This is a genomic window from Neobacillus sp. SRL179 (assembly GCF_984799095.1).
This window is the reverse complement of the sequence record NZ_OZ481792.1, coordinates 696029-926714: the sequence shown is the minus strand read 5'-3', so window position 1 is coordinate 926714 and position 230686 is coordinate 696029. Positions and strand designations below refer to the sequence as shown.

Genomic DNA, 230686 nt, shown 5'->3' with positions numbered 1-230686 from the left:
CATCCTGTTAGATCGCTTAGGCAATGTTGAATTCTCCCGCAGAGTAATGAGTGCCGCTCAGCAAGGAAACAATGCTGAAGTAGATCGTTTAATTAAATCGATAGGTTTGAAAGTCCCTGTCATGACGAGGTTTACCCCCACCGGCGTCAATTTCGTACTTACGACACAACTAACCCAGCATCAGCCGACGAACTGCTGCACTTTAACAGTGGCGATGAAGTGGGGTCAATAGAACAAAAAAACATTTACCCTTATTTTTTAAACCCTGCAGATCTTTGATTAATCTGCAGGGTTTTTTTGATGATTTCCTACTATGTTTATAGGGAGGTAAGGTGTACAATGGAAATTATATTTTAATAAGTTCAGAGGACAAAAGGGGTAAAGCAACTTTGGGGGAAACTGCAAATAACTATAACGAACAATCATTATATAGTATTACTTGGCCGCTTTTTATTGAGCTGGCTCTTCATATGGGAATAGGTATTATAGCTACATTTATGCTAGGCCACTATTCGGATTCAGCAGCAGCTGGAGTGGGTGTGGCTAATCAATTATTAAATATCTTTATTTTAGTATTTACCGTAACTTCCATCGGAGCGACTGTTTTAATTAGTCAGAACCTCGGAGCAGGACGCATGAAAAAGACGAGACAGCTGTCACAGTCAGTATTCGGGTTAAACTTTTGGTTTGGTATCGTAGTGGCAGTTGTTATTTTTCTTTTTGGACAGCAGCTATTAAGCTTATTTGACGTGAGTGGAAAAGTATATGATTATGCTCTGACATTTGTTCGCATTTGTGGCTTATCCCTCTTTTTCGAATCCATTTCGCTAGCGCTAAGTGCCGTCCTGCGGAGTCATGGGTATACAAAAGAATCCATGGTGATAACAGTGGTCATGGACCTTATCAGTATTGGCGGAAATATCATGGCGATTTCTGGAATTTTCGGCTTACCGATTACAGGCGTCACTGGGGTGTCCTGGGCAATCGTAATTGCACGTGCCTATGCCGTCTGTGCGTTAATGTATCTTGTCTATAATCGGCTGTCTTTAAAGCTGACCATTAGCGATATTTTCCATTCAAAAAAAGAAGATATCAAAGGCTTGCTTGCCATTGGAATTCCTTCAGCTGGTGAAAATCTATCCTATCAATTATCCCAATTGATTATTACTAGCTTTGTCGTTTCTATGGGGACTGCCTCTCTTGCTGCCCGGGTATATATTTTAAACATTAATATGATTTGTTTCTTATTTACCCTGGCAATCGCTCAAGGAACGCAGCTATTAGTGGCTCGTTATATTGGCGGAAGACAGTTTGATCGGGCACTTAAACGCGGCATTCAAACCTTAAAAATTGCCATGATTGCTTCTACACTAACATCATTAATTATTGCACTAATTGGGTCGCCTATTTTAGAGACGTTTACAAATGACCCAAGTATCATTGCGATTGGTCTTCCCGTATTATGGGCGATTGTCTTTGTTGAACCAGGCCGAGCGATGAATATTGTTCTAATGGGATCGCTTAAATCCGCAGGCGATGTTCGTTTCCCTGTCATTATTGGCATGTTATCGATGTGGGGCATTGCCGTCTCTCTCAGCTATTTGCTTGGTGTTCACTACGGGTTTGGACTTCTAGGAGTTTGGCTCGCCCAAGGGGCTGATGAGTGGCTGCGAGGCTGCTTTGCATTAAGGCGCTGGCTCATGAAGCCTTGGGAACGGTTAAGAATAAGTAAAGCAGATGTCTCGTTATAAGAGGTATTCAAACTATATTAAAAAAGGTGGGATCCAAGACAACAACTTGGATCCCACCTTTTTCATGTCGTTTTTGAAAGATATTTTTCCATTTCACTAGCAGGAATGGGTTTGCTAAAGAGGTAACCTTGACCAATTTTACACTTATTTCTTTTTAAAAAGAAAAGCTGTTCATCTGTCTCAATTCCCTCGGCAATGACGGTAAAGTTCATGTTCAACCCCATATCAATAATGGTTTTTACCATAAGCCCATGATTGGAATGGTAAAGAATATCATCTACGAAGGATTTATCAATTTTTATCTTATCGATTGGTAAATGTTTTAAATAACTTAATGAAGAATAACCTGTGCCAAAATCATCAATTGAAAGCAGGACACCGCGCTCCTTCAATTGATTTAAGATAATCGTTGAATTCTCTAAGTTCTGCATAATACTTTCTGTAATTTCTAACTCTAACTGGTTGGCACACAGTCCAACTTCCTCTAGTATAGTTGAAATATATTCAATTAAGTGGTCATCCTCAAATTGACGGACAGAAATATTAACAGCAATTGACACATCTTTAGAAAGTCCGGCTGCCTGCCATTCTTTTCTTTGCTTACATGCCTCCCATAACACCCATTTTCCAATCGGGACAATTAATCCGGTTTCCTCTGCAAGTGGAATGAATTCCGCAGGAGAAATAATGCCATGGACCGGATGCTCCCATCGAAGTAATGCCTCTATTCCAACTAATTCACCGGTTGCAAGGGAAACTTGTGGTTGATAATAAAGCATTAATTGATTTTGCTCCAATGCTCTTCTTAGTCCATTTTCAAGTTCCATTTTTCTAACTGAAATTCCATTTAGATTGGAAGAATAGAATCGAAAGTTATTTTTTCCCCGATCCTTCGCTTGATACATAGCATTGTCTGCATTTTTTATTAAGGTTTCCTCATCCAACCCATCAGTTGGATATAAACTAATTCCAATACTCGGAGTAACATAAAATTCCTGGTCATTCACCTCTAAAGGCTTGGAGAATTCATATAAAAGACGTTGAGCAATCAATGTGACACGTTCTTTATCAATGTCCTCTAATAAAATAATAAACTCGTCCCCACCCTGCCGGGAAACAAACCCTTCATTTTCAACCGTTTTTGCTAAGCGTTGTGCAACTTTTTGAAGAATAAGATCCCCAACTGTATGACCCTTCGTATCATTAATAATTTTAAACCTGTCTAAATCTAAAAATAAAACGGCAAGCATTTGATGCCCATGAAGTCGATTTAAGACTTTGTTGAGATGATTCCTAAACTGATTACGGTTAGGCAGGCTTGTCAATGTATCGTGATATGCCATATGCTGGATAGTTTTTTCTGCCATTTTTCTCTCGGTAATATCCCGGCCAGCCACTTGAACCGCATTTCTTCCTTCATAATAAATAGAGGCAGAAGCCATTTCTACATCGATTGACTCCCCATTAAGTTGTTTTACCTTAAATTCAAGTCTAATGATTTCATCACGATTGTGTCCGCCCGTCTTTCTAAACACTTCAATAATTTCTTTTGGGACAAACTTTAATGGCGATTGTCCAATCAATTCCCCCGGATGATTGGCCCCAACCAATTTACTGCCCGCTTCATTGATATATTCAATTTTATCTTGGCTGACAACAGCGATAATATCAGGAGACATTTCTACCAAAGTACGGTAGCGGTCTTCACTTTCTTTACGGTCCGTAATATCAAACAAGACACTATTAAAATCAACAAAGTTTCCCTTGCTATCAAGGGTTGGAAAACCCCTATCCTGAATCCACCTGACTTCGCCATCGGGACGAATAATACGATACTCACTTGTAACCGTTTCTCCTCGTTCCAATCTCCTTGCTCTATCAGATAAAATAGGTTGATCCTCTGGATAAATCACCTTTTTCCAAAGGTCCAAATCCTTGTAAAAATCAATAGAGGAATAGCCATATAACTTTTCAATTCCTGGCGTAATTAATAACTTATCGGATTTTAAGTCATGAGACCAGATAGCAACATCAAGCGTATCAAAGATATTCTTTAATTTCAGTTTGTTTTGACTGAATTCTTCATCCGTTTTTCTCATTTCTTTAATCGTTATGTATAAGAGTGGAAATATTCCAATCAGAATCACAATAGAGGCATACTTCACGAACATGGTGACAGGAAAAAGTTTAGAAACCACCGTATCAATAAACACAATAAAGACGAGTAGACTAAAAATTAGTTTCAATTGTAGTTCCTTGTTTAATTTTTTTGGTCTCATCGATTAGTCACCTTTTTCCATCATTAGTTCAAGCTATTATCCTATAAAATTTAAAGGTATATTAAAAATAACAAAAATCGACAAAATTAACAATCGTATGTTTTGTTCGATTGTAAACGGTTACTTTTTTTAAGCAAAAAGAACGAACAAATGCCGTTCAATAGTTTGCCATAACATTTCTAACAAAATGTGAACTTATCACTATGTCTATGTTATTAAAGGTAGAAATGAAATATAGTATAACCATAAAGAACAAAACAAAAAACGAAGGGCGGAATCATTTATGTTTAATAAATTTTTAAGAGAAAATAAAATTGCTTCTTATATTCTAACAGTCTTACGGGTATACCTTGGCTACTCTTGGTTTACAGCAGGTTTAGGAAAATTAACAAGCGGCGGCTTTGACGCTTCTGGATTTTTAAAAGGAGCGATCGCTAACCCAGTAAAAGGTCCAGATGGCGCGATTGTGTTTGGATGGTATGTTGATTTCTTAAAACACTTTGCATTACCAAACGTTGATATCTTTAACGTAGTCGTCCCTGTCGGTGAAACATTAATCGGTTTAGGCTTACTCTTAGGCTGCTTAACTACAACTGCCATGTTCTTTGGCCTAGTGATGAACTTCAGCTTCTTCTTAGCAGGAACGGTATCTCATAACCCTAGAGACATTTTCTTAGGCTTCATCATCTTAACTGCAGGTTACAACGCAGGTAAAATCGGATTAGACCGCTGGGTTATTCCTTTCATTAGCAAGGTTAGCAAAAAAGAAACAGATTCTAACAAACATAAAGTTAATGCTTAATTGTACCTCCAGTATAAAAGACGATTCGGAAAAACCGAATCGTCTTTTTCATTACTTGTTTTTAACAATTATTTCAATAAATACACTCGTGTTTCATACGGTTTTAAGGTAATATCTCGCAGTAATTTTTGATTAGATTCAGGATAGTTCGTTAGGACTAACTCTGAAAAAGAATACTTCAAACTTCCTGGAATGTGCATCCTAGTAGGCTTGTTACTAAAGTTATTAATCACTAACGCGGTTTGCCGGCCCATCTTACGTGTATAAACAAAAAGCTTAGGATGATTGGCTAATAATAATTCATACGTACCATAAACAAAGACAGGATTTTCTTTTCGTAAACGAATCAATTTTTTATAAAAAGATAATATCGAGTCGGGATCCCGGATTTGCTTCTCAACATTTACTTCACTTACATTGGGGTTTACACCAATCCATGAGCGCTCAGCTGCTGTAAACCCACCCATTCTTGAGCCATCCCATTGCATGGGTGTCCGCGCATTATCCCTTCCTTTTTTCCAAATTACATTCATAATTTCGTCATGTGAACTGCCTTTAGCCGTTTCAATCCAGTAGTAATTAATCATTCCAACATCGTTATACTCATCTATCGTTTTAAATTGGACGTTGGTCATCCCAATTTCCTGACCTTGGTAAATAAAAGGAGTTCCCTTCATTAAGAAGTATAGGGCAGCAAGCATTTTGGCACTTTCTTTCCAATACCGTTTGTCATCTCCCCAGGTAGAAACCCGGCGTGGCTGGTCATGGTTTTCAATAAATAGCGCATTCCAGCCTCGACCTTCCAACCCTGTCTGCCACCTAGTTAACACCTTTTTTAATTGACGGACATCAATAACTCCTTCTGCATCCTTATCCCATAAATCTAAAAACTCAAATTGGAAAATCATATTGAAATAACCATTCTCTTCGCCGACCCACTTATCGGCATCCTTGATCCCTACTCCATTGGCCTCGCCAACAGTCATGATGTCATACTTTTTAAATGTCTGTTGAGCCAGCTCCTGCAGCCACTCGTCAATTCCTTCCACATTCATCATATAGGGAAAACAAGGGACATGTGGTAAGTTTATCGGATTAGGCATATCCGGGAGTCCTGGTTTCTTTTTGATATGTGAAATCGCGTCGACCCGAAAACCATCAATTCCTTTATCCAGCCACCAATTAACCATCTCATACAAGGCTTCTCGTACGTTTGGATTTTCCCAATTCAAATCTGGCTGACGGGCTGAGAAGATATGCATAAAATATTGTTCTGTTTTTTCATCGTATTTCCAAGCAGGACCGCTAAAAATAGATTCCCAGTTATTTGGTTCTTTTCCTTCTTTTCCGTCTCTCCAAATGTACCAATCACGCTTGGGATTATCATTGGAGGAACGAGATTCAAGAAACCACGGATGTTCGTCACTTGTATGGTTAATGACTAAATCCAAGATGATTTTCATATCGCGTTGATGAACTTCTCTAAGCAGTTCATCAAAATCTGCCATTGTACCAAATTCATCCATAATGTCCTGATAATCAGAAATATCATAGCCATTATCATCGTTAGGTGATTTATACATAGGCGACAGCCAAATGACATCTATTCCTAACTCTTTTAAGTAATCTAATTTAGATGTTACTCCTTTTAAGTCACCTATTCCGTCCCCATTACTGTCCATAAAGCTGCGGGGATAAACCTGATAGGCAACGGCCTCTTTCCACCATAATTTCTTCATAGTTCAATCCTCACTGACTCAATTTGATGTTGATGTTCCACAGTTTATCTAATGCTGTTTTTTCTACATGATTTCCGTTCGATCAGCTTTGTAGGGATAGTGATCCGTTTCGGCAAAGTTTCAGGATTTTCAATTTTTTCAATTAAACATTGGGTAGCCACATGACCTAATTGAAAAGTGCCAATATCCACTGAAGTGATTGGAGGGTTTGAGTGCTCCGATAACGAGAGGTTATTGAAGCTGATTATTGAAATATCTTTTGGTACTTTTATATTTAGTTTTTGAAGATGACTGATCATTTCATAGGCTAGTAAATCATCCTGGGTAACAATTGCAGTCGGCGGGACATCCATTGACATGAGAGAAAGGATTGACCGAACTCCTTTTTCATTGACCACCTTTTCTTCGACAAGATATTCCTCTTTAATGGGTAAGCCAGCTTCCATTAATGCGGTTTTGTAACCATTCATCCGATCAATCGTCACCACAAAATCTGTATTGATTCCAATATATGCTATATGTTTATGCCCTAGCTCAATCAAATAATTCGTAACTTGTTTCGTAATAAAAATATTATCATTGTCTACATACGTAATTCTTTCCTCATTCACACTAGGTCTCCCCACAACGGTGAAGGGAAACTCTGATTCATCCAAATACTTCATGGTTCTGTCATTTACACGAGAGTATAGGAGAACGATTCCATCAACGCGACGTCCATTTACCATGGACAGCACTTCTTCGTAAATTTCCTCTTCAGTAGAACCAGTAGAAAGATAAATACCGTACTTACTTTCGTGGGCTTTCATGCTGATCCCTCTTAAGACTTCAGGGAAAAATGGATTTCTAAAGGCTTGGTAGGCAGAATTAGGCATGATTACGCCAATGGTTTGCGTGCTTTTTACTACTAAGCTTCGGGCTTGTAAATTAGGATAGTAACCTAATTTCTCCATAACTTCTTTCACACGTTTCTTTGTTTTTTCACTTATTCGAGGGTTATCAGCAATCACTCTTGACACCGTTGAAGGTGCTACATTCGCTTCCCTGGCCACATCCTTAATTGTTACCACCATTTTTTCCCCCTAATACCAAACTTGCTTATATCTTGAATCCTATTTATATAAATATAAGTATAGCTTTTTTATTTAACAGCACCCTCGGAAATTCCTTTAATAATTTCTCTTTGTGCAAAAAAGTACGCAATGATTACAGGAATAATCGCAATCGTTAAACCTGCCAGTGCCAAATGCCATTGCTTTGTGTATTCTCCAAAGAAGAAAAACATCTTTAATGGAATGGTTTCCATCCCCTCTTGGTTGATTACTAATGATGGCAGTAAATAGTCATTCCAGATCCAAATTGTATTTAAAATAGCCACTGTGACTGTAATCGGCTTTAACATTGGAAAGATGATATGCCAAAATATTTGAAAACGATTCGCCCCATCAATGGTTGCTGCTTCATCAAGTGTTTTCGGAATCCCGCTTAATGTACCGTGATACAAGAAGATCGATAAACTTGTTCCAAAGCCAAGATACATAAAAATAATACCGAAGCGATTTAATAATTCCATTTTTCCAAAGATTGTTACAAGTGGAATCATAACTGATTGAAATGGAATCAGCATGGCAGCCACAAACAGAAAGAAAATGATGGTACTCACCTTGCCCTTATTTCTTGAAAGGGCATAGGCTGCCATGGACGAAAATATTACAATGACAACTACACTGACAACCGTAATAAGGAGGGAGTTCAAAAATGTTTGAACAAATTCCAGCTGTGTAAATGCTTCAATATAGTTATCAAAATTCAATGCCGCCGGCAGTTTTAATGTATCTGTAAACATTTCTCTTTTCGTCTTAAGGGAGTTTACGATCATTAAATAGAAAGGCGAAAGCCACAAGAGACCTAATACTATACCGAGAATTTCAACAGACCATTTATTTCTTTGCCTCATTACATTTCAACCTCCCTTTTCTTATTGATGTAAACTTGTGTTAACGAAATGACGGCCACAATGATAAAGAAAATAACAGCTTTTGCTTGAGCATAGGCCATTTCACTTTCTCCAAAGGCTGTTTTAAATATTTCCATTGCCACCATTTGGGTTGAATTGTATGGACCACCCGCTGTCAGCGATAAATTTTGGTCGTAGAGCTTAAACGTATTGGATAAAGTTAAAAACAGACTAACGGTAAATGCAGGTGCGACTAGCGGAAAGATAATAAACCTAAGGCGTTGGAACGAACTTGCTCCATCAATTTCTGCTGCCTCAACAAGTTCAGTAGGCACCCCTTCTAAATAGGAGATATAAATAATCATGATATAACCAGCCATCTGCCAGCTCATTAAAATGACTAATCCCCAGAAACCTGTCTCTGTTGTAGACAGCCATCCTTCTAAACTCTCTATTCCAAATACATTTCCAATCCCAGCGAATACTTTTGTAAAAATGAACTGCCAAATAAATCCAAGGATAAGCCCGCCAATAAGGTTTGGCATGAAAAAGATGGTTCTTAAAAACTTACTGCTTTTAATTTTTGACGTAACAATTAGTGCTAATGCCAGTCCAAAGAAATTGATAAGGATAATAGATACGACTGAAAATTTAACGGTAAACCACAAAGAATCTAGAAATTCCTTATCTTTAAACACATTAATATAGTTTTCAAAGCCGATAAAGCTGCCCACTTCAATACCGTTCCAGTCCGTAAAGGAATAGTAAACTCCATAAACTAAAGGAATGATCACTACCATTGACAAAGCTAAAAGAACGGGAGCAAGAAACAGCCAGTATGATAGATTCTTTGTACGCAACATGTTTGAACCTCCAATGTAATAATCTTGTGTTTTAATGAGAGAAAATGGGCTGGCCAATAAAGACATACCTAGCCCCTGGTTTTAGTCCGACAAGTACGTGATTATAGAAGTTTAAAGATTACTCTTGTTTTTCCTTCACGTAAATGGCTGCTCTTGGTGTTTTACAATGATGTTCGACCACAGTGTGCTGTTTTATGAACCAGCCCCTTGTCTCTCAGTTAATTTAGAAATGGGTCCTCACTTTTACAAGCTGGACCCATTCTGAGTTCATAAAATTTATTTATTTCTTGCCTTTTCCCATTCGTCTTGTGCAGTTTTCACTACTTCATCCCATTTTGCTTCTTTACTCAAATATTTTTGAATTTGAACGCCCAGTTGATTTTCTCCCCAGCCAGTTGGGTAGCCCATGAAGGTCCATCCAATCGTCTTTCCAGCTTGTGAATATTGATAGATTTCTTTTGATAGTGGATCACTTATCTTGGAAGCATCAAAACCATCGTAAGCAGGAATAAACTTAAAGTCGTTAATTACGATTTCTTTACCGGCATCAGAAGTGTATAACCAATCTAAGAATTTCTTTGATTCAGCAATTGTATTTTTGTCTTTATTGCTATTTACGCCCCAATACATTGGAATACCTACAGGAACGGCATCTTCTTTGTAACCTTCAACAGGGATTGGTAATAAACCAATACCATTTGCAGCAAACTCCTCATCTATGCCTGCAATGGAACCGTAAGCCCAGTTACCTTGTTGAATCATCGCTACTTTTTGAAGTGAGAAGAGTTCTTCTACTTGTTTAGCATAGTCAAGACTAACAGTTGGTTGGACAGAATAGTTGTTTTGTAAATCAAGAACCTTTTTAAAGGCATCACCATATTTGAAGTCAACTTTTTTTGCATTATAGGAATTCAATACATTGTTATCAAATTCAGGTGCAAGGAAAGTATTGGATAAGTGTAAGCCTGTTACCCATTTTTCTTTACCAGGTAATGCGAACACTGCCTCAAGACCAAGGTCTTTCTTCTTAGAGTCAAGAGTTTTTACAGCATTTTCAAGATCTGCATAGGTTTTGATTGTTGTTGGGTCAATTCCCGCTTTTTTGAAAACATTTTTATTATAGATAAAGCCATAGCCTTCTTGGTTGTATGGCAATCCAAGTACTTTTCCGTCTTTTGTTACACCATCAAGTGTACCTTTTAGTGCTGCTTTAGACGCTTCTGTATCTGAAAGATCCGCTAATTTCTTTTGCCAATCTTCCACGTCTTGCGGTCCGCCAATGTTGTAAATTGCAGGTTCTTTACCAGATGCAAACTTAGATTTTAAAGCAGCGCCATAATCTTCTCCGCCGCCCACTGTCGTGATATTGATATTTACACCTTTATGGTCAGACTCATATTTCTTCGCAGCTTCTTCAAATTGCTTTTTGAATTCAACTTTGAATTGAAAAACATCAATTGTTACATTGCCTTTTGCATCTTCCTTAGAATTGCCTTTTTCAGCGTTCCCACAACCCGTTAAAAGAAGGCTTAAGGAAAGAACCCCTGCACCAATTCCGGAAAATAACTTTTTCTTATTCATGATTAACCCCCAAATTTTAGATATTTTTTAAATCTAAAAGCTTGTGCAATATGGTCTTTACTCCTTGATTCAACAATGGCTGTTCTTTTTGGTTCGCTTGCGCAATCGTTTGCGCAAAGGAATAAAAAAACATTTTGCTGATCATCACTTACTCTAGGAATATCTCAATCTGCGCTAGACACGGAGAAAACGTTTGCACAAAATAGCAGAAAAACTGTAAAAAATGATTACTTTCATTACATTATCTTTTATACTTTACAGTTAAAATCTACTAAAACCTCCTATTCTGGTTATGTATCGTTAGTGAAACCGTTTGCACTAATCGATAGAGTTATCGTATCACTTTTAAAATGAATGCGCAAACATTTTTTATATTTTTTTAAATAGCTGTGTTGAACTAGAAAAAAGCATTAGGATGCTCCTAATGCTTAACAGTTTTATTTTGTCAGTACGACAACTTCATAGGGGCGCAATATCTTTGAATTTCCTGGTTCATAGTTTGATAGAAGCAGCTTATAAGAAGCTATTTTATTTGCCAGCGTCTCATCATCAACCCTTAGCTCTTCCCCACTAAAATTACACAGAACCAGCAGCCGTTCATTTTCCCATTTTCTCTCATAGGCAAATAAGGCAGGATGTTCTTTGGCTAATAATTCGAAGTCACCCTCCACAATAATATCCATCTCTTTGCGCAGAGCAATTAATTTCTGGTAAAAATAGAAGATGGAGTGTGGATCCTCTAAAGCATTTTTCACATTAATCTCTCTATAGTTGGGGTTCTCCTTGATCCATGGTGTCCCTCTAGTAAAGCCGCCATGTTCACTATCATCCCATTGAACGGGCGTTCTGGCGTTATCTCTTCCCTTTGCATAAATAGAGGCCATGATATCTTCTTCAGAATATCCCATTGATTTGCGTTCGTGGTACATATTGATCGTTTCAATATCACGATAATCCTCCAGCGATTCAAATTTCACATTGGTCATACCAATTTCTTCGCCTTGATATACATACGGCGTCCCTTGCATGAAATGAAGACAGGCAGCTAACATTTTTGCAGATTCAACGCGATATTGCTCATCATTACCGAAACGAGAAACAATCCGAGGCTGGTCATGGTTATTCCAGTACAAACTGTTCCACCCTTTGTTATGTAAGGCAACTTGCCATTTTGTAAGATTCTCTTTTAAATCCACCAAGTTAAGCGGTTTCAAATTCCACTTTCCACCCGGAGCACTATCTAAATCCATGTGTTCAAAGGTAAAAATCATATTCACTTCATTTCGGTCCGCGTTCGTATAAAGAATGGCATCTCCTGGTGCCGTCCCAGGCATTTCTCCGACCGTCATAACAGGATAATGGGACAAAACTTCCTTGTTCATTTCTTGAAGAAATTCATGTATTTTGGGTCCATTCATATAAAACGGACTGCCGTCACCATACATTTGACCTTCTTCTTGTTGACCATCCGGTAATCCTGGTTGTTTGGAAATCATATTGATTACATCCATTCGAAAACCGTCAATTCCTTTATCCAGCCAGAATGTCATCATTTTATATATTTCTGCTCGAAGCTTGGGATTTTCCCAATTAAGGTCAGGCTGTTTTTTCGAAAACAGGTGTAAATAATATACATTGGTCGTTTCATCAAACTCCCACGCAGGGCCGCTGAAAAAAGATCCCCAATTATTAGGTTCCTTACCGTCTTTACCCTCACTCCAGATATAGTAATCACGATATGGGTTAGCTTTTGATTTTTTAGATTCGACAAACCATTTATGTTCATCTGAAGTGTGATTAACGACAAGATCCATGACTAGTTTCATGTCCCGTTTATGGACTTCCGCAAGCATTTGGTCAAAATCAGACATTTCACCGAATTCTTCCATAATCTTTTGATAATCACGAATATCGTAGCCATTATCGTCGTTTGGTGAATCATAAATTGGACTCAGCCAAAGCACATCAACTCCAAGCAATTTCAAATAGTCCAGTTTTTCAATAATCCCCTGGATATCGCCAATTCCATCGCCATCTGAATCCATGAAACTACGCGGATAAATTTGATAGACAACACTTTTTTTCCACCATTGGTCATTATTTTGCACGACACTAACCTCCCAACTATTAAACAAAAACACTATAGCACAAAATGGACCCTTCATCCTAAAAAAAAGAAGTCCCTTATAAAGACAGTCCCTCACCTTAACATTCTATAGCTAACAACCATTCTTGCTCAGCTAATGTATCTGTTATGCAGGGCTTGTCCTTTGGGACATCCTCTTATTTTAATTGTATAATCAATCAGGGCTATTCACCATAATTCCAGCAACTTGTGTAAGTCTCTCATAAAAAGCATGCCCTGCAGGATTTTCATCCAAACCTATTTCATGAAATGCCTCTTTCATACAAAGAAGCCAAGCTTGTGCTCTTTTAGGTGTTACTTCAAACGGAAGATGACGCGCTCTCATTGCCGGAGGTCCGAACTCTTGACTATAAAGGGCTGGTCCTCCCAAAAACTGTGGTAAAAACATCCGCTGTTTGCGTTTAATTTCCTCCATATCCCCTTGAAACAATGGCGCTAATTCAGGATCGTCATAAACGCGCGGGTAAAATGCCTCAACCAATTTATCAATCGTTTCCTGTCCGCCGATTTCACTATAAAGCGATTTAAAATCGTACCCCATTTTCTTCACCATCCACTTTTAATTTTCCCCTAATTTATGTAATTATAATGAATATCGATTGGGAGCAACGTGATTTATATCACACTTTTTCGTCTTAACAACAGTTTCCATCGTTCAAAGAATTACTTTGTTACTTATTGTGGTACTCTAATATCATAGTACTTTTTTTAAGTTGGTACGATTAAGAGGTGTAAAAAAATGAATAAAGCTTGGATCTACGTCGGTTTAACTTGTTTATTTGAATGGATTTGGGTATACGGCTTTTATACGGCTGATAGATGGTGGGAGTGGGCAATTGTTATTGGCGTAATCCTGTATGACTATCATATTCTCCCTAAAGCTTGTCAGACCCTTCCAACCGGAACGGTTTATGCTGTTTTTGCTGGGGTAGGTACGATTGGAACGGTATTAATGGATGTTTACCTGTTTGGCGGAAATTTGAGTCTTGGTAAGGTTCTTTTTATTGTATTGATCATGATTGGTGTTATTGGCTTAAACCTTGCTGACAATCATGAGGATAAAGAAGCTTTGAAAGGAGCTGCATAATATGGGGTGGTTGTTGGTCTTGTTAGCAGCTGCCAGTGAGGTCACCGGTGCTGTCGGTCTTAAATTATATAGCCAACAAAAAAATCTCCGAAACGGCATCCTTTATATTGGTGGGTTCGGTGCATCACTTGCATTTTTATATGGCTCTTTTCAATTCCTTCAGTTAAGTATTGCCTATGCCGTGTGGGTGGGAATTGGTACGGCAGGGGCAATCTTTATTAATATGTTTTTCTTGGGAGAGTCTAAAAATGTCTGGAGGATTATTAGTGTGATCCTGATTATTATTGGGGTAGTGGGGTTGAAGTCGTTATCTTAAGTTAGAATTAGAAGCAGGGAGGTTTACGGTTGCCCCGTGTTCTACGTTTGGTGTCTCATGAATTTTTACTCTGAAAATCTAGATAGTAGACTTCCACATTGGGGTTTGCCTGGATTTTTATCTTGAATCCCGATGTAGAACCCCTCTACGTTGGCGATTCCTCCGATTTTTATTCTACATCCCGATGTAGGACCGCTCTACATCGGCGATTGCTTCGATTTTTGTTCTAAATCCCGATGTAGAACCCCTCTACATCCGCTATTGCTTCGATTTTTATTCTATATCCCGATATAGAACCCCTCTACGTTGGCTATTGCTTCGATTTTTATTCTAAATCCCGATGTAGAACCGCTCTACGTTGGCTATTGCTTCCGTTTTGTTCTAAATCCCGATGTAGAACCCCTCTACATCCGCTATTGCTTCGATTTTTGTTCTAAAACCCGACGTAGAACCGCTCTACGTTGGCTATTGCTTCCGTTTTGTTCTAAATCCCGATGTAGAACCGCTCTACGTAAGGGTGAGCTTCGTTTTTATACTGAATCCCTTCGTAGAACTCCTATACATCGGTCTTTATCTGTGCATTTCCTCTCTCGGTGCCACTAGCTCAACCTTAATCCGATCTGGATCTTCAAAATAAACCGCATAGTGGGAATCTCCTCCTGCAAATGGATGTTTATCTTGATAAAGTACATTTATCCCTTTTTCATTCAACTTAGCAGTTATTTCATCAACCTGATTCTTGGATTTGGCTCGAAAAGCAAGATGATTCAGTCCCACCCTTGAACGATGATAAGGCACATCAAGAAAACGTTTGCTTGCTTGAACAAAAACGATATAAGTTTCTTCATATATCCAACTAATACCCGAGTTCCATTTTTGATACTCTTTGTATCCTAATTCTGATAGTAACCACTCCCAGAATTCGGTTGTCTTTTTTAAGTTAGATACGTAGATTTCAACATGGTGCAGCAATATTATCCACCCCTTTCATAAGAGGGATTGTTCATCTTATTTTCCTAACTCATCCAAAAAAAGCTGGTCTTCGATTATTTTTTTCTCTTGCTCTGTTATGAGCTTGTGTGATTGATAGGTCATTTACCTCTTCTAAATAGCCATTTAAATAAATTATCTACTATTTTATCACGTCTGGGTTATTTCATTTATGTTTTTGTCGCTAGAGAAATAATAAAACGCTGATAACGAAAAGTCACCAGCGTTTACTAGACAGCTTCGCTCCAACAAGATAACTTCTAAAAAATAGAGGTGCGTTGATATTATTTGAAAAATTTTTGAATTATGGTTTTGGGCCTTTTTCGTGTTTTTTCAACTATACTTTGTACCCCATACATGAGAACTGATTTAGCCATAAATAAAATCACCATTTGGTAATGCTTTAATCGAACAAGGGACGCTATCCCCCTCTTTTGTAACAAGAAAACACCAGGATAAGAGAACAAAATGTCTAAGATTAAATTCAATAGCAGATAACGAGAAATCTTTCCAAATGTAAATTTTAATATCCACAATGAGCCAATAAAGAAGGGCCCAATAAGAAAAGGAAGCTCGCCCATTGGGGTTAGTTTCTCATAAAACTTCCACCAAACTCGTTTCCTAGCAACAATACTTTCAATTAAGACCCAAACACAGATAATCAATGCACCAGGGTAAAAACGTCGAATTGCCTTTTTCCCTAACATAGGCAGCGATAACCATGGTAGTAACATCATGGCAAGTAATAACAATTTATTTCTACTCATCACATGCAGTCCTTTTTTGTTTTAGAATGTGCAATATCGAAAAATTTATTTACAAGTTTGGAAAAATATCCTATGTACAGATGAGTACTTATGATTTAATAGAATTGATATGAAAAGGGTAGGTGTTGACCATTATGATACAAAACGTTGGACAAATTGGGGTTCCTGTTAAGGATATTCAACGAGCAATTACATTCTATAAAGATTTACTAGAACTGCCACTGCTGTTTAGTACTGACTCAATGGCTTTCTTTGAGTGCAATGACATCCGCCTTCTGCTCAGCCTGCCAGAGCGAGAACAGTTTGAACATCCTAGTTCGGTAATCTATTTTCAAGTTGGAGATATAAAGGAGACATACCACGTACTACGTGAAAAGGGCGTTGTTTTTGTCGATGAACCTCACATCGTTGCTAAAATGGGGAATACTGAAACATGGATGACGTTCTTTAATGATACAGAAAACAATACCCATGCTTTAATGAGTGAAGTACTTATATAGTTGGTAAAGGATGCTGCTACACTAGGCATCCTTTATTATTTCAAAAAAGTGTCATTGACTGGTGCCTGCTTTTATATTAATATATTAGTTTGCAAGTGTTTTAAATCAACGTGGTTCGAGAACCTCCCACGTAAAAAAACTAAGGAGAAATGAATATGGGAAAAATAAATAATACATTCGCACAACCATTAAGTGCTAATGAAACACCTGCGGTTAATCCCCATAATAAAGTAGCGGGGATTGTCGTCAACGGAATTATTGCAGCATTATACATTGCTGTCTCGGCCTTAATTCAGCCATTTGGATTTACTCAAGTCCAATTCCGCGTATCCGAAATGTTTAATCATTTGATCGTATTTAACAAAAAGTACATTTATGGAATCATATTAGGTGTATTTTTAACAAATTTATTCTTTTCACCCATGAAGGCATATGATCTCATTTTCGGTGTCGGCCAATCAGTTATTGCCTTGCTTATTACTATAGCTTGCGCACGTTTTATCAAAGGCATTTGGACTAGAATGATCGTGAATACCCTCGTTTTCACCTTTACGATGTTCTTAATTGCCCTTGAACTGCATTTAGCATTTGACCTTCCGTTCATGTTTACATGGCTAACAACAGCTGTTGGTGAGTTCGTTGTCATGGCTGTCGGCATGCCGATTATGTACGTGATTAATAAACGTGTTCATTTTGAAAAAAGGGTGTAAAAATAAGAAGAGTTGCTGCCTGATGTGCAGCAACTCTTTATTTTTAATTAAATCCTCACTGCATGCGGTTGTCATCTAATCGGTAAAAAAGGACCTTTTTTTGGTCATGCCAAAATTCAAGGGATTGATGATTTTTTTTATCTACATAGCCTACGATCTCCAGTCCCTGCTCCGTTCGTGTATAATACTTTTCTCCATAAACCTTTTTAACCTTAGAGATTGCATCCCCTACTTTTATTCCCTTCGTGGTCGGTATAGTCCGTGTTTCTACAATAAATCGTAAAATGCCGCCATTGGACTTAGTGGCGATTTCCAGTCCCTCTTGCAGGTTGTAATAGGTATATTGTTTATGATCTCTGCTTTTATAGGTTGGTTTACCATAGATACTTTCAAATTTATCCATCTTGATAGAGTCAAACAAGCTGAGGCCATTAATGTTTTCCGAATGGAGATCTGTATTCTTTGTGTACATGTGATGAAAGGAACGCGGGAAACTGGGCTTTAATAATAAAAATACCGTTAACGCAACTATGGTTAAAAAAACAGCACTAAAAAGTATCTTTTTTGACACGTAACTCTCCCCTTCACTTTACCTAGATAATCTATGTATAAATACATCATAGTATATAGATTATCTAGGTACAATATTTTTTTGTTAAAATAATCCTTTTTTAACAGATTTTCACGTTACGTAATGTTTTTTATATCGAGGCTGGGATGTAACGCTGGTGGCATTTACCGTCTTTGTTCCTTTTTCTTCTCCTCGGGCAATGGAACCCGATTTCATTTCCCCTCTTCCCTCTTTTTCCTTCTCTTCGGGCAATGTAACTCGGTTTCGTTTGAAGACAAACTAGTCACATAAAAAGACCTTAATTTATTCGATTAGTGTGAATATTGTGGTAGTATTGTCTATGGATGGTTATATTTGTCGGGAAGTTCTTTATCTAGAATATAATCTTCTTGTATGTATTTTCTTGAAGAAAAGAATAAAGTGGCAGTTTCTATTAATAGTTTTAATGTGAAGGATAAATAATGCACATTATTGAAGGGAGTAAATGAGAATGATTGAACGTCCTATAGCTAGCGAGTATCCGGAGTATTATCAGCCCTATGTAAATTTGGTTCCTGATGGTGACCTGTTATCCATTCTGAAGGGCCATCTTGCCCAAACAGTGGCAGCTTTAGAAGGAATTTCAGAGGAGGATGGACGTTTTCGATATGCCTCTGGAAAGTGGAGTATCAAAGAGGTATTGGGGCACATGACGGATACAGAAAGAATTATGAGTTACCGCCTGCTCCGCATCGGTCGTGGTGACCAGACTCCATTGGCAGGATTTGAAGAGAACGAGTATATTGAAGGGTCCGAGTTTGATCAACTACCGATTAAAACCATTCTTGAGGATTTTACTGCTACACGTAATGCGACCATAAGTCTCATTAAGAATATGCCATTTTCGGCCTGGGAAAGAAAAGGCTATGCCAATAATCAAGAACAAACCACCCGCGCCATCGCCTGGATTATCACTGGGCATGCAATGCATCATCTAAAAATTATAAACGAAAGATATCTCCCATCAATAAAGTAAACAATGTCTCGGTCGTGTTAATGGTGTCAGGCACTAATAAGTACTCTGCTTTAGTGTAAAGGGTGTCAGGCACCAATTTTTGTGTTGCGAACATTTGTTCTTTGTTTTATAATTTGAATAAGCGGTAATAATGAGAGGTGGATTGTTTAATCCGACTATTGTCTATGAACTGTCTTTCTGTCTAATACTATCGTGATCTTTAGAAAGTAACTGAAACTACTACAGATTAAAGGAGCTGTTTTTTTATGACATTACGATTGATTCCCTATTTGGTGATGAATGGCAATGCGAAAGAAGCTATTGCGTTTTATCAAAGGGCATTGGATGCCCAAGTACTTTTTAGCCAGTCTTTCGGAGAAATGCCGGAGAACCCAGAATTCCCCCTACCCGCGGAAGCAAAGGACCGCATCAGTCACGCAACGATAAAAGTTGGCGAAACAGACCTAATGTTTTCTGATACATTCCCTGGGCAGCCCCATCAAAGCGGAAATCAAGTAACCATCTGTATTACGACTGATGATGCGGAGCAAGCTCGTGCATTTTTTGAAGCCCTATCAGATGGCGGTCAAGTTGGAATGCCGCTCCAAGAAACCTTTTTTAGCCCAGCCTACGGGAGCGTGACAGATAAGTTCGGTGTTAACTTTCAAATTTTCACTGAAGGCAGACAATGATCATTCATTAACTCAGACTCCGTGGAATTTTACATATGTGAAGACGCAAAAGAACGGCCCTGTTGCACCAGTGTGTGCTACAGGACCGTTTTTTTTTTATCATTTAGCTTTTTCCACTATAAATCAAGCTCTTCTTCTACCCCACAATGATTTGATATGCTGCGGTGAGAGATGCTAGGTGGTTATTAGCCCAGTCTTGTTCGTGCGGCAGCGGCTGGCTGATATTTTCTCATTGGTCCCTTTTCGAGTACTTCTTGAAGATATAGATTCCCTTTGGGACTAGTTTTCTTCAGTAACTCCATTAGATATGTAATATCGTCAAGTGCCCTGTGTGTTTGGTAATTTGTGATATCATGTGCTTGCAGGAGCGTCAGAAGTTTTCCATTTGGAAAACCATAGTTCTTCCATGGGATGTTTCTCATTGTACAGTACCACTTTAAATCATTGACTTCCGGATACATATGGTAAAGAAAGCTCCGATCAAAGGAGGCATTATGCGCAAAGACAGAATCAGCGCGATGAAAATAGGTTTTTATCTTACTATCATTAAAGCTTTTCCCTCTTACTAGCTCATATGGGATGCCATGAACCCTATAGGCAGTATCATAATTATTTCGCGCAGTGTTCGACATGGGCTCACGTAATACCGAATCTTCCTCTAGTATCTCAATAATTTCCCCTGAATCCGTACGATAGGAAAATAGCTTTAACGCTAGCTCAATGACTTCATCCTTAGTTGGGCCTAAACCAGTTGTTTCAACATCCAATATCAAACCATATTGTTCAGATCTTTGCAAAATGATCATTCCTTAATTGTAAAGTTAATCCTATTATATCAAAGCTTACATGACTATCCTATCGCCAAAATGTCCCTCTTCTAAGAGAATCTCAAACTATTTACACAATGTCAGAATTTTATTGTAAAAGGGGCGCTCCAATGCCCCTCCTATCTTTAGCCACTGATCCCAGCAAGGAAGGCCATAATAATAATGGTCAGGCTCTCATCCAAATCAAGTGCTATCTTAAAGCCGCCTCTTTGTTCCAAGGAAGAAAAGCCATGTAGGATACTGCGCAAGCCCCTGACCGCGTGCAACGCCCGATTCCCCTCTAACTGGTAAACATTTAATACCCGAACAGAAAGTTCAACAATTTTTGCCCCTGCTCGCTGAACCTCCTCATCTTCCGGGTCTGGTGCGAGCAATGTTGCCTCATATATCCCTGGATGATTCCGAGCAAATTCAACATATGCCCGACTTATCACCAGGATTGCTTCGGTGCCTGACACCCCAATCGCTGCATTGGTCATAACCTCATACAATCGATCAATTCCGTAGATGGCCAATTTCTTTCTTAATCCTGGCAGCCCGTCAAAATGGTTATATAATGAGGGGGGCCGAATTCCTAATTTTTTTGCTAGATTGGTAAGTGTAACTTCCTGCATTCCTTGCTGATCTGCAATATCCCCTGCTGCTTCCAATATCGTTGTTATATCTAGGGCAAACTTTGGTCTTGGTGACATTATTATATCTCCTCTATCCTATTTTCCGTTCGAAACTTTTAATAGCCCGTTCCATTTTCCCTAAAGGGTTCTCGATCATTTCTCCGTGGCCAACTGCCAAAAGTTTTAGCTCATAATTCATTAATTTTTTAGCACTAGCCAGTGCCGTTTTTTTACTCCACGTTCCAAAGGCAGGAAAGGGAAACCATGGTTTCATATCACCTGCAACAGCCATCCCGCCTCTTGTCTGAAAAGCATCTCCAGCAATCAACGCCTTTGTTCGCAAATCCAAAAAAGACATCGATCCAGGTGTGTGCCCCGGTGTTTCAATAGCCGTTAACGACCCAACCAGATCGCCTTCCTTCAATAAAATAGTAGCACGGGTTTTTAATTTTTTCGGAACGCCGCCTTTAATGGGGGTTTGTTCCTCATGGGAATCGAGTGAACGGTCATCCATCATTAATCGATGATCTCGATTCGAAATATAAACCGGTACCTCTCGCAGCGCATCTTTTAACGAATCAAGTGCACCCACATGATCCTCATGTGCATGCGTTAACACAATCTTTGTAATCGGTTTTCCAATGGACTCCGCCGCCTTTAAAATTCCGTTTGCACAAAAGCCTAGAGCAGCATCAACTAATGTTAGCCCATCGTCCTCCTCCACCAAATAACAATTAACCGGAAATACATTAGCCATAAATGTTACCTGGTGAATATAACCATTTTTTATGATCCTCATTTTTCTATCTCCCTTTAACTAATCTTATTAGTTTTATTTTAACTAATGTCATTAGTTTAATCAACAATATTTTATAAATTTTTCCAATTTTTTATAATAAGCGTCCCACCCTAATGGATGGATTCGATCATCATTCAAAAATCCATGTCTCGTCAGATCTTCTTGAATAGGAGACGGTTTTAACAAAGCCTTCAAAATAATTTTTTTATGATACACTTAGAGAGTAATGGAATTTTCAGGCTCTTCCTGTATAATGTTTCCGCATGGGACATTATGGTTTTAACGCACTTAAGGAGGTACAAATGGAGAACAATGCTATTATTCAATTTATTAATGTAACGAAACAATATGATAACGATCCGCCCATTCTCAAAGATGTAAGTTTTGAGATTGAAAAGGGCAAATTTTATACACTGCTTGGCCCCTCAGGGTGTGGGAAGACTACGATTTTACGTTTAATTGCTGGTTTTACTGAAGCCTCTGAAGGCAGCATTATTTTTAATGGAAAGAAGATTAATCAGGTTCCTGCGAATAAACGCCAAGTCAACACGGTATTTCAGGATTATGCCCTGTTTCCTCATTTAAACGTATTTGAGAATGTGGCTTTCGGGTTACGCATTAAAAAAATGAAAAACGGTGAGATTGAGCGGAAGGTGAAGGAAGCTCTCAGCTTTGTTAATTTAACAGGCTATGAAACCCGTGAAATCCGGGAAATGTCTGGCGGACAGCGTCAACGTGTGGCCATTGCCCGTGCCATTGTCAATGAACCCGAAGTGATCTTGCTTGATGAACCCTTATCAGCACTGGATTTAAAACTTCGAACCGAGATGCAATATGAATTGCGTGAGCTCCAGCGGCGTTTAGGAATCACTTTTATTTTTGTCACCCACGACCAAGAAGAGGCGCTGGCTATGTCAGATGAAATCTTCGTCATCAATAAAGGAAAAATCCAACAAAGCGGCACACCCATTGATATTTATGATGAACCAATCAATCGCTTTGTAGCTGACTTTATTGGTGAATCTAATATTGTAAACGGCAGAATGATTGAGGATTATCTTGTCGAGTTTGTCGGAAAAAGATTTGAATGTGTGGACCAAGGATTGAACTCAAATGAGGCAGTTGAAATTGTCATTCGGCCCGAGGATTTGGAAATTACAGGTTTGGACCGTGGGAAACTGCAAGTTCGTGTTGATTCTCAGTTATTCCGTGGTGTCCATTACGAGATTTCCGGTTATGATCAAGACGGCAACGAATGGCTCGTCCATTCCACCAAAAAGGCAACCGTAGGCGAGAAAATTGGACTTTACTTTGACCCAGAAGCGATTCATGTCATGCGGCATGGGGAAACGGAAGAAGAATTTGACCGCCGCTTAGAAGCTTATACGGATGTGGAATCAGATGGAAAATAAACTCAGTCGAAATCTTTATAAGCTTCCATACTACCTTTGGATTGCGCTATTCGTTATTGCACCAATTGTTCTTGTACTCTATTATTCTTTTTTTGATATTGAAGGAAATGTCTCACTTGTTAATTACCAAAAGTTTTTTACCCCTGTTTACCTGAAGATGACCTTCAGTTCCTTTTGGTATGCATTTTTAATTACAGCGATCTCTTTGTTGATCGCCTATCCTACAGCCTATTTATTAACAAAAACAAAGCATAAGCAATTATGGCTGTTATTAATCATTGTTCCATCCTGGATCAATTTATTGTTAAAGGCCTATGCTTTTCTTGGCATTTTCGGAACATATGGGCTGGCAAATGGCTTTTTAAAAATGATTGGGATTGGCCAGCAGCAAATCTTATTTACGGATTTTAGTTTTATTTTTGTATCGGTTTATATCTTTATACCATTTATGATATTACCCATTTTCAATTCCTTAAATGAGTTAAACCCTACGCTATTAGATGCCGCCAATGACCTTGGGGCTTCTAAGTGGACGACGTTTCGGCGGGTTATTTTCCCCTTAACAATCGATGGGGTAAAATCTGGCTGCCAAGTGGTGTTTATTCCCGCGTTATCCTTGTTCATGCTGACCCGTTTGATTGCCGGCAACCGGGTTATTACACTGGGAACCTCAATTGAGCAGCATTTCCTAGTGACACAGGACTGGGGCATGGGTTCAACAATTGCGGTCTTTTTAATTATCATCATGATTTTCATTATGGTAGTCACAAATACTCGAAAGCGAGGTGCGTAATATGGATACAAAAATCACGCCCTTATCCAAGCTATTTTTAATAGTTATCTTTTTTATCCTGTATGCACCTATTTTCTTTCTTGTCTTCTTCTCATTTAATAGCGGCGATACGATGTATAACTTTGAAGGGTTTTCATTCGATTGGTACCGGGAACTTTTTCAGGATACAAGGCTATTGATTATTGTCTTAAATACAGTAGTAGTTGCTTTATTATCGGCCCTTGTCTCTACCATCATTGGTGTTCTTGGTGCATTAGCAATTCATCAGGCAAAAAAAGCACGAACAAAGAATTCCTTATTGTCATTAAACAATGTGCTCATTGTCAGTCCAGATGTCATTATCGGGGCTTCCTTTTTGATTTTGTTTACGATGGCCGGGATCAAGCTTGGATTCTATTCAGTATTGTTATCACATATTGCTTTTAGCATTCCAATTGTTGTTCTAATGGTTTTGCCGAAATTGATGGAAATGAGTCCCACCTTAATTGACGCGGCACACGATCTCGGAGCAAGTCGGTGGAACGTATTGACAAAGGTGATTATTCCCTTTATCACCCCGGGGATTATGGCAGGCTTTTTCATGGCATTAACCTACTCATTTGATGATTTTGCTGTTACCTTTTTTGTAACCGGTAATGGGTTCTCTACCCTTTCCGTTGAAATCTACTCATTAGCCCGCCGAGGCATTTCCTTGAATATTAATGCCTTGTCTGCCTTGCTGTTTCTCTTTACCCTGCTGCTCGTCGTGATTTATTACTTTATTACCCAAAGAAATAAGGTTAGTGGAATGGGGGTTCAAAAACGATGAATAAGCTTGTTCGTTTTTTCCTCATGATTGCCATCGCCTCTGCTATCCTTTTATTTACTCTTAACAGACTAAATATGTCACAAGGCTATTCTGATGGTAAGACACTAACGATTTATAACTGGGGCGATTATATTGATGAAGACCTCATAAAACAGTTTGAAAAAAAGACGGGGATTAAGGTTATTTATGAAACCTTCGATTCCAATGAGGCCATGTTGACCAAGATTGAACAAGGCGGCACAACCTATGATATTGCTGTCCCGTCTGAATATATGATTGACAAAATGCGCCACGAGGATTTATTGATTCCCTTAGATCATTCGAAACTGCCGAACTTAAAGTATATTGATAAGCGTTTTATGAACCTCCCCTTTGATCCTAATAACAAGTACTCCGTGCCGTATTTTTGGGGAACTGTCGGCATTGTCTATAACCCCAAAATGCTGAATGGAAAAAAAATCACAAGCTGGAACGATCTATGGGATTCTGATTTACAAAATGAAATTTTATTAATCGATGGGGCCAGAGAAGTCATGGGGATGGGGCTGAATAGCCTAGGCTACTCGCTTAACGATACAAACAAAGACCATTTACTTGCTGCCAAGAAAAAACTCGATACCCTTACACCGAATGTGAAAGCAATTGTCGGTGATGAAATCAAGATGCTTCTTGCCAATGAAGAGGCCTCCGTTGGATTGGTATGGTCTGGAGACGCATCAGAAATAATGGCGGAAAATGAAAACTTAGATTATGTAGTACCTAAGGAAGGATCTAATCTTTGGTTTGATAACATGGTCATTCCTAAAACCGCCAAACACATCGACGCGGCCCATCAATTTATTAATTTTATGCTCGATCCGAAAGTGGCTGCACAAAATACTGAGTATGTTGGTTATTCTACACCTAATAAGCAGGCCCTTACACATATGCCGAAAGAAATCGTTCAGGATGAAAGGTTTTATCCATCACCTGAGTTAACAGAAAAACTCGAAGTATATGAAAACCTTGGTAAGAAGAACCTTTCCTATTACAATGAATTATTTTTGCAATTTAAGATGCATAGAAAATAAACTGCATGTAAAAAAACGAGGATATCCATTACCAATGGGTTTAATACATTGGTATGGAATATCCTCGTTTCTTCTTTTATCGATTATTAAAAGCTTTTATCTTCTCGTAATTCGGCTTTATTGACAATCCAATTTGTAACTTGCGTAAGAATAGCAAATACAAAGAAGAAATTCATGGCCCAAACATTAATGAAAGGAGCTATTCCGCCAAATTCAATTGTTTCATATCCTTTTAACTTCATCACGATCATTGATTCTATAAAAATTAGAATAAAACCAACTACTCCTGCCACTCCTGCCTTAATCATGACCTTTCCCCTCCTAATAATTTGCAGCTAATATGTTTATAGATCACCTTACAACACTTTCAAGTGTAATTATGACAATTATGTGAACTTTATAATTCTATTATATGTCATATTCCAATAAACACAACTGATTAATGCTAAAAAAGGTGTCAGGCACCATGTGAACTCCTCACATGGTGCCTGACACCCACTCTTACTTCATTTTCTTTATAAATACGACTTTTAGGTAGTTGCCTTCTGGGAATTCTTTGATGGTTTTGAAATCGGAGGGAAGGGAAAATTCCTCCAATAATTTGTACCGTCTCCCTGTTTCCTTAAAGGCAGTATCAATAAAGCTCTTGAATTTCTCCATTCCAAAAGCACTGCTGTTTGTTGAAGCAACGATGATTCCGTTGTCCTCTGTAATGGCAATCGCTTCAGCGAGAAGATTTTTATAATCCTTTTCAGCACTAAAGACAAATTTCTTTGACCGTGCAAAGCTTGGCGGATCGAGAATAACCATATCAAACTTTAGCTGCTTTCTGACCGCATATTTAAAATAGTTAAAAACGTCCTCAACAATAATGCTTTGTGATTCAGAGTCAATATCATTTACAGCAAACTGCTCCATCGTCTTACTTCGACTTCGATTCGCGAGATCTACACTTGTCGTTTTCTTTGCACCCCCTAAGGCTGCAAATACAGAAAAAGCTCCCGTATAAGAGAAGGTATTTAATACGGTCTTGCCACTCGCATACACATCTCGAATCCGGCTTCTTACATTACGCTGGTCCAAAAACACCCCAACCATGGCACTTTCATTCAAATAGATGGCAAAGTTAACGTTATTTTCTTTAACGACCAGCGGGAATTGCCCTCTTTCACCTGCGACGAAGTCATCTTCCTCGATATACTGACCTTTTTCATCAAAACGCTTTTTCTGATAGATTCCTTTAAAGTCAACCAATTCCTTTAAAGCCTGAATGATATTTTCCCGAAAATGATAAATTCCCCTGCTATACCAGGTTAGCAAATAGAATCCATCAAAGTAATCTATCGTCAATCCCCCAATTCCATCGCCTTCACCATTAAAGACCCGGAAGGCATTTGTTTCTGTACTATTAAAAAATGACGCTCGAGCGTTAATCGCTTCCTTCAGCTTATTTTCAAAAAAGCCTTGATCAATAGAGGCATGCTCTTGTCTACTCAGAACCCAGCCGAGCCCCTTATTTTGCTTTCCATAATAACCTTTGGCAATAAATCTATTTTTATCGTCGATTAACTTCACAATGGAACCCTCTTCTACGAGGAGATCCCCATTAACCATTTCATCCTTAGTAATGAGTGGGTAACCGCTTTTTATCTTATTTACATACTTTGCTTTCACCTTTAAACTGACTTCTTTATTCATCTTTTCATCCCATCATTTTTTATAATCCTACTCGTATTGTAGACAATTTCTTGTCTTGCAAATCAACTTAGATAGCAATAATGTTATCATACCACTGATCACAACGGTCCTAAAGCAAAACCCGCTGCTAAAGAAGCAGCGGGCTAATGCTTTATTTCATTTTAATAAACTCCTCTACCGTTAACACGGTGTCCTTAAACCTTAGACTTTCCGCCAATTGTGTAATGCCTGGCGGTTCCACATGGGCTTTTCTCAGCAGTTCTTTTTGAGAAAAAACGAATCTTGTCTCGCCGTCTAATAGGACTTGACCCTCATTGAACACAATCGTTCGTTCAAAGTTTTCAGCGACAAAGTCCATATCATGAATAATCGTCATGACGAGCTTCCCTTTTTCCTTTAATGCGCTAATGATGTCACGGATTTTTTTCTTTCCGGCTTGATCTTGTGCAATCGTCGGCTCATCCAAAATGATAATTTCCGGATCCATTGCCACAACCGCTGCAATGCATAGGAGCTTCTTTTCCGATAAACTCAAATCATGTGGATTGACATCCAATTTGTCATTTAAGTCGATCATCGCTAAAGCTTGAACAGCATGGTCCTTTGACTGATGCTTATCCATTCCTATATTAAGCGGGCCAAACATGACTTCTTCTAACACGGTCCGTTTGAAAATCTGATCATTTGGATTTTGGAAAACAAGGCCAATGGTTTTAGCTAGTTCTGCAGCGGTAGCATTTTTCACATTGATATTCTGAATAATAATTTCGCCCTCATCAGCTTTTAATAAACCCTTCAACAACTTAACAAAGGTTGTCTTTCCTGCACCGTTTTGCCCGATAATCGCAGTTGAACGGTGGTCCAACTCCAAGTTGACCTTAGAAAGAACGGGAACTCCTTTCTTATAGGAAAAAGATAGATTGGATACGTTCATCATCATCCGATCCGCCCCCTTAAAGCTTGCTCTGCATCTGCTAATGTAACTGGATACTCATCAGTCCCCGTCCTTTTCACTCCTAGGGCTTTACATACCAGCGTGTACACAGGTGCAGCCACTCCATATTCCTCAAGGTCTTCTCTGGAAAAAACTTTCCCAGGTGTATTAAAATCCACCATTTTCCCCTCGTTCAGCAGGATGACTCGATCACAATACTGAGCGATTTTTTCCATCTTGTGTTCCGCAAGAATAATCGTTGTTCCCTGTTTACTCAAGTTTTGGATGGCCTGAAACACTTCTTCTGAGCCAGCCGGATCCAGCTGAGAGGTAGGCTCATCTAACACAAGAATGTCAGGTTTCATGGCAATGATACTCGCTATAGCCATCCGCTGCATTTGCCCGCCGGATAAGGCAAATGGGTTATGGTCCTTAACCTCCTCAATGTTTAACAAATCGAGCACATAATCAATCCGTTCAACTATTTCAGTACGCGGAATTCCGATGTTCTCCAGACCAAAGGCAATCTCCTCATACACGGTCAGTTTAGAGCCCGTCACCTGTGTAAAAGGATTTTGAAAGACCATTCCCACCTTTAGAGACATGTCTGCAATCGTTTGATTTTTGACTTCCAATCCATCAATGATTACTTTCCCGCCATAGGCCCCTTTATAAAAATGCGGAACAAGTCCGACGAGTGCCTGGCACAAGGTTGATTTCCCTGCTGAATTTTGACCAATAATCCCAACAAACTCGCCTTCCTTCACCTGAAATGAAAGATTATCAAGAGCAAGTGTATCAGATAATGGGTATTTGTACTTAAGGCCATCCACCATAATTTTACTCATCCGAATATCCTCCAAGCTAAGGCAGCCACTAGCAGCAAGAAGAGTACGGATTGCACCAGCCTGCTGTGGGTGTAGGTTTTTTCTTCATATAAATAGGTTTTCGGGACACGAGAGTTAAATCCCCTCACTTCTAATGCCATTGCCCGTTCCTTCGTGTTAATCAGCGAACCAAGTACAACAGGTCCTAACAAGGGTAAGAAAGCCTTTATCCGGATGAGTAAATTCCCTTCCGTCTCCATCCCTCTGGCCCGCTGCGCATCCATGATAGTCCCCATGCTTGCCATCATTTCAGGGATAATTTGAAAAACAGAGACAATAACATAGCCGATTCTTGGTGACATTCCTTTTCGAACCAGAGCCTCAACAAGCTCTGATGGTTTCGTGGTCAGAATCAAAATCATAAAAGAACTAACAATATTGATGACTCTAAGGGTAATTCTCAATGCAAATAATAGTCCTTCTTGATACATGGCAATGGGACCTATTCGAAAAAGCATCGTCTCATTATCTGGTCTAAACAAACCTTGGATAATGACTACCGTGATTAACACAAGGAACACAAAAGTAAACACAGGAATGGTTTTTCGAATAACCTTTGCTGCGATTAGCAAAACAATACTAATTCCCACACATATAAAAGAGAATGTAAATGATGGCAGAATAATCGGAATCAATAAGGCAAACAGAATGTATAGAAGTTTGGTGATCGGATCAATCTCATGAATAATTGAATCCCTGTCCACAAACAAGCTAATCGATTTCAAAAAGCTTCACCAGCTCTCTTTTTTTAACAAATTTAAGTTTCACTAGCATTAGTGAAAAGGCGAAGCCTAACCACTCATGGATGGAAGCCCCTAGATCACAATAAAAGGCTCATCTCATGTTGGCATAACTCCGCCCAACTTCCCTAAAAAGGGTTAATCCAACGTCTCGATCTTTTCATTGTTATTATATAATTGCACAACATTTCGCGGTAATCCTTTAAAAATACCAAAACTGATTAACACTACTAATAATTTATCTGGTACATCAACGACTAGTTCATCTAGAAGCGAGGCGAGCCAGGTAGAGTCAGTGTTTGCTAGAACAAAAGCAAATAATGCATCTCCCCAAACATTTCCGGTTTGACCTCCCCAGAAACCAATATTGAGCGGTGTCGAAACAATCGTAGCCACCAAACCAATGATTAATCCGGCAGCCACTGCTTTTCCCCAGCTAGAAATATAGCCTTTGAAAAATAAAATTCCGACTGCTAGGCCAATGGCTACACTTGTAATCGCATATACGAATGAAATAGGATCAGTAAAACCATAAATAATATTATTGATTGCTCCAGCTAACGCACCGACAATTGGGCCGCCCAACATGGCAGCTAATACAGTTCCGATTGAATCTAACCATAGCGGAAGCTTTAATAAGGCTGCGATGGTTTTACCGATATAGTTGACACCTACAGCCACCGGAATAAGAACTAGTGAGGCAGTTGTTAATCGTAACGACCACATGCTTTGCTTTTTCAATGAAAAGACCCCCTCTTACTTTTTTATAATAGAATCATAGGAAATAATGGCTTCAAGTGCCGTAAGAATTTCTAGCTCTTCTCCCTGTTTGCTCCTGTTTTTCTCATCAATATAATCATTGATTCCCCCTTCGAGATCTCCCTCTTTTTCTACTACCACATTGAGAATGGACGCGGTCTTAATCCCACGTAATCCACCAATTACAAATAGGGCTGCCGTTTCCATATCAGAAGCAAGAATCCCCTTATCTGACCAGTATTGGTCAATTGTTTGTTCTTTATCAGTATAAAAGCTGTCATGACATCTGACAATACCTGTGTAATATCTTGCTTGATTCTTTTTGGCTGCCTCGATAACTTGAAATAACAATTCTGTATCAGGTATTGCCGGATAGGCCTTATTTATATAAGCATAAGAAGCTCCATCATTTCTCACAGCGCCCGCTGCAATAACCAGGTCACCCAGACGTAACTGCGGCTGCAATGCCCCGCTGCTTCCTATTCGAATCATCACATTAACGCCAATATTTTTTAGCTCCTCAATGGCGATTCCAGCTGACACTCCGCCAATCCCGGTTGAGGTAACTAAAATAGGAACTCCTTTATATACACCACTGATTGTTCTGTATTCACGATTATAGGCAAGTTCCTCAGGTTGCTCTAAATATTGGGCCACCACTCCGACACGGGCTGGGTCTCCAGGCAATAATGCATAGTGCACGTTATGTTCGTTTCCTATTCTAATATGTGGTTGTAATGTATGATGTTCCATTTTTGCACTCCTCCCTATTTCCCATATATTACAATTTTAGCAAACTATTTGAATATGTTCACTATTTTGACTAAAGTATCACTAACAATATTTATAAATATCTGATAGTTTAATAGTAAAAATAAACAAGGAGAATTTTTAATGGTATCCAATTTTGATGATTACAATCATAATTTTTTTATGAAAGAGGCATTAAAGGAAGCAGAAGAAGCAGGGAAACGGGGAGACCGTCCAATTGGAGCGGTTATTGTTCACAACGGGACCATAATAGCTCGTGGATCAAATCGGATCAATTCCATGGACAGCGAGCTTGCCCATGCAGAAATTAACGCAATGAATCAATGTGCATCCTATTTACGAAAACATTCCCGTGAATGTATTCTTTATACGACCGTTGAACCATGCATGATGTGTTTAACAACGATTGTGTTGGCAAATATACGCAATGTCGTTTTTTCAGTAGAGGATAAGTATATGGAAATGGCACGTTTTATTGATCATAACCACTATATTAAGAAACGATTACATCATTACCTAGGCGGAGTGTTAGCTGAAGAATCTACACAACTATTGAAGACCTACTCACCCTTTATGGCAGAAGTTGTTTTAAATGGCCGCCGGCCCTCATAAATGAGTAAAATCTTCATAACTTCCACATAACTCCCCCTTAAGTTCTACACAAGTTTTCTTTATGATAAAGGTATCTTAATTAGGAAATGGTTCGAAGAGCTCATTTCTTAAAACTTCCCATAATTTGATTGGTGATCTCACCAGTCTTTTTTTTGTTTTCAAACAACCATCTTCACAACATCCACATAACTCCCCCTTAAGTTCTACATAAGTTTTCTTTATGATAAAGGTAACTTAATTAAGAAATGGTTCGAAGAGCTCATTTCTTAAAACTTCCCATTTTGGATTGGTGCTGACACCAATCTATTTTTTTGTCCAGACAATAAAAAAGAAGGGGCTTGCCCTTCTACAACTTACTCCACATTTCTAATATTGGTGAATGGAAAGATAACAAATTCACTTTTGCCCACAAGGTCTGATTGCTTGATAAAGCCTAAACCATTACGGCTATCCATACTTTTTAGGCGATTATCCCCCATCACAAAATAATGTTTAGCCGGAACCATAATGGGACCGAAATCACCCGTTAACTTACTTCCCATTAATTGGGCTTCCTTTCGATTGTTCGATAAATAAACTTCTTTATAGGGTTTTCCATTTATTAATAATTGATCATCCTTCATTTCAATCTTATCTCCTGGAGTCCCAATAATTCTTTTCACATATTTCTCTGTTTTCCCATTGATGATCACAATATCTCCTCTGGTAAAACTGGTAGAATAATTGATTTTTTTGACAAAAATTTTCTCTTGATTATGTAAGGTGGGTTCCATTGATGCACCTTCCACTAAATAGGGAGCAAATAAAAATGTATGCACGATGACGGCAATTCCCGCTGCGATTAAAATTGTCTTCGCCCAGCTAAGAACCTCCCCTTTCGCATTTGAACGTCCCATTTGTTTCATCTCCTTTCATTCTATTAATATTCTATAAAAAAGCCATAAGACCTTTAATGAATATCCTGATAAAGGAACTAAGGTAAAAAAAAGTAAGCCTTCACAATGTGATGGCTTACTTTCTTAATTAGTTAACTCCGACTTGTGTCCAGGCAGATGCCACTGCATTGTATTGTGTACTGCCTGTGCCGTATAGGTCTGCCGCTGCTGCTAACAGGGAAGCGCGGGCATCGCTGAAGTTACTATATGGAGAAAGGTAAACGGTTAATGCTCGGTAGTAGATTTTCTCTGCTACAGCTGTACCCAGCTTTGAAATCGTTAAGTAAGCAGCCTTATTCGGAATACCACTATTAGTATGGACACCGCCATTATCAGAAGTAGTATTAACATAGTTACTCATATGTTCTGGCTGTCCATAAAGAGTTGGGTTAGATAAACTGCGGAGAGCATCGCCTGCTTTATTCGGGGTATATACATCCTCACCGATTAAGTAATCAGCCTTATCAAGGAATACACCAAATGTATCTGAAATGGACTCATTGAGTGCACCAGATTGATTTTGATATGCTAACCCAGCTGTTCTCTCCGTCACTGCATGCGTTAATTCATGGGCGATAACATCAAGCCCTCCCGATAATGATCTAAATGTTGTCCCATCCCCGTCACCATAGACCATCTGTGAACCATTCCAGAAAGCATTATTATAATTTCTTCCATAATGTACGGTTGAACGCAAGGTGGCCCCATTACCATCAAAGCTGTTCCTATTAAACGTATTTTTATAATAATCGTAAACCACACCCGCATAGTAGTGAGCATCTACATCCGCACGCTGAGAGGTTGCGTTAAAATTATTATCTGGATCAACCGAATAGCTGCCAGGCAAACGTGATAAGTTTTTCGCTGTTAATGTTTCAATTACCCCATTCATTGGCTTAGTGGTATCATACAAATAATATGTACCGCTTGAATAATAGGTGTTCAACGTTTTCGTATCTCCTAGAACGCCAACCCCAGTTCCTGCATCATTGACAGCATTATAGGAATCTATGATATTACCATTAACTGCATCTACATAGACGACCCAGTTTGCTGGATATGGCTGAATAAATTGCAGGTTTGTCTTATAAGCAAGGTAAAAATCATTCGCCTTCTTATAAACAACTAGTTCAGCCTTTTCAACTGTATCTTCCACCTTCTTACCATCAGGCCCCGCTTCAGCATTGGTTTCCGTTTCTGCTTTTGTTAGTTTGATAGACTGCCATGCATTTTCAAGTGCAGCATCTTTAGCCAGCTCAGCTTTTAACTTTCCTTTGAAATAAGAAGATGCCTCTGGGAACACATCACCATTAATGGCGGTAACGATTCCATTTTTATCAGTATGGACTTTAAATCTAGCTCCATCCAAAGGTACTCCCTGTATGGATTGGACAAAGTTATAGTGCGTGTTGCCCAGCTCGTCCTTCTCTACTGAGATCAAGGTTAAATCTTTATCTGTATCTAGTTGATAGAGGTCTTTATTTTCTTTTAAAAATTGCTTAATAGCCGCTTTGTCTTTAAGTGCCTTTGTTGATAATGTTCCGTGAACAAATGATGGAACTTCTTGTCCCTTTTTCCAATTTACTTTTGCATTCTTTCCAAACTGCTTCGCATCCTTTGTGACCGTCACGTTATACGGAATTGTTTGTGCCGCTGCCGAAATAGGTAACACAGATCCCACTGTTAATCCCAAAGCCAACAAGAATGACGTTCTCTTCTTCATTTAACCGCCTCCTAAAGATATGTTTTTATTGCAATTTTCAAAATTATCATATCATAGCAGTTTCATCTACATAATTGGGAAAAAAGTGATGGATTGAGTGACATCATCCATGGCTATAAAACCCTTCTATTAAAAATTCCAATGCTAGATTCAACCAAGGCATTGGGAAAAATAAAAAAATTATATTTTTAGGTTTAAAGTTCAAATCGTATAAATTATTTTAAATATAGCCTTTTTCATGAATAGTGTGGGCTCAATTCTGCACTCTATTCAGTTATTACGGGGGGAGTAAGTAGGTATATTAATTTGCAACAAATTCTGAATTAAACCCATTCAAATGGATGTCCATTTACTTTAGCTGTGTGAAAGGTTTTATTTATCCAAAAAAAATACCACATCAACGATAAATGTGGTAGGAAAAATACTATATTTGCTATGATCATAGGTTGAAACTAAGGGCCGTGCTGTTTTATCTTCCAAAAAGTTTACCCAGTAATCCTTGCTTCTTAGGTTCTGGCTTAGGATTGGGTTGTTTTTCAATTTCTCTTGATTTAACAATCCCTTTTTGCCGTGCATCCTTTAACCAACTTGGAAATTCGTTTAACAGTGAATCATAAAGCTGGTCATCAGAAATTTTGTCAATCTCTTCAATATGTAGGAAGTTTGCATTATCTACAACTCTTCCTTCTAATGTGTCTAATTTCTTCAGAAACTCAAAGTTTGCATTGCCAATTCCTACGAACTGCCAAAATACTGGGTATTTTGAGGAGCTTTCAATAATTGGCTTAATTGTTTTCTTACAGCCTCCATCATTGATAAAAACAATATAAGCGGGATCATCACTTATGTCCTCTTCAAGATACTTTTTTAATACATCCTTCATCACAGGCGGTTCATCATTTCTGCCAAATTTATGTACCAACTCGTCATCTAGAATAATCCGATTTACATAGCCCTCAAAATCCCTCTCGCTAACAGGCTTTAACCTTGAAAATTCATTGTCATAGACCCATACATCCAAAACACCGTCATCATCAAACTGAGACGCAATCGCCAAAATACGTTCAACTACCTTTTGGACTGTTCCATTGTTGTATAAAGTTCTCATTGACCCAGTAATATCTAGAACAAGTCCTACTCTAGCCTTTACTGTTTCAATATTCTTTTTCTCTAATACAATTTTTACGCTCTTTTTTTGTAAATCGATTGTCGCCATTTAAACTCCTCCTACAAGTTAAAAAAACATATTCATAATGATCATAAAAATAATAGAACTAGCTGCAAATCCAATAATGAAATAACCAATATACCGAATTCCCTTTGGCAAGGTTTTTAATTTCAAGCTATTTCTTTTATAAACTCCGCCGCCTTCAATTCTTTGCAGATTTTCAATTGGCGTATATAGTTGATCACTTTCAGGATTATGAATCGTCTCAGTTGGTTGTGTTTCATGGATTTTTTCCATCTTAAAACACCTGCTTTATTAGTTTATACTACAGGGTATTCTAGAAAAGTAAGGAACTACCCCCTTCTACCCCATTACTTTTGAATTTTTATAGATGCAAATTCTTAGAGTCTTAAACGCCTTGAATCTCTTTAATGCCTTTTCCATTTAAATAAGCATGACCTGTTATAAATTTACCAGCTGTATCAAACCCATATTTTGCATAAACCTTTTCGATTTTCTCATTGATAGGAAAAACCCACAGATTTTCCTTTCCTCTATTTTTTACCTCTGCCTGCAGAAAATAAATTAGTTCACCAATCAGCCCTTTTCCACGGTACTCCTCTTTTGTTGCAACACTTTCCATTCGTACTTGGTCATTCTGCTCGAACAAACAGGCAGTCGCGCAGGCGATTCCATCATACCTTAAGAGATAAAAAGTGAAAGCAGGTTGGTTAAATTCAACAGGGAAAGCCTTTTCCCGCACCTCTTTACCGCCAAACTCCTTAATGCTGCATTCGATTTCCAATGCTTCATTAAAATTTTCCTCTGTCACCTTTTCAATTGTTACCCGATCATTTTTTAGATGGTCCTTGATTTCTTGATTCCAGCGTTGAATAGGACTGACTAATTCCTCAAAATGAAACGGATAAGAAGTTAGCTCCTTAATGAAGGCTGACTGTTTTTCAAGATTGTAAATATAAAAACGTGGCGTAAGGTTCTTTTCTTTATAAAATTCAACCACCTCATCAATTACTGCCCTAGGGTTTAGGGGTACATCCACGATATGGGCATGATTGGCATCGTAATAGGTTGGTTGAAGCACATTGTAAAAAAGATATCCCCAAGATTTATCTAGCCGGTTTGTAAAGGTGTCAAGGTATGCAAGATCCAGCTCCAAGACCTTTTGTAGTAGATTCACTCTTTTTTCCCCCTTAAAAGTAAACGAAATCTGTATCTCATTATATGTCTAAAATTGTACCATAATATTCCATAATACCTGTACAAAAAAACACCGCATCTCACGCGGTGTTACCTTCTAATTAATATAACGTTCCATACTTTTATTAATTAACGTGTTCCCCAATAAAAATAAGACAATTCCTATAACCACAGACCACATACCAAGACCGCTCAAGTATACATTTCCAATGAATAGAATGAGCAAAAGCCAGACAAATTTAAGCACCCAATAAATGAATTTCATGATATTCTCCCCTTTGAAAAATGACTATAGCTCTATATTCACCGTTAGTAACTCATTTTTCAAAGCAATTGCCTTGTTCTTATAAATAAATTTCTTAGCATTAAATTAACTGACTGCGGTCATCTGCTAACGGGGGTTCTTCTAACCAACCGTGCTTAATCATTATTTTTGCACCGGCTTCCGCATACAAAGAAATTTCCGGAATTAATGAAGCATATTTCATTCCAATATCCCTTCTAGGACTCGCTGCCATTGCCATCCCGTAATTACCGACTCCAGCTGCAATCATCGCTGAAATATTAAACATGATAAGCTTATCGGAAAAGATCTTGGTCATAGAGCCAGAAACAGCAGAATCCCAACTCATCGGAGCAGACAGGTCGTTTTTTTTAAGAATTCCACTAAAAATGTCCATATGATCTTGAGAAATTCTCATTCCCCTTAACAAGTATTCCTTCACTTCTTCATCTTTAGTAGTTTGGGCGTAGCCTGTTAATAATGCCTTCCCAATTGCATTTGTTTGGATATTTAAAAATAAATGCGTGATTTCCACAGAACTAAGCATACGCTGTTTTCCGAAAAAACCAGCTAAAAAATGTTGCGTCTCTACAAATTCTACTTTGTCAGGAATAGAGATATATGGGGGTTTAACGTAGGTACCTTGCTTTAGCATTAACTCTCTTGTCAAATCCTGAAGCTTAACTGATGCAGTTAATACCCGTTTATAAAAATCAACAACGTCTGGACGTGTGGCCAACCCTAAAGCAGCACTACTTGCTGCCATCGCCATGATTGACATATGCCTTAAGAACATCAAGATAAAGGTATCCGAAAAGAGTTTTGGTGCGTTAGGATCTACATCTTCATCGGTGAATCCAACAGGAATGGGGAAATCTTGTTTTATAAACATATCTTCCATTATTGAAACATTCCCTTTTGCCGTTTCCAAAGTAAATTCAATAATAGGACGCACCTCTTCATCTTCAACCTTTTTTAAAAAATACGAATTTACACACACGGCAAATGTATCATTCAAATATTGAGCCCATAAGCAAGACATTTCTGCAGATGTTAATTGAATTTTAATTTTATCCTCCATATAAAACAATTCCCCCTTAATTCTTCCATCCTACTTTGGAATAGTATTTACGTTAAGGGAAAAAGTATAATAACCTGGAAAAATTTTAACAAATAATAAAAAACGGCGGTCTTACTGACAGCCGCTTAATGAATCGTTTCGCACTATACTATTTAAAGGAATCTCTTCCTCCCGCCACAAGTAAAAGCTGTCTTAACCTTCATAAAATCATGCATCAATGCAGCTTTTCTTCCTTTGTCCGAATTCCGATGCCTTTTTGTATGGAGGCAATTCATAAATTCTTCATCACACTGGCAAGGTGATCCTCCCCGGCTAAGACAGCGGTCATGCTTCATGCAGCAGGCATCTACATCATTAATGGGTGCCCCAGGTCCACTGCAGCCTGGTCCACACCATCTGTATCCTGGAAAAATACAAAAACCTCTTCTCCGTCTTCTTTCCAAACCAAAACCTCCTAAATAGATATATTAGCTAAAGCTTGTCTACTACTAAAATATGCTTATGATCATAATTTGAAATAGCAATACCCCCAACTTAGAAAGGTATTCTATAATAAAATGGGCCCTATTCTATTGAATAGGACCTGTTTATTTAATAAACACAACTAACCTTATTTCTTCCGTAATTTTTTGATTGATATAGTCCTTCATCCACCCTATTCAAGATGGAATCAATATCATCTTCCGGCTTTGAATCCGCTACTCCAAAACTTGCGGTTAATCTGCCCACATTTCCAAATTCATGTTCTTCCACTACTTTTCTTAACTCTTCTGCAAGTCTAATAGCACCTTCACCAGCAGCTTTCGGGATGATAATAAATTCTTCTCCTCCCCATCGCCCGAAAAGGTCCCCTATAGCCAGGTTTTTTTGAATTAATTCAGCTAACTCTATTAACACAGAGTCGCCAGTTTTATGTCCGAATAAATCATTAATCTTTTTAAAATGGTCTATGTCGAAAAAAATAATCGAAAAACCTGCCTTTATTTTTTGGGAATCCCTCAACTTTTTATCCAGCCATTCATCAATTTTATGACGGTTAGGAATTCCCGTTAGTGCATCTAAATACGCATGTTTTTTAAACAATTCTGCTCTGGCATATGCTTTAAACATATGCTGTGCATAATACAGGACAATAATATAGATAAGATTAGCAAAATAGTACTGGAATAATGAATCCATTGATTCCGTAGAAAGCCCTTTCATGTTCATAACTCCATCGATGACCGTAATGACAAAGATCCCAATGGAGAACATGAGACCTGTCCTAATACCAAGTGTTAAGAAAATAAACACGATATAAATTGGCATCCAGACAATAAAATCACCTAAGGAACCGCCAATAGGCACCAAATAATGGTGAACCACATCAAAAAAGGTAGTGAGATGGTAAATGCTGATGACTACTAAATTAGCATACTCAATAAAACGAACAAACCGTTTTTTATATAAAGAAATCCAACTTATTCCTAACAAGACTGTCATTGTGTTATTTATAATAAAAGTAAGTTTATTTTCGGCCTCAATATTTTGCATGAGTGTATTTAAGATTAATGCGATAAATATAAATGGAATAATCCAAAGATAGACGCTTCTCTTTAGATCAGCAAGTGATTCGAATTGTTTACGCATTTTGGATAATCATCTCCCCGACTAATCAACTGTGATTAGTTCCGCTTGAATCCTTAAAAAACCAATACATACTAGAAAAGCCCACATCGATGTGGACTTATTCACCCCTCAGATATGGAGCGTCAATTTAAAAATTAGTATTCTTCCATCATTATTTTAAATGATAAAGTAAGTTTTTTATATAGCTTTTCGGCTTTAAAAATATAGTATTTTTGTCCAATTTTTGTTATATGCCTGCAGGTGTAATGGTATGATAGAAAAATAATTAATTAAATGTAAATTATGGTAAATTAGTAAACCAGATCATTTGAAATGAGGGTGAACAATCATGTTAGAACAATTCCCTGTTTATATGTCTTCCTTTGAGCAAGAAAGAACCATTCGCGTCTATCTGCCAGAAACTTACCATCAAACTAATAAACACTATCCTGTCTTATATATGCATGATGGCCAAAATGTATTTGAAGATGAAGGAGCTATTAATGGGGTTTCTTTAGGTATGAAAGATTACTTAAGCAAAAGTGGTTTAGACATCATAGTCGTTGGGATTGACCAAAACCCAGAAGAACGCATCAACGAATACTGTCCGTGGGTACAAGGAACAATAGGCAATCAAATATCAGGCAAGGTTATTCTTATTGGTGGAAGAGGTGAGGAATATCTAAACTTTATCGTCAATGAACTTAAACCTCTAGTTGACAATCAATATCGTACAATTAAAAACCATACGTCGATGGCAGGGATTTCACTAGGCGGTCTAATTTCCACTTATGCTGCCTGCCAGTATCCAAACCTATTTAAACGAATTGCGGTTCTTTCACCGGGATTTTATCGTAATCAAGAGGAAATCGAGGATTTATTAAGAACTTCAGACTTGTCCACAATTGAGAAATTTTATATGGATTTGGGTACGAAAGAAGTCGGCTCGGATGAGGAAATGAATCAGGTTTTTCTTAACTTGACTGATCGAGTGGTAGAAATATTGAATAGCAAAACGGCAAACCTGCACTTTCAGCTCATTGAAAATGCTGAACATGCCTATACTTACTTCAGAAAAAGAATTCCAGAAATGTTGAACTATCTTTTTTCAGATATAAAGTAGGTGCATAACAGAAAAAAGGTGTCAGGCACCAATATGGTGCCTGACATCTTTTTTCATTTGCATCTCAACCTGTTTCTTGATTTGTGTTTAAATGTGTAAGTATTTTTTGATAGGCCGCTGCTTCCTTAGTCAATCCTTTAGATTGATACATTTTACTAATTTTCCTCACAGGAGACGGATTTTGTGGTTGAAGTTCCATTTCCCAAGAAAAACAATCAATAGCTTTATCATATTGTTTAAATTCAGCGTATAAATCCCCCAGTTCCATCATTCGATCAGGGTCCTCTACTAGTGCAGTCATGTTCTTTATTTTATGGATGACTTCAGATTGTGGAAAGAGGTCTTGAATGGGCAACAGCTTTTCTTCCACATATGGAAGTTCATGCTCCTCAAGCAGCTTCACGGCCAGCTGAGTAATTTTCTCATCTAATGGCTTCGTCCTGTCAGTGTACGTCGAATGTTGTAGAAATGGAACAAATTCATCCAAATGTGCCAGGACAAAATTAGCATCCGAATTTTCCCAGATTGTTTCGAGGATAGAATCAAAGGACGACGGCAAATCCTTAGCAAAACGGAACAAACAGGTGGCAGCTTTCTCATGATTTCCTTTTTGCAGCATTTTTTCCAAAGTAGATTTGGCATCAGGCAACACCCGAAATGGATTAATATCGACTTGACCTAAGATTAGAATCCATTCTTCCATCGTAACAAAACCCAAGGCAATCTCTGTAAACCTTTGAATGGCTCTAGCATCTTGCTGGCGGTTCGAATTTTCCAGCCAGAGCAATAAAGTACCTAAGCGATCTTGTTCAGTTAAGATTTTATCTAAGAACTCCCCTTCTTCGGGACATGATCGATTTTTAAAACAGTGTATTTCGACAAAAAGTGGATCCTTTTTTAAAATGGATGGTAAATCAGCAGAATGGTAAAAATCGTGGTAAGTAGTGAATTCGTGTGAATCCAAACGTTCTTTTGCAGATTTTAAGGAAGGTGAAAATTCGTGTAATAGTTGAATGATTTGAAAGGACTTCATAAATTTACCGCTTCTTCTAAAGTGGTAAAAGACCTTGTCGATAATCTTGATAAGCTGTTCTTTCTCAAAAAACGAGTCTAAGGTTGTAGCAATGTAGGCCACTTCTTGTAACGTAAAATGGAGTTGTAGCTGCGAGAAAAGTTTATTCTTAATTGGAATCGTAATCGATTTATGGGGGATTAAAGCCGGTACGAGCGGATGTGGAGATGGGATAACAATACCTTCATGGAATGCCTTATGAATAAAGGTACCTTCTTCTACCTGATTAAGTTTTGCACCATAAATAAGGGAATTTTTATAATAAATCAGATAGTATCTCTCGTTATTTGCAGTGGACACCTCGAGTACCTTGCTTCTTGCATAGACTGCTGCACGAGTGATGGTCCCCTTTTCGTTCTGCTTCTTATCTTTAATGGAAATTTCAGTAGGCATGCTCATTTGTTTATCCATCAATTTTGCCCCCTATCATCATACTTTGATATGACTATTCTTCCTTTATTATACCATAAAACAAAAAAAGGAGTGCAGGACCTATGCTGGCCCTAGACTCCCATGGAACATATTTTACTTAAATGTCTTATATACCGGTCATAATGACAATTTGCCGAAGACCTTGAAGAGCAAATCCACTTATAAATCGATAAACAAATAGACCTATGATTGGAGAAAAGTCAATCATCCCCAGAGGCGGTATAAATTTTCTAAAGATCGCTAAATATGGGTCTACTAGCTTCCCAATCCACATGCCAATTTTCGTTGAATTGAATTGGGGAAACCAAGAACCGAAAATGGATATTAATATTAACCAATAATAAATATCAAAAATATATTGTCCAATTTGTAAAATATTTGCACCCAATGTTTATATCATCCTCTATTAAGATTTTTGCACAAGAGTTTGTCACTTATATACATATACGTGACGATCTTAATAAAGTTTCAAAATTTAATACTTTTTTATAAAAAAACCTTACTTCAATTGAAGTAAGGATCTAAAAAATATCTATTGTTTTAGATTGAATAATCCTCTGGAATAAACACTTTTAATTGCTTCGGTTTAACAAACACTTCCTCTCCTGTTTGTAAATTCAGGCTGCGAAAGTGTTCTTTCGTTACTTCGGCTTCTAGAAAGTCTCCCGTATCTGTTCGAATAAGTTCCAATTGGACAACTGCCCCAACTAGATGAATATGGTTAATCTTTGCCAAAACTGAATCTGGGCTCGTTTCTCGTTCAATACTTATATCATGGGGCCTCACATAACCTACTGCTTCACTATTGACGGTTTCTTCGTATTCAGGTGCATCGATTTCAAAATTTCCATGGTTCAGTTTCCCATGATGCAGGCGGCCCTTAAATAAATTCACATCTCCTAGAAAGTGATAAACAAAAGGGCTATTAGGATGTTCATAGACTTCTTCAGGCGTCCCAATCTGTTCAATCCTACCTTCGTTCATCACGACAATCCGATCAGCAACATCAAGTGCCTCCTCCTGGTCATGGGTCACAAAAATACTTGTAATCTGGTAATCATGATGCAGCCTTCTAAGCCATCTGCGCAGATCTTTTCGCACCTTCGCATCTAATGCACCAAACGGTTCATCTAACAAAAGGACTTTAGGCTCAACGGCTAATGCTCTTGCCAGGGCTACCCGCTGGCGTTGTCCTCCTGATAAATGTGATGGATAGCGATTGGCGAATGCCTCTAATTTAACTAATTTTAATAACTCAAGGACCTTATCTGAAATTTCCTTTTTGGACGGTCTGCTTTTTCGCGGACGAACCTTTAACCCATAGGCAATGTTATCAAACACAGTCATATGCCGAAATAAAGCATAATGCTGAAATACGAATCCTACTTTCCGTTCCTTTGTACTGATATAGGTCATATCTTCTTCACCAAAAAGAATAACACCCTCATTTGCACTTTCTAGTCCTGCGATAATCCTTAAGAGTGAGGTTTTCCCCGATCCCGAAGGGCCAAGAAGGGCGACCAATTCACCCGTTTGAATATCGATATTAATTTGATCAAGGGCTTTAAAAGTCCCAAACGATTTTGAGATGTCTCTTATTTGAATACTCATCTTAGGAAGCTCCTTCTTCTGGTAACATGGATTTTTTTGCTTTCCATTCAATTACGTTTTTCACAATTAAGGTGATGATGGCGAACATCGACATTAAGGATGCAACAGCGAAGGCCGCTGAAAATTGATATTCGTTGTATAAAATTTCAATATGAAGTGGCATCGTATTTGTTAAGCCGCGGATATGGCCAGAGACAACAGATACAGCCCCAAATTCTCCGATGGTTCGCGCCGTACACAAAATGACGCCATAGAGTAAGCCCCATTTAATATTTGGCAACGTCACCAATAAAAATGTCTTCCACCCGCTCGCCCCCAGCGTCATGGAAGCTTCTTCATCGGTTGTCCCCTGTGTCTGCATTAAAGGTATTAATTCCCGCGCTACAAAGGGCAGCGTGATTAATAAGGTGGCCAAAACAATGCCCGGGACCGCAAAGATAATTTTTATATCATGGGCTTGTAACCAAGGACCAAATAAGCCGTGCGAGCTAAATAATAAAACAAACACAAGCCCGGCGATGACAGGAGAAATGGCAAATGGTAAATCAATAATCGTAATCAGCAGGCTTTTTCCTTTAAAATTGAATTTGGTCACTGCCCATGCCGCGGCAACACCAAAAATAGCATTAAGCGGAACGGTTATGAGGGCAACGATCACCGTAAGCTTTATGGCCGATACAGCATCAGGACTGCTGATGGCCGCTAAGAAAACACTGCTTCCTTTTTCAAATGCTTTTATAAATATAGCTGCTAGTGGTAGAACCAAAAACAAACATAAAAATAGTAGTGCAACAGTAATCAGCGTGTAGCGAATCCACCGTGGTTCAGCATCTTGGGTGGAATCCTGTACTGGTGTACTTGAATATTGCAGTGAAACTTGTCCTGCCATAATGAACCCCCTAAAAGATTTTAATACTTACTTGGAAAACATGCTTTAACGCTGTTTTATATAGGAATTTTGCTAGTTTATTTGCGAACTTGGAAGGTTTATTTGCGAATAGACCCGTTTTATTTGTGAATTCGAGAGGTTTATTTGCGAATAGACCCAGTTTATTTGCGGATCTAAAAATCCGATATATTTATATGAATTTCCGGTTCGTCCACCATTGCAATAGATTAATAACTAATAGCAAAATAAAGGAAAAAATGAGCATAACAGCTGCAATTGCGGTTGCGCCCGCATAATCATATTGTTCCAGTTTTGTCATGATTAACAATGGGGTAATTTCCGTCTTCATCGGCATATTTCCAGCAATGAACACTACCGACCCATACTCTCCTAAGGCTCGTGCAAATGCCAGTGCAAAGCCCGTCAGCGCTGCAGGCAGCAGCTCTGGAAAGATGACTTTTACAAACGTCTGAAGGCGGTTGGCCCCTAAACTTGCGGATGCTTCCTCGATTTCTTTATCTACATTTTGCAAAACAGGCTGGACCGTTCTAACCACAAATGGCAGCCCGATAAAGGTTAAGGCCATTGTTATTCCCAGTGGGGTAAATGCTACTTTAAAGCTCAAAAACTGGCCAATCCAGCCATTCTCTGTATAAAGAGTCGTTAGGGCAATCCCGGCGATTGCCGTTGGCAAGGCGAATGGTAAATCGACGAGACCATCAATGATTCGTTTACCTGGAAAGCGGTACCGAACCAAAACCCAGGCAAGTAACACCCCAAAAATAACATTAATCAAAGCCGCAAAAAATGATGCACCAATACTCAGGTTGTAGGAGGCAACCACTCGCGCTTCAGAAATCGTGGCCCAAATTTTTGACCATTCTACCGTAACGGAATTGATAAAGATCATTGATAAAGGCAAAATGACGAGAAAACTAATATAAAACATCGTAAATCCTAGCGAAAGCCCAAAGCCTGGCAGTACTCCTATTTTCTTCATTTTCATGCTTTGCACACGAGCCATGAGGTTGACCCCTTCCGTCGAAAATACATGGGCCTCCAATATTATTTTTAGAAGGCCCAAGTGAATAGTTTACTAAACTTATTTTGGCTGGTAGATTTGATCGAATGTACCGCCGTCGTTAAAGTGTGTTTCCTGAGCTTTTTTCCAGCCGCCAAAATCCTTATCAATCGTTACTAAATTTATTTTTGGAAAGACATCTGCATATTTATCTAGAATGGCTTGATTGCGCGGTCGATAATAGTTTTTCGCCACAATTTCCTGCCCTTTATCCGTATATAAATAGTTTAAATAGGCCTCGGCAACCTTTTTCGTTCCCTTTTTCTCAACCACTTTATCCACTACGGCAACCGGTGGTTCCGCAAGAATACTGATCGAAGGAACAACAATTTCAAATTTGTCTTTGCCCAATTCATTCAGTGTCAAGAAAGCCTCATTTTCCCAAGCAATCAAGACATCGCCAATTCCACGTTCAACAAAAGTAGTAGTTGCACCGCGGGCTCCGGAATCTAATACTTCCACATTTCCATATAATTCACCCATGAATTTTTTAATTTTAGCTTCATCACCATTAAATTTTTCCTTTGCATATGCCCATGCTGCTAGATAATTCCATCTGGCACCGCCTGACGTCTTCGGGTTTGGGGTAATAACGGAAACGCCTTTTTTCGTTAAATCATCCCAATCCTTGATCCCCTTTGGATTTCCTTTTTTGACTAGAAATACAATGGTAGATGTATAAGGTGTGGAATTGTCTTTCAATCTGGTTTGCCAATCCTTTGAAAGTAAGCCGCCGAGGTTGGCAATTTCATCAATGTCGTAGGCCAATGCCAACGTCACCACATCCGCTTCAAGTCCATCAATAACGGCACGCCCTTGTTTCCCAGAACCGCCGTGTGATTGCTGGATGGTCACCTTCTGCCCCTCTTCCTCTTCCCAATATTTAGCAAACTCTTGATTAAACTCCTCATAGAGCTCACGGGTTGGATCGTACGACACATTTAATAATTCAACTGGTTCTTTCTTCTTTGCAGTTTCTTGATTCGTCTGTTTATCATTCTTGTTAGACTTTTGTCCACTTGTCTTATCCGAGCTGCATCCTGCTAAAATAACCATCATAAGTGTAAGTATAAGTGTAAATTTGTATAAATGTTTCATTTGAAATCCCCCTTTTTTTAAGAAAAGCGCAAGCGCCCTGGTCAGCGGCGTATGGCCTGGAGCGCTCCAACTGAGATAAGGTGAAACTTCAATCAGCGAACGTTTTTCTCGCTGATTGTTAGTTGAGCCGATCGGGTTCTTACGGGCAGTTGAGAATCTACTGCCCGTTAAACGCGATAAAGGAAACACGAAGAGCCGGAGGCGCATTCGTGCTTGACTTATCGTAGGGCGGAGAGCGAAGGACACTAGCCGTTAGGGCGCTGGAGCTAGACAATTCTCCAAGTCAAAACTTAAGCTAGGCGTTTAGTGAAAACTTTAAAAAAAAGGCTGCTAATTTTTAGATGCATGCCGAAGGATAGAAAGCCATATCAAGGCAGTCTTTTCCTTTTGCACGTCTAAAAATAAGCAGCCTTCAGTGGACTGATCGGCTTTTTAATCGGAATAGGTATAATGATCATTTTTGATTCTTTGATGATATTCGCTTTGATTCAAAGCGAGTTTTTTCGGTCTTATCAATTTGTGTAATGTTTCCATCATGAACGGTAATGGTGACAGAACCGTACTCGATGTTTTTAATAGTGGATAAAATTAAATTCGCTTTCGCCTGATCAACTACTGCCATATGATATTATCCCCCTTAATCTCCTATAACTTATAAGAATACTTGGTTTTACACTAAAAAAACCAACTAACGACAATGCGGACTGCCCTTACTTATTGGATATAACATCTGGTTCCCCTCTCCCTTTTACATCAAAAAAAGGCTTATACTCATGATGCGGAGTATAAGCCTTTGGTTGACCAATCAGCTCATTATTCTTTTAGTAAATCTAGGCTTTAAATTATTTCTATTTTATTCTGACTTTTCCTACCTGTCAAGTATGTTTTTTGATTATTTTAAAAAATGAGATAAAAATACTTTTTCCATTAATATACATTTTTTAATTAATGGAAAGTATAAATGCTTTGACAATAATCCCATCATTTGCAGGTTCAAAGTCGTATTGTGGCAACCGTATAAAACCAAGGTGTCTGTACAAACTCAACGCACTTTCCATAAACTCTCCAGTATGCAGTCCAATAGAGTGATAGCCTTTTGCTTGGGCACGACGAATACATTCCTTTACAAGTGCCGTTGCAACACCTTTCCCCTGCGCCTGTGGAGTCACAGCAAGCATCCGAATTTCAGGATAATCGAGTTTATCAACCTGCCCTTTGTAAGCATCGGTTTTAGCGGGATATAAAACGACACTTCCAACGATTGTACCATCTATTTCTACTATAATAGTTTCAAGCTCCTCATTCGTATCCGCATCTGAAGAGATTCCCTTTTTCAACGCCTTCCAATGATCTTCCGGTAAAGCGGCAGCATGTATTTCGTAGGCTTTGATCCTCTGTTCTCGGATAAGTGGCAGTTCCTCAATTAAAGCATCACGTATCATCATTTTTTCTAGTGCCCCTAGTCTGTTTTCTGTCATTGTATTAAAAACTTTTCTTCTTTATTACTTAATATTTCTCGATTATGTTTCGAATATAGTCCCGACAAATCTGGTCCCTTTGGCAGTATGTTAAAACTCTTTTGATCATCACTGGCAATATGGTTTGATAAGTGATAATGCCTTTTGATTGCCTCAAAATCCGTGGTATCCCCAAATCCAGGTGTTTGATATAGGTCGCGCAAATAGCCCCAAAGATTAGGAAAATCCACAATTCGATTACGATTTGCTTTGAAGGCTGAGTAATAAGCTGCATCGAAGCGGACTAAGGTAGCATAAAGTCTAATATCTGTATCGGTAATATAATCTCCTATTAAAAATCGTTGTGTCGAAAGCCGTTCTTCTAATTCATCCAATCTTGCAAATAAGGTATCATACGCCAGTTCATATGCTTCTTGCGACTGGGCAAAACCACATTTATACACCCCATTATTCACATCGTTAAAAATAATATCGTTTAACTGATCAATCTCGCCTCGTAGGTCTTCCGGATACAGATTGGGGGCATTTTCTTTATGATATGGTGCCCATACGGTTTCAAGATAGTTTGTTAGTTTAAAATAATCATTATTTACTACCCTTCGCTCCTTCAGATCAACGATAACGGGAACGGTCGGCCTACCTGAGTAATTAGGGTCAGTATTTAAGTAGATTTCACTTATATATTGGATTCCTAAAACAGGGTCCTTTCCATCTTTATCGAGAGAAAACTCCCAGTCTACATGTGGCAGTTTGGGTCTCATTGGGCTAGCTGTACCTAGACTAATAACTTCCTCTAATCCAAGGATTCTCCGCGCAATCACAGAGCGGTGTGCCCATGGGCAAACCGCCGACCATAGAAGACGATATCGTCCTGCTTCAATCGGTAACTCTCCATCACCGTGTCCGAAAGGCGTCGTGAATCTATTTTTCTGGCGATTAAAAGAGCCATCCGCTTTAATTTCTTTCACCACTCCTGCACCCTCATGGACATTCTCAGGCATTTTATTCATCCTCTCATTATAAAAAAATGGAATAGTAATCAATTACAAGTAATTCAATTGGTTTAATTAATTTTAATATTTTCAGCTTTTATGAGTCAATCAAAATTATCAATATTCTGATATTTTTCACTAGGTATATGAAAGCGAGGTATGATCACCATACCTCGCTTAAAATGGTTTTAAAATCATCAGTGCAATGATGATTAAAAATATACCGTTTTCCAAGTGTTCATAACGGAATAATCCTTTTGACAACCGCCAGTACTCCTCTGGTATCTGCTCCCCTTGATGTGACGCTAATAATTCTTTAACAGGTTTTGACCTAGGGGATAAGACGAGCGGTCCCATTGCAAGTGCGGCCAAAAATAGAACGAGACTTGTCAAATACCAGCCCATTTGGAACAGGTTTGGATTTAAAAAGCCCATCACCAATCCTGTCAACAGCAGCATCGTGCCGCCAACCATCACAAAAATATGTAACTTATGTCTGATTTTATAGGAATGGCGTAATTCGGTCATCGTATTCCCCGATTTAACAACCGTTGTTAATATAAAACCTGGTCCCATGCCTAAAATGGCAGAAAAAATATGTATAAAGACAACTATTTTATAAACTGTCATCACGTTTTTGTGACCTCCATTAGCAGCGCAACATGTACTTTTTCATCCAAATAAACGCTTAACCTCTGTTTCTAATTCATCTGCTAAAGGAAAAGAATTAGTATATTTTAGACTCGCAACGATCGTGGAGTAATACCATTTCTGTTTCTCTTTACCTGCATTAAATCTAGTCCAAATTTCTTCACCATATTGGTTGTAATCATTAATAATTGACCGGATATTATGGAGTTTGTCCGCACAGGCCACTGCTCGAATATCACTTGAAGCACTTTTTAAAAAGTCAATGGTGTGTTCTTTTCGCTGCTGCCATGAAAGCGACTTATCAGGTTCTGAACATCCGTCTACTATCCCCGCAATGGCCGTGCCAAATTCACGTTCAATATCCATTAATGTAACCTCAGTATCTTCTACCGTATCATGAAGGATCCCAGCAGCAACTAATGAATCGTTATAGCCAGCCTTTAACAAGATCATCCCTACTGCAACCGGATGAGTGATATACGGGATTTTCGTTCCTTTCCGAAATTGCTTGTCATGCGCTCGCGCAGCAGTTTGCAATGCTTTTTCAATAAGATCCATTCACTACCCCTCCACTATTAAATATCCTTATCCTTAATTATAACAGGTTTTTCAATTTGAGATAATGTATGGGGCAATCGGCGGATAACATGTCCTAATCGGCGGATACTGCACTTCTATCGGCGGATAACAGGCCTCAATCAGCGGATACTGCACTTCTATCAGCGTGCCCCAAACAGCCGATAGCACTTGCCAATCAGCACACAAAAGGAGCTTGACTCTTCAAGCTCCTTTCTCTTTCCTATTTACGCCTCTTCACTCTTTTTCAAAACAGTCGTAGCCTTAAATAGCGGCACAAGAATCAGTACCCCTACCACAAATAGCAAGGCAGTTGTTTCGTACATCACGACAAGAGAAAACATCTTTTTCAACCAGCCGCTCGCCGTCATCGTGATGACCATTGTTCCCATGAAAATAGGGTTTAATATTCCATTAACCCGGCCAATAAAAGCAGAATCCGTATTTTTCAGAATCATTGTATTGATACCAATATGAATGCAGGGCATAAACAGACCACTAATAAATTCTGCGGTTAACGTCAACCAAAACATGTCAGATAACCCCATAACTAAAAACCCAAGGGCACTGATACTCATACCAATCGCAAGTAGAATCTGAGGTGGAGTTTTCTTTGCCAGCCCCACTGTTAGTCCGCCGCCTAAAATCATCCCGACCCCGAATGCAGCCATTAACCACTGCAACTGTTCCTTCGGTAATCCGAGCTGTTCGGTAACAAGAAAAACCCCTAACGGCTGAGTAAGTCCAAGTGCTAATCCTGCCGCTGCAAAACTGCCGCCCAGTAAGGACAGGGCTCGGCTGTTCCAAACATATTTGAACCCAGCCTTCATTTCTTGCATAACAGTCGTATCCACAGACTTTTCCTCAAGCTCGTAATCCTGTGGAAGTAAGAATAAAATTCCGGCAGAAAGTAAAAAGGCAATTCCCATAATCCCTATCGCGGCGTATATGCCGAATTGCTGGTACACAAATGTACCAAGGACTGGACCTAGAATCATAAACAATGCAAAGATGGTTTGATAAATCGACATCCCCATTTGAATGAGTTCTTCCTTCACATGGAGCTTAAATAGCTTCATACCAGAGGGCTGTGAAAACTGAGACAAAATTGACGATACTAATGTCGCAAAGAAAATGACCTTCCAGCCCCCAAATACAAGTGCAAACAAGACCACAAAAATTGAAACGGCACTCAAAAAGTCACACCAAATCATTGTACGTTTCGGCTTCCAACGGTCGGCAAAGGTTCCCCCAATAAAAGAAAACAGAAAGATTGGCACAAACTCAGCAACCGAGATTAGAGATACCGCTACGGGATCTTCATTTGTTTTTTCAACCACAAATAGCAAAATGGAGTAATTCCGAACCCAAATACCAATCTGAAGAAAAAATGTCGACAGCAATAATGTTCGAATTACCTTGTTCCGGAATAATGATCCGACTGTCACTTCTGAATGTGTTTGTTCCATAAAAAAGCCTCCTTATCCATCAATCCGGATAGGAGGCACCCAAAAGTGCAATGTTCAAGAAACTGTGAACATTGCTCTTTTATCTAAAAAAGCCCGCACTAACCCTATCCAGAAATATATTCGTTTAAACCGAATGACGTTCAACATAGGATTAGTAGATCATTGGCCTTAAAGTCACCCTTTCGTTATAACGTATATTTATCTTACTCGAATTGTTTTTGATATACAAGGAAATTCTGTTACTTTATGGATATAAAAGAAACAATAAAAGGATGTCCCACCGTTCGGACATCCTATGATGCAATATATAGTAGATTATTTTGGTGCCTCTTTACCAATTTCTATGATCGTTGGGAATCTGTCTTAGTCTGAGGTTAGGACTGGCTTGTTTGGTAAAATTGGGATTGTTTTTTAAAAGTTGATAGGCATCCAGATGAGACATTAACGGCTGAATTTGGTTTTCTGGTACAACAATCCCTCTTTTTCTCAACAGTTCAAAAACACTATTGGCCATGTTTTCTACCCCTTTCATCACTTCATGAGGATCTCCCTAATGAAAAAATCATGGGGTCCTTTGATTCATCATACCATGTAATTCACTAAATGTAAACGCTTTCATTGCAATAAAAAACTTATAGACAGTACAAATGCTGGAAAAGGTGCCTGACACCTTTTCCAGCATTAAGATAGGTAGAACTTAAAATTCATTTCAAGTGCAAGACCATAAACTCCTCATCATAATACACACCATTTACTTTAAGAGCCTTTTCTTCCAATCCAAATGTTTTAAAGCCTAACTTATGATAAAGCCTTTTTGCCTTTTCATTACTAGCGGTGACGGTTAAATTGATTTTTTCTACATCGCCATTTTTACGAGCTTGATTAATGGCTTCCTTCATCAATGCTTCTCCTACACCTAGCTTCCGTTTGTGCGAGCTTACATACATCGCAAAAATGTTTGCTTTATGACGTATTTTGAGTCGTTCCTCCTGAAATAAGGTGACCATGCCGATGAGCTTTTCTTGATCAAAAGCTCCAAAGGTATAATTTTCATTTGCTGCAAAATTTCGTGCGACCTCTTCAACGGGATTTTTCCTTTTTACTGATTCTTCATAACTTGTTAAAAAGGCTTCTGGATGATTCTTCACTGCCTCTAATCTTAATGACCAGTATTGTTCTGCATCAGCTGGATTTAGCAGCCTAATTTCCATATTATCTGCCTCCTCACTACTGCCCAGAGTCTTTACGATCCTGCAAAGCTTTTATTAAGGATGCTAACTTGTCATTTCTTTCTTGATCCAATTTAGTTTTTTCATTCATGAACCTGATCGTTCGGACGATAAAGTAAATCCCAAAGCCTAAAATGACTAAGTAAATTAAAATAGGAATAACAGCAAACAGTCCAAATAAATTACCTGCTCTTTCCATCGACATTTCCCCCTTTTTTATAAAAACTTTGCCATATAATATTCGTCTACAAATTCCCCTTCAATAAAAAGAGAATTCCTTTTGGTACCTTCAATTTCAAAGCCTATTTTCTTATACAATCCAACTGCTGCTTCGTTGCGGATGACGGTTGTTAACTCTAGGCGGTGGATATTTCGATCCTTTGCCCACTCTTCAAATTTTTCAAAAAGCACTGTTCCAATCCCCCGACTTCTAAACTCCTTTAGAATTCCAATAACAATATAAACAGAGTGCTTATTTCTTCTCGCTGTGCCGCCAATCGCAAACAAATATCCAGCCAATTTATTATCTATTTCAGCAACAAAGATAGTCGTGTTCTCATTATTTTTCATACTCTCAATTCTTTTTCTTTGTTGCTCAGGTGAAATTTGTCTTTCTCCTGCTTCCATCAGCATAAATTCCGACTCCATCTCAACCTGTTGAATCAGCTGAACTAAATTATCCGCATCAGAGGTTCTAACTTCTCTAATAATCAATTGCGTTTCCTCCATTAAGAAATCTTGTGTTTACTAATAAATTCCTGCAAATGGACTATTACTATTTTTAAAGCATCCAATGTTCCTTGCAGGTCTCCATCGATCTCTAAACCATGATTAGCATTTGGAATGACAAGCGTGTCGACATGTTGATTATTTTTCAAAGAAAAGACTCGTTCTTCAATATAGTGATGATCATGATCACCGATAACACAAAGGGACGGCTGGTCGGTAGTTACTAGTGCCTGGTATACCATGTCTTCTTTCAGAATGGGTGTTAACCATATACCAACAGCCTTATGAATGTAATTTTGCTGTGTCCATTCCATTGCCATTGGGATGGTGCCAATCGATTTACTTAGAAAGAAACATTGCTCATAATGGGCACCTTTTAGGACTTCTTCAACAACAGCCTTTACATCCTCATACATCCAATGGATTTGCTCTGCCTCATTCAGTTTTCTAAATTGCTCATTCTTCGCAAAGGTGTAATTAACATGGATTACATCAACATTCTGGTCCAAACATAATCCCGTCGCGTAATGAAACAATGGCCGCTGTGTGGTATAACCAAGTCCGGGCAGCATAATACAGATGGCCTTGTTATGTTCTTTATGTATCCATGTATAAGGAATCGTTGAATATTGATTTCTTTCTATCTGCCCTTCAGTAATTTGATACATCCTAGAATCACCTCAATTATGGTGTTCGAGCAAGATCTGCTGGAACGTTGTTTTTTATCGATTTCCACATAAGTTACTGTTTGGTTAGCCATGCTATTTGAAAAGAGGGTGATGACTTGAAAAAACTGTTGATCTGTATCATAGTCCTAACTGGTTTTATCTCTGCCGGCGGCTACCCATTTAAATTTGTTGATAAAGCAAGCGCCCAACAAAAGCCCATTCCACCCTATGCAAAATGGGGAACCTTGGCCATGGAAAAAACCAAAGAAAGATATCCAAATGCGAATATCCTTGACTACCTCCACATGGGACGGGTACCTGGAATTCCTAACACCACAGAAAAGTTTAAACTATGGTTAAAAGAGAACAACAAGGAATTTGGTGTTTTCGTAGAAATTCAATTTGATACTAGAACCGAAAAGGTCATAAAGATTACCTTCAAAGAGACAGCGAGGTAGTTTCGATAAGAGGGAGCATTTTTTTAGACGTTCCCTCATTGTCCTTTCCATTTATTCGAGTACAAGCCCGGCCCGGTCTTGCGGCTTATGCTCATTCATATACATTTCCTCAGCAACCATCCAGTTATTTTCCCAAGTCTGACGAGCTCCCTCTCCGTCGCGGACAATGCCTCTTTTCAGTCGTATTTCTCTTGGACAATCGACCCAAATGGTCAAATCGTAATAGGTTTGCAATTCGTTGCGTGTGGAATATACCCCTTCAATAATGACAATCCCACCTGTGGGTACGGTATGCCACTCTGCCAATTGATCCAAATCCCAATCATAGCGCTGGTAATATCCGCTTTGCTCTTTAGTGAGTGGCTCAATGACTTGTGCGAATACTCGTTGCCAATCTAAATCTGCTCCAATTGGCTTTTGGGTTGGGTGACTTTGAATGATTTGATCTTTTGGAAAATAAAAATCATCTATATGAACGATGGTTACATTGGAATACGCCTCTTTTACTAATTGCGCTAATGTGCTTTTTCCTGCTCCGCCACAGCCATCTATTCCAATTAACAGCGTTGAAAGTTTTCTAGGAAGATGGCCAAGTGCTTTAACCATTTCTTCTAACGTGCGAAACTCTCCTTTTTTCACCTTATAATTCATTTAAATCACGCCCAACATAATATTTTTCTTAATGAATTCTACATTGGTTTGGACCTGTTTGTTGGAGGAGAAGAGCAAGCGTTTAATGGAAGGTTCATTCTCTTCCCTTGCTCGTTTGCTAGATGTTAAGTGCTTCCGATAGCTGCTTACTCGCGTCGATTACTTCTTTAACATTCTCCTCATCATTCATGTTGTTCCTAGCATGGAGCAATACGGGTCGGACGGACTCTACAGAACGTCCAAATTCCTCCATCCACTCATAGCGCGGGACCATCCAGGTGTGAAAATGATGGGTTGTATCTTCGTTGTAAAAATAATAAACAGATTCAATACCTAAAACTTCACGCTGTGCTTTTCTAATTTTGGTCAAGATGTTAAGGTAATCGATTTTCTCTTCTTCTGTTAATTCATCAAAACATTTGAAGTGGCGTTTGGATGCTAGGATGATTAATCCTTTGATAGGATAGGCAACATCCTGATGGGCATGGAAATACTCTGTCTCGATGACAACGCCTCCATCAGGCTCCACTAGTCCGCTCGTTATAGCACAGCTTAAACATTCTACCTCTACTGTATTTCCATTTGATAAGGTTATCTTTCTCATGAACGGTCTCCCTGTGGAATATCCTTAATGACATATTTTTTAAAAATTTCAGTTTAATAATATATTTTAAGTATAAAAGTATTTGGAGAAAAAAGGAATAAATAAGTTGAGGTAACTCTAGAGGGTAGGATTAGAGGTAAAAGGCTTGAGGAATAATCCCCCAAGCCTTAGTATGTTTATTTGCCGATAAATTCTTGTGTCCAATAATTTCCTTGTTCGACAAAGCCTACACCAATGTAATTATAGTTCGGGCTAAGAATATTCTTACGATGCCCCTCACTGTTCATCCAGGCCTTAACGACTTCTTCGGGAGTTCTTTGTCCCATCGCAATGTTTTCACCCGCTGATTGATAAGTGATTCCGTACTTTTTCATCATATCAAATGGAGACCCGTATGTTGGACTGGTATGGCTGAAATAGCCATTTGCAGACATATCGCGGGATTTTTCACGGGCCATTTTACTAAGCGGTTCATCTACCTTAAGGGCAGGTAAACCATTTTTGGTACGCTCTTGATTCGTTAAATCGACAACTTGTTGTTCAAAAGCGTTTAAGGCACTAGTCGATTGTGTTGTGCTGGGTTTTGTGGTTGTCGGCTGTTGCTCAGCTGGTTTTGTTTCGGCCGTCTGAGAAGGCTGCTGACCTGTCGTTGGTTGAGTTGTTTGAGTTTGTGCGGGTGGATTCGCTGTATTTTTTGAAAGTTTAAATCCAAAACTTGCAAGATATTTTTCTATTATAGTATTAATTTCATTCATAGTAGAACCTTGATAAACATAGACCTTTTCCTGACCAGATGGGCTAGTAGTGGCTGCACTTGCTTGATTTACAATTGGATTAGCCATTACTAATGCAACTGCAGTGGCTAAAGATAAAATTACCTTTTTCTTTTTCATAAGAAATTCCTCCTGTTTTGACGATTTACCGTTCATATGCACAATCATCGTAACATATGATTTTTGTCATATTTGAGGAAGAATTTAACAGGAAAAAATTTTCTTGTGCTTTCAACTCTATCTATATTCCTATCATATTAAGCCTTTGGTTGAAAAAAGTAATAATCATTCTTACTCTATTTGGCTACTAATTCTACACATAATTTCCAGTAATTATAGAAAAAAAGGGGTTGACAGTTCTTTCGAAAAAGGTCCTATTTAACAAATATTTCAGCGAAGTATCGGTTTTTACATTCTTTTAATAAAGTTTACTTTTGTTGTTTGTTCAACCAGTGGGCGGGACGGGTAAGCAATGGAGGTAATTTTGTACGTTCATCACCTATGGCTGCATTAATCTGATCTTGTGTAAGAAAAATACTTCCCGTTAGATCTGCCCCTCTAAGATCTGTATCTCGAAAATCCGCACCAATCAGGTCAGCACCCCGTAAATCTGCTTCTCTGAGGTCCGCAGCAATAAGATATGCTCCTCTCAAGTTTACTCCTCTAAGATCAGCTTTTCGTAGTTTTGCACCAATCAGGTCAGCCCCGTGGGCATATATTTTCGCAGGTTTTTTCAGTGAATCAGCCCGTGCGAGTTCACTTGTACGTAATAGTAAATTATTTATGTTCGCCCTATGTGCTGGAATGTCTAGTTCTAACAGTTCACTAGGACCAAGCAGAGTCAATCTTTCCGTTTCATCAATGGCTAAACGAAGATCCTTGTGAAGGGTAGTGGCAGCTTTTAAGGTTAGGGCTTCCGTCAAATACCAAAGCATCTCATGAAGTTGATGCATAATGGGGAACACCGCAAACATTTGCTTTGCCCTTTCTGGTTCTTTACGCCAGTCATTTCCACCGAATGTGACTTGAGATACTTTTTGTCCCGCTCCAAAACATTCATAAACGGTACATCCCTTAAAGCCTTTCTGCCGAAGGTCTTGATGAATCCCACAACGAAAATCCGACTGTAAATTAGGGCATGGTTCCCCCCCATCCTTGTTCATTGCAAAGTCGGCTGAAATGGCAAATGGCAGGGCCACACAGCACAAGCCAAAACAGTTTTCACAATCAGCATGAAGGTGTTCACGACTAATGTCATCACTTTTTAACACGTTTGAACGATTAGGCAAATTCTTCACTTCCTTTCCTTCCTAATTTAATTTAATAGTTGTCTATTTTTTATGTAGCTCTCAACCTTTTAATATAGCATCGACAATTAGGCCGGTCAATTATGCTTAGGATTGGGGATAAATTTTTGAGGACTTGGTTGTTGGTTTGTACTTTAAAGTTGTATTAAAGACATTTTGAGAGGTTTGCCTGTTAGTTTTGTCCTTTAGAAGCCTTATTAAAGACATTTTGAGGGGTTCGCCTGTTAGTTTTGTCCTTTAGAAGCCTTATTAAAGACATTTTGAGGGGCTCGCCTGTTAGTTTTGTCCTTTAGAAGCCTTATTAAAGACATTTTAAGGGGCTCGCCTGTTAGTTTTGTCCTTTAGAAGCCTTATTAAAGACATTTTAAGGGGTTCGCCTGTTAGTTTTGTCCTTTAGAAGCCTTATTAAAGACATTTTGAGGGGCTCGCCTGTTAGTTTTGGCCTTTAGAAGCCTTATTAAAGACATTTTGAGGGGCTCGCCTATTAGTTTTGTCCTTTAGAAGCCTTATTAAAGACATTTTGACGGGCTCGCCTGTTAGTTTTGTCTTTTAGAAGCCTTATTAAAGACATTTTAAGGGGCTCGCCTGTTAGTTTTGTCCTTTAGAAGCCTTATTAAAGACATTTTGACGGGCTCGCCTGTTAGTTTTGTCCTTTAGAAGCCTTTTTAAAGACATTTTGACGGGCTCGCCTGTTAGTTTTGTCCTTAATTACAACTTAATCCAAAAATTATAAAAAAGCTGACCAGTAATCCGATACTGGTCAGCCCAATGACTTATTCTCGTTTTTTCGCTATAACCTCTGTTACATAGGCCGTAACATCCTTTACCTGTTGCTCTGTCAAGACCGTACCAAAGGGTGGCATAACCTTCCCGCCGTTTTTCACCTGTTCCATCACTTTGTTTGGGTCTTTAGCTACTTGACTCAGCTGCAGATCTGGTCCATTGTGTCCACCTGTCCCTTCTCTTCCATGACAGGCTAGACAGTTCCCTTCATAAACCTTCTGACCATCATCCACACTAGCAGTAGCCCCCCCATTTCCACTATCTGAGTTTCCATTTGTATTTTCGGCTACTGGGGTTGTGCCAGAGTCAATCGTACCATCCAGAGCGAAAGTCCATAGTGAGTCACCATGTTTTGACCCAGCTAGGGAGTTTCCAGCAACAAGGACAGAGATATACTGTTTACCATCGACTTCATAGGCTACCGGTGCAGAATTGACTCCGGCATCTGTCATGAATTCCCATACCTGATCACCTGTTTTGGCATCATAAGCTATTAACCTTCCATCATTATGACCAACGAAAACAAGGCCTCCTTTTGTTGTTAAAACTCCACTATAGGCACTATCATCCCATTTCTGCTGCCAAGCAATTTTATTTGTTTTTACATCAATGGCAGTCACGGTACCTCTTCTTGGTGCATTATCGACAGGTGCGATGATACTGCCTAAATAAACGCTGCCTTCCTTAAATTCCTCTTCACTTCTGGCAAAGGCCATATACTGGTCTGTTGCTACTACATAAAAATACCCTGTGTCTGGATTGTATGCAGATGGCGGCCAATTCGCCCCGCCAGCAGCAGAAGGTTTTAAAGTAAGTGGTTCCTCCCAGAACGGATCAAATATTTTACCAAATTTACCTTTGAAATCTGGAGCATCTTTGAGAATTTCCTCTTGGGTAAATGACTGAGGCACAAAGGCATCCCCTTTAGGTATCGGTTGGGTTGGCGCTGTCGCTTGACGTTCATCCTGTGGTACAGGTACCTCGTCTATTCCGACTAGCGGCTTTCCATTGGTCCGATCTAAAATGTACACCCAACCCGTTTTTCCTGCTTGGGCAAGTCCCTTAACCGCTTTCCCATCCATCTCGGTATCAAATAACACCACTGGATTTGGTGCATCTAAATCCCAAATATCGTGGTGTACCTCTTGAAAATGCCACTTATATTTTCCAGTTTCTGCGTCAATGGCCACAATAGAAGCAGCAAATAAATTATCTCCTTTTCTTCCACTTCCATCGACATCCGGTCCGGCATTACCTGTCGAGAAGTACAGCATCCCTGTTTCTGGATCAACCGCTGGCGTTTGCCATACAGGTGCTCCCCCGCGTTTCCAAGCATCATTGTCACTAGGCCATGTTTCATGGCCAGACTCCCCAGGTCCTGGAATCGTATAGAAGCGCCACATTTCTTTCCCCGTCTTTGCATCAAAAGCGGTTACCCGGCCCCTTGTTCCATATTCCCCGCCTGATATTCCCGAATAAATTTTACCATTGTAGTAAAGCGGCGCGCTCGTAATGGTATAACCTTTTTTCCAATCATCAACCACAGTGGACCAAACTTCCTTACCTGTTTTTTGATCCAATGCTACAAGCCGGGCATCTAAAAGGCCTACGTAAACTAACCCATCACCAATCGCTACACCCCTGCTGGTCCAGCCGCAGCAAACGGTGGTTAGTTCGGGAAGCTCTGGTTTGTATAACCATAAGTTTTTACCCGTCTTCACATCTATTGCAGATACCTCATCCGCACCTGTAATAATATACATCACTCCGTTATAAACGACAGGTGATGCCTCACCCGAATACTTAAACTCCTGTCCAGAACCGAGATGTGTGACCCATTTCCCTTTGAGATTTTTAACATTTGAAGTGTTAATCTCGTCCAAAGTTGAATAGCGCTGATTATAGGTACTTCCCCCATTTGTAATCCAATTATCCTTTGGAAGCGTTGTCAATTGTTGGCTTGTAAAGGCTGGTGTCATGGGATCCTTTACTACTGGTTGAGTGACGGGCGGTTTTTCATTTCCCTTAGGCTTCCCATCCGTCTTTTCTTTTTCATCAACAGATGATAGATAAATAGTAAAAAGTACGACAAGAACAAGTAAACCCACAAGCCCCCCAATAAAAAGCCCTGCATTATTCCTAGTTTTCAATCCTGCACCTACTTTCCTATTTATTAATACCTATATATACAGTATATTTAGACTATTCTGTAAAATAACTATTTTTATTTAGATTTGCAAAATATAATTACTAGGTTTATATATAAACTTTCACAAGTGAATAGAGAATTGACTCTATTGCTTCCTTATTTACTCCCCCAAATAAAAAAACCTTGCCAACTTATAATGGCAAGGTCTTCTGATTACTTACGCTTTATTTTTAATCTTTGAATCTGTCCCTACATAGTCCCTAACAGCCTTCCTCCATATCAAAAAGCCATATTCCATTGTTGATAATGCCAGCCCCATCCAAGCAAATAAGCATGAACCAGGATAAACTTCCAATGGAGATGCAGGCTGAATTTCATTTTTCGGTTTCTCTTCTTTTAATTGGATCTGTTCTTTACTGGCAGTATCATGTTGATCGGTCACTTCATTTTCGGGAACAGCTGTTGTAAGAGAGTCCTGTTTTTCAATAATCCCCTCTGCCTCGTCTTCTTGGAGGCACATCGATTTCATTGCCTCTGTAATTACCTTTGCAATTTCATCCTTTGAAAAAACTTTTATAGAAATCCAACCGCGCGGGTCCACTTCATAACCATGCTTTTTAATGGTTTCTTCCGACATATACTTCCCTACTACATAACCATTTCCACTTGGATGTAATTGTGTCGCCAATACTTGACCTTTTTGATTACTTTCAGGGTAGACATAGCTTACTCTACCATTACTAATTTTCTTTTCCTTCAATTTAAATGATTGAAAAATAGCCTTTTTCTCCTCGAAAGATAACACACGCATGACTCCCTTCAAAAGTTAATCCATACAAATATATCTAAATGTGAAAAACAGCAGATAATACAAAACAGATGCATATAAATTTTCCAATCTTAACATTATTATACCAGATTAACCTATAACTGGATGAATCCAGAGAATATTGTTCCTTCAACTTTCATTAAATTACCTTCTACGGAGAACGCTATCATTATTACTACTTATAATTATATTTGACTGTTTACTATTGTTTTTGAAAGTTTTTGATTGATTTTTTTATAATAATGGAATAAAATGAAAGCAGTAAAATTAATGAAAGCGTTTTAGAGGTGAGATCAATGTTAGAGCCAGAACGCCATCAAATGATTATAGATGCATTAAAGACAAAGAACACCGTTAAGCTGCAAGAGCTTGTGGAATTAACTAATTCATCAGAATCAACGATACGCCGCGACTTAACATTTTTAGAACAAATGAAGTTTCTTAAGAGAGTTCATGGGGGTGCTGCGAGGCTTCAAGGTAAACTTCAAGAACCAAGTATGACGGAGAAATCATCCAAAAACCTTCAATCTAAACGTCAAATTGCCGAATATGCGGCAAGTTTAGTGGAAGAAGATGAATGTATCTATTTAGATGCAGGATCGACTGTTTTTGAAATGATTCCCTATCTTCCACCAAATATAGTGGTGGTCACCAACGGACTTACCCATGCAAGTGAGCTGCTTGAGAAAAATATTAAAACCTTTTTAATCGGCGGATATGCCAAACCAACTACCAAAGCCCTTATCGGCCGAGGAGCTTTAGAAAGTCTGGAACACTATCGTTTTGATAAATGCTTTATGGGCGTAAATGGAATTCATCCCCAATTTGGCTACACAACACCTGATCAAGAAGAAGCGATGATTAAACAGCTAGCCATCTCATTAGCTCGCGAAGCATTCGTTGTCGCAGATGATTCCAAGTTCTCAGAGATTGCTTTCGCTAAAATTGCTGACCTTCACAAGGCAGTCATCATAACAAATGAAATTGACCTAGATACAAAGGAACAATTTTTCAGTAAGACAAAAGTAAAGGTGGTCACATCATGATTTATACATTAACGCTCAATCCATCACTCGATTACATTGTCGAATTAGAGCAAGTCACGGTTGGTGCTTTAAACCGTACAAAAAACGAGACGAAATTGCCAGGCGGTAAAGGGATTAACGTCTCTCAAGTACTAAAGAGACTAGACGTTGACAGCAACGCCCTTGGTTTTATCGGTGGTTTTACCGGTCATTATATTGAGCAGTATTTACATGCTCTAGAAATAAAAACGGACTTCGTCAAAGTTAAAGACGATTCAAGAATAAACGTAAAGCTTAAAGCGAATACAGAAACAGAGGTAAATGCAAAAGGCCCAACGATTACAAGGGAAGACTTTGACGCCTTGAAACAAAAGATTCAGGAGCTGACAAACGAAGATACCCTTATCCTGGCAGGAAGTATTCCTTCATCCATGCCGGCAAGTACGTATGAAGAATTAGTAAACATATGCAATGAAAATGGAACAAACTTTGTTGTAGATGCGGAGGGCGATTTATTAAAGAAAGTCCTTCCTTTAAAGCCTTTTCTGATTAAGCCTAATCATCATGAGCTTGGCGATTTATTCAATACAGAAATTACTACCTGTGAACAAGTCATCCCATTTGGAAAAAAACTTGTGGAGGACGGCGTTCAAAATGTCATTGTCTCCCTGGCCGACAAAGGAGCAGTTTTCATTAATAAGGACATCGCCCTGATTGCCTCAGTCCCAAAAGGCGAAGTAAAAAGCTCTGTTGGTGCAGGAGATTCCATGGTAGCAGCGTTTATGGCAACCTATCAAAAAACGAACTCGTTCGAAGAAGCTTTTCATTTTAGTGTGGCAGCTGGTAGTGCTACTGCCTTTTCAATCGGTTTATGTACACGAGAAAATATAAAAGGTTTACTGCCTCAAGTGAAAATAGAAAAGAGACATTTAAGAGGAGAATCCCTATGAGAATAACTGAACTATTAACCAAAGAGACTATTAATCTTTCATTAAAAAGTAATCAAAAGTTAGATGTGGTTGAAGAATTAGTAACCGTACTAGATGCTGCAGGCAAGTTAGCTAACCGATCTGATTATAAAGAGGCCATTCTAAAAAGAGAAGAGCAAAGTACGACTGGTATTGGGGAAGGTATTGCGATCCCTCATGCCAAAACAAATGCGGTCAAACAAGCAGCGATTGCCTTTGGAAGATCAATTGACGGCGTAAACTATGAATCACTCGATGGTCAGCCTGCCCACCTGTTCTTTATGATTGCTGCCACCGAGGGAGCTAATAATACACACTTAGAAGCACTTGCACGGCTTTCAACTATTTTAATGAAGGACGAGGCACGTAAGCAGCTCCTTGAAGCGAAATCTGCAATAGAGGTATTAAACATCATAAATAGCTATGATCATGAAGAAGAAGAAGAAACCCAGTCGATGGCTGGCAAAAAGCAATTTATTGTTGCCGTAACGGCTTGTCCTACCGGTATCGCCCATACGTATATGTCTGCAGATGCACTGCGTGCAAAAGCAGCTGAAATGGGTGTTGATATTAAGGTGGAAACGAACGGGTCTGGCGGTGCTAAAAACGTTTTAACAACCGATGAAATTGCTAACGCTGTTGCTGTCATCGTTGCAGCCGATACAAAGGTTGAAATGGATCGTTTCAACGGTAAACATGTCATTGAAACTCCGGTAGCTGACGGAATTCGCAAACCCCAGCAATTAATTGAGCGGGCGTTAAAGCAGGATGCTCCTATCTATCATGGAAACAGTTCAGCAGGGAAGAATGAAAAAGAACCATCAGGCCGCGGAATTGGTTCAACGATTTATAAGCATTTAATGAACGGTGTATCGAATATGCTTCCATTCGTTGTCGGCGGCGGTATTTTAATCGCCATTAGCTTTATGTTTGGTTTTAATTCAGCTAATCCAGATGATCCAAGCTACAATGCTTTTGCTGCCGTATTAAAAGCGATTGGCGGAGATAATGCCTTTGCCTTAATGGTGCCGGTTTTAGCAGGATTTATTGCGATGAGCATTGCCGACCGTCCAGGTTTTGCTGCAGGTATGGTCGGTGGTATGTTAGCCAATAGCGGCGGGGCAGGATTCCTTGGTGGACTTGTTGCAGGTTTCTTAGCAGGTTATCTCGTTGTTGGTTTGAAAAAAGTATTAGCAGGTATGCCTTCTTCCTTAGAAGGAATTAAAACGATTCTTTTATATCCTCTTTTAGGCATTGCCTTAACTGGATTTATCATGGTCTATGTCGTTAACAAACCAGTTGGTGCGTTAAATTCAGCGATATCAGATTGGTTATCCGGTCTCGGAACAGGAAATGCGGTTTTACTTGGAATCATTTTAGGATTAATGATGTCGTTTGACATGGGGGGCCCTATTAACAAAGCAGCCTATGTGTTCGGTACAGGATTATTAGCAAATGGGGTCTATGGACCAATGGCCGCGATTATGGCTGCCGGTATGGTTCCACCATTAGCGATTGCCATTGCAACGACCTTATTTAAAAATAAGTTTTCTCAACAAGATCGTGAGGCAGGAAAAGTTAACTATATAATGGGCTTATCCTTTATTACAGAAGGTGCCATCCCATTTGCAGCAGCTGATCCGCTTCGCGTCATCCCTTCGGTTATGGCAGGGTCTGCAATTACCGGTGCGCTGACTATGCTATTTGGTATTGGACTTCGTGCCCCACACGGTGGAGTATTCGTCTTTCCACTTGTTGATGGTAACTGGTTACTTTACTTGTTAGCTGTTATTATCGGAGCATTCGTTTCAGCATTATTACTTGGATTCTTGAAAAAGCCAGTAACAGAATAGCTTATTAAAACCTCACTTCCACTAAGGAAGCGAGGTTTTTTTTGCATATAATCTTCCTTTTTCTCCTTTATTTCCCGCTCAAATACTTAATACTTTCGTCAATATACGGTTCTTTTGTTCCTTCTAACAAAATATTTATCAATGGTTTTCTCTGCCTTAGGAAACTACATAACTTACCGTAGTTTAGCAAACCATGCCCAACCGGCACTTGTCTTATAGAATTGTCCTCAATGATAAAATCTTTGGCATGGAAGATAACCATTCTGTCTCCCAACAATTCAAATGCCTCTTCAAAGATTTCTTCCTGATTCTGATAGTTATCAATCGTCAACAGATTAAACGGATCAAAAATAACTTGGAGATTAGGTGAATCAATCCGATCTAAAAGGCGTTTCATGGTTTTGACAGAGTAGATTGGATGGTTTACTCCTGCTTCTATTCCTACAATAACACCAAACTTTTCTGCCTCTTTCACAAGTTCCGAGACACTTTCAACTACTTCCATAAAAGGCTGTTCTTTAAAGTTATCTTTTGTGTAGACAATTTCAGCATTGACGTTTCCAGTTTCTGTCCCAACAATACTGCAGCCAAAATCTCTTGCGAATCGTAAATGCTCCTTAAAACGGTCGATCCCTTTTCTTCTCTCGATTGGGTCAGGATGGATCATATTAAAATAACAGCCCAACACAGCAATTTGAATTCCTTTAGCAGAAAAGGCATTTCCAATATGGCGAGCAAGACCAGGAGATAGACTCCCTAAACCTGGATAAAGTTCCGGCAAAGACTTGCTTAAAGCAAGCTGAACACTAGTTAATCCTTTTTCGGCAACATCATTTACCAGTTCTTCTAACGAATTTGTTTCAATATCGTGGGCTCGAATTCCTAAATTCATATACATACACCTCTTTCACTCTAAAAAGAAGCCGCACCAAAAAAATCTGGTACGGCTTTTTATTTTTCAACCTGAAAGATTACCTGGCAAGCCAGCCGCCATCTACAGCTAATACATGTCCGTTCATATAGTTAGAGGCCTCACTTGCTAAGAATACGACCACTCCCATCAAGTCTGCAGGACTAGCCCAGCGTCCGGCCGGTATCCGGGATAGAATTTCTGCATTCCTTTTTTCGTCAGCACGAATCGGTGCCGTATTATCGGTCGCAATATATCCAGGTGCGATCGCATTGATTTGAACATTATACTCAGCCAATTCATTGGCAAACGCCTTGGTAAGACCAGCTACCGCATGTTTGCTCGCCGTATAAGGGGGAACAAATTTACCCCCTTGGAAGGAAAGCATGGAAGCAATATTGATGATCTTTCCTGACTTTTGCTCGACCATTACCTTGGCTGCCTCCTGGCTGAGGAGGTACAAAGAATTTAGATTGATTTCCATGACATCGTCCCAATCCTCCTCTTTGTATTCCAACAGCGGTGCCCTGCGAATCGTTCCCGCATTATTGACTAGAATATCAATTCTCCCAAATTCCTTAAGACATTCCGATACCACTTGTTTTACTTTTGTCCTGTCACTTAAATCTGCTTGAAAAAATACTGCTCGTTGACCGGTTTCTTCAATCAGTTCCTTTGTTTCCTGACAGTCCCCGCTCCGTGCAACAATAAAAAGATCTGCCCCTGCCTTGGCCAGTGCGGCAGCGTACGCTTGCCCAAGACCTTTGTTACCTCCAGTCACGATTGCAACTTTTCCTTTAAGGCTGAAAAAATCTAGTGAAAAGCCTTTAAGCTCATTAGACATTCTAATAACCTCCAATTTTTGATTTCTCTTAAAAGCTAAGGGTTATTTCAAATCTTCCATTTTTACAAAATCCATGTCCGTATAAGTGATGTTCTCTCCGCACATTCCCCAAATGAACGTATAGTTGCTTGTCGCTGTTCCTGTATGTATAGACCAGCTTGGAGAAATGACCGCCTGCTCGTTTTTTAGGATTAAATGCCTTGTTTCCTCTGGTTTACCCATAAAGTGAAAGACACGTGTTTCCGGTTCCATGTCAAAGTATAGGTATACTTCCATACGGCGTTCATGTGTATGACACGGCATCGTATTCCAAACACTGCCTGGGGATAGCATAGTCAACCCCATTTGAAGCTGGCAGCTTTCACATACATTTGGATGCACATATTGATAAATTTTGCGCTCGTTTAAAGTTCCAGGCTCACCAGTTTCAAGGGGCACGATTTCGTTAATATCTATTTTAACGGTAGGATACGTATGATGTGCCGGGGTCGAGTTAATATAGAATTTAGCAGGCTGGCTTGCATCTTTCGAACGGAATAGGACTTCTCTTGTTCCTTTCCCTACATATAGTCCGTCCCGAGCCTTCATATCATATTCTTCTCCATCAAGGATGACAGAACCATCCCCGCCAATGTTAATAATTCCAAGCTCACGGCGTTCAAGGAAATACTCGACACCCAATTCTTTATCTAGTTTAATCGTTAATTCATTTTCAGCTGGTGTTACCCCTCCGAAAATCATGCGGTCGTTGTGGGTATAAGTTAAGTGGACCTGTCCTGATTCAAAAAGGGTTTCTACTAAAAATTCTCTTCTTAACTCGTCAGTTGTATATTTTTTCATATCTTCCGGATGAATCGCGTAACGTGTTTCCATTTTTCACTTCTCCTTTTTTTTCAATTATTATCGAACTATTTTTCCAGGAACACTCTCGGTAAATTGAAATACCTCTTCTTTAGTAAAGGCATTACAATCACCGTGAATCGTATGTTTCAGTGCCGATGCAGCTGTAGCAAATGAAACGGTCTGCTGCGGATGAAATTCTTCAAGAATACCTGTTAAGATACCTGCTGCAAAAGCATCTCCGCCGCCCACCCGGTCGATAATTGGGGCAATAGTATGGACTTTAGATTGATAGAGTTGGCCTTGTGCGAACAGATTTCCTTGCAGCATGTTGTTGGATGCAGAAATGACTGTTCGAAATGTAGAACTGATATACTGGATATTCGGATACATTTCAGTCATCTGAGAATAATATTGTAATAACCTTTCAGTCTCTGAAAGGGAAGGGTCCGCTTTAGCGAATCCTAATAAATAAATGGCATCGAGTTCCCCAAAAGAACAAATATCAATATAAGGAAGCAATGGAGAAATGGCTCTCCCAGCTTCTTCCTGGCTCCAAAGCTTAGACCGGTAATTAAAATCAAAACTCGTTTTGACACCAAATTCCTTAGCCTTTTTTACAGCTAGCGTAACGGTATCCTGAAGTTGGGGAGACAGCGCCAAGGTAATCCCCGAAACATGGAATAAGGAAGCATTCTGAAAAACTTCTTCCCAATTTACTTCATTTGCTTCCAGCATCGAGAAACTGGAATATTTTCGATCATACGTAACTTGTGCGCTTCTCTCCCCCACTCCGGCCTCGAGATAATAGGTGCCTAGTCGATCTCCGCCCTTTAGCAGGTAGTCTGTTCGAACACCATGGGTTCTTAAATGCCCGTTAACAGCCTGGCCTAAAGCGTTATCCGGAACTTTGCTGACAAAGAAGGCATCAAATCCAAATTGAGACAAGGAAACGGCCACATTGGCTTCCGCTCCTCCATAATTCACAGTCAACTGACCGGCTTGGGACAGCCGTTCTCCTTCGACAGTTGAAAACCTGAGGATAATCTCTCCAAGCGTAACAACCTTTTTCATCATAAACCCTCTCTTGCTTCCTGTACTTTTTTAACATATTGACTTGCATATTCGGTGATTTTTTCATATTCTCCGGTTTTTGCCGGGGCAACGAGGTTTCCTCCTACTCCTATTGCCACACAGCCATTTTGAATCCACTGGTCAGCATTCTCCAGACTCACACCGCCCGTTGGCATAATATTGACTTGCGGAAGCGGCGCCTTAACCGCTTTGATAAAATCCGGTCCGAATGCGTTACCCGGGAATAATTTAACAATATCTGCCCCATATTCCAGCGCCGTTTTCATCTCCGTAATCGTCATGCAGCCGGGCATGTATGGGATCTGATATAAATTGCAGAGCTTGGCTGTCTCTTTATCAAAGCTAGGACTTACAATAAACCGGGCTCCGGCTAAAATGGCAATTCTTGCTGTAGCAGCATCAAGTACCGTGCCTGCACCGATTACGACTTCATCATTGAAATGGGAGACCAGTTCTTTGATAACCGTTTCTACCTCACTAATCGTAAAAGTCACTTCAATCCCAATAATCCCGCCCTTTACACAAGCCTCAGATATTTGAATCGCTTCTTCTTTCGAATCTGCTCTGACAACCGCTACTACACCGCAATTGGTAAGCTTGGTGATAATTCCAAGTTTTTTCATGATTGCCCCCTTAAAAGGTCTTTATTTTTTACAAGAATGCAAGTTTCATAGAGGAGAATTATAATGTCACGCCGCTCTTAAAAATGGAGATTTCACGAAAGTCATTCTTTTCGTTGTTTACCATTTCACCGCTCGCTACCTTGATGACATACTCAATAAAATCCTTTAGAACTTCGTCAGACGAGATATGATCTTCTAATAAAGTCCCGGCATTAAAATCGATCCAGTGAGGTTTTGTTTCATAAATTGGTGTATTGGTCGAAACCTTTACTGTCGGTACAAAGGTTCCAAATGGTGTTCCCCTTCCTGTTGTAAACAAAACGATATGGCAGCCTGCAGCAGCAAGTGCTGTGGAAGCAATCAAGTCATTTCCAGGAGCGCTCAGTAGGTTGAGTCCCTTCATTTTCAAGACCTCCCCATACTTAAGGACATCCACAACTGTTGAGGTGCCCGCTTTCTGCGTACAGCCAAGGGATTTATCTTCTAGTGTTGTGATTCCGCCTGCCTTATTTCCGGGCGATGGGTTTTCATAAACCGGCTGATTATGCTGCAGAAAATAGGCTTTAAAGTCATTGATTAAATCAACCACTTTATGGAACACCTCTTCGTTGGCCGATCGTTCCATTAAAATCTTTTCTGCACCAAACATTTCTGGTACTTCAGTCAGAACTGTTGTCCCGCCTTGGGCAATGAGGTAGTCAGAAAATCTGCCAAGAAGCGGATTTGCCGTGATCCCTGAGAACCCATCCGAACCCCCGCATTTCAATCCTACTTTTAACTCTGACAGCGGAATATCCTCCCGTTTATCCTGTTTTGCCTCTTCATAGAGCTCCATGACTAACTTAAAGCCCTCTTCAATTTCATCGGATACCGCTTGTGAAATCAGGAATTTCACTCTATTTTCATTGATAGTACCAAGTGCCTTTTTAAATTCAGGCAGTTCATTGTTTTCACAGCCAAGGCCTAGAACAAGAACCCCGCCTGCATTCGGATGATTGACTGCATTTACTAAAATCTGTTTCGTATTCTCATGGTCGTCGCCTAGTTGTGAACATCCGTAACTATGCTTTAAGACAAGAACATTATCAAACGGGCTATGATCGCCCACATATTTTTCAAAACGTTTAATGATTTTTTCAGCAATTCCATTCACACATCCAACCGTCGGGACAATCCAAAGTTCATTTCGAATCCCAACAGACCCATTTTCACGTCGATAGCCTTTAAAGATCCGTGGTTCTGCTTGATAAGGATTAGTGGTTAGAACTGGCTGGTACTGGTATTCTTCTGTACCAGACAAGTTTGTTTTCGCATTATGGGTATGGACCAGTTCGCCAGGGGCAATCTTTGTTAAGGCATGACCTATTGGGTACCCATATTTAATGATATCTTCATTCTCCTGAATCTCTTTAATGGCGACCTTATGTCCCCGGTAGATTACTTCTTTTAATTGAACGGTTCCACCGTCAATATCCAGTAATACGTCCTTGTTTAAATCCTTTAACGCCAGAATGACATTATCGTTTTCATGAATTTTAAGGTAATCCCTCATCTTCCCTTCCCTCCTTATGGCTGAATTGAAGTTTTCATTATTTCTTTTAGCGCATCCCTTACTCCCAGCTGTTCAATATTACTGAGGTGTTTCGTTACCGTACCGGTCAAACCGGTAATTGTATGAAGGTCCAGTCCCCAAAGCTCTTTTTCACTTAATACTCTTTCAACTAGCTCATTTAACTTTATTTTCTCGTTTTCATACATCTCCCAACTAGATTGAAAGAATTGCAGTGTTTCAGGGCGTTCCTGCAAACTGATTTTCTCTTCTCCCAATTTTCCTCTGTAAAGGAAAATCAAACAGCTCAATGCAAAAACCATTTTGATTGGAAGAGAGTTCCTCTTTTTCACGTAGTCAAAAAGCGAAGGCAAATTCCTTGTGACAAACTTAGAAATAGAATTTAAGGCCATACTCGTTAAATAATGCTTAATATATGGATTCGCAAACCGGGCTAGGACTTCCTCTGCGTACAACCCGAGTTCCACAGCATCCCCTTCCAGGGCAGGAATAATTTCTTCGGTTATCAGATCTCTAATAAATAAGCCGATTTCTTTGTCACATACGGCTTCTTCCACCATTTCTAAGCCGGATAAAAGAGCAACCGGCGTCATCGCTGTGTGGGCGCCGTTTAGAATCCTGACTTTACGCGTGCGGAATGGCGTTAAATCGTTGACCACCATCGTATTGAGACCCGTACCTTCTATTGGAAGCTCCTGCTTGATAAATTCTGGTCCTTCAATTACCCATAGATGATACTGCTCTCCCACTACCATTAATTCATCAAGATAGCCAAGTTCCGTTGTTTTTTGATGAAAGGTGTCGGAAGGAAATCCTGGGACAATTCGGTCCACCAGACTCGAACAAAACGTGTTGGCCTGCTCGAGCCAATCAATAAATTCACTGCCAAGGCTCCAGTTTTGGGCATATGTTAGGACCATCTTCTTTAGGACCGGCCCGTTATTTTCGATTAGTTCACAGGGAATAATAATACAGCCACGCTGCATGTCTCCGGAAAAAGCCTGGAATCTATGATATAAGAAGGCTGTTAATTTTCCTGGAAAACTCCGCTGCGGCCGGTCCTCCCATTTATCTTCAGGGTCATAAGCAATCCCAGCCTCTGTTGTATTGCTGATAATAAAACGGAGCTCCTCCTTTGCCGCCAGCTCTATATAGTCCTGATAATCGGTATAAAGGTTAATCCCACGGCTGATTGAATCAATCACAATATGTTCGTTAACAGGACGATTATCTTTCATCCCCTGTAAATAAAGGGTAAATAATCCGTCCTGACCGTTAAGTCTCTCGATTTTCTCAGATCCTCTGGGCTGAACAACAACGACACTGCCATTGAAGCCAGCTTTTTGATTCAGGACTTGAATCTGCCAGTCAACAAAGCCTCTTAAAAAATTCCCTTCTCCAAACTGAAGAATCTTCTCAGGGTAGGAACGGCATTCCTGATAATTTTTTCGATTTAACTTCTGCATCGTCCACTCTCCTCATTTTATGCACACGTGAACATTTATAGTGATCCCCCTCTTGAAAGGGATTCTATCTTACCTTTTTGACTGAATCTCTGATAATCAGTTCGGTTTTTAAGAGAATTTTTTCAGGGTTCTGCTCACCGTCCATAATCAGCGAGAGCATTTTCTCGGCACCTAGAATGCTAATTTGCTCTAAAGGACGTTTTACGGTTGTGAGTCTTGGCGTGATGTATTGTGAGAAACCGATATCATCAAAACCGAATACGGAGATATCTTCAGGTACTTTTAGTCCTTTTGCAAAGATAGCATTCATGGCCCCTATCGCCATATCATCATTTGAACAAAATACCGCACTTGGCGGATTTTCCAACGACAATAATCTGTCCATCGCCTGATAACCGCTTTCCATGTCATAATTTCCCTGAACCGCATATTCACTTTTGATGGGAATGCCATGTTCAATTAACGCTTGAAGGTAACCATCTTTTCGCTTTTGAGCTGATTTAAAGCTTGGAGTACCCTCGATGATCGCGATCTCGCGATGACCGTTTTCAATCAGGTATTCGACAGCGTTGTGTACCCCCTCCGTATCATTGCTTAAAATATTGATAAGATGATCTTCTTCAATCTCTCGATTCAGGACAACTAGAGGGATGCCTTTTTGCAATACATGATAGATAAAAGAGTTATCACGAACACTTTGGCTCATCAGGATAATCCCATCAAACCGTTGGGGGTTAATGCTTGAAAAGTCTTGATAGTCATCAATTCCGCGAATGAAAAGATTATAATCCTGGGTAATGATGCTATTCACACCCTTAATGCTATCAGCAAGGAAACTCGCTGAGGTACCATGATTGATGCTGGTTAAAAACAATCCAATCGTATAGGATTTCTGCATGACTAGACTTTTGGCATTAAAATTTGGTGTATAGTTCAGCTGAGAGGCAAGCTCAAGGATTTTCCTTTTAGTTGGCTCCTTAATTAACGGGCTGTTGTTCAGTGCCCTTGATACCGTTGTATGTGATACATTGGCTAATTTAGCAATATCCTTTATCGTAACCATCTCTGAATCCATCCTTTTTCAACATCCAACCATTTCCTTTACTGCTGCCTTTTTAGCTTAACCATCTTTAGATTAGGCTTTCGGCTGGTTCTGTAATTTTAAAATTAAAGTATTCTTTAGCATTACCATAACAGATGCCTTGGACAATTTTGGATAGAAGGTCAATATCATATGGGAATTCACCATTCTCGACCCATTCTCCAATCAGGTTGCATACCAGTCTGCGGAAATATTCGTGTCTTGTGTAAGATAAAAAGCTTCTCGAGTCTGTAAGCATACCAATGAACCTGCTGAAGAGGCCTACGCTCGATAATGCCTTCATCTGCTCAAGCATGCCTTCTTTCGTATCATTAAACCACCACGCTGTGCCAAACTGGATTTTCCCAGGGGTATTTCCGTCTTGAAAACTATTGATAATGCTGCCAATCACAATGTTATCAGTTGGATTTAATGAATAAAGAATGGTTTTTGGAAGCTTACCCTCTTGTTCTAAGGAATCAAGAATCCTTACCAATGGTTTGGCAATTTGATCATCATTAATGGAATCATATCCAGTGTCAGGACCAAACTGCTGAAACATTCTCGAATTGTTATTGCGATGGGCATTCATATGGAATTGCATCGCCCAGCCCAAATCAGCATACAGCTTGCCAAGGAAGATTAGAGTATAAGTCTTAAATTTCTTTTCCTCTTCCAATGAAACGGCGCTGCCCGATAACCTATGGGCAAAAATTTGAGTTACTTCTTCAAAGGATGCCTCCTCATAGACCATGGAATCTAATGCATGATCAGAAACAGTGCCTCCTGCATCATGAAAGAACTGCACCCGAGCTTCCAATGCTGCAAGATAATCTTCAAACGTGTTAATTTCTACGCTAGAAGCCGCCGCCAGTTTTTTCACCCATTCAAGGAAACCTTCACGATTGATTTCTAGTCCTTTATCAGGTCTGAATCCTGGTACCACACTAACAGGGAAATCCTTCTCTTCTTTTAACAACGCATGGTACTCCAAACTGTCAACCGGATCATCTGTTGTACAGATGACACGCACATTCGATTTCATGATTAGCTCTCGGACAGAAAAGCTCTCGCTATTTAGTAAGGTGTTCACCTTATCCCAAATTTCCGGTGCACTCTTTTCGTTCAATACATCATAGATGCCAAAAAACCGCTGCAGCTCTAAATGTGTCCAGTTATACAACGGGTTGCCAATGGTCATGGGAACCGTTTTGGCCCAGGCTAGAAACTTCTCATAGTCACTGGCGCTGCCAGTTATATATTCCTCGGGTATGCCATTCGCTCTCATCGCCCGCCATTTATAATGATCACCATAAAGCCAGGCTTCTGTTATATTTTTAAATCTCTTATTTTCATAGATTTCTTGAGGGCTTAAGTGGCAATGATAATCAATAATTGGCATTTCCTTTGCAACATTATGATATAATGTGACGGCGGTTTCATTTTTAAGCAAAAAATTAGGACCCATAAACTTCTCCACTTCCGTACACCTTCCTGTCTATAGTTTTGTTAACGTTAACATTTTTCTGTAAATTCAGTCTAACAAATAAATACATATATGTAAACTGTAAATGTTAACGTTAACATTTTTATTAAAAAATTTAGATCGGTTTTTGTTCCGCCGGTTGTAAGACTTTTTGTTTGCGTGATACCACATGGTACACAGCGATAAGGCCGACCAATTCACCTGCTGAGGCGGCAATTGCCCCTGCCCTCCCGTTTAAATAAGGACTCCAATACACTAATGGAATAATGACAAGTACTACAGCTATCATATTCATAATCTGCGGTTTTAATAGTGATTTTGTACTTTTTTGCAGCATTAAAAGACCGCCGAAGTAATCCACCCACGGGAAAACCAAGGTTTTAATAATAAAAAACTTTAATACCTTTAGACTTTCTGCCGCTAATCCCATGTCCGCCCCTAACACGGTTCTCATAAACCACGGGCCGGCAGCTGTAAAGCTGAGAATCGCCAGAAAAACAGAGGGAACAATACTGAAAACCATTACGCATTTCAAAACAGTTTTTTTGTTATTTTCATAAAATTGAAGAACGATTTGATGAGTGTACATAAAAAAACTTAGGATTAGATTGGTAATGCTAAATGCCAATGCGAAAGAAGCAATCCCTAAATGAACATTATGAATTTTGCCTAGAAACGCGTAAATAATCGGGATTAAAATGGTCTGAAATGACAAATAAAATACTAAAGGAAAATAAAAAGCAGAAATGTCTTTTTGTTTCAAAGTGGTTTCCGCTTCCTTTTTGTTTTCTTTCACAATCGAATGCCCGCGCCAGACACTAACCAAGCATTCGATTCCCATTCCAGTTAAAAAGATAATCGCACCTGCTGTACTCGTATTTGCATGATGGAATATGATTAAATAAGCGGCGACAGCAAACATGCCTGCTAACCGAATCACAACCCCGATGGTTAACCATTTTGTTTCCAGCTTATTAATAATCATTCCCTGATATAGGCAGCGAAGACCGGAAAAAAGAATGACTCCTGACAGAACAAGAAAGGTTAACTTCAAGGAAAACATCGAATCAGCGTCTGCATTAAAACCATACTGAAACACGAAATCCCCAAGCCGAGTAAGACCTATTAATGCACAAAGAACGGTAATAATAAGGGAAACCTTGATAAAGAAGGCCGCTATTTTGTTGAAGGAGGCTTTCCCTTTTGCTAAGGCAGAGCTCGTTTGTCGAAAAACTAAGACCGGACGCTCAAGGATTCCAAACAATGAGAAGGCAACCGCGTAATTGGCGATAATGACTTCAGCATGGTTCGCTCGGCTCAATGTTCCATTAATGATGATATGGGAAATCGATGTTAGACTCGCAGAGACAGCCAATGGAATAAAAAAGAGTAGGATTTTGATAAAACTGGAATCCTTAACCGGCTTTGGCAATTATGATTCCCCCTATCCATTCATCTCCGTTTTTTTACATGGTCATTAATCATTATTTCGTAAAACGAAATATTAGACCTTATTTTAGCTTTTTAAATTTGGCAGGAGAATAACCTGTGTATTTTTTAAAACTGCTGCTGAAATATTGAGGATTAGAATAGCCAATCCTTTCAGCGACCTCATAGGTCTTCAAATCGGTTTGCTGAAAAAGCTCCATCGCCTTTTTCATTCTTGTTTCAAGGAGAAAATCTCCAAAGTTAAAACCCTTCTCTACTTTAAAGAGATTGCTAAGATAAGCGGAGCTGACATGAACTTCCTCTGCCACGGTTTGGAGGCTTAGATTGGCCACATGGTAATTGTCACGAATAAAGTCAATCGCCTTATCGACAAGGGTGTGCTTTTGATTCCCATTTAGTCGTTTGACAAACTCAGCTAAATCAACAGCAATGATTTTGATTTCAAAAAAAATTTCATCGATGGTCTGCAATTTTACGATTCTGCTTTCGACATGATCAAACCTTGTTTCATCCCAGTTTTTCGCTATTTTAGATGATTCATAAAATAGTAAACTAATGACTCTAACCGCAAATAAGACAATTTCCTGCAAGGATATGCTTTTATTTGTGAGCAGATCATGTTTTATTTTTTCTAACAGCTCCGTCACTTGTTCCGGAAGCCCGAGGGTAATATATCGGAATAAATCTTCTTCCACCTTTAGCTGTTCAGCAACTTCTTCACGGTTTGAGGATTCAATTTCTTCAATAGTAAAAGCTTGATTAATCCCCACTAAATGACGGAAACCCATAGCTTTTACTGCCTCCCGATAGGAGCGGCAAACATCTGCCCGTTCATGATAGATTCTCCCGCTAGTAATCGTAATCGTTGTTTGAAACTCTTTTTCCACAGTTGAAAGTAATTTTCGTTTTAACTTAGAAATGGCACACGGAAGAATTTCTGAACCAAATAGCAAGACAGCAAAATGATCAGCTTCAGCATTTAGGACGCAGCCTTCCAGATTAAACTGATTTAAGAGGTCTGTGCAATGCTTTATCATATTTATCTTTATAGTATCCTCGGTTGTCTCGGGGTAAACATCGGTCTGATCCATTTTAATGTATAGGGCATTTATCACTGTCCCTTTAGGATCCACCCCTAACTTCTTCAACTCTTTAGCTATTTCTTCATTCGTCCAGTCATTAAGGCTTAGCCTTTTAAGAAACTGCTGCTGGAGAAAATATTGACTCTCGTGAATATGATGTTCATTCTGCAGCTCAAGCTCTAATTCTAACGATGCTTGTTTCAGTTTTTCAATTAATTCACTGGTCTCGACTGGTTTAAGCAAATAATCATAGGCTTTTAATTTAATAGCCTCATGGGCATATTTAAAATCCTCATAACCCGTTAACAAGATGACTTTGGTCTTAGGGTTATGTTCTTTGATCGCCTTCGTCATTTCCAGTCCATCCATAAAGGGCATTTGAATATCTGAAATAACGATATGAGGATCATTTTCTTTAATAATTTCCAATCCTTGTTCACCATCGGCACCTACACCAACCAATTCAAATCCATGTTCCTCCCAAGGGATCACGCTTGATAATCCTTTGCGGATAATTCGATCGTCATCCACGATTGCTACCTTATACATTCGTTACTTCCCCCCGTGTTTTTGGGATTTTTACCAAGGTCTTGGTTCCGTCTCCTGCTTCACTTTCAATCGATAATCCATAAGCTTCCCCATAATGAAGTTTGATTCTTTCATTTACACTTCTAAGACCAATGCCAATCGTTGGGGAACTGCTCCTTTTGCTTTGCAGCTCTTCTTTAATGGTTATTAATTTTTCACGATCAATACCGGAGCCATTGTCAATGACTTCGAGGTATACTGTATTGTTTACTTCATAGCCCTTAATTATAATTTTCCCCTTGCCCCTCTTTTGCTTTACCCCGTGATAGATGGCATTTTCAATTAGTGGCTGTAAGGTGAGTTTAACAATTTTGCAGGTTAATAAATGTTCATCTACATCAATTTCATAGGAAAAATCATCTCCATATCTCATTTCTTGAATAATTAGATAATTTTGGATATGGGCGATTTCTTCTTCTATACTGATTATTTCTTTTCCCCTGCTGATGCTGATCCGGAAAAAATTCGACAGGGCTGTAATCATGCTGCTAGCTTCTTTATTCATTCCCATATCGGATAAGCCCTTTATCGAATAAAGAGTATTATAGAGAAAATGAGGATTGATTTGCGCATGCATGATCGAAAATTCAAGCTGCCTTTTTTCATCTTGTTCCATCCTTATTTGCTCCAAAAGTGTGTGAATCCTAACAAGCAGATCATCCAACGCTGTTTTCAGAATGCCAATTTCTCTGGGACCATTGTGAGAGAAGGTAAGATTTAAATTATTCTCATTAAGCTGCTTCGTTTGAGAGACCAGCGCAGAAACCGGGTTGGTAATGTATTTAGCCAAAAAGTTAGCAATGAGAATAGCAATCCCTGTTAAGATAAGACTCACAAGAGCGGTGACAATTTTGATATAATTAGCCTTCTTTAAAATTTCATCCGTTGGAAAAACAGCCGCTACCTTCCACTTATTCACACCTATGGTATCGTAGATAATTGTCATGTTCTTTCCAACTGTGTTTTGAAACTCATATCTCCCGCTTTCATCCTCTAATGACTGCAAATAACTTAATTCCTTGGTATTTAAACGGTATTTCTCGTCCACTGGTTTTGAGTTAAACGCGCCATCTTTACTGACAAGGGTAAGATAGCCATGTTCCCCAATCAATGATTTATTTAAAACGTTTTCAAAAAAACTTTTCCGTAAATTAAACAGCAATATCCCATTTGCCTTGGATTTGTCGGTGCCGACCAACTTAAAGACACTGACCACTTCTGATTGGCTGGCAAAAATATCATCCACATGTTCATTATGCCAATAGAATCCTTGTTTGCTGCCGCGAAACTGTGATGCATATTCCTGATAAGGGAATTGATTGAAATTCTTTCGGAAATCACTGCGATACAAAGAGAATTTCCCATTATGCATATCAACCAAAATAGATTCGATAATGGTGTTGTAATTTAAATGGATTACTTTCAATGAATTGCTGATTTCAATATAATCATCAGGAGCCACTTCAGAAGACCCTGATGAAATCAGTTCCAATGTCTTGGGGTCATTCGAGAAGGTAACCAGCTGTTCAAATACATCGTAAAGCCTGTTTTCTAAATAGGACCTTGTCTGAAATACCGTATCATCAACATTCTTATAGGCATTTTCCTCCAGCTGGGTCACTGCCAGCTGATAGGATATCCAGCCCGTAAATGCGATAAAGAAAATCATAACCGGTAGAAATAACGAAATAATCGTCGATCGTAAAGAAAATAGAAAATATCTTTTAATAAAGAAAACTAGTTTTTTTCTCATGAGCACATTAGGAAGCGTTTACAAATCTAGAACTTCCTCTCCATTCCTTCTCTACTATCATCTTTATATTAAAAATACAATATTTTAATAGGCAGGTAAATGGGTATTCCCACGTATCTTCCAAAACAGCTAGAACCCATAATCATTTATGGGTTCATTAACGCTTTTTTTTTATTGATCTGAGACTATTAAACTCATAGTAATTGTTGTAAGGATCATTAAATAATATTAACTAGTGCCATACTCGCTAAAATAAAAGCCCCAACCCCATGAAGGTCATTTTCCGACACTGGACGAGAAACATAGTAATCATAAACACCAGCAGAAGTTCCGATACAAATACCTTTCATCGTTAATGAATCTCCATCCACTTCAATCATCTCATTTAATAATCCTTGGTATCCTTTTATGGCGGCCTCAAGGTATTCTTTCCCCACATATCCCTGTTCAACCGCCTTGGCAATGGTATAGACGAAAAGACTCGAGCATGATGATTCTAACCAGTTATCGGCTAAGTTTCCTTTGTCCACAATTTGATACCATAAACCAGTTTGTTCATCTTGAAAGCTGACAAGACTTTTGATCAGACTTTGTAAAGAAGAAATTAGCTCTCCTCTACCGCTATGATCCTTAGAAAGATGATCGAGGATATCAATCAGTGCTGTTCCATACCAGCCTACAGAACGTCCCCAGAATTCTGGCGAACAGCCTGTTTCAGGATTTGCCCACGGCATCTTTTTGCTTTCATCATAAGCGTGATAAAAAAGCCCTGTTTGGTCATCTTTCATATTTTTCCGCATTAGCTTTTCTTGGTTTATTACCATGTCATCTAACCCTTGTTCGTTAAAGGCATTCTGGTACATTAAGGCAAAAGGTCCTGCCATGAACAAGCCATCGAGCCACATTTGATAGGGATATTTGTCTTTATGCCAGAAACCGCCTTCTTTTGTTTTGTTCAAGGTATGGTATAAATTTCTTAGTTTATCAGTTGCTTTCTTGTAACGTTGATCATTCGTCACATTAAGCAATGGATATAACAAAATCCCTACTTGAATCGAGTCGAGCTGGTCCCGCTCGAACAGAAAGTTTCCTTCTTCATCTAAAAGATTATCAATATAACGTTTAAGGTAATCAAAATACGCTTGATTTTGCGTTTTCTCCCAAACACGCTGCATACCGTAAAGGTAAACCCCCTGATGATAGTGCCATACATTGGCTGGCGGCAGTTCTTCTGGTGTAAAAGTTTTCATCAAAGTTTTAGATGCTTTCTCAGCCATCGCTAATGCTATTTCTGCTGTTACAGTGGTCGTTTCCGTTTGTGAATGATTCATGATTCTACCTCCTGGTTTTCCAGTTATTTAAGAAAATCGTCCCGCTGGGGTGTAAAGATATCCAAAATAATAGATTCGTCATCTAGTGCCTTCACACCGTGTAAGGTATTAGAAGGAATATAGATGCTATCCCCTTTGTCCACTTGTTGGACTTTTCCATCCAAGGTAAATTCAAAACAGCCTTGAACAATATAACTAATTTGTTCATGAACATGGGAGTGAATCTCACCAATAGCGTTTTTCTGAAACGTGACTTCCGTCATCATCATGCTTCCGCCTCGAGCCAACAGCTTGCGCCTAGCACCTTCTCCGGCAAAATCTGCCTGAAGCAAATGACCTTTTACAAACATTTACGCTCCCCCTTTACGCTTATGTAGATCAATTAAATAGAGGTTAGTTGGACCATCACGGTCGGAAGTGAAGAGGATTTTTTGATTATTCCAGCTGAAGGTTGGATGGCAATGGGTTTGCTGTGTCTGCCAGCTTGTCATATGGGTGCAGAGCGTCTCAATGGAAGCCATTTCTCCTTCTAAGTTGATTAACACAAGGTCCTCTACCTCATCTCCAACTAAAAGAGTATTATCTTTGTTACTGTGATAATGGTTGCAGTAATAAGGCAAATCGACGGTACGCAGGATGGTCCCATCTTTGTCGGCTAGTCCAATAAAGGGAACTTGATCGGTTTCCACTTTTTCAATCGTTGCCTGGGTCTTGTTAACCGTAATCGTCCCATCATGACCTTTTCGGCGATTATCAAAAAAGATTTTTCCATCTGTTGTCCAAAATTCATGACCGATACAATCATCTTCCCCCTGGCGGTATACAGGCGTTACACCTCTGCTTCTCATATCAATCAGCCACATCCGTTGGTGTACTAAATTCCACGGACCTTCGTGACAAAACATGCCAAGACTGCTATCGGTCGGACAAAACTGAAAATGCCCGAGCCAATGGGTATCTTCAAAAACATCGATAACCTTTGAACCATCGAGGCTAATAAGGGTTATCCACCCCTTTTTGGTTGCATACATTGTTTCTTTAAACCCTTTGTAGTTCGCCCCCCTAGTGATTTCAACTCGCTCATTCCTTGCCAGTCCGATATACTTTTTATCTGGAGAGATATGCGGGTGTCCGAGATGAACATTGTTTTTCTCTTTATAAACCACCGAAATTTCCGATGTTCTGGTGTTCAATTTTTTAATTACATTTCCGGTTACATACACGACTATTTCGCTATCTGGCGTTTTGGTATGGGTGCCAGGGGAAATCCCCTCTGTCTCATCCGTTAATTGAATAATTGTTCCAGTATTCAAATCCATCTTAAATAGATTATAAATGCGCGGAGACTTGGAAGAGCGGTCAGAGAGGAAATAAATCTCCTTGTCTCCTTGGGTAAAGGCATTGTCTGTAAAATATAAATGATAGTTGTTTGAGCCATCAGAGGTTAACTGTATAATGGTATTCTTGGTCTTTTTATCAACATATTCCTTTATCTCAGAGGGAAACTCTTTGCCTATCAACCTATTCGCCTCCTATTTAGATGAGATAAAGCCGTCTCGAAAGTAGTTTCTAGACGGCCTTATTTTTAATGTTTATTTTTTGAAATGCTCATCGTATTTCTTTTGTGCGTCTTCAATCGCTTTTGCCCACTGATCAAGGAACTCTTCTACCGTCATTTTTCCGCTCATTACAGCCTGTGTTCCTGGATCCACTACAGTATCAAGAATGGAGCGGTATTCAGGAAGATAGAATGGCGGCTTGTAAAGAATGGTATTTGGATCGTCGTACACTTTGAATGCTGTTTGAATATGCGGCGAATCCTGTATCCATTTCTCGCTTAATACATCAGAGTTTGTAGGAATCTGCCCAACCTGCTGGTTCCAGTAGGATTGGCTGTCCTTGGAATTTAGGAATGCTGCTAACTTCCATGCTGCTTCCGGGTGTTCCGTTGTTTTGAATACACTGATTCCAATTGTGTTTCCACCTTCAGCTACATATTTGCCATCAGCTGTTTTTGGAAGGGGAATCGCTTGGTATTGGTCTGGCTGTAACGCCTCTTTATGTTCGCCAAAAGAACCAATGTTATGCTGAACCATTGCCACGGCACCTGTATCGAATCCTGCAATCATTTCCTTGTATCCGTTTGTGATATCACTTTGTGGAGTGTATTTTTTATACAGCGCAAAATACTTCTTTAGAAACTCAGCATTCTCTTTGCTGTTGATGGTACTTTTGCCATCTTTAATGTAGTTCTCTTCACCTGAGTAGGCATACATTAACCGCTGTAATTGGAAGGAACCGCCCGCTCCTCCGCGGATTGTATAACCATAGCGGTTGTTAGCTTTGTCAGTTTGTTGTTCAACAGCAGTGAAGAACTCATCCCATGTCTCAGGCACTTTTGTCCCTTTTTCCTTGAACCAGTCTGGACGAACCCAAAGAATATCAAGGTTTTGAGTATATGGAATTCCATATAATTTGTGGTCAGCAACGACTTCCTTGTTGAATTCAATCGCGCCTTTATTAATTTTGTCTTTGTCTTCCCATTTTTTGAAATAGGAATCTAATGGAAGCAATGCTTCTCTTAGTGCAAACTCTGGAAGCCAGCTTGTCTGCACACTGCCCACATCAGGAGTATCTTCCGCAGCAATGGATGCATCGTACTTCGCTTTTGCCGAGTCTTTTGGCAGCCCGACATATTCAACATCGATGTTAGGGTTTTTCTCTTCAAATCGCTTGATTAATTCTTCCCAAATTGGTGTCCGCTGTGGACCAGCATTTTCATCCCAAAATGTTATAGTAACTTTTTCATTTGGATCGGCCTTCTTTTCCTTTGTGCCAGCCTTTTCGCTGTTACCAGAACCCGAACTGCATCCTGCCAGCAGTAGTGTGGCAGCCATTGAAGTAGCAGCAACTGTTTTCCAAAACTTTTTGTACACAAAAATCCCCCTCAATCATTTGTTATATATGATTTTTACTAAAACCCACTATTATAGGATTTTGCCTTATCCTTTTACAGCTCCACCCATACCATTAACCAAATGCTTTTGTGCATAGGCAAACATTAGGACTGCAGGAATTAAAGCGATTACACTGCCGGCCGCCAATGCGCCGTAATTGATATTAAATTCACCCATCATATAGCTCAGACCGACTGGAAGTGTAAACCTGCCCTGCTGGTTTGTCAGCATCAAGGCAATCAGGAATTCATTCCAAGTATAGATGAAGGTAAAAACACTGGTCGCTACGATCCCCGGGATGAGGAGTGGAAAAATGACATAGCGAATGGCCTGGAGCTTGTTGCAGCCATCAACCATTGCTGCTTCTTCAAGTTCTCGAGGAACATTTGAGATAAATCCATTCATTAATACGGTCGTAAACGGAATCTCAACCGCTGCATAAGTAATAATTAATGATAACGGGTTACTGATTAATCCCAAATGCTTAAAGATAATAAACAATGGAATAATCAACATAGACCTCGGTATAAACTGGGTGCACAGGAGCATGAGCAGGAACGATCGCTTGCCTTTAAATTTATAACGGCTTAGCGCATAGCCAGATAAAGTTGATAGAATTAATACTATAAATACGGTGCATACACCAACTATTAAACTATTTTTAAAATAGGTTGAAAATCCTACATTAGTCCATGCTGTCACAAAGTTATCAATTGTTGGCGACGCCGGTATGTATCCAAGCGGCCGCTTGACAATATCTCCTTCGTGTTTAAACGCAGTATTAATTGTCCAATATAATGGAAAGAGAGTAAAAGCGAGCATCACCAAAAGCGGCAAATTAAATGTCAGTAAACGGTCAACTCTTTTTTGTTTGCTCATGTTAATTCCCCTCCCTTTCATATCTTGTAATTCGCAGATAAATAATAGCAAAGATTAGTAAAATACCAAAGGCTACCACTGTCAAAGCAGAACCATATCCAAAGTTGGAACCGTGTACGGCCTGTTCAGCAATATACATTGTCAAGGTTGTGGTACTATGTGCCGGCCCACCGCCAGTAAGGTTGAAAAGAAGGTCGACGTTATTAAACTCCCAAATGACACGAAGTAAAGTTGTCAGGACAATGGTATTTTTTAATGACGGCAATGTCACATATAAGAACGATTTAACTCTGCTTGCACCATCCACCTTTGCAGCTTCATAAAGTTCTTCTGGAATACTTTGAAGTGAAGCGAGTAGGGTAATGGCAAAGAAAGGAATACCTCTCCATAACTCAGCGATTACGACTGAGATAAAAGCAGTCGTGCTATCAGCCAGCCAAGCCTTGCTTTCGCTGATAATCCCTATTCTCATGAAAAGATCATTGATTACACCCATATGTTCATTGAACATTAATGACCACATTACAGAAGCTAACACACCCGAAATTGCCCAAGGAATAAAAGCAGCCGCTCTGATCATCCCTCTAAACTTAAATTTCTGATTGAGAAGAAGAGCTGCAATCAAGCCAAAGATTAGCTGCAGGCCTACCTGTGAAACCACCCATTTAAATGAGGTCAGCAAACTTGGAAGAAATAATTTATCCCCCGTGAAAATCTTCTTAAAATTGTCTATTCCGGCGAAACTGTTATAAAAGGGAGCGGAAATATCATAATTTTGAAGACTGTAGTAGAACACCGTTCCAATCGGATAGAACAAAAAGATAACAATCATTAGTGTTGATGGCAAAATAAACAAATAAGGTATCCATTTTTCTAATTTATTTTTTTTCATTGGTTTCTTTTTTGAAGTAGAAACGACCGGTGCTTCAAGCTCTTGTCTTAGATTCATTCAATGGATCCTCCTTTCTTGTTATTTATTGTAATCGAAAACGCTTTCATGGAGAATTCAATATCTTTAGCCGTTTGTTTGATTTTTTTAGATGTTCATAATTTTTTAAATTTTTTTATTAACATAACAAAGAAGGCAGCCTGTTGCAGCTGCCTTCTTTCCAAGAGCCAGTTTTCCATCCCTGCTCTCTTAATTTGAAAGTTTAATGGGATTATTTTTTGAAATATTGCCCGACTAGATTTCATTTACATTTTGGTAAGTAAAAAGTGGGTCTGTTGGTTGAGTACCTTTCGATTTACACCTATCAATTTCAATATCATTACCGTTTTCCACATAAAAGGCAGGCCCTTGATGATTGTTAACTGTCACTCGATGGAAGCGAAAATCCGAAACATTACAGCAATAAAAACCTCTTTGCTTCATGGGTTCAAGCTCCGCCATCATTGCAGGGAGCCCAGGATCGGCATCTTTCGCCATGGCTACCGAAACATTTTCAAAGGTGATATCCTCTATGTACATTTCAGCAAGACCATAGAAGAAACCAGCAGCGGCACTGACGTCACGAGCAGTTATATTGGCAAAGTGAATCCTTCTAAACACAGGTGTTTCCTTGGTAATCGAATAGGGGTTTTTATCCCACACATATTTCTCCTCACCACGTGGGCCCCAGTGGTAATATAAATTGGCGATAAACGGACAGATGACACCCTTCATGATAATGTTATTGATACGCACATCCTCAACCACACCACCCCGGCCTCGTCTTGATTTCAGGCGGATGCCCCGGTCTGTTCCTTCAAAAACACAATTGCTTATGGTAACATTTCGTATATCTCCGCTCATCTCACTTCCAAATACAATCCCGCCATGGCCATGAATCATCGTACAATTGATGATGGTGATATTTTCACAAGGGATTCGTTCCTTTGTTTCCTCTGTTCCTGCCTTAATCGCAATACAATCATCACCGACGTCAATGTGACAATCCGATATCCGAACGTTTCGGCATGACTCGGGATTAATCCCATCCGTATTCGGGGAATCGCTCGGGTTTTCAATCCGGATATTGGAAATCGTGACGTCTTCACAGCAGAGTGGATGAACGGTCCAGCTTGGGGAGTTCATTAGTTTCACTCCTGAAATCAAAACCCGTTTACAATGGTCGAAGCTGATCAGCTTTGGTCTTGGATATTGATTTTCTCTTTTTCGAAAAAGTTTCCACCAATAATTCCCGCTGCCATCCAATGTACCAAAGCCGGTGACTGAGATATTTTCAGCATTTTCGGCGTATATACAAGAGGCGTAGACTTCCCTTGGTACCCCTTCCCAGCGGGATTGGACGATTGGATAATCTTTCTCATCGGTGCTGAAGACTAATAAGGAGCCAGCCTCTAAATATAAATGGACATTGCTTCTTAAAATGATGGCACCAGTGAGGAAACAGCCAGCGGGCACATAAACAGTCCCGCCGCCTGCTTCCGCACAGGCTTCAATCGCCTTTGAAATGGCTTTCGAATTATTGGTTTCTCCATCGCTGATGGCTCCAAATTGTTTGATATCATATATACTTGATATTGTTGAACTGAACATGGTTTACCTTCCTCTTTCTCAGCTGCCATTATTTCAAAATGTGATTACGTAATGGCACTAGATGAGATTCTTTGATTCCTTCGAGAACCAGACGGGCGATTGCCTCGGCACCGGCTTCTTGAAAATGTGTGTTATCCTGTACACCACTCGGATAGTTTACATTCTCTCCAGCATCTAGAAAAAGGAATAGATCCTTTGTACCTTCAGGCCCGAGCTCTTGAAACAGTGCCTTACTTTTAGCAGTAAGGTCAATTACTGGTACATTTTTTTCGAGTCCCAACTGCTTCATGGCGGCAGGGTATTCACCGTGGGAATCACGAGCCAGCCCCTCTGCAGTAAAATGCCGGCGTTCAACAGGAGTGACGAGGACAGGAGTTGCCCCCTTGGCCCTTGCACCGTCAATATATTGCTTTAAATAACTTTTATAAGTGGAATATGGTTCCGTATAGCGAGTTGGATCCTCAGACTTTTCGTCATTATGACCAAATTGAATAAATAAGTAATCTCCCTTCTCGATCTGATTTAAGATGGAAGTGAGTCTCCCTTCATCAATAAAGCTTTTGGAGCTTCTTCCTGAGGAGGCTTCATTTTTGACAACGATTTTATCATCGAAAAATCGATCAAATACCTGCCCCCAGCCAGCTCTTGGTGCTAACGAGTCTTCATAATTCGAGGCCGTGGAATCTCCTGCCAGATAAACGGTTATTCGGTTTTTATGGATGTTCTCCTCGTTCGCAGCTTTTGATGGAAGATTGCCAAAAAACGTACCAATGACTAATAAAAGCAAGGCTGCCAATAGAATTTTTTCTTTTAGCTTTTTTCTCATCATTCTCCTCCTCCATATTTGGCTTAAGCTACACCCTGTTTCTACTATTATATTAATTCTTTGATTTAGCCTGTTCACTAACCGCCTTGCCTGGAATTAAATGAACGGCTTCACTTGGTCCAAATCCGCTCCAGCGATATCCTGAAACCTTTACAAGACCGTTTGGAATGACATCAGATAACCTTTCTCTTTTCGAATATTTGATTCCCATTCCTACTGCTTCCACTTTAAAGGTATACTTTTTCCCTTGTTTAAGACCTGATACCGTATAGTGAGTTTCGGCCGTAGTCATTTCCGCATTAATTGGGGTAAACTCAACATCCTCAGGCTTAATTGGTTGTCCGTTTACATATACACGGTAGCCAATTACGTCTTGATTTGTTGCGGCGGCTTTGTTCCAAGACAGGGACACGCTAGTACCATCCATTCCAATCTGAGCCTTTAATCCTCCCGTAAAAGATGGAGCTCCAATCGAATACGGAACTGCTGTTTCGACCTCCAAAGAAGTGCCATATTTTTTTTTGTTCCCTGCCAGGTCGACAGCTTCCACTTCCACCCTATATTTGGTGCCCGGCTTCAGATTGCTTAATGTATAGTTGCTTGTTTCAGCAAAACCATGTAATTCTCCGTTCGCATATACATTATAGCCGGCAATACCCGTATCATCACTTGCTGATTCCCAGTCAAGCGATGCCCAAGTGAATCCTGGATAAACCACTTCTACTTCTTTGCCGCTGAACGTTTCCTCGGCAGGAATTGAATTCGTAGGTTCTTTAATTTTTGTATCCGTTGGAAGCACTGGTACTGTTTCATCTACTGTTCCTTTTGTGGTAACTTTTATTTCTGGACCATCAGAGGTACGATTACCGGTTGCGTCGGCAGCTTCCACTTTGAAAGTGTAATCCTTCGCAGGTGTTAAACCGGTAACATTAAAGCTAGTGGTTTTCGTTGTGGTATAGCCTGTGCCAATTTTCTTTCCATCTTTATAAATGGTATAACCTGCTACTCCAGTATTGTCAGAAGCTCCATTCCACGTTAAGTTAACGCTCTTTCCATCCTCTGACGAAGCAGCCTGTATCGCAGTAGTTTTTGTCCATTCGGGTTTTTGTAATGCATTAACAGGAGCTCCGGTTGTATTTTCAAAGACTAGTCCGGTAGAATTAGTAATTCTCCAAGGGCTGCCGTCATTATCTTTGACGTTTGTAAAGGAAACATTTTTAAATTTAAAATCCTTTGCGTAATCCATACTAACGGAAAAAACATTGTCAAACTTTACATTTTCAAAGCTGATATTTTCGTGATAGACTTCTCCGACATCGTTGTTTCCTTTTACGAGGATGGCCTGTTTCTTGCTGCCCCCTTGATTACGGACAGTTACATTCTTGACTTTTATATCCTTAAACTGAGAGATTTGCTGTGCCGGCTCATAAAGAATCGCAGCATTCGCATCTTCATAAGAAGAGGTGAAAACAAATGGTCCATCTCCATCAATGCCTTCTAAAGCATTGTCCCTGAACAATATCTCTCTTGCTCCTCCGCCCATTGGTGTGTTGGTCTTGGCGCGCAGCCCCACGTCCGTTTTATACATTATATTGTCTTCGACTAAAAAGTTCTCAAACCAGCTCCCTGTATGGCTACCAGTCACAACCCCGCCGTGGCCTTCGCGGACATAGTTATTGAAGATCCAAGCCTCGCCGGTCGGTTCCTCATCCGCTGCCGCCTGTCCCATGCCTGCAGCAAAGTTAATGGCGTCGTCTCCGGTATCGACAAAGTTATTAAACACCATAATGTTTTGTGAATCACCAAACTCAAATCCGTCAGCATTGTTGGCATCATAGGTTTTAGCTGTGGTTCCATTTACCACAATGTTTTTACTGTGAAGATTCACAATTCCGTGAAAAGAAGGATTGAGCTGCGTAATTCCTTCATAATACATACCGTCTACTCCACGTACAGTAATGAGATTAGAACGTGTAGAGTAGGCAGATTTTGGGTTCATTCCATCTACCTGCGCCGCATAGGATTGGGCTGCTGCCAATATTCCATATGTAGAATCTGAAGCTGGATGTAATGGGCTCATATGTCCATTTTGAACGGTGACATTGCCTGTCACTTTTGCATTGCTGCCTGATAATAGTCGAGGCAGCTCTTTTCCTGCTTCATCAATGGTTGGAGAATTAGAATCTTGCTTCCATCCATTTCCATCAATGATTCCTTTTCCTACGATACGAATATTCTTGAGGCTGCCGTAATCATAGGTATGAGCATTGATGAGGGAATACGACCTTTCATCTGTTGAGTAGTCATACACCCAGAAATTCCTACTGTAATCCTCTGCATCAGAGGAACCAAGTAAATAGCCATCAATCTGAAGCGTCATATCGGATTTAAGCCATAACTCTCCCGAAATGAATTTGCCTTCGGGAATTAACACTTTTGCTCCAGGGGCGGCCGCATCAATGGCTGCTTGGATTGCTTTCGTATCCTTTGTGTCATCATTCGGAGTAGCGCCAAAATCAGCAATATTGAAAACCTCAGGCACTGTTGTCGTTTTGCCGACAATTTTATTGGAAGGAGCGGATTCAACACCCTCTGCATTGACGGATGTTACATAAAATTCATACGACTTGTTTGGCTTAAGGTTTTCAACGATGAAATTATGAATAAGAATATCTACATGGAAATCATCTTTATCGATGTTTTTATAAAAATTATCGATATAAGCTTTTGCAGGTCCGTTGTTATCCTTTAAAGCGCTGCCTATTTTCTTCCCATTTTCATAAACATAAAAGTCAACGATATCACTGTAGTCCTCAGGTTTTTCCCAAACAAGGGTAATACTGTCCTCGTCATAAGCTAAATTCGGAATCTGTAAGTTTACTGGTGATGCGGGTGCGTTTGGAGAGGATTGTTTGTTAGCAAGAGCTGGTGCACCAAGTTGGCTGAATACTAGTAATGTAACCAAAATGATAGAGATGCTAAATTTGAGTTTTTCCAATTACGTTTCCACCTTTCATATGTTTTTTTAAGACGTCCTCCTTTCTTGATACTCCATTATAGATGAAAACGCTTTCTGAAATAATCAAATATTTTTAGATTTTTGCAAAAAATCTTTATGGATTTGCTTATAATAGGGTGTGGTAGATGGTTGGGGATTTTCCGCAGCGAGTTCAAACACTCCATGAGGACTGGGTTACCTCTTTTCCCTTGTTTCATGTCCTCATGAATTCCCCATGAGGACTGAGTCGACTCTTTTGGCTCGGTTCTTGTCCTCATAAACGATCGTTGAGGACTGAGTTACCTCTTATCCCACAGTTCCGTCCTCATGAACCTCTCTCCATTTACCTCTAACCCTTCTTCCCCAAAAATCCATTAGGCCATTTCATTATTTTAAAAACAATCATTGACCAAATATATACAATTGTTATAATAAAAGTGAGTAATCACTCACAATTATTCCCGAAGGGGGTTTATCGATGTCAGCATCGATCATAATTAAAGACGTTAGTAAAAGTTTTGGGAAGAAGCTAGTCTTAAACAAATTTAATCTTTCTATAGAACCCGGTCAAATATACGGTCTGATTGGGCCATCTGGTTCAGGCAAAACAACCTTAGTCAAAATCATTGTAGGAATGGACCGTCCATCCAACGGGGACGTCCATGTATTAGATACTGCGGTCCCTAACTTGAACCTCTTGCAAAGAATTGGCTACATGGCGCAAGCCGATGCCTTATACACGGATTTAACCGGTGAAGAAAATCTAGCCTTCTTTGCTTCCCTTTTTAAGTTAAAAAAAGAGGTACAAAAGGAAAGGATTGCGTATGCAGCAGGTTTAGTCAATCTCACCGCCGATTTAAAGAAAAAAGTTCAAGACTATTCGGGCGGGATGAAACGCAGATTATCGCTCGCCGTTGCGTTGATACAAGATCCCGAAGTCCTCGTATTAGATGAACCAACAGTGGGTATTGACCCTGAATTACGGCAATCAATATGGGCGGAAATTCACCGTTTAAAAGAATCAGGCAAAACTATCTTAGTCACCACACATGTTATGGACGAAGCGGAAAAATGTGATCGCCTCGCCATGGTTAGGGATGGCGAAATTATCACCAGCGGATCGCCTCAAGAATTGAAGACTAATTATGGAATCACCACATTAGAAGAGGTATTTTTAAAAGCTGGGGGTGAAAGGAAATGAGAATTTTAGCATTAGTCAAGCGAATCTTCCATCAAATGCTGCGGGATAAACGAGCCCTTGCCCTGATGATGGTTGCCCCATTATTAATTCTTACCTTACTCCATTACTTACTTGGCGGTAATACGGTCGACCCACGGCTGGGGGTATCAGGCGCAGATGCTTCGACAGTGGAACAATTAAAAAGTAAAGACATCATCGTGGAACAATATGATCAGCCTGTCAATCCGATCAAACTAATTAACCGCGATAACCTAGATGGACTGCTGCAAATAAAGGATGATGGCAGTAGGCTAACCCTCAAAAATGAGCAGCCTTCCACAACTAAAGCTTTACAAATAAAGGTTCAGCAAGCACTTGCAGCGGAAAATGCCAAGAAGCAATCCGAAAATCTGTCTACATTCATGCAAAATATTCAAGGTAAGCTGCAAGGTCCTCCCATAAAAATGGAGCCGAGAAAGGCGCCAAAAATAGATACAGCTTATATTTACGGCAATGAGGATACGACTTTTTTTGATCAGTTAAGTCCCATTTTAGTTGGTTTCTTTGTTTTCTTCTTTGTTTTTCTCATTTCTGGAATTGCCCTATTGCGTGAGCGGACAACGGGGACATTGGACCGTTTATTGGCAACACCGATCCAAAGAAGAGATATTGTGTTTGGTTACCTGCTGGGATACGGTTTATTCGCAGTCATTCAAACCGTCATAGTCGTTTTTTATGCGGTCAAAGTTTTAGACATAATGCTAGTAGGTTCACTGTGGAATGTCATTATCATTAATCTATGTTTAGCACTTGTGGCATTATCACTTGGTATTCTTTTATCGGCCTTTGCCAATTCCGAATTCCAAATGATGCAGTTTATTCCCATTGCCATCATTCCTCAAGTCTTTTTCGCAGGAATCTTTCCGTTTGAGAGTATGCCAGACTGGATGCAGGTGATTGCGAAGTGTATGCCAATGTATTATGGGGGCGATGCCTTGGTGGATGTCATGTATAAGGGGTTAGCCTTTAACGATATTGTCAATGACCTCCTCGTGTTGTTAGGGTTCGCACTTGTTTTTATTGTCCTAAACATAGTCGTTTTGAAAAAATACCGCAAAATCTAACTTTTAAAGGAGCAGCCGATGATTGAAGAAGAAATGATGATTCAACAGCTTTTTGATGAGGAAAAGTTGACCGACAAACAAAAGAAAATACTGTTAGCTGCAATTGAATCCTTTTCAGAAAAAGGGTACGCCTCGACCTCAACCAGTGAAATTGCCAAAAAGGCTGGTGTTGCTGAGGGAACCATTTTTCGCCATTACAAAACAAAGAAGGATTTGTTAATGTCGATTGTCGGACCGATGATGACAAAGTTTATCGGTCCCTTTATTGTGAAGGATTTTGATAAAGTACTGAACCATCAGTACGATCAAGTTGAAGACTTTCTGCGCGCGACCATTGAAAATCGAAGAGAAGTTTTAAGGAAACTGCTCCCTGTGGTTAAAATTATGCTGCAAGAAATCCCTTTTCAACCAGAACTAAGAGAACAATTCATTGAGCTTATTGCAAAAAATATATTCGACCGGGTTTCAACTGTTATTAAAGGCTATCAAGAAAAAGGGCAAATCATTGAAATGCCGGTCGAAAGTGTTGCCAGACTCGCTATAACCAGCATCCTTGGCTACTTGGTGACCCGCTATGTCTTGTTTCCTGATAACGAATGGGATGATGACCTAGAAACAGAACGTACCATCAAATTCATCATGCATGGGGTAGGAAAAAAGTGAGGATACTTGACCCTGACCAAACGAAGGAAGCACTGCTTTTCTATTAGAAAAGCAGTGCTTCCTTTTTTAATGGAACGGGGTTATAAGAGACCGACCATTTTAAGCCCATGAATAATTCCGTCTTCTTCTACCGATTTCGTTACATATTTCGCAACTGCCTTAACCTTTTCTACCCCGTTACCCATGGCAACACTATTTTTTACCGTAGACAGCATTTCTAAATCATTCAGTCCATCGCCAAAGGCAAACTGTTGATCCTCTGAAAAGCCTAGTCTTTCTACCATCCTTTCAATCCCTTTTGCTTTAGAACCTCCCCTTGGAAGAACATCGACAGAGACAGGATGCCATCTGACTAAATCAAAGTCTTGAAATGCCTGTTCGTATTGCTTTTCTTGCCCTTCTGGACAAAAAAGGAGCGTTTGATATAACTCACGTCCTTTATAGTAATTCGGATCATGTGTTGGGAAACGTCCGATTTTTAAAGTATCAATGCTTTCATTAATATAGGGATGCTCAGGAACATTGGCTTTCATGTCTTCATGATCCATAAAGACAACAGGATGATTGTTTAGAAGAGCTGCTGCAGTTAACTTTTCAAGTGATGAAATGTTTAATGGGTTTGTGTAGATAACATCATCATTCAACACGACAAATTGGCCGTTATAACTCACATAAGAATGGATATCTAATTCTTTTCGCAAGTCTTCAAACATAAAAGGTGCACGTCCTGTTGCAATGGCTACTTCATGTCCCTGTTCTTTTAATGCAAAAATCGCTTCTTTGGTTGAGCGTGGCAATTCCTTATCATGCGTAAGCAATGTCCCATCTATATCAAAGAAAATAACACTTCGGTTTGTCATTCTAGCTCCCACTTTCGGTGTAGTTGTTTTAGTGTTTGGATTTACCTATATTACCATTCACCTTGAACACTTACTATTATTTTTAACTATTGATCCGACTAGCCTTCTTTATATTCTTTTCAAGTGTAAAATATGAAACCAGTTTCATGTCAAGTCCTAGGTTTAAGAAAGATAAAATCCATAACAATAGGGAGCTTGCTGCTGCAAGCCCCCTACTTTTTTACCTTTAATAATCTTAAACTGTTTAAGGTTACAATTAACGTGGCTCCCATATCCGCAAATATCGCAATCCAAAGGGTCAGCCATCCCGGAAGAACCAAGAATAAGGCTGCTGCTTTAATCGCTAAAGAGAATGTGATATTTTGCTTAATGATGTTCAAGGCTTTCCGACTCAATTGAATGGTAAATGGTAATTGATTTAGATCATCTGACATTAAGGCAATATCAGCCGTTTCAAGCGCTGTGTCGGTTCCAGCACCGCCCATCGCCACGCCAACCGTGGCAGCAGCTAAAGCGGGAGCGTCATTTACACCGTCGCCCACCATTGCCACACGATGATGCTTTGCTCGAAGCTCCTTCATCAAGTTTAGCTTATCCTCTGGCAGCAGGTCCGCTTTAATATCAGTAACCCCGGCCTGCTTTCCAATTGCTGCTGCGGTTTTGTGATTATCACCCGTCAGCATCACCGTTTCAATTCCCATTCGATTTAATTGACCGATTACATCTTTAGAGGATTCTCTTAATTCATCAGCTACAGCGATTAACAACAGGATGGTTTTTTCGGTTCCTAACATCATGACCGTTTTCCCATCTGTTTGCAACACAGCGATTTTTTCTTTAATTGCCTCTTCAATCGATGGATGCAGTTCTTCAAACAAGTTCGGACTTCCTACATAGTATAGTTCATGATTAACTCTTGCTTTTACACCTTTACCCATTATCGCTTGGAAATCGTCAACAGTTAAATCATGAATGGTTAATCCCTTTTGCTCTGCCGTTCGAATAATTGCTGAAGCCAGTGGATGCTGTGACCCCTTTTCTATAGCTGCTGTGATGGTTAACCAGTCATCCTCGTTGCCGATTAATGGGAGGATATCAGTAATCGCGGGAACCCCTTTTGTTAAGGTTCCTGTTTTATCAAAAGCGATTGCCTTAAGTGCTCCTGCTTCTTCAAGGTACATACCGCCTTTTATTAAAACTCCATTTCTTGCAGCATTCCCGATTGCCGTAACCACGGCAACAGGGGTGGAAACCACTAATGCGCAAGGACAGCCCACTACCAATACGGATAGTCCTTGGTAAATCCACTTGGTCCAATCTCCTCCCAATATAGGGGGAATGATGGCTATTAAACTGGCTAAGAGAACAATTACCGGGGTATAGTATTTTGCAAATTTATCTACAAATGCTTGAGATGGTGCCCGTTCTGCTTGCGCTTCTTCAACTAAGTGAATGATTTTAGATAGAGTTGTATCTTCCACTCGTTTTGTTACTATTACTTCAAGCAGTCCTTCCTCATTCAGTGTTCCTGCATAGACTTCATCATCTATTGTTTTCATTACAGGAACACTTTCACCCGTAATGGCAGCTTGATTAAGTGTAGAGGTACCCTTCACCACTAAACCATCCATTGCTAATTTTTGGCCGGGTTTGATGATCATCAAATCGCCGACTTTTATCTCTTCAACCGGGACCAGCATTTCTTTATTTCCCCGGCGAATAAGCGCTTCTTTTGGAGCAATATCCATTAACGACTCAATCGATTGACGAGCTTTATCCATTGAATAACGCTCTAGTACTTCACTGATGGCAAAAAGGATCACAACTGTGGCTCCTTCCCCCCATTCACCAATAACAGCGGCTCCAATAATAGCAATGGTCATTAATGTTCGCATATCAAAATTTAACACGGCTAAGTTTTTTAATCCTCTAAGGAATAACGAATACCCTCCGGTTAGGATCACTGCTGCATAACCAATGGTCGTAAATATATGCCCTTCTCCGAATTGTTGCCCGAGAATCCAGCTAATCACGAGCAATAAAGCTGAAATGTAAACCTTTATGTTTTCTTTTTGTTTCCAAAATGGTTCACGTGCTGCTTTCTTTATATGTTCATCTCGTAATTTTAAATTCTCAAAAGCTCCAGCCTTTTCCAATGCTTCAATTGTTGTGTTACCCATCACTGTTATTTTGGAAGCACCGAAGTTAACATTTGCATCTAACACACCATCCAGGTGTTTCACGTTCGTTTCGAACGTTTTCGCACAACTAGCTCAAGATAATCCTTGAACTCGGTAGGTTTTAGTTTCTTGGTCCTTTATTCTGGCTTGTAGTTCTGCCATGCATTTTCACTTCCTTCTTAGGCACTAACAATTTCATTCAAGTGTTTGTTTGAATATTATACGCATGTAAACAGCATTATTCTAGTCAATATTTGAATAAAAATTAAAAAAATAATGGACCGATTTTCTAATTTTTGTGACAACACGTTAAATAAATCACAACTTTTTAAAATAGTCGGATGTACAATCGTATTGGATACACGTTTGGAATGGAACCCGAGGCCATTATTGTTGTTCCAGTTTTATATGAAGTAATCAAAAGAGGAGGTCAGTTTGTTGTTTAAAATTGTTGTTTTTGTATTAATTGCTGTTACATTAATTTTATTAAGTGTATTTATTGATGGGTTGATGGAGTTATATCGGTTAGAAAAGGACGCGGAAAAAAATATTGTCAGAGAAGGCATGGATGGCTACTTGGATCAAACATTTGGTTTTGGAAAGGTAAAATTATTTAAAACCATCCTTGATGCGGAGGGCAATCTAACCTATCTGGTTTATTTGCCAAAGTACGAGTGGTTCAAGGCTCCAGAATACCAATGGTATGAAGTGTATGCCACCAAAAGCGGCTTTCATCATACTGAAGTCGAAGGCTGATTTAAATCCAATAACATTTTAGATTCTTAGTAAACGTATGTCTATTCTGCACATAAATAAAGGGCCATTCTGTAACAGGTTCTGTTCCTATCACAAAATTTGAATTTACAGCTAAAAATATAAAGTAAAATGCAAATCAATTCGCACCGTTTTTTGCGGTGCTTTTGTTTAATAACATAGCCTAGTTCTGTATGGACTAAGCTACACCTTGTATTTGTTAAGAAGCCTATTAAAATTAGCCTGCCCTTTCCTCTTCACTAATGCATTCCGCTGATAATGACACTAAAATAACTTTAGAGTAAAATATTTTTAAAGGAGGCTCATTCTTATGAATATTTTAATTTTAGGTGCCACTGGTCGAGTTGGCGGTCAAATAGTTAATTATGCTCTTGATGACAGACATAATGTTACAGTATTAGTTCGAACTCCAGAGAAGATTCAAATAAATAATGAAAATTTAACTATTCTTCAAGGTAATGTTTTAAATAAGGATGATATTGTATGTGCAATGCGTGGGATTGATGTGGTTATTAGTGCGCTCAATACTGATGGGGCAACAACTTTGTCAGAAAGTATTCCACACATTATCGAAGCAATGGAAAACGAAGGTATACAACGAATTATTACTATAGGAACTGCAGGTATCCTGCAAAGTAGAACTGCCCCAAATTTACTGCGTTATCAATCAAGCGAATCAAAGCGTAAATCAACCCGTGCAGCAGAAGAGCATCATAAAGTTTTCGATATGCTTAAACAATCAACACTTGAATGGACTATTGTATGTCCTACATATCTACCAGATGGAGAAAGTTTAGGTGAATATCGTGTGGAACGTCATTTTTTGCCGGTGGGTGGAGTTAAGATACATGTATCGGATACAGCAGAATTTACATATATGCAGATTAAAAGCAACCATTATATAAAATCACGTGTTGGGATCGCCTACTAATAAAATACATATTGGATTCCACTGAAGTAATAGGGTTTAGAGAACACCACGGATTATCTTTGCGTGATTGAATAATTTAAACAAAAGAACTCTGAATAATTGTCAGAGTTCTTTTACCTTCGTGGCCATTTAAACTTTAAAAGAAGGCTGTATTATGCCTGTTCGTTCCTCTCTAATCTCCGTTGCTGTTCAGCAATTATTTCATCATCCTCAGTGTTGTCCCGAATCACTTTTTGAGTAAGAATGGATCCGACAATAATTAAAAGCATCACGGCAATATAATAACCTTTTTCATTCAACTGAAGATCCGCATTATAAATGCCGATTGCGAATAAAAGAACTCCGGCAAAAAGCGTAAAGTAAGATAAAAACGTAAATGCCATCGTATTTCTTCTTTTGTGTTTTTGTGGAAACAAGCTGTACTCCCCCTGTTTTTCTTATTTTTAGAAAATTCCATCTCTATTATATGAAGAAACAGGATAATAAGTAAACCATTTCCATCCAATAATTAACAGAGTTCAAGTAATCCTTTCTAAATGCCTAAGACGAACAGCCACTGCCACAGCTCGAGCAACTGGAGCAATTTGAGCAACCATGGCCTCCATGATGACCATGATCACCGCTGCCATCTGAAGAAGCAGACCCGCAAAAAATGGCGGAGGCGCAGCCACTTGTGTATTTTCCTGGATTGGCAAAGGCATATACTTTTGCGTGATTCCAATACTCATCAAAATAATAATACGAGAAGAAGACCATCACCAGTGACAGGCTGGACATTTCTCCATACGTTCGCTGTCTCGTGAATGCCCCTTTTTGATCCACTTGATGAATCTCTTCCGCTTCACTCAATTGTTTTTTCATTCGCTTCACTAGATATTCAATCAATTCTTGATTATCTTCGTTGATATGAAAATATTTTTCTATTAAAAATTCTTTGCTCGCTTCTTTAAACTCTTTTAATAGTTGAACATCAAGCGGATATTTGAAAAAACTCCCCCACGAATTCCAGCTAAATTGAGTAACATCGAACAACTGCGAGAAGACCCAATCAAAAAATGCACGCTCTTGGGGGGCTGGGGCGGATTTTACGTTCGGCGTATGGTGCAGCATGGTCCCGAGGAAGTGTTCAGAAAAACTTTTATACTTTTGTGTAAACAGTAGCATATTATGCCAGACTTCATCAACTTCCTCACTAAACATAGGCGCATTCTTTAAGATATTGGCCATCAGGAAATAGCGTTTTAACTCAAACAAGCGCCATTCAAATTCATCTTCGGTTCGTTTGGGGTTCTCCTGAAGAAAACGATATTTCACTTGTTGGACATAGTCTTCATCTAAGGCAGTTGTGAGTTTATCAAGCACAGGCTGAATAGGGACATCTTCAAGGATTCCCAGCCTCGCCGGAATATTTTCCTTTGCTAATTTTGGTCTATTTTTTATTACAAGTGCCGTCACCCCTGCAGATAAACCAGTTAACATCAGACCGGCAATAATAATTCCTGCTATCATCCATGTACTCCCCCTTATTTTGGATTTTAGTATTTAAAGCCTTAGCTTGGGCAAGAGATATTCTCTAAATGTGCCATCTACCCAACTATAATCTCATCCCCAATTTGATTTGTTTAATAATCCAATTTTACCATGTATTCTGTCAATTCTGCTCCAGAATATCAGAGCTTTTTATTGATTTAAAAAACATTTAATGCAAGGAAAGATGAGAATGTTCATTGCTCTCTAATAAATCATAACTCTCCTATTTTTCTGTATTATTTTGCTATTCCGTACATTTTGCAATCGCTTTCAAACTAATAGATTCAGAGTATAATGAAAGCATAAGGTATTCAAATAACCCAGGTTGGGGAGGAAATCATGATGCTTACTGATTTTTGGTTTGAACTTAAAAACTGGTTGTTTGGCGAGACAACTGATGAGCTTCAAGAATTTGAACGGCTAGAATCTCAACACACTAGAATTCATCATGACCAATATATGAACGAGGTCATCCGTATCCATTAGATTGCTTAAATAGCAGTTTCATAAATAATAAGAAATGACTCTGTTCTATTTAAACAGAGTCATTTTTTCCTTTAGAATCTATAATTACGTCAGATAGTTTGCTTATGATATTTAATAGGAAAATTATTCCTTTTGTTACCGTTAACGGCTTTTTCCCGGCATCACGGGCACAATTATTCATTTTTGTGACCGCCAACGGCTTTTTCCTAACTCCATGGGCACAATTATTCGTTTTTGTGACCACCAACGGCTTTTTCCTAGCTTCAAGGGCACAATTATTCCTTTTTGTGACCGATCCCCCTGTCTATGTAGTCCCACTGGCAGCAATTACACCCTTTAAAATCTATTATCTTTCACACTCACCACTCTATGTATTACCGGGTACAAAAGATAACCAATCCCTACTCCAACTAGATTTAAAATAACATCATCAATGTCCATACTGCCACGCTTGGTAAGATGCTGCGCAATTTCAATCAGCAGGATGATACAAGCCGGTACAAAGATTAATCTTCGCCTTGAAACATGCTTGTACAACAGCAGCGTGACCACACCATATGGGACAAATAGCAAAATATTGGCAGTTAAATTATAAAAAGCGATAAGAAAGTTTCCCTCACCAGCTAAGAAGCCAATAATGGTTTTAAAGGGAATATAGTTAATTTGACTATACTCCTGGTTTCCAGGGCGAAAGAATAATAAAATGAATAATCCTAAACTATAAAGACTAATAAACATTTTCGTGGTAAATGTAGATATTAGTATGGTTCCTTTACCGGCATAGTACACCACGAACACGACAAAGACGGTCACACATAACCAGATCACCACTAAAACAACGGGATGAAGATAAGCTAAAAGCCTAAACCATACTGGCATTAAAACGACAAAAAGCAGTTGGGATACCGCCAGCGAAATCCATAACAAGTGATTTTTCCTATTTATTTTCATAGTAACCTTACATCCTGCCTTTTTTAATTAATAAAAGGAGTTGATGATCCTCGCCATTCAATTATAATACTAAACCATTTTCATTTTTATGATAACAAAAAATTGAACCCAGCCAAAGTAGCTAGGTTCCATATCTATAACCCTAGGGGGGGCAATAAGTTAGTCGTGATTTCTATTAAAAAAGTTTCATAAAACACCAAAAGGATTGATCTTTAAATTAATAAAAAAACAGATTATCAAAAAATCGAAAAGTATGGAAGAACAATAATCGAAAGAGATAGCATAAAAACCACAATGGCGCCTATCTTTTGCTTTTCCTTCCATAAGGTAACACCGAAACCGATGGTATAAATCGTAATCAAAAACAAACATACATAAGTAAATATAGTCACTTATTCCCCCACCTTCCTTGGTTTTCTAGTTTGTTTCCCATAATCAATAATTTCAATTTCCGGATTGACAATAATATCTGCTTTCTGATAAGATTTCGCCCAATTAAATCTCTTAAATTCCTGGATGGTCCCAAAGTATTTCCGTGCATTAGTGGCTAACGGATATGGTACACCTTTAAATTCTGTTTGTGTTTTCTTAAACAAGTCTTCATTTACTTTTTTTATATGAGTAGTTATTTGTCTTTTTACGATATGTCGGTTCTTAGCAACCGTATAGCTGACCATTGACGGGTTTGTCATAATTTCAATCTTTAAAGGAATTGAAATCATGACTTTAGGTCTAGGACCCTTTAGGTCCATTTTCACTTTATTGTTTTCTTGTTTCATGATTCTGACTGCAAACTGCGTCTTTTTTTCCACAAAAGGATTGGGTATATCCATTAAAATATCATTGATGTTGGTGGTATCATCAAGAATATTAACCGTCCTAGTGTCTTGACCACTTAACTTATTAATCATTACACCATTTCTGAAGACCGCCGAACCAATAAATTGTGTATCATCCAGCTCTCCTGTTGCATCAACTTGTCCAGCTGTGTATTCATCTTCGCGTTTAATCTTTGTATTCTTATTCTTCACAGCTGTTGTATACATCGCCAAGTAGAGATCCGTGCCTCTCTCGAGTGTCTTAAAATAGCGAAAAAGGCTGGAGTCCGGTATGAGGCCATTTTCAATGCCATGATCAATCATGTACTGAAAGTATTTATGCGGCCTTGTTTCCATTTTTGGCTTGTTTGCCATAAAGTATTTACTTGCATGTTCTTTTGATACTGCTAAATAAGTATTCATACGGATTTCTTTATCCATTTGCACATCTGAAATGACGGAAGGAAATGATTTATCGCTTGCAAATTTTTCAGAAACAACAATAATCCTCAAAAGTTCATAACTAATATTTCGAGAGATAATGGAGTTGGCTGTCCCCTTTGCCGCTATGAAATCATTGGCATCAAACGTAATAATTTCTCGAGGTTTTTCCGTTGAACCTCCACCACCTTGCAAACTTCCTACCTCTGGGTTGGCCAGCAGCATGGTGACTTTAATTTTTCCCTTTTGTTTGGAATGGTCCAATCCAAGACCAATCACATAAGACCTATCTTCCAGTTCTTCTCGGTCCCAACAACCGGTTAATAAACAAATCATGACAGACAACAATAAACATTTACATACTGTTCCTGTTTTTTTCATGTTTAAATTCTCCTTTTAACAGTGCGGCTAACCACAATATGAGCATGATTGCGACTGATATAGCGCCAGATACATCTTGGATGAGAGCCTTATAATCCACACTGACATTAATTGCTGACTCCGCCAGGCTTCCAATCAATAAATAAATGGTGGCCAGCGATGGAATTAAATACTCAAAATCTTTAATTTTGAATAAATGACCGAACATGATAGCATTTATATACAAAAATGCCGTGAAGCGAATAAAGGACGATAATAACCAGGTAACAAAAAAGGTAATTTCAACATTTGGCAGGAAACTTCCAAGCGAAATATATCGAATGGCCGTGTGAAACGGATAACCGGAAGCACCCAAGGATGTATCAAACATACAAATATAAACAAAAAAAGCAACACTTAGCTGGATGCTGACGAATACATAGGCAATCCATGTACCTTTTTTAAAAGTATTGAATGATTTAAAATAGGGTATCAGCATGGCAAACAGGAAAAAGTCAGCAAATAGGTTTAGTCTTTTGGTTCCCTGCTTCAGAATCTCCCACTTACCTGGACCCCATATTGGAAATATAGATTGAAGTGTACTTTCTTTCGAACTTAAGTAAAGAGCAAGATTTACGAAAACAACGACATAGAAAACGACTAAATAAGACACCGAGCCGACATGCTGAAGTCCTTTTTTAGCCCCATATGCACAAACAGCCATTAATATGGCATAAATTATTAGATTAGGGGTTGTTGGAAAATAAAAGGCCCTAATGATATCCGTATACGTTCTTGAGTCAAACGAAATAGTATATGAACTTATTAAAAAGATAATAAGACAAACAACAAATCCAATGTATCGCCCAAGTAATGTTTGAATAACAGCAAATAAATGTTTGTCCTTGAATAATGTCAGCGTCTTAATTAATAAAAACAGCGGAATAAAAAAGAGAGCTGCGGAGAGTAGGGGAACCATCCATCCTGCATTTTTCACCTGATGAAATATATAGGCTGGTGTGTCCTCCGTTGCTTTGGTACCAATCATTAAAATAGCAATCGACACATATTCACGAATACCGAGTTTTCCATGAGACTGCTTCATAATATGTTTATTCCTTTCTTTGTTTAACCATATCCTTTGGTTTTAGATACCCTGGGCGGAACCTTTCTTTCATCGGAACATGGCGAATCAATAAGTCCTTTGACGAGAAGAAATGGGGCGTCATGGGTGCAAAGTAAGGAGTACCAAATGATTTAAGTGAAGCCAAATAAAAGAGACCAACAATAAAGAGGGCTGTAGCACCGTAAACCCCCATAAACCCTGAAACAAAGATAAACAAGAAACGAGTCATCCGAATGGCAAAATTCATGCTCAAATCACTGATAATAAAAGAACTTAAGCCACTTAAGGCGATTACGATAATGACGATTGGACTAATTATATTGGCTTGAACAGCCGCTTGGCCTAATATCAAGGCACCGACAATCCCAATCGTAGGGCCGATCGGTGATGGTACCCGTAATCCCGCTTCCCGAATCAGTTCAAAAGCAATCTCCATCATTAAAATCTCAATGATAGAAGGAAAAGGTACCCTTTCCCTCGTCCCTGCAATCGCCATTAATAAATCAGGCGGGATCATGCCAACATGATAGTTCGTAATGGCAATATAAAAAGAAGAGGCGAATAGAGCAACAAACATAGCAACTAATCGCAAAAAGCGTATGAAATTCCCATACGGCGTTCGCAGGTAATGATCTTCCGGCGAATGCATTAATGACCAAAAGGTAGCAGGCAGAACAAGACAGCTAGGTGAATTAGACATTAATAAAATAATGTGACCTTCTTCAATAAATGATGCTGCCCTGTCAGGCCGCTCCGTATAAAGAATAGTTGGAAACAAGGACCTTGGCCGTTCCTCCAGATATTGTTCAACTACACTTAAATCGACAATCTTATCGACTTCAAAAGAATCTAGCCGATCCTTTATCTCTTTAAGCATGTCATCATTTACTAAGTCTTTTTCATAAACAAGAAATACATCATTCCTCGAACGTTTGGAAACAACCTGTGTCTCCACGATTAAGTTTTCATTTTTTATTTTTTTACGCAATAAAGCAATATTATCAATGACCTTCTCATTAAATGATTCCTTTGCTCCTTTTACAATGACCTCATTATCTGACTTTTCAATGCTGCGCCCGCGTGTTTTGGTGGTTTCAAATAAATAGCAATCTTGGTCGCCTTCTACAAAAAGGGCAGTAACCCCACCAGTGATGAACTCGGTAATTTCCCCCACAAGGGTCGTTGTCTTTTGGACAGGATACGACACAATATCCTTGACCTGTCCTGTCGGCTGGTCGATTTTAATTAACTTTTCCACTATGCCATCTTGAATTAATTGGATATCAACCATTGTACTTATATAGATAATAAAGGCGCGGCGATTACCTGAGCGAATGATAAACTCACGTAATTTCACATCCATATTTTTGGGAACACTAAAAATCTCTTTGAATGTTGCTAAATTTTTCTCATAAATTCGGCTTATCTCTTGGTTTTTAATATCAATGTCCTGTTTATTAGACATCTCATTAAATTGAGGTTCAGTATTCAGTTTATCAAGAAGCGACTTGATCATCTTTTTCTTCATCACGAACCACCCCCAACTTTTATATAGTTTTCCAACTTTAGGTGGCTTTATGTAAAAAGACAGGAACTAGGAATTCATTTTTTATATGCCTTATTAATGGTAAGATAATGTTTTAAGGAAAAAGTAACGCCAATCGGCGGATGGAGAGCGCCAATCGGTGCATAGTGTGCCACATCCGGCGGATAACGCAACTCAATTGGCGAATAACGATGCAATCGGCGGATACCGCGTGCCAATCGGCGCATGCCGTACTCCATTCGGCGGATAACGCAACTCAATCAGCGAATGACTATGCAATCGGCGGATACCGCGTGCCAATCGGTGCATAGTGTGCCGCATCCGGCGGATAACGCAACTCAATTGGCGAATAACGTGCACCAAATTATGTTAAATAGAGGGGATTTTAATGAATATATTGTGGGATTTTGATGGAACACTTTTTGATACCTATCCAGCACTAGTTGAAGGATTCCTCGCTTTAAGCGGGCAAGACTTGGATCGGAGTGAAGTATTAAAGTGGCTAAAAATGGATTCAAAAACTGCTTTTAAACATTATGGAATCGATGAAAGCAAGCGGGCTGAATACACTCGACTTCATAATCATTTTTCAATAAAAAACAGCCAACCCTTTGAATACTTAAAGGATGTGTTGGCTGTGGCCGATAATAATATTATTGTGACTCATCGAGATAAAGAGTCCACCATTTATCTCCTTGAAAAATTTAATTTATCTAAATACTTCCGAGAAATCGTTTCTGTAGAAGAACAAGGGTTTACCAGAAAACCTCACATTTCTTCATATGAACACGTCTTAAAAACATACCCCATTGATTTAGTAGTTGGCGACCGGGATTTAGACTTAATTCCCGCAAGAAATTTGCATATTAAAACAGTGGCTTTCCAAAATAAAAATATTGAAGCAGACTATCACATTGACAACTATGCTGACTTTATTCCAGTGGTACTTCATCAGATTTAAAAAGACTAAGGTATTTTGATAAAAAAGTGGAACAGGATTAATCCCTGTTCCTTGTTGCTGTTTCTTTTTGTAAATAGTTATCATTCATTGTTATAATCTATATGGAGCAATTAATTTTTAAGGTTTTTTTAATAATGTTAATTTAAAATATATTATAATAGAAAACTATTACTCTCTATTTCAATAGGTGAAAAATTTAAACTGAAAGGAATGTGAAGATTTGAAGTTAACAAAGCTGGGAAAGTTATTTTTTACATTCCTTTTTTTATTAATATTAATACTAGTATTTATTTTCCTTCCCAAGGAATCTAATTCTCCATTGAAGTCAAAAACAAATCATTCGGCTTCTTTACCCACACAACTCAATCCGCTTGTGAAAGAACGCAGCAATCAACTAATTCAACAAGCAGCGGATAAAGGAATTGTGGTTGTGATTACAGATGGATTCCGAAGTTCAGAAGATCAGGATAAGCTGTATGAAATAGGTCGTACAACAGAGGGAAATATCGTGACCCATGCAAAAGGTGGAGAGTCCTACCACAATTATGGGCTTGCCATTGATTTTGCCTTACAAACTCCATCAGGGGAAGTGGTGTGGGATATGCAATATGATCGTAATCAGAATGGAAAAGCAGATTGGAACGAAGTGGTGAAAATGGCTAAAGCTTTAGGTTTTCAATGGGGCGGTGATTGGAAACAATTTAAAGATTATCCACATTTAGAAATGGATTTTGGGTTAACCATTGCTGATTTACAGTCAGGTGAGAGACCAGCCGAATCATCCTTGACTGCAGATATTGAGACCACAGAAAGCGAACAGTAAAAAATACTGTTCGCTTTCATTTTTAATCATTAGATTGTTATGGTATGTCTAGATTAATTTTGGTAAAATCGTTTAAAAGATTGGAGGGAATTCCAATGATTACTTACCCACATTTAAAAAATAACGCGACAATCGGAGTAACCGCCCCTTCATCAGGGGTACCTGATCATTTACATGAAATTGTTAAACTAGCATGCGCTAAGTTGGAGAAGGCAGGCTTCCAAATTACCTGTGGAGAGACCGTATGGATCCAGGATAAAGCAAAATCAGCACCTGCTTTACAACGTGCTGAGGAGTTTAATGCCATGATGCACGACGATCAGTGCATCGACCTCATCCTCCCCCCATGGGGCGGGGAATTACTAATAGAGATTCTTGATCATCTTGACTTTGAAAATATGAAAAACAAGTGGGTTTTAGGTTACTCAGATATTAGCGGTTTGCTGCTAGCTATTACATTAAAGACTGGAATAGCAACAGCTCACGGAACAAATCTAGTGGATTTAAGAGGAGAATTTTCAGATGTAACAACAGCCATGTGGAAGGCTGTATTATCCACAAATACGGGGGAATCCGTTCTACAACATTCCTCTGAATTCTATCAAAAGGAATGGCAGCACAATAATCCGTCTCCCTCTATATTTCACCTAACCGAAAAAACGGTTTGGAAAACTGCCTCAAAAGGCAAAGTAAACATAAACGGCCGGTTACTGGGGGGTTGTATAGACATTATCCGACATCTAATCGGTACACCGTTCGGCGATGTGAAGACCTTTAGAAAGCAGCATATTAATGGATATCCAGTTATTTGGTATTTAGAGAACTGTGAATTGAATACCACCGATTTACGAAGATCCTTAGTGCAAATGAAATTAGCTGGCTGGTTCGACCATTGCTCTGGTCTGATGTTTGGCCGCAGTGCAGCCAATCAAGCTGTAGAAAATTATCTAGTTGAGGATGTCTACCAAGCTCTATACGAAGAGCTCGGAATACCGATTATTTACGATATCGATTGTGGTCATGTTCCACCCCAAATGACTTTCATAAATGGGGCCTATGCAGAGGTTGAAATCGAAAATGGAAAAGGAACTGTTATGCAAACTTTTCGTTCATAACTTTTTTATTAGAACAACCATTTGTTAGTACACACCAAAAAAGCTTGAGAAAAATTCCACCTCAAGCTTTTTAACTTTAATGTGGTAAGATTTTAATTTAAGCACCCCGCTACACAGTTATTACCACTTTACCTTGCGCGTGACCTTCTTGAAAATATTTGAAAGCTTCAGTTACTTCACTCAATTTATACCGTTTATCAATGATCGGTCTTACTTTGCCAGTCTCAAGTAATTCTTTTAAATAATTTAAGTCTTTTTGGTTTGCTCTCTGTAACAGATTACTTATTTTCTTGCTTCCGGTCATCGAAATCAAACGTCCAAGGAATATTGTTTGAAAAAATTGGGATTCGGACCCTCCTACGTGAACGAATATTCCATTTTGATTAAGGACTCGTTTATAAGCTGAAATGGAATTAGAACCATTTACACCAAGAATCAAATCGTAACACTCCTCACCTTGGGTGAAATTCTCTTTTGAATAATCAATGATATGGTCTGCTCCTAATGAACGCAATATCTCTAAATTTCTTGTACTACATACACCCGTTACTTCAGCTCCAAATGATTTGGCAATTTGTACCGCGAATGTACCTACGCCACCAGATGCCCCATAAATTAATACTTTGTGTCCCGATTTAATTTTACCTTTATCACGCAGCCCCTGTAAGGCAGTCACACCTGCCATAGGAGTCGCAGCAGCTTCCTCAAAGGAGATATTGTTTGGCTTTAAGGCTAAAGCATATTCGGGGACCGCTACATATTCAGCAAAACCACCCCAGCCACTACCGGAAAGGTCGCCAAATACTTCATCACCTATTTGAAATTGTAAAACATTCTTACCAACAGCTTCCACTGTACCAGCTATGTCACCTCCCGGAACAGGGTACTTTGGCCCCGTTAGTCCGAAGGCAAAACGGGCTAAGAAGGGTTTACCTTTCAAAAGAACCAAGTTACCAAAATTTAAGGATGCCGAATGAACCTTTACCAATACTTGATTATCAGCAGGTACAGGTTTTTTTAATTCTTTTAATTCAAGTACATCGGGTGAACCATATTTATCACAAACTATTGCTTTCATAAAAACCCCTCCTCTTTCCTTTAGAACGGAGAGATTTGCTTGTTTATTCTCGAGTTTATCCATATGCAAATCCCCTCGATTCACTTTTTTTAATAATAACAAGGGGGTTAAAACCTTTCATTGACTTAAGTTAATTTCTAGAGATTTTAGTATTTTTTATGGTGGATTTTACAAAGAGTAAGAGTGGTATTAAGCTCAATGATACCTGGAGAGTTAAGCTTCGGTATTTTTGCTGCAAAATGGCTGGGAAGAAGCGCGAAATGTGGATGAAATCTATTTTAATATTTATTTTCTTTAATTCGCTTTTTTATTCTACTTAAAGACTCAGGTGTAATTCCAAGATAACTAGCCAATTGATGCTGTGGTACACGGTCAACTAACCTTGGCCGTTTCCTTAAAATAGATTCATAGCGTTCTTCTGGGGAAGAGTTGATAAATTCTCCGAATTGTTCTTGCATGTCACCTAGGTTGATCTCCATCATTTTGCGTATCATTGTTTCTAGTTGTGGATATTTGTTAAACATCTTTTTTTCAGAATCAAAGTCGCCAACAACTATTATACAATCTTCCACACACACTAATGAATACTTTGACAAATCACCTTGAGTCTGTTCGTTGATAATTGGAATAGCTTGTTCTTCAGTGAAAAAATTTGATGTCACCTCTCTACCTAATTCATCTATAAAAAACTGTCTAACACACCCCTGTAATACAAAATAACATTTAATGGTGGATGGATCTCCTTGTCTAAGAAGGATTTTTCCTTTTTTATATTCATCAATTCGTAAACTTTCAGTGATTGCCCGCTGTTCATCTTCACTGAGTGAAGTAAAATCAGACATATATTTCAAGAGAGTTTTCTTCATATTACCTTCCTTTCTAATTTACATATTCCTAATCATTTTAACATTTTTATCCATATACTTTTTCCTTTTTAGATAAAATTATAATTAAAGCACCCAAAATCGCACCATGACAATAACTATTGTCAAAAATGTAATTTGAGGTGCTATTTTAATTGTTTTTTTCTTTGACTTATTGGAAATCCCCGCTAATCCTACTTCTATATTTCATTTAATAAATAATCATAGATATGCTTTCCAATTCTGCTAATTAACTGCTTTCCCGCCCATGTATCCTCCAGACGATCAAGGAAGATCGCCGCATACGCAGTTTTCCCATTGTACTTAATTACAGCACCATCATGTTCAACATGGGGAAGACTGCCTGTTTTATTGGCGACAAATACTTTATCAAGGTCCATCATGGCCGGTAGTCGATCCTGAAATTGTTGAGCCTTCATGATGGCTAAAGCAGCATTCCGGCTTTCGCTTGATAAAGTTGGACCTTCATTGATAGCTTTAAGACACGTAAGGATATCAATCGGATTCGAATAGTTATCAAGCCCCTGTTCAATAGCCTTAAAATCCATCATTTTCCGATTAAGGACCGTATGCTGAAGTCCCAGTTTAACAAAGGAATTATTAATAACCCCTATTCCCAATAGATCGATAACCATATTGGTGGCTGTATTATCGGAGACAATTATCATTAAGGTCAGCAGATCCTTAATCGTCAATTTAACATCATGAGATAGGGCTTGTAATACTCCTGATCCGCCTACTTTATTACTGATGTTAACCAGTTGATTTAAATCTAGTTTACCTACGTCACTCTGTCGAAATCCTTCTATTAAAATTGGAATCTTAATCATACTGGCCGATGGAAATACCTCTTCACTATTCAAATAATAATGTTCACCGTCTATTTCAATCGCCACACCCACTCGACCACTTACTCTGCGGATTTCTTCCTTAATTATTGTCGTTAATTGATTCATTCTTTACCTCGTGACAGCCACTTGAGTATAGTCATGATCTCCGGTTTTATCTTTATCATATAAATGACAGGCTACATAGTGACTTCCCTCTACTTCCTGCCATACCGGTTTTTCCAAGGCGCAAATTTCCATTGCCATCGGGCACCGAGTCCGAAATACACAGCCGCTCGGCGGGTTAATCGGACTTGGAAGTTCCCCTTTTAATATAATCCGCTCTCGTTTGTCCTCAATATCTGGGTCAGGAATCGGGATGGCCGATAGCAATGCTTGTGTATAGGGATGCATAGGATTTTTATAGAGATCATTACTTGAACTCAATTCAACCAATTGCCCTAAATACATCACTCCGATTCGGTCGCTTATTTGCTTAACCATTGAAAGGTCGTGAGCAATAAATAAGTAGGTTAATCCTTTTTCCTTCTGCAATTTAGTCAGTAAATTAACGACCTGTGCCTGAACCGAAACATCCAAGGCTGAGATTGGCTCATCCGCAATAATAAAATCTGGATCGAGAGAAAGTGCACGAGCAATCCCAATTCGCTGGCGCTGCCCGCCGCTGAATTCATGTGGATAGCGATTGGCATGTTCTCGATTTAAACCGACATCTTCTAATAATTCATACACCCGATTTAAACGTTCCTGATTATCAGGGTACAAGCCATGGACCTCCATTGGCTCAGATATAATTTCTCTCACTGTTGACCTTGGATTTAGCGAAGCATAGGGATCTTGAAAGATCATTTGCATATCCCGATGGAAGGAAAATCGTTCCTTGGCGTTTAAATTGTGGATATTTTTCCCTTTAAAAATAACCTCTCCCTCAGTTACATCGTAAAGTCCAATGATGGTCCTGCCTGCCGTGGACTTCCCGCAACCAGACTCTCCAACAATTCCAAATGTTTCTCCCTTATGAATATCAAAGGATACTCCATCAACGGCTTTTAAAATTTGATCTTTACCAAGGTTAAAGTGCTTTTTAAGATTGTTTACCTGTAGTAACTTTTCCATGGTTATACCTCCGTAACAGTCCAGTAGCGCCTTGCTGCACATAGTTCACGCTCGTATATGGTTCCCTCTAAAGGAATAATTTCGATTGTCTTTCCAGTCTTAGGGGAATGAAGTAATTTTCCATCCCCGTAATAAATACCCACGTGATGGATTTTTCCCTTGCCTTCTTCATAAGCAAAAAACAACAAATCACCTGGTTCCATTTCAGTTATTTCAACTTTTTTCCCTGCGGCGGCTTGGTCATGAGCATCACGAGGAATGATATACCCATTTGCCTTACACATTGAGTAGCTAAACCCTGAACAGTCGTAGCCAAAGCTACTCATTCCGCCCCACAAATAAGGTAAATTTAGAAACTGGACACCAGTGGATACGATGTCTAAGCCATTCCCCTTAGCAGGAGACTCAGCAACCACAACATCTTTGGAATGAAGGAAACCCGTACCATCAGGTGTTTGAACAAAAACCTTTCCTTCTTGCTCATTTATAAAAGGCAGGGCAGTTAAATAGGAAAGTACTATCGTCGTACCATGATTCTCTTTATATAAATCTGCCTTTTTGCTCTTCACAACCACTACAGGAACTTCCGCACTAGTCCGCTCTTCCTTTGCCTCCACTAACTGAGCTTTAGGAACCCAGCCAGGGTAGCCCTGAGCATCTTTTGACGTTGGCTGACTAGAAATGGCAACCTTTGCCCAATCGCCCTTTTCCTCCACAACGATAACCTCTTCACCATATAATAGCTGCGTTTGCACAAGGTTGTTATTACATAGTGCCAAACTTGTTTCATATTTTAATCCTTCTAACCATGAATCAATCGAGTCAGAACTGGTTATGGCCTTGTTGTCGATTTCTCGCGGTGAATCAAATGACGTCCAAACCGTTGCTACTGGAACATTGACAATCCATTTAGCCAACTAAAACTCCTCCTTCAACATCCACTGATTTAATACCAAGGCCTGGAGCTTCTGGCATGGTGATAAATCTACTATTATAATTTACACCGCCATCCACGATTTCCTTCGCTAACATCAGCGGTGCGTCAAAGTCAAACCGATTAATATTTTGCTTACTTGCCGCAAAGTGTGCAGCGGCTGTAATACCAAGATGGGTTTCAATCATACTGCCAACCATGCATTTAACACCGCAGGTTTCAGCAAGCTGATTGATGATCTGAGCTTGATAGATTCCGCCCGCCTTCATCAATTTAATATTAATTAAATCAGCACTTCTGGTTTTTAGTACTTGAAAGGCTTGCTTCGGTGTAAACACACTTTCGTCTGCCATAATGAGTGTATCGACGGCATCTGTCACCTGTTTAAGTCCTTCAATATCGTCCGCTTTAACAGGCTGCTCGACAAGTTCAATCCGTAAATCATCATCTTCCATTTTGCGGATGGCACGGATGGCATCCTTCGTTGTCCAGCCTTGATTCGCATCAAGGCGGATGATAATGTCGTTTCCTACTCGTCTTCTAATCTCGTGAATACGTTTGATATCCGTCGCAATTTCATCCTTGCCTACCTTTACCTTAAGCACATTAAATCCTCTTTTGATATAAGAAACTGCATCCTCGCCCATCTCTTCCGGTCCATTAACGCTGACGGTAAAATCCGTTTCCAGCTGCTTTTTGTGACCTCCAAGAAATTGATAAAGGGGCAGCCCGCAAAATTGGGATAAGCAATCATAAATAGCCATATCGACAGCTGCCTTTGGACTTGAGTTTCCTACCAAAGTGTTTTTTAGCCCTTGAAAAATCACTTCATAATTTAAAAGATTCTTCTTTTCTAGAAATGGTTTAATCACATGATGGATGGCCGATTCAATACCTGCCAGACTATCGCCTGTAATCACAACGGTCGGGGGTGCTTCTCCCCAGCCGACGATTCCATTATCGCAGGTTATTTTTACAAAAATAGATTCAGCAGTCGTTACGGTTCGTAAGGCTGTTTTAAATGGCTTAATAAGTGGAACTGCTACTCGGAATGTTTCAATTTGCTCAATGATCATCAGTTATCATCCTTTACGAAATGCCGGTTTCGACAAGTAATCTTTTTTCAAATGTATTTAAGGTAGCCTTTACACCAAATGGAACGGAAATATGAGGGTTACAATGGCCAAATTGGAATCCCTTTAATGAAGGTTTATTAGCAAGCTTAATATAATGATTGATGACTTCGTCGAGCGTTAAGGAAAGATTCCTTGCTGGCGTGCAATCGCAAAAGTCACCCACCACAATACCACTGACTTCCTCAAGTTTACCTGCCATGTATAGCTGATTCAGCATGCGGTCAACCGAACGTGGTTCTTCGTTCACATCCTCAATGAGCAAAAGCTTACCCTTTGTATCAATTTCGTACGCTGTTCCAAGTGTACTAACCAATAGGGACAAGTTTCCTCCTACAAGTTCACCGTCTGCCACTCCCTCAACCAAGACTTCCAATGGTGATAGTTGTTCGGTGTACTCGAGGTCAGCAGGTTCAAACAATTCCTTAAAGCCTTCCTTAGATAATGGATGTGTATCCTCTTTCCCGATATCGGACCCCAGCATCGGCCCGTGAAAGGTGACAATTCCAGCTTGCTGGCGTATAGCCGTATGTAAAAAAGTAATGTCACTATATCCCCAAAAGATTTTCGGATTATTTTTTATCAATTCATAATCAATCTGGGCGGCTATTCTTCCCGTGCCATAACCACCACAGGCACAAATCACTGCCTTTATAGTCGGGTCTGTAAACATTTCGTGCAAATCTTCTAGTCTTTCCTGATCAAAGCCTGCTAAATACCCATTTATTTGGGAAACATGTCTACCAACCTTCACCTTTAGTCCTAAACTCTCCAAAAAGGCAATTCCACGTTCAAGATTTTCTAGATTTGGCGGACTGGCAGGAGCAATGACACCAACGGTATCTCCCCGATAAAGCCTGCTAGGTTTTACTTGGGACATCTTAGAAACCCCCATTTCTCTAATTTACGAGTCTATCTTTCTAGGTAAAAAAGGGATGTTCAAACGAACACCCCTTCATTTAAACTCATGTTATTTCTTATCTGCCCATTTTAATTCCAGATAGCCTACAGGATGGCGAACGATCCCTGTTACATCTTTATTTTGCAAATATACTTGGTTATAGAAATGGATTGGAATAATAGGGGCTGCATCCATTAAAATCTTTTCAGCCTTATACATCATGTCAAAGCGTTTCTTTTCTTCTTTTTCATTCTTTGCATCTTTAATTAATTGATCAAATTCAGGATTGCTCCAGCCTGTACGGTTCATGGAAGACCCGGTAATAAAGTTTTCCAAGAAGTTGATTGGGTCCGCATAGTCAGCAAGGAAAGAGCTGCGTGATAACTGGAACTTTAATGCTTTTTGTTCCGTTGCAAAAACACTGCTTTCCATATTGGCAAGCTTAACATCAACACCTAAATTCTCTTTAAACATTTGCTGCAGAGCTTCTGCGATTTTCTTGTGTGCATCGCTTGTGCTATAAGTAAGGGTCACTTCTGGAAGGGTTGTGTACTTCTCCTCTTCCATTCCCTTTTTCAATAGTTCTTTTGCTTTCTCTACATCTGTTTTAATGAGGTCGCCATTTGTTTTACGGAAGTCTTTACCGTCTGCATCCTTAAATCCGTAAGAGACAAAACCGTAAGCCGGCTTTTCTTGGTTCTTTGTAACAAGCTCCACCATTTGCTTTTGGTTTACAGCAAGTGCGAACGCTTTACGAATATTTTCATTCTGGAATGGTTCTTTATTGACATTAAAACGATAGAAGTACTCACCTGCTTGGTCTTCTACCTTTACGTCACCTTCTTTAAACAATTGGTCAGCAAGTTCTGCAGGAACGTCAGACGTATCTAACTCACCTGTTTTGTACATTTGATATTCAGTATTTGGATCATCTACCATTGCCCAATGAACTTTATCTAATTTTACATTTTTTGCATCCCAATAGTTTTCATCTTTCGTAAACGTAAAATCACTGTCATGGTTCCATTCAGTCAATTTGAAAGGACCATTTCCTACGAATGTGCTTGCTTCAGCAAACCATTTCGGGTTAGCAGTTGCCACCTTTTCATTAATAGGGAAAAAAGCTGGGTTAGCAATAACGCTTAAGAAATAAGCCTGTGGGCTAGTCAATGTTACTTCAAATGTTTTATCATCGACAGCTTTTATTTTTACATCTTCCGCTTTACCTGTTCCTGTGTTATAAGCTTCTCCGCCTTCAATAAAGTAGCCTAAAAACGCTGCAGAAGAACCTGTATTTGGATCTAATAGACGTTTCCATGCAAAGACGAAGTCTCCTGCTGTTACATCGTCACCATTCGACCATTTGGCATTATCACGGATATGGAAGGTATAGGTTTTACCATCTGCTGATACGTCCCACTTTTCAGCTGTTGCTGCCTTCGGTTCATGTTTTTGATCCAAGCGAGTAAGACCTTCCATAATATTGTTCAATGAATTCCAAGAAACCGCATCAAAGCCGATGGCCGGATCAAAGGATGTTGGTTCTTGACTATTGTTTAGGTTAAGGACTTTTTCTACTTTTTCTTTCGATTTTCCATTACCGTCGTCCTTTTTCGGTTCACTTCCAGCATCTTTATTGGCCGTACATGCAGCTAAAGCTAAAACCAACATACACGCTGCCAACATGGTCACAAACTTCTTCATGGTTTTCCCCCTCATAATCTCATGTATTTTAAACAAATGTTGAAACCAATTTTTGAGCCCGTTCATCCTGCAGCCAGCAATCTACTTGATGATCACTGCTAAGATGGGTTTTAAACGGGTACGCTTTATCACAAACTTCCATTGCATATGGACAACGTGCTGCAAAGGCACATCCGATTGGAGGTGAAAATAAATCTGGCGGCGTCCCAGGTATGGGAACCAGGTTCCCCCTCTCTCTGTCCAAGCGCGGCACAGACTGCAGTAATCCTTTTGTATAAGGATGCTGTGGCTGATAAAAGATTTCTCTCCTTGTCCCTATTTCAACAATTTTTCCAGCGTACATGACAGCAACCCGGTCAGCAACCTGAGCCACTACCCCTAAATCATGGGTAATGAGGATAATGGATACGCCCGTTTTCTTTTGGATTTCTCTAAATAATTCCAATATCTGTGCTTGAATGGTCACATCAAGAGCAGTTGTCGGTTCATCTGCAATTAACACATCCGGCCGGCATACGAGCGCCATCGCGATGACAATCCGCTGCCGCATCCCCCCGCTGAATTGATGGGGATATTGCTTTAATCGTTGCTCTGGACTTGGTATACCTACTAGTGTAAGCATTTCAACAGCCACTCTTTTGGCCTGCTCTCTTGATAGCTTTTCGTGTTCGATGATTCCTTCCATGATTTGCTCACCAATCGTAAGAGTCGGGTTTAATGCAGTCATTGGATCTTGGAAAATCATCGAAATATGCGTACCACGGATTTTTCGCATTTCTGATTCTTTTAATGTAATGAGATTCTTGTCTTTAAATAGGACTTCTCCTCCAGTAATCTTTCCTGGAGGGCTAGGAATAAGTCTCATAATACTTTGAGAAGTTACACTTTTCCCACATCCCGATTCACCGACAATGGCTAGGGTTTCACCTTGATGTAAGTCAAAGCTTACACCACGAACAGCATTTACTTCCCCGCCATAAGTTGAAAAGGATACTTGTAAATCCTTTACCTGAAGAACTTTCTCCATGATGTTACCTCCTCAGTTTTGGATCAAGGGCATCTTGTAATCCATCACCTAATACATTAAACGCAAACATGGTCAATGAAATGAACAAGGTTGGGAAAAACAATCGCCACCAGTATCCTGAGAGAATCGTAGATAAACCATCATTCGCCATTACTCCCCAACTTGCATGCGGTGCTTGAATACCAAGACCAATGAAGCTTAGGAAAGCCTCTGCAAAAATGGCAGATGGAATGGTCAGTGTCATTTGCACAATGATAGGACCCATTGTATTAGGAAGCAGATTCTTACGAATGATTCGAGCCGTTGATGTCCCAAATGTTTTAGAAGCTAGTACAAATTCATAGTTTTTAATTTGCAAAACTTGACCTCTGACAATTCTAGCCATCCCTACCCATCCAGTTATGGAAAGAGCTAAAATTATCGTAGTTAACCCTGGACCGATTACGACCATCACTAAAATAACCACAAGTAAATATGGGAGACCATATAAAATTTCAACAAACCGCATCATGACGTTATCGACTTTTCCGCCTTTGTAACCAGAAATCCCACCATATACAACACCAATAAGGAAATCGATAAGAGCCGCAACCAAACCGACAAATAAAGAGATTCTGGCACCATAGCAAGTTCGGGTAAATACATCTCGTCCTAAATCGTCCGTTCCAAACCAATAGGTACTAGATGGAGGCAGATTCTGCATAGTTAATTTTTGCGACTCCACAGAGTGTGGGGAAATAATTGGACCAAAAATTGCTAAGAACGTGATAAAAATTAAAAATATCAGCCCGGTCATCGCTAATTTATTTTTTAACAATCTTAGCCAGGAATCCTTCCAGTATGACAAGCTGGGTCTAAGGACTGCTTCTGCATCAGATTGATTTCGGACCTTAGGGACAAACCATTCATCTGGAACATCAGGCGAAATATGTCGTTCTTCTTGTTTACGCAGTTCCATTATTTCGCCTCCTTCTTATGGAGCTTTATTCTAGGGTCCAATGCCCCGTATGCTAAATCAACTAAGAACAGCATGAGAATTAAAATAGCACCGTAAAAAACAGTGGTTCCCATGATAACGGGATAATCACGGTTATTTATACTATCAACAAAGTATTTTCCCATCCCTGGGATCGCAAATATTTTTTCAATAACAAACGTTCCTGTTAAGATACTGGCTGCTAACGATCCTAATACCGTCACAACTGGCAAGAGCGCATTTCGTAAGGCATGCTTGAACACAATCTTAACGGGTGATAATCCCTTTGCTTTTGCCGTTCTTATGTAATCCTGTGTTAATACCTCGAGCATACTGGTTCGGGTGAGACGGGCAATAATCGCCATGGGACCTGATGCCAGCGCCAAAATTGGCAAGACCATATGTTTCGGACTAGACCAAGTAGCGACAGGAAACAAAGGAAAATTCACGGCTAGTTGTTCAATCAAAAATGTAGCCATGACAAAGTTTGGTATAGAGATTCCTAAGACAGCGATACTCATTGCAATATAGTCGATGATTCCGTTATGACGAAGGGCCGCAAGTACGCCGAGTAAAATTCCGGAAAAAATAGCTAACAGAAGTGTATAAAACCCTAGTTCAAATGATACGGGAAATCCCCTTCCAAGCATGTCATTAACGGTCTGGGAAGATTTTTTGATTGATGGACCCAAATCAAATTTCACAAGAGCAGATAAGTAATTTCCGTATTGAACAATAAGCGGCTCATCTAAATGATAATAGGATTCGAGATTCTTTTGGACAGCCTCATTCGTTGTTCTTTCTTCGTTAAATGGTGACCCTGGTACCGAATGCATTAAGAAAAATGTTCCGGTAATGATAAGCCACAACGTGATAATCATGGATGCAAATCGTTTAATAAAATAGGTATTCATGCTTGTCCACTTCCTAACAGAATGTTGTTCTCATCGCCAACTCCGTCATTACTAGCATGGCTTGGTATGCTTCCAAAATGTCTTTTGCTTGAAAACGAACAATGGTGGTTCCTGGGACTATTTCTGTACCTGGCATTAAATTGGCCCATTCCGCTTCCCCATAGTTAGTGAATTCAATCCCTAAAAGCGGTCTGTCTGGCGGTGTCAGCGGTTTCACATTATGTCTATTACTTAGTGCTACAGCTGTCTTTTCCCGAAGAAGCTGGCCCGCTTTTGCAGGTGTTAAAGATTTGACTGCAGATCTGGATATCGATTCTTTTACAATAGCGGTTGTCACATTCGGGATTAATTGTTCCGCCTCATATGCTGCTCGGTCATCACCGGCAACCATTAGTAATGGAACATCGTAATACCCTGCAACATAGGCGTTAAATCCTAATTCGCCCACCGCTACATCATTTATGTACATATTTCGAACACCAAAAATCATCGAATGGGACATGACTCCTTTTAATGCGGCACGAGCATGATAGCCGACAAATGCTGCACCAGTAAAGGTTTCATCTAAGCCTTGAACCATAGAAAATGGTTTGACATCCCCCGTAATCAGCTGTGTCTCAGGATGAAGCCTCTCTATTAATAAATTATTCATTTTTGAATGGCTGTCATTTACTACTACTTCCTTGCACCCTTCTTCAAACGCGGCGTGGATCACATGATTGGCTTCATCTGTCATAATAATTCGGCTGCGTTCATAATTATGCTTGTCAGAGTCGACTTGAGTATAGTCGACCATACCTGTAATTCCTTCCATGTCGACGGAAATATATAATTTCATTCCAAAACTCCTTTCTATTAAAATACAATTTTCTTATTATTATAAATTATTTTATTTAGTATGACAAATTATTCTGAAATCTCAATTCCATCCCAGAAAGGTCTTTAAAAATGGTAGACATAAGAATTATGGGTCTTGTAAAAAGCAGTTGAAGAAACCGTTATTTTATGATTGGATTAAGAACTAGGAGGGGGTCAACATGAAAGGTAAAATGAGACTCATTATAACGATGCTCATCTTTGGCAGCATCGGAGTATTTGTAAAAAAAATCGAGTTGTCTTCGAGTGAAATTGCGTTTTTAAGAGGGGTAATCGGGAGTCTATTTCTACTCGCAGCTTGTTTACTTGTTAAACATAAACCATCATTAAACGCGTTAAAACAAAATGCCCTCCTGCTCCTATTATCAGGAGGAGCGATTGGTCTTAATTGGATCTTTTTATTTGAATCCTATCGGTATACAACCATTTCTAACGCCACTATCAGTTATTACTTTGCTCCCATATTTGTGATGATTTTAGCACCCTGGGTTTTAAAGGAAAAACTAACTAGTGTAAAAATCGGCTGTATAATTACGGCAATGATTGGTCTCTTTTTAATCGTTAATCCTGGGGCTGGTGATGCAGGGGGTTCTCAGAATCATGCAATAGGAATTGTTTATGGTCTGCTAGCAGCGGCTTTATATGCCAGTGTGATTTTAATGAATAAATTCATCAAAAACTTATCTGGCTTTGAAACCACATTAGTTCAATTAATGGCGGCATCTATCGTCCTCCTTCCATATATACTATGGCAAGGTGACCTTCATTTTGCTGGCTTAAACACTACTTCTATTATTTTCATCCTTATACTAGGTATTGTGCATACAGGCTTGGCTTATTTTCTCTATTTTACTTCTATTCAAAATTTAAAAGGGCAAACGATAGCTGTGCTTAGCTATATTGATCCTATTTCTGCCGTCATCATCGCGGCCATTTTCTTAAGGGAAAGTATGACCTTCATTCAAATCATCGGTGGTGTACTTATCCTTGGTTCCACTTTTTTAAGTGAAAAACTAGAAATAAGGGCAGCTAAAAACAGACAAAATCCCACTACTTCTCCGTAAGTAAGAAAGCTGGTTTTTTCCTTTGTTAGGGGAAAACCAGCTTTTTTATGTGGAAAGGATATACAATATTTATAGATTTTTAACTCTTGATTAACATCAAAGACATACTTTATTAATAATTGGGGTATATAGTTTATATCAGCGGGGATAGCATGCGTGGCTATCATGGTATATGGCGAAGGTGGAGCCAATACACAGAATATAGATATCATGATATCAATATTAATATACATAAACTTGTTTAAACAGTTAATTCAGCTTTATATTTCTCCATTTTCTGTATAGTTCTACTTCATATTGAAACTATATGGAATGGAGGTGTAAATATTATGGGAAATGAGAACAAAGATTCATCAACAATCAAATACAGCATTTGGAATACCCGAACAAAGGAAAACCTTGATATTACCAAGGAGAAAATTACTGAGGCATTGGAAAACACTACTCCAGAAGCCGACAGAGGGCTTAAGCCACAATAATTTCCGAGCAAATGGGTATTTACAATCCAAACAAAACCCACCAACCATTTTGGCGGGTTTTGTTTGGATTGTAGATGTATATGTAAATAAGTTTAAAAAAATGGATGGCTTTCACCATCCTGATTATTGTTCCGATTCAACAGGGAGCCAAGTTTGCGACCATTTTTCAATTTCTTTTATAATTGGCTCTAAGGCTTGACCCTTTTCAGTTAAGGAATATTCAATTCGTACGGGCGTTTCCGGAAATACCTCACGTTTAACAATTTCCTGATTTTCTAACTCTTTTAATCGCTCGGAAAGAACCCTTCCACTTATACCCATTGAAGATTCTAATGAGCAGAATCGTTTTGGCCCTGTTAACAGTTGATAAATGACAAGACCTGTCCAGCGTTGGCTCATCATCCCCATCGCTTTTTCGAATCGAGGACAAATAAAAGACTGATTCATTATTCTTCACCCCCTCTTAGTATATTACAGTTAATAATATAATTACCATAGATAATAAACTTATTTGACACAATTTAGTTTTAAAAATATAATAACTTACATAAAGTAACTAAGCAAATAAAAATTTTACTCTATTCAGGGGGAGTTTTTCAATATTCGATTTTCGAGACCAATAAAGGTGGTAATAAAACATGAATCTAGAAGCAGATGTTTGTATTGTTGGCGCAGGTCCTGGCGGCGCCCTATTAGGATATTTGCTGGCAAAAAAGGGGATTTCAACGATTGTTCTCGAACGTCATGTCAGAATCGACAAAGAATTCCGTGGTGAACATCTCAATCAGGACGGAGAACGTGTCCTAAAAAAATATAATCTTTTCGATAAAGTGGAACAGGCTGGTCTTCTTTTAATGAAACGAGTAGAATATTACCAACATGGCAAAGTAATTAAAACAATCACACCAGCTGCTGGAGAACATCATGTTGGAATCCATGTGCCGCAAAAGAATTTGTTAAGCGTGCTGCTTTCCGAAGCTGAACCATATGAGAATTTTAAGCTAATGATGGGAACTAGAGTCACTGAGTTACTCTTTGATCAAGATGGAGTCGTTACGGGGCTTAAAGCCAAAAACGCAAATCACGATGTGTCCATTAAAAGTACAATTGTCGTTGGGGCGGATGGCCGCTTTTCATCAGTAAGAAAGTTAGCTGCATTTCCCTATTCTACCATTAAACATGGATATGATCTGCTTTGGGCAAAAATACCAAGTCCTGCAGACTGGGAGCCGACGATTAAAAATGCCTTGGTCGACGGTCAGCAGTTAGCTTTGTTTACACAAGCAGGCGGATTTATTCAAATCGGCTGGAATATTGAAAAAGGGTCGTATCCAACATTGAAACAGCAATCATTTGCACCATTTATTGAGAAAGCAATCGCAGCCTTTCCTGAGTTATCCGAACTGATACGCACACATATTCAATCTTGGGACGATTTCATTTTATTAAACGTCCAAAGCAGTCATTGTACAACCTGGGAAAAGGACGGTGTGGTGATTATGGGTGACGCTGCCCATACGATGAGTCCAACTGGTGCGTTTGGCATTAATTGCGCATTAATGGATGCAGATGTTTTGGCAGATGTTATTAGTGACGCACTTGACGCTCACGATGTGAGTGAAGTCCGATTGAAGAAATTCGAACTAGATCGCCGCGATGACATAGAAAGCTTGCAGAAGCAGCAATTGCAGAAGGAAAAAAACTATCAAAATAATTTCGTTGTATCAGTCTTGTCTTAAGATTGCAGGGGACAACAAAATTTATAAATATAGAATTGGGGGAAATCATGGTGGAACAAGCAAAATTACAATCTAATGTTCTCTCCGTGTTAGAGAATAAAATACAAGTTATTAAAAAAGGTGAAGAAGCCATTTATCTGGTAGGCCCAATCAAGCTGCCAGTCAACTTATATGGAGAAACCGTCGAATTTAAATGGTATTGCTGGCTGAAGAGTGATCGTGTAACAGACGATTATCAGCAAGTGGTTGCACAGTTATCATCGTCAAATCTGGCTGATTTTCAACAATCTAGTGTACTGGTTTACGGTGATTTTGAATACGGCGATGATGCCTTAATCAGAATGCATTCAATCTGCCATACAGGTGACATCTTTGGCAGCAAACGTTGTGATTGCGGCTTTCAACTTAAACAATCAATGAAAATGATTGTCGAGCATGGTACCGGAGCCTTATTCTATTTAGCCAACCATGAAGGCAGAGGGATTGGTTTATTTAGCAAGGCTATGGCCTATATTCTTCAAGAAAATGGCTACGATACGGTTGAGGCCAATGAAGGATTGGGATTTGCTGATGATACCAGAAATTACGATGACGCCATTGAGGTTCTTAAAGCGTTACGTTCTAAACCTGTTACACTCATTACAAACAATCCGAAAAAACTTAGAGCCTTAAAGGCAGCTGGAGCCCCAGTTTCGGGCAGGACGCCTTTATGGGGCGATGTCTCAGAGTACAATGAAAAATATCTGCAGACCAAAGTAAAAAAATCAGGGCATATGGCGCCAACGGAAGAGTAGGATACTAGTAAACATGGTGTCAGGCACCAATATGATTTAAAGCTGGAGGGTTGTCAGGATGATGAATGATGAATTTTATATGCGATTGGCCTTGCAGAATGCACAAGCGATGAAAGGTCAAACGGACCCGAATCCACTTGTCGGTGCTGTGATTGTCAATGACAATCGAATCGTCGGAGTCGGTGCCCATATGAAAGCAGGTGAACCGCATGCGGAAATCCATGCGCTCCGCATGGCTGGCGACCACGCTAAGGGCGGAACCATTTATGTAACGCTTGAGCCCTGCTCCCACCATGGCAGAACGGGCCCTTGCGCAGTCGCTCTTGTTGAGGCTGGTATTAAAAAAGTAATCATAGCGGCACTGGATCCGAATCCGATTGTGGCAGGAAACGGTGTGAAAATTCTTGAAGATGCTGGCATTGAGGTCATCACAGGGGTTTGTGAACAAGAATCCCGCCAGATGAATGAGGTATTTAATAAATTCATCATCGAGAAAAAACCGTTTGTTTCCTTAAAAGCAGCTACAACTCTAGATGGAAAAACGGCTACACATACCCTTAGCAGCAAATGGATTACCTCTGCTGAAGCAAGACAGGATGTCCATCAGCTTCGCAGTGAAAATATGGCGATCCTTGTTGGGGTCAATACGGTAATCGAAGACAATCCTGAGTTGACAGCGAGGATTCCAAATGGACGGAACCCTATTCGAGTGATTTTGGACTCCTCGCTTAGAATTCCGCTGGATGCTAAGGTAGTTACGGATCAGCAGGCGGAAACCTGGGTGTTTACCAGTGAACATTACGACAAAGCTAAACGGCAAATGTTAGAGGAATCCGGGATATCAGTTTTTGTAACAAGTGGCTCCACTCAGGTCGACCCAGCTGATGTGATGAAGACGTTAGGCGAAAAGCTTGTTTCCTCCGTATTAATTGAAGCTGGCGGGACCTTGAATGCTTCGCTTTTTGAAAAACAACTAATTGATAAAGTTATCCTATATATGGCTCCCAAGCTAGTGGGCGGACAGTCCGCCCCTACCTTCTTAGAGGGTACTGGAATTGCCGAGATGGGCAATGCGGTTGAGTTAGCAAATCTACGTGTTGAGCCGATTGGAAAAGACTTTAAGTTTACAGGATATCCAATTTACTAAATGGAGGGCACTAAGGTGCTTTCCATTTTTTACAGTAGAGGTGTTTAATATGAGATTTGGTTTTGATATTGATGATACACTGATTAATTTAAGAGAACACGCCTTCCATCTTTACAATAAAAAGTTGGGAAAGCAAATAGGACTTGATGTTTATAACACTTTAAAAAGGGTTGAGATTCACGAGCCGTTTGGAATGTCAGCTGAAGAAGGCAAGCAAATGTGGAAAAATAGCCTAGAGGAAATTTATTACACCAATTGTCCTGCCTTTCCTGGCGCTGTCGAACTGCTGCAGGAGCTTGAAAAACAGGGACATGAAATCTTTTATATAACGGCACGCTATCAGGAGCATGGCGAGCGCACGAAGCAGTGGCTTTTGGAGCATGGCTTTCCCGTTCATGATGACCGTTTCTTCTACGGGATGAAGGATCATGAAAAAGTGAACATTATTAAGAATTTACATCTGGATTATTATTTTGATGATAAGCCAGAGATTTTGGATACATTATCTGAACAAGGCATTAAACTATTTTTGAGGGATCAATCCTACAACCGCGATGCCAGCCACCCACGGATTAAGGAATGGTCTGAATTGAAGGATTTGTTAAGGGATTTTGTAGATTAGTGGATTTAACAATTAAGGAATGCTATTTATGACAGTATGTTTTTTAAATGTAAATAAGCTGAAAGGTTGCACGTATTGAATAATACTTGCAAACTTTCAGCTTTTTAGTAATTTAGGATCTTGGACAAAAGTCCCCGATAGTCTCAAGAAACATTTATTGAAATCCACCAGTATCTTTATTATCATTCATCGTAAAGTTTGAACTATCTCCTGGCTTAGCGTTCGGGTGTGTGGGAATATGAGGATTATTATTGTTTTTCTTACGTCTCAAGTCGATTATTAAGGCAAATCCCAAAATGCCGAGAATAAAAATAATAAAAAACCAGATTGCAGTCAAATTAACCCTCCTCTCCCTTAGGTTATCTTTTGATGATAGACATCGAATTCAGAGCTTGGCGCAGAGTAGAATATGTGGAAATATCATTAAAATCGAGTCCTAGCTGTACCGCCGTTTGTGCTATCTCAGGTCTAACACCTGAAATGCTAGTGGTCACCCCCATTAATTTCAATCCTTTTATCAGTTGGAAAATTTGATGTGCTACCATTGTATCAATCATTGGAACGCCTGATAAATCAATAACAAGATAATTCACTCCTAGATTGGTACACTGATTCAATGTATTTTCAAACATGAACTTTGCTCGTCTTGTATCTATATCGCCCACAAGAGGAAGTAACGCTACCTCGTTGTTAAGAGTAATAACCGGAGAACTTAACTCCTGTATAAGTTCCTGTTGAGCAGTTAGTTTTTGTTGCAAATAGTATTGATGCTCTTCAACAAAACCTAACGTCACTTTATCAAATGCTTTTAAAATCACTCGATTCCAGCTATCTATCACCTCATTAGGGAACTCATCCATATGTAGAGCAACAAAATCTTTAACATAATCAAGATACTGATCCCGCACCCTATAAAATTCTCTTAACATACGATGGATTGGTGTTTTTAAATGCTGTGGATCTTGAGCAATCGAAAGGATCCATTTTTGAAATTCTTCCAGGAATGCTGTTTCCTCTTTAATAAAAACCTCACAAAGATGTGAATGGAATTCAAAGTTTTGTTTTTTTAACGTATTGATTACATAAGGGTCATTCGACGCATATACTCCTGAAGTGTCACTTTTATCTAGAGAATTATACCATTCCTCTGTAAGAATTCTTGCCTTAGACAATAGAAACGAGTGTAATTCATTATTTCTATGCACCTTAAATCCCCCTCCATGAATCCAATACAATATTCATAATTAAGTGAATTTTAACCTATTTTATCATTTAAGTCTTGCTATAACACCTCGTTATTAAAATAAATTGCCCTTTTAGCATAATAGCTTCAACAAAAAAAGGCGGTTAATCCTTTTTGGATTAGCACACCTGTAGTTGGATAAAGAAATTCAAGGTCACTTCTGGAAGCACTCCGAAGAATTCAAATCATTCCATAATCAGAATGTAAATAATTACACCTTACCCAAATAGCTTCTTGTTATATTTGGAATAATGATCGTACCATTGTTGCTATATTTTTCAAATAGTTCCCTTAATGCAGTGAGGAAGGGATTATACTCCCTGTCTGTCTTCTTTGGGGAATAGGAAGCAGATAAGTACCTCCCCAAGAATTCAACTAAATTAAATCGTAAGTCATTGCGAAAGTAATTAACATCATACTTTCCATCTTTAAAAAATTGATGAAAAGGAATCGGAGTTTCCCCCATACCCCCGCTAAAACCTTTGAAATTTGGACAATGCCTTTGGCAAACATCAGCACTTTCCTTATTTATATCGCTTGACCCATCCCGGCTATTCCAAACAAGGGCCACTTTTGCATCCTGTTTCAAAATCCGTTGACATTCCAATCTGAACTGCTCCATGTCGAACCAGTGAAATGCCTGTGCTACCGTTACTAAATCAACACTGTTATCAATTAAAGTTGTGTTTTCAGCAGTGGCTTTAACCGAAATAAAACGGGAATCGGACTTTAAAGTTTGTTCCGCCACTGTTCTCATATCATCATTTGGCTCCACTCCGAATACAGTATATCCCCTTCCAAGAAGCTGCTTGCTTAAAATTCCAGTTCCCGATCCAATATCCGCAATAATACCATTCTTATTTAAGGAAGCTTCAGCAATTAAATATTCAATATAATCTAGAGGGTAACTGGGACGATATTTTGCATATATCTCCGCTTTGTCTGTGAATTTATCTATTGATTCCATCAAACCACCTACTCCATTTGTAACTCATTTTTACTTGAATATTAACATTTATTTTGAAATGCTTCTTAATAAATAAATAATATTAGCAGAGGCCATAGTTTATTAATTAATTAAATTCTTTAGACTGAGAACCTCTCTAGCTACTTCTGAAAAAGAGCGGGAATGTTTAAGTTAGGAACCTTTGTGGAATATTCTTCTAAACATTAAAATGGTAAATAGTATATAGTTAGAATAGTAATTACATATGTTCCGAAAACAAACATTAATTAGGAGGACCACATGTTTTTATCCTTTCCCATTTTGGCAGCTCTTTTAGGAATGTTAATCGCCCAGTTCGTTAAAATCCCAATCCACCTGCTAGCGACCGGTGAGTTAAGATGGAATCTGATGTTTAGTACCGGCGGAATGCCCAGCTCCCATACAGCTACGATTATTTCTTTGACGACTGCCATTGGCCTCACCTCTGGACTTCAGTCAAATGATTTCGCCATTTCTGTGATTGTCTCCCTCATTGTCATGCATGATGCCATGGGGGTTCGAAGACATGCCGGCTACCATGCCGAAGTGCTAAATAAACTTTTAGTCGACTTCAATGTACTCATTGAAACATTAAAAAACCCTAATCTAAAGAAAACAGAGTCTAGAGAGAAGCTAAAAGAGTTATTAGGACATCAACCAGCAGAGGTATTTTTTGGAGCGATTACAGGAATCTTTGTTGGCGTCCTCACCTTTCAGTTTTATCCGTTTTAAAATACACAAATATGTTTCCCAATTTAAATAAACTTTGATTAGTTTTTTCAGTGTGCTCCCTTACCCATCTAGGATGAGGTTTCATTCTTGGGCAATGAATGGGCATTTCATTTACCAGTTATCGGAAATATCCCCTCCATGGGGCAATGGAGGGGCTGTTCATTTACCGTCACACGTTAAAATGACATTCTTTGGGCAAAGCAAGGCTGCTACCATGACCAGCAAGGCCCCTCCAATTAACTCTCCGACAAAGAACGAATCCGTCTTAACGAAGGAAACAAATACATCCAGATTCCCGCTACGATGATCGTTCCTACTCCACCAATAAATGCTGCGGGAACGGGCCCAATAAAGCCCGCCAGTGTTCCTGACTCAAACTCACCTAGTTGATTAGATGTCCCGATGAATAAGGAGTTGACAGCGTTCACGCGACCGCGCATCTCATCTGGTGTTTGCAGCTGTACAAGTGAGGAGCGAATGACCACACTGATGACATCCGAACCGCCAATAAGAAATAAAGCAAACAAGGAAAGAATCAAATTAGCCGATACAGCAAAGAGCATCGTCGCCAATCCAAAAACAGCGAGTGCGGCAAATAATTTCATGCCTATCGCATTCTTAAGTGGATAATAAGCCAAGACTAACGATACCACTAACGCTCCAACTGCTGGCGCAGTCCTCATTAATCCTAAGGCCCAAGGACCAATATGGAGTATATCTTGGGCGAATATCGGCAAAAGTGCCGTTGCACCGCCAAGTAACACGGCGAATAGATCCAGCGAGATCGTTCCAAGGATAATAGGATGACGACGGATAAATTCCAGCCCAAGGAAAATGGACCGCAACGAAACAGGCTCGGATTTCCGAACAATTACTTGTTCTGGACGAGTCATATATGTAAGGAAAGAAGCGATTAGTAATGCAACCGTGGCAGTACTATAAACATATGAAGCCCCTATAGAAAAAAGCAAGCCCCCAACTGTCGGCCCTAAAATCTGGGCTGTTTGACCGGCAGTGGTACTCAAAGATATGGCTTGCTGCAAAATCCTTTTTGACACCAACTGGGGTAACAAGGCAGCTGATGTAGGTCCTTCAAAGGCACGGCAAGCACCTATAATGGCTGCCGCAAGTAAAATTTGAATCCTTCCTAGCGAGCCGTCAAAGTTACCATATAAAAGAAGACCGGCAATGGCAGCTTCAATAAGCAGACAGATATAAACAATTCTCCGACGGTCAAAACTGTCTGCAAAATGACCGACTACAAACGTTAGCAACACCATTGGAATAAATTGGGCCAGGCCCACTAACCCCAAACTAAAAGCGTCATGTGTTAGGTCATACATCTGCCATCCAATTGCAACCGAGAGCATCTGGAAGGAAGTTGATGACAATATTCGTGCTCCCCAGAACTTCGCGAAAGAGGGCTGCCTAAGAATGGATTCACCAGATTGAAACAAAATGTAACTCACGTCCTTTTTCAAAGTTAAAATAACCATTTTTTATAATAACACTTTTATTCTTTTATCAGGTAGGCACACGTTCTCCGTTGATTGCTTCCCCTTTCGCCGATTGGAGTGCATTATCCGCCGATTGGCGCACGCTATCCCCCGATTGACGCTCGCCATCCACCGGTTGCTTCCCCTTTCGCCGATTGGCACACGTCATCCGCCGATTGGCACACGCTATCCGCCGGCTGCTTCTCCCTTCGCCGATTGGAGTGCATTATCCGCCGATTGGCACACGCTATCCGCCGATTGACGCTCGCTATCCGCCGGTTGCTTCTTCCTTCGCCGATTGGAGTGCGTTATCCGCCGATTGGCACACGTCATCCGCTGATTGCCACCCGCCATCCGCCGGTTGCTTCCCCTTTCGCCGATTGGATTGCGTTATCTGCCGATTGCCGCTCGCCATCCGCCGGTTGCTTCTTCCTTCGCCGATTGGCGCACGCTATCCGCCGATTGGCACACGCTATCCGCTGATTGCCACCCGCCATCCGCCGGTTGCTTCCCCTTTCGCCGATTGGATTGCGCTATCCGCCGATTGGCGCACGCTATCCGCCGATTGCCGCTCGCCATCCGCCGGTTGGCACCCGCCGATTGCCGCACTAAGCTAAAAATACCCTTGCTAAGCGATTTAGCAAGGGTATTTTTCCATATTAATCAACTTGGGAATAAGTCAGAAGATAGATAACGCTCGCCGGTATCTGGAGCTAAGCAAAGAACCCTGGCTGTCGTTGGAAGCTTCTTTGCAATTTCGGCGGCAAAGTGGGCAGTGGCTGAGCTCGAGGCTCCGACAAAGATCCCTTCTTCGGCTGCAAGACGGCGCGCCATCACTTCAGCATCTTCATCTTTAATCAATAAAACTTCATCATAAATTTCGCGATTTAATAATTTTGGTATAAATCCTGGTCCTGTACCTGGGATTTTATGGGGTCCAGGTTGACCTCCAGAAATGACTGGTGACCCAAATGGCTCTACTACATAAATTTTTAGATCAGGAATTGATTTCTTTAATTCCTCGCCAACTCCTGTGACCGTACCGCCAGTGCCTGCTGTTACTACTAAAGCATCTAGCTTTCCTTCAAAGGCTGTCATAATCTCAATAGCAGTGGTTCCGCGGTGAGCGTCAGCATTTGCAGGGTTCTCAAACTGCATCGGAATAAAACTGTCTGGAAGCTCACTGGCCAAACGATTGGCTTCATCAATGGCTCCTTGCATCCGTAATCTTCCTGGAGTAGAGTGGACTTCCGCCCCGTACGCCTTTAAGATTTTGACACGTTCTTCTGTCGCGTTGTCAGGCATTGTAATAATACAACGATAGCCTTTGACAGCAGCGACCATCGCAATCCCAATTCCTGTATTCCCGGAAGTTGGTTCAATAATGACACTTTTCCCTGGAATCAGCTTCCCTTCCTCTTCCGCTCGTTCAATCATCTTCAATGCGGCGCGGTCCTTTACACTGCCGCCAGGGTTAAAGGATTCTAGCTTTATGTATACTTCAGCACCGGATGGATCCGGTATTTTATTTAGTTTAACAGTCGGAGTATTCCCGATTAAATCAAGAATGGAACTATAGAGTTTCATATGTATTCACCTTTCAATCGATAATGTAATGTCACTTCTTTTATTATCCTATATTTTATAAAAAAAATCCTGCCTGCGCTCTGAAAATAAAAAAGGGATACCAAGTTCAATTAAACTTAGGCATCCCTTCTCCTATAATTAGTTAATAAATTGATTATCGATTAAGGCATTAAAATCTGGCTTGTCTTTTAAAAATTTGAGTTCAACAGATGAGTCTGCGAATTGTTGAATTACTTCTTTATTCACATCTTCTGTAAAACGAATGTGTGTCCAAGCCGTATCCATTACATCTTGATCAATACCTTGCTTTGTAATATCTTTGATACTTTTTAACGTAATGTCTTTTGCTTCTTCAGGGTTTTTATTGATAAAATCGATTGCTTCTTCTTGTGCTTTGACTATTCTAGCAATCACGTCTTTATCTGCTTTAATTTTCTTGCCGCTCGAAACTAGAATCGTATTCGGTAATGTTTTACCGTAAGAGATTTTACTACTATCGACAATGATCTTCGCACCCGCATCTTTGACTAATTGTGTAGCCCATGGCTCTGGTACAGCGGCTAAATCTACTTTACCTGATTCAAACATACTTGCGTATTGAGCTGGGTTACCAGTAACATGCTTCAAGGTTCCGCCGATTCGAGCAGAAGAAATCCCGTAGTCTTGTAAGAATGTTTCCATTTGGACATCATGTGTGCAGCCTACACCAGGAGTGATAAACGTTTTTCCTTTGAAATCTTCAACTGAATTGACGCCGCTTTTTTCGCTGGCCACAATTGCAGTACCGCCTGATGATGCACCGGCAATAATTTTAACATCTGCCCCGTTAGTAAAGTTATTCATAACAGGTCCTGGTCCGACTAACCCAGCATCAATATCTCCAGTTTTTAATGCTGTCATAAAAGCCCCGCCGTCAGGGAAGGTTTTGTATTCCACTGTAACGTCTTTGCCTAATTCCTTTTCATAGTAGCCTTTGTCTCTTGCAATCATCGCAGGAGCATGATCGATATTAGGAAAATAACCAATCACTACTTTTTGATCTGCTTTTTTATCAGAACCAGCATCGCTGCTTGAGTTGCTTGTCCCGCAGCCCGCTAATATTCCCATACTAAGTAAAACTGATGCACCGATGATTTTTGCCTTTTTATTCATCACTATTTCTCCTCCTATTTACTTGTTTCTAAGCCCCAACGGCGAATGACATTTTGTTCAATTCGTTGGAAGAAAACAATATCTACAATGGTGCCAATGACACCAATAATAATCATAATTCCGATGACCATACTCATATTTCCAAAATCAGATGCATATTTAAGGGTATACCCCAAACCAGGACCGGTACTCAAGATTTCCCCCGCCATCAGGCCTCTCCAAGCAAATGCCCAGCCAAGTCTGATTCCCGTAACAGCATACGGAACCGAAGCAGGAAGAATCACCTTTACAAACAAATCAATACCACTTGAGCCCATTGTTTGAGCAGCCCTTATGTAAAGGGGCGGTACATTCTTGATTCCCATCCTCATATTGATGGTGACCACGAGTGTGGCTCCAAGAATGACAATAAAAATAACAGAACTTTCATTAAGGCCAAACCACATAATGGCGATTGGCAGCCAGACGATACTTGGTACACTTTGGAGTGCCAAAATTAATGTTCCTAAGGTTTCATCCGCTGTTTTATTTTTGGCTAATAAAATTCCAAGGGCGACTCCAAGAACGATCGCAATCCCTAGCCCAATTGCTAATCTCCGAAAACTTGCCGCAATATCATAGAGTAAGGTATGATCCGAAAAACCTTGGCCGAGTGCTTTCACCACATCTGTAGGTGCAGGCATCAAGGACGGTGAAACATCGAAAACCTTTACAGCAGCCTGCCAAATGACGATAAGGAGCACATAAAAAATAATTCGTTTAATTGTTCGCTGCATAAGCCAATTCCTCTTTTACCACTTTGTCGATCTCTGTTTTTAATAATGCATTGATTCTTTCTTCTAATTTCACCACTTCGTCTGGGTGTTCCCCACGCGGCCTTGGAATAGTAACGTGAATATCCTCAAGGACGACACCTGGCCTTGTCCCCATGACAATGATTCTGTCTGATAGTTTAATAGATTCACTAATACTATGGGTAACAAATAAAATCGTCTTCTTGGTTTCAATCCAGATCTTCTCTAATTCATGATGAAGTCTTGAACGGGTTTGTTCATCCAGTGCACCAAAAGGTTCATCCATAAGTAATACTTTCGGATTCATCGACAGTGCTCGAGCAATGGATACCCGCTGCTGCATACCACCTGACAGTTCATGTGGAGAATGTTTCGTATAGTTGCTAAGCTGCACCATTTTTAAAAATTGATGAGCAACTTCTTTTGCTTCAGTTTTTTTCATTTCCTTGCGTAGTGGAAACATGACATTCTCTTCTACCGTCATCCAAGGAAATAGGGCCGCCTCTTGGAAAACCATTCCCCGGTCTTTTCCAGGTTTTTTAATAGGGATTCCATTGAGTAAAATCTCCCCGCTTGTTGGCTTCGTTAAACCCGCAACAATGGATAACAAGGTAGATTTACCGCAGCCGGAAGGTCCAAGTATGGAAACAAACTCGCCTTCTTTAATATCAAGATTTATATTTGAAAGAACATCACTAGTTACATTTTGGTTGTTAAATTGTTTATTAATGTTATTTATTTGTAGAAACATAGCTTTCACCTACTTTACCTATAATTCACATTAATCTAATCGGATTTAATGTATTTATTATATAATTATCTCACCTAAAGTCAATAAATATTCTGAAATTATCTCCATATTTTTACTTGCTATTTGATGGTAGCACCCTCCTCTAAACAAGGCATATGATAACTTTGAATTACTGTGAAGGGAGTGAAAAGAATGAATCATGTTCCAAATATGTACCCAAACCCCAATTACATTAACAATCCGTCCTATAACTCAAACTTATTGCTGCGAAATCAACAAGGAAATCCTCAAGAGGTACTCGAAGGAATCCTCCTTACTGGAATAATAGGGAAAGCTACAGCAATTGATTTTTATAACCGTTTAATTAACGAAGCACCCGATCAACAACATCAAAATACCATTCTACAAGTTCTAGAAGATGAAAAAGGCCATTTACAACAATTTTCGCATCTTTATTTACAGTTTTCGGGAAAACATCCTCAATACCAAGCAATCAATCTCCCTTTTCATACTTATGGAGAAGGATTAGAAATGGCTTATGCAGCGGAATTAGCAGATTATAAGGAGTACCAAAATCGTTACTTGCTTGCACCAAATGAACCTGTTCGTGATGCTTTCTTGCGGGCATTCACAGACGAAATGGAGCATGCAAAACGATTAGAATTCTTACAAGCCGATGTAGACAACCGTAAAATTCAATTAAAAGATTATGGACCTGAGCCGCATGTGGTGAATATTGAAAAAGCTTCGAAGCAAAATAATAACTATCGGACTGCTTTATGGACGGGACAACATTTACAGGTTACCTTAATGAGTATCAAGGTGGGAGAAGATATCGGGTTAGAAATCCATCCAACCATTGATCAATTCTTACGGATCGAACAAGGTCAAGGAATCGTTCAAATGGGGAAAAGTAAGGATCATTTAACTTTTTTTAAAAAGGTTCAAGATAATGATGCCATCATGGTACCCGCTAACACATGGCACAATGTGACCAATACGGGGAAAACCCCGCTCAAACTCTACTCCATCTATGCGCCGCCACAGCATCCGCGCGGTACTGTCCATGTAACGAAAGCTGATGCCATGGCTTCGGAATAAACATTATTTAAATAAAACTTTCACTTTGAGGTACGCACGGTGTGTTTCTTTAGAATCACACTTTTTTTGTTTGATTTATCCTCCCTTTTCGTAAGGAATAATATCCCTTACATAATTTAATACTATCTAGAAGGAGGAGTCATTATGAAAAAGGGCCAATTAGAATTTCTCGAAAAGATTAGAAAAACAGAAGTAGAACTGAGTGATATGTGGATTCATTATTGGCAGGAATATTCTAATCTTAGCAATTGGCAATATTGGGTTGGTGTAGCCATCCTTGTGATTCCGCTTGTATTATTAATACTTTTTATAGACCGAAAAAAAATACTCCAATTGTGTTTTTATGGATATAGTGTACATATATTTTTCGCTATGGTCGATGCATTTGGAGTACTAAAGGGATTATGGATCTATCCATATAAACTACTTCCCGCACTTCCTGCTAGTATTTGTCTTGATTCGTCATTTGTACCTGTGTCTTTTATTCTTCTCTACCAATACATCCTTAACAAGGGGAAGAATTATTATATTTGGATGCTGTTTCTTTGCCTTGCTTTTGCATTTTTTATAAAACCGGTAATGGTCGGTCTTGGCCTCTTTCGTTTCGGTGGAAGAGAGAACTTTCTCCAACTATTTTTCGGGTATGCGGCAGTTGCCCTTATCGCAAAATGGATAACCGACTTTATTATATTTTTGGGTAAAACGGGGAAATGGAGTTTATACCGTAGGTAATACTCTTTCATAACCGTGAGGGCTCTCTTTTTTCCACTTGGAGAAACGGAACCCTCTTTCATTGACCTTGACCGCTCTTTTTTTCTCCCCAAGGGCAATGAAACACTTACCTTTCCAAATAAGGTGAATCTCTTTAACTACCTTTCCTACCATTATGATATACTTTATAAAGTTTATTAAATGCAGAAAGGAGTTCTATGAATGGAGTTACACGAATCAAGGGCTCAAACGAAATCAACATATATATTTTTATTAGTTACCGGAATTATCCTAGTTGCATTTAATTTGCGTCCGGCCATTACTTCCTTAGGGCCGCTAGTGGGAATGATACAGGAAGATGTTGGACTTGCACATTGGAGTGCAGGTTTATTAATGAGTTTTCCTTTAATTATTTTTTCGATTATGTCACCACTTGTTCCAAAAATAGCAAATCGGATTACCAATGAGGGGTCCTTACTTCTTGGGTTAGTGGCCTTGCTTATTGGGATTGTCATTCGGTCTATACCGATGACGTTTTTTCTTTATACTGGGACTCTTTTTGTTGGGGTTGGGATTGCCATCGCAAACGTCTTATTGCCAGCAGTTGTAAAGGATAAATTCCCGCAGAAGTTTGGTCTCATGACAAGTGTATATTCAACTTCAATGGGATTGATTGCATCCTTAGCCTCCGGATTAAGCGTTCCCTTAGCAAGAGACTTAAACCTTGGATGGCAGGGTGCCCTTATTGTTTGGGGATTACCAGTCATATTAGCCATTTTGTTGTGGAGCTATCTTCTCAAAACTACTCGAGGCAATCATATAGCAATAAAAAAAGTTGAATCTAGCTCTAAAGGAATGTGGCATTCACCTCTTGCCTGGCAAGTCGCCATATTTATGGGATTTCAGTCCTTTTTATTTTATGTAACCATTTCATGGTTACCGGAAATCTTACATAGCCATGGATTAAGTATGGGAACGGCTGGCTGGCTGCTTTCATTCATGCAGTTAGTTGGCCTCCCTGCCAGCTTCCTTATTCCTGTCATCGCAGGACGCTTTCGCTCCCAAGTCTGGATTGCCTTCCTACTAGGGGTGTTCTCCGTTGTGGGCTATGGAGGATTACTGTTTAGTTCTTCCTTTCCTCTTTTAATCGTCAGCATTATATTAATCGGGATAGCATTGGGAGGAAACTTTCCATTGGCGCTTAGTTATATTGGACTACGCTCCCGAAATGCCAATCAAGCTGCGGAGTTATCCGGCATGGCGCAATCAACTGGCTATATCCTAGCCGCTGTAGGACCATTTTTTATTGGATTTTTATTTGATAAGACCCATTTATGGACGATTCCACTAATCGTTCTTACCATGATCTCTTTTGTCTTGATGGTATTTAGCATGTTGTCCGGGCGGGATCGGTTTGTATAAATTTTTGTTTAACAAAGCTTTTCAACATTCTTAAGCAGATAGAAATTTTAGAATTGTAAAAGAGGATCGCTGCGGCGGTCTTTTTTTCTATCAACAAAGCGGTGGGCAATAATAATTAATGTATAATTTTTCAATAGTATCTAAACCTAAGATAATGCTCTTGGATTGAAGCGGGTGATCATTTTGGCAAGTAAAGACAGCATAATCTCGATGCAGGATAAAAATTTTTTTAATACAGAAGAATTAATTGACCAAAAGATAGAAATTTGGCAGGAACATGTTCTTTTTTCTGGTTTATGGTGGTTTGGAGTTGCCCTTTCAATTATTCCATGGATAATCTGGTTTCTTATTAGAAAAAAACAAAGTTCAGATCGAATAATGTATGTGGGCTTTTATATTATGGCAATTTCTACCCTGTTTGACATTTTAGGAGACCAAATAGGCATTTGGCATTATCGGTTTCATGTCATCCCAACACTTCCTACTTATTTTCCATGGGATGTTACACTCATGCCTGTATCGGTAATGATTCTGCTGCAATTCTTACCAAAAATAAATCCATGGTTAAAAGGAATATTTTTTGCACTTTTAGCGTCCTATATTGCAGAACCATTTTTTGACTGGCTGGGCATTTATGAGCCAAATGCCTGGCGTTATAGTTATTCCATCCCGATTCAGACTCTTCTTTTTATGAGTGCATATTGGCTTAGCCAACGGACAAAGTTTTCTCCATTGTACGAAGACACTTGAATAATTTTTGTATTAAAAACAACTCCGCTCTTTGCTATAAGAGGGGAGTCTTATTATGTTTATTTCACAGAAAAGTTTAGTTCCGTTTTTAGTAATTCGCCTGGTTTGACATAGACCAGTTCCTTTTTCTCGTTTAACTCCTTCGTCAAAGCCATCCACGGTTCCACACAGACAAACTCTTGACCTTTTTCAGTCCATAACACCACATATTTGAATTCTTCACCGTACGTTAGATGTACTTTCTTATTCAATTCTGGTAAAGCAAAGGAGATTTCCTTTTTGTTTGCATCTAAAAGAGCCAGGGATTCCTTCTTATCGGTTAGATCTAAACCAACGCTTATGTCTTTAATTTTCATATCATTATAGTCCAAGAATGTCCTTGCATCCGTTTCATAAGCGAGGTTTTTTTGAGCCGTACGGAAGTAGGGGTGAAAGCCGGGATAAATAGGCATTTTCGTATCCGACAGATTTTTATACTCTTGAAAAATGGTCAAGCTATTTTTTCGTAATACGTATGTAAATACCACTTCAAAATCAAAAGGATACGATTGTTTTATTTCCGGATTACTTTTCAAGCGAATGGTGATAGATGCCTCTTCTTGATCCTTTGAATCGATTACTTCCCAAGGATAATTTCGTGCCACGCCATGATTTTTCATCTTATAGACGTGTCCCTCCCACTCATACTCTCCATTTTCCAATTGGCCAGATATAGGGAAAAGAATGGGGATGCCGCCTCTAATATTGGCTTCAGGGTCGTAAAAGGTCTCCTTATTTAAAAACAATAATTCCTCACCTTGAACGCCAAATCCAATAATAATGCCGCCTCTTTCAGGGGCAACTCTAACCCATGAATTCGACTCTGTATCTTTAAGCTCATATAGATTGTATTGGTTATCTTTATACTGATTTATTTGGTACATGCAGCACATCCTTTCTACTAAGTATCTTACCCTTAAATTAGCTTAAAACCCACCTCTATAAATTAGGTATTTGCCAATCAATTTCTTGCATTCCCAATTCTCGCAGAATGGTATTTGTATGCGAAAATGGCTTGCTGCCAAAAAAGCCACGATTAGCTGAAAATGGACTAGGGTGTGGAGATTTGATGATGAAATGCTGGGGTGAAGTAATCAGCTCCCGTTTTTGTTGGGCAAATTTCCCCCAAAGGATAAACACCACGGGCGTCTCCCTTTGATTTAATGTTTTAATCACTTTGTCCGTAAATATCTCCCACCCAAGCCCTTTATGTGAGTTTGGGGTTCCCGCCCGAACAGTTAATACCGTGTTTAACAGCAAGATGCCTTGTTTTGCCCATTCTACTAGATACCCATTATTGGGAATAGAGCATCCTACATCCTCCTGAAGTTCTTTATAAATATTTTTCAACGATGGTGGAGCTGCTACGCCAGGTTTAACAGAAAAGCTTAATCCATGGGCTTGGCCTGGACCATGATAAGGATCTTGTCCAAGCATCACTACTTTCGTATCATTATACGAAGTGAGATGGAGTGCATTAAAAATATCTTTTTGATCTGGATAAATGACCCTCTTTTGATATTCATCTAGTAAAATTCCTCTCAAATGTTGATAGTACGGTTTCTGGAATTCACCTTCAAGAAAAGGTGCCCAGTCATTTTTTAAAATAGCCATTTCCGTTACACACTCGTTTCTAAAGTTATTATTATATTAAAGACATTTTTGGAGGTTTCCTTACTAGTTTTGTCCTTAAGAAGCTTTATTAAAGACATTTTTGGAGGTTCACTTGTCAGTTTTGTCCTTTAGAAGCCCTATTAAAGACATTTTTGGGGGGTCATCTGTCAATTTTGTCCTTTAGAAGCTCTATTAAAGACATTTCTGGAGATCCCCTCGCTAGTTTTATCCTTTGTATCAATGAAAAAGATTGCCGGAAACCCCTGTCTATTAAAATTAACTACCCCAATAGTGCACCTTCCAAAATACTATTTTTATACCTTAACAACAATAGTCATAAGGATGGAGCGGAGGATTGGCTGGAAATAACCAGCTTGGCATTAACCCACTATCTTTCCAATGCCAAGCTCCTAAAGCAGCAGCACAGGCATCAATCCAATGACTTGGTTCTTCACATAAAACAGGAAGGTCTAGTAAATTTTGCTGGCCAAGCCAGCTCCACATAAACATTCGCGCTAACAAATCCTGTTTGTAGTATAATACTTTATTAAAATCAGCCTTTGATAACCTAGACCCCATAACAGCTCCGGGGTGAACTTCTACGATAGAAACAGGATTAGGCGTATGAAGATTCTCAATTTCTCTACTAAGCTTAATTCCTCTTAGGGTTAAATACACCATTCGATTTAGAGTAGGGGGCATAATCGAGCCTGGTTTCATCCCTAAAGCCACAATAAACTTACGAAGCTCTCGGTCACTTTGCCTGTCCCCTCCTCCATCTTGGTAAGAGAGTGGGGCATCAATGCCTACTACAACTTCATCTAACAGACTTTGTGAGAAAATCTCTTCTAATATCTCCCGATCACTTATATCATTGTTCCATTTAACATATTTCAATTGGTGATTTTGTTTTTCAAAAACGGCGAGGACGGTATCCTTATGGTTACTTGGTCCTGATAAATCAATTCCTATTATTCTCATCAACTACCATCACTTTCTCTAGTTTGTGCGATTCCCTTTATATTAGAGTGCTTCCCTTCGAGGATTTATCGTATATTCCCCTATTTTTCTTCGTCTCAAAGCCATCACTTCTAACTGGCAAAATTTTTTCAAAAACAAAACTTCACCGTTGATAATCGTGATGTTCTTTTGGCCCCTGCAGCATACCGCTCTTCCTGTTAAACCAGCCCTTTTATAGTAGTCCGAAAAAACAAAGTTGAAGTTTTAAGCTTGTTCTTTTTATAGAGGTTGGTCCATATATTTATTGAGTGAATTTAAGAAAGTATGGTGAAAAAAATGAAGCCAACCTTTATGCTGATGGTAGATTTTCTACTGTTTTTTATCTTCCCTTTAGTATTTTGGGAATTAGGTCGGGAGGTTGCAGGTGATTATCTCGCTATGGTTCTCTCCACCTTGCCAGGGATTCTTTATAGCTTGTATCGATTTAAAGAAAGTACGGGGCTTAATTTTACAGGCATTTTTGTCCTGCTGAATCTAACTGCAGGTCTTTTGGTGGATCTTTTATCCGGGTCTGCCACTCAGCTATTATGGAATAATGTCTTTTACTCAGCCGCCTTATTCGTTATATATTCTGTCAGCCTTGCTGTCAGGAGGCCGCTTTATTTATACTTTACATTGGATTTGGTGGCAATGAGGGGATATGACAGAAAGATAACACAGGAGTTATTTTTTGAACAAAAGACATATAGGCTCTTTCAATTGGTTACGCTCATATACTGTGCAAATGAATTAATATATATGGTTTGTTTATCAAGATGGATCCTAAAATACGGTGTTGAGGCATACCGCCTTGATTTAATACTCGATAAGTCCCTTGATATTATGTTGTCGGGTGCCTCTTTAGCTGCCTTCTTCTTTATTTACCAGACTCTGAATGAATTAACTCCAGTCAAAAAAGTTACTATAGCAAAGCACCGTAGGAAATCTCCTGCTCTTTCATCTTATTGGACTTTCTTTCATATTGAACGGGCTTATTTATATTTTACTATTCATAAACTATAGAGCGAGTCTTGTTATTGCTGTTTTTGGCGTTGAGCCTTTATTATTTCAAGATACTGCGTATCTCCTAACCCATATTCTTTAAACCTTTTGAGTAGTGCTAACATAAGTTCGTTCTCTGGAACTTCCGGGTGCATTTGAATATACTGCATCAGTTCGCTGTCATTTTTGAGATAATTTAAATAGAGCTCAATCCCCTTCTTCAAGGGATCCGGATAAATAAATTCGGGCATTATTTTCTCAATCATTACTTGTTGGTAAAGAGTATAATATCCATGTGCTTTTAGAGTAAAATGACTCACAGGTTCGAACTCATCACCGACAATAGTAAGATTGACCTCTTCTTGATAATTCGCACGGTCTAACCAGGCCAAAATAGTAAGGATATTGATTTGACAAAACATATCAGCATCAAACCATAAGGCTATCTGAGTAAAGTCTCCACTAAGAAGTGGCTGCAGGGGTTTTAGTGTGTGTTCCGTATATTGTAAAGGCGTTACGTGGTGGACCTTCGCCCGTATTACAGTGAATTCATTTGAAAATAAATCATCACAAGTGTTTCCATAACACATCGCCTCATTAAAAGGGACCATTAACTCCTGATTAAGAAAATGAGTTTTTTTAAAATAATCATACATCGTTTGTCCATTTAGAATATGTAATGTCCTTTTTCGAATCATCGTTACTCACTCCTGCCTCGTTTACAACTACCTTTTTTAATCCAATTGATTAATTAATTTATACAAAACGGTTGGCCACCAGTCCATAATGCCCCATTTTTTCCCTAAGCGAATCGCAATTGCGTTTTTTTGAGGGCTAATATACAAAACTTGCCCCAATGAACCTAAAGCAAAAAAATCATTATTCTGTTCATGACTTTTGTGTCCCCACCAAAGATATTTATAATAGGCCCTATTTTGTCTAAACCACATCTTTCCCCATGGATGATCATTATAATACCGAAAATGTTCTATTGTAGAAGGAACATTGCCTTGATTTACCGATTCTTCTACCCATTCTCTAGGAATAATCTGCTTCCCTTCCCATTCACCATTTTGTAAGTAAAGACGTCCAAACTTGGCTAAATCTAATCCGGTCATAACAAGTCCGCTTTCTACCTTTTCGAAGGCACTCTTTTGGCTATCCAAAATGATGGAACTCGGAAACTGCATTCCTAACTTACTTAAAATATTATTATATAAAAAATTTGAAATGGTTGTACCTGTAGCCCTTTCTAGGATGAGACCTAATAATAACAAATGGTAATCATTATAATGAAAAAATCCTTCGTTCGGATCTTCAACAACAGAAAGTGCTAGTTTCCTTGCATCGGGATTTAAATATACCCTTGCCTCGTCTTTCCAAGGTAAATGGCCTTCCTTATATTTTATTCCTGCATCCATTTGGAGTAGATTCTTAATCGTCACACTATTTAAGTTGATTTCTGGAAGATAGGTTTTTACTAAATCATTTACACTGTTTATTGCCCCATGACTAATCGCAATTCCAATAAGAGCCGACATAAAGGACTTTGTAACCGAAAACAACTTATGTGGAGTTTCTCTTTTATGACCATTAAAATACCCTTCATACACAATTAAGTCATCTTTAATAATAATCAACGCATTAGTTCCTGAGTTTTCCATAACTCTACTAAAAGAATCTTTTCTCTTATCGCCTTTATGTAAATATTCTATCGTGATAAATTCCCTTTTATTTGCAGATTCATGAAAGGAAAACGGATGGTGATCGGCCGGGAAAATATTTTTTGAAAAAAAATCATAGTCATTGTACGCAACTGAGAGTTTATTCTTTCTAAGGTATGAAAAATACGTTTGGATATAATTCTTTTGCTTATTGAGGGTCATCACAAATTCTCCTCCACATAATTTCTTGTTTTTACCTTTATTTTCTCTAACATCCACCGAATCTCCTTCTTCAAAAAGCTTTCCAACCATTTACCATCAAGTTAAGTCAATTTTAAATATCCCTCATTTAATGTGTTATATTATGATATATTAGGATATGTAAACCAAATCATTTGCTTAGTTAACATTTGAATCTATCAAACTGTCGATTGGGAGGGCTGCATTATGTATAAGTTACGAGGACATCATCTTTTTTGCCTTTTAGGCTATCGGGGAATGGGCTATTCCCCAGAATACGTGGAAAATATGACCCGTTTGCATCAAACCCTGCGAGACAATCCAAAGACGTTGATACAGCTTGTAAAAGGGCCTGATCAGTTGTGTGAAAAGTACCCGAACTCAGGAGAATACCACTGCCAAGACGACAATATTTATGATAGAGATGCCGTTATTTTAGAAAAAATGAAGCTCCAAATCGGACAGATTCTGACTTGGGAAGATATTGAACTCCATATCCGAGAGCATGTGGTTCCTTCCGATATCCAGGTTGTCTGTAAAACTTGTTCCTGGCGCTCTTATGGGGTTTGTGAAGAAGGGATTCAAGAAATTCATGAAGGGAAGGGCTTAAGGGAAGTGAAATAGCCCTTCCTTATTTCAGTCCAATTGTTATTGTTTCCAAACAAACATTAAAAGGCGATTAACGACCACACAAACCCCGTAAATCCAAGCTAACTGGGGTTTACCAGCTGCGTAAAGAGCTATGACAGGTATTCCAAATACAACTAATTCAAGACATAGATGCAACGGCATAGATAGTTTGACATTCGCTTTAGGTGAGCCGAAAATCCCCCATAACAACGCAGTTAAAAAAGGCGCCCCCACCCCTAGCAGTACCTTCATTACCCGTCCAATTCCACTATGAAATCCCCAATATCCCAATGCGATTAAAGCACAAATCTCTAATAAAAATCTTACCCCTAGATTGATATACTGTAGAATCACCATAACAAATCCTCCCTCAAACAGTTTAAAAGTCTAATGACTGCTCCTAGTTTGGCTGGCTGCTTCTATGAATCTCCATCACTAGGCTTGTGAGGTCAAAGGATGCTTGAAGTATTTTGGCAGTACCAGTTCATCGGTCGCTTTAACATAGAGAACTTCGGACCCATGGTACTTTTCTTTTATAAGTGGCAGCTTCTTTTCATCCGGAGTAAAGTGAAAAACAATTTTGTTTGTACCCTCCCCGGCCACTTTATTCAATATTCCCTCGAAATCGATGTCTCCCTTACTAATGACGTCAAAAAGATGAAGTTGGTCCTCTTCTTGTTCGCACAATACAATGACATCTTCTTTTTCAAGGTAATAAATGTCCTCACTAAAAGCAAACACACAGTAAAACATGACAAGTTCCGCCGCATTACTAGTACCAAATATATGGGAGACCGGCACCCTTTCTGATACAAAATTATAAATAAATTGGAGATCGTTTTTATTGGAGCCAGATAACTGTCGTCCCTCTTCACCACTGCTTTTACTTCCAGTGAAGTCCATCGTAAATTGGTGCTCGTCCACCGCTTTAAAACCGAATTTCGGATAAAAGTCTAACACGGAATGATTCGCAAATAGGTAGATTATATCGTATTTACCTTCATATTTTTCTAATACCTTGTTCATCAAGTTTGCGGAAAGTCCTCGGTTTCGATAATCAGGATGTGTCATCACCGTGCCAATTTGCAGTGCTCTCTTTTCTTCTCCATTAATAACAAGATCCAATATATTTACAGAGACATTAGCGATGACCTTTCCGTCATCTAAATAAGAGAACGGTTGATACCTCTCCGTCCAATAACCATCCTGATACCACTGTTCAAAATTTATGCCAAAAATTTGTTGTGCGAGTTCATTAAAACTATTCCTATAGTTCTCATCATCTTTATATCCTTTGATAAAATGGTAATTTTCCATCCTTTAGCCCCCCTTTATCTAAAAGTTTGTTGCTTTTTTAAATTCGCTGATAAAATTGAAAATCCGCTGATATAATTTTACATTCGCCGATAAACTACCAAAAGGCGCTGATAAATCAAATAAACTGAAAATATGGTGTAATTTTACATCTATTTTATGGTTTGAACGTAGGTATTACAATCTTTTTTTCGGAAATCGCCTATACTTATGAGCTACATTCCAAAAAAATGCGTTAATCCTATAAGATTAACGCACCAAAGATTCACAGGTTCTACCAAACAAATGGAATAAGTCTTGATGTCTTTTGAATATATCGTGGATATTCATTAGGAAAACTTTCCTTCAAGGCTTTTTCCTCTATGCGTATACGATAACTGAAAACCAGGATGAAAAAGACAAGCATGACTAAGGATCCCACCCATGTATTAAAAGCAAGCCCGATACTAATAAAAGATACTAATAAACCAGTGTAGGAAGGATGCCGGATGAATCGATAAGGGCCGCTCTGAATGATTTTTTGCTGGGAGTCAACAGAGACGACCAACGAGAAGTGTCTGCCTAATACGGCTACTGCCCAAAGTCGAATGCTAACACCGATTATAAGGAGGATCGAACCCAAATTGGAAATCGTTGAATTTACATAGCCGATTTTCAGCGCATTACATAGCTGATTCACGAGAATACAGGAAATTATGCCAAGAACAATCACCCAAAAGGAACCTTTATCTTTATTTTCAGATACCACATTTTTACGTTGACGCTTAGTTTTTATTAAAATAGCAACCTCAGACAATAACCACAAATAAAATGCCGTTTCTGCGAATGTACTAATAACCATTTAATCCTACCCCCTGCTTAAAATTTATGATAACTTCTTTGCCTTTATATGCTTTTGTCAGCTGATTCATTCTACCCGATGAATTCGCCTTACTGTTTCTTATTTTAAACAGGAAAATTTTCTTTTTTATTAATCAAATCTTACATAATTCTTAAGAAAAAAAGGATGCCATAACAGCATCCCTAAAGTAACAAATTATAAATAACACAAAATAGACTTTTCTATCCAATAAGAACATACAGTATTTAAATCCACTTAGCGAACCAAGCTACATAGTATGCAGCCGGTATAAACAGCAGTTGAGCCACAATGGTACCTAAAAATTTTGAGCCAATCATCGTCAACGAGTAACTCTTTAGGTAAATATAATCGCTTTGTTTTTTCATAACTCGATCCGCTAATACAGAAGCTTTAGGGTCAATAAACAATGTTAATAATATGGTTGCAATACCATTAATAATCCCAGATGACATTAATGCGGCTTGAGCATAATCTTTAGGAACCAACATCGATGCATATATAGAAGATAGCACCCCAATGGTAAACACAGCAGAAATGAGAACGTTGATCACAAAAAGACGTTTGGGAATTGTTTTTAATGTTATTCCCTTTAGGTATGTTAATCTAGGAACTCTAAAACATTTCATCATTTTTCTTATCCCTTTAAGATTAAAATACTGAATAAAAAGTCCAATAATAGAACCACGTTGATTGGAAAGTTGAACAATCGCTCGTGAGAAGATATTGATGAACGTTGGAAAGAGAAGTATACCAAACAAAACTCCAATCGACGTAATCCCAATTAGAATTCTATATTGTTCCTCTATGTAGTGTAACTTGTTTAACTTAGGAGCTTCTGCAATAAGTTTTGCGGTTAGGGGTTGTTGAAACATGGTTGAAAATCTAGAAACAATCACCAGTGTGCTAAACAATGATAACGCCGTAGCAATTAATTTTACCCTTGCTCCTGAAATTCTGGTTGAATATGCTAATGTCTCAATCATTGTAATAATAAATAATAATAGCGATATAATTATAACTTTACCTGAAATGAGTTCCATAATAAGCCCCTTAAATTATTTATTCTAGGAGTATTATAGCCTAATTTCATTAGAAAGGAAGGCTACTTTTATAACTAATCCACGGTATAATTATTTTGTAACAAAAAAATAGCAGCCAAGTATTTCACTTGGCTGTTCATTTATCGGTCAAGTCCCTTTTTATTCTTACCGACATTATCATTTGGTGAGTCACCGGTGCCATTTTTGCTCTTGCTATTAGGCGTCCCATAGATTTGATTATCCTTTGTTACTTTAGCACCCGTTAAAAAATCATCCTTTGTTTCCATCCTTATCGTCTCCTTTCGTTAATCTCTCATATTATCTTTGGAGAGGATAAGAATTATTCATAAATGTGTTTGAAATAAAAGCATTACCTTATTCTTCCTTATAAAACCGCTCACCTGTATCCTCATTAAAGTAAACCACTAATTTTTTCTTTGTAGTCGGATCAATCGAGACCTCATTGGTACGAACAAAGCCTTCGGGTACCTGCTGGCCATGTTTTGTTTTAAACCGGCGGTCCCAGATAAACCACGAGCCGATAACTAAAATAAGAAGGATGACAATTTGTAAACCGAAATAGCCAAAAATCCACTTCATATTATACCTTTTCTACAACAACGGCCGTACCATACGCAACAATTTCACTCATATTTTGGCCGATCTCACCAGAGTCATAGCGCATCATAATAATGGCGTTGGCTTCCATTGCTTGAGCGTTTTGCACCATCCGATCCATGGCTTGTTTCCGGGCATCTTCCAGCATTTCTGTATATTGACTGATTTCTCCGCCCACAAGCCCCTTCAGAGATGCTACGATATCCTTTCCAATTCCACGTGCTCTAACTGTTAACCCGAAAACGGGCCCCTTTACTTCGGTAATTTTGTAATTTGCGATATTTTCCGTTGTGACTACGATCATTTTCATTCCCTCTCCTTCAATAAATGGATTGCCTATATTTATTGTACTTTGTGGTGGAAGGATATACCAATGTTTTTGTGTGAAACTTGCACCTGACAAGTGACAAAAATAGATTTTTTATGATTAGTCGTTCAGGTTTGTGGAGTAAATTTTTAAACTTTTATGAGCATACTGTTAGAAAAATTTTTCCACAATAATATACTGAGAGATGGAAGGAGTGGTTGAGTTGACACAATCATTAAAAGGAAAAACAGCGTTTGTAACGGGTGCTGGTAGAGGGATTGGCAAGGCAGTTGCAATTGCTTTAGCAAATGAAGGTGTAAACATTGGATTGTTGGCAAGAACGGAAGCTGACCTAAAGGAAGTTGTAAGCGAGGTAAAAGGTTTAGGAGTACAAGCATCGTATGCGGCGGTTGATATTTCAAACCAGGAGGAAGTAGAAAACGCGATTAAAAATATTACTGATGAGTTGGGTACAGCTGATATTCTAATCAATAATGCAGGAATTGGGAAGTTTGAGACGCTTTTAGAGATGGATCCGCAGGAATGGAAGAGAATCATTGATGTTAACTTAATGGGTCCCTATTATGTAACACATGCGGTTCTTCCCCAGCTAATTGAAAAGAATAGCGGTGATATCATCAACATTTCGTCTACAAATGGGTTAAGCGGTGCCGCTACCTCCAGTGCCTACAGTGCGTCTAAATTTGGGCTAATTGGCTTAACGGAATCATTGGCACAAGAAGTGCGAAGAAATAATATTCGTGTTGCAGCCTTAACGCCAAGTACAGTTGCCACTGAACTTGCGATTAAAACGAATTTAATAGCTGAAAATAATGATAATAAATACATGCAGCCAGAAGACATTGCTGAATTTATCGTTTCGCAGTTAAAATTGCATCCACGCATATATGTAAAAACAGCCAGTATGCTGGCAACTAACCCATTTTAAAAAAGGTATGTTTGGGAAGAATGTTTATAAATATTTTAAAGACATCTCAATTAAAACTTTATGAAGAAACAAAACATTCTTCCGTGTTAGCTTTGTTCGGTTGAAAAACGTATTTAATCCTATCAAAAGGAGGGCAATACCCCTGTGGGTGCTGCCCTTTTCTTCTTCTTGTTTCAATGGATTGTACTTATCTGTTGGCGAAGTTTCCGTGTGGCTGCCACCATGTTTTTTAGGGATGCAATAGTTTCATCTTCATGACGTGTTTTTAAACCACAGTCTGGATTCACCCAGAATTGTTCTTTTGGGATGATTTCTAAGCAGTCCTTTACTATTTTTACTATCTCTTCCACACTTGGTACACGCGGGCTATGAATATCATACACACCCAAACCAATCCCTAATTCATATGGATGATGTAACAATGAGTGAATCAATTCCCCATGACTTCTCGACGTTTCAATCGAAATAACATCTGCATCAAGAGCACGGATTGCTTCAATAAAGTCATTAAACTCGCAATAACACATATGTGTATGAATTTGTGTTTCATTCTTTACATTGGAAGTGGCTAGTTTGAAGGCATTGACTGCCCATGCTAAATATTCATTCCAGTTTTCTTTCCGCAGTGGCAACCCTTCCCGTAATGCTGGTTCATCCACTTGAATAATCGCAATCCCTGCATCTTCTAGTGCCTGGATCTCCTCCCTAAGTGCTAAAGCAATTTGGTTGGCTACTTGTTCACAAGAAAGATCATCACGAACAAAAGACCAATTTAAGATAGTGACAGGACCTGTCAACATCCCTTTAACATATTTTGACGTTAATTGCTGTGCCTCTTCAACTTCCTTCACTGTCATTGGAGATGTCCACTCGACGTCACCATAGATAATTGGTGGTTTGACACAGCGTGAACCGTATGAAACGACCCAAGCCTTTTCCGTGAAGGCAAAACCCTTCAGTTTTTCGCCAAAGTACTCGACCATATCTGTTCGCTCAAATTCACCATGGACGAAGACATCAAGGCCAATCTCTTCTTGAATTTGAATCCAGCGAGCTGTTTCACTTTTTACAAATTCAGCATAAACAGTGTCCGTAATTTCTTTTTTGCGCCATGCTGACCGTGTTCGTTTCACTTGTGCCGATTGAGGGAAACTGCCAATTGTGGTTGTTGGATAATCCGGTAATTGCAATGCCTCTTGCTGCAGGGATTGACGTTCCTTATAAGCCATTTTACGTTTGAAATCCACTGATTTCACTAGCGATACAAGCTCCTTCACACGTGGATTATTCCTCGCCGGATGTTCTGCTAGTACTTGCTTCGCCAGCGCACTTTCTGACACACCTTTATTTCCTGACCATGTTTGGTTGGAAACATAAGATGCAATATGTGTTAACTCCACGATCTTCTCATCTGCAAATGACAAAGCATTTAACAATGAGTCCTCTAGCTTTGTTTCAGAGTTTGTCGTCACAGGTACGTGTTGTAAACTACAGGAAGACTGAATCCAAACTTCCTTTGCACTGCTTAAGGATAATATCGTTTTGGTATCCATTGCTTTTTCAGCCAAATTTGCCCGCCAAATATCACGTCCATTCACAATACCAATCCCTAATACCTTATCTTTAGGGAAACCGTATTGACGGAGGGAGGACATATTCTGTTCTCTTCCATGGATAAAGTCAAGGCCTATCCCTGCAACGGGTAATTGTGATAACTCCTCATACGCTGACAATCCTTCAAAATAGGTTTGTAACATAATTTGAGCGGCAGGGACTTCTTCCGCAATTTGTTGGTAGATTTGTTGGACAAGTTGTATATCCTCTTTAGCAAGTGACAGGACTAATGCTGGTTCTTCCACTTGAATCCACTCTGCCCCTGCATCGACTAGCTGCTGGAATACTTGTGTATAAAGCGGTAGGAGCTTGAAAATAAACGATGCTTTGGTTCTAGCGTCATATCCTTTAGATAATTGGACAAACGTAAACGGACCAATCATGGTAGGCTTAGTCATAATACCTAATTCTTCTTTCGCTTCTGTATAATAATCTAAGAGGTAGTTTTGAGTTAATTGGAGTGTTTGGCCTTCGTACTCCGGAACGATATAGTGATAGTTGGTGTTAAACCATTTTGTCATCTCGCAGGCCACTACATCATTTGCCCCTCGTGCCATTGCGTAATACGTATTTAAGTCTACCTTTTCCCCTGCCCATTGATAACGAGCTGGAATGAGACCAAACATGGCGGAAAGGTCTAGCATCCGGTCATAAAATGTAAAATCACCTACCGTTAGTAAGTTTAAGCCTAATGACTGCTGACGCTTTAGTTGATTCAAGCGATTTGTACTCATCTCTAACATAAATTTATTCTCTGATTTTTCCCCCTCCCAAAAAGCTTCTACACAACGTTTCCATTCCCGATGATCACCAATGTATGGATAACCGATTACTGTACTAACTAAATTCATTTATAACTCCTCCTAATACATTTACATATTTTCCAAATACAAAAAGCCACTTCCACATAAGGGAAATGGCTTTACAATCAAGTTATAGAATAATAGCGAATTCAAACTGCATTCCTATTTCATAACTCGTCTGTCGTACAAATGATTGGTCACCACCTATTTCCACGTAGGTATTTGGTGTGTACTAGAGATTGGCAGGTCTCCTGGCTTATCATCCATGCTCCTCACACCTTCCCATCAATGACAGTGGTATCTTGTGATTTGCTCCGATTTACAGTTGCGGGACAGCGACGGAATTGCACCGTTCTTCCCTTTTAAGCCAAGCCGCAGCTTGGCACCAACTCTTACACGATATGTAATTTTCAACAACTATAACATATTAATCTTCTAGAGTACATAATTTTCTGAAAAGAGTTGGAACTTCATAGAAGGGGGTTGTCAAATTGAGATTTGTATATTATATTTTGTGGTATACAATATTTAGTGTTCGAATTTTACCAAAAACACTAAATATAGATATTAACCAATAATAATGGTGTCTTAATAGACTTAATAGGGAATCTGGTGAAAATCCAGAACTGTACCCGCAACTGTATGTGCTGACGAAATAAAAGAGATCCACTGTCTTTAGGACGGGAAGGGATTAGAGTAGGGAGAAGCACAAGTCAGGAGACCTGCCATTGTTATATAGTATGTTCTTCTTCGGGAGTTGGGAAGATATAACGAGGGTATCCTACTATGACAGTATCAATCTACTGTTTAATAGATTATTCTGCGTTATCAACCCATCTGCGATGATGGGTTTTTTGTTTATAAAAAAATAATTCCAATCCCGAAGCGTTGTAAGCTAATTTACTACATATAGAGGAGAAGAAATGATGGATATGAAACAACACACAGAAATGAATTCTGTTTTAGCAGCAATTAAAGCCGCTTCGGAAAAATATAACTTGGATACAAAAGATTTATTCGAAAAGGCAGCTAACCTAGAAGAGTCATCAGCGTATGAACAATCCCTTTTTTATGCATTAAATCAAATTTCAATGGCGGACCCTGACTGGACTTTTCTAGCGGCAAATCTATATTTACTTAACCTTTATCAGAATACTTCATATAACAGAGGGTATAAGCCGGAAAAAAAATATGGTGATTTTTATGCGCTAATTACGGAATTGACTAGTATGGGCATCTATTCTGAGGATTTGTTACAAAGTTACACAAAGGAAGAGATTGATATAGTAGGAGCAGAAATTGATCCAGAACGAGACCATTTGTTTAATTATATCGGGTTATTTTTATTAGCAGATAGGTATTTGGCAAAAGATTATGAAGGAAATCTTTACGAGCTGCCTCAAGAACGGTTTATGATCATTGCAATGACTTTAATGAAAAATGAACCAAAGGCTAGCAGATTGTGCTTGGTAAAAGAAGCCTACTGGGCACTAAGCAATTTGTATATGACGGTTGCAACGCCGACTTTGTCTAATGCTGGCAAAAGCTTCGGGCAGCTTTCTTCCTGTTTTATTGATACCATTGAAGACTCATTGGATGGGATCTATTTGAATAATTGGGATATTGCCAGACTGAGTAAAGACGGCGGCGGGATTGGGATTTATCTAGGAAAAGTACGTGCCTTAGGTTCAGATATTAAGAAATTTAAAGGCAATTCATCTGGTGTTGTTCCTTGGATTCGTCTTATTAATGATACGGCGGTGAGTGTAGATCAATTAGGCCAAAGACAAGGGGCTGTAGCAGTATATTTGGATGTATTTCATAAGGATATGATGAATGGCTTTTTAGATTTAAAAACCAATAATGGAGACGAAAGACGGAAGGCTCATGATATTTTTACGGGAGTTTCAATACCTGATTTGTTTATGAAAAAGTTACAAGAGGTGGATAAAAACGGCAGAAGTGTTGGAGAGTGGCATACCTTTTGTCCTCATCAAGTAAAACAAATCATGGGCTGGAAGGATAAACATGGATTACCGCTCGGTCTAGAAGATTTTTATGATGACGAGGATGAAAAGGCTTTTTCCGTAAAGTACGAAGAAGCGGTCAACCATCCTCTTCTCCCTCGTAAAACCTACCGGGCAATGGATATTATGGCAAGGATGATGATTTCTCAATTGGAAACAGGGACACCCTACATGTTTTATCGGGATGAGGTAAATCGTCAAAATCCAAACAAGCACACCAAAGTAAAAGGACGTACGTCCATTTATGGCAGTAATTTGTGTACAGAGATTACGCAAAATATGTCAGCGACAACGATTGTGAAAGAATATCAGGATGAAGATGGGAACATTGTTATTGTGCGTAAACCAGGTGAATTTGTTGTCTGTAATTTATCCTCCATTAATCTGCCAAAAGCAGTAAGAGGAAATGTACTGGAACGATTGATCCCGATTCAATTGAGAATGCTAGACAATGTAATTGATTTGAATACTATTTCCGTTGGACAAGCAGAGGTAACAAATAAGAACTACCGGCCTGTGGGATTAGGTACTTTCGGCTGGCACCACCTTCTTGCTTTAGAGGGCATCTTCTGGGAATCGGACCAAGCTGTTTCATTTGCAGATAGGCTATATGAGGATATCGCTTATCTTACGATTAAATCGTCGATGGAATTAGCTAAGGAAAAAGGACCCTATAGGAAGATTGAAGGATCAGAATGGCAAACCGGCAGGTATTTTGAGCGCAAGGGATATAAAACAAACCGATGGAACCAATTAAAAGAGGATGTGGCGAAGGTTGGGGTCCGAAATGGCTGGATGATGGCAATTGCTCCGAACTCATCTACTGCAAAGATTGGCGGTTCGACAGATGGGATTGATCCTTTGTATGCCGTCGAATACGCAGAGGAGAAGAAAAACTTTAAATTCAAAGTAACGGCACCTGATTTAAATCATGTGACGTACAACTATTATCGACGAGCTAGACATGAGCTGGATCAAGTATGGAGTATTAAACAGAATGCTGCAAGACAACGGCATATCGATCAGGCGATTAGTTTTAATCTTTATGTCAGACACGACATTAAAGCGAAAGACCTGCTTCAGCTGCATCTGGAATCATGGAAAAGTGGTTTGAAAACAACCTACTATGTTCGCAGTACTTCTCAAGCCGAAATGTCAGAATGTGCAGCGTGTCATAGCTAACGGCAGAAGATAGTAATAATTTTAAGGAGAGTTTTATCATGGGACAAATATTAAAAAGACCAAAACTACTTGATCCTGAGCATCCTAATAAATCAACTAGAATCATTAACGGGCAGTTTTCAGGAATCTTAAATTGGAACGATATTGCCTATCCGCAAATGTACGATTTGTATCAAATGCTTCTATCAAACTTTTGGAAAGCACAAGAAATCAATATGCAGGATGATATTAAACAATGGGATTCATTAAATTCTAGAGAAAAGGATATCTTTCTTCGCATTAATACGCAACTGGCGTCACTCGATAGCCTGCAGACACCCACAATGAGTCAAGTCATGGATTATGTTACTGATTCAAGCTTTAAAGCAATTTTTGCGGTGATCTCACAGCAGGAAGCGGTTCACAATGAATCCTATTCCTATATTTTGAGTTCACTTGTTCCTTTAAGTGAACAAAATATGCGCTTTGATCAAGCAAAGAATGATCCGATTGTTCGAAAAAGGAATCAGCTAATTTTAGATGCTTATGAGAAGTTTCGACATGACCCTACGCCTCAGCATTTATTTGAGCTTGGAGTGAATTCAATTAATCTTGAAGGAATCTATTTTTATGCTGGTTTCGCCTTTTTCTATAATTTAGCCCGTCAGCAAAAAATGCTCAAAACAAGTACGATGATTAGCTATATCCAACGGGATGAAATGCAGCATGCTTATTTTATTGCCCAATTTATTCGTATTTTGTTAACGGAGAATCCAGAACTTCATACAGATGATAATATTAACTATGTTTATCAAACCATTCACACGGCTGTTACACTGGAAAAGGAATGGGCCCATTATATTTTGACAGATATTAAAGGAATTGACTTAGATGAATTTGGCGGGTATGTCGAATATTTAGCAAACAAGCGATTAAGACAGCTTGGTTTGAAGAATCTTTATGAGGAAAGAACCAATCCAATGCCTTGGATTCAGGTATTCGGTGATGAAATGATGAATGAGACAAAGTCAGATTTCTTTGAGCAAAAATCTAGAACCTATTCGAAAGTCTCAAGTTCAAATGGATTTGATGAATTATAAAATGAAAGTCGCCATTATTTACAGTTCCGTAACGGGAAACACGAAGGAATTAGCCAAGCAGCTTTATCGAATCTTGCTTGAGAAATCAGCCGACGTATCCATTTTTAGAATAGATAGGTTTCACTTATCTCATTTAAGCAAGTATGATGCCGTTGTGATTGGAACATACACTTGGGGAAATGGCGAAATTCCAAAGGAAATGTGGGACCTTTATCAAGCAATTGAATTACTAAATATAAAAGACATTACTACAGCAGTTTTTGGAACGGGTGATAGCTTTTACCCAAAGTTTTGTGGAGCAGTTGATCAATTCCGCGATATGCTTTACCTTCACACGAGCTTAGCTGCAACCTTAAAGGTTGAACTTCTTCCACAAAAACAGGATATACAGCGTTGCCACAAACTTGTTGAATCTCTATTAAGGCGTGCATTTAAAAGAAATAACTACATAAAAGTGCCTGGCACCACCCAAAGGGAGTGACAGGCATCTGTTTACTATTTATTCAATTATTAGGAAAGGTTTTTCCCCATTTCGATTTATCCAGTAACCAGTAAACGAATTCATTGTTATACTTAAAAACGATGATATGTGTGCCGTCTGGAAGTTGGCTTCCCATTATCGGCTCTATAGGTTTATACAAGACAGATGGCCCATACCAAGGGTGACTAGGTGACTTGTTATCTCTCAGCCAAAATCCAATTCCGCCTTTTTCTAATTTACAAACTACTCCAAATTGACCTGAATGGCTTTCAAAAAATATCGGATTGCCTGTAACACCTTTTGCAAACTTCTCACTTTTCTTCCATTTTCCATTTGATTTTTGCCAATAGTGGGCCAAAGAAGAACCAGAGCGAACAATAAGCTCCACTGTCCCAAATTTACTTTTGATCGGCAGAGAAATGGAATAATTATCTGGATTGTCTTCATACCATGGATATTCTTTACTTTTATATGGTTTTGTATGATGGTCACTTTCAATATTTAGGAGCAATTTCCTTACGGGGTCCTCTTTGTCCAAAATCACGGGGTGACAGAGGCCGCAGCATTCACTGTTATTAATGGAGGAAATCATTTCTTCCGCCGTGAAGTAAGGACGATATCGAATCATCTTTGAATCTATGGCATTGGGATATGGTTTTGTTCTGAACCCAAGTTCCTTGGCCATGTTTACATAAAGTACCTCATCCGTCCCGAAGGTAATGGTTTCTAATAATGCTTTTTTTAACTTTTGTAATCTTGATGGTTCGAGCAAGGCGCTAACGATTGGTTTCGAAATTACCTGTCCCACATTGAAAACTCCGTAAAAGGGCTTTACATTAAATAGTTTTTTCCATCTATCAATATCTTTCTTAAGTTCATTTCCAATATACCAATTTTTACTTGGAATCCTTAGCTTTACCGCCATATAATCGGTGTCTTTCATTTCAGCTTGAATGAACTCTTCATATCCTTTTTTGATAAACAAGGCGTCCGAGTCAAGATTAATAAAATAATCATATTCAAGCCCTAATTCTTCTAACCATTCCATTGTTTCTAGAAAATAAATAGTTGTCCATCCCCGCTTTAATTTATGGCTAGAGGGACAGACAGGAATACCAAGACCATCACAAAGTGTTGGATCGTCTCCCCCATTGTATAAGACAATGGCACTGTTTGGGCAATAATATTGAACATTTTCAATGAGCTGCTTGACTAACTCTCTGTCTTTATGAACCAGGATGGCAAAACAAATTTTGCTTTTGGGTGATAGGCTGTATTTATTTTCAGTACTATTTAAAATATCCAGTTTATTAGGCTGGGTCTTTCCTTGTTCATTTTTCCGTTCTTGGATAAGATTGCTCATTTCCTTTTTGTTTCCACTTGCCCGTTCATAACGCTGAAGAAGTTTACCATTTGCTGCCCCATGTGGGTTTGTTTCATAGCTTAAACTTGGGTGCCATAAGTGATATATCTTTCCTTCGATGTTTGCGATTTTACCACAAATAGTTCGAACTGCATGTGAAAAGGCATCATCTTCGCCCCCCCATCCAATAAACCGTTCATCAAAGCCGCCCACTTTATCGAAATTCTCTCTTGTAATGACAAAGAGTTTTCCTGCAAACCCGTCATACACCCAATCGGATTTTGTACATTCTTCCGTTTTTACATCCATCGGCCACTTTGGTTCTGTTTTAAGCAAACTCTTAGTACCTTGTTTTTCAACATTATGGACATCTGTAAAAGGAACAACCCATGCTTCTTTTTTTAGTAATTTTATAGCTTCTACAATCAGGTTAGGGTCATAAACGACATCTGCATCCGCTATGACAAAAATATCCCTCGTTGCCTTTTTAGCTGCCATGTTTACAGCCTTAGATTTATTAATTTCTTCTCCATTTATGATCCCCAAACATATTTCAGCTTCGGGCATAACTCGATCATAATATTCTTTAATCCATTCAAATGCCTGCTCTCGTGGACCATGGTCCGTTTGGAAGGGAATAATGATTGAAATTTTTTCCCACACACCAATTCTCTCCTTATTTAATAGAATTAACGTATTTACTAGTGTTTTTCACTCAATATTTTCATTAGTTCTATATATTCTTCTAAATTCCCAATATCGTACCGATCACCAGATATCATTTTCCCATAGATTGGTTGTAGATCCAGCAAAGTCTTTATGGCATCGGTCAATTGGATTTCTCCGTCAAGCCCTACTTTTGCGGCCTCTAAACATGGAAAAATGTCAGGGGTAAATACATATCTCCCAATTACTGCCAGATTCGAAGGAGGGTCTGTTTTTGGTTTTTCAACGATATTCTCTATTTCTATGAGATTCGTTTTACTAGACCCTTGAATCACCCCATAATTTTTTAAGTGTTCTTGTTTTACTTGTTTTAATCCAATCACACTGGATTGTGTTTCCTTATATACATGAATTAACTGACTTAGTGCAGGGGTTTGACAGGAAATGACAAAATCATCTGGTAATAGTACGCCAAACGGTTCGTTTCCTACAAATTCTTTTCCAAGTCTTATTGCGTCCCCAAGCCCCTTTCCATCGGGTTGTTTAATATAGGAGATTTTTATGTCAGGCAGCTCTAATTGTTTAAGCATATATTCTTTATTTTTACTTTTTAAAAAAGCCTCTAACTCCATTGAAGGACTGAAGTATTTTAAAATTGAGTCTTTTGAATGTGAAATTACGATTAGAAGTTGTTCAATACCTGACTGAACTGCCTCTTCCACTATATAATGAATGGCTGGTTTAAGACCTAAAGGAAACATTTCTTTGGGTATTGCTTTGGTAATAGGAAGACTTCGAGTACCATACCCTGCAGCAGGGATAATTGCTTTCCTCACCATAACAGTTATCCTCCTTCCTTGGTTTTTGATAAATTTATTTTTCATTAGCGGGTTTTCTTTATTATGTGAATCGATTTGATGTTTTGAAACGGCTTGTATCATGATTTTGTTAAATGATTGGTCATTTATGGAAGGTTATTCAATTTAGGCAGATTCAAAAAATTTTCGCCCTGAAATTGTTGGCAATAGCCTTAAAGGTAAATCGATAAATATTTTGAAACATCACATAGTAAATTTGTCCATTTCAAATCGACACTCATTCGCATTTCATAAAGTAAACGCACTTTATGCTTATTTCCGCTGTTTGTTGGTAACAAATTGGATGTCAGGTGCAAATCTGGGAGAGATGGAACATGAAACTAGGTATTATGTGTGGGATGCCCCTTAGTGGAAAATCAACTTACGCTAAACTTCTTCAGAGTCAAGGGTGGGTTCGTGTATCGCTTGATGATATCAGGCTGGCTTTACATGGTGAAGTGTATAAACCAGATGCTGAACCGCTCGTGTGGGAAAGTGCTGAACTCATGGTCCGGGCATTGTTAAAAAGTGGCCATAACGTAATTGTTGATACCACAAACAGGACCCGAGATCGTCGTAAAAGATGGAGACGTGTTGCTAAGGAATTCGGACTAACTTTGGAAGTTTTCCATGTGGATACCGATTACGAAACATGTAAAGAACGTAACAAAAAGCTAAACCGACTATCTCAACATTATTTAAAACAAATTTATAAAGAATTCGAGAAGCCAGCTTCAGAAGAAGGAAACATTATTAAGGTAAAATACTAAAAATTTTCATATGATTTTAAATTCTATTAAAAGGGAGGGGGAAGTCAAATGAAAAAGTATATTTCCTTTGATATTGGAGGAACAAAAGTAAAGCACGGGTTATTATTAGAGAATGGAACGATCCTTTCAAAGGGCAGCTACGATACCCAAAGCACCAATCTAGAAATCTTTTTAAAAGATATGATAGATATAATCAGAATGTATACCAAAAATCATACTGTCAGTGGTGTTGCGATTAGTTTGCCAGGCTTTATTAATCCTAACTCGGGTTATTCAGAGCGAGCGGGTGCAATAAAAGTACTAGATAATCAGAATCTTAAAAAGTTATTAGAGAGAAGAGTTCCTCTACAGATTGAAATTGAAAATGATGGAAATTGTGTTGCATTAGCAGAAAAAATTAGTGGTAATGCTAAAAATTGCAGTGATTTTATTTGTGTGACACTTGGGACAGGCATTGGCGGAGGAATTTTTATCAACGGGAAACTTTTGCATGGTCACACTTATAGAAGCAGCGAAATTGGTTTTATCATGACCAAAGCTGGAAGCCATGACGGAGATATTTTGCACTCCAATGCTTCTACTACTGCCTTAATTCATTCCTATAAAAAACTCAAGGGTATTGGTGAACATGAAAAAGTTGATGGGGAGAAAATTTTTTTAGAATCTATTAAAAGTAATTCGGTAAGAATACTTATTGATAACTGGGTTAGAAACATTAGTTATGGAATTTTTAACCTAGCAGCTGTTCTCAACCCGCAAAAAATTTTAATAGGTGGCGGCGTAACCGCCCAACCTGGTTTGTTAAAACAAATCAATTACCATCTTGATCAAATTTATTGGTGGAAGGATATTAAGATTCCAGTTGAACAATGTAAGCATAAAAATGACGCAGGAATGATTGGAGCACTGTACCATTTTATTCAGAAAAAGAGAAGATAAATCAACTATCGGCAGGTTGTCAAGGTGAACTAGTAAATGAAAAGTTTGCTGTATATATTGAAGATACTGAGGGGAATGTGATCGTAGACAAAACGGTTACATCACAATCAAATGGATTTATTGATTTGTGGCTCCCACGAGACAAAAACTACCAGATTAAGATTACACATAAGGGAAAAAAAGTAGAATCAAAGATTTCTACTTTTGAAAATGACGCTACCTGTATTACAACCATGCAGCTGTTGTAGGAACACAAGGAACTCCCCGTGTTTGATCGATGATTGAACATGGGGGAGAATTATAGGCGGAGAATTTCCGGCTAATGTATAATGATGAACCTTAACAAGCAGATATAAACGGAGATATTCCGATTAACTACTCTAAATAAGACAAAATCCAAAGATTTGGATCATATAAACGGACAAACTTCCCTTATTTTTTAGGAAATATGGGTATTTCCCAATTTAGTCGGAATTTTTCCGTTTATTTTTCAAACACAGTGAAATTAACATTCAGTTATAACAGAGCGAGCCATTATTAAAAATAAACCTCTGCTAATGGATTAGTTGGCGAACAACAAATAACACTTTCATCCCAAAAATACCAACTTATGTTAAAATCAAAATATACAGATAACAATTGAGGGGAGAAAACGCCATATGAAGGTACTAATAAACATTGTTATTACTTTAATCATTTTATTGGGCTTGAGTTTCGGCTTAACTTATTTTACTAATGCAAAATTCATTGATTACTCATTTCTTGTTGGAATGATCGGATCGATTATTATTTGGTTTTCAACCTCTAAAGGTGGTTTTACCTCACGCCAAACGGATATGATCGTACAAGGAACGACTGGAATAAAAATGGAAGAACAAAAATTTGAATTTAAACCAAATATTGCTTTTGTTACATCCCTTTCTTACACTATCATCACCTTTGTTGCCATGTTATTTCATTATAGAAGTTATCTTTAATTCAAATTCCGTAGCTTTCCATCTGCACTTCTACGCTTCTCCCTAATCATCATCACACCAGCCAAGCCAAGCATGGAGAAGAAAACAGGTGTAATGAAACCATAGAAATATCCATCCCCTATATTGCCTGCAGCTTGAAAATAATCTAATATATTGCCGAAAATACTTGGCAGCAACACCGCACTTAAAAATCCACCCGTATTGGCAAAGCCGGAAACAATACCAGCTTCTTTTATAGGAAAGGATTGCCGGCCGACCGCAAACGTTAACGCACTTGCTCCATATCCAAAGCCGATAAGAAAGAAAAGGATAATAAGCACGGAAAATGGCGGAGCCCCATGAAAGAGAAGAAAGGAAAACCAACATAATAGAATTGTAAGATGAACAACAACGTAAGGTCGTTTAATGGTTTCTAACCGGCTTGAAATCCAGCTGGTTAAGGGAGCACCAATCAGGGCACCAATTAGACCAATCATAATGAGCTGGCTCGCAGCCGAACGGGTCATGCCATACATATTCATCCCATAGGGCACTGCCCACGAACCGATAAATCCTACATAGGCCCCAACTACCCCAAAATGACAAAAGAATAAAGCCCATGCCTGCCGGCTCGAAAAGATTCTTCGTAGTAAAACCATTGTTTTTTCGTGTTCCTGCTCATTTTTTTCTGAAACCGATTGATTAAGGGAAAGTTGCTTGGGTTTTCTTATGAGTACAAAATAAAGAAGGACCCCACATAGACATAACAGTAATCCCGCTGAAAAAAAAGCCGCTCGCCAACCAAGCAGGTCAATCCAAGTAGAGAATGGGACTGTCGCCAAAAGAAACCCTAGGCTTCCCGTCATTCCCGCCAGACCAATTAAACGAACAAATTCTTTTACCTTAAACCATTGGCTTAAAATGAGCACCATATTAACCCAGATGGTTGCATCCCCCGTACCCGTCAGAATCCTAGCAAAAAACAGCACAAATTCCTGCGTGCCTAGACTATAGATAATTGTACCTATACCCGTGAGGATCGCCCCGATAATGAGAAAAAAATTAGGACCATAACGATCAGCCAAAAAGCCCATCGGAATTTGCAAACCCGTGTATACAAAAAATTGTATACTTGTCAGTAGCCCAATCGTGGAAGCTGTGACATGAAAATCCCGCATCACTTGGTCCGTAATCAGGCCCGGAGCCGTTCGCTGACTCGACATTAATAAATAAGTAAACAGCACAGAAGCAAACACAACCCACCGAAAACCATTATTTTGTTTGTCCAATCACTTCTACCCCTGTTAGCTTTTTTATCTTATTTATATGGGATACCTACATAAAAGTGCCTGACACCACCCGAGGGAAGTGACAGGCACTATAAATTTTATCTTTGAATCAGTTCCAAAAAAGAACAAATCGTTAAGATACCTTTATCAAAGTTTTCTAAGTTAAAATGCTCGTTTGGCGCATGCAGATTTTCATCTGGCAAACCGAATCCCATTAAAACAACAGGAGTATTTAAGGCTTGGTTGAAATCCGAAACGATTGGAATGGATCCGCCTTCTCGTTTGTAAACAGGTGCCTGACCATACACGTTTTGATAAGCTTCAGCCGCTTTTTGCATCATCGGACTGTCGATTGGCGTTAAGAATGGATTACCCTTATCTTGTAGAGTCACTGTTACCGTGCATCCTTTTGGTGCATGTTCTTCTATGTGCTTTTGAAGCAATCCCTGGATTTTTTCAGGGTTTTGATTGTGGACGAGACGGCAAGTTATTTTGGCATGTGCCTCGTTCGGAATAACCGTTTTGGTTCCTTCTCCCTGAAATCCGCCCCATAGGCCGTTTACTTCTAAAGTTGGACGGGAACTAATTCTCTCTGGATAAGGATAATTATTTTCTCCTCCGGTAAAATCTGTTAACCCTAATGATTTTTTTAACTTTTCCTCATCGAAGCCCAAAGATTTAATTTGTTCCTTTTCAAATTCAGTCAGTTCCTCGACATCATCATAAAAATGCTCTACATTTACTTTTCCATTTGCATCATGAAGGGTTGAAAGTAACTGCACTAATAAATGGTTTGCGTTTTGAACTCCACCGCCGAACATGCCCGAGTGCAAATCAGAATTGGCCGTTTTAAGGGTGAATTCGAGTGCACACAGACCTCTTAAAGAATAAGTGATGGCAGGGACTCCTCGATCCCACATATCAGAATCCGAAATAATCACGACATCACAAGCTAATTTTTCTTTATTCTCGGATAAAAATTGCGGAAGATGCGGACTGCCGATTTCTTCTTCACCCTCAATGCAAAACTTTACGTTTACCGGTAGTTTCCCCTCTGCTTTCATTAACGTTTCCATTGCTTTGATATGTAAAAACATCTGTCCTTTGTCGTCAGTTGCCCCTCTGGCATAAATCTTTTCATCCCGAATGTCCGGCTCAAATGGAGGGGTTTCCCATAAATGAAGAGGGTCAACAGGCTGGACGTCATAGTGCCCGTATACTAAAACTGTGGGTGCGTTTTCCTGATGAATCCAATCGGCATATACAATCGGATGACCTTTTGTCTGGACTATTTCAACATGTTCCATTCCAATCTCTTCTAGTTTATGGGCAATCCAGGAAGCAGCTTTTTGAATGTCTTCTTTATTCTCAGATAACGAACTAATGCTGGGAATCCGGAGCAATTCTTTTAATTCCTCGACATTTTGCTCATGATGAGTGGATAAAAACTCAGATAATTGACTCATATAATCACCTTTTCTAATTTATTTGCCATTCTTATTTTATACAAAAAAGGAGGAAACCTACAACTAGCTGCAAAAGCCGTCTAGACGGGCAGGCGAATTTCCAAAGAGAAAATTAACTCCAAACCTCTTTTAGCGTATCTCTAAATAATTGATCCAGCACCGGTGTAGAATCTGGCAGGGTAATATGTAAGGTCTTGATGAATTCACGAAGACGAGTGATTTCCTCACTTAAAAACCTGTTGATAACCTCAATTTGCGGCTCCAGATCCAGTTCTTCCCCATCCATTTTTCTTTTTAAAAGGGTGTGAATCTCTTGCTTTAATTCTCCCTCTGGTACTAACTTCTCCAACAGAGTGGAAAATTCTAATGGAGGAAATTCATTGAATTGTTCAATCCACTTGGCAGCCAATACCGGCCGCAGGACATAAAAATATTTTTTACTCTTTACTTCATCACCTTGTAAAAATTCTCGGAAGTTATTACTAGCCATATTCAGATAGTGATGGAGACAGGAGTGTGGGGCAAAAATAGTTTTACTAAGCTCCTTCATTTGATCAATTGTGGAATAGGCATGATAATAAACAATCCCTGAATGAAGCCATTCCATTAGCGGCGGATTAGATTTCCGAAATAGCTTTAAGGCTTTCGTCAATTCCCACCCGGTCACGTCCAATACATCATTAATAGGAAGTTCAATGACGTCCCGTTTTTTCCCTACCCCCATTTGGTCAATCGTTAGGTAATCCTCTTGGCGATGGACATAAATAAACCGGACATCATAATCACTATCTTTTGATGGAAACTCCCAAGCTCTGCTGCCAGATTCACAGGCATAAAGGATTTTAACGTTATAATCTATTTCGATTTTCCTCAACGTTTGAATAATGGTTTCTCGCAATTATATCCCCCCTTGTTTCTAATCATGATAATAATCCTTTCCTAAAAACTTATAAATGATAACTCATAATGATTAGTTCCCCTTTTTTCCCCATCCTCCGTTCACCTTCATCAATAAAACCACATTTTTTATAAAGTCCTTGTGCCGCTTTATTTTGCAGATTAACAGCAAGTACGATTTCATTCTTATCACTAAAGTGTTCCTTTACAAAAGAAGGTAATAGTCCTAGTGCTTGTTTCGCATACCCCATCCCTTGATGACGAAAATCCGTCGAAAAGCCCCTGACTAATATGGAACGATCATTGTCTGAATAAGGTCTTACTCCTTCATTTTTATGGAGATCGAAAAAGGTAACCAATTGATCTTGATCCATGGCCAGAATGGAATACCGATCAGGATCTTCATTTGAAAGTTTGATACAGTCTTTCGGCGAGCCTGTAAACCGAAGTTGTTCCTCTGTTATTTGATACTGTTCGATATCACTTTTATACTTTTCATCGTAAAAGAATAGTTTCATGTTCCTTCACCGCCTATTAAAATTTATTTATAGTAACCTCTCAATAACTAGAAACTTGAAATAGTATCTTTTAAAAATTTAGTAAAAAGCAGTACTTCATCACTTTCTACTTTTGTTAACAGATAAGTAGAGGATGCAGGCAGAGCGATTTTGTCTGGTTTTATTTCGATCAGCTTATTTCTGCGAATTTCTTCTTTAACAACCGTAAGAGGTAAATAAGATACACCAAGTCCTTCCTCGATGAAACGCTTTGTTACCTCTACTAGATTAACTTTCATTGTTTGCAATGTGGGATAATGTCTCTTAATATCGTTTAGTAGATCATCCCAATAATCGGGATGATTATGGGTGATCAGCCTATATTTCTGAAGTGCCATCCGTTCATCTAAAGAAGGTACATTAGGACTAACTAGGATGACAGATTCTTTATGTACCGTCACGGTTTTTATATTTGTTTGCACAGGCAAAATTCTGGTTAAGCCTACGTCGGCCTTTCCTACACTGATTTCATTACCAATCTCATAAGAGTTTAGAACATTGATGATCACTTCTATATTCGGATTTTCATCCATGAATTTCCGCAGTAAAGCAGGCAGAAAGGATGAGGCAATTTGGGGTGCAGCAGCAATGATTAACTTTCGTTTATATCCTTGTTTCCACGATTCAAAATCAATCATCCCTTGTTCATAATTGGTGATGAACTCCCTCGCATAGGATAAAAATCTATGACCTGCCGGTGTAAGGACTACTTTATTTCCCATTCGCTCAAATAATAAAATGTTTAGGCTCTCCTCCAGCCGTTTAATATGTTTTGTAACAGCAGGTTGAGTCAGAAAAAGTTCCTCTGATGCCTCCCTGAAATTTTCATATTTTGCTGAGATAATAAATGTTCTTAACCACTTAATATCCATAAGGATCCCCTCTATTCAATAACAGTTTGTTATTAAATTCCTCACTTTTTGTTAATATCCATAATTAATATCCTCTATTATAATCTAAATATTATCAAATTTCTTACAAAAAAAAAGGAGCGAGTTGCAATTGGAGAAGACAAGGGACACTTGGAATGCTAATCTATATGATTCTAACCATTCATTTGTATCCATGTACGGGGAGAGTCTAGTTGAATTATTAGCTCCCAAAAAAGGAGAAAAAATTCTTGACCTTGGCTGCGGAACTGGGGATTTAGCAGAGCAACTGGCTGATTATGGAGCAGAGGTTACAGGGGTCGATCAATCTGAAAAAATGATTGAACAGGCTAGAAGTAAATACCCCGCTATTAGGTTCATCATTCAAGATGCCACAAAATTAGATTTTCATCATGAATTTGATGCGGTGTTTTCAAATGCTGCACTCCATTGGATCAAACAACCACTACAAGCATTAAATGGTATGTATAACAGCTTAAAACATGGTGGAAGAATGGTTGCTGAATTTGGGGGAAGGGGAAATGTGGAAGCATTATACAAAGAAATCATGAAGCAAATTGAGGCAGAAGGTTTCCCTTTTAAAGCCGAACATTTCCCGTGGTTTTTTCCCAGTATTGCTGAATATTCATCTTTAATGGAACAAGCAGGATTTAGAGTGACCTTTGCTCACCACTTTGATCGGCCAACCCCATTAGACGGTGAGAGTGGAATTAAAAACTGGATTGATATGTTTGGCAGCAGTATGCTGCAGGGTATTCCTGATGACGCAAAAGAACGTATCATATCAAGAGTAGAGAACCATTTAAAAGACAGTCTATTTAGGGGTGGATGCTGGATTCTTGATTATAAACGGATTCGGGTAATTGGTTTGAAGGAATGAGTAATGAAATAACCTTACCAGAAATAGGGGCCAAAAGCTTACATTCTTACTGTAACAGTTTTCCGTCAGGTAAATGCGGTTTTACGTTAAGGTAATTCCAATATAAAGAAGGGCCAATTTTTCAGTATTAAGATTGAAAAATTGGCCCTTTTCATCAAATACTTAACCCAAGTCGATCAAATCTAGGTGTTTTACCTTCTAATGCTTGTACACATGGTCGAAAGCAGTCGCCCCGCCTTTCAAAGAAAGGCTGTAAACACGTTCATATCATTAACAAGATGTAAAATTACAACCGATTAGCAAGTTAATCTGATTTTATCAGCGGTTCTTTGAGATTTATCAGCGAATCTACCATTTTATCAGCGAATTTAATTATTATATCGGCGAATTTTCAATTTTATCAGCGAATCTAAAAAAGCAACAAACTTTTAGAAATGAGCCTAAAAAAAAGAACTTCGGATAGTTGTCGCAACAATTCATATCACTGTTTCTGCAATTCCTTCTTCTCTTGATAGCTATGAAACTTTTTACTTAAAGCAATAGGGGAATGGGCATTTTCATCATATGGCAGAATCGAAAATGCAAGATCAAAATTTTCATTCTCCAAGCGATACTTTTCCTGGACTTCCTGACCACAGCTTGCCGAGCCCAGCCCATATTGCTGTTTATCAACATGCAATGTGATATACGGCTGTTTAATTAGGTCACATGTATGTTTGGCTGCCTCCAATTGTTCAACCGTATAATAGCTTGCAGTGAAATCAAACGAGGAACCATTGATGAACAGCCCTTTTCCATTCTCTTGTGTAAAACTCGCCCATTTTGTTTGATGGCGGTTACCGTTTTCTTGCGGGAACACATATGGCGTATATAAGCCATCAACGGTTGATGTCCAAACACTCATCCTTGCCGCCTGCCTGCTATCAACATAAGCTTCATTTGGTCCCAAACCATACCACTGCACGTTATCGCAGGAACCTTCTACCACCATCTCAACACCAATCCGCGGCAGATACTGAGGTCCCTCACCCGATTTCACACCCTTGATCTCTACTGCAATTTTTCCATTCGCATAGATGGTGTAGAGATAGGTTACATGGAATCCCCATGCAAGAACAGGTGGTGCCAGTTTGGCTTCACACTCAATGACAACGGACTGGCGGTCTTCACTAATAGTTACATCCGAGCAGATTATTCGATGTTGAATGGCATGGACACCAAATTCCTTCCAACGTTTTGTAACAGAGCTTGCGTTAAACTCCTCTGACCCCAATAAATCATTATCGATTGGTGCTCTCCAGAAATGCAATCTTGGTCCTTTTGGCATCATGAGCTGACCATCATAATTAAAATCTTCCATTCGTCCATTTTGTTTATTAAAGGTCAATTCAAAATTAGGTCCAGTTATTTTTGTCTTTGAAGTTAGATCTAAAATCGATAATTGACCAGAATTTTGCTGTTCAATCTGAACAAAACGGGAGATGGGGAGCTCATGCTGTGACCACGCAACCGTATGACCTGAATCAGCCCATAATGTCTTTTCTTTCGTCTTCCAGACGAGATTTAACCAATAATCTGTATTTTCCTGCACCACATTTGGCAGATGAATCGGTAAGTCAACCACTTTGGCCGTGTTTGCAGGAATGTCTGGAACATCGACTATTCCACCTTCAAGGATTTGCCCGTCAGCTTCAATAAACCACTCACATTGCAACCGTGATAAATTAGAAAAATCATATTTATTTTGTATCTGGATTGTTTTATCTTTCATATTAAACTGGGATGTGATTACAGGTTCTATCACTTTTTTTAATTCAGCTAGTGCTGGGGACGGCTCACGATTTGGCCGAACCAATCCATCGATAACAAAGTTTCCATCATGAGGTGTCTCGCCAAAATCACCGCCGTATGCAAAGTATTCCTTACCTTCTTCAGTATATTGGCGTAACCCGTGATCAGCCCATTCCCAGACAAAACCACCCTGTAATCGATCATAGGCATAAAAGGTCTCCCAATATTCTTTGAAACCTCCTGGACCGTTACCCATTGCGTGTCCATACTCACATAAAATATGAGGTTTCCCCAAGTACGTTAAACCGCCAATTACTTTCATTCTTTCAATGGAAGTGTACATTGAGGTATGTACATCTGATGCGATTGGATCCTTCGTTGGGACAAAGTTATCCTCCAAAAGAATTTCCCTTGTCTCCCCTTCATAGTGAACCAGTCTGGAAGAATCCCTTCTTTTAGTCCACTCATACATGGCAATATGATTTTGTCCAAATCCTGACTCATTCCCCAATGACCACATAATAATAGAAGGGTGGTTCTTATCTCGTTCTACCATTCTTTCCATTCTATCTAAATAGGCATTTTTCCACGCTGAATCATTACTTAATAAATGAGGCTGCCCAATTTTGGTCATTCCATGACACTCAAGATCTGCTTCATCGATTACGTAAAAACCAAATTGATCACAAAGATTATAAAACCTCGGGTCATTTGGATAATGTGCTGTTCGGACGGCATTAATGTTATGCTGTTTCATTAAAACTAGATCCTCAATCATGGAACGTAAAGGGACAGCCCTTCCATAATCAGGATGGGCATCATGTCGATTAACACCCTTAAACATAACTGGGACACCATTCACTAGTAACTGGCCGCCTTTATTCTCAACCGTTCTAAATCCGCACTTTTGTGGAATGACTTCAACTACTTCCCCAGATGGATTTACTAAAGTAACCAGCACATCATATAAGTTAGGTATTTCAGCATTCCACGGCTGCACATGGTCCAAGTGGATATATCCTGTCACCATTTCGCTCTCTATATTTTGTTCGTGCAAAGCAATAACAGTGCCCTTCTCTTCTATTTCCACTTTCACCTTATGATCTTTATACTCCCCTGCTAAGGCAATCTCAAAATCTAGCCGTCCATCTTGATAGTCATTTTCTAAAGTGCCAGTCAAAAACAGATCTCGGATATGAATAGTTGGCTTTGAAATGATATAGACATCCCGAAATATTCCGCTTAGCCACCACATATCCTGATCTTCAATATAAGAAGATTCGGTCCATTGGTATACGCGTACAGAAATTTTATTTTCCCCTTCTTTTGCCACATTTGTGATGTCAAACTCTGAAGGGAGACGGCTGCCCTGACTATACCCAACGAAATATCCATTAACCCAGACATGGAAGGAGCTATCGACACCCTCAAACATTAAATGTAACTCATCTTTTAATGCTTCCTTTGTTAAATAAAATGTTCTGCTGTATGCACCCGTTGGATTCTCCGATGGAATATAAGGGGGATCTACTGGAAAAGGATACTGGACATTTGTATAATGCGGATTCCCGTATCCTTTTAATTGCCAATGAGATGGAACACTGATATTTGCCCAATTATCAGTGGAGTAATCCTCCTTGTAAAAATCACTCGGTGATTCCATTGGTGAGTTCGCGTAATCAAATTTCCACTTTCCATTAAGCAATAAGAAGCCCCGTGAATCTCCCCGTTCATACGTAATGGCTGTTTTTTTGCTTTTATAGCTAAAAAAGTAGGACCTAGGTTTAAGTCGATTCTTATGTAAGACTTCTAGGTTTTCCCAATCATTTTGTAATTCCATTTTCATTCTCCCCTCGTTACTAACCTTTAACAGAACCGCCATATATTCCTGCGATAAAGTACTTTTGCAAAAATAGGAATAAGATTAATACTGGAATTATACTGACAACTGTTCCCGCTAAGACTTGGCCATAGTACACGACCTGGCCAGGCGCCACTAATTGGGATAATAGAACTGGTAGTGTTGTACTTTCTCGATTCTGTAAAATGATAAGCGGCCACAAATAATTGCCCCATTGCTGGATAAAACTCAATATTCCTAATGCTGCTAATGGCGGTAATGATGTTGGCAAAATAATTCTGTGGAAAATAGAAATTTCACTTGAACCGTCAATTCTAGCTGCTTCAATCATTTCAGTCGGAATACTCATCATATTTTGCCTCATAAAAAAGACTCCGAATGCATTGGCCAGCGCTGGAAAAATAACAGCCTGAGGCTGATCTTGCCAGCCTAACCCGATAATCATTTTGAATAAAGGAATTAATGTAACCTGATGTGGCAGCATCATTGTTACTAGTACGATAAGGAACATAATCTTTTTCCCTTTAAACTCATATTTAGCGAACGCATATCCGGCAATAGCGCACAAATATAATGTTGCAATTGTAAAAATGATCGATATTAGCAAACTATTTCCCAGCGCCTTCCAAATAGGGGCTGATGCTGCTAGTCCAGTTAAATTAGTAAGGAACTCCCCGCTTGGTAATAACTTCGGAGGACTTTGAAAAATATCGCCATCTGACAGGGTAGAACCTACAAACATCCAATAAAACGGATACACAGATGCGATACTGACCATAATTAAAAATAGATATCCTGCTGTTTTTGATAAGAAGGATGATCGTTTCATTAAATCTCTCCTCCTTTTGAAACTTTAATTTGAAAGAAGCTTATAATAGCAACGATAATGGTGATGACATAGGCTGCTGCTGATGCATAACCAAATTGAAAGCTTTGAAATCCAAACTGATAAAGGTACATTACAGGAGTATTGGTTGCATTGTTTGGTCCTCCTGCCGTTAATAAAGAAGGCTCAGTAAATAATTGAATCGTACCAATCGTTGAAAGAATGGCACAAAACAGAAGGATGGGTTTTAACATTGGAACAGTAATCTTAAAGAATTGGGTAAATTTGCTGGCTCCATCCACTTCAGCTGATTCATACAACGAATCATCAATAGAAGTGATGCCTGCAAGCAAAATGATTGTATTATAACCGGTCCATCTCCATGTCACAGCAATAATGATTAACACTTTTGACCAGAACGGGTCACTAAACCAATGAATCGGCTCAATATGAATGAGTCCTAAGAGGTAATTCATCATTCCATATTGCTCATTAAAAATAAGGGTAAATACAATTGAATAAGTAACTAAATCAATTAAAACTGGCAAAAAGATAAATAAGCGAAAGATTGCCTTTCCCTTAATAAATTTCGAGTTTAATAGGACCGCTAACAATGTCCCTATCATGAGCATGATCGGCACTTGAACAATTAAAATAATAAAAACATTATAGAGCGATTTCCAAAAGAGCCCGTCCGTTAGGATATTTTTAAAGTTTTCAAAACCAACCCATTCTGCATGGTTTCCTTGTGCAGAGGTAAAGGATAAATACAATGACTCGAAAATGGGATAGACCATGAAAATAGCAAACACGATGAAAAAGGGAGATAAAAATAGGTAGGGAGTCATTTTTTTACGATTCCATCGCTTCTTTCTTGCAGCAGAAGGTTCTGTCATTTTTCCAATAGCTGTTTCTCTCATTTTGGCACCTCCTATAAAATGAAACTTCAATCAGTGGGGGTTTTCATCCCCCACTGACCATTTTTTCTAATGATTTACTTTAAGCTTGGTTGATTTTGAAATAGATTCTGCAGCTGTTTTCATCATTTTATCTGCATCATTTCCTGCTAACACACCATCAATCATATCTTTAAGCGGTTTCGTTGCGTCTAACATAATGGGACCATATTCCATATCTTTTATAGTTGTGGTTTGTTTCGCAAAGAATGGGTATAATTCCATACCAAAATACTCATCTTTTGTATTAAATGCTTCATTTTTATAGAAAGGTGTATAAGAAGGGAAAAGTCCGTATTTTAACATAATCTTTTGGCCTTCATCTGTAGTTAAAACATATTCAATAAATTTGAATGCGGCATCCGCATTTTTGGACTGCTTTGACACAGCCAATATGGAGCCGCCTAAATTGGCTTGTGTATTCCCACCCTCTTCAAAAGCTGGGATCGGAACGATTCCCCATTTGCCTGCTTGTTTTTCGACAGAATGGCTTAACGTACCCGCATACCATACTGGTAAAATAACACTGGCAGCTTTATCGTTCGTTAACGCTGGAATCCGTCCATTGCCATCGTGAACATTAATGGCAATTCCCTCATCCTTCATTTTCCTTTGAAGTAAAAGTGCTTTTTCTGATTCCGGTGAAATGACATTAATTTTTCCGTCTTTCACATAAGAACCACCCAATTGATTTAAAAAGATTTCATATAGATTAAAATCATCGGTATATAGGGTCATCGCTGTGCCAGGGATCGCTTCTTTTAATTTCTTACCAGCTTCAATATAATCATCCCAAGTTTTAATCGATTCAACATCAATGCCCGCTTTTTCAAATAAATCTTTTCTATAATATAAAGCAGTTGGACCTATATCCCATGGCATGGCATATACTTTATTGTCTTTTGTGACGCTTTTCCATGAGGACGCAAGAAAATCATCTTTATATTTTTCTGTTTTGGCTGTAATATCAACAAACTGGTCAGGAAACTTTTTCAGGAATGCTGGGAAGTCCCTTCCTTGAGTTTGAATAACATCTGGAGCTCCTGTTCCTGCTGCCAATGCTGGGGTAATTTTTGAATATCCGGTATCCGTACGCAGGATTTCAACTTTTATATCCGGGTACTTTTTATTAAATCCCTCGATTTGTTCAGTTAAAGCATCTGCAGCAGCATTCCAAGATGCAACCGTAATCGTAGTCTTTCCATCCGTAGTACTAGCCTTTTCTTCTTTCCCGCTTCCACATGCTGCCAAGAAAACAGATGTGATGAGCAGCAAAGATAATAGCAATGACAACTTTTTCATTTTTTCCCACTCCCCTTTTTGTGGTCACGTGACCACTAATTTGAAAAAATAATGTGGTTACGTGACCACATTGCAGAAAAAATAATATGGTCACGAAACCACATTATTTAGTAAAATATCCTTTAAACAAATCTCTTATCAATTTATTCAACTAGATATCTCTTCCTGCTATGCTTTTACGATAAATTATTTTGTAACCGTTGTCAATTGCTATTTTTAAAGTTTTATATTTCGTACAGATTCTCTTTCCTTCAACATAACTTCTGCTTCAATACTTTTCTCAATACTATTTTCATTGTGAATTTGATCCAGTAGTTGTTGTACTAACATTCTTCCGATTTCTCTCTTTGGAATATTCATCGTAGTCAACGTTGGGGTCACTATTTTAGCTAATTCAATGTTATCAACGCCAATTACTGAAATATCTTCTGGGACCTTTTTTCCACTTTCAATAATCGCTCTTATTGCCCCAGCTGCTAACAAATCATTAGAAGCCGCTACAGCAGTAAAATATTGTCCTTTGTCCAATAACATCTTTATAGCTTCATATCCGGTGGTCAATTTGTCTTCATACATTTCGATGAATATTTTATAATAATCCTTAATTCGTAAGTGATGTTCCTCCATGGCCATTTCATACCCCATGTACCTAGGATTACTTCTTCTATCTTTATTATAATAATGGCCTAAAAAGAGAATTTCCGAATGTCCATTTTTTATCAAATATTCTACAGATTGCTTCATTACTTTCTTTAAATCAACATATACATGAGGAATCTCTGCTTTACGTGGGATGTTTATATTAATTCGATCCCAATAGACAGACATTGGCATCTTTTTCGTAGTTTCGAGAATATCCTTAATCATGATTAATTCATGAGAGGCAAGCAAAATCATTCCATCGTAAGGGCCCTCTAAAACTTGCTTTAAATAATCCCGATTTTTCTTCGTAATATTATATAAAGATAAAGTATAGCCACTCTCTAAGGCCATTTCCTCTATTCCCATAAACATTTCTGAAAAAAAGGAGTTGCTAATAGATGGCGAGATACAAGCAATTTGTTTGTAAGACTTTGTCCGTAAATTCTGTGCTGCGCGGTTAGGTATATAATTCAGTTCAGCAATGGCTGCTTCCACTCTTTTCCTTGCCTCCACTGCAACATAGCCTCTATTATTAATGACGCGCGATACAGTTGATGGTGAAACTCCTGCTTTTAGCGCCACATCATGTCTTGTAACCATAAACATTCCCCCTTTAAAAACACTCCCATTTTATATTGTACTGTGCATTTTTTCCATTATCTAATTATAAGTAAATTCTTCCTTCACTTTCTATTCAATACAATTATTGGTTAACTTTTTAAACGGGAATAAATTGTATCTTATTATTTGTTTATACCATATCTTAAAACTTTTCAAAACTCTTATATCTAATATATCCACCAATCCGTAAACCCAAGATTAAATTTCGATTAAAATCCTAATTTAGACAGAAATTCATAGTAAAATCAGCTAGTGCTTTACTTTCCAGTTAGGAGGCATTTATGAATTCACTTTTTCATCATGTAAAATCATTTTTTTGTCATCCAAGCACAAAGTGGATGATGAGATTACTATTTTATTTTCTAATTCTGCTAGGCTTATTAACCATTTATGGATTTAAAAATTCCGGTACGTTTATTTATAACGAATTTTAGAGGTGACATCATGGATCTTTATTCACAACTACAAAAATGGTCGGAAGTGTATCCTGAAAAGACTGTTTTTTCATATAGAAATGAGAGCCTTACTTATAAGCAGCTTTATGATCTGTCCGAGTCTTTAGCTTACTTTCTACAAAACCTTATGCTGGATGATTCTACTCCGATTGTGGTCTATGGTCACATGGAACCATTGATGCTTGTTTGTTTTATAGCATGTGTTAAAGCAGGTCATCCGTATATTCCGGTGGATACCTCTATTCCAGATGAAAGAATAGCAAAAATTATAGAAGACTCTGGATCAAAAATGATGCTATCTCCTATTGAGCTGCCTCAAGCAGGAGTCGAACATCTTTCCTATCGTTTGAATGGGGAACGTTTACGGGATGCACTTGTAAGGAATCAAGGAAAAACCGTATCTTCCGAGACATATGTTCTCCATGATGAAAACTTTTATATCATTTATACATCTGGGAGCACAGGCAGTCCAAAAGGTGTCCAAATTTCTTATAACAATTTAATGAGTTTTACTCACTGGATGACAAATGACTTCGGTTTAGCCAACCATCAAGTCTTTTTAAACCAAGCACCTTTTTCGTTTGATTTGTCAGTGATGGATCTGTACCCTTGCTTATTCTTAGGAGGAACCCTTTGGATGCTGCCAAAAGAGTATGTGGCAGCGCCAAAAGAATTATTTTTATCGCTAGAAAAATCCTCCGCGAATGTGTGGACATCTACACCATCCTTTGTGGACTACTGCCTATCAGATGAACAGTTTTCAGCAGCTCTGCTCCCTGAATTAACCACATTTTTATTTTGCGGAGAAGCTTTACCAAATGCTACAGCTTTGAAATTGAGAAAAAGGTTCCCAAAAGCCGCTATTTTCAATACGTATGGTCCTACTGAATGCACAGTAGCAGCAACCTATATCAAAGTGGATGATTCTTTGATCGAAAAGTACGAATCATTGCCGATTGGAATTTCGAAAGAAGATGGCGAAGTGTATATTCTCTCAGAAACACTTGATGAGCAGCCCGACGGGGAAAAAGGTCAGATCATCATAGCCGGCCCACATGTGAGCAAAGGGTATTTGAACCAGCCAGATTTGACTCGCAAATCATTTTTCGTCTTCAATGGGCTGCCTGCTTATAAAACAGGAGACCTTGGCTATAAAAAAGATGGATTGTTATTTTACGCAGGCAGAATTGATTTCCAAGTGAAAGTGAATGGATACCGAATGGAGCTGGAAGAGATTGAGGCGCAGCTGTCTTCCCTGCCTTTAGTGCAAAGCGTCATGATTGTGCCTAATTACAAAGACGGAAAGTGCGAATTTTTAACAGCGGTAATCGTCCCAGCCCCACACGAATTTGAAAAGGAATTTCAACTGACCAGTCAATTAAAAAAAGAATTGCGTGCTCTTTTACCGCAATACATGATACCGAGAAAGTTTGTTTATCGCCAATCTCTTCCGATGACGAATAACGGCAAGGTTGACCGCAAACGAGTATTACATGAGGTTACTGCATGACGCCCTATGCCACTTTACTTTATTTTATGATTGTGGTCATTTTGCTTATCCCGGTCGTAGCAGCAGGATACAGGCAAAAGAGGTTAGGCTGGTATAATGCTTTTGTTACGGTTGTCGTTCTCTTTCTAGCATTTGGAGCTGACCTTCGCCAGGCATATTCCCTTATGGCCTATATCATTTGGGAGACCATCCTTGTTTCTGTTTATTTACGGTATCGATCAAAGCGAAATTCGTCACTTGTCTTTTATCTAGCTATTTTTCTATCCATCATCCCTTTATTGTTCATAAAGATCCTGCCTGCCTTCGAATTGAATAACTGGTTTGGATTTTTAGGAATTTCTTATTTAACCTTTAAAAATGTCCAAATGGTCATTGATATTCGAGATGGCTCGTTAAAGTCTTTAACCATAAAAGAACAGCTTTCTTTTTTATTGTTTTTTCCTACTATATCCTCTGGTCCAATTGACCGTTATAAACGCTTTAAAAAGGATATAGATAATGTTCCTTCCAAAGAAGAGTATCATGAGCTTCTTTATAAGGGAATTAATAAGATATTTTTAGGCTTTTTATATAAATTTATTATCGGGTTTCTTATTAATAGTAAATTAATTTCAACCCTTTTTATCCAAAGTCATACGCCGCTATCCGATATTTGTTATATGTATCTGTACAGTTTATATTTATTTTTTGACTTTGCTGGATATAGCAATTTTGCCATCGGTTTCAGCTATATTATGGGAGTTAAAACGCCAGAAAACTTTAATCTTCCTTTTATTAGCAGAAATATTAAAGACTTTTGGAACCGTTGGCACATGTCACTTTCATTTTGGTTCCGGGATTATGTGTACATGCGATTTGCCTTCATGATGCAAAAGAAAAAGTGGATCAAAAACCGTTTCACCATTTCCTATCTTGGTTATCTGCTGCTCTTTTTATTAATGGGTGTGTGGCACGGCTTGGAACTTCACTATATTGTGTATGGATTATATCATGCTCTATTAATCATTAGTTTTGATTGGTTTGAACGAAAAAATAAAAAATATTCTTTTTGGAAAAAGAATAAATGGACACATGCAATCGCAATTGTCATCACCTTCCACTTTATTTGCTTTGGGTTTTTAATCTTTTCAGGTCGATTATTTTAATATATTAGGAGGAAAGATCATGTCAGTTAAAGAGACAGTATTAGATATTTTAGAAGAGATTTGTGATACAGATATTGTACGAGAAAATTTAAATATTGATTTATTTAAGGAAGGTCTATTGGACTCGTTCGGAACGGTTTCCTTGCTTGTGGAAATTGAAGAACGTTTAGAAATTACAGTGGGGATTTCTGATTTTGACAGAGAAGAATGGAATACTCCGAATGCAATTATTGGTCAATTGGAGAATCGGTAATGAACCGCTCCTCCTTTAAACCCTTGATGGTGGCAGTCATCTTATTCTCCATTCTGTTGGTGTTTCCAGCGCAATGGTTACTGCCCTTGATTAATGATAAGTTGGTGGAGCGAGAATCTGTAGGATTAGACCCCAATATGTTTCAAGGATATTTGGTTCAACAAAAGATGTTAGAAGATCCGGCTTATTTGCCTGTTTATGGTTCTTCGGAATTGGCTCGATTAGACCCCTTCCACCCGTCCAACTATTTTCACGTGAATCCACAGGGCTTCACGCCGTTTTTAGTCGGAAGAGGGGGAACGGAGGCGCTTCTTCACTTTTTAGACTTTTCAGCACATGCAGATCAGTTGAAGGGCAAAAGAATCGTCTTTGTCTTATCACCACAATGGTTTGTACCGGAAGGCTCGGATGAATCCCACTTTGCACCCAACTTTTCTGTTTTACAAGGGTACCGATTTGCGTTAAATCCAAAGGTGAATCACTCATTAGTAATAGAAGGTTCAAAACGTCTTTTAGCCTATAATGTTGTCAAAAGTGATTGGCTGCTTTCTTCGCTTTTGGAGGCTAATTTATATCATGATAAATGGCATCAAACTAAAGCTATGGTCATTAAGCCCTTTGCTTATGGCTTTTTACATGTATTAGAACGAAGGGATTTAATTCTTTCTTTACTCGATGTTCATTTGAAAAAGCTTCATCCCAAACCAGCCCTCACACAAAATAAATCATGGGCTGAGCTTGAAGACGAGGCCAGTCATTTGGCTGCAAAAAAAGCGGCAGACAATCCATTCTTTGTGAATGATTTGTATTATAAGACGATGTTACAACCTAAATTGGACAAACTTCATGGGTACAAAAAGGGGGCCAGTTATGCAACATCGAAACAATATCAAGATCTGCAGCTGGTTCTTGATGTACTAAAAGAAGCCGGTGCAAAACCCTTATTTGTTTCCGTTCCTGTGAATGGTTACTGGTCCGATTACACTGGTTTTCCGGCCAAAGGACGCACGGATTACTATGTGAAGGTAAAAAAACAGGTTGAAAAGAACGGTTTTCCTGTATTAGATTTATCCAATCATGAATATGATAAATATTTCTTTAAGGATACCATCCATCTAGGCTATAAAGGATGGGTAGCTGTTGACAAAGGTATTCTGCAATTCGAAAAGCTAAAGTAGTATGAAAAAGAAGTTTGTCGCTATTAAGAGACAGACTTCTTTTTCGTTTAAGGCTTAATAATGAAAAATGACTTCCTGCTGGAAGCCATACATTAGTAAATTGTTAAATCTTATTATTTCTGCCGTACTGCTGCTTGTAATGGGACAGCAAATTGAGTTGGACCTGATATACCAACTAATGATGATCCTACTGTAGTATAACCAACAGGAGCGACGCGTGGAGATTTAGCACCTCCCGAGCCAATTTGCAAAACTCCACCATTGACCATTTGACCAATTTTCAAAAAGCGGAAATCAAAAGTTTGTTGTAGATGTTGATCCATTTTAATCACCTCTTATTAAGATACGTTCAAGAGTTTAGCTAAATTCTAAAAAGGTCGTATTTTTTGTTGAATTCACTAACAGTTTACCTTATAGAAGATATGCTCATAAATTATTAAAAGTGCCTGGCACCACGCAAAAGTGGAGTGGACTTTTGCATGGTACCAGGCATTATTTTTACTTAAGATTGAATATTTAAAAATGCATAACTTTTACATTTGTCCAAATCAGATTCCAATTCTTTTTGGCGATTCGTTCTTCATAAATTTTTAAACGCTCTTCCGTTTCCGTAAAAAATGGTGTGGGTTTTACTATTAGATTAACCACATCACTAATTCCACAGGGAGCAGTTAGAATGATCTCATCTTTATCACTTAATTTCACTCCTAAAGCGGTTGCCGTTTCGGGAAACTTTGAAATGGCATCAATGGAAGAGGAATACGGGGCCAAATTATTTCTAATATGCATTCTAGCTTCGTTCTTTACGGACCAAGGAATGTTTGGCAGTTGGGAAAGTAGTCTTTCTTCTAGTCTCTTTTCAGCAGATTCATCGGAATTTGCACGGTCAAAATAAATCACATCTATATCAGGTATAGATGTTCTGTTTGTAAACCCGTGAAGGGTATCCCATATTTTTGAACGGACAAAACCGGCGCAAACCCACCAATCTGGCAGATTCAAAGATTTTGCTGCTTTTAATATGTCCATCATCCACTGATCATTGTGAATAAGCGAAATGACATTTTCCTCATTTAACATGGCCATCTCTTCCTTCCCTCCTCTACTCTTCCGCTATCCATTAAATCAACTTCTCAAAAGCTACTCTTGGGCTGCCATCCTGCAAATAAATAACGCCGCAATAGCTGAAATCATTTTTTTGAAGAAGGCGCTGCATCGATAGGTTCTGCTCATGCGTATCCACTTTAATACTATGGACCCCTTTTTCGATACACATTCTTTCTGCATTTCTAATAATTTCTGATGAGATCCCCAAACCTTTGTAAGTATTGTCTACTGCAAGTCGATGGATGACGGCAAAATCACCTAGACTTAGCCACCTTCCATTATCAATATGTTCATAGGTTTCTTCTCCATCAAAGGAGATCACCGTAGTGGCCACAATGATTTCATCTTTCACTAATATGTAGCTATCGCCATTGGCCATATCATCTCGAATCGTTTGAATCGTAGGATAGTGATCCTGCCACTGGTCAATATTACTTTTTTTAAAATAATCCTGCGCCTGCTTAATGATTTCCATGACATGATTCAGATCTTTTTCCTCTGTTTTTCTAAGTATCATAGTAAATCTCCCCTATTTAGAAAATTTAACACGAACTTCACCAAATACTGTTAAGTATCTCTTTATCATTATAAAACAACAAAGTCGTATGGGCATCCGTTTAGTCGTTTCAAAACTTTACACCTTAAAACGCCCAAATATTGAGCTGCACAAGTAGAACATCCAACCCACTTATAAAATTTTTCTTGCGATATAGTTAAAGTACCTGTTTTGATTAATCTTATTTATTTTAATGAAAACCGAAAAAGGTTAAAGTATAGCTAGAAGTACTTATAAAAGGAGGACCATTGATGAAAGCGATTACTGTAAAACAACCAGGCGGTGCGGAACAATTACAAGTTGGGGAACATGAAAAACCAATACCAAAGGACGGAGAAATATTAATCGAAGTAAAAGCAGCAGCTGTTAATCGAACTGATATTGTTAATAGGGAAAGCCGTTCGGGGTATTTGAATAATCCCATATTAGGTGTTGAAGTTGCAGGAATTGTTGAGGAAGCGGGCGCAGGTGCAAATACAGCCATAGGCACGCGTGTTATGGGACTTGTGAATGGCGGCGGCTATGCGGAATACGTCGTGATGCCGGCTGAAAGAGCAATGGTGATTCCAGAAAACCTTTCATTTGAAGAGGCTGCTGCGATTCCTGAAGTATTTTTGACTGCTTATCAAACATTATTTTGGATAGGTCAATTACGTGCAGGTGAAACCGTGTTGATTCATGCTGGCGGCAGCGGAGTTGGAACGGCTGCGATTCAGCTTGCCAAACAACTCGGACATGCGCATGTCATTACCACAGCTGGTTCCAAAGAGAAGTTAGAGTTTTGCCGGTCGTTAGGTGCAGATGTTTGTATCAACTATAAAGAACAGAATTTTGACGAGGAAGTATTGAAAGCGACCAATAATCAAGGGGTCGATTTAATTCTCGATTTCATTGGTGCCTCCTATTGGAGTAAAAACTTTGCCAGTATAAAAGTAGATGGACGATGGGTGTTGATCGGGATTTTGGGTGGTGCTGAAATAGAAAAGTTCAATTTAATGGGTTTGATGTCAAAACGGATTCAGCTGACTGGAACGCTGCTCACTCCAAGAAGCGATGAATACAAGACAGAACTCACAACTGAATTTTCTTCTAAAACCTTGGAGCTTTTTCGCAATAACAAGCTTCGCCCAGTTGTGGATCATGTTTTTCCTTTAGATCAAGTCCAACAAGCACATGAACATATGGAGAACAACAAAAATATTGGAAAGATTATTTTAAAGGTAAATTAACAGCTATTAATTTCCTTCATGCGGTCGGTCGCAGCTTCCGTGGTACGAACCCATCTTTTGTAACATACTTTGTAACTCATAGCAGCAACCCGGTTACTGGGCCGATCAAGTGTAGGTTTTGCAGGGCCATTCGGGCCTTGTTTTTTTTTCTCAAGATTTTAACCTATCATTCCATATTATCCTGCAGAGTGAATAAGAATAGTCACTTAATTTCAAGGAGTAACCAACAACATATAATAGCCCATTCCTTCATCACAATAGGAATGGGCTCTTACTTTTGGTTATTGATTTAATTGCTGTTTATAGGAGAAATTTCTGTTGAACTAACCATACAGTTTAGTTGACCATACAGCACCATTTACCAATTTATGTTAAAATAAACTATATTAAATAACCTTGGAGGCAGAATGTATGAAACGAATTTCATTTGAAGCACCAACTGAACACTATGATGAACGGATTGCAACCATAGATGAACAACTATGTGCTTTAATAAAACAAAGGAAAGACATTTCAAATAATAATCCAGGTTTTCCAACAAAGATACTTATTTCTGATTGGTCAAAAAAATATAATTTATATGAAGAATTTTTAAATGGCGTATTTGGACATTTTTTTAATGAAGAACTATACAGACCTATTGTTGAACCTGAAGGATTTCTTAAAAATATTCCAATCTTAAAATCGTTTGAAAAAGATGATCTTTTTTATTCGGTAACATTTGTGCGTCAATTCCAAAATGCCAGTGTTGTTCATTTAAACATGGATAATGATGATTCCGATGTAATGCCTGGAGTTTTTCCAGAGCATAACTGGTTTGAGCTTTCCATCGATGACGGAGAAGGGACTGATTACGACTGCCGAAATGAAGGAGGCGGCGGCTCAGGAGGGCATACATCCTACACTTTTATTGTATCGCCGCCTTTACCTGATGATATTTCTAAAATTAAATTTGTCTTTAAAGAATGTAAAACTCCATACAATACAAAACCGACGGGTCTTGAATTTGTCATAAAAATGGATAACTAAATGTTTTTACTAACTATTCACGATCCATTGAAATTACTTTATCAGAGAAGCTTATTTTTTCTATTGATGCAGGTTAGAGATTATGAGGTTTCAATAGGTATAGGAGAGTGAAATAATTGGGGATTAGAACAGCAAATTTGGAGGATTGGGAGCAAATTTCTTTATTGTTAAACCAGTTGGACTATCCAGAAACTGAAACTTTCATAAAAGAGAAAATAGAAACTCTTCTTACTCATCCAAATGAGGAGTTATTGGTTTACGAGAAAGATAACAGGATAATTGCTTTCATTTCCATCCATTTTATACCCCAAGTGGCTGTTAAAGGAGATTTTGCAAGGATCAGTTATTTTGCGGTCGATCAAAACATTAGAAGTCTTGGAATAGGACGCGAGATGGAAGAGTATTGTACTACTTTAGCCATCCAAAAAAATTGCGATAGAATCGAAGTCCATTGCCATTCAAGAAGGATAGATGCACATCGATTTTATATCCGACAAGGGTTTACTGAGTCCCCCAAGTACTTTGTTAAGATGTTACCCACAACTGATTAATAAAACACTTCAACTAATAAAAAGGCAGAGTGAATTCAAATTCGAATTACTCTGCCTTTTTTATAGGTGCTGCTGGTGCCTCAAAGGAAAATGATCTATAAAATGGCCAGTTTCAAATTACCATTTCATTTAGGGCTGCGAGATTTGACTAATGATCTGTTTTAAACCTTCGCTGATTGGAGTAGCTGGACGACCAAGAAGTTGTTCGAAATCATTGCTCTCAAAATCCAATGAGCCAACTCGAATGCTTCTTTGGATTTCAACAAGGATCGAAATAACGAAGTCTGGCATGCCTGCTCCTTTCATAATTTCCGCATAAGCAGCATCATCAACCTGTTGGACAGGTACTTCTTTTCCTAAAATAGTGCCAATAGCAGAGACTAGTTCTTCCTGAGTCAATGGCTTACCAGAAAGCTCGTAGATGGTATTGTCATGACCAGTACCAGATAATACCACTGCTGCAGCTTCTGCATAATCTTGTTGCAGGGCCCAGCCTACCTTGCCGTTTCCTGCTGAAGTCACCCAAGGGGCTCCTGCTAGGACACCTTGAATGCTTGGAATTTCATTCTCTAGGTACCAGTTGTTACGTAAGAAGGAGTATGGAATGCTTGTTTTTATGATGGCTGCTTCGGTTGCCTGATGGGTTGGCGCAAATAGGTTTTTACTTTCGTGTGCATTGGCAATGCTCGTATAGGCAATGAATTTCACACCCGCACGTTCTGCTGCAGCTACCGCATTGGCATGTTGACGGATTCTTGTTTCATTGTCTCCATCCGCTGAAACAATTAATAATCGATCAATCCCCGCAAAAGCAGTATCTAATGATTCCGGATGATCAAAATCACCTTGTCTTACCTCTACTCCACGTTCCTGTAATCCTGCCGCTTTTTCTGGATTACGCACACTGACAGCCAACTGATTAGCCGGTACAGTCTTTAATAACGTGTCGACCACTTTCGTACCGAATTTCCCCGTTGCTCCCGTTACTAACATTTTCATTGGTTAATTCCTCCATTTGTTTAAGTGATTTCAACCTGTAACTATTTTTATTACCTGTAATCATTTTAGTTACAAATTTATTTTTTGTCAATATTTTTGTTAGTATCCCCCATCTTTGGAGTATAATAAGGTTGTAATCATTATAATTACATTTAGAAAAATTTATGCGTTAAAAAGGCAAGGAAGGTGCTTTATAATGTCTATCAGCAGCCGATTTGCTGTAGGAATTCATATATTAACTCTTATTGAATTTAATAAAAACGGGGTAAGCTCATCCGAGTATTTAGCTGAAAGTGTAAATACCAATCCTGCCCTCATAAGAAAAATTACTGGAATGCTAAAGAAAGCTGGCTTAGTTGAAGTACATCCGGGTATAGCGGGGACAAAGCTTGCAAGGGAGTTATCTGATATTACCCTACTGGATGTCTACAAGGCGGTTGATGTAGTTCAAGAAAATGAATTGTTCAGCGTTCACGAAAATCCGAATCCCAAATGTGTGGTTGGCAGGAATATTCAAGACACGATTAGCCCCATATTGTCCACGGCTCAATTAGCATTGGAAAAAGTACTGGCGAATATTACGATTGAGGATGTTGTTAAGGATATTGTTGTAAAAGAGAATCAGGTGAATGAATGATAAAAGACATTCTTACTAAAGAGAATGTCTTTTTACGTGGTTTATATTGCTCTATGTATTTAACTTTCCGCTCTTTGAAATAACCGATAACAGCCTGGCGCAACCCTCTCAAGAACTCGATATTCTTCACTAACATTGGATGAAGAATTACCACCTAGTGACCTAGGAACCATATCTGCTAGTGAGGTTCCTGTATCTTTCCATTGATTTGGATAATGAGTATGAATCCAGGTGTTTACTTCTTTGATCGTACCCTCTCCACCTAAATCATCTAAGGCTACAATGATTGCTTGATAATGGTTCAAGATAAGCAACCGTCCCTTCATTAATGTTAATTAACAAAATAAGCTTTATAATAATGGTGTTTATGACAGAATTACTCTTAAATCTTACATTACTATTTTGTGAATTTTAGTCTATGTAATAATTGTGTTCGGTTTTGAACTGAATTTTTTTGATAAATATGTTGTAAATGTTTCTTAACCGTATTAATAGAAACATTTAGTTCGCTAGCTATTGATTGGTTTGTCCTACCTTCTTTAAGCAGCTTTACAACATCTTCTTCTCTCTTTGATAACATGGAATAATCCAATTCATCATTAAACTGATGGGCTAGGACAGAAGCTATTACCTTTGATAAGTATCTTAAACGTTCATAATCAACTTTTGTAAATTTGTATTGGTCTTCTTTTCGAGCAATTCCAATTATACCTATGATCCTCCCCTTATAAATAAGAGCAACACTCATAACATCATCAAATCCGTGTGGTTTCATAAACGATTGATAATATACCGAGTTTTTGTATTGGACTATCGTAATAATGTCCGTTACTCTAAGTACCTTTTTTTCTACAAAAATTTCACAGTATTTCTGTAAGTGCATAATCTCGTCATTATGATACGTATCAAGATAATCAAATAAAATTTTATCATTAAGACGATAAATTACTGGATCCATAATATTTCTATTATCGTCTACACACCAAAAAATGGTTTCATCATATCCAAAAATCTTCGAAAACTCTTGAAGAATATTTAATCGTACATCCTTAACAGGTCCAGCAGTTTGCACAGCAAAATGGATTATTTTTTCATATTCAGAACTTGTTAAAACTGTTTTATTCATAGTGTTCCCCTGCCTAATTTCTTCTTATAAAAAAGTATAATAAACAACAATATATTGGGTCAATCAATAAAATTAGAAAATAAAAAATCTTTAGATAATTATCCTTTTGGGTAATAGTTTTAATAATATTTAAGATATATAATCAATCTAATAATTTATATTACCTAAATGCCGAGAGTCTATTAAAATGGAGGAGATTTCATTGAAAAAAGAAGAGCTGTGGAAATGGACAGCCGGAGAAATTGCCGATGCAATTAGAACAAAGAAGATATCCTCGCGTGAGGCAGTATTAAGTTGCTTAGATCGTATAGATAACGTGAACCCTAAAATAAACGCACTTGTGGATGTCTATCCAGACGAAGCGCTCGCTAGTGCAGATGAAGCAGATCGTGCGATAACTTCAGGGGAAGACCTCGGCCCTTTACATGGAGTACCCTTTTCGATCAAAGTGAATACTGATGAAGCCGGTCATGCTACAACAGAAGGGCTTCCAGCTTTTCACGATAACATTGTTAAGATAGATAGTCCGCAGGTTGCAAACCTAAGAAAGGCTGGAGCGGTTTTTGTCGCCCGGAGCAATACACCTTCTTTCTCTTTTAGATGGTTTACAAATAATGAGCTGCACGGCAGGACCCTCAATCCTTGGGATGCCTCCCGGACACCTGGAGGTTCTAGCGGCGGTGCTGCTGCTGCCGTAGCTACTGGCATGATACCCATTGCACATGGGAATGATTTAGCAGGTTCTCTCCGTTATCCTTCTTATGCTTGTGGAGTAGCAACTATTCGGCCTACTGTAGGGCGGGTACCAAGTTGGTCCAGTCTCGGTTACAATCTTTCTATTCAAAGTATGGGGGTTCAGGGGCCTATAGCTAGAACAGTGGGGGACCTTCGGTTAGCCCTAATGAGTATGAGTAAGTTTAATCCTGGCGATCCAACTTTTGTACCTGCTCCCTTAACGGGAAAACCACTCGCAAATCCCATCCGTGTAGGATTAATACGAGATGTTGACGTTGCATATCCAACCCCCGCAGTTAACAAAGCTTTAGATGAAGCTGCTGAACGTTTATCAGATACCGGTTACATTGTGGAGGAGGTAGAGTTGCCACTATTCAGAGATGCCTATAAACTTTGGCATCTGTTATGTATGGAGGATTTTAGGCAAATCATGCCGTTGGTTGAACAGTTTGGAGACGAGGATATTAAAAAGTCGGCAAAGTACTTTTTTGCTGTGGGTGAGCAATGGTGGGGGCCAGCACCACAGCTTTCAGATTTATTCAGCGGTTATGCAAAGCGCGGCGCACTTATTGTTCAACTTCAGCAGTTCTTGGAGGAATATCCATTATTATTACTGCCAAACTCTGCTGAGCAGGCATTTGAACAAGATGCTGATATTGTTAGTGTAGAGAATATGCGTCGCGTTGTAGCAGCACAGTGGCCGATGATGGCAGTCGCAGTATTTGGTGTTCCTGCCATCTCCGTTCCCACGTCAGTGACAGGCGGGCTTCCAGTCGGTGTTCAGATAATCGGTAGGAGATTCCGAGAAGATACCTTATTTGATGCAGCAGAAATAATTGAAGCTCATGCAAACATTTCAACTCCAATAGACCCTAGGTAAAGATACAAACCATGGTGCTTGACCCCAGCGTGTTAAAGTTTTAACGCATCGGGGGTCAGGCACCTATCTTTGAAAGTGAATATGGGAATTTAATAATTACCAAATCCATTCATTTAATAATTGAGTAGCTTTAATACTCCGTTCTGTTTTTGGGTTAATGATTGTTATTACTTTTACGATACCAGCCTCTGCTAATATATCTGAAATAATATTCGCCGTTCTTGTATCAAATTCCATCCTATTTTTAATTCGTAAATCCAACCCATTTGGTGTTTTACTTCTTACCGCATTCCTACAATTCTGCGGTAAAGTTTTTGAGGGAGCATTGTTTAAAATTTCTATTGTTACTTTAATTAATTTTTGGGTTATTCTAATCTTTCTACAATAGAATGGTACAGGTTCCAGCTTTTCTAAAATTTTATCAAGCATTTCCTGAGGTATCTCTTTTTCAAGAATCTGTAGCATACCAATCTTCCTCCATCATTTTTAAATGCCAGCTACTCTATGAACACACCTAAATTCTCTGTTTAGACGCATCTGCTATTAATGCAAATATATAGGCAGTATTTTGCGATTTTTTGGCAGCCTCTTGCCGGCTGCTCGTATCCCCTTTTAACCAACGGTCATAATGTCGATAAACAAATTCAAAATCCTTGTAGGTTATGATTCTATCCATTGAGATTCTTACACTAGGTGTGCGAAACTTAGCCTTTTTGATTACAAGATGTTTATCCGAGACACCCACAACAAACCATAAAGGAATGCTCTTATTTTGTGGAACAGTATGTATTTCAAATTCTGAAATTCTTGCTTTTGCTCTAAGATTATCCCAAAGAATAGCTGCATCCATAGTATTATCCCTGCCTCTCAGTAGAAATCTCTCTAGTAAACTCCTCTAACCAATTTAAAAATTTGGGTTTGTTTCTGTCATACCATTGACTACAGACTAGGTAACGCTCTCCATTAATTAATTCAGCCTCAGCCCAATAGCGATTATATCCGTTAATCTTTTTTTGTTCTGATATAGGGATATCCCAGATTACCTTTTTCAAAAGAGGATAGTTTAAATCAAAGGTTTCTTTACAGTACCTTGTATCTTGTAATAATCGGACCTTTTCTTCAGAAAGTGCTTTTGACCTAGCAAATTTTTTAATCACTCGTTGGACTAGCTTCCCCACTTTCATTGTTTCGTTTCTTTCATCAGGCATAGGTGGTCTTTGCTGCTTTAATTGATAATCTCTTATCCACTTTTTCAAATACTTAATTTTATCCTCAGATGACAATCCAACTACATCTTGTTGTAGTAAGTCTAACATTCTAGCTTTAAAAACATTTTTCTCCATGATGACCATCAATTCCTATTCTCTTTAATAGGTGACAAGTATGCTTTTCCAATTTTAACCGCTCTAATCTTAATGATAAAACATGAGGGTTATTTTTCCAATATAAATAAAAAAAGGCACCACTCTTTAGGATTACTTCTTCTTGTCCTAAACATAAAAACCTATAATTACGGATTTTTATCTATCAAAATGTGACAAGGAGCATTTTCTTTTAAAAGGTGATATCATAATGTCTAGTAAATCAACTGTGGGAGGCAATCATGAAAAAGCTCGTAAAGGTAGTCGCAGCAATCATTGAAAATGACCAGAATGAAATTCTCTGCGCTCTTAGATCACCAGAAATGTCTATTCCAAATAGATGGGAGTTTCCGGGTGGAAAAGTAGAGCAAAATGAAGACATTTACTCTGCACTTGAAAGAGAAATTACTGAAGAATTGGATTGTAAAATCGAGACATTTAAAGAAGTTTTTAATGATAATACCCATGAATACGAAACGTTTATTATCAATTTAATCTCAATTAAATGTAGAGTTATCGAAGGAAATCCTACCAAAAGTGAACATTCCAAGCTAACTTGGCTTAAAAGAGAAAATCTCGAGTCACTTAAATGGGCCCCAGCGGATATTCCCGCTGTTGAACAATTAATTCAAGAAAAATAGTCTTCTCAATACGAGAAGACTACACTTTTTTTGTAAACTCTGTATATAAACTTGCAGGTACTTCATTCTCTAATTCCATTCTTACCGTGATGGGCTTATCCCCTTCAAAATAAACGGAATTACCTTTTCCTATATAAATATAGGGTTCAGTCTTTCCATCAATTTCTTTATACTTTCTAATAAACAAGTGAAGGTTTACTCCCCGTTGTTTGTTAAAAATAATATTCTTTCCTCGTTCAGATTGCTGGGTAGTGTTGTTTACAGATTGCCATTGAAATTCATCAGGACTTATAAATTTATCCTTGTAGTTGATACTTTCCTTTACGTCCTCTTCTTTATGCAAGTCAATAAAGAGAAAATACTCATTTCCATTGGCAAGCAAACCTGAACCTCTAAAGGAGCTATGGATTTTCCGATAGTTAGACAATAAAGCAGCGTCTATCATTTGGTATTGCTCATATAGTTTAAAATGAGGAACCCCATAATATTCCCTGTTAAATTCTTGTTCGTACCGAAAAATCCCATAGGTTATGATATCTTCAATAAACTTCCGGTAATCCTCATTTTCTAATAGCTCTTTAAAAAGTGGCGATGTAACCAATTTTCCTTCGCTATACTGTACTAATTTAGGTTTATTCTTTTGTTGTACACTATCATAGTAGTTTTGATTTAGACATTCAAAGGCATGCAATATACTATCATCATCAACATTATTAATCATTTTTAAAATTTCATGCCTAGCTATTTCAAGATCAATTTCTTCATGATTTAATAAATATCTAATGATGACAAACTCATATATTCGCTTAAGAGGAAGCTTACTTGATAATTCTTTCAACGTTCCCTCAAAACCCTCATTTTGTAAAAGCTCTTTTAAATAATCATCCTTCTCCACTTTTGCTACAAATGATATATATGTTTTTTCCCGATCGATAAATTTTGTAGGATCAGGCGCACCGTCATACTTCAAATAATCCAACAATAGATAAGGAATCCTACCCTGATTAAGCTTTTTGAATTCAAAATACTCTTCCTTCAGATACTTCATGGAATTAAAGTTTTCCTTATCAATCTGTGCCAAGATTCTTTCCTCTGAGATTTTATCCATTTGAATATGAGTGGCTCCTGGGATATTAGCAAATCCCGTTGCAACAGCCACTTTTAGACTTTCCTTGTCGTAATAGCGACTCCCATTTAGCGCTAATGCAATCAAGAACGTCTTATTATGATTTCCGATAAAATCAAGGACTGTTAAGAACTCTTTGTTCACATGCTTTCGCAAGCCCCGTCCCAGCTGTTGAATAAATACAATAGGAGAGTTTGTAGGTCGTAACATTAAAACAGTATTAACCGAGGGAATATCAACCCCCTCATTAAAAATATCTACTGTAAAAATAAATTCCAAGTCATCTTGGTCATTCTCTAATCTGTTAATATGCCGTTCTCGTGTCTCAGGTGAATCTGCACCATACAAACAAATACTATTATAGCCCCTCTTATTAAACTCACTCGCCATATATTGAGCATGTTCAATACTCACACAAAAACCAAGACCCTTTCTTTTTTCACCATCATGGCCATAAAAGTTCATTTTTTCTATGATAAAATCAACCCGTTCATTGACCTTCAAGCGCTTAGTAATTTCAGCAACATCATCAATATCGACGTCACTTAAATCTACACCGTCAATATCTGTAATCCCAAAATAATGAAAAGGAATAACTAATTCATCTTCCAAAGCCTCATGGAGACGGACTTCTAACGCAACATTATTATCAAACAGGTCAAATACATTATAGCCATCACTACGTTCAGGAGTAGCTGTCATCCCAAGAGTAAACTTTGGTTCAAAATAATTTAATACAGTTTGATAGGTTGGGCTAGTGGCATGATGGGCTTCATCAATAATCAGGTAATCAAATTCTTCTCTTTCAAATTCTTGAAAACATTTAGAGATGGTCTGAATCGTAGCAAAAACATAATCGACATTTTTTTGTTTATGATTACCTGTTAACAGGCCAAAAGTAAGACCCTCATTAGGTAATAATAATTCAAATGTTTCCTTAGCCTTTTTCAAAATCTCTTCTCTATGTACAATAAAAAGCAGCTTCTTTGGTTTGTAGCTCTTAACATCGAAAGCCGACATATACGTTTTACCCGTTCCAGTTGCAGCAATAACAAGTGCCTTTTTCTCTCCAAAACTTCTTAGTCGCTCTAGGTTCTCAGTAGCACGCTTTTGCATTCTATTCGGGACAATATATTGTTTATTTTCATAGATCAATTGGTGGGTCACTTGCGTACTCTTGAAACTTTTTAAGAAATCCTCATATCTTTTAATAAAATCTTCATCGGCATTTTCACTCATATTCCAAAGATAATCATATTCCTTTAAAACATCTTGAATAAAGCGACCATTCTCTTTCGTAACAATCTCAACATTCCACTCAATATTGCTTTTAAGGGCACTTTGCGTGATATTGGATGAACCAATAATTACTTTGTAGCTATCTTTGTATTCAAATATGTATGCCTTTGTATGGAAACCAATTTCCTTGTCAGTAACGAAAACCTTTAAATCAACATTATGAAACTCTTTAATTTTTTCTAGTGCCTTTGCATCGGTAAAATTGAGGTATGTAGATGTAATAATTTTTCCCTTGATTCCTTTTTTCTCTGCTTCTTTTAAGGGATCAAGTAGAAGCTGAAGGCCACTAAAATTAATAAATGCTACACTAAAATAAAACCGCTCGCACTGGCTCATTGATTTTACTAGTTCTCTTAATAAATTTCCTTTATCGGAATTCACGATGAGTTTCTTTTCAATTGCTTCCATTTGGTTTTCCCCTAACTATAACCTTACTGTTTATCACCGAACTGTTATTTATTGGATATATGAAGATTGTACTATATGTAGGGGAAAATAAAAAGATCCTCCATTTAGGAGGAAGAGTGGACGCAGTATTATTTTCTATAAAGTAATATTTTCACTTATGATAGAGTTCACCCAGATATATCTAAATGAGGTAAGCTGGTTTATTAAATATATATATAAAAACATTAAAATTCCCTTTAAGCTCTATTAAAAGTTAAATAACAAGAAAAAATCTTTACTTAGTTAAACATGCTTGTGCATAGAAATTAAATTTATTAGCTGCATCTGATAAAGCTCCTAAAGCAAAATAACCCTCTTTAGTATGCCCGGAACAGCCTATTAAAGGTGAAGATAAAAAGTTCAACATTGCAGATATTTCTTCCAATGTGGGAGGTGTATCGAACTGTATATTGTTTCTTAAAGTTCTATATATATCTCTATCTTGTAGAAACCCTTCTGTAACCGGGTCTGAACTTTCTTCTATAAGACAATCCATTACAGCTTGCAATAGTTTTCCATATCTTTTGATTGTTCGTCTATCTTCTTCCAAAAGACTAATATCAATTATACCCGGTTTTGAAAATACTTTTTTATATGAGTTAGATTGCAAAGGGACCTCATTATGAAGTCTAATTAATTTCTCTAAAGAATTTATATCTATTAGAACCACGTTATGTTCAATAGCCCATTTAACTAATCTTTCCCCCTGAAAAGAACTCCCTACAACAGCTGCATAGTCAGCTGAATGTAGCTTTCTATGTTCTTTTAACGTATCGAAATTTATTTGTCCTTCAGTGACACTACCTGATTGGGTTGACTTTGCATCAACAGTAACGACATATGAATATTTAGGAACACTCGGTGCATGTAACAACACATCTGTCTTTCCAGCTCCTCCAAGCAACTCTGCTTTAAATCCAAGTAAAGAAAAAGCGCATTGAACAGCCTTTTCAAATCTATTTGGATTCGAAGAGTCTCTCGATGCAAGCCTCAATTCTGTTAGCTGTTCATCTACTACCAAACTTTTACCTTTATCTCCAATATTTTCTGTATACACATTTTCCTGCTTTTCATCTGGTTTGTGCTGAACAGGAACATTATTAACGAAGTTCATTCCTCTTGCAGTTAAACAAAAACTATCCGGACCATCTTCTTGAATAAGCATAGCTCCACGCAAAATATTAATTCTTTTTCTAATCTCATCAATTTTCTCAGTTTCAAAACCATAAGAGACCTTAGCTATCGCAGCAAGTTTTTTTATACTTAAGCTACTTCTTTCCAGTTCTTTAAGTATTTCAAACACAAAAAGTACTTTTGCTTGTAAACAACATACAAAATCCAACTGTGTTTTTGAGGTCAGCCATTTCTTCCCTAGCTCTGTTGCTTCATAAAGTGTCTTTGTCTTTCTCTCTATCATTTCAAGTGTCGTCAATGTGGACATAAAAGACCTTGCTGAGGAAGGTGCAATATCGTATGTTTCTTTTGAATAATTAATAATAGAATCTAAATCAATTGCTGTATACATAAGTTGAATATAACCACTTAATGTATCACATACTTCAGAAATATTACCTGGAATATAACCAATAGATGGTTTTCTAGTTTCAAGCTCCTTTTGTGTCAGTTGACACATTTTTATTGCCCAATTGGATACGGGTAATTCTAACTCACCAATTGTCGGGTCTCCATCTATAATAATATCGTCTGGTTTTATATATGGAATATTTGCTATGAATTTTCGCCCTTTTTCTGTTAAAGAATAGGTAAGTTGATAATCTCTATACTCAACTAACTCTAATTGTCTTAACCACATCAATCGATGGTTAATTTCAGAGGTAGTATCCCAATTTAAGTTGTATCCTTCTTTGGCTATCTCTAGAAGTTCTCCCATTTTCCTTGATTTATCTAATTGCACCAGTAGTTCAGCCAAGAATCTAACATTAGCACAGAATATAGCAGTTAAGTATAAGTCATCTTCTGTATCAAGCCAACGTTTACCCTCGGATGAGACAATCCATGTTCCTCCCTCTTTATGAACTAACCCAACTGGCCTCAACCAAATACATAATTGTTCCAATGTAGATTTACTATTGCTTCCTAAAAACTCAAGTCTTGTATTATAGGGTACCTTATCAATGATTGCCTTCAGAATTTTCCTCAATACAGTAGATTGTCCTTCTTCGCCTCTTGGGATTTTTGGTAAAGAGAACACTTTAGCGTTCCATTCTCTGTTTTTTGGATATTCATTATAATCAACAACTTTCAATTTTTTCACCTACCAAATATTTTTAATACGGCTTTTTCTGTAAAAGTTCCTCTATAAAAATTATAACAAAAAATTCCATTTTTTAAATAAGAATGGAATCTCCAAAGTAATTGATTTTAAAGCAAATCTAAAACCTCATTTACTTATGGTAAGGTTCACCTTATCTCAAACTAAATTACTTTATCTTTATATTTAATCGAAAAGATAATCAAAATAAAGTTTACTATTTATTGATTCGTGATTTAATAATTTCAGCAGTTTATAACCAATTATCCTTTCTGCTAAATTTTTTACAGTAATAGCAACCTCGACGGAATCTCTATCCTCATCAGGATTAACATCATGCTTAGATTTATTATTAAATTTCTCAAAATTAAATAAACCCACAATAATATTACTAGATAAATAGTCTTGATTACTTAATATGTAAGTGGTCTTACCTTTAGGAAAAAGTATCTGCAGAGCTCTATAAAGTTTCAACCTTTAACCCTGTTTTAGAATTTCTCTTTGTAAAATATTCCTTAACTCATTAAAGGACCGACAATTATTTTCAACAACTAATTCCCATATACGGCTTGAATTACCCAAACCAAGCTGCGGCATAAACCGTGTCCACAATTCCATCTGCTCCTTCTGAGTTAAATGGATTCTCTCACGCAAAAAGGTTTTGAGTTCACCGTAGCTTAGATTTATAGGGGCCTGATTACTGGTTTGTTGTTTATGTTCTAGCATTTGCTGAAATAAATGCTTTTTCCGCTCCTGCTCTTGTTCTATCATTACTAGCCTTTGTTTTGCCTCTAATTGGCTTTGTTCTTCTTGTAGTCTTTGATTTTCTTGAAATTGGAACTGCCGCAGCTTAAATTCCTTCAGAAATTCTTTTCGATTTTCTTCTTCCATTTTGGGCTGGCTCAGCGAGAGTTCATTTTTTACCATTAAAGCATCAGCAAATGGAATCTCATAACCTTCATTTAAGAGAAACGCACGGTATGGTTTTACCACTCGATCCTTTAAGAACCGCATGACTTTTACGACAATCCTATCCCCGTTTGAATAAATATAATACATACTTCTGGCATCTACCGTTACAGGATTCATTGAAACAGGGTAGTTAAAATATGAAAAAAATAGTTCATCCTTGACCAATTCCGAAAGCATTGAATCCCACTTTTCATCTTCATTGTTTTTCAAAGATATCGATAATTCGGCATCCCACAGTACTAAGGCATTTTTACTCTTTTCGATAGATTGTTCGTTTTTCTCAATAAACCAGATCGGTTTCATCCCTTGTTCAAGGAAATTTCGGTGTCTTTTGGTGATTTGATTTGCTAGTTTACTATCTACAGAAGATTTAACATTCGTGACAATCGATAGACCGTATTCTTCTTTCCCAAGCTTCAACCAAATATCGGGGTACTCTTTTAGGTCTGGTTTTGCCTTATATCCGTAATCAACCTTAATCTTTGGATTCGTTTTAGCCTGGTTTGTCAGTTCATCATGAAGTATGGCTAGCATAGCATGATGAACCTTTGTTTCTCGCTCATTCTGTTTTCTATACCTTTTTTCGGCCTGATCCATTTTCTTTGATTGTTCACATGCCTCCGAGTGCTGATGGGAAAAATAGAGACCTCTTTCCTCACCACTCTTGACTATTAATTTTGCATTACAGTATGGGCATTGAAAAAGGTCTTTTTCTGCCAACTTTTTCAGGTTATGTACTTCTTCACTGGTTGTCGATTCTGGGAGGGTGGTTAATTCCTTTTCAATCACATGTAGTGCTTCTCTCAAAATTAAGTCACCTCGAATATTCCCTTTTTTTACAAGAATCTCCTTTTTGCAAATAGAAGTCAAGGGTTAATTTTTCATAGTTTAACATCCCCAGATTTTAGACATTAATGAAATAGACGTATCTTCACTCCACCTGTCTTTTCGGGCAGTTCGTTGATTTCATCTAACAGATCTTTATTAGGTATTTCATTTTCATGCCTTATAGTATTCCTTTGCTAACTCCATAAAATTTTTAGCTGGGGTAGAGACAAAATGATGCTCAAGCCAAATGACTCCTAAAGAAGAGGTCATGTTGGGAGTACTGATCGGCGTAGAGAAGAGACCTTTATCGCCATAGACATCAAATACAGACTTTGGAACAATCGTTGCCCCCATTCCCCCCTTAACTAGTTCCATTAAGACACGCATATCCGAGCATTCCGCAATACTTGTGATTTGAAGATTTTGTCTAGTAAATGCTTCAATAAGCGTATTATAGATGCCCAAGCCCTCTGTACTAGGAATAATAAGGGGCATAGGCGAAATCTCTTCCAGAGATATAATAGGTACTTCCTTATTGCTTACGAAAACAAAAGGCTCATTAATTAGATGATGATAGGTCAAACCACTATGTTCAAGTGGAAGACGTACAAATGCAATTTCAATCACCCTGTTTTTTATCAATTCCGCTAAATAAAAAGAGTCATTTTGAACAATTTTTAGGGAAACTAGGGGGTTATTTTTGTGAAAAGTTTGAAGCATTTTTGGAAATCCTGAAACCGATAATGTATTGATTCCTACATAAAGAACACCCTTTTTCCCTTCCTCTGTATCCTGTAATTCATTCTTTATTTCTTCAAAACTGTTTACGAGATGCAGCGCTCTTTTGTAGAGTACATAGCCTTTATCCGTTAATTCCATACTCCTCCCATTTCTCTCAATTAACTTAACACCTAGCTCATCCTCTAATTGTTTTACCATTATGCTAAGTGGTGGTTGTGACAAGTGCAGCCGATTGGCAGCAGCTGTTATATTCTTTTCCTCAGCTATTGCAATAAAGTAGCGTAATTGTTTAATGTCCATTAAATTCACCTTGTATTTAAAATATGTATAGTTTTTATATAAATTATATATTTTTCATATAGTATATGTCCATGATATGATTACTATCGATTTCAATGTAAATAGAAAGGTGATCACATGGAACGTTTTTTTAGATTAAATCAACATGGTACGACACTTACTAAAGAATTTTCCGCAGGTTTTATTTCATATTTAACAGCGTTCTACATCATTATTGTCAATGCAACGATTTTGGCAGTTGCAGGAATTCCGATGGAAGCAGGAATCATAGCAACCATATTAACCAGTTCTTTTGGATGCGTCATAGTTGGCTTATGGAGTAATACCCCTCTTACTCTCATCCCAGGTATGGGCATTAATGCGATGTTTACTTATACTATTGTTCAAACTGGGGGATTTACTTGGCAGGAAGCGTTGGCGATGGTTTGCGTTGCAGGCATGATCTTTGTTGTGATTGCCTTTACACCAATGGCAAAAATGATTATGACCTCTATCCCTAATTCCTTAAAAGAAGCCATTACTGTTGGGATTGGAATCTTATTGATCTTAATTGGATTTGACAATGCTGGTATTATTACTAATTCTGAGCATAGCCTGCTTGCAATTGGAGATTTAAGCAGTCCCTCTGCTATCACTACATTAATAGGTTTGGTTATTACGGTTTTATTATTTATTAAAAATGTACCGGGAAATCTTTTATTAAGTATTATCATTACCTCGTTGTTATCAATTTGGCTTGGCGGGGGCACTTCTTCTGAGAGGCTTTCTTTTTCAATGCCATCCGTCCATGGATACCTTGGCGTCTTTGGTCAGGCTTCGTGGTCACAAGCAGGTAATATTGTCTTCTGGCTGACTTCCATCTCTTTTGCAATGGTAATTGTGTTTGAAAATATTGGCTTGATTCATGGACATAGCAATATGTTAAAAAACCATGGGAGCAGTAAGAAATCACTCCAGGCTACAGCTGTTTCCGTTTTATCTTCCGGAATCTTTGGAACAAGTCCTACTGTTGCATCAGTGGAAGGAGCAGCAGGAATTGCCGCCGGCGGCAGAACAGGGTTGACTAGCATTGTGACTGGAATATTGTTTCTCGTTTCGCTCTTATTTATACCTGTCATTAAAATGGTTCCCGCGAGTGCAGTTTCCCCTATTCTGATACTAATAGGCGTTCTTATGTTGCAAAACATTGTCCATATTTCAATGGACGACTTAACTGAGAGCTTTCCGGCACTTCTAATTATTGTATTGATTCCATTAACCTATAGCATTGCAGATGGCATGTCTTTTGGCTTTATTCTATACCCATTGATGAAGCTCTTATTGGGGAAAGGAAAAGAAGTTCATCCTGTGCTTTATTTGATTGCCATTCTTTTTATTGGGAATTTTATTATTCAATACACCATAGTTTAAAATCTTTTAAAACATAGTTACAATTAATATTCTAAAAGAAAACCCCGCTATTTGGCGGGGTCCCACTTTTTCCAAATCTATATTTCTACCGAAGAAATGGGTAATAACGGCCTAATCCCCCGTTTATTGAACGGTAGTATTTTAAAATCTGCGATCAAATGACTGATGTATCCACTTATACAAGTGTAGAAGACACCCTCAATCCCGAGAGATCCTTCTAACTTTGAAGCAATGATTCCAAAGAAAATGACACCTAAGATGACGCGATTATGATATAAACCCCCAGCAGGATTAGCCACATTTCTGATAAAGAGAACCCTCCCATCAATACGCCAATTCCGGTGATGGTTAACATATGCTTTTGCTTAATGAATCCCGAGACCACCATAATCCCTATTCCAATCCCGAGACCAAACCATTTCCCTGTAGCGCTGCCTTCATAAAAATCTTGTTCTTTTTTACAGGATCAGTCTTACTCCTCCTTATCACTTTGATTTTTTATCCCTATACAAAAAGCCCACCACCGCCTAAGGTGATGAGCAAGATAATATGAGATCTTTCTTTTACTTTTACAATTATTGAGCTGTATAGCCACCATCAACAGTTAAGCTATTCCCAGTCATGAATGAGGAATCATCACTTGCCATAAATAGTACAGCTTTTGCCATTTCTTCTGCTTGGCCAAGACGTTTCATCGGAGTCATCGCAGCTAATGCTTGTTTACTTTCTTCTGGAATAATTGGGGTATCAATGAAACCAGGGCATAATGAATTAATACGAATATTTTGTTCTGCATATTCAAGTGCAAGTGAACGTGTTAAGTTAATCACGCCGCCTTTTGATGCGTTATAGGCTGCTGAACCAGGTGAACCAACCCAGCCGTACATAGAAGCTGTATTCACAATTGTACCGCCGCCCGTTTTTAACATTTCACGAATGGCTTCCCGTGCTACTAAGAATACACCATCTAAATCAACATTTACTGTGTTCCGCCACTCAGAGTACTCTAAATCATGTGAAGAATGAACACGCCCAATACCTGCATTGTTGAATACAACATCCACTTTACCGAAAGTTTCAACTGCTTGTTTAAAGACACCAGCTACATCATCTTCACTAGTAATATTTGCTTTTACAAATAGTGCTTCAGCATTTTGAGATTTCAATTCTTCTTCAAAAGCTTTCCCTTTTTCTTCATTTAAATCAACAAGAACCACTTTGGCTCCTTCAGACACGAATAAACGTGCTGTTGCAGCACCGATACCGGATGCTCCCCCAGTAATCACGGCTACTTTATCTTGTAATTTTCCCATAATAGATCCCTCCAGTATAATAAATTCAATGCTATTATCACAACTTATCCATAAAAGATATATAAATCTATCTTTTGTGCTATTTTGTTCACAATTTAATTGTACTATTCTGTTCACATATAACAATCAGTAAGATATTATTAAGTGTCTAACTAGTAGACACATTGAGTTAATTTGTCCATTTTAGGGAGGCTTTTTGATGAATAAGAAACAAACTTTGACATCTCAACGGAGAAATCGGACAAAGGAACATTTAAAGTTAGCACTAATAGAACTCATAAAGGAGAAAGGTTATCATTCTGTTTCAATAAAAGACATTGTAAGCTATGCCGCTTATAATCGTAGTACCTTTTATGTTCATTACCAAGATAAAATTGAGCTTGCAAACAATTTACTCGATTCTATGCTTCAAGGATTAGAAGATTCAGTTGGTAAACCCTATGTACCTGGACAAAAAGTATATACAGCAAAACTAAATGCACCTTCCTTTAATATCATTTCCTACATATATGGACATCGGAATTTTTTTGAGCTGATTAAACACGAAGACACTTTACCAGGATTACATACAAGATTCCCTGAAACCATCTTAAAAATTTATCAGCAACAATTTATATTTGAAACGATTAACAACATCCCAGTCAACATGGATTATTTTAAACGTTATACTGCTTATGGCTTTTACGGACTACTACTGAATTGGATTACAAATGATTTCAAAGTAACCCAAGATGAATTTATCAAAGAAGTGATTAATCTAACGAAAACGCATATTTACTCGGTTGAGTATATTAGAGAATAACATATCTATTGCACCAGTCACTGGATTCATGGAAAAAATCAAAAGTGCTTCCTCCAGCTAAAAATCCCATTACCAATTAGGCAAATAAGCTTTTTTGGATACAAAAAAAGTGCCTGACCCCCAGTGCGTTTTTGTGTTAACGCACTGGGGTCAGGCACTAAATCTATTTGGCGGGGTCCCTCTTTAAATTTCCAAATCTATATTTCTACCTTAGAAATAGGTAATAAGAGCTTAATACCCCTTTTATTGAAGGGTAGTATTTTTAAATCTGCTATCAAATGACTGATGTATCCACCTATACAAGTGTAGAAGACACCCTCAATTCCGAGAGATCCTTCTAATTTTGAAGCAATGATCCCAAAGAAGATGACACCTAAGATGGAATGGGTATAGCTACGGTGCGATGACAAGGACGCGATGATGATATACCCCCCCAGCAGGATTAGCCACATTTCCGATAAAGAGAACCCTCCCATCAGTACTCCAATTCCGGTGATTGTTAACATATGCTTTTGCTTAATGAATCCCGATACCACCATAATCCCTATTCCAATCCCGAGACCAAACCATTTCTCTGTAGCGCTGCCTTCATAAAAGCTATAAAAAACCATTAAGATCCCGATCAACTGAGCGGCCATCCGAATGACTTTATGGGATAAGGTAATTTTGCCGCGAAGCTTTCCATCAATGTCAAGATCGGGCATTAATCCCGAAACCGCCCCTAATCCGACAAAAAAGAGAGTCTGAGAAGGAGAGGATTGGAAAGTGTTGGCCACGATAAATCCTGTTGCCGCGCCAATTGCTGTGTGTGCTGTACCATTCACTAGTTATTACACCCCTATTTCAATTATTACTCTCCTTATCTTACAACAAAACATTTGTTCTGTTTAAAAAAACCAAAAAATCCTACTATTCTCCTATTCTAGAGCCAAACAAAAAAAGCCAAGCAGTATGCCAGGCTCTTGCAAAACTAGTTTGGCCCAAGATGTTTTTTAAGGAACTCTGCCATCATCGAATACGAATTGATTTTATTTTTTAATTTCACCATCGTATGCCCTTCCTCTTCAATGCGAATAAACTCTACTGGATGATCTCGATTCTTTAGTTTCCTGACGATCTGCTCAGATTCTTGAATAGAAACCCGTGGATCATTCACACCATGAATGACCATTAAAGGAGCTGCAATGTGATCCGCATGATTCAACGGGTCGATTAGGTCGAAGTATTCTCCGTCTTTTTCAATCGTTCCATATTCTGCTTCCCTCAGCTTTTTCCGCCAAGGACTCGTTGTTTGTAAGAATGTTCGAAGGCTGGACATTCCTACTATATCGATACCAGCTGCCCACATATTCGGATAGTGGCTGGCAGCAGCAAGCACGATAAATCCACCATAGCTTCCACCGACAATCGCTACCTTTTTCGGATTGATCCTCCCTGTTTTTTTAAGCCATTCCACTAGATAAATGACATCCTTCAGGGCATCCATTCGTTTGCGGCCATCATCAAGGTGAGTGTAGGTTTTTCCATAACCTGTACTTCCGCGGATATTGGGAGCTGCCACAGCATATCCTTGGGTTAAAAAAAATTGTAAAAAAGGGCTGTAGACAGCACGGGTTTGACTTTCGGGTCCACCATGAATATAGACGACAAGCGGGGATCGCTCGTCTCTATGATTGGGCTTATAGTAAAAAGCAGGTATCGGACGTTGGTCAAACGATGGAAACGATATGATTTCTGGCTCAATTAATTTTTCCTCCAGGATTGGAGCACGAGAGATATATGTAAGCCGTTTGGCTTGGAGGGTGTTAATCTCCACCTCCCAGATGTCAGAAGGATGCGTAGGCCCATTTAGGACAAATCCCACCTTTTGTTGGTCAGGTGTAAATCTAAGATTACTGATTACTCCCATGGGAGTTTCCCATGTATACAGCTTACTTTGAACAAGGTCTACCAGAAGACCCCTCGATATTCCTCCTTCATTCATGGAGTAAGCTAATTTATTTTTATCCTTATCCAAGACCAAGCCTTCAATATCCCACTCTCCCTGCTCGAGCCAAGTCAATTGTTTACTGGCTATGTGAATGAATGCAAGCCCGAAGAATTCTCTGTCCTGATTCGTTAATAGGTAGATATGGTCCCCATCCTTATTAAAATGAATATCTTTATAGCTAGCTTCACCCATATGAGCTGTAATCCAGTTCATTTCTCCAGTAGAAAGCGAAAATACCCCTAGATCATGATCAAGTGGCGAGTTTGCCTTTTTAACCAATAGTGTTTTTCCATCTGGAAACCATTTTTCAACTAAATACGTCCCATCGGCGGCAAACACAAGCCGGATTTCCAGTGTCTCCAGATTTTGAATATAAACATCTAAAGAATTTTGACTTCGGCGGTTGCTGGACCATGCAATCCACTTCCCATCAGGAGAACTGTCACCAAACAAATGAATATGTTCAGGAGAGTTGGTCAGTGCTATTTTTTCGCTACCCTCTTTTAATAAATACAATTGCTCCTTTTCATCCCCATCCATGTCCATCCCAATAACAAGATCCGATGTGCTGGCAATATATTTAATAAAGGTGATTCCTTTCATTGTAAACGATGTTTGGGCAGGCCACCTGTCCTCTCTATCAAGCTCCCATACCTGTGGCATCCCAGTAAAATCAGAAATAAAGCTGATTTTCTTGCCTTTAGGATGGTATTCAAAACTTTTCACCATACGGACATGGATAAAAGGGTCAATCGTTATTTCATCCATTCTATTACCACCAATCATAAATTGAGTTTTCTCTACTCCATTCTATTTAGAGGTGGCTCATATCATTCTGGATTTATTTGAATGGAAAAAGACGAATCGGAGGTCGAATCGTCTTTTTTATATTCTGCTATTCAAAAACTCAATGAACCATTTCACACATTGATAGGTGGTTTCCCAATCCGCCTGGTCCTCTATCCCCCAACAAGCATAAAGTGTCCCTAAAGCCACTGCGGCTTTTAACAAGCGTTGACGATCAAGTCCCAGCTGTTCACTGATGGTATCAATTCGGAGTTTGAGTATGCTTTTTGGATCAGTCTTTGACTCTAGTTGATTCACCAAAAAGGATATCACATCAAAGTATGGATCCCCAGCAACTCCTTTTGGATCAATCGCCATCCAGCCTTGCTCCTCGGAATACAATATGTTTTCATGATGCAGATCGCCATGGAGAAGTTCAGAACCAGCCGATGAATCAATCACCTGTTGGAAAAATTCGTCTGCTAACTGAATATGTTCGTGAGAAATCGGGCCATTGGGGAAATACTTCCGATATCGCTGCAGTCCCTCAAACCAGTGGATAAGGGATGGTGTGGATGTTCCGTTCGGTATAGGCCGGCGAATCGCTTTCCACACCTTTATAAATGTTTCCACCACAAGCATTTCATCCATTTCCTCTGAGAGCATCCTTCCAGGGACGAGCCGCTCTAACAACATAACGCCTTTTTCCGGATCAGACTTCAGCAGCTTGGCACAGCCATTTCCATCATAGGCCTTCAGTGTTACGATCTCATTTCGTGTATCAAAGTTAGGCACGCCTAGCTTTAGAATCAACGGGGTTCCCTCTGAATCGTTTACCTTCATTACATAATTATAGGAAAGGTTATTAACAGGACCTTCACTGGAAAGATTCCATTTTTGTAAATAAGCTTGGGCTGTTTGTTCTAGTGACCCTAACCAGGACTTTCCGTCGGACCCAAAGACGTTGATTATTTTTTCCTGAAATTCACTAGAGATTTGCATAAAAGAAAATTCTCCTTACTATTTCAATTATTAAAAAGGTTCTATCTTTCCGAAATTTATCCTAATACCCTAAAATAGCTACATACTGATTTTGCAAAACAAATCGATTATCTACCCAGCCTAAAGTATTCAAAAAATATCCTAAAGAATCTGCATTATATCTTCCGGCAATTTTTTGATACGCCAATAGCTCATACACCTTATTTAGATCAAAATCAACAGGATATAAGCCGCTTAGAGGATTTACAAAACCCGTAATAGGACTTTTCAATTTGCCGTTTTCATCATATATTTCAGTTAAATACTCAGCACCTTTTGTTGATATGTCTATGATATACTTTTTATTATTACTCTTGCTGACAACTTCTACTTTGTAATTGTCTTGATAACTAACCTCATATTGGTATTGCTCATTATATTCATTGAAATCAAATAGTAATTGTGGTTTATTTTCCACAAAGGAATAAATATAATGGTACATGATTCCACCACTGCCACCTGTAGAAATACTTATTAAAATATTATCTACTCCATTACCAGTAAAATCTCCTAAGAATATAGTAGGATTGTAGCCAGCATTTTCTCGAAGTGGGACACTTTTTACGCTGCCATTTCTTCCATCTTGAACAAGCAGAGTAATATTTTGAGTAAATGGACTAGCTGGAGTCTTTATTCCGGTTAAATAGACATGATCAGGAACTCTATCCCCAGTTACATCACCATTTGCAAACGCAACCACACTTGGCTGATTCCTAGTTGTCCTAGAATAATAGTTATACATAACATACTCCTTTTCATGAGGACTATCATCATTATTTTCTAACGGCAATATCATGCCTTCATTACGTAATATCTACTCACAAGCAACATAAAATTTATAAGGCAAATTGAATTTATATTGGAATATAATACGCTCCCCGCTCACAAAGTTTCCGGAGGATTTCGTTAATGACTCATCAAAATGGAGGGGAAAAAATGAAAAAATACGGTTCTTTTTCTGGTACAGTTACCATGATTCAAGATTATTTAATAGGTTCAGATGAAGAATTAAAAGGGTGTTTTAAATTAATGTCCTTATTAGGAGGAGATGGTTCAATAGTAAATTTCGTGATAAGTCCAACCACCTATTTTCTAGACCATGTTATGGTCTCAGTTGGAGACCGTGTGACTGGTTTTTATGATGTAAATGTACCTGTTATTCTTATTTACCCGCCACAATATCAAGCCCTCATAATCGTAAAAGAAAGCCCTTATCAAAATGTAAAGGTAGACTATTTTAACAGCCAGCTGGTGAGTAGTGATGGTCAGTTACAATTGAATATTTCTATTAAAAATCCGATATTATTACAAAACAATCAACCCTTCACATTGAATCCTGCAAACCGAAATCTGCTTGTTGTATATGGTCCTGCCACATTTAGCATTCCTGCCCAAACTACTCCCTATAAAATCATTGTTCTGTGTTAGATGCATCAAGGGGCGTAACAGCCCTTTTTATTTTTTATTTTTCATTAATTACTCCCATTTTAACTATATTAAATATGGCCTTAAGTATTAGGTTCATTCGCGGGTTATCCATCCATTCTGCAATCTTTATATCGATGAAAGCATGGTCTGGAAAAGGGAGCAAAACTTTATTGAGATTTATGAAAAAAGTATTTAAATAGGTTTACTTAAAGTTAAATTTAGTTTATTCTTTACATAGAAATTCTATATACATATATATTCTATGTAAATCTCTAAGAAGAGCTTTTTATCAAACGGGAAAATTTGGAAGATAAATTTGTTGTGTTTTAAGAGAATTACAGTTTTAACATATAGGGGTGGAAGTATGTCATCAATCTTATTAATCGGTCTTATTGGCGTATTACTTGTTATTTTCCTCAAGAAGCCAGCGATGAACAAACTCAGTGATAACAATAAGCTGGTGCAAAAGCTAAGAAATGCTAAATGGTTTCAAAATCATTGGGTAACAGGATCATTCTTATTCGTCCTAAATGCTGCTTTATTTTTTTCTACATGTCTTGTGCTTTATATATTAATGCATTTCTTGATTCCCTATCTTCATATACCTGTGATGTTTTTAGCAGTAATTGGAAGTGTTTTTTCATGGATCGTAATCAATAAAGCATGGCAAGGGACGCAAAGAAACCGTTTGAAGATTGGGGCCTTCGGCGGCAGTTTTTATCTGATCATGACTTTTATATTTGTTTACTGGTTCGTGACACTAAAACCAGCTTTTCCAGGTGATGATACCTTTATGGCATCAATAGGATTACTTTTCGCTATAATCGTTACAGCCGTTGCGTTTATTACCTGTTTTGTTATGACCGGCTTTTCCAAGCAGAAAAACTGAAAAAATCCACAAAATAAAAGACCTCTTGTTGAGGTCTTTTATTCTGTAAACAAGTAATTGTAATGGGTCTACTTTTTAGGCTGATCTAGTGCTTGATAAGCCTGCTGGTATTTTCCCCCGTCAGCAACTTCTGAGTGATACAAAGCCTTGAGGGCATTGTTTTTTTCAAGGCCGTGTTCTGACTTCAGTTCTTTTAAGCGTGTATGCAATTCTTTATGATCCTTGATCAGCTGCTGCATTTGCGATTTTATATACTTCAATTTCTTAACTCCTTTTAAAAGCAATCTGTTTCCAAAGTATAACATGAATACATTTTATTAAAAAAAATCTATCTATTGAAAATACTAGAGACAACCTTCGTCCATTTAATCCTAAAAGGATTTTTAAAAATATTTTTCATTCGCTGCTCTTGCGCTTGTCCCAAGCCAGAAGTGTTCTATCTCCTAGACGCAGCCTCCATAAAAAAGGATATAAGGTAATTCGCTTAATTTTAGTCTCATATACCCAATTTACTGAAAACTATAAATGTTTTAAATTTTCTATTGACCTGCTATAAATCTCTCTTTATAATCTCTAAATAGAGAATAACATTCACCATTGCGATAAAGAAGAGTGGTGTTAAGGAAGGAACATACAAATTCACTTGTATTTTTTAGAAAACGCTGTCATTTATTTTATCATCTTAAGGAGGAGAAACTTTGGCAACAATTAATACCACAGAAGTTATAGCTAAAAGTAAATTTAACCGTTTTCATCTAAGTCTTCTTATATGGAGCTTTATTATTATTTCGTTTGACGGATATGATTTGGTGGTGTATGGAACCGTTCTGCCGACATTGATTGAAAAATGGGGTCTTACCCCTGTCGAAGCCGGAGCTATCGGAACCTATGGATTATTTGGAATGATGTTCGGTGCCATCCTTTTTGGAACACTAGCTGACCGGATTGGAAGGAAAAACGTGATTGCGATTACCTTACTATTATTTAGTTTATTTACCTTCTTATGCGGCTTCACAGACTCTCCCACTGTTTTCTCAACCTTTCGCTTTTTAGCAGGATTAGGACTGGGTGGAATTATGCCGAATGTTATAGCATTATTAACAGATTATGCACCCAAAACAATGAGAAGTATGATCGTTTCCATTGTATTGTGCGGATATTCAGTCGGGGGTATCCTTGCCCCTTTATTAGGCATCTTTATCATGCCAAGATTGGGCTGGGAGGCCATCTTTTGGACTGCAGGTCTTCCTCTATTACTTTTGCCCTTTATCCATAAGCAATTACCTGAAACGTCCAGTTATCTCATTCGAACTGGCAAAAAGGACAAATTGATTGCGACACTAACCAAGGTAAGCCCTGGTCTTACATTCAATCAAAATGATAAAATTGTTGAATTAAAAGTACCAGACACCAAGGTTCCTATTATTGGATTATTTAAAGAAAAACGTGGTTTAAGTACGGTGATGTTTTGGGTTGCCTTTTTTAGCTGCTTGTTAATGGTTTATGGCTTAAATACCTGGCTTCCTAAGCTAATGATTGAAGCAGGATACGGACTAAATTCCAGCTTAGCCTTCTTAATTACCCTGCAAGGCGGTGCAATTATTGGAACACTTATAATCGGCCGGCTTTGTGATAAATACGGATCCAAAAAAATGCTTGTTCCGATGTATGCCTCAGGTGCACTTGCTTTGACTCTACTTGGATTTGGCGGTAATTCTGCATTCATTTATCTCTTAGTTGCCATTGCAGGCGCAGCTACCATTGGTGCCCAAAATATTGTACAGGCCTATGTATCCCAGTACTATCCTCCATATGTCAGATCGACAGCATTAGGAATGGCATCAGGCATCGGGCGAATTGGCGGTATGCTTGGACCACTTTTAGGAGGATTCCTCTTATCCATATCTTTACCGATTCACTTAAATTTCATTGCGTTTGCCATTCCTGGTTTAATAGCCGCAATTGCCCTAGCCATGGTGCCTGTGAAAAGGGCTTATATTAATGAAAACGAGACTAATTTAAAATCTAATATAAACCAAATAGGTTTGCATACTCAGCCTTAATCCGCCTAAGGAAAAACCCAGTAAAATTTACTGGGTTTTTCCTTTCTTCTATCTATTTAGTTCCTTGGTCGAGAATATCTTGGTTCATTAGAAAGGCTTCTGCTAGGTTATGATTGGCGATCGGCCAATTCCTTAATCAATTGTTCAATCTTCTTTTTCCTGATTTGCTCCTGTTTCTTAGCCAATCTTACTTCCTGGTTTAAAGCCTTATAAATAGACACACACATAAAGGTCATAATTATCCCAAACGGCAAAGCAGTGACAATGGAAGCTGTTTGCAAACTTTCTAATCCCCCGCTCAGCAATAAAACAATGGCAATGGAGGATTGGAGAATTCCCCATGAAATTTTTATCCGATTTGACGGATTAAGATCCCCATCAGATGATAACATGCCTAAAACAAAGGTGGCTGAGTCGGCAGATGTAATAAAAAAAGTAACGATTAATAGGGTGGCTATTACACTCATAATCGTTCCAAATGGTAATCCTTCAAGGGTTACAAACAATGCTGAGGTAATATCATTCTGTACAGCTGTAGCGACTTTCCCACCCTCAAACATTTCGAAGTGCAGGGCACTGCCTCCGAAAACCGAAAACCAAATAAAACTAAATAAACTAGGAATCAGCAAAACACCTAGAACAAATTCTTTAATGGTTCTCCCTTTCGATACTCTCGCAATAAACATTCCAACAAATGGAGCCCATGCAATCCACCAAGCCCAGTAAAACAGGGTCCAATTTCCAATCCACGGATTATCTTGAAAAGGAGTTAATCTAAGACTCATTTGCAGCAGATTTTGAATATAGGATCCAATGCTTACTGTAAAAGTATCTAACAAAAAGGAAGATGAGCCTAGAGTAAAGGTTAACAGTAGTAGGAGAATAGCCAAAATGAGGTTCCCATTACTTAGCAGTAAAATTCCTTTATCAAGACCAGTAGTTGCAGAAATAAGATAAAGAACGGTAACAACCACGATAATGATGATCTGCCAGGATGTGGAGGTCGAAATGCCGAACAAATGGGATAAGCCCCCGTTTACTTGTAAAGCACCCAGCCCAAGTGATGTAGCCACACCAAATACTGTAGCAATAATTGAAAGGATATCTATTGCTTTTCCAATTGGTCCTTTTACTTTTTCCTTTAAAAGTGGGTAAAAGGTAGAGCTTATCAATCCCGAATAGCCTTTTCGATATTGAAAATATGCTAACGATAAAGAAATAATGGTATAGATCGCCCAGGGATGTAGTCCCCAATGAAAAAATGAATAACGGACCGCCAATTTTGCAGCTTCAGCCGTTTTAGCTTCGCCATAGGGAGGGTTCATATAGTGAGAAATGGGTTCAGCAACACCCCAAAAAACGAGGCCGATCCCCATACCGGCACTAAACAGCATGGCAAACCATGAGAGGTTTGAATATTCGGGCTCATCATCATCAGAACCTAAACGAATGTTTCCAAATTTGCTAAACGCTAAATAAAAAGCAAATAGTAAGAATCCCAAAGCTAAAAATAAATACAACCAGCCAAAGTTATTTATTGTAAATGAAAAAGCCTCTTTCGATATAGCCCCCATATTTTTTGGTGCTATGGCTCCCCATAGAACAAATAATATTGTAATTAAAATTGATAATTTATAAACCAAATTTCCTGTCCCCCTTGTTAGCATATTTCTTATGATTTGTTAGAAGAGATTGATTATTCTCTGCCATATTGAAGTGCTTTTTTATTTTTCCCAAAACCTTCTTTATTTCCCCGAAACTGATCCTTTTGAATTCCTGAATCCACCTATTAGCTGTGACAAAGTGTGGGCCCTGTTTATTATAGTACCAACTCATTATTTTTTGCAAAGTTGTTGCTTTAGCATATCATAAGATATATAAAAATTCCTCTATGTACTGAAACCTCTAAATTCCTTAGTCATAACTCCTGTTTGCTCAATTAACCAATTCCTTACATTTTTAATATTAAGTACACTTTCTTTTGATAGTTGATTGTATTGGCAATTTAGGTCTATCATATAGGAGACACCTCTTCTGTGTGGTAGTGTTTTTATACACTTACCAAAGAAAACGGTGTTTTTCGTTTTTAAAGAGATGTCAAATAACATACTAGTTAATGTATAATATAGAACCCATCCTAGGAGCGAACACAAATGGAGCGCAAGGTTTTTGTAAGGAATGTACCCATGAGGCGGATTGGATTCGTGGTTCGTGGTGCAATTGTTGGGATTGTGGCAGGTTTAATTGTCAGCTTATTTCGGCTGTTCATTGGAGAAATATTAAAGGTTGTAAAGTCTTTCTATGCTTCCTCTCAAGGAAATCCCTTTTTATTGTTTTATGCCATTATCGTTACTTTAATTGCAGGATTTGTGATCAGCTGGATTATTAAAGGAAACCGAAATATTAAAGGGAGTGGGATTCCGCAAGTCGAGGGTCAGATTCAAGGAGATATAGAGCTTCAGTGGTGGTCTGTACTTTGGCGGAAATTTGTCGGAGGAATTCTTTCCATTGGTTCTGGCGCCTTTCTTGGCCGGGAAGGTCCTTCCATCCAATTAGGGGCTGCAGTAGGTCAAGGGGTAAATCAATTTACCGGCGGAAATTCTACTGATCAAAAGATATTAATTACGAGTGGTGCGAGTGCAGGATTAGCAGCTGCCTTTAATGCACCTGTTGCTGGCCTGCTTTTCGGATTAGAGGAAATTCATCATCATTTTAGCTCTACTCTGCTTGTCACTTGTTTTGTTGCCTCCATCACAGCCAATTTTATTTCATTGAATATTTTTGGGATGACACCTGTTTTATATATGGGTGATATTCCTCGGTTCCCTCTCGAAAGCTATTTTTGGCTTATTTTATTAGGAATCGTTTTAGCTGCATTTGGTTTATTGTATCAAAAGGTTCTTTTTCGTTTATCCAATTGGTATAGGCATATTCATTTCCTGCCAGATTATATGTACGGATTCATTCCCCTTTTATTAATTATTCCAATAGGCTATTTTATGCCTGATATTTTAGGAGGCGGGGCAGAAGTTGTTTCTGCACTCAATAATACACATTTCACTTTAGAAATTTTAATTTTTATCTTTATCCTACGGTTTATTTTTTCTATGATTTCCTATGGGAGCGGTCTGCCCGGTGGTATTTTCTTACCACTATTGACCCTTGGAGCCTCTTTGGGTGCCATCTTTGGCCAAACTATCTCTACCTATTTTGGTGTCGATGAGAGTCTCATCCGCTGTTTTATCGTTTATGCAATGGCAGGTTATTTTACTGCGATTTGTAAGGCGCCATTGACTGGGATCATTTTGGTTTCAGAAATGGTAGGGAGCTTACAAGCACTTATGCCGATTGCCATTGTTTCCCTCGTTGCTTACATAGTTGCTGACTTGATAGGGGCAATCCCTGTTTACGAGGGCTTATTAAGTCAATTATTAGGAAAACAGAATGGTCACCGAAAAGGATACTATACTACCTTTGTTTATCCTGTAGATGTGAGCAATCAATCATTAGTAGGGAAAAAGGTCAAAGATTATCCGTGGCCGGAGGATACCCTATTAATTCTTATCCGCAAAGGAGACAATGAAATTGTCCCACGTGGTGATACCGTCATTCAGGCAGGAGACTTTTTATATATTTCGGTAGATGCCGGGCAGGAAAGTTTCATTCGTCGGAAACTGAATCAACAAGGATGAGGATATTAAGGCGAACCGTTACTGTCACTGTTCGCCTTAATATTTCTGCATTCACCCCGTAAGAAAACATTTTATTAGCCTATTAATATTTTTTCTTCCGCATATCTTACCTTTGATTCTTTTTGAGTTTTTAAAATTGCAAAAGCCATCGTTAAAGGTCCAAGTCTTCCTATAAACATCATTAATGTAATTAAAAGTCTTCCAATTGGTGTTAGATCTGTTGTTAAACCTGCTGATAAGCCAACCGTTCCAAAGGCAGAAATAGTTTCAAAAAGAATACTGCTCATCTCGGCTTTTTCCGTATAGGTCAATAAGAAAAAAATAGTGAAAATGAAAATGATTGCTGCCACCACGATGGATAAAGCCTTATTCACATATTGCCATGAAATTCTTCTTTTGAAGATATTTACATCGTTTCGGTTGGTTAGGACGGTCCAAAATGCAAAAATGATAATGGCGTAAGTGGTTACTTTTATCCCGCCCCCTGTAGAACCAGAAGAAGCTCCTATAAACATTAAGGCCATCATAAATACTTGAGATGAAATGGTCATTTGTGAAATATCTATGGTGTTAAAGCCTGCTGTACGAGGCACAACACCTTGAAAATAGGATGCCCAAAGTTTATCTCCCAGCTCAAAGTTTCCAATTGTTTGGGAATTATCAAATTCTGAGGCTAATATGATTAGAGGCCCTACAATATTTAGAATGAGGGTCATCAATAAAGCTACTTTAGAATGAAGAGACAACTTACGCAGGGATTTTTTATTTAATAAATCTAGGATGACAGTAAAACCAATACCTCCAATGATAAAAAGGAAGGTAATTACAATATTGACAATGGGGTCTCCCACCCATTTACTAAGATTGTCAGGTTCTAAGCCAAAACCAGCATTATTAAAGGCAGAAATAGAATGAAATATTCCATAATATATGGCTTTCTTCCATGGCATTTCTGCTGCCCAATTTATCGCTAAGATAATTGCAGCCACTATCTCTAAGATCAGAGTAATTAGTATAATCCGCCTTACCAGGTAAACTACTCCTGAAAGTGTAAAAACATTTAGTGAATCTTGTAGCAATAAACGCTCCTTTAGTCCAATCCTCTTCCCTAAAATGATGAACATAAAAATCCCTGTCGTCATAAATCCCCAACCACCAATTTGAATCAAACAAAGAAGAACAATTTGTCCAAATAAAGTGAACGTTGTACCCGTATCTACAACTGCCAAACCTGTCACACAAACAGCTGAGGTTGCCTCAAATAAAGCATCTATAAAGCCTAGTCCGGGCCCCTTCTCATTTGTAGCAATTGGCAACATAAAAAGACAGGTTCCTAGTAAAATCAGGCTTCCGAAACCAATAACGAGAATTTGAGCTGGATTTAATTTAATCAAATCCCCTTTTCTCTTAAGCAATTTCATATGAATACTCCCTCGTAAAGAAATAGTTACTAGTGCAATATTTGTTAATAAAAAGAACCACTGAACATTGACAATATTTCCAATGGCTTCTAAGATAACGATCGAAAATAATGGAGCATTAGGTTATAGTTTGATGCCGCATGCTAGACCAGTCACAATGGGGGATTTGGAACAGATTCTTCCACAAATTAATATGGCTAATTCTACTAACAAAGATAACATATTTAATGAGGTTATTTCAGGTAACAATTCTTAGGTTTTAACCTGCACTGCTTATGGGGAAAATAAGCATAATCTCTCTTGTAAAATTTCTACTACTTCATCTGGCACTTCCCTGACCTTGATATCTCCACCTAGGAAAAGCAGCCAATTGGTTATTTCGTTCAACTCTTCAGGAAGCTTCACATTGATAAAAGTCTTTAGAATGGCTGTGGTTTGGTAAGGATTGGTATAGGAAATGGAAACTTTTAAAGGATGGTATTTTTTGAACTGGGCAATGGCTTTTGGACCAAGTTCAAGGACAAGGTTGATTACATCCTCCTGCTGTTTTAGTTTTCCTAAAATTTTTTTCTTGTCCAATCTTTTTTTCGTAGGATAGGGTTTGATATGTACGAGATAGTCGACAGGAAAAATCTGCTTCCTTTCTTCCTTTAAGTCAAAGCCTTCAATAAGCCAAACACTTTTTTCACGATAAAGGTGCAAAAGATAAATTGGATAAGTTTTGATTACCTCCTCTACTTTGATAGTAATCAATAAATACCTATCTAAAAGAAGAAGTTGAATGACCATTTCTAACATGGGATCGGGGATGTCTGACAGATCAAGAAGGTCGGGATTATTGGGATTGGTGCTTTCAAAAAGCAAGATTTGATTTAAAAGAACGAGTGTCTCTTGCTGGTTTTCTGAGATGAGGCCTAGTAACTTTTCAGCTAATGACTGGCGGCTCTTCAGATAGGGGAGTTGTTGATTTCTTGTGGCCATAAAGGCAATAAAAAGAGCCTTGACCTCATTATCGGTAAAGCGAACTGCGGGAAGGACAGAGTTGTTCATGACAAAATACCCCCCATCCCTTCCAACTTCAGCAACAAGCGGCATTCCCATTGCCTCAATTTCTCTGATATCTCTAATGGCTGTCGAACGAGAGATGTTAAATTCTCGCATGATTTCTGAAATGGTAAAGTGGGCGCGGTTGTTGATATACCGCATGATGATATTGATCCGTTCAACTTTTTTCATTACGGCTCCTAAACAGTTTCATTTTTTGACATCATTAAAGGTTATTATAAACTCATCAAGTGAATGAAGAAAAGTCATTTGATTAATTTTTAAAAAAGGAAGGTTTTAAATATGGCAGATTATACCCTTGAAGAAAAAAACAGCTTTACCGTGATTGCTTTGGGAACGGAGCTTAAGAGCCATTACACAGACTTTGCTGGCTTAAATAAGGAAAAGTCGGACTTTTGGGAGGCAGTCAGCCAAGATGGACGGCTTGACACCTTAAAATCTATAGCCACCAATGACTACGTTTTTGCGGTGAACGAAGCGGTGAATAACAAGATGATGCATTATGCCGGTGTCATGGCAGATGCATCGGCCGCACCAGAAGAAGCCAGAGTGGTTCAATTTCCTAAGGGGGATTATGTAGTTGTGAAAGGGGAAGCGAAGACTACTGATGAATTGAATAATATGCTTGCTGGCATTGCCTTTGGTCAGGTACTTCCAGAAGCAACGAATGTTGCCTATGTTGGCGGGCCAAATGCATCGGTTGAAATGGGGCAGCGAAACGGCTTAGTTTTTGGTGAAATGTGGATTCCTGTTGTTAGGAAATAAAGCGTTAAAAGTTGGGATGGGAAATGTTCAATCTCGTTGATTTTAAACAATTTTGGCCTTACCTTGTCCGAAGTTTACTCAACTTCGGACACCAGCTCTTCTTATTGGCCTTACCTTGTCCAAAGTTCACTCGACTTCGGACACCACCTCTTCTTTTTGGCCTTCCCTTGTCCAAAGTTCACTCGGCTTCGGACACCACCTCTTCTTTTTGGCCTTCCCTTGTCCAAAGTTCACTCGACTTCGGACACCACCTCTTCTTTTTGGCCTTCCCTTGTCCAAAGTTCACTCGGCTTCGGACACCACTTCATCTTTTTGGCCTTACCTTGTCCAAAGTTCACTCGGCTTCGGACACCACCTCTTCTTTTTGGCCTTCCCTTGTCCCAAGTTCACTCTACTTCGGACACCACTTCATCTTTTTGGCCTTACCTTGTCCGAAGTTCACTCGACTTCGGACACCACTTCATCTTCTTGGCCTTACCTTGTCCAAAGTTCACTTGACTTCGAACAACAATTCATCTTTTTGGTACTGCCTTGTCTCAAGTTGAGTAGATGTAAAAAAATGACTCTACTTATGGTACGGATCACCGTAACGCGTATATCGACGAAAAATAAAAAAGTTAAGGAATTAACCTCAACTTTTTAACTATAAAATTATTAATGTGCCTCTAACTAGATTTTTTCTATTAGTGCGTCCATTTCTCTTGTCTCAAAGTTAACAATTCTTAGCCTTTATGCTCAAAATATAAATATATATATATTTCTTCTAACTATTAGTGTCTTTTGTCTGTACCCGACACCATAACTAGACATTATTATCTAACACCGAAACTTAATTTTTTTCGATTTAAAAATATCTTCTATTTCAGTTAAAGCAGGCATCCCAGTTTGTGCTCCCATTTTTGTAGTCGAGATAGATGCAGCTATAGTAGCAAATAATACGGCATCTTTTAGATTATGTTTTTTACTAAGGGCAACAGCAAGGGCACCATTAAAAGTATCTCCAGCACCAGTTGTATCTAAGACTTCAACTGTTATTGCATTTATTGTTGTTTTTTGGTTGTTAAGATGGAATTCAACACCCTTTTCACCTTTAGTCACTATACTTTTATCTTTGATTTGTTCTATTTCTTCATTAGTGGCCTGATCCAAGAGTTGTTTATACTCATGCTCATTAGGCGTTATATAAGTTAGTCCTTCTAATAGATTTTTGGGTATTTTTTGAAATGGTGCTGGATTCAGTATTACAGGAACACCATACTTATTAGCAATTTCAGTTGCTGTTATGACAGATTCTATAGGGACTTCTAATTGTAGCAGCAATAGATCACTATTTTGGATTTGTTCTTCATGGGCTATAACCCATTCTGGCGTTACTTCGTTATTGGCTCCAGGGACAACAATGATTCGATTATCATGATTTGAAACAATAATAGTAGCTGTTCCAGTTTCATTTTCGGTCACAATATCTACGTATTTCTCATTTACACCTTCCTGGCGAAGTATATCTTTGAGTTTAGAGCCAAATAAATCCGCTCCAACTTTTCCTAACATACATACTTCAGCATCAAGTCTAGCAGCTGCAACTGCTTGATTTGCCCCTTTTCCTCCAGGGAATGTAGAGAAAGATTGACCTATAAGAGTCTCACCTTGATGTGGTATAAGATTTGTAACCGTTACAAGGTCCATATTTATACTTCCTAAAACAGTAATGACGGGTTTTTTCATATATTAACCACCTACTATATCATTTTGTTAGTAGAAAAAGGGACCCAAATCGGGACCCTTTCCTTATTTCATCAACAAATTTGGTAAATAAAGAACAATACCCGGTACTAATGCAAACAGCACTAGTAAGGCAATCAACACTATTAAGAATGGCCTAATTTCTTTTGAAAATTCAACTACAGAGCATTTAGCTATGCTTAATGCCACATACATGATCGTACCTACAGGTGGAGTAATCGTTCCAATCATTACATTAATGGCTAATATAACGCCAAAGTGTAAAGGATCAATACCGAATTGTGTTAATATCGGCATAATCACTGGTGTAGTAATAATAATAATCGCCATACCATCTAGAAAGCACCCTAATATTAGTAAAATAAACATTAAGAGCAGCATGGCAACAATAGTTGAATCTGAAATGTTTTGAAACATTGCCAGTACTTTTGCTGGTCCTTGAGAAAATGCCATGACCCAAGCAAATGGTACGGAAGCAGCAATAATAATTCCAATTGAAGATGACATGGTGACAGATTCTAATATTTTCTTCGGTAATTCTTTAATTTTTATTTCCTTATATACAAATAGACCGATAATTAAGGAATAAAAAACTGCAATGACCGCGGATTCTGTGGCAGTGAATATACCCGAAAAGATACCACCGACAATGATTACTGGCATTAGAAGTGCCCATGAGGCATCCAAAGAAGCTTTAACAATCTCTTTAAAGCTAGCCCTTGCTCGTTTCTCAAATCCTCTTTTTCTTGCAATAAAATAAGAAACAACCATCAATGAGCAACTCATCATTAGACCCGGAATAGCTCCACCTAAAAATAGCTTCCCAACGGATACACCTGCAAGACTGCCATAAACAATCATCGGAATACTAGGGGGTATGATCGGACCTACCGTTGCACTCGCCCCTAAAATGGCTGCTGCAAACCCTTTACCATATCCTCTTTTAATCATCGTTGGGATTAAGGCAGATCCAGTAGCAGCTGCGTCGGCTACCCCAGATCCCGAAACACCAGACATGAATACATTTGAAACTACTGAAACATGTGCTAAACTCCCTCTAATATGACCAACTAGAACTTCCGATAATTGGATTAGACGTTTTGTAATACCCCCCGCTTCCATGATGGTTCCCGCCAAAATAAACAACGGAATCGCTAACATAGGGAAAGAATCTAATCCTAGAGCGAGCCTTTGTGGCATGGTCTGCAAAGGAATTGTCCCTTCTGAAAGAAGCGCTATTAGTGTTGCTCCGAGTAATGAAAATCCAACAGGGACACCAATAAGAAGGAGAACTAGTAAAGAAATAATTAAAATAATAAGCATTTTTTTCGTTTCTCCTTTCTATACTGGATTGCTTAATTTCTTGAAAGTGATTTGGTAAATCTCTATGAGCGTATAAATAAATAATAGAAAACTAGATACTGGAACCGATAAATAAACAAGTCCTGTCGGTATCTGTAAACTCGTTGTCAGTACGTTCCAAGTTTGTTGAGTCAAAATCCACCCATATCTAAAAAGGATGAAAAATATAACTAACATGATTACATGGATGAGAACACGAATGACTAGATTTATTTTTTCTGAAAAAACGATTCCAATCAAATCAATAGCTATATGCTTTTTTTGTTTAAAAACGACAACAGTACCCAAAAGTACGGACCAAATAAAAGTGTATCGTGCCAATTCATCGGTCCATACTAATGCAAGGTCAAAAAATCTAGCAATTACTCCTAGAGCTACAGAGATACACATAATGGTAAAAAGGACACCACTAATAAATTCTTCTAAATTCAAAAATATAAATTTGGGATTTTTCATTTATTAATCACTCCAAATACCGTCTGTCCTTTACTCTTGAGCAGAGATAATTTTTTCGTAATATCCTTTTCCTACTTTATCTTCAAAAGATTTATAAGTATCAGCAGTCGCCTTTTTAAACGCTTCAACATCAACTTCTACTACTTCCATGCCTTCATTCTTTAATTTTTCTAATTCCTCTTCGTTAGCTGTTAATTGAAGCTCAGACATATATTCACCTGACTCAAACATTGCCTCGGTAACAATGGTCTTCTGTTCGTCAGTTAAAGTATTCCACCATTGTAAACTTACAACTGGTAGCTCATTTTGAGTCATATGTCCTGTGAGGTTCACATATTTTTGTACCTCGTAAAATTTGTTTGTATATATTTGATTAATTGAATTTTCTTGAGCTTCAATCGTTCCAGTCTTTAAGGACATATATACTTCTGCAATATTCATTGGTGTAACGTTTGAACCCATAATTTTAAATGGCTCAGTATGAGCAGCTGCATCAGGTGTTCTAATTTTTAATCCTTTAACATCTTCTGGAGTTTTAACTGGTTTTTCTTTAGTTGTTACATGACGATCTCCGACCCACCATACTGCTTCAGGAAATGCACCCAAATTAACCGTTTCTGCTTGAGTTCCAATTTCTTTATATACATCAGTTTTAGCAAGCTTAACAAACGTTTGATATTTTTCACGTTCATTATTTCCTTTAATAACATAAGGTAAAGTTAGTACAGCTGCTTTAGGGACAAAGTTTGAAAGAACCGCTGCAGATGGAATTGTAATTTGAATCGTATTAATTTGTGTACTTTCAATTAGATCTTTTTCATTTCCTAATTGTCCTCCTGGGATTACTTCTACTTCCATAGCTCCATTTGACTTTTCTTTTACTAATTCAGCAAACTTCACAGATCCCTTATGAATGGCAGATTGGTCATTTGTCACGTGACCTAGTTTAATTTTCATAGTTTCTACTTTTTCTGAATCAGTGCTTGATTTTTTCGAAGTTTCTTCAGATGCATTACATGCTGCTAAACTAAACATTAATAGAATACTAGATACAAATGTCAGCGCATTCTTTAATCTCATTGTTTTATTCCCCCTATTTTTTATTTACTTCTAATAGCTGCTTTGCATATTCCAATTCCATTAAGTGTAGCTTTTCGACTCTTCGTCTAAATTCAACTGCAGTGCTAAATTCTGCCGTTAAAAAGGATTGCACTAACTCTTTTACTAAAGCAGGTCCAATAATTTGAGCACCGATACACATAACATTTACATCATCATGCTCCACACATTGATGGGAAGAATAAATATCATGACAAACTGATGCCCGAATGCCCGGAATTTTATTCGCTGCAATAGAAGCTCCAACTCCAGTTCCGCAAACTAGAATCCCCTTGTCAGCTTCATTTTTGCGGACTTTTTCGCAAACTACTTTAGTGATGTCAGGAAAGTCAATCGGATTCGGGTCAAAACTCCCATAATCTGTTACTTCATGACCTAATTCTTTTAAAACTTCAATGACATGGCCTTTCAGTGGAAACCCTGCGTGGTCTCCCCCAATCGCAATTTTCATATCTAGTACAACTCCTTTTTAGAATAAATTATAGTTAATCGTTTAACTAGATTTATATAAAATACTAGTTAAACGTTTTAAAACTCTCAATTAACATCCACAAGAATTTCTAATGACCATTTCTGGATCTAAATAAATAATTTCTCTTCCCTCTGTGCTAATACCTGATATTGTATCTATTATATTATTTGCAGCATGTATTCCTAACTCATAAGCAGGCTGCCTGATACCCGATAACGGTGGATTAACAACATCAGCCCATTCTGGATCATCATATCCATAAATCGCAATGTCTTGTGGAATGTTTAAACTCTTTTCTTTTATATATTTATAAGCTCCTAAAGACATAGAATTATTTGAAATAAATATTGCTTCAGTACTTATATCAGACTCAAGTATTTCTTTCGTCATTTCATAACCGCTTTCAATGTCGAAATTACCTTCTAATACCATTTCTTTTTTGAAAGGAATAGCGTAATCTTCAAGCGCTCTTTGATAACCAATAAACCTGTCCCTTCCAGTACTAAAATGCAAAGGACCAGTTATAACAGCAATTTTCTTATAACCATGCTTAATTAAATGCTCTGTCGCCTGGTAAGCACCTTTTATGTTATTGGTCATAACCATGTTTGAAGGAAAATGATCAGGACATCGATTTAAAAAAACAAGTGGAACTTTTGCTTTTAGTAAATCGTTATAATGATCTCCTGTTCCTGCAGATGATGAAATGATTAAACCATCAATCCTTTTACCCATTAACACATCAAGATACTCTTTCTCTTTTGTAATATCAGAATCGGTGCTACATAAGAGAACATTATATCCTTTTTCCGACAATGTATTTTCAATTCCTTTTACTACATTAGAAATAAAGCTATTGGCAATATCTGAAATTAATATTCCTATTAATTTAGATTGTTTTACTCTGAGACTTTTAGCAATTTGATTTGGTCTATAGTTAAGCGCTTCCATTGCATCGAAAACTTGTTTCTTTACATCTTCACTTACAAATTTAGTATTATTAATAACATTTGATACGGTTGCAGTTGAGACATTTGCTAAGTGTGCTACCTCTTTCAATGTTGGATTTTTCAATTTATTCACCATCTTGTTAGTTAATCGATTAACTGAATTGTATTATTATTTATATGCACTGTCAATAAATATTTAGAATATTTATTTTTTTAAATTAAACTAAGGGTAATTATTGAAATATTCCTCAGCTGACTTTTATAAATAAAGGAAAAATACTATTTTCCTACATACTTTTTACGAAATTCCTTTTGAGAATTTCCCTCATGTTTTTTGAAAAACCGGCTGAAATACGCCATTTGCGAAAAACGATTTTTGTAGTAATCTCCAACTTCGTTTAGCTTTTCTATGCAACAATGCTGAAACATATAGTGTAACAAGATCAATCGAAGAGTGACAGGCACCACCATAATTAGTGAACAATACTTAATTTATGTCTCAAAAGAGATGTTTTCAGCTCTTCTTCTGTCCTTATGATGTTTTTACATAATTAATTATTCTTATTCTATAGCTTAAATAAAATTTCGCAGTTACTTATGGTACGGTTCACCCTATTATAAGTAGTCAAGTTTATATTGAAAGCTCTAAATCCCCTCTCTTTACTTCAATATTTATGATGACGCCATGTAAAATCGCCTCTTCCAACAGCCATTGTTTCCCTCGTTGCCTACATTTTTGCAGGCCTGTTTGGTGCAAACCCTGTTTATGAGGGCACGGTACAGACTAAACTATACCTGTTTTTAGTTGACATGCTAGCAGCCCCTTAAGTTTGTGAAGACTTTGTTGGTAAATTTCAGGGTATGGCCAATGATGATATTTAACAGGTATTGGGATATCTACTAAATCAGTTGATGTTAAGGCCAATTCACGCATTCCTTCAATATACTCTATTAATTGCAATACATCCTTTTTCGTCCCAATTGGCCCATGACCCGGGACAGCTATTTCAAACTCTAATTCTGTTATATTTTTTAAAATTCGAACCCACCATTCAGGGTTAGATTCCTCAAAAAACGTTGGATGGTTTTGGACAAATAACAAATCCCCCATAAATAACACCTTTTCTTCTGGAACAAAAAGCATCGAATCACAATAGGAATGCCCCCCACCCAAGGTAAACAGTTTGGCGCTACTTTTCGTACCGTAAAAGGTTACTTCCTCTTTAAATGTTTGCTGCGGCAATGTTAACTCTAAGATGGGCAATGAACTTTCCACTTCACTTAAAAAGCTGATTTTTTGTCCCATCTCTCTATCTCTATTTCTGCTAAACTGCTCTTTTAATGAGTGAATATAATTAGTCAGTCCCTTTATATCCTGTTTTTGCTTCTCTATACGCGCCGGATGAATATCCCGCATTTTTTCATACGTAATCTGGCTGGAGATAATGGTACGTTCCTTAAAAATTTGATTACCCCGGATATGATCTCCATGATAATGGCTATTCACTACCCAAGTAATCGGAGAAGCCGTTTCCTTTTCCACTGCCCTTTTCAAATCTTCAGCAGCCTGGGGAGTATTAAATGTATCGAATACAATGGTTTGATTACCTAAATCAATAAAGCCCGCATTAGCGACAGAACCACCGCCCTCCTTTGCAATCGCTGCATACACTCCCTTACTGACTTTTTCTAGTTTAAAATGCTTACTGTAAACTTCACTGCTCATCTAATCTTCCTCCTTTTTCTAAAACCACCTTGGATTGTTATATATTCCCATTATATAATGGCAATAGTAACCCGAATACTTATTGAATAAAGAGTAAATCAGTTTGGGGGAGAACCATGACTTTTTCCTTGTATGTTTCAAATCTATCACCAGAACAAGTAGCTTTTAGCTTCTCAGCCGCCCATGAAACCTTAATGGCTCTTCATGTGTTTCATGATTGTAAGCACCATCCCCTTCACATCCCTTGGGTCATAAGCGCCAGAAGAAAAATCAATCCTACCTTGAAACAAGAAATAGAGGCCTTTAGCTTTTTATATCAAAGGCCCTTGGTGACATTTTGGGCCTTGCAGAGGAATTCTGCCTTTCAGTCCTTTGAAGATGAGTTGAGTGAACTTAGCTCCAGTCCTATCGGTCTTTTTTGCAATACCATTGTTGAAACACTTTTAAATCGAAAAGAAATGCCTGCTGACCTATTGAAGGACCAGCAGCTGCAACAAGATTTTACTGAATTCGCGTGTCATCGTTATCCGGAATCTAAGGAAATCATTGTTGCCCTGTTGAAAAATCCGGAGCACATTCGTCAGCGATTTATTAACATGCTGGATGATTTTTGGAGTACCTCTGTAAAAAGTGATTGGAGTATGATTGAAGAGCTTATTTTAAATGATATTGCTTTCCGCGGAAGGAAACTTAT

General features: G+C 38.6%; 227 protein-coding genes, 1 pseudogene and 3 riboswitches (2 of these 231 cut by a window edge). Of the genes and pseudogenes, 69 read left to right on the top strand and 159 right to left on the bottom strand.

The window, feature by feature from the left end:
* Together AC4E8C_RS04545 and AC4E8C_RS04540 are read left to right on the top strand one after the other, a co-directional pair.
* Positions 1-232 carry the 3' portion of a YuzC family spore coat inner layer protein gene (locus AC4E8C_RS04545; protein WP_490210618.1) on the top strand. The gene continues 158 nt to the left of window position 1, outside the view, so 232 of the gene's 390 nt are visible here — the last part of the coding sequence; its start codon lies beyond the left edge, outside the window; it ends in the stop codon at positions 230-232.
* A 157-nt stretch (positions 233-389) separates the two neighbouring features.
* Entirely contained in the window at positions 390-1751 is a 1362-nt protein-coding gene (locus tag AC4E8C_RS04540) for an MATE family efflux transporter (RefSeq protein WP_490210616.1), read from the top strand.
* 62 nt (positions 1752-1813) lie between these two features.
* Here the strand turns inward: AC4E8C_RS04540 and AC4E8C_RS04535 are convergent, their stop codons facing one another.
* The gene (locus AC4E8C_RS04535) at positions 1814-4030 is read right to left on the bottom strand and encodes an EAL domain-containing protein (protein ID WP_490210614.1); all 2217 of its coding nucleotides are present in this window, start codon (positions 4028-4030) and stop codon (positions 1814-1816) included.
* A gap of 283 nt (positions 4031-4313) precedes the next feature.
* Between AC4E8C_RS04535 and AC4E8C_RS04530 the strand changes: the two genes are divergently transcribed.
* A complete protein-coding gene (locus AC4E8C_RS04530; RefSeq protein ID WP_490210612.1) occupies positions 4314-4832 on the top strand; it encodes a DoxX family membrane protein in 519 nt (172 codons plus the stop codon).
* A gap of 68 nt (positions 4833-4900) precedes the next feature.
* On the opposite strand, the gene AC4E8C_RS04525 is transcribed toward AC4E8C_RS04530, so the two are convergent.
* From AC4E8C_RS04525 to AC4E8C_RS04495, 7 genes are all read right to left on the bottom strand, one after another.
* Positions 4901-6571, bottom strand: coding sequence for a glycoside hydrolase family 13 protein (locus AC4E8C_RS04525; RefSeq protein WP_490210611.1), 1671 nt, complete (start codon positions 6569-6571; stop codon positions 4901-4903).
* 44 nt (positions 6572-6615) lie between these two features.
* Complete coding sequence (locus AC4E8C_RS04520) at positions 6616-7644, bottom strand: LacI family DNA-binding transcriptional regulator (protein ID WP_490210609.1); 1029 nt, start codon at positions 7642-7644, stop codon at positions 6616-6618.
* Positions 7645-7712: 68 nt separating this feature from the next.
* Complete coding sequence (locus AC4E8C_RS04515; RefSeq protein ID WP_490210607.1) at positions 7713-8528, bottom strand: carbohydrate ABC transporter permease; 816 nt, start codon at positions 8526-8528, stop codon at positions 7713-7715.
* Positions 8528-9388, bottom strand: coding sequence for a carbohydrate ABC transporter permease (locus AC4E8C_RS04510; RefSeq protein ID WP_490212470.1), 861 nt, complete (start codon positions 9386-9388; stop codon positions 8528-8530). The genes AC4E8C_RS04515 and AC4E8C_RS04510 overlap by 1 nt, the downstream gene beginning before the upstream one ends.
* A 279-nt stretch (positions 9389-9667) precedes the next feature.
* Positions 9668-10972: an ABC transporter substrate-binding protein gene (locus AC4E8C_RS04505; protein ID WP_490210605.1), complete on the bottom strand. Its 1305-nt coding sequence runs from the start codon at positions 10970-10972 to the stop codon at positions 9668-9670.
* 437 nt (positions 10973-11409) lie between these two features.
* Positions 11410-13017: a glycoside hydrolase family 13 protein gene (locus AC4E8C_RS04500; protein ID WP_490212469.1), complete on the bottom strand. Its 1608-nt coding sequence runs from the start codon at positions 13015-13017 to the stop codon at positions 11410-11412.
* Positions 13018-13272: 255 nt separating this feature from the next.
* Positions 13273-13671, bottom strand: coding sequence for a globin domain-containing protein (locus tag AC4E8C_RS04495; RefSeq protein ID WP_490210603.1), 399 nt, complete (start codon positions 13669-13671; stop codon positions 13273-13275).
* A gap of 186 nt (positions 13672-13857) precedes the next feature.
* Here AC4E8C_RS04495 and AC4E8C_RS04490 point away from each other — a divergent pair, with 186 nt between their 5' ends.
* Both AC4E8C_RS04490 and AC4E8C_RS04485 read left to right on the top strand, forming a co-directional pair.
* On the top strand, positions 13858-14205 hold the full coding sequence (locus tag AC4E8C_RS04490; RefSeq protein WP_490210601.1) for a DMT family transporter: 348 nt from the start codon (positions 13858-13860) through the stop codon (positions 14203-14205).
* Position 14206: 1 nt separating this feature from the next.
* Complete coding sequence (locus tag AC4E8C_RS04485; RefSeq protein ID WP_490210600.1) at positions 14207-14521, top strand: DMT family transporter; 315 nt, start codon at positions 14207-14209, stop codon at positions 14519-14521.
* Between the two features lie 570 nt (positions 14522-15091).
* Here AC4E8C_RS04485 and AC4E8C_RS04480 read toward each other — a convergent pair.
* Together AC4E8C_RS04480 and AC4E8C_RS04475 are read right to left on the bottom strand one after the other, a co-directional pair.
* Positions 15092-15493, bottom strand: coding sequence for a VOC family protein (locus AC4E8C_RS04480; RefSeq protein WP_490210599.1), 402 nt, complete (start codon positions 15491-15493; stop codon positions 15092-15094).
* 302 nt (positions 15494-15795) lie between these two features.
* Positions 15796-16278 (bottom strand): hypothetical protein, encoded by a 483-nt coding sequence (locus AC4E8C_RS04475; protein ID WP_490210597.1) that lies wholly within the window; start codon positions 16276-16278, stop codon positions 15796-15798.
* A 134-nt stretch (positions 16279-16412) separates the two neighbouring features.
* On the opposite strand from AC4E8C_RS04475, the gene AC4E8C_RS04470 reads away from it, so the two are divergent.
* Positions 16413-16778 (top strand): VOC family protein, encoded by a 366-nt coding sequence (locus AC4E8C_RS04470; RefSeq protein WP_490210595.1) that lies wholly within the window; start codon positions 16413-16415, stop codon positions 16776-16778.
* Between the two features lie 104 nt (positions 16779-16882).
* Positions 16883-16927: riboswitch (PreQ1 riboswitch) on the top strand.
* A gap of 6 nt (positions 16928-16933) precedes the next feature.
* Complete coding sequence (locus AC4E8C_RS04465; RefSeq protein WP_490210593.1) at positions 16934-17488, top strand: QueT transporter family protein; 555 nt, start codon at positions 16934-16936, stop codon at positions 17486-17488.
* A gap of 55 nt (positions 17489-17543) precedes the next feature.
* On the opposite strand, the gene AC4E8C_RS04460 is transcribed toward AC4E8C_RS04465, so the two are convergent.
* A complete protein-coding gene (locus AC4E8C_RS04460; protein WP_490210591.1) occupies positions 17544-18059 on the bottom strand; it encodes a hypothetical protein in 516 nt (171 codons plus the stop codon).
* Between the two features lie 490 nt (positions 18060-18549).
* On the opposite strand from AC4E8C_RS04460, the gene AC4E8C_RS04455 reads away from it, so the two are divergent.
* Positions 18550-19074, top strand: a complete 525-nt coding sequence (locus AC4E8C_RS04455) for a DinB family protein (RefSeq protein WP_490210589.1) — start codon at positions 18550-18552, stop codon at positions 19072-19074.
* A 245-nt stretch (positions 19075-19319) separates the two neighbouring features.
* Positions 19320-19745: a VOC family protein gene (locus tag AC4E8C_RS04450; protein ID WP_490210588.1), complete on the top strand. Its 426-nt coding sequence runs from the start codon at positions 19320-19322 to the stop codon at positions 19743-19745.
* A gap of 185 nt (positions 19746-19930) precedes the next feature.
* On the opposite strand, the gene AC4E8C_RS04445 is transcribed toward AC4E8C_RS04450, so the two are convergent.
* The 3 genes from AC4E8C_RS04445 to AC4E8C_RS04435 all read right to left on the bottom strand — a co-directional run bounded on the left by AC4E8C_RS04445 (position 19931) and on the right by AC4E8C_RS04435 (position 21985).
* Positions 19931-20542, bottom strand: a complete 612-nt coding sequence (locus AC4E8C_RS04445; RefSeq protein ID WP_490210587.1) for an exonuclease domain-containing protein — start codon at positions 20540-20542, stop codon at positions 19931-19933.
* A 155-nt stretch (positions 20543-20697) separates the two neighbouring features.
* Entirely contained in the window at positions 20698-21264 is a 567-nt protein-coding gene (locus AC4E8C_RS04440; protein WP_490210586.1) for a TetR/AcrR family transcriptional regulator, read from the bottom strand.
* A gap of 13 nt (positions 21265-21277) precedes the next feature.
* Entirely contained in the window at positions 21278-21985 is a 708-nt protein-coding gene (locus AC4E8C_RS04435; protein WP_490210584.1) for an MBL fold metallo-hydrolase, read from the bottom strand.
* 302 nt (positions 21986-22287) lie between these two features.
* Between AC4E8C_RS04435 and AC4E8C_RS04430 the strand changes: the two genes are divergently transcribed.
* The 4 genes from AC4E8C_RS04430 to AC4E8C_RS04415 are packed head-to-tail and all read left to right on the top strand — an operon-like array spanning position 22288 to position 26068.
* Positions 22288-23397, top strand: coding sequence for an ABC transporter ATP-binding protein (locus AC4E8C_RS04430; RefSeq protein ID WP_490210582.1), 1110 nt, complete (start codon positions 22288-22290; stop codon positions 23395-23397).
* A complete protein-coding gene (locus AC4E8C_RS04425) occupies positions 23387-24190 on the top strand; it encodes an ABC transporter permease (protein WP_490210580.1) in 804 nt (267 codons plus the stop codon). Before AC4E8C_RS04430 ends, AC4E8C_RS04425 begins: the two co-directional genes overlap by 11 nt.
* A gap of 1 nt (position 24191) precedes the next feature.
* Positions 24192-24998 (top strand): ABC transporter permease, encoded by an 807-nt coding sequence (locus tag AC4E8C_RS04420; protein WP_490210578.1) that lies wholly within the window; start codon positions 24192-24194, stop codon positions 24996-24998.
* Positions 24995-26068, top strand: coding sequence for an ABC transporter substrate-binding protein (locus AC4E8C_RS04415; RefSeq protein ID WP_490210576.1), 1074 nt, complete (start codon positions 24995-24997; stop codon positions 26066-26068). The genes AC4E8C_RS04420 and AC4E8C_RS04415 overlap by 4 nt, the downstream gene beginning before the upstream one ends.
* Positions 26069-26154: 86 nt before the next feature.
* Here AC4E8C_RS04415 and AC4E8C_RS04410 read toward each other — a convergent pair whose 3' ends face one another.
* The 7 genes from AC4E8C_RS04410 to AC4E8C_RS04380 form a co-directional block, all read right to left on the bottom strand.
* Positions 26155-26376 (bottom strand): hypothetical protein, encoded by a 222-nt coding sequence (locus AC4E8C_RS04410; RefSeq protein ID WP_490210574.1) that lies wholly within the window; start codon positions 26374-26376, stop codon positions 26155-26157.
* A gap of 193 nt (positions 26377-26569) precedes the next feature.
* Positions 26570-27766, bottom strand: a complete 1197-nt coding sequence (locus AC4E8C_RS04405) for a class I SAM-dependent rRNA methyltransferase (RefSeq protein WP_490210572.1) — start codon at positions 27764-27766, stop codon at positions 26570-26572.
* A 151-nt stretch (positions 27767-27917) separates the two neighbouring features.
* A complete protein-coding gene (locus AC4E8C_RS04400) occupies positions 27918-28703 on the bottom strand; it encodes an energy-coupling factor ABC transporter ATP-binding protein (protein ID WP_490212468.1) in 786 nt (261 codons plus the stop codon).
* Positions 28703-29548, bottom strand: a complete 846-nt coding sequence (locus AC4E8C_RS04395; protein WP_490210571.1) for an energy-coupling factor ABC transporter ATP-binding protein — start codon at positions 29546-29548, stop codon at positions 28703-28705. The genes AC4E8C_RS04400 and AC4E8C_RS04395 overlap by 1 nt, the downstream gene beginning before the upstream one ends.
* Positions 29545-30312, bottom strand: a complete 768-nt coding sequence (locus AC4E8C_RS04390; protein ID WP_490210569.1) for an energy-coupling factor transporter transmembrane component T family protein — start codon at positions 30310-30312, stop codon at positions 29545-29547. Before AC4E8C_RS04390 ends, AC4E8C_RS04395 begins: the two co-directional genes overlap by 4 nt.
* 153 nt (positions 30313-30465) lie before the next feature.
* The gene (locus tag AC4E8C_RS04385) at positions 30466-31068 is read right to left on the bottom strand and encodes an ECF transporter S component (RefSeq protein WP_490210567.1); all 603 of its coding nucleotides are present in this window, start codon (positions 31066-31068) and stop codon (positions 30466-30468) included.
* A 15-nt stretch (positions 31069-31083) separates the two neighbouring features.
* Positions 31084-31839, bottom strand: coding sequence for a nucleoside phosphorylase (locus tag AC4E8C_RS04380; RefSeq protein ID WP_490210565.1), 756 nt, complete (start codon positions 31837-31839; stop codon positions 31084-31086).
* Between the two features lie 141 nt (positions 31840-31980).
* Between AC4E8C_RS04380 and AC4E8C_RS04375 the strand changes: the two genes are divergently transcribed.
* Entirely contained in the window at positions 31981-32469 is a 489-nt protein-coding gene (locus tag AC4E8C_RS04375) for a nucleoside deaminase (protein ID WP_490210563.1), read from the top strand.
* A gap of 353 nt (positions 32470-32822) precedes the next feature.
* On the opposite strand, the gene lepB is transcribed toward AC4E8C_RS04375, so the two are convergent.
* The 9 genes from lepB to AC4E8C_RS04330 form a co-directional block, all read right to left on the bottom strand.
* Complete coding sequence (lepB, locus tag AC4E8C_RS04370) at positions 32823-33374, bottom strand: signal peptidase I (protein WP_490210561.1); 552 nt, start codon at positions 33372-33374, stop codon at positions 32823-32825.
* Between the two features lie 118 nt (positions 33375-33492).
* On the bottom strand, positions 33493-35127 hold the full coding sequence (locus tag AC4E8C_RS04365; protein WP_490210559.1) for a M4 family metallopeptidase: 1635 nt from the start codon (positions 35125-35127) through the stop codon (positions 33493-33495).
* Between the two features lie 469 nt (positions 35128-35596).
* Positions 35597-36343: a vWA domain-containing protein gene (locus tag AC4E8C_RS04360; protein WP_490210557.1), complete on the bottom strand. Its 747-nt coding sequence runs from the start codon at positions 36341-36343 to the stop codon at positions 35597-35599.
* Between the two features lie 18 nt (positions 36344-36361).
* The gene (locus tag AC4E8C_RS04355; protein WP_490210556.1) at positions 36362-36592 is read right to left on the bottom strand and encodes a hypothetical protein; all 231 of its coding nucleotides are present in this window, start codon (positions 36590-36592) and stop codon (positions 36362-36364) included.
* 112 nt (positions 36593-36704) lie between these two features.
* Complete coding sequence (locus AC4E8C_RS04350; RefSeq protein ID WP_490210555.1) at positions 36705-37493, bottom strand: GNAT family N-acetyltransferase; 789 nt, start codon at positions 37491-37493, stop codon at positions 36705-36707.
* A 117-nt stretch (positions 37494-37610) separates the two neighbouring features.
* Positions 37611-37778, bottom strand: a complete 168-nt coding sequence (locus AC4E8C_RS04345; RefSeq protein WP_490210554.1) for a hypothetical protein — start codon at positions 37776-37778, stop codon at positions 37611-37613.
* A gap of 100 nt (positions 37779-37878) precedes the next feature.
* Complete coding sequence (locus tag AC4E8C_RS04340) at positions 37879-38877, bottom strand: DUF3231 family protein (protein WP_490210552.1); 999 nt, start codon at positions 38875-38877, stop codon at positions 37879-37881.
* Positions 38878-39029: 152 nt separating this feature from the next.
* Positions 39030-39320, bottom strand: coding sequence for a phospholipase A2 family protein (locus AC4E8C_RS04335; protein ID WP_490210550.1), 291 nt, complete (start codon positions 39318-39320; stop codon positions 39030-39032).
* 148 nt (positions 39321-39468) lie between these two features.
* A complete protein-coding gene (locus tag AC4E8C_RS04330) occupies positions 39469-40506 on the bottom strand; it encodes a GGDEF domain-containing protein (RefSeq protein ID WP_490210548.1) in 1038 nt (345 codons plus the stop codon).
* 328 nt (positions 40507-40834) lie between these two features.
* Between AC4E8C_RS04330 and AC4E8C_RS04325 the strand changes: the two genes are divergently transcribed.
* On the top strand, positions 40835-41608 hold the full coding sequence (locus AC4E8C_RS04325; protein ID WP_490210546.1) for an alpha/beta hydrolase: 774 nt from the start codon (positions 40835-40837) through the stop codon (positions 41606-41608).
* 64 nt (positions 41609-41672) lie between these two features.
* Here the strand turns inward: AC4E8C_RS04325 and AC4E8C_RS04320 are convergent, their stop codons facing one another.
* The 17 genes from AC4E8C_RS04320 to AC4E8C_RS04240 form a co-directional block, all read right to left on the bottom strand.
* Positions 41673-43091: a tetratricopeptide repeat protein gene (locus AC4E8C_RS04320; RefSeq protein ID WP_490210544.1), complete on the bottom strand. Its 1419-nt coding sequence runs from the start codon at positions 43089-43091 to the stop codon at positions 41673-41675.
* 127 nt (positions 43092-43218) lie between these two features.
* The gene (locus tag AC4E8C_RS04315) at positions 43219-43500 is read right to left on the bottom strand and encodes a YggT family protein (RefSeq protein ID WP_490210542.1); all 282 of its coding nucleotides are present in this window, start codon (positions 43498-43500) and stop codon (positions 43219-43221) included.
* Between the two features lie 152 nt (positions 43501-43652).
* Positions 43653-44723, bottom strand: coding sequence for a sulfate/molybdate ABC transporter ATP-binding protein (locus AC4E8C_RS04310; protein ID WP_490210540.1), 1071 nt, complete (start codon positions 44721-44723; stop codon positions 43653-43655).
* A 1-nt stretch (position 44724) separates the two neighbouring features.
* Entirely contained in the window at positions 44725-45612 is an 888-nt protein-coding gene (cysW, locus tag AC4E8C_RS04305; RefSeq protein ID WP_490210538.1) for a sulfate ABC transporter permease subunit CysW, read from the bottom strand.
* A 190-nt stretch (positions 45613-45802) separates the two neighbouring features.
* Positions 45803-46636, bottom strand: a complete 834-nt coding sequence (cysT, locus tag AC4E8C_RS04300) for a sulfate ABC transporter permease subunit CysT (RefSeq protein ID WP_490210536.1) — start codon at positions 46634-46636, stop codon at positions 45803-45805.
* A gap of 78 nt (positions 46637-46714) precedes the next feature.
* A complete protein-coding gene (locus AC4E8C_RS04295) occupies positions 46715-47791 on the bottom strand; it encodes a sulfate ABC transporter substrate-binding protein (protein WP_490210535.1) in 1077 nt (358 codons plus the stop codon).
* Between the two features lie 454 nt (positions 47792-48245).
* Entirely contained in the window at positions 48246-48413 is a 168-nt protein-coding gene (locus tag AC4E8C_RS04290; RefSeq protein WP_490210533.1) for a YezD family protein, read from the bottom strand.
* A gap of 319 nt (positions 48414-48732) precedes the next feature.
* Positions 48733-49236, bottom strand: coding sequence for a GNAT family N-acetyltransferase (locus tag AC4E8C_RS04285; RefSeq protein WP_490210531.1), 504 nt, complete (start codon positions 49234-49236; stop codon positions 48733-48735).
* A gap of 29 nt (positions 49237-49265) precedes the next feature.
* Complete coding sequence (locus AC4E8C_RS04280; protein WP_490210530.1) at positions 49266-50270, bottom strand: glutathione S-transferase family protein; 1005 nt, start codon at positions 50268-50270, stop codon at positions 49266-49268.
* A gap of 168 nt (positions 50271-50438) precedes the next feature.
* Positions 50439-50891: a DUF2269 family protein gene (locus AC4E8C_RS04275; RefSeq protein WP_490212467.1), complete on the bottom strand. Its 453-nt coding sequence runs from the start codon at positions 50889-50891 to the stop codon at positions 50439-50441.
* A gap of 42 nt (positions 50892-50933) precedes the next feature.
* A complete protein-coding gene (locus AC4E8C_RS04270; protein WP_490210528.1) occupies positions 50934-51470 on the bottom strand; it encodes an HD domain-containing protein in 537 nt (178 codons plus the stop codon).
* A 245-nt stretch (positions 51471-51715) separates the two neighbouring features.
* Positions 51716-52957: an MFS transporter gene (locus tag AC4E8C_RS04265; protein WP_490210526.1), complete on the bottom strand. Its 1242-nt coding sequence runs from the start codon at positions 52955-52957 to the stop codon at positions 51716-51718.
* Between the two features lie 331 nt (positions 52958-53288).
* Positions 53289-53471 carry a hypothetical protein gene (locus AC4E8C_RS04260; RefSeq protein ID WP_490210524.1) on the bottom strand — a complete coding sequence of 61 codons (183 nt, stop codon included), beginning with the start codon at positions 53469-53471 and terminating at the stop codon, positions 53289-53291.
* Positions 53472-53661: 190 nt separating this feature from the next.
* Entirely contained in the window at positions 53662-54168 is a 507-nt protein-coding gene (locus AC4E8C_RS04255) for a GNAT family N-acetyltransferase (RefSeq protein WP_490210523.1), read from the bottom strand.
* A gap of 16 nt (positions 54169-54184) precedes the next feature.
* The gene (locus AC4E8C_RS04250; protein WP_490210521.1) at positions 54185-54385 is read right to left on the bottom strand and encodes a hypothetical protein; all 201 of its coding nucleotides are present in this window, start codon (positions 54383-54385) and stop codon (positions 54185-54187) included.
* A gap of 17 nt (positions 54386-54402) precedes the next feature.
* A complete protein-coding gene (locus AC4E8C_RS04245) occupies positions 54403-54900 on the bottom strand; it encodes a GNAT family N-acetyltransferase (protein ID WP_490210519.1) in 498 nt (165 codons plus the stop codon).
* 14 nt (positions 54901-54914) lie between these two features.
* Positions 54915-55583: a hypothetical protein gene (locus AC4E8C_RS04240; protein WP_490210517.1), complete on the bottom strand. Its 669-nt coding sequence runs from the start codon at positions 55581-55583 to the stop codon at positions 54915-54917.
* Between the two features lie 116 nt (positions 55584-55699).
* Here AC4E8C_RS04240 and AC4E8C_RS04235 point away from each other — a divergent pair, with 116 nt between their 5' ends.
* Positions 55700-56041 (top strand): YqzG/YhdC family protein, encoded by a 342-nt coding sequence (locus tag AC4E8C_RS04235; protein ID WP_490210515.1) that lies wholly within the window; start codon positions 55700-55702, stop codon positions 56039-56041.
* 51 nt (positions 56042-56092) lie between these two features.
* Here the strand turns inward: AC4E8C_RS04235 and AC4E8C_RS04230 are convergent, their stop codons facing one another.
* The 6 genes from AC4E8C_RS04230 to AC4E8C_RS04205 form a co-directional block, all read right to left on the bottom strand.
* Positions 56093-56647: a uridine kinase family protein gene (locus AC4E8C_RS04230; protein WP_490212466.1), complete on the bottom strand. Its 555-nt coding sequence runs from the start codon at positions 56645-56647 to the stop codon at positions 56093-56095.
* 163 nt (positions 56648-56810) lie between these two features.
* Positions 56811-57296: an HIT family protein gene (locus AC4E8C_RS04225; protein ID WP_490210513.1), complete on the bottom strand. Its 486-nt coding sequence runs from the start codon at positions 57294-57296 to the stop codon at positions 56811-56813.
* A 176-nt stretch (positions 57297-57472) separates the two neighbouring features.
* Positions 57473-58189: a CAP domain-containing protein gene (locus AC4E8C_RS04220; protein ID WP_490210512.1), complete on the bottom strand. Its 717-nt coding sequence runs from the start codon at positions 58187-58189 to the stop codon at positions 57473-57475.
* Positions 58190-58497: 308 nt separating this feature from the next.
* Complete coding sequence (locus AC4E8C_RS04215; RefSeq protein ID WP_490210510.1) at positions 58498-59367, bottom strand: pentapeptide repeat-containing protein; 870 nt, start codon at positions 59365-59367, stop codon at positions 58498-58500.
* A 782-nt stretch (positions 59368-60149) separates the two neighbouring features.
* Positions 60150-62309 (bottom strand): PQQ-dependent dehydrogenase, methanol/ethanol family, encoded by a 2160-nt coding sequence (locus AC4E8C_RS04210; protein WP_490210508.1) that lies wholly within the window; start codon positions 62307-62309, stop codon positions 60150-60152.
* A gap of 216 nt (positions 62310-62525) precedes the next feature.
* A complete protein-coding gene (locus AC4E8C_RS04205) occupies positions 62526-63113 on the bottom strand; it encodes a hypothetical protein (protein ID WP_490210506.1) in 588 nt (195 codons plus the stop codon).
* 320 nt (positions 63114-63433) lie between these two features.
* Here AC4E8C_RS04205 and AC4E8C_RS04200 point away from each other — a divergent pair, with 320 nt between their 5' ends.
* Genes AC4E8C_RS04200 through AC4E8C_RS04190 form a run of 3 tightly spaced genes read left to right on the top strand, consistent with a single transcriptional unit; the run spans position 63434 to position 66983 of the window.
* Positions 63434-64183 (top strand): DeoR/GlpR family DNA-binding transcription regulator, encoded by a 750-nt coding sequence (locus AC4E8C_RS04200; protein ID WP_490210505.1) that lies wholly within the window; start codon positions 63434-63436, stop codon positions 64181-64183.
* Positions 64180-65112: a 1-phosphofructokinase gene (gene pfkB / locus AC4E8C_RS04195; protein WP_490210503.1), complete on the top strand. Its 933-nt coding sequence runs from the start codon at positions 64180-64182 to the stop codon at positions 65110-65112. Before AC4E8C_RS04200 ends, pfkB begins: the two co-directional genes overlap by 4 nt.
* On the top strand, positions 65109-66983 hold the full coding sequence (locus AC4E8C_RS04190) for a PTS fructose transporter subunit IIABC (RefSeq protein ID WP_490210501.1): 1875 nt from the start codon (positions 65109-65111) through the stop codon (positions 66981-66983). Before pfkB ends, AC4E8C_RS04190 begins: the two co-directional genes overlap by 4 nt.
* A 67-nt stretch (positions 66984-67050) precedes the next feature.
* Here AC4E8C_RS04190 and AC4E8C_RS04185 read toward each other — a convergent pair whose 3' ends face one another.
* The 21 genes from AC4E8C_RS04185 to AC4E8C_RS04085 all read right to left on the bottom strand — a co-directional run bounded on the left by AC4E8C_RS04185 (position 67051) and on the right by AC4E8C_RS04085 (position 93300).
* Positions 67051-67881, bottom strand: a complete 831-nt coding sequence (locus AC4E8C_RS04185; protein WP_490210499.1) for a sugar phosphate isomerase/epimerase family protein — start codon at positions 67879-67881, stop codon at positions 67051-67053.
* Between the two features lie 73 nt (positions 67882-67954).
* Positions 67955-68737, bottom strand: a complete 783-nt coding sequence (kduD, locus tag AC4E8C_RS04180) for a 2-dehydro-3-deoxy-D-gluconate 5-dehydrogenase KduD (RefSeq protein ID WP_490210497.1) — start codon at positions 68735-68737, stop codon at positions 67955-67957.
* Between the two features lie 42 nt (positions 68738-68779).
* Positions 68780-69610, bottom strand: a complete 831-nt coding sequence (gene kduI / locus AC4E8C_RS04175; RefSeq protein ID WP_490210495.1) for a 5-dehydro-4-deoxy-D-glucuronate isomerase — start codon at positions 69608-69610, stop codon at positions 68780-68782.
* A gap of 27 nt (positions 69611-69637) precedes the next feature.
* A complete protein-coding gene (locus AC4E8C_RS04170; RefSeq protein ID WP_490210494.1) occupies positions 69638-70654 on the bottom strand; it encodes a PfkB family carbohydrate kinase in 1017 nt (338 codons plus the stop codon).
* The gene (locus tag AC4E8C_RS04165) at positions 70651-71295 is read right to left on the bottom strand and encodes a bifunctional 4-hydroxy-2-oxoglutarate aldolase/2-dehydro-3-deoxy-phosphogluconate aldolase (protein WP_490210493.1); all 645 of its coding nucleotides are present in this window, start codon (positions 71293-71295) and stop codon (positions 70651-70653) included. The genes AC4E8C_RS04170 and AC4E8C_RS04165 overlap by 4 nt, the downstream gene beginning before the upstream one ends.
* A 58-nt stretch (positions 71296-71353) precedes the next feature.
* Positions 71354-72847 carry a UxaA family hydrolase gene (locus tag AC4E8C_RS04160; RefSeq protein ID WP_490210492.1) on the bottom strand — a complete coding sequence of 498 codons (1494 nt, stop codon included), beginning with the start codon at positions 72845-72847 and terminating at the stop codon, positions 71354-71356.
* A gap of 14 nt (positions 72848-72861) precedes the next feature.
* Entirely contained in the window at positions 72862-74331 is a 1470-nt protein-coding gene (locus tag AC4E8C_RS04155) for a tagaturonate reductase (protein ID WP_490210491.1), read from the bottom strand.
* 64 nt (positions 74332-74395) lie between these two features.
* Entirely contained in the window at positions 74396-75394 is a 999-nt protein-coding gene (locus tag AC4E8C_RS04150; protein WP_490210489.1) for a LacI family DNA-binding transcriptional regulator, read from the bottom strand.
* Between the two features lie 67 nt (positions 75395-75461).
* Complete coding sequence (uxaC, locus tag AC4E8C_RS04145) at positions 75462-76880, bottom strand: glucuronate isomerase (RefSeq protein ID WP_490212465.1); 1419 nt, start codon at positions 76878-76880, stop codon at positions 75462-75464.
* A gap of 133 nt (positions 76881-77013) precedes the next feature.
* A complete protein-coding gene (locus AC4E8C_RS04140) occupies positions 77014-78330 on the bottom strand; it encodes a multi antimicrobial extrusion protein MatE (RefSeq protein WP_490210487.1) in 1317 nt (438 codons plus the stop codon).
* A gap of 79 nt (positions 78331-78409) precedes the next feature.
* On the bottom strand, positions 78410-79978 hold the full coding sequence (locus AC4E8C_RS04135; RefSeq protein WP_490210486.1) for a response regulator: 1569 nt from the start codon (positions 79976-79978) through the stop codon (positions 78410-78412).
* Positions 79971-81770: a sensor histidine kinase gene (locus AC4E8C_RS04130; protein ID WP_490210485.1), complete on the bottom strand. Its 1800-nt coding sequence runs from the start codon at positions 81768-81770 to the stop codon at positions 79971-79973. The genes AC4E8C_RS04135 and AC4E8C_RS04130 overlap by 8 nt, the downstream gene beginning before the upstream one ends.
* 218 nt (positions 81771-81988) lie before the next feature.
* Positions 81989-83101 (bottom strand): glycoside hydrolase family 88/105 protein, encoded by a 1113-nt coding sequence (locus AC4E8C_RS04125; protein WP_490210483.1) that lies wholly within the window; start codon positions 83099-83101, stop codon positions 81989-81991.
* Positions 83102-83124: 23 nt separating this feature from the next.
* Complete coding sequence (locus tag AC4E8C_RS04120) at positions 83125-83451, bottom strand: cupin domain-containing protein (protein ID WP_490210481.1); 327 nt, start codon at positions 83449-83451, stop codon at positions 83125-83127.
* Entirely contained in the window at positions 83452-84621 is a 1170-nt protein-coding gene (locus tag AC4E8C_RS04115; RefSeq protein ID WP_490210479.1) for an oligogalacturonate lyase family protein, read from the bottom strand.
* Between the two features lie 72 nt (positions 84622-84693).
* The gene (locus AC4E8C_RS04110) at positions 84694-86037 is read right to left on the bottom strand and encodes an ABC transporter substrate-binding protein (RefSeq protein ID WP_490210478.1); all 1344 of its coding nucleotides are present in this window, start codon (positions 86035-86037) and stop codon (positions 84694-84696) included.
* A 66-nt stretch (positions 86038-86103) separates the two neighbouring features.
* Positions 86104-86937, bottom strand: a complete 834-nt coding sequence (locus AC4E8C_RS04105; protein WP_490210477.1) for a carbohydrate ABC transporter permease — start codon at positions 86935-86937, stop codon at positions 86104-86106.
* Between the two features lies 1 nt (position 86938).
* On the bottom strand, positions 86939-87886 hold the full coding sequence (locus tag AC4E8C_RS04100; RefSeq protein WP_490210475.1) for a carbohydrate ABC transporter permease: 948 nt from the start codon (positions 87884-87886) through the stop codon (positions 86939-86941).
* Between the two features lie 234 nt (positions 87887-88120).
* On the bottom strand, positions 88121-89476 hold the full coding sequence (locus AC4E8C_RS04095; protein WP_490210474.1) for a glycoside hydrolase family 28 protein: 1356 nt from the start codon (positions 89474-89476) through the stop codon (positions 88121-88123).
* A gap of 28 nt (positions 89477-89504) precedes the next feature.
* Positions 89505-90305 carry a rhamnogalacturonan acetylesterase gene (locus AC4E8C_RS04090; protein ID WP_490210473.1) on the bottom strand — a complete coding sequence of 267 codons (801 nt, stop codon included), beginning with the start codon at positions 90303-90305 and terminating at the stop codon, positions 89505-89507.
* Between the two features lie 49 nt (positions 90306-90354).
* Positions 90355-93300 (bottom strand): fibronectin type III domain-containing protein, encoded by a 2946-nt coding sequence (locus AC4E8C_RS04085; protein WP_490210471.1) that lies wholly within the window; start codon positions 93298-93300, stop codon positions 90355-90357.
* 478 nt (positions 93301-93778) lie between these two features.
* Between AC4E8C_RS04085 and AC4E8C_RS04080 the strand changes: the two genes are divergently transcribed.
* The 3 genes from AC4E8C_RS04080 to AC4E8C_RS04070 are packed head-to-tail and all read left to right on the top strand — an operon-like array spanning position 93779 to position 96267.
* Positions 93779-94501 (top strand): ABC transporter ATP-binding protein, encoded by a 723-nt coding sequence (locus AC4E8C_RS04080; protein ID WP_490210469.1) that lies wholly within the window; start codon positions 93779-93781, stop codon positions 94499-94501.
* Positions 94498-95604, top strand: a complete 1107-nt coding sequence (locus tag AC4E8C_RS04075; protein WP_490210468.1) for an ABC transporter permease — start codon at positions 94498-94500, stop codon at positions 95602-95604. The genes AC4E8C_RS04080 and AC4E8C_RS04075 overlap by 4 nt, the downstream gene beginning before the upstream one ends.
* A gap of 18 nt (positions 95605-95622) precedes the next feature.
* Entirely contained in the window at positions 95623-96267 is a 645-nt protein-coding gene (locus tag AC4E8C_RS04070) for a TetR/AcrR family transcriptional regulator (protein WP_490210467.1), read from the top strand.
* 80 nt (positions 96268-96347) lie between these two features.
* On the opposite strand, the gene AC4E8C_RS04065 is transcribed toward AC4E8C_RS04070, so the two are convergent.
* The gene (locus tag AC4E8C_RS04065) at positions 96348-97127 is read right to left on the bottom strand and encodes a Cof-type HAD-IIB family hydrolase (RefSeq protein WP_490210466.1); all 780 of its coding nucleotides are present in this window, start codon (positions 97125-97127) and stop codon (positions 96348-96350) included.
* Positions 97128-97339: 212 nt separating this feature from the next.
* Positions 97340-99469, bottom strand: a complete 2130-nt coding sequence (locus AC4E8C_RS04060; protein WP_490210464.1) for a heavy metal translocating P-type ATPase — start codon at positions 99467-99469, stop codon at positions 97340-97342.
* Positions 99470-99745: 276 nt separating this feature from the next.
* Between AC4E8C_RS04060 and AC4E8C_RS04055 the strand changes: the two genes are divergently transcribed.
* Both AC4E8C_RS04055 and AC4E8C_RS04050 read left to right on the top strand, forming a co-directional pair.
* Complete coding sequence (locus AC4E8C_RS04055; RefSeq protein WP_490210462.1) at positions 99746-100063, top strand: hypothetical protein; 318 nt, start codon at positions 99746-99748, stop codon at positions 100061-100063.
* Positions 100064-100391: 328 nt separating this feature from the next.
* Entirely contained in the window at positions 100392-101012 is a 621-nt protein-coding gene (locus AC4E8C_RS04050) for an NAD(P)-dependent oxidoreductase (protein WP_490210460.1), read from the top strand.
* A 152-nt stretch (positions 101013-101164) separates the two neighbouring features.
* On the opposite strand, the gene AC4E8C_RS04045 is transcribed toward AC4E8C_RS04050, so the two are convergent.
* Together AC4E8C_RS04045 and AC4E8C_RS04040 are read right to left on the bottom strand one after the other, a co-directional pair.
* Entirely contained in the window at positions 101165-101395 is a 231-nt protein-coding gene (locus AC4E8C_RS04045; protein ID WP_490212464.1) for a YiaA/YiaB family inner membrane protein, read from the bottom strand.
* Positions 101396-101552: 157 nt separating this feature from the next.
* Complete coding sequence (locus AC4E8C_RS04040; protein WP_490210458.1) at positions 101553-102521, bottom strand: glycine-rich domain-containing protein; 969 nt, start codon at positions 102519-102521, stop codon at positions 101553-101555.
* Positions 102522-102881: 360 nt separating this feature from the next.
* On the opposite strand from AC4E8C_RS04040, the gene AC4E8C_RS04035 reads away from it, so the two are divergent.
* Entirely contained in the window at positions 102882-103028 is a 147-nt protein-coding gene (locus tag AC4E8C_RS04035) for a hypothetical protein (RefSeq protein WP_490210456.1), read from the top strand.
* A 336-nt stretch (positions 103029-103364) separates the two neighbouring features.
* On the opposite strand, the gene AC4E8C_RS04030 is transcribed toward AC4E8C_RS04035, so the two are convergent.
* From AC4E8C_RS04030 to AC4E8C_RS04005, 6 genes are all read right to left on the bottom strand, one after another.
* A complete protein-coding gene (locus AC4E8C_RS04030; RefSeq protein ID WP_490210455.1) occupies positions 103365-103979 on the bottom strand; it encodes a VanZ family protein in 615 nt (204 codons plus the stop codon).
* Between the two features lie 236 nt (positions 103980-104215).
* Positions 104216-104371: a hypothetical protein gene (locus tag AC4E8C_RS04025; protein WP_490210453.1), complete on the bottom strand. Its 156-nt coding sequence runs from the start codon at positions 104369-104371 to the stop codon at positions 104216-104218.
* Positions 104372-105619 (bottom strand): Ger(x)C family spore germination protein, encoded by a 1248-nt coding sequence (locus AC4E8C_RS04020; protein ID WP_490210452.1) that lies wholly within the window; start codon positions 105617-105619, stop codon positions 104372-104374.
* Positions 105594-106703 carry a GerAB/ArcD/ProY family transporter gene (locus tag AC4E8C_RS04015; protein WP_490210450.1) on the bottom strand — a complete coding sequence of 370 codons (1110 nt, stop codon included), beginning with the start codon at positions 106701-106703 and terminating at the stop codon, positions 105594-105596. The genes AC4E8C_RS04020 and AC4E8C_RS04015 overlap by 26 nt, the downstream gene beginning before the upstream one ends.
* Positions 106704-106710: 7 nt before the next feature.
* Positions 106711-108252 (bottom strand): spore germination protein, encoded by a 1542-nt coding sequence (locus tag AC4E8C_RS04010; protein ID WP_490210449.1) that lies wholly within the window; start codon positions 108250-108252, stop codon positions 106711-106713.
* A 74-nt stretch (positions 108253-108326) separates the two neighbouring features.
* Positions 108327-108497: a hypothetical protein gene (locus AC4E8C_RS04005; RefSeq protein WP_490210447.1), complete on the bottom strand. Its 171-nt coding sequence runs from the start codon at positions 108495-108497 to the stop codon at positions 108327-108329.
* Positions 108498-108658: 161 nt separating this feature from the next.
* On the opposite strand from AC4E8C_RS04005, the gene AC4E8C_RS04000 reads away from it, so the two are divergent.
* The 3 genes from AC4E8C_RS04000 to AC4E8C_RS03990 all read left to right on the top strand — a co-directional run bounded on the left by AC4E8C_RS04000 (position 108659) and on the right by AC4E8C_RS03990 (position 111169).
* Positions 108659-109231 carry an HAD hydrolase-like protein gene (locus AC4E8C_RS04000; RefSeq protein ID WP_490210445.1) on the top strand — a complete coding sequence of 191 codons (573 nt, stop codon included), beginning with the start codon at positions 108659-108661 and terminating at the stop codon, positions 109229-109231.
* Between the two features lie 319 nt (positions 109232-109550).
* On the top strand, positions 109551-110054 hold the full coding sequence (locus tag AC4E8C_RS03995) for a M15 family metallopeptidase (RefSeq protein ID WP_490210444.1): 504 nt from the start codon (positions 109551-109553) through the stop codon (positions 110052-110054).
* A 95-nt stretch (positions 110055-110149) separates the two neighbouring features.
* Positions 110150-111169, top strand: coding sequence for a S66 family peptidase (locus AC4E8C_RS03990; RefSeq protein ID WP_490210443.1), 1020 nt, complete (start codon positions 110150-110152; stop codon positions 111167-111169).
* 109 nt (positions 111170-111278) lie between these two features.
* Here the strand turns inward: AC4E8C_RS03990 and AC4E8C_RS03985 are convergent, their stop codons facing one another.
* The 12 genes from AC4E8C_RS03985 to AC4E8C_RS03930 form a co-directional block, all read right to left on the bottom strand.
* Positions 111279-112247, bottom strand: coding sequence for an NAD(P)-dependent alcohol dehydrogenase (locus AC4E8C_RS03985; protein ID WP_490210441.1), 969 nt, complete (start codon positions 112245-112247; stop codon positions 111279-111281).
* 278 nt (positions 112248-112525) lie between these two features.
* Positions 112526-113113 (bottom strand): Crp/Fnr family transcriptional regulator, encoded by a 588-nt coding sequence (locus AC4E8C_RS03980; RefSeq protein WP_490210439.1) that lies wholly within the window; start codon positions 113111-113113, stop codon positions 112526-112528.
* A gap of 197 nt (positions 113114-113310) precedes the next feature.
* A complete protein-coding gene (locus tag AC4E8C_RS03975) occupies positions 113311-114087 on the bottom strand; it encodes a serine hydrolase (RefSeq protein ID WP_490210438.1) in 777 nt (258 codons plus the stop codon).
* Between the two features lie 3 nt (positions 114088-114090).
* On the bottom strand, positions 114091-115095 hold the full coding sequence (locus tag AC4E8C_RS03970; RefSeq protein WP_490210437.1) for an ABC transporter ATP-binding protein: 1005 nt from the start codon (positions 115093-115095) through the stop codon (positions 114091-114093).
* Positions 115096-115097: 2 nt separating this feature from the next.
* Positions 115098-116012 carry a C40 family peptidase gene (locus AC4E8C_RS03965; RefSeq protein ID WP_490210435.1) on the bottom strand — a complete coding sequence of 305 codons (915 nt, stop codon included), beginning with the start codon at positions 116010-116012 and terminating at the stop codon, positions 115098-115100.
* Positions 116005-117105, bottom strand: a complete 1101-nt coding sequence (locus tag AC4E8C_RS03960) for a mandelate racemase/muconate lactonizing enzyme family protein (RefSeq protein ID WP_490210434.1) — start codon at positions 117103-117105, stop codon at positions 116005-116007. The genes AC4E8C_RS03965 and AC4E8C_RS03960 overlap by 8 nt, the downstream gene beginning before the upstream one ends.
* Positions 117106-117118: 13 nt before the next feature.
* A complete protein-coding gene (locus AC4E8C_RS03955; protein WP_490210432.1) occupies positions 117119-118042 on the bottom strand; it encodes a S66 peptidase family protein in 924 nt (307 codons plus the stop codon).
* Between the two features lie 90 nt (positions 118043-118132).
* On the bottom strand, positions 118133-119767 hold the full coding sequence (locus AC4E8C_RS03950) for a peptide ABC transporter substrate-binding protein (protein ID WP_490210431.1): 1635 nt from the start codon (positions 119765-119767) through the stop codon (positions 118133-118135).
* A gap of 28 nt (positions 119768-119795) precedes the next feature.
* Positions 119796-120794: an ABC transporter ATP-binding protein gene (locus AC4E8C_RS03945; RefSeq protein ID WP_490210429.1), complete on the bottom strand. Its 999-nt coding sequence runs from the start codon at positions 120792-120794 to the stop codon at positions 119796-119798.
* A 4-nt stretch (positions 120795-120798) separates the two neighbouring features.
* Positions 120799-121752: an ABC transporter permease gene (locus AC4E8C_RS03940; protein ID WP_490210428.1), complete on the bottom strand. Its 954-nt coding sequence runs from the start codon at positions 121750-121752 to the stop codon at positions 120799-120801.
* A complete protein-coding gene (locus AC4E8C_RS03935) occupies positions 121752-122684 on the bottom strand; it encodes an ABC transporter permease (protein ID WP_490210427.1) in 933 nt (310 codons plus the stop codon). The genes AC4E8C_RS03940 and AC4E8C_RS03935 overlap by 1 nt, the downstream gene beginning before the upstream one ends.
* A gap of 13 nt (positions 122685-122697) precedes the next feature.
* Complete coding sequence (locus AC4E8C_RS03930; protein WP_490210425.1) at positions 122698-123522, bottom strand: M55 family metallopeptidase; 825 nt, start codon at positions 123520-123522, stop codon at positions 122698-122700.
* Positions 123523-123721: 199 nt separating this feature from the next.
* Here AC4E8C_RS03930 and AC4E8C_RS03925 point away from each other — a divergent pair, with 199 nt between their 5' ends.
* Positions 123722-124624, top strand: coding sequence for a DMT family transporter (locus AC4E8C_RS03925; RefSeq protein ID WP_490210423.1), 903 nt, complete (start codon positions 123722-123724; stop codon positions 124622-124624).
* 329 nt (positions 124625-124953) lie between these two features.
* On the top strand, positions 124954-125103 hold the full coding sequence (locus AC4E8C_RS03920) for a hypothetical protein (protein ID WP_490210421.1): 150 nt from the start codon (positions 124954-124956) through the stop codon (positions 125101-125103).
* Between the two features lie 123 nt (positions 125104-125226).
* Here the strand turns inward: AC4E8C_RS03920 and AC4E8C_RS03915 are convergent, their stop codons facing one another.
* Positions 125227-125550, bottom strand: coding sequence for a winged helix-turn-helix transcriptional regulator (locus tag AC4E8C_RS03915; RefSeq protein WP_490210419.1), 324 nt, complete (start codon positions 125548-125550; stop codon positions 125227-125229).
* Between the two features lie 191 nt (positions 125551-125741).
* Between AC4E8C_RS03915 and AC4E8C_RS03910 the strand changes: the two genes are divergently transcribed.
* The 4 genes from AC4E8C_RS03910 to AC4E8C_RS03895 are packed head-to-tail and all read left to right on the top strand — an operon-like array spanning position 125742 to position 129405.
* Entirely contained in the window at positions 125742-126842 is a 1101-nt protein-coding gene (locus AC4E8C_RS03910; RefSeq protein WP_490210417.1) for an FAD-dependent monooxygenase, read from the top strand.
* A gap of 50 nt (positions 126843-126892) precedes the next feature.
* On the top strand, positions 126893-127636 hold the full coding sequence (locus AC4E8C_RS03905) for a GTP cyclohydrolase II (RefSeq protein WP_490212463.1): 744 nt from the start codon (positions 126893-126895) through the stop codon (positions 127634-127636).
* 58 nt (positions 127637-127694) lie between these two features.
* Positions 127695-128783, top strand: a complete 1089-nt coding sequence (gene ribD, locus AC4E8C_RS03900; RefSeq protein ID WP_490210415.1) for a bifunctional diaminohydroxyphosphoribosylaminopyrimidine deaminase/5-amino-6-(5-phosphoribosylamino)uracil reductase RibD — start codon at positions 127695-127697, stop codon at positions 128781-128783.
* Positions 128784-128832: 49 nt separating this feature from the next.
* On the top strand, positions 128833-129405 hold the full coding sequence (locus tag AC4E8C_RS03895; protein WP_490210413.1) for a 5' nucleotidase, NT5C type: 573 nt from the start codon (positions 128833-128835) through the stop codon (positions 129403-129405).
* 154 nt (positions 129406-129559) lie between these two features.
* On the opposite strand, the gene AC4E8C_RS03890 is transcribed toward AC4E8C_RS03895, so the two are convergent.
* From AC4E8C_RS03890 to AC4E8C_RS03880, 3 genes are all read right to left on the bottom strand, one after another.
* Positions 129560-129742, bottom strand: coding sequence for a hypothetical protein (locus AC4E8C_RS03890; RefSeq protein WP_490210411.1), 183 nt, complete (start codon positions 129740-129742; stop codon positions 129560-129562).
* A gap of 22 nt (positions 129743-129764) precedes the next feature.
* Positions 129765-130610 (bottom strand): STAS domain-containing protein, encoded by an 846-nt coding sequence (locus tag AC4E8C_RS03885; protein ID WP_490210409.1) that lies wholly within the window; start codon positions 130608-130610, stop codon positions 129765-129767.
* Positions 130611-130859: 249 nt separating this feature from the next.
* Positions 130860-131615: a class I SAM-dependent methyltransferase gene (locus AC4E8C_RS03880; protein ID WP_490210408.1), complete on the bottom strand. Its 756-nt coding sequence runs from the start codon at positions 131613-131615 to the stop codon at positions 130860-130862.
* A 279-nt stretch (positions 131616-131894) separates the two neighbouring features.
* Between AC4E8C_RS03880 and AC4E8C_RS03875 the strand changes: the two genes are divergently transcribed.
* The gene (locus AC4E8C_RS03875) at positions 131895-132365 is read left to right on the top strand and encodes a divergent PAP2 family protein (RefSeq protein WP_490210406.1); all 471 of its coding nucleotides are present in this window, start codon (positions 131895-131897) and stop codon (positions 132363-132365) included.
* 236 nt (positions 132366-132601) lie between these two features.
* Here AC4E8C_RS03875 and AC4E8C_RS03870 read toward each other — a convergent pair whose 3' ends face one another.
* From AC4E8C_RS03870 to AC4E8C_RS03850, 5 genes are all read right to left on the bottom strand, one after another.
* Positions 132602-133861: an MFS transporter gene (locus AC4E8C_RS03870; RefSeq protein WP_490210404.1), complete on the bottom strand. Its 1260-nt coding sequence runs from the start codon at positions 133859-133861 to the stop codon at positions 132602-132604.
* Positions 133862-134524: 663 nt separating this feature from the next.
* Positions 134525-135448: a cysteine synthase A gene (cysK, locus tag AC4E8C_RS03865; protein WP_490210402.1), complete on the bottom strand. Its 924-nt coding sequence runs from the start codon at positions 135446-135448 to the stop codon at positions 134525-134527.
* Positions 135449-135586: 138 nt separating this feature from the next.
* Positions 135587-136600: an ABC transporter substrate-binding protein gene (locus tag AC4E8C_RS03860; protein WP_490212462.1), complete on the bottom strand. Its 1014-nt coding sequence runs from the start codon at positions 136598-136600 to the stop codon at positions 135587-135589.
* Positions 136601-136614: 14 nt separating this feature from the next.
* Positions 136615-137376 carry an ABC transporter permease gene (locus AC4E8C_RS03855; RefSeq protein WP_490210401.1) on the bottom strand — a complete coding sequence of 254 codons (762 nt, stop codon included), beginning with the start codon at positions 137374-137376 and terminating at the stop codon, positions 136615-136617.
* Complete coding sequence (locus AC4E8C_RS03850; RefSeq protein WP_490210399.1) at positions 137360-138145, bottom strand: ABC transporter ATP-binding protein; 786 nt, start codon at positions 138143-138145, stop codon at positions 137360-137362. Before AC4E8C_RS03850 ends, AC4E8C_RS03855 begins: the two co-directional genes overlap by 17 nt.
* Positions 138146-138337: 192 nt before the next feature.
* Between AC4E8C_RS03850 and AC4E8C_RS03845 the strand changes: the two genes are divergently transcribed.
* The 4 genes from AC4E8C_RS03845 (at position 138338) to AC4E8C_RS03830 (ending at position 142129) form a co-directional block, all read left to right on the top strand.
* Positions 138338-139246: a cupin domain-containing protein gene (locus AC4E8C_RS03845; RefSeq protein ID WP_490210397.1), complete on the top strand. Its 909-nt coding sequence runs from the start codon at positions 138338-138340 to the stop codon at positions 139244-139246.
* Positions 139247-139390: 144 nt separating this feature from the next.
* The gene (locus tag AC4E8C_RS03840; protein WP_490210395.1) at positions 139391-139978 is read left to right on the top strand and encodes a CBO0543 family protein; all 588 of its coding nucleotides are present in this window, start codon (positions 139391-139393) and stop codon (positions 139976-139978) included.
* 201 nt (positions 139979-140179) lie between these two features.
* Entirely contained in the window at positions 140180-141379 is a 1200-nt protein-coding gene (locus AC4E8C_RS03835) for a CynX/NimT family MFS transporter (RefSeq protein ID WP_490210394.1), read from the top strand.
* 183 nt (positions 141380-141562) lie between these two features.
* Complete coding sequence (locus AC4E8C_RS03830) at positions 141563-142129, top strand: CBO0543 family protein (protein ID WP_490210392.1); 567 nt, start codon at positions 141563-141565, stop codon at positions 142127-142129.
* Positions 142130-142188: 59 nt separating this feature from the next.
* Here AC4E8C_RS03830 and AC4E8C_RS03825 read toward each other — a convergent pair whose 3' ends face one another.
* From AC4E8C_RS03825 to AC4E8C_RS03815, 3 genes are all read right to left on the bottom strand, one after another.
* A complete protein-coding gene (locus tag AC4E8C_RS03825; protein ID WP_490210390.1) occupies positions 142189-143052 on the bottom strand; it encodes an aldose epimerase family protein in 864 nt (287 codons plus the stop codon).
* A 55-nt stretch (positions 143053-143107) separates the two neighbouring features.
* Positions 143108-143782: a uracil-DNA glycosylase gene (locus tag AC4E8C_RS03820; protein WP_490210389.1), complete on the bottom strand. Its 675-nt coding sequence runs from the start codon at positions 143780-143782 to the stop codon at positions 143108-143110.
* Between the two features lie 321 nt (positions 143783-144103).
* Positions 144104-144763: a DUF429 domain-containing protein gene (locus AC4E8C_RS03815; protein ID WP_490212461.1), complete on the bottom strand. Its 660-nt coding sequence runs from the start codon at positions 144761-144763 to the stop codon at positions 144104-144106.
* 315 nt (positions 144764-145078) lie between these two features.
* Between AC4E8C_RS03815 and AC4E8C_RS03810 the strand changes: the two genes are divergently transcribed.
* A complete protein-coding gene (locus AC4E8C_RS03810; RefSeq protein WP_490210387.1) occupies positions 145079-145804 on the top strand; it encodes a VC0807 family protein in 726 nt (241 codons plus the stop codon).
* 11 nt (positions 145805-145815) lie between these two features.
* Here the strand turns inward: AC4E8C_RS03810 and AC4E8C_RS03805 are convergent, their stop codons facing one another.
* Together AC4E8C_RS03805 and AC4E8C_RS03800 are read right to left on the bottom strand one after the other, a co-directional pair.
* Entirely contained in the window at positions 145816-146481 is a 666-nt protein-coding gene (locus tag AC4E8C_RS03805) for an AraC family transcriptional regulator (protein WP_490210386.1), read from the bottom strand.
* Between the two features lie 36 nt (positions 146482-146517).
* Positions 146518-147726, bottom strand: coding sequence for a serine hydrolase domain-containing protein (locus AC4E8C_RS03800; protein WP_490210384.1), 1209 nt, complete (start codon positions 147724-147726; stop codon positions 146518-146520).
* Between the two features lie 168 nt (positions 147727-147894).
* Between AC4E8C_RS03800 and AC4E8C_RS03795 the strand changes: the two genes are divergently transcribed.
* Complete coding sequence (locus AC4E8C_RS03795) at positions 147895-148311, top strand: DUF1284 domain-containing protein (RefSeq protein WP_490210382.1); 417 nt, start codon at positions 147895-147897, stop codon at positions 148309-148311.
* A gap of 24 nt (positions 148312-148335) precedes the next feature.
* On the opposite strand, the gene AC4E8C_RS03790 is transcribed toward AC4E8C_RS03795, so the two are convergent.
* The 7 genes from AC4E8C_RS03790 to AC4E8C_RS03760 form a co-directional block, all read right to left on the bottom strand.
* Complete coding sequence (locus AC4E8C_RS03790; protein ID WP_490210381.1) at positions 148336-148674, bottom strand: YrdB family protein; 339 nt, start codon at positions 148672-148674, stop codon at positions 148336-148338.
* A 78-nt stretch (positions 148675-148752) separates the two neighbouring features.
* Positions 148753-149634, bottom strand: coding sequence for a GNAT family N-acetyltransferase (locus tag AC4E8C_RS03785; RefSeq protein ID WP_490210379.1), 882 nt, complete (start codon positions 149632-149634; stop codon positions 148753-148755).
* 271 nt (positions 149635-149905) lie between these two features.
* Positions 149906-150472: a methyltransferase family protein gene (locus AC4E8C_RS03780; RefSeq protein WP_490210378.1), complete on the bottom strand. Its 567-nt coding sequence runs from the start codon at positions 150470-150472 to the stop codon at positions 149906-149908.
* Between the two features lie 245 nt (positions 150473-150717).
* Complete coding sequence (locus AC4E8C_RS03775) at positions 150718-151533, bottom strand: lipid II flippase Amj family protein (protein WP_490210377.1); 816 nt, start codon at positions 151531-151533, stop codon at positions 150718-150720.
* A gap of 140 nt (positions 151534-151673) precedes the next feature.
* Entirely contained in the window at positions 151674-151820 is a 147-nt protein-coding gene (locus AC4E8C_RS03770; protein ID WP_490210375.1) for a hypothetical protein, read from the bottom strand.
* Between the two features lie 88 nt (positions 151821-151908).
* Positions 151909-152133, bottom strand: coding sequence for a hypothetical protein (locus tag AC4E8C_RS03765; RefSeq protein WP_490210373.1), 225 nt, complete (start codon positions 152131-152133; stop codon positions 151909-151911).
* Between the two features lies 1 nt (position 152134).
* Complete coding sequence (locus AC4E8C_RS03760; protein WP_490212460.1) at positions 152135-152455, bottom strand: YbjQ family protein; 321 nt, start codon at positions 152453-152455, stop codon at positions 152135-152137.
* A gap of 226 nt (positions 152456-152681) precedes the next feature.
* Between AC4E8C_RS03760 and AC4E8C_RS03755 the strand changes: the two genes are divergently transcribed.
* Positions 152682-153407: a 3-ketoacyl-ACP reductase gene (locus tag AC4E8C_RS03755; RefSeq protein WP_490210371.1), complete on the top strand. Its 726-nt coding sequence runs from the start codon at positions 152682-152684 to the stop codon at positions 153405-153407.
* A 173-nt stretch (positions 153408-153580) separates the two neighbouring features.
* Here the strand turns inward: AC4E8C_RS03755 and metE are convergent, their stop codons facing one another.
* Positions 153581-155872, bottom strand: a complete 2292-nt coding sequence (gene metE, locus AC4E8C_RS03750; RefSeq protein WP_490210370.1) for a 5-methyltetrahydropteroyltriglutamate--homocysteine S-methyltransferase — start codon at positions 155870-155872, stop codon at positions 153581-153583.
* 176 nt (positions 155873-156048) lie between these two features.
* A riboswitch (cobalamin riboswitch) is annotated at positions 156049-156229 on the bottom strand.
* 159 nt (positions 156230-156388) lie between these two features.
* Positions 156389-156568, top strand: a riboswitch (cobalamin riboswitch).
* A 182-nt stretch (positions 156569-156750) separates the two neighbouring features.
* On the opposite strand from metE, the gene AC4E8C_RS03745 reads away from it, so the two are divergent.
* Genes AC4E8C_RS03745 through AC4E8C_RS03735 form a run of 3 tightly spaced genes read left to right on the top strand, consistent with a single transcriptional unit; the run spans position 156751 to position 160593 of the window.
* Complete coding sequence (locus AC4E8C_RS03745) at positions 156751-159033, top strand: ribonucleoside-diphosphate reductase subunit alpha (protein ID WP_490212459.1); 2283 nt, start codon at positions 156751-156753, stop codon at positions 159031-159033.
* A gap of 38 nt (positions 159034-159071) precedes the next feature.
* Complete coding sequence (locus AC4E8C_RS03740; RefSeq protein ID WP_490210369.1) at positions 159072-160112, top strand: ribonucleotide-diphosphate reductase subunit beta; 1041 nt, start codon at positions 159072-159074, stop codon at positions 160110-160112.
* A 1-nt stretch (position 160113) separates the two neighbouring features.
* Positions 160114-160593, top strand: coding sequence for a flavodoxin domain-containing protein (locus tag AC4E8C_RS03735; RefSeq protein ID WP_490210367.1), 480 nt, complete (start codon positions 160114-160116; stop codon positions 160591-160593).
* Between the two features lie 22 nt (positions 160594-160615).
* Here AC4E8C_RS03735 and AC4E8C_RS03730 read toward each other — a convergent pair whose 3' ends face one another.
* Both AC4E8C_RS03730 and AC4E8C_RS03725 read right to left on the bottom strand, forming a co-directional pair.
* A complete protein-coding gene (locus AC4E8C_RS03730) occupies positions 160616-162619 on the bottom strand; it encodes a galactosyltransferase-related protein (RefSeq protein ID WP_490210365.1) in 2004 nt (667 codons plus the stop codon).
* Between the two features lie 38 nt (positions 162620-162657).
* A complete protein-coding gene (locus AC4E8C_RS03725) occupies positions 162658-163461 on the bottom strand; it encodes a UTP--glucose-1-phosphate uridylyltransferase (RefSeq protein WP_490210363.1) in 804 nt (267 codons plus the stop codon).
* Between the two features lie 353 nt (positions 163462-163814).
* Here AC4E8C_RS03725 and AC4E8C_RS03720 point away from each other — a divergent pair, with 353 nt between their 5' ends.
* The 4 genes and pseudogenes from AC4E8C_RS03720 (at position 163815) to AC4E8C_RS03705 (ending at position 166165) form a co-directional block, all read left to right on the top strand.
* Positions 163815-164249 (top strand): AAA family ATPase, encoded by a 435-nt coding sequence (locus AC4E8C_RS03720; RefSeq protein WP_490210361.1) that lies wholly within the window; start codon positions 163815-163817, stop codon positions 164247-164249.
* 48 nt (positions 164250-164297) lie between these two features.
* Positions 164298-165188, top strand: a complete 891-nt coding sequence (locus AC4E8C_RS03715) for an ROK family protein (RefSeq protein ID WP_490210359.1) — start codon at positions 164298-164300, stop codon at positions 165186-165188.
* A gap of 8 nt (positions 165189-165196) precedes the next feature.
* Positions 165197-165436, top strand: a pseudogene (locus AC4E8C_RS03710) (CueP family metal-binding protein); the annotation flags it as partial.
* A gap of 411 nt (positions 165437-165847) precedes the next feature.
* The gene (locus AC4E8C_RS03705; RefSeq protein ID WP_490210357.1) at positions 165848-166165 is read left to right on the top strand and encodes a hypothetical protein; all 318 of its coding nucleotides are present in this window, start codon (positions 165848-165850) and stop codon (positions 166163-166165) included.
* On the opposite strand, the gene AC4E8C_RS03700 is transcribed toward AC4E8C_RS03705, so the two are convergent.
* The 5 genes from AC4E8C_RS03700 to AC4E8C_RS03680 all read right to left on the bottom strand — a co-directional run bounded on the left by AC4E8C_RS03700 (position 166162) and on the right by AC4E8C_RS03680 (position 171225).
* Positions 166162-167433: an MFS transporter gene (locus tag AC4E8C_RS03700; protein WP_490210356.1), complete on the bottom strand. Its 1272-nt coding sequence runs from the start codon at positions 167431-167433 to the stop codon at positions 166162-166164. The two genes, AC4E8C_RS03705 and AC4E8C_RS03700, sit on opposite strands and share 4 nt — an antisense overlap.
* 98 nt (positions 167434-167531) lie before the next feature.
* On the bottom strand, positions 167532-168899 hold the full coding sequence (locus AC4E8C_RS03695) for a dipeptidase (RefSeq protein ID WP_490210354.1): 1368 nt from the start codon (positions 168897-168899) through the stop codon (positions 167532-167534).
* Positions 168900-169011: 112 nt separating this feature from the next.
* Positions 169012-169797 carry a nucleotidyltransferase domain-containing protein gene (locus tag AC4E8C_RS03690; protein ID WP_490210352.1) on the bottom strand — a complete coding sequence of 262 codons (786 nt, stop codon included), beginning with the start codon at positions 169795-169797 and terminating at the stop codon, positions 169012-169014.
* A 49-nt stretch (positions 169798-169846) separates the two neighbouring features.
* The gene (locus AC4E8C_RS03685) at positions 169847-170314 is read right to left on the bottom strand and encodes a GNAT family N-acetyltransferase (RefSeq protein WP_490210351.1); all 468 of its coding nucleotides are present in this window, start codon (positions 170312-170314) and stop codon (positions 169847-169849) included.
* Positions 170315-170361: 47 nt separating this feature from the next.
* Positions 170362-171225, bottom strand: a complete 864-nt coding sequence (locus AC4E8C_RS03680; protein ID WP_490210349.1) for a LysR family transcriptional regulator — start codon at positions 171223-171225, stop codon at positions 170362-170364.
* A 130-nt stretch (positions 171226-171355) separates the two neighbouring features.
* Between AC4E8C_RS03680 and AC4E8C_RS03675 the strand changes: the two genes are divergently transcribed.
* On the top strand, positions 171356-172123 hold the full coding sequence (locus AC4E8C_RS03675) for a class I SAM-dependent methyltransferase (protein ID WP_490210347.1): 768 nt from the start codon (positions 171356-171358) through the stop codon (positions 172121-172123).
* A gap of 481 nt (positions 172124-172604) precedes the next feature.
* Here the strand turns inward: AC4E8C_RS03675 and AC4E8C_RS03670 are convergent, their stop codons facing one another.
* The 5 genes from AC4E8C_RS03670 to AC4E8C_RS03650 all read right to left on the bottom strand — a co-directional run bounded on the left by AC4E8C_RS03670 (position 172605) and on the right by AC4E8C_RS03650 (position 180101).
* The gene (locus AC4E8C_RS03670) at positions 172605-175754 is read right to left on the bottom strand and encodes a glycoside hydrolase family 2 TIM barrel-domain containing protein (RefSeq protein ID WP_490210346.1); all 3150 of its coding nucleotides are present in this window, start codon (positions 175752-175754) and stop codon (positions 172605-172607) included.
* Between the two features lie 19 nt (positions 175755-175773).
* Positions 175774-176604: a carbohydrate ABC transporter permease gene (locus AC4E8C_RS03665; RefSeq protein WP_490210344.1), complete on the bottom strand. Its 831-nt coding sequence runs from the start codon at positions 176602-176604 to the stop codon at positions 175774-175776.
* Positions 176604-177521 carry a carbohydrate ABC transporter permease gene (locus AC4E8C_RS03660; protein WP_490210342.1) on the bottom strand — a complete coding sequence of 306 codons (918 nt, stop codon included), beginning with the start codon at positions 177519-177521 and terminating at the stop codon, positions 176604-176606. The genes AC4E8C_RS03665 and AC4E8C_RS03660 overlap by 1 nt, the downstream gene beginning before the upstream one ends.
* Before the next feature lie 66 nt (positions 177522-177587).
* Positions 177588-178859: an ABC transporter substrate-binding protein gene (locus tag AC4E8C_RS03655; protein ID WP_490210341.1), complete on the bottom strand. Its 1272-nt coding sequence runs from the start codon at positions 178857-178859 to the stop codon at positions 177588-177590.
* 216 nt (positions 178860-179075) lie between these two features.
* Positions 179076-180101: a LacI family DNA-binding transcriptional regulator gene (locus tag AC4E8C_RS03650; RefSeq protein ID WP_490210339.1), complete on the bottom strand. Its 1026-nt coding sequence runs from the start codon at positions 180099-180101 to the stop codon at positions 179076-179078.
* Between the two features lie 302 nt (positions 180102-180403).
* Between AC4E8C_RS03650 and AC4E8C_RS03645 the strand changes: the two genes are divergently transcribed.
* The 5 genes from AC4E8C_RS03645 to dltD are packed head-to-tail and all read left to right on the top strand — an operon-like array spanning position 180404 to position 184663.
* Positions 180404-180556, top strand: a complete 153-nt coding sequence (locus AC4E8C_RS03645; RefSeq protein ID WP_490210337.1) for a teichoic acid D-Ala incorporation-associated protein DltX — start codon at positions 180404-180406, stop codon at positions 180554-180556.
* Between the two features lie 10 nt (positions 180557-180566).
* Positions 180567-182087 carry a D-alanine--poly(phosphoribitol) ligase subunit DltA gene (gene dltA, locus AC4E8C_RS03640; protein WP_490210336.1) on the top strand — a complete coding sequence of 507 codons (1521 nt, stop codon included), beginning with the start codon at positions 180567-180569 and terminating at the stop codon, positions 182085-182087.
* The gene (gene dltB / locus AC4E8C_RS03635; protein ID WP_490210334.1) at positions 182084-183232 is read left to right on the top strand and encodes a D-alanyl-lipoteichoic acid biosynthesis protein DltB; all 1149 of its coding nucleotides are present in this window, start codon (positions 182084-182086) and stop codon (positions 183230-183232) included. Before dltA ends, dltB begins: the two co-directional genes overlap by 4 nt.
* A 19-nt stretch (positions 183233-183251) precedes the next feature.
* Positions 183252-183485 (top strand): D-alanine--poly(phosphoribitol) ligase subunit DltC, encoded by a 234-nt coding sequence (gene dltC, locus AC4E8C_RS03630; protein ID WP_420491385.1) that lies wholly within the window; start codon positions 183252-183254, stop codon positions 183483-183485.
* On the top strand, positions 183485-184663 hold the full coding sequence (dltD, locus tag AC4E8C_RS03625; RefSeq protein WP_490210332.1) for a D-alanyl-lipoteichoic acid biosynthesis protein DltD: 1179 nt from the start codon (positions 183485-183487) through the stop codon (positions 184661-184663). Before dltC ends, dltD begins: the two co-directional genes overlap by 1 nt.
* Before the next feature lie 113 nt (positions 184664-184776).
* On the opposite strand, the gene AC4E8C_RS03620 is transcribed toward dltD, so the two are convergent.
* From AC4E8C_RS03620 to AC4E8C_RS03610, 3 genes are all read right to left on the bottom strand, one after another.
* A complete protein-coding gene (locus AC4E8C_RS03620; RefSeq protein WP_490210331.1) occupies positions 184777-184986 on the bottom strand; it encodes a hypothetical protein in 210 nt (69 codons plus the stop codon).
* Between the two features lie 193 nt (positions 184987-185179).
* Positions 185180-185749 carry a nucleotidyltransferase family protein gene (locus tag AC4E8C_RS03615; RefSeq protein ID WP_490210329.1) on the bottom strand — a complete coding sequence of 190 codons (570 nt, stop codon included), beginning with the start codon at positions 185747-185749 and terminating at the stop codon, positions 185180-185182.
* 34 nt (positions 185750-185783) lie between these two features.
* Positions 185784-186287 carry a GNAT family N-acetyltransferase gene (locus tag AC4E8C_RS03610; RefSeq protein WP_490210328.1) on the bottom strand — a complete coding sequence of 168 codons (504 nt, stop codon included), beginning with the start codon at positions 186285-186287 and terminating at the stop codon, positions 185784-185786.
* Positions 186288-186577: 290 nt separating this feature from the next.
* Between AC4E8C_RS03610 and AC4E8C_RS03605 the strand changes: the two genes are divergently transcribed.
* The 3 genes from AC4E8C_RS03605 (at position 186578) to AC4E8C_RS03595 (ending at position 189135) form a co-directional block, all read left to right on the top strand.
* A complete protein-coding gene (locus AC4E8C_RS03605) occupies positions 186578-187555 on the top strand; it encodes an NAD(P)H-quinone oxidoreductase (RefSeq protein ID WP_490210326.1) in 978 nt (325 codons plus the stop codon).
* Between the two features lie 411 nt (positions 187556-187966).
* Entirely contained in the window at positions 187967-188584 is a 618-nt protein-coding gene (locus AC4E8C_RS03600; RefSeq protein WP_490210324.1) for a hypothetical protein, read from the top strand.
* A 116-nt stretch (positions 188585-188700) separates the two neighbouring features.
* A complete protein-coding gene (locus AC4E8C_RS03595; RefSeq protein ID WP_490210322.1) occupies positions 188701-189135 on the top strand; it encodes a GNAT family N-acetyltransferase in 435 nt (144 codons plus the stop codon).
* A 129-nt stretch (positions 189136-189264) separates the two neighbouring features.
* On the opposite strand, the gene AC4E8C_RS03590 is transcribed toward AC4E8C_RS03595, so the two are convergent.
* Positions 189265-190134, bottom strand: coding sequence for an SDR family oxidoreductase (locus tag AC4E8C_RS03590; RefSeq protein ID WP_490210320.1), 870 nt, complete (start codon positions 190132-190134; stop codon positions 189265-189267).
* Between the two features lie 196 nt (positions 190135-190330).
* Here AC4E8C_RS03590 and AC4E8C_RS03585 point away from each other — a divergent pair, with 196 nt between their 5' ends.
* Positions 190331-190771 (top strand): Rrf2 family transcriptional regulator, encoded by a 441-nt coding sequence (locus AC4E8C_RS03585; RefSeq protein ID WP_490210319.1) that lies wholly within the window; start codon positions 190331-190333, stop codon positions 190769-190771.
* A gap of 59 nt (positions 190772-190830) precedes the next feature.
* Here the strand turns inward: AC4E8C_RS03585 and AC4E8C_RS03580 are convergent, their stop codons facing one another.
* Both AC4E8C_RS03580 and AC4E8C_RS03575 read right to left on the bottom strand, forming a co-directional pair.
* Entirely contained in the window at positions 190831-191076 is a 246-nt protein-coding gene (locus AC4E8C_RS03580) for a hypothetical protein (protein WP_490210317.1), read from the bottom strand.
* 92 nt (positions 191077-191168) lie between these two features.
* Complete coding sequence (locus tag AC4E8C_RS03575; protein WP_490210315.1) at positions 191169-191897, bottom strand: response regulator transcription factor; 729 nt, start codon at positions 191895-191897, stop codon at positions 191169-191171.
* A 202-nt stretch (positions 191898-192099) separates the two neighbouring features.
* Here AC4E8C_RS03575 and AC4E8C_RS03570 point away from each other — a divergent pair, with 202 nt between their 5' ends.
* Complete coding sequence (locus tag AC4E8C_RS03570) at positions 192100-193512, top strand: amidase family protein (protein WP_490210313.1); 1413 nt, start codon at positions 192100-192102, stop codon at positions 193510-193512.
* Positions 193513-193608: 96 nt separating this feature from the next.
* Here AC4E8C_RS03570 and AC4E8C_RS03565 read toward each other — a convergent pair whose 3' ends face one another.
* From AC4E8C_RS03565 to AC4E8C_RS03555, 3 genes are read right to left on the bottom strand one after another with little or no spacing between them, the layout of a single operon-like run.
* On the bottom strand, positions 193609-193977 hold the full coding sequence (locus AC4E8C_RS03565; RefSeq protein WP_490210312.1) for a hypothetical protein: 369 nt from the start codon (positions 193975-193977) through the stop codon (positions 193609-193611).
* Between the two features lie 49 nt (positions 193978-194026).
* Entirely contained in the window at positions 194027-194362 is a 336-nt protein-coding gene (locus AC4E8C_RS03560; protein ID WP_490210311.1) for a hypothetical protein, read from the bottom strand.
* A gap of 4 nt (positions 194363-194366) precedes the next feature.
* Positions 194367-194867: a hypothetical protein gene (locus AC4E8C_RS03555; RefSeq protein WP_490210309.1), complete on the bottom strand. Its 501-nt coding sequence runs from the start codon at positions 194865-194867 to the stop codon at positions 194367-194369.
* A 248-nt stretch (positions 194868-195115) separates the two neighbouring features.
* Here AC4E8C_RS03555 and AC4E8C_RS03550 point away from each other — a divergent pair, with 248 nt between their 5' ends.
* Positions 195116-195514 carry a (deoxy)nucleoside triphosphate pyrophosphohydrolase gene (locus AC4E8C_RS03550; protein WP_490210307.1) on the top strand — a complete coding sequence of 133 codons (399 nt, stop codon included), beginning with the start codon at positions 195116-195118 and terminating at the stop codon, positions 195512-195514.
* 19 nt (positions 195515-195533) lie between these two features.
* On the opposite strand, the gene AC4E8C_RS03545 is transcribed toward AC4E8C_RS03550, so the two are convergent.
* The 4 genes from AC4E8C_RS03545 to AC4E8C_RS03530 all read right to left on the bottom strand — a co-directional run bounded on the left by AC4E8C_RS03545 (position 195534) and on the right by AC4E8C_RS03530 (position 203499).
* Positions 195534-198347: a DEAD/DEAH box helicase gene (locus AC4E8C_RS03545; protein ID WP_490210305.1), complete on the bottom strand. Its 2814-nt coding sequence runs from the start codon at positions 198345-198347 to the stop codon at positions 195534-195536.
* Between the two features lie 274 nt (positions 198348-198621).
* Positions 198622-200652, bottom strand: a complete 2031-nt coding sequence (locus tag AC4E8C_RS03540; protein ID WP_490210303.1) for a restriction endonuclease — start codon at positions 200650-200652, stop codon at positions 198622-198624.
* 483 nt (positions 200653-201135) lie between these two features.
* The gene (locus AC4E8C_RS03535; RefSeq protein WP_490210301.1) at positions 201136-202437 is read right to left on the bottom strand and encodes a competence protein CoiA family protein; all 1302 of its coding nucleotides are present in this window, start codon (positions 202435-202437) and stop codon (positions 201136-201138) included.
* A 192-nt stretch (positions 202438-202629) separates the two neighbouring features.
* Complete coding sequence (locus tag AC4E8C_RS03530) at positions 202630-203499, bottom strand: LysR family transcriptional regulator (RefSeq protein WP_490210299.1); 870 nt, start codon at positions 203497-203499, stop codon at positions 202630-202632.
* A gap of 117 nt (positions 203500-203616) precedes the next feature.
* Here AC4E8C_RS03530 and AC4E8C_RS03525 point away from each other — a divergent pair, with 117 nt between their 5' ends.
* Positions 203617-204909: an NCS2 family permease gene (locus AC4E8C_RS03525; protein WP_490210297.1), complete on the top strand. Its 1293-nt coding sequence runs from the start codon at positions 203617-203619 to the stop codon at positions 204907-204909.
* Between the two features lie 575 nt (positions 204910-205484).
* Here AC4E8C_RS03525 and AC4E8C_RS03520 read toward each other — a convergent pair.
* Positions 205485-206222 (bottom strand): SDR family NAD(P)-dependent oxidoreductase, encoded by a 738-nt coding sequence (locus AC4E8C_RS03520; protein WP_490210295.1) that lies wholly within the window; start codon positions 206220-206222, stop codon positions 205485-205487.
* 199 nt (positions 206223-206421) lie between these two features.
* Between AC4E8C_RS03520 and AC4E8C_RS03515 the strand changes: the two genes are divergently transcribed.
* Complete coding sequence (locus AC4E8C_RS03515; protein ID WP_490210293.1) at positions 206422-207024, top strand: TetR/AcrR family transcriptional regulator; 603 nt, start codon at positions 206422-206424, stop codon at positions 207022-207024.
* A 197-nt stretch (positions 207025-207221) separates the two neighbouring features.
* Here the strand turns inward: AC4E8C_RS03515 and AC4E8C_RS03510 are convergent, their stop codons facing one another.
* From AC4E8C_RS03510 to AC4E8C_RS03495, 4 genes are all read right to left on the bottom strand, one after another.
* A complete protein-coding gene (locus AC4E8C_RS03510; protein WP_490210291.1) occupies positions 207222-207848 on the bottom strand; it encodes a metal-dependent hydrolase in 627 nt (208 codons plus the stop codon).
* A 146-nt stretch (positions 207849-207994) separates the two neighbouring features.
* Positions 207995-209782: a S9 family peptidase gene (locus tag AC4E8C_RS03505; protein ID WP_490210290.1), complete on the bottom strand. Its 1788-nt coding sequence runs from the start codon at positions 209780-209782 to the stop codon at positions 207995-207997.
* A gap of 117 nt (positions 209783-209899) precedes the next feature.
* A complete protein-coding gene (locus AC4E8C_RS03500) occupies positions 209900-210802 on the bottom strand; it encodes an aminoglycoside phosphotransferase family protein (protein WP_490210289.1) in 903 nt (300 codons plus the stop codon).
* Between the two features lie 61 nt (positions 210803-210863).
* Positions 210864-211631 carry a VCBS repeat-containing protein gene (locus AC4E8C_RS03495; protein WP_490210288.1) on the bottom strand — a complete coding sequence of 256 codons (768 nt, stop codon included), beginning with the start codon at positions 211629-211631 and terminating at the stop codon, positions 210864-210866.
* A gap of 146 nt (positions 211632-211777) precedes the next feature.
* Between AC4E8C_RS03495 and AC4E8C_RS03490 the strand changes: the two genes are divergently transcribed.
* Both AC4E8C_RS03490 and AC4E8C_RS03485 read left to right on the top strand, forming a co-directional pair.
* On the top strand, positions 211778-212269 hold the full coding sequence (locus AC4E8C_RS03490; RefSeq protein ID WP_490210286.1) for a hypothetical protein: 492 nt from the start codon (positions 211778-211780) through the stop codon (positions 212267-212269).
* Between the two features lie 364 nt (positions 212270-212633).
* On the top strand, positions 212634-213158 hold the full coding sequence (locus AC4E8C_RS03485; protein ID WP_490210285.1) for a hypothetical protein: 525 nt from the start codon (positions 212634-212636) through the stop codon (positions 213156-213158).
* 68 nt (positions 213159-213226) lie between these two features.
* Here the strand turns inward: AC4E8C_RS03485 and AC4E8C_RS03480 are convergent, their stop codons facing one another.
* Positions 213227-213418, bottom strand: a complete 192-nt coding sequence (locus AC4E8C_RS03480; protein ID WP_490210283.1) for a hypothetical protein — start codon at positions 213416-213418, stop codon at positions 213227-213229.
* A 438-nt stretch (positions 213419-213856) separates the two neighbouring features.
* Between AC4E8C_RS03480 and AC4E8C_RS03475 the strand changes: the two genes are divergently transcribed.
* Complete coding sequence (locus AC4E8C_RS03475) at positions 213857-215221, top strand: MFS transporter (RefSeq protein ID WP_490210282.1); 1365 nt, start codon at positions 213857-213859, stop codon at positions 215219-215221.
* A gap of 107 nt (positions 215222-215328) precedes the next feature.
* Here the strand turns inward: AC4E8C_RS03475 and AC4E8C_RS03470 are convergent, their stop codons facing one another.
* Positions 215329-216864 carry a glycine betaine uptake BCCT transporter gene (locus AC4E8C_RS03470; RefSeq protein WP_490210280.1) on the bottom strand — a complete coding sequence of 512 codons (1536 nt, stop codon included), beginning with the start codon at positions 216862-216864 and terminating at the stop codon, positions 215329-215331.
* Between the two features lie 510 nt (positions 216865-217374).
* Between AC4E8C_RS03470 and AC4E8C_RS03465 the strand changes: the two genes are divergently transcribed.
* Positions 217375-218913, top strand: coding sequence for a ClC family H(+)/Cl(-) exchange transporter (locus AC4E8C_RS03465; protein ID WP_490210279.1), 1539 nt, complete (start codon positions 217375-217377; stop codon positions 218911-218913).
* A gap of 74 nt (positions 218914-218987) precedes the next feature.
* On the opposite strand, the gene AC4E8C_RS03460 is transcribed toward AC4E8C_RS03465, so the two are convergent.
* Together AC4E8C_RS03460 and AC4E8C_RS03455 are read right to left on the bottom strand one after the other, a co-directional pair.
* Entirely contained in the window at positions 218988-220334 is a 1347-nt protein-coding gene (locus AC4E8C_RS03460; RefSeq protein WP_490210278.1) for a TrkH family potassium uptake protein, read from the bottom strand.
* A gap of 273 nt (positions 220335-220607) precedes the next feature.
* On the bottom strand, positions 220608-221570 hold the full coding sequence (locus AC4E8C_RS03455) for a helix-turn-helix transcriptional regulator (protein WP_490210276.1): 963 nt from the start codon (positions 221568-221570) through the stop codon (positions 220608-220610).
* A 111-nt stretch (positions 221571-221681) separates the two neighbouring features.
* Here AC4E8C_RS03455 and AC4E8C_RS03450 point away from each other — a divergent pair, with 111 nt between their 5' ends.
* Positions 221682-222164 carry a GyrI-like domain-containing protein gene (locus tag AC4E8C_RS03450; RefSeq protein ID WP_490210275.1) on the top strand — a complete coding sequence of 161 codons (483 nt, stop codon included), beginning with the start codon at positions 221682-221684 and terminating at the stop codon, positions 222162-222164.
* Positions 222165-222980: 816 nt separating this feature from the next.
* Here the strand turns inward: AC4E8C_RS03450 and rbsK are convergent.
* The 7 genes from rbsK to AC4E8C_RS03415 all read right to left on the bottom strand — a co-directional run bounded on the left by rbsK (position 222981) and on the right by AC4E8C_RS03415 (position 229992).
* Complete coding sequence (gene rbsK / locus AC4E8C_RS03445; protein WP_490210273.1) at positions 222981-223889, bottom strand: ribokinase; 909 nt, start codon at positions 223887-223889, stop codon at positions 222981-222983.
* A 63-nt stretch (positions 223890-223952) separates the two neighbouring features.
* Positions 223953-225230, bottom strand: a complete 1278-nt coding sequence (locus AC4E8C_RS03440; protein WP_490210271.1) for a TRAP transporter large permease — start codon at positions 225228-225230, stop codon at positions 223953-223955.
* 18 nt (positions 225231-225248) lie between these two features.
* A complete protein-coding gene (locus AC4E8C_RS03435; RefSeq protein WP_490210270.1) occupies positions 225249-225725 on the bottom strand; it encodes a TRAP transporter small permease in 477 nt (158 codons plus the stop codon).
* 30 nt (positions 225726-225755) lie between these two features.
* Positions 225756-226805 carry a TRAP transporter substrate-binding protein gene (locus tag AC4E8C_RS03430; protein ID WP_490210268.1) on the bottom strand — a complete coding sequence of 350 codons (1050 nt, stop codon included), beginning with the start codon at positions 226803-226805 and terminating at the stop codon, positions 225756-225758.
* Between the two features lie 13 nt (positions 226806-226818).
* Complete coding sequence (gene rpiB, locus AC4E8C_RS03425; RefSeq protein WP_490210267.1) at positions 226819-227295, bottom strand: ribose 5-phosphate isomerase B; 477 nt, start codon at positions 227293-227295, stop codon at positions 226819-226821.
* A 90-nt stretch (positions 227296-227385) separates the two neighbouring features.
* Positions 227386-228390 carry a LacI family DNA-binding transcriptional regulator gene (locus AC4E8C_RS03420; protein ID WP_490210266.1) on the bottom strand — a complete coding sequence of 335 codons (1005 nt, stop codon included), beginning with the start codon at positions 228388-228390 and terminating at the stop codon, positions 227386-227388.
* Between the two features lie 660 nt (positions 228391-229050).
* Positions 229051-229992 carry an MBL fold metallo-hydrolase gene (locus tag AC4E8C_RS03415; RefSeq protein WP_490210264.1) on the bottom strand — a complete coding sequence of 314 codons (942 nt, stop codon included), beginning with the start codon at positions 229990-229992 and terminating at the stop codon, positions 229051-229053.
* 116 nt (positions 229993-230108) lie between these two features.
* Between AC4E8C_RS03415 and AC4E8C_RS03410 the strand changes: the two genes are divergently transcribed.
* A protein-coding gene (locus tag AC4E8C_RS03410) for an ArsR/SmtB family transcription factor (protein WP_490210262.1) crosses the window boundary here: on the top strand, positions 230109-230686 show its 5' portion. It continues 511 nt past the right edge of the window; only the first 578 of its 1089 coding nucleotides appear in the window; the start codon lies at positions 230109-230111; its stop codon lies beyond the right edge, outside the window.

Bases quoted from the DNA above. Each gene is read 5' to 3' on its own strand.
- AC4E8C_RS04535 (WP_490210614.1), bottom strand. From the start codon at position 4,030: ATGAGACCAAAAAAATTAAACAAGGAACTACAATTGAAACTAATTTTT.
- AC4E8C_RS04530 (WP_490210612.1), top strand. From the start codon at position 4,314: ATGTTTAATAAATTTTTAAGAGAAAATAAAATTGCTTCTTATATTCTA.
- AC4E8C_RS04525 (WP_490210611.1), bottom strand. From the start codon at position 6,571: ATGAAGAAATTATGGTGGAAAGAGGCCGTTGCCTATCAGGTTTATCCC.
- AC4E8C_RS04520 (WP_490210609.1), bottom strand. From the start codon at position 7,644: ATGGTGGTAACAATTAAGGATGTGGCCAGGGAAGCGAATGTAGCACCT.
- AC4E8C_RS04515 (WP_490210607.1), bottom strand. From the start codon at position 8,528: ATGAGGCAAAGAAATAAATGGTCTGTTGAAATTCTCGGTATAGTATTA.
- AC4E8C_RS04505 (WP_490210605.1), bottom strand. From the start codon at position 10,972: ATGAATAAGAAAAAGTTATTTTCCGGAATTGGTGCAGGGGTTCTTTCC.
- AC4E8C_RS04500 (WP_490212469.1), bottom strand. From the start codon at position 13,017: ATGGATTCAGATGGCGATGGAATTGGCGATATCCAGGGGATTATTGAA.
- AC4E8C_RS04495 (WP_490210603.1), bottom strand. From the start codon at position 13,671: ATGGTGAAGAAAATGGGGTACGATTTTAAATCGCTTTATAGTGAAATC.
- AC4E8C_RS04490 (WP_490210601.1), top strand. From the start codon at position 13,858: ATGAATAAAGCTTGGATCTACGTCGGTTTAACTTGTTTATTTGAATGG.
- AC4E8C_RS04485 (WP_490210600.1), top strand. From the start codon at position 14,207: ATGGGGTGGTTGTTGGTCTTGTTAGCAGCTGCCAGTGAGGTCACCGGT.
- AC4E8C_RS04475 (WP_490210597.1), bottom strand. From the start codon at position 16,278: ATGAGTAGAAATAAATTGTTATTACTTGCCATGATGTTACTACCATGG.
- AC4E8C_RS04470 (WP_490210595.1), top strand. From the start codon at position 16,413: ATGATACAAAACGTTGGACAAATTGGGGTTCCTGTTAAGGATATTCAA.
- AC4E8C_RS04465 (WP_490210593.1), top strand. From the start codon at position 16,934: ATGGGAAAAATAAATAATACATTCGCACAACCATTAAGTGCTAATGAA.
- AC4E8C_RS04455 (WP_490210589.1), top strand. From the start codon at position 18,550: ATGATTGAACGTCCTATAGCTAGCGAGTATCCGGAGTATTATCAGCCC.
- AC4E8C_RS04450 (WP_490210588.1), top strand. From the start codon at position 19,320: ATGACATTACGATTGATTCCCTATTTGGTGATGAATGGCAATGCGAAA.
- AC4E8C_RS04440 (WP_490210586.1), bottom strand. From the start codon at position 21,264: ATGTCACCAAGACCAAAGTTTGCCCTAGATATAACAACGATATTGGAA.
- AC4E8C_RS04435 (WP_490210584.1), bottom strand. From the start codon at position 21,985: ATGAGGATCATAAAAAATGGTTATATTCACCAGGTAACATTTATGGCT.
- AC4E8C_RS04430 (WP_490210582.1), top strand. From the start codon at position 22,288: ATGGAGAACAATGCTATTATTCAATTTATTAATGTAACGAAACAATAT.
- AC4E8C_RS04425 (WP_490210580.1), top strand. From the start codon at position 23,387: ATGGAAAATAAACTCAGTCGAAATCTTTATAAGCTTCCATACTACCTT.
- AC4E8C_RS04420 (WP_490210578.1), top strand. From the start codon at position 24,192: ATGGATACAAAAATCACGCCCTTATCCAAGCTATTTTTAATAGTTATC.
- AC4E8C_RS04415 (WP_490210576.1), top strand. From the start codon at position 24,995: ATGAATAAGCTTGTTCGTTTTTTCCTCATGATTGCCATCGCCTCTGCT.
- AC4E8C_RS04410 (WP_490210574.1), bottom strand. From the start codon at position 26,376: ATGATTAAGGCAGGAGTGGCAGGAGTAGTTGGTTTTATTCTAATTTTT.
- AC4E8C_RS04405 (WP_490210572.1), bottom strand. From the start codon at position 27,766: ATGAATAAAGAAGTCAGTTTAAAGGTGAAAGCAAAGTATGTAAATAAG.
- AC4E8C_RS04400 (WP_490212468.1), bottom strand. From the start codon at position 28,703: ATGATGAACGTATCCAATCTATCTTTTTCCTATAAGAAAGGAGTTCCC.
- AC4E8C_RS04395 (WP_490210571.1), bottom strand. From the start codon at position 29,548: ATGAGTAAAATTATGGTGGATGGCCTTAAGTACAAATACCCATTATCT.
- AC4E8C_RS04380 (WP_490210565.1), bottom strand. From the start codon at position 31,839: ATGGAACATCATACATTACAACCACATATTAGAATAGGAAACGAACAT.
- AC4E8C_RS04375 (WP_490210563.1), top strand. From the start codon at position 31,981: ATGGTATCCAATTTTGATGATTACAATCATAATTTTTTTATGAAAGAG.
- lepB (WP_490210561.1), bottom strand. From the start codon at position 33,374: ATGAAACAAATGGGACGTTCAAATGCGAAAGGGGAGGTTCTTAGCTGG.
- AC4E8C_RS04365 (WP_490210559.1), bottom strand. From the start codon at position 35,127: ATGAAGAAGAGAACGTCATTCTTGTTGGCTTTGGGATTAACAGTGGGA.
- AC4E8C_RS04360 (WP_490210557.1), bottom strand. From the start codon at position 36,343: ATGGCGACAATCGATTTACAAAAAAAGAGCGTAAAAATTGTATTAGAG.
- AC4E8C_RS04355 (WP_490210556.1), bottom strand. From the start codon at position 36,592: ATGGAAAAAATCCATGAAACACAACCAACTGAGACGATTCATAATCCT.
- AC4E8C_RS04345 (WP_490210554.1), bottom strand. From the start codon at position 37,778: ATGAAATTCATTTATTGGGTGCTTAAATTTGTCTGGCTTTTGCTCATT.
- AC4E8C_RS04340 (WP_490210552.1), bottom strand. From the start codon at position 38,877: ATGGAGGATAAAATTAAAATTCAATTAACATCTGCAGAAATGTCTTGC.
- AC4E8C_RS04330 (WP_490210548.1), bottom strand. From the start codon at position 40,506: ATGCGTAAACAATTCGAATCACTTGCTGATCTAAAGAGAAGCGTCTAT.
- AC4E8C_RS04325 (WP_490210546.1), top strand. From the start codon at position 40,835: ATGTTAGAACAATTCCCTGTTTATATGTCTTCCTTTGAGCAAGAAAGA.
- AC4E8C_RS04320 (WP_490210544.1), bottom strand. From the start codon at position 43,091: ATGGATAAACAAATGAGCATGCCTACTGAAATTTCCATTAAAGATAAG.
- AC4E8C_RS04310 (WP_490210540.1), bottom strand. From the start codon at position 44,723: ATGAGTATTCAAATAAGAGACATCTCAAAATCGTTTGGGACTTTTAAA.
- cysW (WP_490210538.1), bottom strand. From the start codon at position 45,612: ATGGCAGGACAAGTTTCACTGCAATATTCAAGTACACCAGTACAGGAT.
- cysT (WP_490210536.1), bottom strand. From the start codon at position 46,636: ATGGCTCGTGTGCAAAGCATGAAAATGAAGAAAATAGGAGTACTGCCA.
- AC4E8C_RS04295 (WP_490210535.1), bottom strand. From the start codon at position 47,791: ATGAAACATTTATACAAATTTACACTTATACTTACACTTATGATGGTT.
- AC4E8C_RS04290 (WP_490210533.1), bottom strand. From the start codon at position 48,413: ATGGCAGTAGTTGATCAGGCGAAAGCGAATTTAATTTTATCCACTATT.
- AC4E8C_RS04285 (WP_490210531.1), bottom strand. From the start codon at position 49,236: ATGATGATACGTGATGCTTTAATTGAGGAACTGCCACTTATCCGAGAA.
- AC4E8C_RS04280 (WP_490210530.1), bottom strand. From the start codon at position 50,270: ATGCCTGAGAATGTCCATGAGGGTGCAGGAGTGGTGAAAGAAATTAAA.
- AC4E8C_RS04275 (WP_490212467.1), bottom strand. From the start codon at position 50,891: ATGACAGTTTATAAAATAGTTGTCTTTATACATATTTTTTCTGCCATT.
- AC4E8C_RS04270 (WP_490210528.1), bottom strand. From the start codon at position 51,470: ATGGATCTTATTGAAAAAGCATTGCAAACTGCTGCGCGAGCGCATGAC.
- AC4E8C_RS04265 (WP_490210526.1), bottom strand. From the start codon at position 52,957: ATGGAACAAACACATTCAGAAGTGACAGTCGGATCATTATTCCGGAAC.
- AC4E8C_RS04260 (WP_490210524.1), bottom strand. From the start codon at position 53,471: ATGGCCAATAGTGTTTTTGAACTGTTGAGAAAAAGAGGGATTGTTGTA.
- AC4E8C_RS04255 (WP_490210523.1), bottom strand. From the start codon at position 54,168: ATGGAAATTAGGCTGCTAAATCCAGCTGATGCAGAACAATACTGGTCA.
- AC4E8C_RS04250 (WP_490210521.1), bottom strand. From the start codon at position 54,385: ATGGAAAGAGCAGGTAATTTATTTGGACTGTTTGCTGTTATTCCTATT.
- AC4E8C_RS04240 (WP_490210517.1), bottom strand. From the start codon at position 55,583: ATGTATCAAATTACTGAAGGGCAGATAGAAAGAAATCAATATTCAACG.
- AC4E8C_RS04230 (WP_490212466.1), bottom strand. From the start codon at position 56,647: ATGGTTAAAGCACTTGGCCATCTTCCTAGAAAACTTTCAACGCTGTTA.
- AC4E8C_RS04225 (WP_490210513.1), bottom strand. From the start codon at position 57,296: ATGAGAAAGATAACCTTATCAAATGGAAATACAGTAGAGGTAGAATGT.
- AC4E8C_RS04220 (WP_490210512.1), bottom strand. From the start codon at position 58,189: ATGAAAAAGAAAAAGGTAATTTTATCTTTAGCCACTGCAGTTGCATTA.
- AC4E8C_RS04200 (WP_490210505.1), top strand. From the start codon at position 63,434: ATGTTAGAGCCAGAACGCCATCAAATGATTATAGATGCATTAAAGACA.
- pfkB (WP_490210503.1), top strand. From the start codon at position 64,180: ATGATTTATACATTAACGCTCAATCCATCACTCGATTACATTGTCGAA.
- AC4E8C_RS04190 (WP_490210501.1), top strand. From the start codon at position 65,109: ATGAGAATAACTGAACTATTAACCAAAGAGACTATTAATCTTTCATTA.
- AC4E8C_RS04185 (WP_490210499.1), bottom strand. From the start codon at position 67,881: ATGTATATGAATTTAGGAATTCGAGCCCACGATATTGAAACAAATTCG.
- kduD (WP_490210497.1), bottom strand. From the start codon at position 68,737: ATGTCTAATGAGCTTAAAGGCTTTTCACTAGATTTTTTCAGCCTTAAA.
- kduI (WP_490210495.1), bottom strand. From the start codon at position 69,610: ATGGAAACACGTTACGCGATTCATCCGGAAGATATGAAAAAATATACA.
- AC4E8C_RS04170 (WP_490210494.1), bottom strand. From the start codon at position 70,654: ATGATGAAAAAGGTTGTTACGCTTGGAGAGATTATCCTCAGGTTTTCA.
- AC4E8C_RS04165 (WP_490210493.1), bottom strand. From the start codon at position 71,295: ATGAAAAAACTTGGAATTATCACCAAGCTTACCAATTGCGGTGTAGTA.
- AC4E8C_RS04160 (WP_490210492.1), bottom strand. From the start codon at position 72,847: ATGAGGGATTACCTTAAAATTCATGAAAACGATAATGTCATTCTGGCG.
- AC4E8C_RS04155 (WP_490210491.1), bottom strand. From the start codon at position 74,331: ATGCAGAAGTTAAATCGAAAAAATTATCAGGAATGCCGTTCCTACCCT.
- AC4E8C_RS04150 (WP_490210489.1), bottom strand. From the start codon at position 75,394: ATGGTTACGATAAAGGATATTGCTAAATTAGCCAATGTATCACATACA.
- uxaC (WP_490212465.1), bottom strand. From the start codon at position 76,880: ATGGGTCCTAATTTTTTGCTTAAAAATGAAACCGCCGTCACATTATAT.
- AC4E8C_RS04135 (WP_490210486.1), bottom strand. From the start codon at position 79,978: ATGTATAAGGTAGCAATCGTGGATGACGATCGAATTATCCGCAAAGGA.
- AC4E8C_RS04130 (WP_490210485.1), bottom strand. From the start codon at position 81,770: ATGAGAAAAAAACTAGTTTTCTTTATTAAAAGATATTTTCTATTTTCT.
- AC4E8C_RS04125 (WP_490210483.1), bottom strand. From the start codon at position 83,101: ATGAATCATTCACAAACGGAAACGACCACTGTAACAGCAGAAATAGCA.
- AC4E8C_RS04120 (WP_490210481.1), bottom strand. From the start codon at position 83,451: ATGTTTGTAAAAGGTCATTTGCTTCAGGCAGATTTTGCCGGAGAAGGT.
- AC4E8C_RS04105 (WP_490210477.1), bottom strand. From the start codon at position 86,937: ATGAGCAAACAAAAAAGAGTTGACCGTTTACTGACATTTAATTTGCCG.
- AC4E8C_RS04100 (WP_490210475.1), bottom strand. From the start codon at position 87,886: ATGAATCTAAGACAAGAGCTTGAAGCACCGGTCGTTTCTACTTCAAAA.
- AC4E8C_RS04095 (WP_490210474.1), bottom strand. From the start codon at position 89,476: ATGTTCAGTTCAACAATATCAAGTATATATGATATCAAACAATTTGGA.
- AC4E8C_RS04090 (WP_490210473.1), bottom strand. From the start codon at position 90,305: ATGATGAGAAAAAAGCTAAAAGAAAAAATTCTATTGGCAGCCTTGCTT.
- AC4E8C_RS04080 (WP_490210469.1), top strand. From the start codon at position 93,779: ATGTCAGCATCGATCATAATTAAAGACGTTAGTAAAAGTTTTGGGAAG.
- AC4E8C_RS04075 (WP_490210468.1), top strand. From the start codon at position 94,498: ATGAGAATTTTAGCATTAGTCAAGCGAATCTTCCATCAAATGCTGCGG.
- AC4E8C_RS04070 (WP_490210467.1), top strand. From the start codon at position 95,623: ATGATTGAAGAAGAAATGATGATTCAACAGCTTTTTGATGAGGAAAAG.
- AC4E8C_RS04065 (WP_490210466.1), bottom strand. From the start codon at position 97,127: ATGACAAACCGAAGTGTTATTTTCTTTGATATAGATGGGACATTGCTT.
- AC4E8C_RS04050 (WP_490210460.1), top strand. From the start codon at position 100,392: ATGAATATTTTAATTTTAGGTGCCACTGGTCGAGTTGGCGGTCAAATA.
- AC4E8C_RS04045 (WP_490212464.1), bottom strand. From the start codon at position 101,395: ATGGCATTTACGTTTTTATCTTACTTTACGCTTTTTGCCGGAGTTCTT.
- AC4E8C_RS04040 (WP_490210458.1), bottom strand. From the start codon at position 102,521: ATGATAGCAGGAATTATTATTGCCGGTCTGATGTTAACTGGTTTATCT.
- AC4E8C_RS04035 (WP_490210456.1), top strand. From the start codon at position 102,882: ATGATGCTTACTGATTTTTGGTTTGAACTTAAAAACTGGTTGTTTGGC.
- AC4E8C_RS04030 (WP_490210455.1), bottom strand. From the start codon at position 103,979: ATGAAAATAAATAGGAAAAATCACTTGTTATGGATTTCGCTGGCGGTA.
- AC4E8C_RS04020 (WP_490210452.1), bottom strand. From the start codon at position 105,619: ATGAAAAAAACAGGAACAGTATGTAAATGTTTATTGTTGTCTGTCATG.
- AC4E8C_RS04015 (WP_490210450.1), bottom strand. From the start codon at position 106,703: ATGAAGCAGTCTCATGGAAAACTCGGTATTCGTGAATATGTGTCGATT.
- AC4E8C_RS04010 (WP_490210449.1), bottom strand. From the start codon at position 108,252: ATGAAGAAAAAGATGATCAAGTCGCTTCTTGATAAACTGAATACTGAA.
- AC4E8C_RS04005 (WP_490210447.1), bottom strand. From the start codon at position 108,497: ATGCGCCGATTGGCACGCGGTATCCGCCGATTGCATCGTTATTCGCCA.
- AC4E8C_RS04000 (WP_490210445.1), top strand. From the start codon at position 108,659: ATGAATATATTGTGGGATTTTGATGGAACACTTTTTGATACCTATCCA.
- AC4E8C_RS03990 (WP_490210443.1), top strand. From the start codon at position 110,150: ATGATTACTTACCCACATTTAAAAAATAACGCGACAATCGGAGTAACC.
- AC4E8C_RS03985 (WP_490210441.1), bottom strand. From the start codon at position 112,247: ATGAAAGCAATAGTTTGTGATAAATATGGTTCACCCGATGTACTTGAA.
- AC4E8C_RS03980 (WP_490210439.1), bottom strand. From the start codon at position 113,113: ATGAAGAAAACTCTCTTGAAATATATGTCTGATTTTACTTCACTCAGT.
- AC4E8C_RS03975 (WP_490210438.1), bottom strand. From the start codon at position 114,087: ATGAATCAATTAACGACAATAATTAAGGAAGAAATCCGCAGAGTAAGT.
- AC4E8C_RS03970 (WP_490210437.1), bottom strand. From the start codon at position 115,095: ATGGAAAAGTTACTACAGGTAAACAATCTTAAAAAGCACTTTAACCTT.
- AC4E8C_RS03960 (WP_490210434.1), bottom strand. From the start codon at position 117,105: ATGATCATTGAGCAAATTGAAACATTCCGAGTAGCAGTTCCACTTATT.
- AC4E8C_RS03955 (WP_490210432.1), bottom strand. From the start codon at position 118,042: ATGTCCCAAGTAAAACCTAGCAGGCTTTATCGGGGAGATACCGTTGGT.
- AC4E8C_RS03950 (WP_490210431.1), bottom strand. From the start codon at position 119,767: ATGAAGAAGTTTGTGACCATGTTGGCAGCGTGTATGTTGGTTTTAGCT.
- AC4E8C_RS03945 (WP_490210429.1), bottom strand. From the start codon at position 120,794: ATGGAGAAAGTTCTTCAGGTAAAGGATTTACAAGTATCCTTTTCAACT.
- AC4E8C_RS03940 (WP_490210428.1), bottom strand. From the start codon at position 121,752: ATGGAACTGCGTAAACAAGAAGAACGACATATTTCGCCTGATGTTCCA.
- AC4E8C_RS03935 (WP_490210427.1), bottom strand. From the start codon at position 122,684: ATGAATACCTATTTTATTAAACGATTTGCATCCATGATTATCACGTTG.
- AC4E8C_RS03930 (WP_490210425.1), bottom strand. From the start codon at position 123,522: ATGAAATTATATATTTCCGTCGACATGGAAGGAATTACAGGTATGGTC.
- AC4E8C_RS03925 (WP_490210423.1), top strand. From the start codon at position 123,722: ATGAAAGGTAAAATGAGACTCATTATAACGATGCTCATCTTTGGCAGC.
- AC4E8C_RS03920 (WP_490210421.1), top strand. From the start codon at position 124,954: ATGGGAAATGAGAACAAAGATTCATCAACAATCAAATACAGCATTTGG.
- AC4E8C_RS03915 (WP_490210419.1), bottom strand. From the start codon at position 125,550: ATGAATCAGTCTTTTATTTGTCCTCGATTCGAAAAAGCGATGGGGATG.
- AC4E8C_RS03910 (WP_490210417.1), top strand. From the start codon at position 125,742: ATGAATCTAGAAGCAGATGTTTGTATTGTTGGCGCAGGTCCTGGCGGC.
- ribD (WP_490210415.1), top strand. From the start codon at position 127,695: ATGATGAATGATGAATTTTATATGCGATTGGCCTTGCAGAATGCACAA.
- AC4E8C_RS03895 (WP_490210413.1), top strand. From the start codon at position 128,833: ATGAGATTTGGTTTTGATATTGATGATACACTGATTAATTTAAGAGAA.
- AC4E8C_RS03880 (WP_490210408.1), bottom strand. From the start codon at position 131,615: ATGGAATCAATAGATAAATTCACAGACAAAGCGGAGATATATGCAAAA.
- AC4E8C_RS03875 (WP_490210406.1), top strand. From the start codon at position 131,895: ATGTTTTTATCCTTTCCCATTTTGGCAGCTCTTTTAGGAATGTTAATC.
- AC4E8C_RS03870 (WP_490210404.1), bottom strand. From the start codon at position 133,861: ATGGTTATTTTAACTTTGAAAAAGGACGTGAGTTACATTTTGTTTCAA.
- cysK (WP_490210402.1), bottom strand. From the start codon at position 135,448: ATGAAACTCTATAGTTCCATTCTTGATTTAATCGGGAATACTCCGACT.
- AC4E8C_RS03860 (WP_490212462.1), bottom strand. From the start codon at position 136,600: ATGAATAAAAAGGCAAAAATCATCGGTGCATCAGTTTTACTTAGTATG.
- AC4E8C_RS03855 (WP_490210401.1), bottom strand. From the start codon at position 137,376: ATGCAGCGAACAATTAAACGAATTATTTTTTATGTGCTCCTTATCGTC.
- AC4E8C_RS03850 (WP_490210399.1), bottom strand. From the start codon at position 138,145: ATGTTTCTACAAATAAATAACATTAATAAACAATTTAACAACCAAAAT.
- AC4E8C_RS03845 (WP_490210397.1), top strand. From the start codon at position 138,338: ATGAATCATGTTCCAAATATGTACCCAAACCCCAATTACATTAACAAT.
- AC4E8C_RS03840 (WP_490210395.1), top strand. From the start codon at position 139,391: ATGAAAAAGGGCCAATTAGAATTTCTCGAAAAGATTAGAAAAACAGAA.
- AC4E8C_RS03835 (WP_490210394.1), top strand. From the start codon at position 140,180: ATGGAGTTACACGAATCAAGGGCTCAAACGAAATCAACATATATATTT.
- AC4E8C_RS03825 (WP_490210390.1), bottom strand. From the start codon at position 143,052: ATGTACCAAATAAATCAGTATAAAGATAACCAATACAATCTATATGAG.
- AC4E8C_RS03820 (WP_490210389.1), bottom strand. From the start codon at position 143,782: ATGGCTATTTTAAAAAATGACTGGGCACCTTTTCTTGAAGGTGAATTC.
- AC4E8C_RS03815 (WP_490212461.1), bottom strand. From the start codon at position 144,763: ATGAGAATAATAGGAATTGATTTATCAGGACCAAGTAACCATAAGGAT.
- AC4E8C_RS03810 (WP_490210387.1), top strand. From the start codon at position 145,079: ATGAAGCCAACCTTTATGCTGATGGTAGATTTTCTACTGTTTTTTATC.
- AC4E8C_RS03805 (WP_490210386.1), bottom strand. From the start codon at position 146,481: ATGATTCGAAAAAGGACATTACATATTCTAAATGGACAAACGATGTAT.
- AC4E8C_RS03795 (WP_490210382.1), top strand. From the start codon at position 147,895: ATGTATAAGTTACGAGGACATCATCTTTTTTGCCTTTTAGGCTATCGG.
- AC4E8C_RS03790 (WP_490210381.1), bottom strand. From the start codon at position 148,674: ATGGTGATTCTACAGTATATCAATCTAGGGGTAAGATTTTTATTAGAG.
- AC4E8C_RS03785 (WP_490210379.1), bottom strand. From the start codon at position 149,634: ATGGAAAATTACCATTTTATCAAAGGATATAAAGATGATGAGAACTAT.
- AC4E8C_RS03780 (WP_490210378.1), bottom strand. From the start codon at position 150,472: ATGGTTATTAGTACATTCGCAGAAACGGCATTTTATTTGTGGTTATTG.
- AC4E8C_RS03775 (WP_490210377.1), bottom strand. From the start codon at position 151,533: ATGGAACTCATTTCAGGTAAAGTTATAATTATATCGCTATTATTATTT.
- AC4E8C_RS03770 (WP_490210375.1), bottom strand. From the start codon at position 151,820: ATGGAAACAAAGGATGATTTTTTAACGGGTGCTAAAGTAACAAAGGAT.
- AC4E8C_RS03765 (WP_490210373.1), bottom strand. From the start codon at position 152,133: ATGAAGTGGATTTTTGGCTATTTCGGTTTACAAATTGTCATCCTTCTT.
- AC4E8C_RS03760 (WP_490212460.1), bottom strand. From the start codon at position 152,455: ATGATCGTAGTCACAACGGAAAATATCGCAAATTACAAAATTACCGAA.
- metE (WP_490210370.1), bottom strand. From the start codon at position 155,872: ATGAATTTAGTTAGTACAGTAATCGGTTATCCATACATTGGTGATCAT.
- AC4E8C_RS03745 (WP_490212459.1), top strand. From the start codon at position 156,751: ATGGATATGAAACAACACACAGAAATGAATTCTGTTTTAGCAGCAATT.
- AC4E8C_RS03740 (WP_490210369.1), top strand. From the start codon at position 159,072: ATGGGACAAATATTAAAAAGACCAAAACTACTTGATCCTGAGCATCCT.
- AC4E8C_RS03735 (WP_490210367.1), top strand. From the start codon at position 160,114: ATGAAAGTCGCCATTATTTACAGTTCCGTAACGGGAAACACGAAGGAA.
- AC4E8C_RS03725 (WP_490210363.1), bottom strand. From the start codon at position 163,461: ATGGTGAGGAAAGCAATTATCCCTGCTGCAGGGTATGGTACTCGAAGT.
- AC4E8C_RS03720 (WP_490210361.1), top strand. From the start codon at position 163,815: ATGAAACTAGGTATTATGTGTGGGATGCCCCTTAGTGGAAAATCAACT.
- AC4E8C_RS03715 (WP_490210359.1), top strand. From the start codon at position 164,298: ATGAAAAAGTATATTTCCTTTGATATTGGAGGAACAAAAGTAAAGCAC.
- AC4E8C_RS03705 (WP_490210357.1), top strand. From the start codon at position 165,848: ATGAAGGTACTAATAAACATTGTTATTACTTTAATCATTTTATTGGGC.
- AC4E8C_RS03695 (WP_490210354.1), bottom strand. From the start codon at position 168,899: ATGAGTCAATTATCTGAGTTTTTATCCACTCATCATGAGCAAAATGTC.
- AC4E8C_RS03685 (WP_490210351.1), bottom strand. From the start codon at position 170,314: ATGAAACTATTCTTTTACGATGAAAAGTATAAAAGTGATATCGAACAG.
- AC4E8C_RS03680 (WP_490210349.1), bottom strand. From the start codon at position 171,225: ATGGATATTAAGTGGTTAAGAACATTTATTATCTCAGCAAAATATGAA.
- AC4E8C_RS03670 (WP_490210346.1), bottom strand. From the start codon at position 175,754: ATGGAATTACAAAATGATTGGGAAAACCTAGAAGTCTTACATAAGAAT.
- AC4E8C_RS03665 (WP_490210344.1), bottom strand. From the start codon at position 176,604: ATGAAACGATCATCCTTCTTATCAAAAACAGCAGGATATCTATTTTTA.
- AC4E8C_RS03660 (WP_490210342.1), bottom strand. From the start codon at position 177,521: ATGAGAGAAACAGCTATTGGAAAAATGACAGAACCTTCTGCTGCAAGA.
- AC4E8C_RS03655 (WP_490210341.1), bottom strand. From the start codon at position 178,859: ATGAAAAAGTTGTCATTGCTATTATCTTTGCTGCTCATCACATCTGTT.
- AC4E8C_RS03650 (WP_490210339.1), bottom strand. From the start codon at position 180,101: ATGGTTACAAGACATGATGTGGCGCTAAAAGCAGGAGTTTCACCATCA.
- AC4E8C_RS03645 (WP_490210337.1), top strand. From the start codon at position 180,404: ATGAATTCACTTTTTCATCATGTAAAATCATTTTTTTGTCATCCAAGC.
- dltA (WP_490210336.1), top strand. From the start codon at position 180,567: ATGGATCTTTATTCACAACTACAAAAATGGTCGGAAGTGTATCCTGAA.
- dltB (WP_490210334.1), top strand. From the start codon at position 182,084: ATGACGCCCTATGCCACTTTACTTTATTTTATGATTGTGGTCATTTTG.
- dltC (WP_420491385.1), top strand. From the start codon at position 183,252: ATGTCAGTTAAAGAGACAGTATTAGATATTTTAGAAGAGATTTGTGAT.
- dltD (WP_490210332.1), top strand. From the start codon at position 183,485: ATGAACCGCTCCTCCTTTAAACCCTTGATGGTGGCAGTCATCTTATTC.
- AC4E8C_RS03620 (WP_490210331.1), bottom strand. From the start codon at position 184,986: ATGGATCAACATCTACAACAAACTTTTGATTTCCGCTTTTTGAAAATT.
- AC4E8C_RS03615 (WP_490210329.1), bottom strand. From the start codon at position 185,749: ATGGCCATGTTAAATGAGGAAAATGTCATTTCGCTTATTCACAATGAT.
- AC4E8C_RS03610 (WP_490210328.1), bottom strand. From the start codon at position 186,287: ATGATACTTAGAAAAACAGAGGAAAAAGATCTGAATCATGTCATGGAA.
- AC4E8C_RS03605 (WP_490210326.1), top strand. From the start codon at position 186,578: ATGAAAGCGATTACTGTAAAACAACCAGGCGGTGCGGAACAATTACAA.
- AC4E8C_RS03600 (WP_490210324.1), top strand. From the start codon at position 187,967: ATGAAACGAATTTCATTTGAAGCACCAACTGAACACTATGATGAACGG.
- AC4E8C_RS03590 (WP_490210320.1), bottom strand. From the start codon at position 190,134: ATGAAAATGTTAGTAACGGGAGCAACGGGGAAATTCGGTACGAAAGTG.
- AC4E8C_RS03585 (WP_490210319.1), top strand. From the start codon at position 190,331: ATGTCTATCAGCAGCCGATTTGCTGTAGGAATTCATATATTAACTCTT.
- AC4E8C_RS03575 (WP_490210315.1), bottom strand. From the start codon at position 191,897: ATGAATAAAACAGTTTTAACAAGTTCTGAATATGAAAAAATAATCCAT.
- AC4E8C_RS03565 (WP_490210312.1), bottom strand. From the start codon at position 193,977: ATGCTACAGATTCTTGAAAAAGAGATACCTCAGGAAATGCTTGATAAA.
- AC4E8C_RS03560 (WP_490210311.1), bottom strand. From the start codon at position 194,362: ATGGATGCAGCTATTCTTTGGGATAATCTTAGAGCAAAAGCAAGAATT.
- AC4E8C_RS03550 (WP_490210307.1), top strand. From the start codon at position 195,116: ATGAAAAAGCTCGTAAAGGTAGTCGCAGCAATCATTGAAAATGACCAG.
- AC4E8C_RS03545 (WP_490210305.1), bottom strand. From the start codon at position 198,347: ATGGAAGCAATTGAAAAGAAACTCATCGTGAATTCCGATAAAGGAAAT.
- AC4E8C_RS03530 (WP_490210299.1), bottom strand. From the start codon at position 203,499: ATGGACATTAAACAATTACGCTACTTTATTGCAATAGCTGAGGAAAAG.
- AC4E8C_RS03525 (WP_490210297.1), top strand. From the start codon at position 203,617: ATGGAACGTTTTTTTAGATTAAATCAACATGGTACGACACTTACTAAA.
- AC4E8C_RS03520 (WP_490210295.1), bottom strand. From the start codon at position 206,222: ATGGGAAAATTACAAGATAAAGTAGCCGTGATTACTGGGGGAGCATCC.
- AC4E8C_RS03515 (WP_490210293.1), top strand. From the start codon at position 206,422: ATGAATAAGAAACAAACTTTGACATCTCAACGGAGAAATCGGACAAAG.
- AC4E8C_RS03505 (WP_490210290.1), bottom strand. From the start codon at position 209,782: ATGGATGAAATAACGATTGACCCTTTTATCCATGTCCGTATGGTGAAA.
- AC4E8C_RS03500 (WP_490210289.1), bottom strand. From the start codon at position 210,802: ATGCAAATCTCTAGTGAATTTCAGGAAAAAATAATCAACGTCTTTGGG.
- AC4E8C_RS03490 (WP_490210286.1), top strand. From the start codon at position 211,778: ATGAAAAAATACGGTTCTTTTTCTGGTACAGTTACCATGATTCAAGAT.
- AC4E8C_RS03485 (WP_490210285.1), top strand. From the start codon at position 212,634: ATGTCATCAATCTTATTAATCGGTCTTATTGGCGTATTACTTGTTATT.
- AC4E8C_RS03465 (WP_490210279.1), top strand. From the start codon at position 217,375: ATGGAGCGCAAGGTTTTTGTAAGGAATGTACCCATGAGGCGGATTGGA.
- AC4E8C_RS03460 (WP_490210278.1), bottom strand. From the start codon at position 220,334: ATGAAATTGCTTAAGAGAAAAGGGGATTTGATTAAATTAAATCCAGCT.
- AC4E8C_RS03455 (WP_490210276.1), bottom strand. From the start codon at position 221,570: ATGAAAAAAGTTGAACGGATCAATATCATCATGCGGTATATCAACAAC.
- AC4E8C_RS03450 (WP_490210275.1), top strand. From the start codon at position 221,682: ATGGCAGATTATACCCTTGAAGAAAAAAACAGCTTTACCGTGATTGCT.
- rbsK (WP_490210273.1), bottom strand. From the start codon at position 223,889: ATGAAAAAACCCGTCATTACTGTTTTAGGAAGTATAAATATGGACCTT.
- AC4E8C_RS03440 (WP_490210271.1), bottom strand. From the start codon at position 225,230: ATGCTTATTATTTTAATTATTTCTTTACTAGTTCTCCTTCTTATTGGT.
- AC4E8C_RS03435 (WP_490210270.1), bottom strand. From the start codon at position 225,725: ATGAAAAATCCCAAATTTATATTTTTGAATTTAGAAGAATTTATTAGT.
- AC4E8C_RS03430 (WP_490210268.1), bottom strand. From the start codon at position 226,805: ATGAGATTAAAGAATGCGCTGACATTTGTATCTAGTATTCTATTAATG.
- rpiB (WP_490210267.1), bottom strand. From the start codon at position 227,295: ATGAAAATTGCGATTGGGGGAGACCACGCAGGGTTTCCACTGAAAGGC.
- AC4E8C_RS03415 (WP_490210264.1), bottom strand. From the start codon at position 229,992: ATGAGCAGTGAAGTTTACAGTAAGCATTTTAAACTAGAAAAAGTCAGT.